General features: G+C 61.0%; 218 protein-coding genes, 1 other RNA gene and 1 riboswitch (2 of these 220 only partly in view). Of the genes, 100 read left to right on the top strand and 119 right to left on the bottom strand.

Annotated elements, in window-relative coordinates:
- On the top strand, positions 1 to 128 hold the 3' portion of the coding sequence (locus tag CWC48_RS12930; RefSeq protein WP_028618238.1) for a hypothetical protein. It extends 136 nt beyond the left edge of the window; the window shows 128 of its 264 coding nt (coding positions 137–264); the start codon falls outside the window, past its left edge; its stop codon occupies positions 126 to 128.
- A gap of 96 nt (positions 129 to 224) precedes the next feature.
- Here CWC48_RS12930 and CWC48_RS12925 read toward each other — a convergent pair whose 3' ends face one another.
- Positions 225 to 1,328, bottom strand: a complete 1,104-nt coding sequence (locus CWC48_RS12925; protein ID WP_005792167.1) for a GlxA family transcriptional regulator — start codon at positions 1,326 to 1,328, stop codon at positions 225 to 227.
- Positions 1,329 to 1,874: 546 nt separating this feature from the next.
- Complete coding sequence (locus CWC48_RS12920; protein ID WP_078050499.1) at positions 1,875 to 3,251, bottom strand: L-serine ammonia-lyase; 1,377 nt, start codon at positions 3,249 to 3,251, stop codon at positions 1,875 to 1,877.
- A 415-nt stretch (positions 3,252 to 3,666) separates the two neighbouring features.
- Between CWC48_RS12920 and CWC48_RS12915 the strand changes: the two genes are divergently transcribed.
- From CWC48_RS12915 to choV, 3 genes are all read left to right on the top strand, one after another.
- Positions 3,667 to 4,614, top strand: a complete 948-nt coding sequence (locus CWC48_RS12915) for a choline ABC transporter substrate-binding protein (RefSeq protein ID WP_078050501.1) — start codon at positions 3,667 to 3,669, stop codon at positions 4,612 to 4,614.
- 69 nt (positions 4,615 to 4,683) lie between these two features.
- Entirely contained in the window at positions 4,684 to 5,529 is an 846-nt protein-coding gene (gene choW, locus CWC48_RS12910; protein WP_016972877.1) for a choline ABC transporter permease subunit, read from the top strand.
- Positions 5,526 to 6,704 (top strand): choline ABC transporter ATP-binding protein, encoded by a 1,179-nt coding sequence (gene choV, locus CWC48_RS12905; RefSeq protein WP_028618241.1) that lies wholly within the window; start codon positions 5,526 to 5,528, stop codon positions 6,702 to 6,704. Before choW ends, choV begins: the two co-directional genes overlap by 4 nt.
- 162 nt (positions 6,705 to 6,866) lie before the next feature.
- Here the strand turns inward: choV and CWC48_RS12900 are convergent, their stop codons facing one another.
- The gene (locus tag CWC48_RS12900; RefSeq protein ID WP_223204552.1) at positions 6,867 to 8,801 is read right to left on the bottom strand and encodes a BCCT family transporter; all 1,935 of its coding nucleotides are present in this window, start codon (positions 8,799 to 8,801) and stop codon (positions 6,867 to 6,869) included.
- Positions 8,802 to 9,180: 379 nt separating this feature from the next.
- Between CWC48_RS12900 and betI the strand changes: the two genes are divergently transcribed.
- The 10 genes from betI (at position 9,181) to yccS (ending at position 23,941) form a co-directional block, all read left to right on the top strand.
- Complete coding sequence (gene betI, locus CWC48_RS12895) at positions 9,181 to 9,774, top strand: transcriptional regulator BetI (protein ID WP_028618243.1); 594 nt, start codon at positions 9,181 to 9,183, stop codon at positions 9,772 to 9,774.
- A 110-nt stretch (positions 9,775 to 9,884) separates the two neighbouring features.
- Positions 9,885 to 11,357 carry a betaine-aldehyde dehydrogenase gene (gene betB, locus CWC48_RS12890; protein WP_078050503.1) on the top strand — a complete coding sequence of 491 codons (1,473 nt, stop codon included), beginning with the start codon at positions 9,885 to 9,887 and terminating at the stop codon, positions 11,355 to 11,357.
- Positions 11,358 to 11,502: 145 nt separating this feature from the next.
- Positions 11,503 to 13,197, top strand: coding sequence for a choline dehydrogenase (gene betA / locus CWC48_RS12885; protein WP_078050504.1), 1,695 nt, complete (start codon positions 11,503 to 11,505; stop codon positions 13,195 to 13,197).
- A gap of 189 nt (positions 13,198 to 13,386) precedes the next feature.
- Positions 13,387 to 14,829 carry a TldD/PmbA family protein gene (locus tag CWC48_RS12880; protein WP_078050505.1) on the top strand — a complete coding sequence of 481 codons (1,443 nt, stop codon included), beginning with the start codon at positions 13,387 to 13,389 and terminating at the stop codon, positions 14,827 to 14,829.
- Positions 14,829 to 16,145, top strand: coding sequence for a TldD/PmbA family protein (locus CWC48_RS12875; RefSeq protein ID WP_078050506.1), 1,317 nt, complete (start codon positions 14,829 to 14,831; stop codon positions 16,143 to 16,145). The genes CWC48_RS12880 and CWC48_RS12875 overlap by 1 nt, the downstream gene beginning before the upstream one ends.
- 286 nt (positions 16,146 to 16,431) lie before the next feature.
- Positions 16,432 to 17,280, top strand: a complete 849-nt coding sequence (locus tag CWC48_RS12870; protein ID WP_078050507.1) for an alpha/beta fold hydrolase — start codon at positions 16,432 to 16,434, stop codon at positions 17,278 to 17,280.
- Between the two features lie 37 nt (positions 17,281 to 17,317).
- Complete coding sequence (gene mdtD / locus CWC48_RS12865) at positions 17,318 to 18,745, top strand: multidrug transporter subunit MdtD (protein ID WP_078050508.1); 1,428 nt, start codon at positions 17,318 to 17,320, stop codon at positions 18,743 to 18,745.
- A 130-nt stretch (positions 18,746 to 18,875) separates the two neighbouring features.
- On the top strand, positions 18,876 to 20,213 hold the full coding sequence (gene dbpA / locus CWC48_RS12860; protein ID WP_231501119.1) for an ATP-dependent RNA helicase DbpA: 1,338 nt from the start codon (positions 18,876 to 18,878) through the stop codon (positions 20,211 to 20,213).
- Positions 20,214 to 20,372: 159 nt separating this feature from the next.
- Complete coding sequence (locus tag CWC48_RS12855) at positions 20,373 to 21,551, top strand: NAD(P)/FAD-dependent oxidoreductase (protein WP_100491975.1); 1,179 nt, start codon at positions 20,373 to 20,375, stop codon at positions 21,549 to 21,551.
- Between the two features lie 206 nt (positions 21,552 to 21,757).
- On the top strand, positions 21,758 to 23,941 hold the full coding sequence (gene yccS / locus CWC48_RS12850) for a YccS family putative transporter (RefSeq protein WP_078050510.1): 2,184 nt from the start codon (positions 21,758 to 21,760) through the stop codon (positions 23,939 to 23,941).
- 22 nt (positions 23,942 to 23,963) lie between these two features.
- Here yccS and CWC48_RS12845 read toward each other — a convergent pair whose 3' ends face one another.
- Positions 23,964 to 24,701 carry an ABC transporter substrate-binding protein gene (locus CWC48_RS12845; protein WP_100491974.1) on the bottom strand — a complete coding sequence of 246 codons (738 nt, stop codon included), beginning with the start codon at positions 24,699 to 24,701 and terminating at the stop codon, positions 23,964 to 23,966.
- Between the two features lie 201 nt (positions 24,702 to 24,902).
- On the opposite strand from CWC48_RS12845, the gene CWC48_RS12840 reads away from it, so the two are divergent.
- Positions 24,903 to 25,355, top strand: coding sequence for a GNAT family N-acetyltransferase (locus CWC48_RS12840; protein WP_078050512.1), 453 nt, complete (start codon positions 24,903 to 24,905; stop codon positions 25,353 to 25,355).
- A gap of 106 nt (positions 25,356 to 25,461) precedes the next feature.
- Here CWC48_RS12840 and CWC48_RS12835 read toward each other — a convergent pair whose 3' ends face one another.
- The 3 genes from CWC48_RS12835 to CWC48_RS12825 are packed head-to-tail and all read right to left on the bottom strand — an operon-like array spanning position 25,462 to position 28,426.
- Entirely contained in the window at positions 25,462 to 25,758 is a 297-nt protein-coding gene (locus CWC48_RS12835) for a helix-turn-helix domain-containing protein (RefSeq protein WP_078050513.1), read from the bottom strand.
- A 19-nt stretch (positions 25,759 to 25,777) separates the two neighbouring features.
- A complete protein-coding gene (locus tag CWC48_RS12830) occupies positions 25,778 to 26,278 on the bottom strand; it encodes a M48 family metallopeptidase (RefSeq protein ID WP_078050514.1) in 501 nt (166 codons plus the stop codon).
- Between the two features lie 42 nt (positions 26,279 to 26,320).
- Positions 26,321 to 28,426: a bifunctional diguanylate cyclase/phosphodiesterase gene (locus CWC48_RS12825; RefSeq protein WP_100491973.1), complete on the bottom strand. Its 2,106-nt coding sequence runs from the start codon at positions 28,424 to 28,426 to the stop codon at positions 26,321 to 26,323.
- 311 nt (positions 28,427 to 28,737) lie between these two features.
- Here CWC48_RS12825 and CWC48_RS12820 point away from each other — a divergent pair, with 311 nt between their 5' ends.
- The 3 genes from CWC48_RS12820 to CWC48_RS30150 all read left to right on the top strand — a co-directional run bounded on the left by CWC48_RS12820 (position 28,738) and on the right by CWC48_RS30150 (position 30,909).
- Positions 28,738 to 29,403, top strand: coding sequence for a polysaccharide lyase family 7 protein (locus CWC48_RS12820; RefSeq protein WP_078050516.1), 666 nt, complete (start codon positions 28,738 to 28,740; stop codon positions 29,401 to 29,403).
- A 462-nt stretch (positions 29,404 to 29,865) separates the two neighbouring features.
- Entirely contained in the window at positions 29,866 to 30,159 is a 294-nt protein-coding gene (locus tag CWC48_RS12815) for a fructose-bisphosphate aldolase (protein WP_100491972.1), read from the top strand.
- Positions 30,160 to 30,603: 444 nt separating this feature from the next.
- On the top strand, positions 30,604 to 30,909 hold the full coding sequence (locus tag CWC48_RS30150; protein ID WP_157806815.1) for a hypothetical protein: 306 nt from the start codon (positions 30,604 to 30,606) through the stop codon (positions 30,907 to 30,909).
- 219 nt (positions 30,910 to 31,128) lie between these two features.
- On the opposite strand, the gene fba is transcribed toward CWC48_RS30150, so the two are convergent.
- From fba to tkt, 6 genes are all read right to left on the bottom strand, one after another.
- Positions 31,129 to 32,193 (bottom strand): class II fructose-bisphosphate aldolase, encoded by a 1,065-nt coding sequence (gene fba / locus CWC48_RS12810; RefSeq protein WP_003177554.1) that lies wholly within the window; start codon positions 32,191 to 32,193, stop codon positions 31,129 to 31,131.
- A gap of 264 nt (positions 32,194 to 32,457) precedes the next feature.
- Entirely contained in the window at positions 32,458 to 32,793 is a 336-nt protein-coding gene (locus CWC48_RS12805; protein ID WP_100491971.1) for an MliC family protein, read from the bottom strand.
- Positions 32,794 to 32,840: 47 nt separating this feature from the next.
- On the bottom strand, positions 32,841 to 33,068 hold the full coding sequence (locus tag CWC48_RS12800) for a hypothetical protein (protein WP_078050519.1): 228 nt from the start codon (positions 33,066 to 33,068) through the stop codon (positions 32,841 to 32,843).
- A gap of 29 nt (positions 33,069 to 33,097) precedes the next feature.
- Positions 33,098 to 34,261 carry a phosphoglycerate kinase gene (locus tag CWC48_RS12795; RefSeq protein WP_025857657.1) on the bottom strand — a complete coding sequence of 388 codons (1,164 nt, stop codon included), beginning with the start codon at positions 34,259 to 34,261 and terminating at the stop codon, positions 33,098 to 33,100.
- 17 nt (positions 34,262 to 34,278) lie between these two features.
- The gene (epd, locus tag CWC48_RS12790; RefSeq protein WP_016977753.1) at positions 34,279 to 35,334 is read right to left on the bottom strand and encodes an erythrose-4-phosphate dehydrogenase; all 1,056 of its coding nucleotides are present in this window, start codon (positions 35,332 to 35,334) and stop codon (positions 34,279 to 34,281) included.
- Positions 35,335 to 35,472: 138 nt separating this feature from the next.
- Positions 35,473 to 37,470: a transketolase gene (tkt, locus tag CWC48_RS12785; protein ID WP_028618256.1), complete on the bottom strand. Its 1,998-nt coding sequence runs from the start codon at positions 37,468 to 37,470 to the stop codon at positions 35,473 to 35,475.
- A gap of 261 nt (positions 37,471 to 37,731) precedes the next feature.
- Here tkt and CWC48_RS12780 point away from each other — a divergent pair, with 261 nt between their 5' ends.
- From CWC48_RS12780 to CWC48_RS12760, 5 genes are all read left to right on the top strand, one after another.
- Positions 37,732 to 38,727, top strand: coding sequence for a metalloregulator ArsR/SmtB family transcription factor (locus tag CWC48_RS12780; protein WP_100491970.1), 996 nt, complete (start codon positions 37,732 to 37,734; stop codon positions 38,725 to 38,727).
- A gap of 19 nt (positions 38,728 to 38,746) precedes the next feature.
- Positions 38,747 to 39,937, top strand: a complete 1,191-nt coding sequence (metK, locus tag CWC48_RS12775) for a methionine adenosyltransferase (protein WP_034109862.1) — start codon at positions 38,747 to 38,749, stop codon at positions 39,935 to 39,937.
- A gap of 222 nt (positions 39,938 to 40,159) precedes the next feature.
- On the top strand, positions 40,160 to 40,510 hold the full coding sequence (locus CWC48_RS12770; RefSeq protein WP_100491969.1) for a hypothetical protein: 351 nt from the start codon (positions 40,160 to 40,162) through the stop codon (positions 40,508 to 40,510).
- A 95-nt stretch (positions 40,511 to 40,605) separates the two neighbouring features.
- Positions 40,606 to 42,270, top strand: a complete 1,665-nt coding sequence (gene ligB, locus CWC48_RS12765) for an NAD-dependent DNA ligase LigB (protein WP_100491968.1) — start codon at positions 40,606 to 40,608, stop codon at positions 42,268 to 42,270.
- A 42-nt stretch (positions 42,271 to 42,312) separates the two neighbouring features.
- A complete protein-coding gene (locus CWC48_RS12760) occupies positions 42,313 to 42,708 on the top strand; it encodes a DUF1090 domain-containing protein (protein WP_078050523.1) in 396 nt (131 codons plus the stop codon).
- A 6-nt stretch (positions 42,709 to 42,714) separates the two neighbouring features.
- On the opposite strand, the gene CWC48_RS12755 is transcribed toward CWC48_RS12760, so the two are convergent.
- On the bottom strand, positions 42,715 to 43,164 hold the full coding sequence (locus CWC48_RS12755; protein ID WP_078050524.1) for a cytochrome c: 450 nt from the start codon (positions 43,162 to 43,164) through the stop codon (positions 42,715 to 42,717).
- Positions 43,165 to 43,292: 128 nt separating this feature from the next.
- On the opposite strand from CWC48_RS12755, the gene CWC48_RS12750 reads away from it, so the two are divergent.
- Positions 43,293 to 44,477, top strand: a complete 1,185-nt coding sequence (locus CWC48_RS12750) for a murein transglycosylase A (protein WP_078050525.1) — start codon at positions 43,293 to 43,295, stop codon at positions 44,475 to 44,477.
- A gap of 128 nt (positions 44,478 to 44,605) precedes the next feature.
- On the opposite strand, the gene CWC48_RS12745 is transcribed toward CWC48_RS12750, so the two are convergent.
- Complete coding sequence (locus CWC48_RS12745; protein WP_010207167.1) at positions 44,606 to 44,992, bottom strand: MAPEG family protein; 387 nt, start codon at positions 44,990 to 44,992, stop codon at positions 44,606 to 44,608.
- Positions 44,993 to 45,197: 205 nt separating this feature from the next.
- On the opposite strand from CWC48_RS12745, the gene CWC48_RS12740 reads away from it, so the two are divergent.
- Positions 45,198 to 46,433 carry a sodium:proton antiporter gene (locus CWC48_RS12740; protein WP_100491967.1) on the top strand — a complete coding sequence of 412 codons (1,236 nt, stop codon included), beginning with the start codon at positions 45,198 to 45,200 and terminating at the stop codon, positions 46,431 to 46,433.
- A 3-nt stretch (positions 46,434 to 46,436) separates the two neighbouring features.
- On the opposite strand, the gene CWC48_RS12735 is transcribed toward CWC48_RS12740, so the two are convergent.
- Positions 46,437 to 47,318: a LysR substrate-binding domain-containing protein gene (locus CWC48_RS12735; protein ID WP_068937835.1), complete on the bottom strand. Its 882-nt coding sequence runs from the start codon at positions 47,316 to 47,318 to the stop codon at positions 46,437 to 46,439.
- Positions 47,319 to 47,409: 91 nt separating this feature from the next.
- Between CWC48_RS12735 and CWC48_RS12730 the strand changes: the two genes are divergently transcribed.
- Together CWC48_RS12730 and CWC48_RS12725 are read left to right on the top strand one after the other, a co-directional pair.
- Positions 47,410 to 47,823, top strand: coding sequence for a VOC family protein (locus CWC48_RS12730; RefSeq protein WP_028618267.1), 414 nt, complete (start codon positions 47,410 to 47,412; stop codon positions 47,821 to 47,823).
- Positions 47,824 to 47,859: 36 nt separating this feature from the next.
- On the top strand, positions 47,860 to 49,149 hold the full coding sequence (locus CWC48_RS12725; RefSeq protein WP_256581643.1) for a cation:dicarboxylate symporter family transporter: 1,290 nt from the start codon (positions 47,860 to 47,862) through the stop codon (positions 49,147 to 49,149).
- Between the two features lie 55 nt (positions 49,150 to 49,204).
- On the opposite strand, the gene CWC48_RS12720 is transcribed toward CWC48_RS12725, so the two are convergent.
- The 3 genes from CWC48_RS12720 to CWC48_RS12710 all read right to left on the bottom strand — a co-directional run bounded on the left by CWC48_RS12720 (position 49,205) and on the right by CWC48_RS12710 (position 52,580).
- Positions 49,205 to 50,089: a formate/nitrite transporter family protein gene (locus CWC48_RS12720; RefSeq protein WP_100491966.1), complete on the bottom strand. Its 885-nt coding sequence runs from the start codon at positions 50,087 to 50,089 to the stop codon at positions 49,205 to 49,207.
- A 71-nt stretch (positions 50,090 to 50,160) separates the two neighbouring features.
- Positions 50,161 to 52,077 carry a patatin-like phospholipase family protein gene (locus CWC48_RS12715; protein ID WP_100491965.1) on the bottom strand — a complete coding sequence of 639 codons (1,917 nt, stop codon included), beginning with the start codon at positions 52,075 to 52,077 and terminating at the stop codon, positions 50,161 to 50,163.
- Between the two features lie 98 nt (positions 52,078 to 52,175).
- Entirely contained in the window at positions 52,176 to 52,580 is a 405-nt protein-coding gene (locus CWC48_RS12710) for an acyl-CoA thioesterase (RefSeq protein ID WP_003194988.1), read from the bottom strand.
- Between the two features lie 198 nt (positions 52,581 to 52,778).
- Positions 52,779 to 52,885: riboswitch (S-adenosyl-L-homocysteine riboswitch) on the top strand.
- Positions 52,886 to 52,906: 21 nt separating this feature from the next.
- Between CWC48_RS12710 and ahcY the strand changes: the two genes are divergently transcribed.
- From ahcY to CWC48_RS12685, 5 genes are all read left to right on the top strand, one after another.
- Entirely contained in the window at positions 52,907 to 54,316 is a 1,410-nt protein-coding gene (gene ahcY, locus CWC48_RS12705; RefSeq protein ID WP_078050529.1) for an adenosylhomocysteinase, read from the top strand.
- Between the two features lie 167 nt (positions 54,317 to 54,483).
- Positions 54,484 to 55,329, top strand: coding sequence for a methylenetetrahydrofolate reductase [NAD(P)H] (gene metF, locus CWC48_RS12700; RefSeq protein ID WP_071494443.1), 846 nt, complete (start codon positions 54,484 to 54,486; stop codon positions 55,327 to 55,329).
- An 83-nt stretch (positions 55,330 to 55,412) separates the two neighbouring features.
- Positions 55,413 to 56,495, top strand: coding sequence for a hypothetical protein (locus tag CWC48_RS12695; RefSeq protein ID WP_078050530.1), 1,083 nt, complete (start codon positions 55,413 to 55,415; stop codon positions 56,493 to 56,495).
- A gap of 63 nt (positions 56,496 to 56,558) precedes the next feature.
- The gene (locus CWC48_RS12690) at positions 56,559 to 57,350 is read left to right on the top strand and encodes an ABC transporter substrate-binding protein (protein WP_078050531.1); all 792 of its coding nucleotides are present in this window, start codon (positions 56,559 to 56,561) and stop codon (positions 57,348 to 57,350) included.
- 221 nt (positions 57,351 to 57,571) lie between these two features.
- Entirely contained in the window at positions 57,572 to 59,455 is a 1,884-nt protein-coding gene (locus CWC48_RS12685) for a DEAD/DEAH box helicase (protein WP_100491964.1), read from the top strand.
- A 224-nt stretch (positions 59,456 to 59,679) separates the two neighbouring features.
- Here the strand turns inward: CWC48_RS12685 and CWC48_RS12680 are convergent, their stop codons facing one another.
- Positions 59,680 to 60,258 (bottom strand): YceI family protein, encoded by a 579-nt coding sequence (locus CWC48_RS12680; protein WP_021492687.1) that lies wholly within the window; start codon positions 60,256 to 60,258, stop codon positions 59,680 to 59,682.
- A gap of 32 nt (positions 60,259 to 60,290) precedes the next feature.
- Positions 60,291 to 60,842 (bottom strand): cytochrome b, encoded by a 552-nt coding sequence (locus tag CWC48_RS12675; RefSeq protein ID WP_100491963.1) that lies wholly within the window; start codon positions 60,840 to 60,842, stop codon positions 60,291 to 60,293.
- A 273-nt stretch (positions 60,843 to 61,115) separates the two neighbouring features.
- Here CWC48_RS12675 and CWC48_RS12670 point away from each other — a divergent pair, with 273 nt between their 5' ends.
- Both CWC48_RS12670 and CWC48_RS12665 read left to right on the top strand, forming a co-directional pair.
- Positions 61,116 to 62,522, top strand: a complete 1,407-nt coding sequence (locus CWC48_RS12670) for an adenosylmethionine--8-amino-7-oxononanoate transaminase (protein WP_100491962.1) — start codon at positions 61,116 to 61,118, stop codon at positions 62,520 to 62,522.
- Between the two features lie 123 nt (positions 62,523 to 62,645).
- Positions 62,646 to 63,365 (top strand): 16S rRNA (uracil(1498)-N(3))-methyltransferase, encoded by a 720-nt coding sequence (locus CWC48_RS12665; protein ID WP_100491961.1) that lies wholly within the window; start codon positions 62,646 to 62,648, stop codon positions 63,363 to 63,365.
- A 3-nt stretch (positions 63,366 to 63,368) separates the two neighbouring features.
- Here the strand turns inward: CWC48_RS12665 and CWC48_RS12660 are convergent, their stop codons facing one another.
- From CWC48_RS12660 to CWC48_RS12650, 3 genes are read right to left on the bottom strand one after another with little or no spacing between them, the layout of a single operon-like run.
- Positions 63,369 to 64,271 (bottom strand): transporter substrate-binding domain-containing protein, encoded by a 903-nt coding sequence (locus tag CWC48_RS12660; RefSeq protein ID WP_078050536.1) that lies wholly within the window; start codon positions 64,269 to 64,271, stop codon positions 63,369 to 63,371.
- 33 nt (positions 64,272 to 64,304) lie between these two features.
- A complete protein-coding gene (locus CWC48_RS12655) occupies positions 64,305 to 64,655 on the bottom strand; it encodes a RidA family protein (RefSeq protein ID WP_099493109.1) in 351 nt (116 codons plus the stop codon).
- 9 nt (positions 64,656 to 64,664) lie between these two features.
- On the bottom strand, positions 64,665 to 65,888 hold the full coding sequence (locus CWC48_RS12650) for a D-amino acid dehydrogenase (RefSeq protein WP_100491960.1): 1,224 nt from the start codon (positions 65,886 to 65,888) through the stop codon (positions 64,665 to 64,667).
- Positions 65,889 to 65,996: 108 nt separating this feature from the next.
- Here CWC48_RS12650 and CWC48_RS12645 point away from each other — a divergent pair, with 108 nt between their 5' ends.
- Positions 65,997 to 66,899: a LysR family transcriptional regulator gene (locus tag CWC48_RS12645; protein WP_100491959.1), complete on the top strand. Its 903-nt coding sequence runs from the start codon at positions 65,997 to 65,999 to the stop codon at positions 66,897 to 66,899.
- A 24-nt stretch (positions 66,900 to 66,923) separates the two neighbouring features.
- On the opposite strand, the gene CWC48_RS12640 is transcribed toward CWC48_RS12645, so the two are convergent.
- Positions 66,924 to 67,541 carry a hemolysin III family protein gene (locus CWC48_RS12640; protein WP_078050540.1) on the bottom strand — a complete coding sequence of 206 codons (618 nt, stop codon included), beginning with the start codon at positions 67,539 to 67,541 and terminating at the stop codon, positions 66,924 to 66,926.
- Between the two features lie 144 nt (positions 67,542 to 67,685).
- Between CWC48_RS12640 and CWC48_RS12635 the strand changes: the two genes are divergently transcribed.
- On the top strand, positions 67,686 to 68,600 hold the full coding sequence (locus tag CWC48_RS12635; protein ID WP_100491958.1) for a LysR substrate-binding domain-containing protein: 915 nt from the start codon (positions 67,686 to 67,688) through the stop codon (positions 68,598 to 68,600).
- Between the two features lie 123 nt (positions 68,601 to 68,723).
- On the opposite strand, the gene madM is transcribed toward CWC48_RS12635, so the two are convergent.
- The 14 genes from madM to CWC48_RS12565 form a co-directional block, all read right to left on the bottom strand.
- Complete coding sequence (gene madM / locus CWC48_RS12630) at positions 68,724 to 69,488, bottom strand: malonate transporter subunit MadM (RefSeq protein ID WP_010207194.1); 765 nt, start codon at positions 69,486 to 69,488, stop codon at positions 68,724 to 68,726.
- Between the two features lies 1 nt (position 69,489).
- A complete protein-coding gene (gene madL, locus CWC48_RS12625; RefSeq protein ID WP_015886323.1) occupies positions 69,490 to 69,894 on the bottom strand; it encodes a malonate transporter subunit MadL in 405 nt (134 codons plus the stop codon).
- A gap of 67 nt (positions 69,895 to 69,961) precedes the next feature.
- On the bottom strand, positions 69,962 to 70,861 hold the full coding sequence (gene mdcH, locus CWC48_RS12620; RefSeq protein ID WP_100491957.1) for a malonate decarboxylase subunit epsilon: 900 nt from the start codon (positions 70,859 to 70,861) through the stop codon (positions 69,962 to 69,964).
- On the bottom strand, positions 70,858 to 71,445 hold the full coding sequence (locus CWC48_RS12615) for a malonate decarboxylase holo-ACP synthase (protein WP_100491956.1): 588 nt from the start codon (positions 71,443 to 71,445) through the stop codon (positions 70,858 to 70,860). Before CWC48_RS12615 ends, mdcH begins: the two co-directional genes overlap by 4 nt.
- Positions 71,439 to 72,209, bottom strand: coding sequence for a biotin-independent malonate decarboxylase subunit gamma (gene mdcE, locus CWC48_RS12610; protein WP_100491955.1), 771 nt, complete (start codon positions 72,207 to 72,209; stop codon positions 71,439 to 71,441). Before mdcE ends, CWC48_RS12615 begins: the two co-directional genes overlap by 7 nt.
- Positions 72,206 to 73,048: a biotin-independent malonate decarboxylase subunit beta gene (locus CWC48_RS12605; protein ID WP_100491954.1), complete on the bottom strand. Its 843-nt coding sequence runs from the start codon at positions 73,046 to 73,048 to the stop codon at positions 72,206 to 72,208. The genes mdcE and CWC48_RS12605 overlap by 4 nt, the downstream gene beginning before the upstream one ends.
- Entirely contained in the window at positions 73,041 to 73,340 is a 300-nt protein-coding gene (locus CWC48_RS12600) for a malonate decarboxylase subunit delta (protein WP_015886328.1), read from the bottom strand. Before CWC48_RS12600 ends, CWC48_RS12605 begins: the two co-directional genes overlap by 8 nt.
- Positions 73,340 to 74,173 (bottom strand): triphosphoribosyl-dephospho-CoA synthase, encoded by an 834-nt coding sequence (locus CWC48_RS12595; protein ID WP_038849449.1) that lies wholly within the window; start codon positions 74,171 to 74,173, stop codon positions 73,340 to 73,342. The genes CWC48_RS12600 and CWC48_RS12595 overlap by 1 nt, the downstream gene beginning before the upstream one ends.
- Positions 74,174 to 75,844 carry a malonate decarboxylase subunit alpha gene (mdcA, locus tag CWC48_RS12590; RefSeq protein ID WP_100491953.1) on the bottom strand — a complete coding sequence of 557 codons (1,671 nt, stop codon included), beginning with the start codon at positions 75,842 to 75,844 and terminating at the stop codon, positions 74,174 to 74,176.
- A 207-nt stretch (positions 75,845 to 76,051) separates the two neighbouring features.
- Complete coding sequence (locus CWC48_RS12585) at positions 76,052 to 76,486, bottom strand: hypothetical protein (RefSeq protein ID WP_028618290.1); 435 nt, start codon at positions 76,484 to 76,486, stop codon at positions 76,052 to 76,054.
- Positions 76,449 to 77,078, bottom strand: a complete 630-nt coding sequence (locus CWC48_RS12580) for a nucleotidyltransferase domain-containing protein (RefSeq protein ID WP_068937827.1) — start codon at positions 77,076 to 77,078, stop codon at positions 76,449 to 76,451. The genes CWC48_RS12585 and CWC48_RS12580 overlap by 38 nt, the downstream gene beginning before the upstream one ends.
- 61 nt (positions 77,079 to 77,139) lie before the next feature.
- Positions 77,140 to 77,379, bottom strand: a complete 240-nt coding sequence (locus tag CWC48_RS12575; RefSeq protein ID WP_100491952.1) for a DUF6124 family protein — start codon at positions 77,377 to 77,379, stop codon at positions 77,140 to 77,142.
- 330 nt (positions 77,380 to 77,709) lie between these two features.
- Entirely contained in the window at positions 77,710 to 78,129 is a 420-nt protein-coding gene (locus CWC48_RS12570) for a hypothetical protein (protein ID WP_078050547.1), read from the bottom strand.
- Between the two features lie 22 nt (positions 78,130 to 78,151).
- Positions 78,152 to 78,490 (bottom strand): polymorphic toxin type 44 domain-containing protein, encoded by a 339-nt coding sequence (locus tag CWC48_RS12565; protein WP_250883527.1) that lies wholly within the window; start codon positions 78,488 to 78,490, stop codon positions 78,152 to 78,154.
- Between the two features lie 252 nt (positions 78,491 to 78,742).
- On the opposite strand from CWC48_RS12565, the gene CWC48_RS12560 reads away from it, so the two are divergent.
- A complete protein-coding gene (locus CWC48_RS12560) occupies positions 78,743 to 79,030 on the top strand; it encodes a HigA family addiction module antitoxin (RefSeq protein WP_100492518.1) in 288 nt (95 codons plus the stop codon).
- Positions 79,031 to 79,177: 147 nt separating this feature from the next.
- Here CWC48_RS12560 and CWC48_RS12555 read toward each other — a convergent pair whose 3' ends face one another.
- From CWC48_RS12555 to pilG, 6 genes are all read right to left on the bottom strand, one after another.
- Positions 79,178 to 79,633 (bottom strand): chemotaxis protein CheW, encoded by a 456-nt coding sequence (locus CWC48_RS12555; protein WP_078050548.1) that lies wholly within the window; start codon positions 79,631 to 79,633, stop codon positions 79,178 to 79,180.
- Entirely contained in the window at positions 79,626 to 85,445 is a 5,820-nt protein-coding gene (locus tag CWC48_RS12550; protein ID WP_100491951.1) for an Hpt domain-containing protein, read from the bottom strand. Before CWC48_RS12550 ends, CWC48_RS12555 begins: the two co-directional genes overlap by 8 nt.
- Positions 85,446 to 85,614: 169 nt before the next feature.
- The gene (locus CWC48_RS12545; RefSeq protein ID WP_078050550.1) at positions 85,615 to 87,666 is read right to left on the bottom strand and encodes a methyl-accepting chemotaxis protein; all 2,052 of its coding nucleotides are present in this window, start codon (positions 87,664 to 87,666) and stop codon (positions 85,615 to 85,617) included.
- Positions 87,663 to 88,187, bottom strand: coding sequence for a chemotaxis protein CheW (locus CWC48_RS12540; RefSeq protein ID WP_100491950.1), 525 nt, complete (start codon positions 88,185 to 88,187; stop codon positions 87,663 to 87,665). The genes CWC48_RS12545 and CWC48_RS12540 overlap by 4 nt, the downstream gene beginning before the upstream one ends.
- Positions 88,188 to 88,199: 12 nt before the next feature.
- Positions 88,200 to 88,565, bottom strand: a complete 366-nt coding sequence (gene pilH / locus CWC48_RS12535; RefSeq protein WP_014720320.1) for a twitching motility response regulator PilH — start codon at positions 88,563 to 88,565, stop codon at positions 88,200 to 88,202.
- Positions 88,566 to 88,611: 46 nt separating this feature from the next.
- Positions 88,612 to 89,019: a twitching motility response regulator PilG gene (pilG, locus tag CWC48_RS12530; protein WP_010564379.1), complete on the bottom strand. Its 408-nt coding sequence runs from the start codon at positions 89,017 to 89,019 to the stop codon at positions 88,612 to 88,614.
- Between the two features lie 239 nt (positions 89,020 to 89,258).
- On the opposite strand from pilG, the gene gshB reads away from it, so the two are divergent.
- The 7 genes from gshB to CWC48_RS12495 all read left to right on the top strand — a co-directional run bounded on the left by gshB (position 89,259) and on the right by CWC48_RS12495 (position 95,180).
- Entirely contained in the window at positions 89,259 to 90,212 is a 954-nt protein-coding gene (gshB, locus tag CWC48_RS12525) for a glutathione synthase (protein WP_100491949.1), read from the top strand.
- A gap of 77 nt (positions 90,213 to 90,289) precedes the next feature.
- The gene (locus CWC48_RS12520) at positions 90,290 to 91,195 is read left to right on the top strand and encodes an energy transducer TonB (RefSeq protein WP_078050553.1); all 906 of its coding nucleotides are present in this window, start codon (positions 90,290 to 90,292) and stop codon (positions 91,193 to 91,195) included.
- A 102-nt stretch (positions 91,196 to 91,297) separates the two neighbouring features.
- Entirely contained in the window at positions 91,298 to 91,867 is a 570-nt protein-coding gene (locus CWC48_RS12515; RefSeq protein ID WP_078050554.1) for a YqgE/AlgH family protein, read from the top strand.
- Positions 91,867 to 92,304, top strand: coding sequence for a Holliday junction resolvase RuvX (gene ruvX, locus CWC48_RS12510; protein WP_005792259.1), 438 nt, complete (start codon positions 91,867 to 91,869; stop codon positions 92,302 to 92,304). The genes CWC48_RS12515 and ruvX overlap by 1 nt, the downstream gene beginning before the upstream one ends.
- 72 nt (positions 92,305 to 92,376) lie before the next feature.
- Positions 92,377 to 92,883 (top strand): bifunctional pyr operon transcriptional regulator/uracil phosphoribosyltransferase PyrR, encoded by a 507-nt coding sequence (gene pyrR, locus CWC48_RS12505; protein ID WP_078050555.1) that lies wholly within the window; start codon positions 92,377 to 92,379, stop codon positions 92,881 to 92,883.
- Positions 92,884 to 92,907: 24 nt separating this feature from the next.
- Positions 92,908 to 93,912: an aspartate carbamoyltransferase catalytic subunit gene (locus tag CWC48_RS12500; protein ID WP_025857712.1), complete on the top strand. Its 1,005-nt coding sequence runs from the start codon at positions 92,908 to 92,910 to the stop codon at positions 93,910 to 93,912.
- Positions 93,909 to 95,180, top strand: a complete 1,272-nt coding sequence (locus CWC48_RS12495) for a dihydroorotase (protein WP_078050557.1) — start codon at positions 93,909 to 93,911, stop codon at positions 95,178 to 95,180. Before CWC48_RS12500 ends, CWC48_RS12495 begins: the two co-directional genes overlap by 4 nt.
- 149 nt (positions 95,181 to 95,329) lie before the next feature.
- On the opposite strand, the gene CWC48_RS12490 is transcribed toward CWC48_RS12495, so the two are convergent.
- Positions 95,330 to 95,740 carry a TM2 domain-containing protein gene (locus tag CWC48_RS12490; RefSeq protein ID WP_177409540.1) on the bottom strand — a complete coding sequence of 137 codons (411 nt, stop codon included), beginning with the start codon at positions 95,738 to 95,740 and terminating at the stop codon, positions 95,330 to 95,332.
- Positions 95,741 to 96,008: 268 nt separating this feature from the next.
- Here CWC48_RS12490 and CWC48_RS12485 point away from each other — a divergent pair, with 268 nt between their 5' ends.
- On the top strand, positions 96,009 to 96,647 hold the full coding sequence (locus tag CWC48_RS12485) for a C40 family peptidase (protein WP_033897060.1): 639 nt from the start codon (positions 96,009 to 96,011) through the stop codon (positions 96,645 to 96,647).
- A 139-nt stretch (positions 96,648 to 96,786) separates the two neighbouring features.
- On the opposite strand, the gene CWC48_RS12480 is transcribed toward CWC48_RS12485, so the two are convergent.
- The gene (locus tag CWC48_RS12480) at positions 96,787 to 97,821 is read right to left on the bottom strand and encodes a type IV pilus twitching motility protein PilT (RefSeq protein ID WP_100491947.1); all 1,035 of its coding nucleotides are present in this window, start codon (positions 97,819 to 97,821) and stop codon (positions 96,787 to 96,789) included.
- Between the two features lie 57 nt (positions 97,822 to 97,878).
- On the opposite strand from CWC48_RS12480, the gene CWC48_RS12475 reads away from it, so the two are divergent.
- From CWC48_RS12475 to CWC48_RS12435, 9 genes are all read left to right on the top strand, one after another.
- Entirely contained in the window at positions 97,879 to 98,565 is a 687-nt protein-coding gene (locus tag CWC48_RS12475; RefSeq protein WP_025859577.1) for a YggS family pyridoxal phosphate-dependent enzyme, read from the top strand.
- Between the two features lie 33 nt (positions 98,566 to 98,598).
- Positions 98,599 to 99,417, top strand: a complete 819-nt coding sequence (gene proC / locus CWC48_RS12470) for a pyrroline-5-carboxylate reductase (RefSeq protein ID WP_078050560.1) — start codon at positions 98,599 to 98,601, stop codon at positions 99,415 to 99,417.
- Between the two features lie 9 nt (positions 99,418 to 99,426).
- Positions 99,427 to 100,017 carry a YggT family protein gene (locus CWC48_RS12465; protein ID WP_058426554.1) on the top strand — a complete coding sequence of 197 codons (591 nt, stop codon included), beginning with the start codon at positions 99,427 to 99,429 and terminating at the stop codon, positions 100,015 to 100,017.
- Positions 100,018 to 100,224: 207 nt separating this feature from the next.
- Entirely contained in the window at positions 100,225 to 101,364 is a 1,140-nt protein-coding gene (locus CWC48_RS12460) for a homoserine O-acetyltransferase (protein WP_078050561.1), read from the top strand.
- Between the two features lie 7 nt (positions 101,365 to 101,371).
- On the top strand, positions 101,372 to 101,992 hold the full coding sequence (gene metW / locus CWC48_RS12455) for a methionine biosynthesis protein MetW (RefSeq protein ID WP_078050562.1): 621 nt from the start codon (positions 101,372 to 101,374) through the stop codon (positions 101,990 to 101,992).
- 21 nt (positions 101,993 to 102,013) lie between these two features.
- Positions 102,014 to 102,448 (top strand): DUF4426 domain-containing protein, encoded by a 435-nt coding sequence (locus CWC48_RS12450; protein WP_078050563.1) that lies wholly within the window; start codon positions 102,014 to 102,016, stop codon positions 102,446 to 102,448.
- Positions 102,445 to 103,041 (top strand): RdgB/HAM1 family non-canonical purine NTP pyrophosphatase, encoded by a 597-nt coding sequence (gene rdgB, locus CWC48_RS12445; protein ID WP_100491946.1) that lies wholly within the window; start codon positions 102,445 to 102,447, stop codon positions 103,039 to 103,041. The genes CWC48_RS12450 and rdgB overlap by 4 nt, the downstream gene beginning before the upstream one ends.
- Positions 103,038 to 104,240, top strand: coding sequence for a radical SAM family heme chaperone HemW (hemW, locus tag CWC48_RS12440; RefSeq protein ID WP_078050565.1), 1,203 nt, complete (start codon positions 103,038 to 103,040; stop codon positions 104,238 to 104,240). The genes rdgB and hemW overlap by 4 nt, the downstream gene beginning before the upstream one ends.
- Before the next feature lie 17 nt (positions 104,241 to 104,257).
- Positions 104,258 to 104,581, top strand: coding sequence for a DUF3392 domain-containing protein (locus tag CWC48_RS12435; RefSeq protein ID WP_058426549.1), 324 nt, complete (start codon positions 104,258 to 104,260; stop codon positions 104,579 to 104,581).
- A gap of 131 nt (positions 104,582 to 104,712) precedes the next feature.
- Here the strand turns inward: CWC48_RS12435 and CWC48_RS12430 are convergent, their stop codons facing one another.
- From CWC48_RS12430 to CWC48_RS12410, 5 genes are all read right to left on the bottom strand, one after another.
- Positions 104,713 to 105,645: a transposase gene (locus CWC48_RS12430; protein WP_100490184.1), complete on the bottom strand. Its 933-nt coding sequence runs from the start codon at positions 105,643 to 105,645 to the stop codon at positions 104,713 to 104,715.
- Positions 105,646 to 105,969: 324 nt separating this feature from the next.
- The gene (gene trmB, locus CWC48_RS12425) at positions 105,970 to 106,695 is read right to left on the bottom strand and encodes a tRNA (guanosine(46)-N7)-methyltransferase TrmB (protein WP_100491945.1); all 726 of its coding nucleotides are present in this window, start codon (positions 106,693 to 106,695) and stop codon (positions 105,970 to 105,972) included.
- A gap of 9 nt (positions 106,696 to 106,704) precedes the next feature.
- On the bottom strand, positions 106,705 to 107,499 hold the full coding sequence (locus tag CWC48_RS12420) for a thiazole synthase (RefSeq protein WP_078050567.1): 795 nt from the start codon (positions 107,497 to 107,499) through the stop codon (positions 106,705 to 106,707).
- A 52-nt stretch (positions 107,500 to 107,551) separates the two neighbouring features.
- Positions 107,552 to 107,752 (bottom strand): sulfur carrier protein ThiS, encoded by a 201-nt coding sequence (gene thiS / locus CWC48_RS12415; RefSeq protein WP_177409485.1) that lies wholly within the window; start codon positions 107,750 to 107,752, stop codon positions 107,552 to 107,554.
- Between the two features lie 71 nt (positions 107,753 to 107,823).
- Positions 107,824 to 108,204: a DUF423 domain-containing protein gene (locus CWC48_RS12410; protein ID WP_100491944.1), complete on the bottom strand. Its 381-nt coding sequence runs from the start codon at positions 108,202 to 108,204 to the stop codon at positions 107,824 to 107,826.
- A gap of 74 nt (positions 108,205 to 108,278) precedes the next feature.
- On the opposite strand from CWC48_RS12410, the gene mtgA reads away from it, so the two are divergent.
- A complete protein-coding gene (gene mtgA / locus CWC48_RS12405) occupies positions 108,279 to 109,001 on the top strand; it encodes a monofunctional biosynthetic peptidoglycan transglycosylase (protein ID WP_016976027.1) in 723 nt (240 codons plus the stop codon).
- Positions 109,002 to 109,194: 193 nt separating this feature from the next.
- Here mtgA and rpoH read toward each other — a convergent pair whose 3' ends face one another.
- The 4 genes from rpoH to ftsY all read right to left on the bottom strand — a co-directional run bounded on the left by rpoH (position 109,195) and on the right by ftsY (position 113,248).
- Positions 109,195 to 110,049, bottom strand: coding sequence for an RNA polymerase sigma factor RpoH (gene rpoH, locus CWC48_RS12400; RefSeq protein WP_003176698.1), 855 nt, complete (start codon positions 110,047 to 110,049; stop codon positions 109,195 to 109,197).
- Positions 110,050 to 110,178: 129 nt separating this feature from the next.
- The gene (gene ftsX / locus CWC48_RS12395) at positions 110,179 to 111,204 is read right to left on the bottom strand and encodes a permease-like cell division protein FtsX (RefSeq protein ID WP_078050570.1); all 1,026 of its coding nucleotides are present in this window, start codon (positions 111,202 to 111,204) and stop codon (positions 110,179 to 110,181) included.
- Positions 111,201 to 111,872 (bottom strand): cell division ATP-binding protein FtsE, encoded by a 672-nt coding sequence (gene ftsE, locus CWC48_RS12390; RefSeq protein ID WP_003234627.1) that lies wholly within the window; start codon positions 111,870 to 111,872, stop codon positions 111,201 to 111,203. The genes ftsX and ftsE overlap by 4 nt, the downstream gene beginning before the upstream one ends.
- Complete coding sequence (ftsY, locus tag CWC48_RS12385) at positions 111,869 to 113,248, bottom strand: signal recognition particle-docking protein FtsY (RefSeq protein WP_078050571.1); 1,380 nt, start codon at positions 113,246 to 113,248, stop codon at positions 111,869 to 111,871. Before ftsY ends, ftsE begins: the two co-directional genes overlap by 4 nt.
- Positions 113,249 to 113,479: 231 nt before the next feature.
- Here ftsY and CWC48_RS12380 point away from each other — a divergent pair, with 231 nt between their 5' ends.
- The 4 genes from CWC48_RS12380 to CWC48_RS12365 all read left to right on the top strand — a co-directional run bounded on the left by CWC48_RS12380 (position 113,480) and on the right by CWC48_RS12365 (position 118,033).
- Entirely contained in the window at positions 113,480 to 114,835 is a 1,356-nt protein-coding gene (locus CWC48_RS12380; protein WP_100491943.1) for a pitrilysin family protein, read from the top strand.
- Positions 114,828 to 116,318 (top strand): pitrilysin family protein, encoded by a 1,491-nt coding sequence (locus tag CWC48_RS12375; protein ID WP_099493128.1) that lies wholly within the window; start codon positions 114,828 to 114,830, stop codon positions 116,316 to 116,318. Before CWC48_RS12380 ends, CWC48_RS12375 begins: the two co-directional genes overlap by 8 nt.
- A complete protein-coding gene (gene rsmD / locus CWC48_RS12370; RefSeq protein WP_100491942.1) occupies positions 116,318 to 116,926 on the top strand; it encodes a 16S rRNA (guanine(966)-N(2))-methyltransferase RsmD in 609 nt (202 codons plus the stop codon). Before CWC48_RS12375 ends, rsmD begins: the two co-directional genes overlap by 1 nt.
- A 102-nt stretch (positions 116,927 to 117,028) precedes the next feature.
- Positions 117,029 to 118,033: a hydrolase gene (locus CWC48_RS12365; protein WP_099493129.1), complete on the top strand. Its 1,005-nt coding sequence runs from the start codon at positions 117,029 to 117,031 to the stop codon at positions 118,031 to 118,033.
- Positions 118,034 to 118,069: 36 nt separating this feature from the next.
- Here the strand turns inward: CWC48_RS12365 and CWC48_RS12360 are convergent, their stop codons facing one another.
- Both CWC48_RS12360 and CWC48_RS12355 read right to left on the bottom strand, forming a co-directional pair.
- On the bottom strand, positions 118,070 to 118,924 hold the full coding sequence (locus CWC48_RS12360; RefSeq protein ID WP_099493130.1) for a sulfurtransferase: 855 nt from the start codon (positions 118,922 to 118,924) through the stop codon (positions 118,070 to 118,072).
- A 32-nt stretch (positions 118,925 to 118,956) separates the two neighbouring features.
- A complete protein-coding gene (locus CWC48_RS12355; RefSeq protein ID WP_016976019.1) occupies positions 118,957 to 119,628 on the bottom strand; it encodes a TetR/AcrR family transcriptional regulator in 672 nt (223 codons plus the stop codon).
- 146 nt (positions 119,629 to 119,774) lie between these two features.
- Here CWC48_RS12355 and CWC48_RS12350 point away from each other — a divergent pair, with 146 nt between their 5' ends.
- The 5 genes from CWC48_RS12350 to CWC48_RS12330 all read left to right on the top strand — a co-directional run bounded on the left by CWC48_RS12350 (position 119,775) and on the right by CWC48_RS12330 (position 124,468).
- On the top strand, positions 119,775 to 121,202 hold the full coding sequence (locus CWC48_RS12350) for a coniferyl aldehyde dehydrogenase (protein WP_100491941.1): 1,428 nt from the start codon (positions 119,775 to 119,777) through the stop codon (positions 121,200 to 121,202).
- A gap of 28 nt (positions 121,203 to 121,230) precedes the next feature.
- Positions 121,231 to 121,776 (top strand): twin-arginine translocation pathway signal protein, encoded by a 546-nt coding sequence (locus CWC48_RS12345; protein ID WP_078050578.1) that lies wholly within the window; start codon positions 121,231 to 121,233, stop codon positions 121,774 to 121,776.
- 148 nt (positions 121,777 to 121,924) lie between these two features.
- Positions 121,925 to 123,520 (top strand): GMC family oxidoreductase, encoded by a 1,596-nt coding sequence (locus CWC48_RS12340; RefSeq protein ID WP_078050579.1) that lies wholly within the window; start codon positions 121,925 to 121,927, stop codon positions 123,518 to 123,520.
- A gap of 114 nt (positions 123,521 to 123,634) precedes the next feature.
- Positions 123,635 to 124,114, top strand: coding sequence for a pantetheine-phosphate adenylyltransferase (coaD, locus tag CWC48_RS12335; RefSeq protein WP_003176711.1), 480 nt, complete (start codon positions 123,635 to 123,637; stop codon positions 124,112 to 124,114).
- 102 nt (positions 124,115 to 124,216) lie between these two features.
- Positions 124,217 to 124,468, top strand: coding sequence for a YfhL family 4Fe-4S dicluster ferredoxin (locus CWC48_RS12330; RefSeq protein WP_003195146.1), 252 nt, complete (start codon positions 124,217 to 124,219; stop codon positions 124,466 to 124,468).
- A gap of 113 nt (positions 124,469 to 124,581) precedes the next feature.
- On the opposite strand, the gene mutM is transcribed toward CWC48_RS12330, so the two are convergent.
- Both mutM and CWC48_RS12320 read right to left on the bottom strand, forming a co-directional pair.
- Positions 124,582 to 125,394 carry a bifunctional DNA-formamidopyrimidine glycosylase/DNA-(apurinic or apyrimidinic site) lyase gene (gene mutM / locus CWC48_RS12325; protein WP_100491940.1) on the bottom strand — a complete coding sequence of 271 codons (813 nt, stop codon included), beginning with the start codon at positions 125,392 to 125,394 and terminating at the stop codon, positions 124,582 to 124,584.
- 21 nt (positions 125,395 to 125,415) lie between these two features.
- Positions 125,416 to 126,228, bottom strand: coding sequence for an HDOD domain-containing protein (locus tag CWC48_RS12320; RefSeq protein ID WP_177409538.1), 813 nt, complete (start codon positions 126,226 to 126,228; stop codon positions 125,416 to 125,418).
- A gap of 278 nt (positions 126,229 to 126,506) precedes the next feature.
- Here CWC48_RS12320 and CWC48_RS12315 point away from each other — a divergent pair, with 278 nt between their 5' ends.
- The 4 genes from CWC48_RS12315 (at position 126,507) to CWC48_RS12300 (ending at position 132,776) form a co-directional block, all read left to right on the top strand.
- Complete coding sequence (locus CWC48_RS12315) at positions 126,507 to 127,703, top strand: class I SAM-dependent rRNA methyltransferase (RefSeq protein ID WP_003195152.1); 1,197 nt, start codon at positions 126,507 to 126,509, stop codon at positions 127,701 to 127,703.
- Between the two features lie 248 nt (positions 127,704 to 127,951).
- Positions 127,952 to 129,112 carry an MFS transporter gene (locus tag CWC48_RS12310; RefSeq protein WP_100491939.1) on the top strand — a complete coding sequence of 387 codons (1,161 nt, stop codon included), beginning with the start codon at positions 127,952 to 127,954 and terminating at the stop codon, positions 129,110 to 129,112.
- Positions 129,113 to 129,402: 290 nt separating this feature from the next.
- Positions 129,403 to 131,244 carry a dihydroxy-acid dehydratase gene (gene ilvD / locus CWC48_RS12305; protein WP_078050582.1) on the top strand — a complete coding sequence of 614 codons (1,842 nt, stop codon included), beginning with the start codon at positions 129,403 to 129,405 and terminating at the stop codon, positions 131,242 to 131,244.
- A gap of 122 nt (positions 131,245 to 131,366) precedes the next feature.
- Positions 131,367 to 132,776 (top strand): surface-adhesin E family protein, encoded by a 1,410-nt coding sequence (locus tag CWC48_RS12300; protein WP_078050583.1) that lies wholly within the window; start codon positions 131,367 to 131,369, stop codon positions 132,774 to 132,776.
- A gap of 74 nt (positions 132,777 to 132,850) precedes the next feature.
- Here the strand turns inward: CWC48_RS12300 and CWC48_RS12295 are convergent, their stop codons facing one another.
- The 4 genes from CWC48_RS12295 to CWC48_RS12280 all read right to left on the bottom strand — a co-directional run bounded on the left by CWC48_RS12295 (position 132,851) and on the right by CWC48_RS12280 (position 138,158).
- Positions 132,851 to 135,298, bottom strand: coding sequence for a TonB-dependent siderophore receptor (locus CWC48_RS12295; protein WP_100491938.1), 2,448 nt, complete (start codon positions 135,296 to 135,298; stop codon positions 132,851 to 132,853).
- A gap of 131 nt (positions 135,299 to 135,429) precedes the next feature.
- A complete protein-coding gene (locus CWC48_RS12290; protein ID WP_099493136.1) occupies positions 135,430 to 136,377 on the bottom strand; it encodes a FecR family protein in 948 nt (315 codons plus the stop codon).
- Positions 136,374 to 136,907, bottom strand: coding sequence for an RNA polymerase sigma factor (locus CWC48_RS12285; RefSeq protein WP_078050586.1), 534 nt, complete (start codon positions 136,905 to 136,907; stop codon positions 136,374 to 136,376). The genes CWC48_RS12290 and CWC48_RS12285 overlap by 4 nt, the downstream gene beginning before the upstream one ends.
- Before the next feature lie 192 nt (positions 136,908 to 137,099).
- Positions 137,100 to 138,158, bottom strand: a complete 1,059-nt coding sequence (locus CWC48_RS12280; RefSeq protein ID WP_099493137.1) for a phosphorylcholine phosphatase — start codon at positions 138,156 to 138,158, stop codon at positions 137,100 to 137,102.
- A 241-nt stretch (positions 138,159 to 138,399) separates the two neighbouring features.
- Between CWC48_RS12280 and CWC48_RS12275 the strand changes: the two genes are divergently transcribed.
- Positions 138,400 to 139,791, top strand: coding sequence for an L-cystine transporter (locus CWC48_RS12275; RefSeq protein WP_078050588.1), 1,392 nt, complete (start codon positions 138,400 to 138,402; stop codon positions 139,789 to 139,791).
- Between the two features lie 76 nt (positions 139,792 to 139,867).
- Here the strand turns inward: CWC48_RS12275 and CWC48_RS12270 are convergent, their stop codons facing one another.
- The gene (locus CWC48_RS12270) at positions 139,868 to 140,380 is read right to left on the bottom strand and encodes a dihydrofolate reductase (RefSeq protein WP_100491937.1); all 513 of its coding nucleotides are present in this window, start codon (positions 140,378 to 140,380) and stop codon (positions 139,868 to 139,870) included.
- Between the two features lie 69 nt (positions 140,381 to 140,449).
- Between CWC48_RS12270 and CWC48_RS12265 the strand changes: the two genes are divergently transcribed.
- Together CWC48_RS12265 and CWC48_RS12260 are read left to right on the top strand one after the other, a co-directional pair.
- The gene (locus CWC48_RS12265; protein WP_100491936.1) at positions 140,450 to 141,829 is read left to right on the top strand and encodes a DUF2868 domain-containing protein; all 1,380 of its coding nucleotides are present in this window, start codon (positions 140,450 to 140,452) and stop codon (positions 141,827 to 141,829) included.
- Positions 141,822 to 143,189 (top strand): DUF3482 domain-containing protein, encoded by a 1,368-nt coding sequence (locus tag CWC48_RS12260; RefSeq protein WP_100491935.1) that lies wholly within the window; start codon positions 141,822 to 141,824, stop codon positions 143,187 to 143,189. The genes CWC48_RS12265 and CWC48_RS12260 overlap by 8 nt, the downstream gene beginning before the upstream one ends.
- A 5-nt stretch (positions 143,190 to 143,194) precedes the next feature.
- Here CWC48_RS12260 and CWC48_RS12255 read toward each other — a convergent pair whose 3' ends face one another.
- From CWC48_RS12255 to CWC48_RS12220, 8 genes are all read right to left on the bottom strand, one after another.
- Entirely contained in the window at positions 143,195 to 143,734 is a 540-nt protein-coding gene (locus CWC48_RS12255; protein WP_100491934.1) for a hypothetical protein, read from the bottom strand.
- Positions 143,735 to 143,825: 91 nt separating this feature from the next.
- A complete protein-coding gene (locus tag CWC48_RS12250; protein WP_100491933.1) occupies positions 143,826 to 144,380 on the bottom strand; it encodes a phosphonate degradation HD-domain oxygenase in 555 nt (184 codons plus the stop codon).
- On the bottom strand, positions 144,380 to 145,513 hold the full coding sequence (locus tag CWC48_RS12245; RefSeq protein ID WP_100491932.1) for a TIGR03364 family FAD-dependent oxidoreductase: 1,134 nt from the start codon (positions 145,511 to 145,513) through the stop codon (positions 144,380 to 144,382). The genes CWC48_RS12250 and CWC48_RS12245 overlap by 1 nt, the downstream gene beginning before the upstream one ends.
- 126 nt (positions 145,514 to 145,639) lie before the next feature.
- The gene (locus CWC48_RS12240; RefSeq protein ID WP_078050595.1) at positions 145,640 to 146,662 is read right to left on the bottom strand and encodes a putative 2-aminoethylphosphonate ABC transporter substrate-binding protein; all 1,023 of its coding nucleotides are present in this window, start codon (positions 146,660 to 146,662) and stop codon (positions 145,640 to 145,642) included.
- An 18-nt stretch (positions 146,663 to 146,680) separates the two neighbouring features.
- On the bottom strand, positions 146,681 to 148,387 hold the full coding sequence (locus CWC48_RS12235) for a putative 2-aminoethylphosphonate ABC transporter permease subunit (protein ID WP_100491931.1): 1,707 nt from the start codon (positions 148,385 to 148,387) through the stop codon (positions 146,681 to 146,683).
- A gap of 1 nt (position 148,388) precedes the next feature.
- Positions 148,389 to 149,453: a putative 2-aminoethylphosphonate ABC transporter ATP-binding protein gene (locus CWC48_RS12230; protein WP_078050597.1), complete on the bottom strand. Its 1,065-nt coding sequence runs from the start codon at positions 149,451 to 149,453 to the stop codon at positions 148,389 to 148,391.
- Positions 149,454 to 149,726: 273 nt separating this feature from the next.
- Positions 149,727 to 150,590: a LysR family transcriptional regulator gene (locus CWC48_RS12225; RefSeq protein ID WP_078050598.1), complete on the bottom strand. Its 864-nt coding sequence runs from the start codon at positions 150,588 to 150,590 to the stop codon at positions 149,727 to 149,729.
- Positions 150,591 to 150,606: 16 nt separating this feature from the next.
- On the bottom strand, positions 150,607 to 152,859 hold the full coding sequence (locus tag CWC48_RS12220) for a heavy metal translocating P-type ATPase (protein WP_100491930.1): 2,253 nt from the start codon (positions 152,857 to 152,859) through the stop codon (positions 150,607 to 150,609).
- Between the two features lie 85 nt (positions 152,860 to 152,944).
- Between CWC48_RS12220 and cadR the strand changes: the two genes are divergently transcribed.
- A complete protein-coding gene (cadR, locus tag CWC48_RS12215) occupies positions 152,945 to 153,385 on the top strand; it encodes a Cd(II)/Pb(II)-responsive transcriptional regulator (RefSeq protein WP_100491929.1) in 441 nt (146 codons plus the stop codon).
- Positions 153,386 to 153,515: 130 nt separating this feature from the next.
- Here the strand turns inward: cadR and CWC48_RS12210 are convergent, their stop codons facing one another.
- The 3 genes from CWC48_RS12210 to CWC48_RS12200 all read right to left on the bottom strand — a co-directional run bounded on the left by CWC48_RS12210 (position 153,516) and on the right by CWC48_RS12200 (position 156,073).
- Positions 153,516 to 154,349 carry a thymidylate synthase gene (locus CWC48_RS12210; RefSeq protein WP_078050601.1) on the bottom strand — a complete coding sequence of 278 codons (834 nt, stop codon included), beginning with the start codon at positions 154,347 to 154,349 and terminating at the stop codon, positions 153,516 to 153,518.
- Positions 154,350 to 154,400: 51 nt separating this feature from the next.
- Positions 154,401 to 155,213, bottom strand: a complete 813-nt coding sequence (gene lgt, locus CWC48_RS12205; protein ID WP_100491928.1) for a prolipoprotein diacylglyceryl transferase — start codon at positions 155,211 to 155,213, stop codon at positions 154,401 to 154,403.
- A 77-nt stretch (positions 155,214 to 155,290) separates the two neighbouring features.
- Entirely contained in the window at positions 155,291 to 156,073 is a 783-nt protein-coding gene (locus CWC48_RS12200) for a sulfite exporter TauE/SafE family protein (RefSeq protein WP_099493148.1), read from the bottom strand.
- A 121-nt stretch (positions 156,074 to 156,194) separates the two neighbouring features.
- On the opposite strand from CWC48_RS12200, the gene CWC48_RS12195 reads away from it, so the two are divergent.
- On the top strand, positions 156,195 to 156,941 hold the full coding sequence (locus CWC48_RS12195; protein WP_100491927.1) for an NRDE family protein: 747 nt from the start codon (positions 156,195 to 156,197) through the stop codon (positions 156,939 to 156,941).
- Between the two features lie 99 nt (positions 156,942 to 157,040).
- Here CWC48_RS12195 and ptsP read toward each other — a convergent pair whose 3' ends face one another.
- A complete protein-coding gene (gene ptsP, locus CWC48_RS12190) occupies positions 157,041 to 159,320 on the bottom strand; it encodes a phosphoenolpyruvate--protein phosphotransferase (RefSeq protein ID WP_025859566.1) in 2,280 nt (759 codons plus the stop codon).
- Between the two features lie 22 nt (positions 159,321 to 159,342).
- Entirely contained in the window at positions 159,343 to 159,822 is a 480-nt protein-coding gene (locus CWC48_RS12185) for an RNA pyrophosphohydrolase (RefSeq protein ID WP_003176750.1), read from the bottom strand.
- A 143-nt stretch (positions 159,823 to 159,965) separates the two neighbouring features.
- Between CWC48_RS12185 and CWC48_RS12180 the strand changes: the two genes are divergently transcribed.
- Entirely contained in the window at positions 159,966 to 160,622 is a 657-nt protein-coding gene (locus CWC48_RS12180; RefSeq protein ID WP_099493149.1) for an HAD family phosphatase, read from the top strand.
- Between the two features lie 112 nt (positions 160,623 to 160,734).
- Here CWC48_RS12180 and CWC48_RS12175 read toward each other — a convergent pair whose 3' ends face one another.
- The 3 genes from CWC48_RS12175 to ilvA are packed head-to-tail and all read right to left on the bottom strand — an operon-like array spanning position 160,735 to position 163,172.
- Positions 160,735 to 161,202 carry a DUF2269 domain-containing protein gene (locus CWC48_RS12175; RefSeq protein WP_100491926.1) on the bottom strand — a complete coding sequence of 156 codons (468 nt, stop codon included), beginning with the start codon at positions 161,200 to 161,202 and terminating at the stop codon, positions 160,735 to 160,737.
- Positions 161,203 to 161,616, bottom strand: a complete 414-nt coding sequence (locus tag CWC48_RS12170; RefSeq protein WP_078050607.1) for a DUF2269 family protein — start codon at positions 161,614 to 161,616, stop codon at positions 161,203 to 161,205.
- A 41-nt stretch (positions 161,617 to 161,657) separates the two neighbouring features.
- Positions 161,658 to 163,172, bottom strand: a complete 1,515-nt coding sequence (ilvA, locus tag CWC48_RS12165) for a threonine ammonia-lyase, biosynthetic (RefSeq protein ID WP_078050608.1) — start codon at positions 163,170 to 163,172, stop codon at positions 161,658 to 161,660.
- Between the two features lie 136 nt (positions 163,173 to 163,308).
- On the opposite strand from ilvA, the gene rpiA reads away from it, so the two are divergent.
- Complete coding sequence (gene rpiA / locus CWC48_RS12160) at positions 163,309 to 163,980, top strand: ribose-5-phosphate isomerase RpiA (RefSeq protein ID WP_068936376.1); 672 nt, start codon at positions 163,309 to 163,311, stop codon at positions 163,978 to 163,980.
- A 117-nt stretch (positions 163,981 to 164,097) separates the two neighbouring features.
- On the opposite strand, the gene CWC48_RS12155 is transcribed toward rpiA, so the two are convergent.
- The 4 genes from CWC48_RS12155 to CWC48_RS12140 form a co-directional block, all read right to left on the bottom strand.
- The gene (locus CWC48_RS12155) at positions 164,098 to 165,012 is read right to left on the bottom strand and encodes an SdiA-regulated domain-containing protein (protein ID WP_078050609.1); all 915 of its coding nucleotides are present in this window, start codon (positions 165,010 to 165,012) and stop codon (positions 164,098 to 164,100) included.
- 120 nt (positions 165,013 to 165,132) lie between these two features.
- The gene (locus CWC48_RS12150; RefSeq protein WP_100491925.1) at positions 165,133 to 166,059 is read right to left on the bottom strand and encodes an SdiA-regulated domain-containing protein; all 927 of its coding nucleotides are present in this window, start codon (positions 166,057 to 166,059) and stop codon (positions 165,133 to 165,135) included.
- A 233-nt stretch (positions 166,060 to 166,292) separates the two neighbouring features.
- Entirely contained in the window at positions 166,293 to 166,958 is a 666-nt protein-coding gene (locus CWC48_RS12145) for a fumarylacetoacetate hydrolase family protein (RefSeq protein WP_025859317.1), read from the bottom strand.
- A 22-nt stretch (positions 166,959 to 166,980) separates the two neighbouring features.
- Positions 166,981 to 168,375: an FAD-binding oxidoreductase gene (locus CWC48_RS12140; RefSeq protein ID WP_099493155.1), complete on the bottom strand. Its 1,395-nt coding sequence runs from the start codon at positions 168,373 to 168,375 to the stop codon at positions 166,981 to 166,983.
- A 205-nt stretch (positions 168,376 to 168,580) separates the two neighbouring features.
- Here CWC48_RS12140 and serA point away from each other — a divergent pair, with 205 nt between their 5' ends.
- Positions 168,581 to 169,810: a phosphoglycerate dehydrogenase gene (gene serA / locus CWC48_RS12130; protein WP_003195214.1), complete on the top strand. Its 1,230-nt coding sequence runs from the start codon at positions 168,581 to 168,583 to the stop codon at positions 169,808 to 169,810.
- A 63-nt stretch (positions 169,811 to 169,873) separates the two neighbouring features.
- On the opposite strand, the gene CWC48_RS12125 is transcribed toward serA, so the two are convergent.
- A complete protein-coding gene (locus CWC48_RS12125) occupies positions 169,874 to 170,314 on the bottom strand; it encodes a DUF4399 domain-containing protein (protein WP_025859315.1) in 441 nt (146 codons plus the stop codon).
- A 134-nt stretch (positions 170,315 to 170,448) separates the two neighbouring features.
- Here CWC48_RS12125 and CWC48_RS12120 point away from each other — a divergent pair, with 134 nt between their 5' ends.
- Positions 170,449 to 170,925: a transporter substrate-binding domain-containing protein gene (locus CWC48_RS12120; protein ID WP_100491924.1), complete on the top strand. Its 477-nt coding sequence runs from the start codon at positions 170,449 to 170,451 to the stop codon at positions 170,923 to 170,925.
- A gap of 79 nt (positions 170,926 to 171,004) precedes the next feature.
- Here CWC48_RS12120 and CWC48_RS12115 read toward each other — a convergent pair whose 3' ends face one another.
- Both CWC48_RS12115 and CWC48_RS12110 read right to left on the bottom strand, forming a co-directional pair.
- Positions 171,005 to 171,487 (bottom strand): DUF523 domain-containing protein, encoded by a 483-nt coding sequence (locus CWC48_RS12115; protein WP_100491923.1) that lies wholly within the window; start codon positions 171,485 to 171,487, stop codon positions 171,005 to 171,007.
- 2 nt (positions 171,488 to 171,489) lie between these two features.
- Positions 171,490 to 172,122, bottom strand: coding sequence for a 2OG-Fe(II) oxygenase (locus CWC48_RS12110; protein WP_078050613.1), 633 nt, complete (start codon positions 172,120 to 172,122; stop codon positions 171,490 to 171,492).
- Positions 172,123 to 172,253: 131 nt separating this feature from the next.
- Here CWC48_RS12110 and CWC48_RS12105 point away from each other — a divergent pair, with 131 nt between their 5' ends.
- The gene (locus tag CWC48_RS12105) at positions 172,254 to 173,006 is read left to right on the top strand and encodes a DUF2059 domain-containing protein (protein WP_078050614.1); all 753 of its coding nucleotides are present in this window, start codon (positions 172,254 to 172,256) and stop codon (positions 173,004 to 173,006) included.
- Between the two features lie 103 nt (positions 173,007 to 173,109).
- Here CWC48_RS12105 and CWC48_RS12100 read toward each other — a convergent pair whose 3' ends face one another.
- Positions 173,110 to 174,033 (bottom strand): alpha/beta hydrolase, encoded by a 924-nt coding sequence (locus CWC48_RS12100; RefSeq protein WP_100491922.1) that lies wholly within the window; start codon positions 174,031 to 174,033, stop codon positions 173,110 to 173,112.
- Between the two features lie 99 nt (positions 174,034 to 174,132).
- Between CWC48_RS12100 and CWC48_RS12095 the strand changes: the two genes are divergently transcribed.
- From CWC48_RS12095 to CWC48_RS12085, 3 genes are all read left to right on the top strand, one after another.
- Entirely contained in the window at positions 174,133 to 174,708 is a 576-nt protein-coding gene (locus tag CWC48_RS12095; RefSeq protein ID WP_099493159.1) for a DUF6436 domain-containing protein, read from the top strand.
- A gap of 31 nt (positions 174,709 to 174,739) precedes the next feature.
- Positions 174,740 to 177,094: a penicillin acylase family protein gene (locus CWC48_RS12090; RefSeq protein WP_100491921.1), complete on the top strand. Its 2,355-nt coding sequence runs from the start codon at positions 174,740 to 174,742 to the stop codon at positions 177,092 to 177,094.
- 312 nt (positions 177,095 to 177,406) lie between these two features.
- The gene (locus CWC48_RS12085; RefSeq protein WP_100490184.1) at positions 177,407 to 178,339 is read left to right on the top strand and encodes a transposase; all 933 of its coding nucleotides are present in this window, start codon (positions 177,407 to 177,409) and stop codon (positions 178,337 to 178,339) included.
- 127 nt (positions 178,340 to 178,466) lie between these two features.
- Here CWC48_RS12085 and CWC48_RS12080 read toward each other — a convergent pair whose 3' ends face one another.
- On the bottom strand, positions 178,467 to 179,369 hold the full coding sequence (locus tag CWC48_RS12080) for an AraC family transcriptional regulator (protein WP_100491920.1): 903 nt from the start codon (positions 179,367 to 179,369) through the stop codon (positions 178,467 to 178,469).
- Between the two features lie 99 nt (positions 179,370 to 179,468).
- Here CWC48_RS12080 and CWC48_RS12075 point away from each other — a divergent pair, with 99 nt between their 5' ends.
- Complete coding sequence (locus tag CWC48_RS12075; protein ID WP_016973032.1) at positions 179,469 to 179,822, top strand: carboxymuconolactone decarboxylase family protein; 354 nt, start codon at positions 179,469 to 179,471, stop codon at positions 179,820 to 179,822.
- Here CWC48_RS12075 and CWC48_RS12070 read toward each other — a convergent pair.
- Positions 179,800 to 180,765: a GlxA family transcriptional regulator gene (locus CWC48_RS12070; RefSeq protein WP_100491919.1), complete on the bottom strand. Its 966-nt coding sequence runs from the start codon at positions 180,763 to 180,765 to the stop codon at positions 179,800 to 179,802. The genes CWC48_RS12075 and CWC48_RS12070 overlap by 23 nt on opposite strands.
- Before the next feature lie 247 nt (positions 180,766 to 181,012).
- On the opposite strand from CWC48_RS12070, the gene CWC48_RS12065 reads away from it, so the two are divergent.
- Positions 181,013 to 181,654 carry an HD domain-containing protein gene (locus tag CWC48_RS12065; RefSeq protein ID WP_099493162.1) on the top strand — a complete coding sequence of 214 codons (642 nt, stop codon included), beginning with the start codon at positions 181,013 to 181,015 and terminating at the stop codon, positions 181,652 to 181,654.
- Positions 181,655 to 181,785: 131 nt separating this feature from the next.
- On the opposite strand, the gene CWC48_RS12060 is transcribed toward CWC48_RS12065, so the two are convergent.
- The 7 genes from CWC48_RS12060 to CWC48_RS12025 all read right to left on the bottom strand — a co-directional run bounded on the left by CWC48_RS12060 (position 181,786) and on the right by CWC48_RS12025 (position 190,187).
- Positions 181,786 to 182,670, bottom strand: a complete 885-nt coding sequence (locus CWC48_RS12060; protein WP_034116303.1) for an ABC transporter permease subunit — start codon at positions 182,668 to 182,670, stop codon at positions 181,786 to 181,788.
- Positions 182,667 to 183,587: an ABC transporter permease subunit gene (locus tag CWC48_RS12055; RefSeq protein ID WP_078050621.1), complete on the bottom strand. Its 921-nt coding sequence runs from the start codon at positions 183,585 to 183,587 to the stop codon at positions 182,667 to 182,669. Before CWC48_RS12055 ends, CWC48_RS12060 begins: the two co-directional genes overlap by 4 nt.
- Entirely contained in the window at positions 183,584 to 184,726 is a 1,143-nt protein-coding gene (locus tag CWC48_RS12050; protein WP_003195240.1) for an ABC transporter ATP-binding protein, read from the bottom strand. Before CWC48_RS12050 ends, CWC48_RS12055 begins: the two co-directional genes overlap by 4 nt.
- A gap of 68 nt (positions 184,727 to 184,794) precedes the next feature.
- Positions 184,795 to 185,889: a polyamine ABC transporter substrate-binding protein gene (locus CWC48_RS12045; protein WP_078050622.1), complete on the bottom strand. Its 1,095-nt coding sequence runs from the start codon at positions 185,887 to 185,889 to the stop codon at positions 184,795 to 184,797.
- A 225-nt stretch (positions 185,890 to 186,114) separates the two neighbouring features.
- On the bottom strand, positions 186,115 to 187,209 hold the full coding sequence (locus CWC48_RS12035; protein ID WP_071490483.1) for a polyamine ABC transporter substrate-binding protein: 1,095 nt from the start codon (positions 187,207 to 187,209) through the stop codon (positions 186,115 to 186,117).
- Between the two features lie 196 nt (positions 187,210 to 187,405).
- Positions 187,406 to 188,770 carry an aspartate aminotransferase family protein gene (locus CWC48_RS12030; protein ID WP_099493165.1) on the bottom strand — a complete coding sequence of 455 codons (1,365 nt, stop codon included), beginning with the start codon at positions 188,768 to 188,770 and terminating at the stop codon, positions 187,406 to 187,408.
- Between the two features lie 58 nt (positions 188,771 to 188,828).
- Positions 188,829 to 190,187, bottom strand: a complete 1,359-nt coding sequence (locus CWC48_RS12025) for a glutamine synthetase family protein (RefSeq protein ID WP_065902296.1) — start codon at positions 190,185 to 190,187, stop codon at positions 188,829 to 188,831.
- 598 nt (positions 190,188 to 190,785) lie between these two features.
- On the opposite strand from CWC48_RS12025, the gene CWC48_RS12015 reads away from it, so the two are divergent.
- Together CWC48_RS12015 and CWC48_RS12005 are read left to right on the top strand one after the other, a co-directional pair.
- Positions 190,786 to 192,162 carry a glutamine synthetase family protein gene (locus CWC48_RS12015; protein ID WP_010207341.1) on the top strand — a complete coding sequence of 459 codons (1,377 nt, stop codon included), beginning with the start codon at positions 190,786 to 190,788 and terminating at the stop codon, positions 192,160 to 192,162.
- Positions 192,163 to 192,421: 259 nt separating this feature from the next.
- Positions 192,422 to 193,051, top strand: coding sequence for a TetR/AcrR family transcriptional regulator (locus tag CWC48_RS12005; RefSeq protein WP_078050625.1), 630 nt, complete (start codon positions 192,422 to 192,424; stop codon positions 193,049 to 193,051).
- A gap of 113 nt (positions 193,052 to 193,164) precedes the next feature.
- Here CWC48_RS12005 and CWC48_RS12000 read toward each other — a convergent pair whose 3' ends face one another.
- The 6 genes from CWC48_RS12000 to ssuE form a co-directional block, all read right to left on the bottom strand.
- On the bottom strand, positions 193,165 to 193,380 hold the full coding sequence (locus CWC48_RS12000) for a molybdopterin-binding protein (protein WP_003213899.1): 216 nt from the start codon (positions 193,378 to 193,380) through the stop codon (positions 193,165 to 193,167).
- A 105-nt stretch (positions 193,381 to 193,485) separates the two neighbouring features.
- A complete protein-coding gene (ssuB, locus tag CWC48_RS11995) occupies positions 193,486 to 194,292 on the bottom strand; it encodes an aliphatic sulfonates ABC transporter ATP-binding protein (protein WP_015886420.1) in 807 nt (268 codons plus the stop codon).
- A complete protein-coding gene (ssuC, locus tag CWC48_RS11990) occupies positions 194,289 to 195,077 on the bottom strand; it encodes an aliphatic sulfonate ABC transporter permease SsuC (RefSeq protein WP_078050626.1) in 789 nt (262 codons plus the stop codon). The genes ssuB and ssuC overlap by 4 nt, the downstream gene beginning before the upstream one ends.
- A gap of 9 nt (positions 195,078 to 195,086) precedes the next feature.
- Positions 195,087 to 196,235 (bottom strand): FMNH2-dependent alkanesulfonate monooxygenase, encoded by a 1,149-nt coding sequence (ssuD, locus tag CWC48_RS11985; protein ID WP_003176786.1) that lies wholly within the window; start codon positions 196,233 to 196,235, stop codon positions 195,087 to 195,089.
- A gap of 25 nt (positions 196,236 to 196,260) precedes the next feature.
- Positions 196,261 to 197,229: a sulfonate ABC transporter substrate-binding protein gene (locus tag CWC48_RS11980; RefSeq protein WP_100491916.1), complete on the bottom strand. Its 969-nt coding sequence runs from the start codon at positions 197,227 to 197,229 to the stop codon at positions 196,261 to 196,263.
- A gap of 95 nt (positions 197,230 to 197,324) precedes the next feature.
- Entirely contained in the window at positions 197,325 to 197,918 is a 594-nt protein-coding gene (gene ssuE / locus CWC48_RS11975; protein ID WP_015886424.1) for an NADPH-dependent FMN reductase, read from the bottom strand.
- Between ssuE and CWC48_RS30145 the strand changes: the two genes are divergently transcribed.
- Positions 197,917 to 198,114 carry a hypothetical protein gene (locus tag CWC48_RS30145; protein ID WP_157806813.1) on the top strand — a complete coding sequence of 66 codons (198 nt, stop codon included), beginning with the start codon at positions 197,917 to 197,919 and terminating at the stop codon, positions 198,112 to 198,114. The genes ssuE and CWC48_RS30145 overlap by 2 nt on opposite strands.
- Positions 198,115 to 198,234: 120 nt before the next feature.
- On the opposite strand, the gene CWC48_RS11970 is transcribed toward CWC48_RS30145, so the two are convergent.
- Positions 198,235 to 198,873, bottom strand: a complete 639-nt coding sequence (locus CWC48_RS11970) for a peroxiredoxin (protein WP_078050628.1) — start codon at positions 198,871 to 198,873, stop codon at positions 198,235 to 198,237.
- Positions 198,874 to 199,164: 291 nt separating this feature from the next.
- Positions 199,165 to 200,571 (bottom strand): OprD family porin, encoded by a 1,407-nt coding sequence (locus CWC48_RS11965; protein WP_100491915.1) that lies wholly within the window; start codon positions 200,569 to 200,571, stop codon positions 199,165 to 199,167.
- Positions 200,572 to 200,941: 370 nt separating this feature from the next.
- On the opposite strand from CWC48_RS11965, the gene tauA reads away from it, so the two are divergent.
- Complete coding sequence (tauA, locus tag CWC48_RS11960; RefSeq protein WP_078050630.1) at positions 200,942 to 201,928, top strand: taurine ABC transporter substrate-binding protein; 987 nt, start codon at positions 200,942 to 200,944, stop codon at positions 201,926 to 201,928.
- A 110-nt stretch (positions 201,929 to 202,038) separates the two neighbouring features.
- Here tauA and argA read toward each other — a convergent pair whose 3' ends face one another.
- On the bottom strand, positions 202,039 to 203,340 hold the full coding sequence (gene argA / locus CWC48_RS11955) for an amino-acid N-acetyltransferase (protein ID WP_078050631.1): 1,302 nt from the start codon (positions 203,338 to 203,340) through the stop codon (positions 202,039 to 202,041).
- 135 nt (positions 203,341 to 203,475) lie between these two features.
- On the bottom strand, positions 203,476 to 204,624 hold the full coding sequence (argE, locus tag CWC48_RS11950; protein ID WP_078050632.1) for an acetylornithine deacetylase: 1,149 nt from the start codon (positions 204,622 to 204,624) through the stop codon (positions 203,476 to 203,478).
- A gap of 157 nt (positions 204,625 to 204,781) precedes the next feature.
- Between argE and CWC48_RS11945 the strand changes: the two genes are divergently transcribed.
- Positions 204,782 to 206,149, top strand: coding sequence for an inorganic triphosphatase (locus tag CWC48_RS11945; protein ID WP_099493171.1), 1,368 nt, complete (start codon positions 204,782 to 204,784; stop codon positions 206,147 to 206,149).
- A 67-nt stretch (positions 206,150 to 206,216) separates the two neighbouring features.
- Here CWC48_RS11945 and CWC48_RS11940 read toward each other — a convergent pair whose 3' ends face one another.
- The gene (locus CWC48_RS11940; protein WP_010207358.1) at positions 206,217 to 206,687 is read right to left on the bottom strand and encodes an Lrp/AsnC family transcriptional regulator; all 471 of its coding nucleotides are present in this window, start codon (positions 206,685 to 206,687) and stop codon (positions 206,217 to 206,219) included.
- A 127-nt stretch (positions 206,688 to 206,814) separates the two neighbouring features.
- Between CWC48_RS11940 and CWC48_RS11935 the strand changes: the two genes are divergently transcribed.
- From CWC48_RS11935 to CWC48_RS11905, 7 genes are all read left to right on the top strand, one after another.
- The gene (locus CWC48_RS11935; protein ID WP_100491914.1) at positions 206,815 to 207,153 is read left to right on the top strand and encodes a hypothetical protein; all 339 of its coding nucleotides are present in this window, start codon (positions 206,815 to 206,817) and stop codon (positions 207,151 to 207,153) included.
- 84 nt (positions 207,154 to 207,237) lie between these two features.
- Positions 207,238 to 208,917, top strand: coding sequence for a GspE/PulE family protein (locus CWC48_RS11930; protein ID WP_100491913.1), 1,680 nt, complete (start codon positions 207,238 to 207,240; stop codon positions 208,915 to 208,917).
- A gap of 77 nt (positions 208,918 to 208,994) precedes the next feature.
- Positions 208,995 to 209,915, top strand: a complete 921-nt coding sequence (locus CWC48_RS11925) for an SPFH domain-containing protein (RefSeq protein WP_078050636.1) — start codon at positions 208,995 to 208,997, stop codon at positions 209,913 to 209,915.
- A 10-nt stretch (positions 209,916 to 209,925) separates the two neighbouring features.
- Positions 209,926 to 210,372: an NfeD family protein gene (locus tag CWC48_RS11920; RefSeq protein WP_034110117.1), complete on the top strand. Its 447-nt coding sequence runs from the start codon at positions 209,926 to 209,928 to the stop codon at positions 210,370 to 210,372.
- Between the two features lie 69 nt (positions 210,373 to 210,441).
- Positions 210,442 to 210,756, top strand: coding sequence for a DUF2388 domain-containing protein (locus CWC48_RS11915; RefSeq protein WP_003176799.1), 315 nt, complete (start codon positions 210,442 to 210,444; stop codon positions 210,754 to 210,756).
- Positions 210,757 to 210,944: 188 nt separating this feature from the next.
- A complete protein-coding gene (locus CWC48_RS11910) occupies positions 210,945 to 211,610 on the top strand; it encodes an outer membrane protein (RefSeq protein WP_100491912.1) in 666 nt (221 codons plus the stop codon).
- A 157-nt stretch (positions 211,611 to 211,767) separates the two neighbouring features.
- A complete protein-coding gene (locus tag CWC48_RS11905; RefSeq protein ID WP_078050638.1) occupies positions 211,768 to 212,910 on the top strand; it encodes a DegT/DnrJ/EryC1/StrS aminotransferase family protein in 1,143 nt (380 codons plus the stop codon).
- Between the two features lie 126 nt (positions 212,911 to 213,036).
- Here the strand turns inward: CWC48_RS11905 and gcvH are convergent, their stop codons facing one another.
- The 9 genes from gcvH to CWC48_RS11860 form a co-directional block, all read right to left on the bottom strand.
- A complete protein-coding gene (gcvH, locus tag CWC48_RS11900) occupies positions 213,037 to 213,420 on the bottom strand; it encodes a glycine cleavage system protein GcvH (protein ID WP_033897550.1) in 384 nt (127 codons plus the stop codon).
- Between the two features lie 53 nt (positions 213,421 to 213,473).
- On the bottom strand, positions 213,474 to 214,556 hold the full coding sequence (gcvT, locus tag CWC48_RS11895) for a glycine cleavage system aminomethyltransferase GcvT (RefSeq protein ID WP_100491911.1): 1,083 nt from the start codon (positions 214,554 to 214,556) through the stop codon (positions 213,474 to 213,476).
- A 156-nt stretch (positions 214,557 to 214,712) separates the two neighbouring features.
- Positions 214,713 to 216,329 carry an iron ABC transporter permease gene (locus CWC48_RS11890; RefSeq protein ID WP_078050640.1) on the bottom strand — a complete coding sequence of 539 codons (1,617 nt, stop codon included), beginning with the start codon at positions 216,327 to 216,329 and terminating at the stop codon, positions 214,713 to 214,715.
- A gap of 164 nt (positions 216,330 to 216,493) precedes the next feature.
- Positions 216,494 to 217,498 carry an extracellular solute-binding protein gene (locus CWC48_RS11885; RefSeq protein WP_078050641.1) on the bottom strand — a complete coding sequence of 335 codons (1,005 nt, stop codon included), beginning with the start codon at positions 217,496 to 217,498 and terminating at the stop codon, positions 216,494 to 216,496.
- A gap of 160 nt (positions 217,499 to 217,658) precedes the next feature.
- On the bottom strand, positions 217,659 to 218,876 hold the full coding sequence (locus CWC48_RS11880; protein WP_177409536.1) for a 2-octaprenyl-3-methyl-6-methoxy-1,4-benzoquinol hydroxylase: 1,218 nt from the start codon (positions 218,874 to 218,876) through the stop codon (positions 217,659 to 217,661).
- 9 nt (positions 218,877 to 218,885) lie between these two features.
- Entirely contained in the window at positions 218,886 to 219,371 is a 486-nt protein-coding gene (locus tag CWC48_RS11875; protein WP_078050643.1) for a DUF4442 domain-containing protein, read from the bottom strand.
- Positions 219,364 to 220,551, bottom strand: a complete 1,188-nt coding sequence (gene ubiH / locus CWC48_RS11870) for a 2-octaprenyl-6-methoxyphenyl hydroxylase (RefSeq protein ID WP_100491910.1) — start codon at positions 220,549 to 220,551, stop codon at positions 219,364 to 219,366. The genes CWC48_RS11875 and ubiH overlap by 8 nt, the downstream gene beginning before the upstream one ends.
- Positions 220,548 to 221,870: a Xaa-Pro aminopeptidase gene (gene pepP / locus CWC48_RS11865; RefSeq protein ID WP_078050645.1), complete on the bottom strand. Its 1,323-nt coding sequence runs from the start codon at positions 221,868 to 221,870 to the stop codon at positions 220,548 to 220,550. Before pepP ends, ubiH begins: the two co-directional genes overlap by 4 nt.
- Positions 221,871 to 221,890: 20 nt before the next feature.
- Positions 221,891 to 222,448: a YecA family protein gene (locus tag CWC48_RS11860; RefSeq protein WP_100491909.1), complete on the bottom strand. Its 558-nt coding sequence runs from the start codon at positions 222,446 to 222,448 to the stop codon at positions 221,891 to 221,893.
- Between the two features lie 138 nt (positions 222,449 to 222,586).
- Between CWC48_RS11860 and CWC48_RS11855 the strand changes: the two genes are divergently transcribed.
- From CWC48_RS11855 to CWC48_RS11840, 4 genes are all read left to right on the top strand, one after another.
- Entirely contained in the window at positions 222,587 to 222,796 is a 210-nt protein-coding gene (locus CWC48_RS11855; protein WP_007982902.1) for a TIGR02449 family protein, read from the top strand.
- Positions 222,793 to 223,110: a cell division protein ZapA gene (locus tag CWC48_RS11850; protein ID WP_003176812.1), complete on the top strand. Its 318-nt coding sequence runs from the start codon at positions 222,793 to 222,795 to the stop codon at positions 223,108 to 223,110. Before CWC48_RS11855 ends, CWC48_RS11850 begins: the two co-directional genes overlap by 4 nt.
- 30 nt (positions 223,111 to 223,140) lie before the next feature.
- A non-coding RNA gene (gene ssrS, locus CWC48_RS11845) (6S RNA) lies at positions 223,141 to 223,319 on the top strand.
- A 57-nt stretch (positions 223,320 to 223,376) separates the two neighbouring features.
- The gene (locus CWC48_RS11840) at positions 223,377 to 224,006 is read left to right on the top strand and encodes a 5-formyltetrahydrofolate cyclo-ligase (RefSeq protein ID WP_099493178.1); all 630 of its coding nucleotides are present in this window, start codon (positions 223,377 to 223,379) and stop codon (positions 224,004 to 224,006) included.
- A 7-nt stretch (positions 224,007 to 224,013) separates the two neighbouring features.
- Here CWC48_RS11840 and CWC48_RS30345 read toward each other — a convergent pair whose 3' ends face one another.
- Positions 224,014 to 224,163 (bottom strand): hypothetical protein, encoded by a 150-nt coding sequence (locus CWC48_RS30345; RefSeq protein ID WP_010207387.1) that lies wholly within the window; start codon positions 224,161 to 224,163, stop codon positions 224,014 to 224,016.
- Positions 224,164 to 224,358: 195 nt separating this feature from the next.
- Here CWC48_RS30345 and CWC48_RS11835 point away from each other — a divergent pair, with 195 nt between their 5' ends.
- Positions 224,359 to 224,744: the 5' portion of an EVE domain-containing protein gene (locus CWC48_RS11835; protein ID WP_100491908.1), read on the top strand. The gene runs 64 nt beyond the window's last position; 386 of the gene's 450 nt are visible here — the first part of the coding sequence; the start codon lies at positions 224,359 to 224,361; its stop codon lies beyond the right edge, outside the window.

Raw genomic sequence — 224,744 nt, 5'->3', positions numbered from 1 at the left:
AGGCCCTCAAGGGCATGGTTGAGCAGATGTATACCGGCAGCGCGACGATTCTGCCGGCCGTGCGGCAGGCAATCGACAAACAGCTGCTGCCGGCGTTGGTGCAGTTCAAACAGAACTCCGGCGCCTGATAAAACGCCATCGCAGGCAAGCCAGCTCCCACATTTTGAATGTATTCACAGATCACAATGTGGGAGCTGGCTTGCCTGCGATGAAGCCCCCTCGGTCTAGAGCCTTACACTGGCAAACGTCGACTCGTTGCGCGCCTGGCTCAACGCCGACATCGGCCCCGACAACGGTGACAACACCAGTGCCTGCGGAATTGGCATCATCGCCACTTGCTGGGTGGTGTTGGAACCCACACGCTCATCCCGTGGCGGAATGCCGAAGTATTCGCGGTAGCACTTGGAGAAGTGCGGCGTCGACACAAACCCGCACACCGAAGCCACTTCGATGATCGACATCGGTGTTTGCTTGAGCAACTGCCGTGCACGAATCAAGCGCAGCTTGAGGTAGTAGCGCGATGGCGAGCAGTGCAGGTATTTCTGGAACAAACGCTCAAGCTGGCGACGCGACACGGCGACATACACCGCCAGCTCATCCAGGTCGATCGGCTCTTCCAGGTTGGCTTCCATCAGCGCGACGATTTCCTGCAGCTTCGGCTGGTTGGTGCCGAGCATGTGCTTGAGCGGCACACGCTGGTGGTCCTGTTCATTGCGGATGCGTTCGTACACGAACATCTCGGAGATCGCCGCCGACAGTTCACGGCCGTGGTCGCGGCTGATCAGGTGCAGCATCATGTCCAACGGCGCGGTGCCGCCGGAGCTGGTGAAGCGGTTGCGGTCGAGGGTGAACAGGCGTGTGCTCATGGCCACGCGGGGGAAGGCCTCCTGCATCGACGCCAGGCATTCCCAGTGCACGCTGCAATCAAAGCCATCGAGCAAACCGGCGCAGGCCAGGGCCCAACTACCGGTGCACACCGCACCCAGGCGACGGGACTGACGCGCCTGGCTTTGCAGCCACGACACATGTTCACGGGTCACGGTGCGTTGGATACCCACGCCGCCGCACACGATTACGGTGTCCAGGGCTGGGGCTTTGTGCATGGACGCATCGGGGGTGATTTGCAGACCGTCGCTGGCCCACACCTGGTTTCCGTCAACGCTCAAGGTCGTCCAGCGATACAACTCGCGACCGGAGAGCTGGTTGGCCATGCGCAGGGGTTCGACTGCGGAGGCCAGGGAAATCAGCGTGAAATTGTCCAGCAGCAAAAAGCCGATGGATTGAGGCGCACGGTTCTGGGGTTGGGCCCCGGAGTTGAACGACGTCATCGCGGTATCTCCTCACACAAAGCGGGTGATGGCCTCAGGCGAGGCTCTTGTTATTGCGCTCTGCACCTTAAGGAAACTCCTATGGCGAGACGCTTTGTGTTGATAGAGCAAATGCCATGCCTAAACTTGAATGGCCGTCCAATAACTCCTAAAAACGACCTGCTGACCCGTCTAAATAAGCCCGCGCGCGAAGTACGGGATATGCCCCGAAAAGGACGTCAGAGCGAGCCTGCTCAAGGTGTGTGAGCAGATCGGTAGCACTTGTGGGAAGGCACTTTGAGGACGTAGGAGAAGTCTGTCACCACACGCACAGGTGACGGGTGGTCGGGCGGGAAATCGTTTGGGAGCTACTTATCTGTTTGCGACGCGCTAAAAGGTGGCGCTTTTGCATCCGGGTGTTCACTTTATGCGCAATGTTGTCTGGACTACCGTATTCGCGAGCAAGCCCGCTCCCACACTTGACCGCGTTCTCATGTTGGAACTCGATCAAATGTGGGAGCGGCGGTGCGACGATTCGACTTGCTCGCGAATACAGGCGACGCGGTCTCAACACTCAACAGCGCTGACCGCCAACCCACCCCGCGATGTCTCTTTGTACTTGTCATGCATATCCGCCCCGGTATCACGCATGGTGCGGATCACCCGATCCAGGGAGATAAAGTGCTGGCCATCGCCACGCAGCGCCATTTGCGCCGCGTTGATCGCCTTCACTGCCGCAATTGCATTGCGCTCGATGCACGGCACTTGGACCAGCCCACCCACCGGGTCGCAGGTCAGGCCGAGGTTGTGTTCCAGGCCGATTTCGGCGGCGTTGCACAGTTGCTCCGGCGTGGCACCAAGAATCTCCGCCAACCCGGCTGCAGCCATGGCGCAAGCCGAGCCCACCTCCCCCTGGCAGCCGACTTCGGCACCGGAGATCGAGGCGTTCTTCTTGCACAGAATGCCCACCGCCGCAGCGCCGAGCAGGTAGTCGACCACATTGGCTTCCGTCACTTCTTCACTGAATTTCATGAAGTAGTGCAGCACCGCCGGAATGATCCCCGCCGCGCCGTTGGTAGGCGCGGTCACCATGCGCCCACCAGCGGCGTTTTCCTCGTTCACCGCCAGGGCGAACAGGTTGACCCACTCCATGGCGCTCAAGGTCGAGCCGATCACGTTCGGCTTGCCCAGCTCCTGCAAACTGCGGTGCAACTTGGCCGCGCGACGGCGCACGTTCAGGCCACCGGGCAAGATGCCTTCGTGCTTGAGGCCTTGCTCCACGCAGTCCTGCATGGCGCGCCAGAGTTTCATCAGGCCGCTGCGGATTTCTTCTTCGGAGCGCCAGACCTTTTCGTTGGCCAGCATCAATTCGGCGACGCGCAGGTTGTGGGTCTTGCACAGCTGCAACAGCTCGACCGCGCTGGAGAAATCATAAGGCAGCTCGGTGCGATCCATGTCCGCCACGCCGCTCTGCGCCTGGGCTTCATCCACTACAAAACCACCGCCCACTGAATAGTAGGTGTCGCGGTGCAGCTCGCCGTCATCACCAGACACCACCAGCGTCATGGCGTTGGGGTGGAACGGCAGGTTCTCGTCGAGCAGGCGCATGTCCCGTGCCCATACAAAAGGCACTGGCAAACGCCCATCCAGCAGCAGTGTGTCGGTCTCGCGCAGGGTGTGGATGCGCAGACCGATTTGCGACGGATCGATCGCATCCGGCCACTCGCCCATCAGGCCCATGATGGTCGCAGTGTCGCTGCCATGGCCGATGCCGGTGGCCGACAATGAGCCGTAGAGCTGAACTTCGACGCGCCTGACTTGTTCCAACAGTTCACGTTCACGCAGTGCCTGGACGAACAACGCCGCGGCGCGCATGGGGCCGACGGTGTGAGAACTAGAAGGCCCGATGCCGATCTTGAACAGGTCGAAAACGCTGATAGCCATTAACGTGGAACTCCGCAGGTGAGCAGGCCGGACACCAAGGAGCTGCTACGCTCAGATCGCCCAGATGGCGGCATCATCAAGCTTTTACTCGCCGTCACGGCGTCTCACACCGACGCACTCATGCTCACCAGCGTCGCGCCCGTGCGATCGCCTGTTTTGGCCGTTTTTAGCGGTGCAGATGGGCAAAACCTACAGTTTTGCCGCTGGAAAAATCTGTAAGCGACGTCACCGACACTGGATACGACCATCCCTGTACTGGATACGACGCCCCCTGTAGGCGTCAGATTTTCACTGGTACATGATCAGTCTCGACTCGTTTGCAAGGCACCGTGCCAGAGCTGTTGTCGCACGCACCAACCGCAACACTTATAAAGCGCGGCGAAGGCCGCCAGAAAAAACACAGGAGTCTACCCAGATGAAAGGTTCACCCTCGTTGTTGTTGGCCGCCATGCTGAGTCTGCCAGTCATGGCGCACGCCGCAGAACCGGCACAATGTCAGACCGTCAATTTCTCCGATGTCGGCTGGACCGACATCACCGTCACCACCGCGACCACCAGCGAGATCCTCAAGGGCCTGGGCTACAAGCCGCGCACCACGATGATTTCGGTACCAGTGACTTACAAGTCCCTGGCCGACGGCAAGAACATGGACATCTTCCTCGGCAACTGGATGCCGACCATGGAAAACGACATCAAGCAGTACCGTGATGCCGGCACCGTGGAAACCGTGCGCGCCAACCTGGAGAACGCCAAGTACACCCTCGCGGTCCCGGAAGCGCTGTACAACAAAGGCCTGAAAGACTTCGCCGATATCGCCAAATTCAAGGATGAGCTGGGCGGCAAGATCTACGGCATCGAGCCGGGTAACGACGGCAATCGCACCATCCAGACGCTGATCGACAAAGACGCCTTCGGCCTGAAAACCGCCGGTTTCAAAGTCGTCGAGTCCAGCGAAGCCGGCATGCTCTCCCAGGTCGAACGCGCCACCAAGCGCGACCAGGCCATCGTGTTCCTTGGCTGGGAACCGCACCCGATGAACACCCGCTTCAAGATGAAGTACCTGACCGGGGGTGACGATTCGTTCGGCCCCAACTACGGCCAGGCCACCATCTACACCAACACCCGCAAGGGCTACACCCAGGAATGCAGCAACGTGGGCCAGTTGCTGAAGAACCTGGTGTTCACCCTGAACATGGAAAGCACCCTGATGGGTAAAGTCCTGGACGAAAAACAAAAACCCGATGCTGCCGCCAAGGCATGGCTCAAAGCCAACCCGCAAGTGCTCGACACCTGGCTCGCCGGCGTGACCACGGTTGATGGCAAACCAGGCTTGGAGGCCGTTAAAGCTTATCTCGCCAAATAACACCCGCTGACCCCAGGCCGGTGCGCTGGCCTGGGATGTTTTCCCCTTCGCATGTGGACATTCACTACCATGCTGACTGAACAGAAAATCCCACTAGGCCAGTACATCGCTGCCTTCGTCGAATGGTTGACCCAACACGGCGCCAACTACTTCGACGCAATCGCATCGACACTGGAAACGATGATCCACGGCGTGACGTTCGCGCTGACCTGGTTCAATCCGCTGGCATTGATCGGTCTGATTGCGCTGCTGGCTCACTTTATCCAACGCAAATGGGGACTGACTGTTTTTGTCATCGCCTCCTTCCTGCTGATCCTCAACCTGGGGTACTGGCAGGAAACCATGGAAACCCTCGCGCAGGTGTTGTTCGCCACCCTGGTCTGCGTGGTCATCGGTGTGCCGCTGGGCATTGTTGCCGCGCACAAACCGTTGTTCTACACCATGATGCGGCCGGTACTCGATCTGATGCAGACCGTACCGACCTTCGTCTACCTCATCCCTACCCTGACCCTATTCGGGCTGGGTGTGGTGCCTGGGCTGATTTCCACGGTGGTGTTCGCGATTGCCGCGCCGATCCGTCTGACCTACCTGGGTATCCGCGATGTACCGCAAGAGTTGATGGACGCCGGCAAGGCCTTTGGCTGCTCGCGCCGTCAGTTGCTCTCGCGCATTGAACTGCCCCACGCCATGCCGAGCATTGCCGCCGGCATTACCCAATGCATCATGCTGTCGTTGTCGATGGTGGTGATCGCGGCCCTGGTGGGCGCCGATGGTCTCGGCAAACCCGTGGTCAACGCGCTGAACACCGCCGACATCGCCCTGGGCTTTGAAGCCGGCCTGGCGATCGTGCTGCTGGCCATCATGCTCGACCGCATCTGCAAACAACCCGACGCTAAAGTAGGGGGTGATGCATGAGCATTATCCGATTCGACAAAGTCGACGTGATCTTCTCCAAAGACCCACGCGAAGCGCTCAAGCTGCTGGACCAGGGCATGAGCCGTAATGAGATCCTGAAAAAGACCGGGCAGATTGTCGGCGTGGAAAAAGCCAGCCTGGATATCGAGAAAGGCGAAATCTGCGTGCTGATGGGCCTGTCGGGCTCCGGCAAATCCAGCTTGCTGCGCTGCATCAATGGCCTCAACACCGTGAGCCGTGGGCAACTGTTCGTGGAGCACGAAGGTCGCCAGATCGACATCGCTTCCTGCACCCCGGCCGAGCTGAAAATGATGCGCACCAAACGCATCGCCATGGTGTTCCAGAAATTCGCCCTGATGCCTTGGCTGACGGTACGCGAGAACATCAGCTTCGGCCTGGAAATGCAGGGCCGTCCGGAGAAAGACCGGCGCAAGCTGGTGGACGAAAAGCTCGAACTCGTGGGCCTGACCCAATGGCGCAACAAGAAGCCGGACGAGCTCTCCGGCGGCATGCAACAGCGCGTCGGCCTGGCCCGCGCGTTGGCAATGGACGCCGATATCCTGCTGATGGACGAACCCTTCTCGGCACTCGACCCGTTGATCCGCCAAGGCCTGCAGGATGAACTGCTGGAGCTGCAACGCAAGCTGAGCAAGACCATCGTGTTCGTGAGCCACGACCTTGATGAGGCCCTCAAACTGGGCAGCCGTATCGCGATCATGAAAGACGGCAAGATCATCCAGTACAGCGTGCCGGAAGAGATCGTGCTGAACCCGGCGGACGACTATGTGCGCACCTTCGTCGCGCATACCAACCCGCTGAACGTACTGTGCGGCCGTAGCCTGATGCGCACCCTGGACAACTGCAAGCGCGTCAACGGTTCAGTGTGCCTGGACCCCGGCGGCGACTCGTGGCTGGACCTGGCCGAAGGCAACACCATCAAGGGCGCCCGCCAGAATGGCGCGGTGATGAATTTGCAGAACTGGGCACCGGGGCAAGCGGTGGAAGGTTTGGGCCGAGTGCCGACGCTGGTGGACTCGAACATCGGCATGCGCGATGCGTTGCAGATTCGCTATCACACCGGGAACAAGCTGGTGTTGCATGACAACAACCAGGTAGTGGGGATCTTGGGCGACAGCGAGCTTTACCATGCCCTGCTGGGCAAGAACCTCGGCTGACAGATACCGCAAAAGCAACTGAAGAAACAATGTGGGAGCTGGCTTGCCTGCGATAGCGGTGGTGAATTCACTACCGCTATCGCAGGCAAGCCAGCTCCCACAGTTGATCCCATTCCAACATTGGAACAGTGGTGTCAGTGAAGACACCACCTAGCTCACGTATCAGCTATAGACACGGCCAAGGAGCTGCCGATGGCTTTCAAACTGATCGAGCACGTCCCGGGTGATCTGTTCCTGGGCGAAGCCCATCAGGTCGTATTCCTGAGGCCCGTTGTGCAGGTAAACCTCGGCACGGTAATAACGGGTGCGCTCTTCCTCGGGCAGGTCACTCGGTGCCGACGAGTAAGCATCCAGGCTCACTTCGTAGACAAACGGGTTGCCCTCTTCCATCTCGATGCGCACACCGATGCAACGCTTGGATTTACCCAGCAGGGTCTGCACTTCCAACCCCTGTTCACGCAACGCAGTCGCCGCTTCTTCCAGCGCTGGCGTCACATGCTTGTCCATAAAGCGCTGCACAGTGCCCTGGCTCGGTTGCAGGTCCAGTGCGGTCAGGCGCTCGCTGAAGCCACGACGACCACGCTCGGCCAATTGCGCCTGCTCCTGTTCGATCGCCACATCCTGGCGCATTGCCTTGTGCAAGCCGAACATGAAGAAGATCAGCACCACCGAGAACGGCAGCCCGGCCAGCACCACCATGGTCTGCATGGCTTCGAAGTTACCGGCGAACAGCAAGCCGATGGTCACCAGGGTGATCACCGCCGACCAGAAGATCCGCAGCCAATGCGGCGCATCTTCGTCCACGTTGCCGCCTTTGCACGACAGGTTGGCCATCATCACCGCGCCGGAATCCGCCGGGGTCAGGAACAGCACGAAGCCCACGAAAATCGACACACCGATGACGATTTTCGACGCTGGGTAATGCTCAAGCAACTGGTAGATCGCCATAGACGGCTGTTCCAGCGCGGTCTTGCCCAACTCCACCGCACCGTGGTTCAGCACCAGGTCCAAGGCCGAGTTACCGAAGATCGACAGCCACGCCAGGGTAAAGCCCAGCGGGATCAGCAGCACGCCGGCCACCAGTTCACGCACCGTGCGACCACGGGAAATACGCGCGATGAACATGCCCACGAATGGCGCCCAGGAAATCCACCACGCCCAGTAGAACAGGGTCCACAGGCCCATCCAGCGCTCGGTCTTGTCGGCGTCGCCTTCGTACACATAGAGGTCGAAGGTTTTCAGGATGATGCCGTTGAGGTAGTCACCGGTGTTCTGCACCAGGCCGTTGAGCAAGTGCAAGGTCGGGCCGAACAGCAGCACGAAGATCAGCAGGCCGCTGAACAACACGATGTTGAGGTTGGACAGGCGGCGGATGCCGTTCTCCACGCCCGACACGGCGGCGATGGTCGCGACGGTGCTCATCACGATGATCACGATCAGCAGGTTGGTGTTGCTGTGCTGCATGCCGAACAGGTTTTCCAGCCCGGACGACACCTGCATCGAACCAATCCCCAGGTTCGTCACCAGGCCCAGCAGGGTCACGAACATGCCGAAACCGTCCACCGCGTGGCCGGCCGCGCCTTTCACCCAGCGCTCGCCCACCAGCGGGTACAACGCCGAACGCAAGGCCAGCGGCTGGTTATGGCGATACGCGAAGTACGCCACGGCCAGGCCGACCAAGGCATAGATCGCCCAGCCGTGCAGGCCCCAGTGCAGGAAGGTCAGTTGCAGCGCCTGGCGTGCGGCGCCATTGCTGGCGGCTGCGCCTTCGGGCGGGTTGAAGTAGTGGTCCAGCGGCTCGGAAGCGCCGAAGTACAGCAGCGAAATGCCGATGCCCGACGAGAACAACATGCCGGCCCAGGCGCCGTAGCTGAAGTCCGGGGTGTCGTCCTTGCTGCCCAGTTTCAATTTGCCGTAGGAGGAAAACGCCAGGCCGACCACAAACACCAGGTAGGCAGCGATGACCACCATGTAGTACCAGCCGAAGCTTTTCGACAGCCACGCCTGGGCGACACCGAGCATGCGCCCGGCCTCCTGCGGGGCGATGATCAGGATGGCGGTCAACAATAGAATCAACGCGGTGGAGGTGTAGAACACCCAACCGTTGACCCGTACCTTTTCCGGCGGGGTCTTTATAAGAGAGGCAGAACTCATGGCGCAGATGCTCCGGGCAGTGCGAGAGAGAAACACAAGGCAACGGTTATCCCGGGACATCGATTTTTCGGCAGTCGACGGACGGGTGTTATAAAGACACCCCTTAAATCCCTGCACCCCATGAGCGCAGTGCCCAGGGACGTTTCAGGGGTTTAACCAGGTGCCAGATGTCGTGCCTACACGTAGGAAATACCTGTAGGACGCGACCATTTGTCGCAGATCTTATTCTTTGTTGATTGAACGTTCAATCAAAACAAAATAGACTGGCCCTCAAGCCGACGGACGTTGATCGCCCATCGGCAGGCCTAAGGAGAGGTGCTACATGCCCAAGGTCGGTATGCAACCCATACGCCGCCAGCAGTTGATCGAAGCCACGCTAACGGCCATCGATCAGGTCGGAATGGGAGATGCCAGCATTGCGCTGATCGCCCGTTTGGCCGGCGTCTCGAACGGCATCATCAGTCACTACTTTCAGGACAAGAACGGCCTGATCGCCGCAACGATGCGGTACCTGATGAACGTGCTGATCGAGAACGTCCACGAACGCAGGCTTGCGCTGAAGGATGACAGCCCACGGGCGCACCTTCAGGTGATCATCGAGGGCAACTTCGATGCCAGCCAGGTCAACGGCCCGGCAATGAAAACCTGGCTGGCCTTCTGGGCCACCAGCATGCACCACCCGTCATTGCACAGGTTGCAGCGGATCAACGATCAACGTCTGTATTCCAACCTGTGCTGCCAGTTCCGCCGAGTGCTGCCGCTGCCGCACGCACGCAAAGCAGCCCGAGGCCTGGCGGCCCTGATCGACGGTTTGTGGTTGCGCGGCGCCCTGTCGGGAGACGCTTTCGACACGGCGCAGGCGCAACGGATCGCTTACGAATACATGGATTTCCAATTGGCCAAGCAGGTGAGTTAGAGCACACATAACCGCTCAACCCCTGAACTGCTGTTGATCAGTGTTGCCAGACCCTTATGGCCCACTTTTCGGCGGTTAACGCCAACCACTTATGCACTTGCGAGGACTTTATGGCCCGTTTCGAACTGCAAAAACTCTACATTGACGGCGGCTACAGCGACGCTGGCAGCGATGCCACCTTCGAAGCCATCAACCCGGCTAACGGTGAAGTTCTCGCCCAAGTGCAACGCGCGACGAAAGAAGACGTTGAACGCGCCGTGGTCAGCGCCGAAAAGGGCCAGAAAATCTGGGCCGCGATGACCGCCATGGAGCGTTCGCGCATCCTGCGTCGTGCCGTCGACATCCTGCGCGAGCGCAACGACGAGCTGGCCGCCCTGGAAACCCTGGACACCGGCAAAGCCTTCTCCGAAACCAAATACGTCGACATCGTCACCGGCGCCGACGTGCTGGAATACTACGCAGGCCTGGTGCCCGCCATCGAAGGCGAGCAGATCCCGCTGCGTGACACCTCGTTCGTCTACACCCGCCGTGAGCCGCTGGGCGTGGTTGCCGGTATCGGCGCGTGGAACTACCCGATCCAGATCGCCCTGTGGAAATCCGCACCGGCCCTGGCTGCCGGTAACGCAATGATCTTCAAGCCAAGCGAAGTCACCTCGCTGACCACCCTGAAACTGGCTGAGATCTACACCGAAGCCGGCGTTCCGGCGGGCGTGTTCAACGTACTGACCGGCAGCGGCCGTGAAGTCGGCACCTGGCTGACCGAGCACCCGCGCATCGAGAAAGTCTCGTTCACCGGCGGCACCGACACCGGCAAGAAAGTCATGGCCAGCGCTTCCAGCTCTTCGCTGAAAGAAGTGACCATGGAACTGGGCGGCAAGTCGCCGCTGATCGTGTTCGAAGACGCCGACCTGGATCGTGCGGCCGACATCGCGATGATGGCCAACTTCTACAGCTCCGGCCAGGTCTGCACCAACGGCACTCGCGTGTTTGTGCCCAAGCACCTGCAAGCGGCGTTCGAAGCCAAGATCGTTGAGCGCGTGGCGCGCATTCGTGTGGGCAGCCCGCAAGACGACAACACCAACTTCGGCCCGCTGGTCAGCTTCGCCCACATGGAAAGCGTGCTGGGCTACATCGCCAAAGGCAAGGAAGAAGGCGCACGCGTACTGTGCGGCGGCGACCGCCTGACCGACGGCGAATTCGCCAAAGGCGCTTTCGTGGCCCCGACCGTGTTCACCGACTGCACCGACGAGATGACCATCGTCCGTGAAGAAATCTTCGGCCCAGTCATGAGCATCCTCACCTACGAAACCGAAGAAGAAGTGATCCGTCGCGCCAACGACACCGACTTCGGCCTGGCCGCTGGCCTGGTGACCAAGGACCTGAACCGCGCCCACCGCGTGATTCATCAGCTGGAAGCGGGTATCTGCTGGATCAACGCCTGGGGCGAATCCGACGCGAAGATGCCGGTCGGTGGCTACAAGCAATCCGGTGTTGGCCGTGAGAACGGCATCAGCTCGCTGAACAACTTCACCCGCATCAAATCGGTACAGGTTGAGCTGGGCGACTACGCCTCGGTGTTCTAAGAACCCGAGCCTTGTAGTGCCTTTGAGGCCGCCATCGGGGGCAAGCCCCCTCCCACCTTTGACTGTGTAAACCCGATCAAATGTGGGAGGGGGGCTTGCCCCCGATGAGGCCCGACCTGACCACACATCAAAGAGGGTGCATCCAATGTCCCAAGAATACGATTACATCATTGTGGGTGCCGGCTCCGCCGGTAACACCCTGGCGACCCGTCTGACCGAAGACGAAGGCGTCACCGTCCTGCTGCTGGAAGCCGGCGGCCCGGACTACCGTCTCGACTTCCGTACCCAGATGCCCGCCGCCCTGGCCTTCCCGCTGCAGGGTCGCCGCTACAACTGGGCCTACGAAACCGATCCAGAGCCCCACATGGACGGCCGCCGGATGGAATGCGGTCGCGGCAAGGGCCTGGGTGGTTCCTCACTGATCAACGGCATGTGCTACATCCGTGGCAACGCCATGGACTACGACAACTGGGCGAAATTGCCAGGCCTGGAAAACTGGACCTACCTCGACTGCCTGCCCTATTTCCGCAAGGCCGAAACCCGCGACATCGGCCCGAACGACTGGCACGGCGGCGATGGCCCGGTCAGCGTGACCACGCCGAAAGCCGGCAATAACCCACTGTTCCACGCCATGGTCGAAGCCGGCGTGCAGGCCGGTTACCCGCGTACCGAAGACTTGAACGGCTACCAGCAAGAAGGCTTCGGCCCGATGGACCGTACCGTCACGCCGAATGGCCGTCGCGCCAGCACCGCGCGCGGTTACCTGGATACCGCCAAGAAGCGCTCCACGCTGACCATCGTCACCCACGCCCTCACCGACAAGGTGTTGTTCGAAGGCAAGCGTGCCGTTGGTGTGCGTTACCTGATCGGCGCCGCTGAAGAGCGCGTTGAAGCCCGCGCGCGCAAGGAAGTGCTGGTGTGCAGCGGCGCAATCGCGTCGCCGCAACTGCTGCAACGCTCCGGTGTCGGCCCGGCCAAGCTGCTGGAAAGCCTCGACATCCCGGTGGTCCACGACCTGCCAGGCGTCGGCGAAAACCTGCAGGACCACCTTGAGCTGTACCTGCAATATGCGTGCACTCAGCCCGTGTCGCTGTACCCGTCGCTGCTCTGGTACAACCAGCCGGCGATCGGCGCTGAGTGGCTGTTCAACGGCACCGGCATCGGCGCCAGCAACCAGTTCGAAGCGGGCGGTTTCATCCGTACCCGTGAAGAATTCGAATGGCCGAACATCCAGTACCACTTCCTGCCGGTCGCGATTAACTACAACGGCAGCAACGGTGTGAAAGAGCACGGCTTCCAGGCGCACATGGGCTCCATGCGTTCGCCAAGCCGTGGCCGTGTGCAATTGAAGTCGAAGAACCCACGGGACTACCCGAGCATCCTCTTCAACTACATGGCCACCGAGCAGGACTGGCAGGAATTCCGCGACGGCATCCGCCTGACCCGTGAAATCATGCAACAGCCGGCACTCGACCAGTACCGTGGCCGCGAGATCAGCCCGGGCATCGACGTGCAAACCGATGAGCAGCTCGACAAGTTCATCCGCGAGCACGCCGAAACCGCGTTCCACCCATCCTGCTCGTGCAAGATGGGCACCGACGAAATGGCTGTCGTCGATGGCGAAGGCCGCGTGCATGGCATGCAGGGTCTGCGTGTGGTCGATGCGTCAATCATGCCGATCATCACCACCGGTAACCTGAACGCGCCGACGATCATGATCGCCGAGAAAATCGCCGACAAGATCCGTGGCCGCCAGCCGCTGCCGCGCAGCACCGCCGACTACTACGTGGCCGGCGATGCGCCGGTGCGTGGCAAGCCGATGCGTGAAATTGCGCAGTAACTGAAATACCGCGTTGCCTGTATCGCAGGCAAGCCAGCTCCCACAGTTGATCGAGTTCGCCTGAACAACGTGATCACCTGTGGGAGCCGGGCTTGCCCGCGATGAGGACCGACCGGCCAATGCAAAACCCCTCCTTGATCAGCTACTCTGTTTGCCTGCCCGCGACGAGCCGCCCACAAGGAAGGCCCCATGTTCGACCACCACGCCACACTCAAAAAACACTTCACAGCCCTGCGCACCCGCGCCGAATTCTTCTCGCTGCGCTACGTACGCGAATCTGGCCACTACCTGGCCGTACGCAAAAACGTCGCTGAACCACCGCACCTGAACCACGACGAAGGCGCCATGCTCACCGTGCGTCTCAACGGTGTGGAAGCCTACGCGGCGACCAACGATATATCCCTGCCTGGCCTGCAAGCCGCCCTTGAGCGTGCCGAACAGCAAGCCCGGTTGATCAAACCCCACGCCCTGCTCGACCTGCGTGATCAGCATGTCTCCAGTGATGTGGCGGACTACCTGTCCCCCGAACTCAATCAGCCTTTCCCGTCCCTGAGCGACTGCTACCAATTGCTGGGCGACGAATCCGCCGCTGTGCCCAAGGACGAGCGCCTGGTGAGCTGGGAAGTCAGCCTCGGCCTGACCCACGTCGAGCAGATCTACCTCAACAACGCCGGCGCCGAGCTGCGCCAGGCCCAGCGCTTTGTGTTCCCAGGCGTCAATGTCACGGCCTACGATGGCAACGACAGCCAGAGCCGCACCCTGGGCGGCAGCAACTTCGGCCAGCAAGGTGGCTTTGATGTGATCAGCCGCTTCGGCCTGGTCGGCGCAGCGCCACGCATTGCCGACGAAGCCCTGCAACTGCTGCTCGCGCCCAACACCCCCAATGGCCCGCGCGACCTGTTGCTGATGCCTGACCAGATGATCCTGCAGATCCACGAATCCATCGGCCACCCGCTGGAGCTGGACCGCATCCTGGGTGACGAGCGCAATTACGCCGGCACCAGTTTTGTGAAGGCCAGCGACTTCGGCCATCTGCACTATGGCTCCAAGTTGCTCAACGTGACGTTCGACCCGGACATCCCAGAGCAACTCGCCAGCTACAGCCATGACGACGACGGCACGCCCGCCAGCAAGCAGTTCCTGATCCGCGAAGGGTTGCTGCTCAAACCGCTGGGCGGTGCGCTGTCGCAATTCCGTTCGGGTATGAGCGGCGTGGCCAATAGCCGGGCCAGCAGTTGGAACCGTGCGCCCATCGACCGCATGGCCAACCTGAACATCGAAGCGGGCGACAAGAGCCTGGCACAACTGATCGGCGGTATTGAAAGCGGCATCCTGATGTCGACCAACCGCTCATGGTCCATCGACGATGCGCGCAACAAATTCCAGTTCGGCTGCGAATGGGGTCAGTTGATCGAGAACGGCGAGCTGAAAGGTGTGGTGAAGAACCCTAACTACCGCGCCATTTCTGCCAATTTCTGGCGCAACCTCAGCGCGGTCGGTGACGCCAGCACCTTCAAGGTCCTGGGCACGCCGAACTGCGGCAAAGGCGAACCCAATCAGGTGATCCGCGTCGGCCATGCGTCACCGGCCTGCGTATTCAGTGATGTCGACGTATTTGGGGGAGACGCCTGATGAACAACTTCAAGGCATTGGTGGAGTGGCTCAAACATGCCATCACCGACAATGAACAATTCCACCTCGGCTATGCGGATGAAGCGTCCGAATTCGTGCGCTTCAATCACGCCAAGGTGCGCCAGGCGGGCCAAGTGCAACAGGCCAGCCTCAACCTGAAACTGATCAACGATGGCCGCCACGCCGACCTCGGCATCACCCTTGCCGGCGAGCCCGAGCTGGACCGCCAGCGTTTGGCCGATGGCCTGCAACAGTTGCGCGAAACCCTGCCGCTGCTGCCACAAGACCCGTACCTGCTGCTGAACCACAACGCCTGGCAAAGCAACAACGAACAAACCCGCCCGCTGCCGGAACTGGCCCAGGTACTGGAAGACATCAGCCGGGCCGCCCAAGGTGTGGACCTGGTCGGCTTTTATGCGGCCGGCCCCATCAGCCGGGGCTTTGCCAGTTCGTCGGGCGCCTTCGGCTGGCACCAGGCCAATAGCTTCAACTTCGACTTCAGTCTGTTCCACGCCAATGGTGAAGCGGTAAAGGCCAGCTACGCCGGGCACACTTGGGACAGCGCCGAGTTTGCCGCGCGCTTCCAGCAGGCCCGCGAGCAGCTTGAGTTCCTCGGCCGTCCACTGCACAAGCTGGCCCCCGGACACTATCGCGCCTACCTCGCCCCGGCGGCGATCGAAGAAATCATCAGCATCATCACCTGGGGCGGGTTTTCCGCCCAAGCCATCGCCAGCAAGGGCAGTTCGCTGCAAAAGCTGTATGCCGGTGAACAGTCCCTGAGCCCGCTGGTGACAGTTGCGGAACAGATCAGCGGCTCCCTGAGCCAGGCGTTTTCCACTGAAGGTTACCCGCGCGGCGACGTCACGCTGATCAAGGCGGGGCAAGCCGATGGCCAATTGATCAACTCGCGCAGCGCTGCTGAATATGGTTTGAGCACTAACGGCGCAAGCAGCGATGAATCGCCCAGCGCCTTGCAAATGGCGGCGGGCAGCCTGGCCCAGGCCGATATCCTCAAGCAGTTGGGCACCGGGTTGTACATCAGCAACCTGTGGTACCTGAACTATTCTGACCTGCCGGCGGCCCGCCTGACCGGCATGACGCGCTTTGCCACCTTCTGGGTGGAAGACGGCGAGATCAAGGCGCCGGTCAGCACCATGCGTTTTGATGACAGCGTCTACAACCTGCTCGGCGCGCAGTTGGAAGCCCTGACCGCTGATCGGGAACTGCTGCTGTCGGCCAGTACCTACAGCCAGCGCAACACCGCCTCAAATCTGCTGCCAGGGGCCTTGGTCAAACGCCTGACCTTAACCTTGTAAATACAAAATCCTTGTGGGAGCGGGCTTGCTCGCGAAGGCGGCGTATCAGTCAACTTATCCGGTGGCTGGCGCTCCGTCTTCGCGAGCAAGCCCGCTCCCACACTGTCTTGCGATTACTTCCGACACCTCGACTCAATCCTTCCTACCGTTAAATCCCATCTCACGCTTGCTCCAGCGTGCTCAGTTGTCGCGCTTAAAAAACCTCGTTATAAGGGTTAGTGGCATCCCGCCACCCCCACCCACGAGAGCACGACCTTGCCCGGGAAGGGCAAGCTGGAGCGTTGACATGAACCATGGAAGTTTTGTCATTGAAAAGCTGTTCAAGCACTACAACGTTCATGTTGAGCAACTGGGAAACGATTCGCAAAAAAAGACCGTCCTGATGGTCAACGGTGCGCTGTCCACCACACGCTCCTTCGCCCGCACCAGCAAATGCCTGGCCGAGCATTTCAATGTGTTGCTGTTCGACCTGCCGTTCTCCGGCTATTCCCGCGAACACAACACTGACCTCGACTTGGTCACCAAGGACGACGAGGTGCAAATGCTGCGCGCCTTGGTCGAGCGCTTCCAGGTCAACCATCTGGTGTCGGCCTCCTGGGGCGGCATCTCCACGTTGCTGACCCTGGCGCACAACCCACCCTCCATCGAAAGCTCAGTGGTGATGGCCCTCGCGCCCAACCTCAACCAAGCCATGCTCGACTATGTGGAACGTGTACGCGTATTGATCGAAGCGGACGACAAGTCCGCCGTCGGCCATTTGCTCAATGAAACCGTGGGCAAGTATTTGTCGCCCCGGCTCAAGCGCAACAACCACCGGCACCTGTCGACCATGGCCACCACCGAATACCGCCAGGCGCGTTTTCATATCCACCAAGTGTTGGCCTTGGGCGATGGCAACTACCTGCCGGCACTGCGGCAGATTGAAACGCCGGTGCACTTCCTCAACGGCGCCCTGGACGAATACACCCCCGCCGCCGAGGCCCAGTTGTTCAAGCAATACGTGGGGCGCAGCAGTTTTGCCGTGGCCGAACATACTGGCCACTTGCTCGACCTCGAATCCAGTGAAGCCGCCGAGGCCGTGCACCGTGAATTGCTGGATTTCCTGGTGGGAAAACGCGCGACGAATGGCGCATAATCGCCAACACATAGCCTGCTAACCAAAAAGGGTTTCCATGCCGAATCGCGTCCCGCTCGATGCCAAGACCGCCCGCTGGCTCCCCTGGGTGGTCGCGATTGCCTTCTTCATGCAGTCGCTGGACGGGACGATCCTCAATACGGCATTACCGGCCATGGCCCGGGACCTCGCGGAAAACCCGCTGCGCATGCAAGGGGTGGTGATCGCCTACATGCTCACCGTCGCCTTGCTGATCCCGGCCTCGGGCTGGATCGCCGACCGCTTCGGTACCAAGAAAATCTTCTTTGGCGCAATCATGCTGTTCAGCATTGGTTCGCTGCTGTGCGCCTTGTCCAGCAGCCTGACCATGCTGGTGGGCGCGCGAGTCATTCAGGGCCTGGGCGGCGCGCTGATGCTGCCGGTGGGACGACTGGTGGTGCTGCGCGCGTATCCGCGTTCCGAGCTGGTGCGCATCATGGGCTTCATCACCATCCCCGGCCTGCTAGGCCCGTTGCTCGGCCCGACCATGGGCGGCTGGATGGTGCAATACCTGACCTGGCACTGGATCTTCCTGATCAACCTGCCGGTGGGCATGGTCGGTTGTTATGCCGTGTGGAAACTGATCCCCGACCTGCGCGGCAGCGAACGCACGCGCTTTGATGGCATCGGCTTCCTGCTGTTTGGCGCCGCGATGGTGTTGATCACCATCGCCATGGAAGGCCTGGGCGAGCTGCACTTGCCGCACCTGCGGGTGATGTTGCTGCTGTTCGGCGGGCTGGCGTGCCTGGCGGCGTACTGGCTGCGCGCCGGGCACATCGACAACCCGCTGTTCTCGCCGGTGCTGTTCAAAACGCGCACCTTTGCCGTGGGCATTCTCGGCAACCTGTTCGCGCGGCTGGGTAGCGGCGCCCTGCCGTTCCTGGTGCCGCTGCTGTTGCAGGTAGCGCTGGGTTACTCGCCGTCCGAAGCGGGCATGAGCATGTTGCCCCTGGCGGCGGCGGCGATGTTTGCCAAATCCATCGCCCGCACGCTGATCGAACGCCTCGGCTACCGCGTCGTGCTCACCGGCAACACCCTGGCGCTGGGCATTATGCTCGCCAGCATGGGCCTGGTCAGCGAGCACACGCCCTACCCGCTGCTGTTGTGCATGCTGGCAGTACTGGGGGCGATCAACTCCCTGCAATTCACGGCAATGAACACCGTCACCCTGATCGACCTCGACGACGCCCAGGCCAGCAGCGGCAACAGTTTGCTGTCGGTGGTGGCGCAGTTGTCCCTCAGCCTGGGCGTGGCCTGTGCCGGTGCATTGCTCGGCGGCTTTACCGCCGAAACCGGCAATGACGGTGTGGAAAGCGTCCTCGGCGCGTTCCAACTGACCTTCCTCACGGTGGGCATCATGGCGATGCTGGCGGCGGCGATCTTCTTGCAATTGTCGCCAACCGACGGCAAACGGGTGGTCAGCCGCGAGCACGACATCGAGCATTAACAGGCTTCTCGTCTAGAACTTGCGGGGAAATTCCCACGAGACTGGTACACTGCGCGACATTTTGTTTTGCAGAGCCAGTCCCGTGACTACCATCGCCACCGCTTTTAATACTTTGCCCCTGTCCGCCGCCATGCTGGCTAACCTCGACTCGCTGGGTTATGTCGAGATGACGCAGATCCAGGCGCAAAGCTTGCCGGTGATCCTCAAAGGGCTGGACCTGATTGCCCAGGCCAAGACCGGCAGCGGCAAGACAGCTGCATTCGGCATCGGCCTGTTGAACCCGATCAACCCGCGCTACTTTGGCTGCCAGGCCCTGGTGATGTGCCCGACCCGTGAGCTGGCCGACCAGGTCGCCAAGGAAATCCGTCGCCTGGCCCGTGCCGAAGACAACATCAAGGTACTGACCCTGTGCGGTGGCGTGTCCCTCGGCCCGCAGATCGCCTCCCTGGAACACGGCGCCCACGTCATCGTCGGCACCCCGGGCCGTATCCAGCAGCACCTGCGCAAAGGTTCGCTGGTGCTGGATGGCCTCAACACGCTGATCCTCGACGAAGCCGACCGCATGCTCGACATGGGCTTCTACGACGCCATCGAAGACATCATCAGCAAGACCCCGCCACGCCGCCAGACCCTGCTGTTCTCGGCCACTTACCCGGTGAGCATCAAGCAGCTTGCTTCCAAATTCATGCGCGCGCCGCAGCAGGTGAAGGCCGAAGCCTTCCACTCCGATGACCAGATCGAGCAGCGTTTCTACGAGATCTCGCCGGAAGAGCGCATGGACGCGGTGACCAAGGTCCTGGCGCATTTCCGCCCGGCCTCCTGCGTGGCCTTCTGCTTTACCAAGCAGCAAGTGCAGGAAACCGTGGATCACCTGACGTCCAAAGGCATCTCCGCCGTCGGCCTGCATGGCGACCTGGAACAGCGCGACCGTGACCAGGTGCTGGCGATGTTCGCCAACCGCAGTACCTCAGTGCTGGTCGCTACCGACGTTGCCGCCCGTGGTTTGGACATTGATTCGCTGGACATGGTGATCAACGTCGAATTGGCCCGCGACTCTGAAATCCACATCCACCGCGTCGGTCGTACCGGTCGTGCCGGTGAGACCGGCATCGCCATCAGCCTGGTCGCCCCGTCCGAAGCGCACCGCGCCCAGGCCATCGAGCAACTGCAGAAGTCGCCGCTGAACTGGGATCAACTGGACAACCTCAAGCCGCAAAGCGGTGGTCCGTTGCTGCCACAGATGAGCACCCTGTGCATTGCGGCCGGGCGTAAAGACAAGGTTCGTCCAGGCGACATCCTTGGCGCACTGACCGGTGAAGCGGGCATCCCGGGTGCCCAGGTCGGCAAAATCGCGATCTTTGATTTCCAGGCCTTCGTGGCCGTGGAGCGCGGGATCGCCAAGCAGGCATTGCAGCGCTTGAACGACGGCAAGATCAAGGGCCGCTCGTTGCGCGTGCGAATCCTGTAAAGCACTCAAGCTCTACAGAGATCAAAATGTGGGAGCGGGCTTGCTCGCGAAGGCGGTGGACCAGTCAAGTTATTCGGTGGCTGACACACCGCATTCGCGAGCAAGCCCGCTCCCACATTTGACTATATTCCAAATCAGATTTTGTATGAGGACACCGTTTTGCGCTCGACCGAAGTTGTGATCATTGGCGCCGGCGCCGCAGGCTTGATGTGTGCACTGACCGCCGCCGGGCGTGGGCGCAAGGTGATGTTGATCGACCATGCCAACAAGGCCGGCAAGAAGATCCTGATGTCCGGCGGTGGCCGCTGCAACTTCACCAATATGTACACCGAGCCGGCCAACTTCCTCTCGCACAACGAACACTTCTGCAAATCCGCCCTGGCGCGCTACACCCAGTGGGATTTCATCGGCCTGGTAGCCAAGCACGGGGTGCCCTACCACGAGAAAAAACTCGGCCAGTTGTTCTGCGATAATAAGTCCAGCGACATCCTCGGCATGCTGCTCGACGATTGCATTCAGGTCGGTGTAAGCCTGCACCTGGATACGTCAGTCCAGGAGATTGCCAAGCTGGAAGCCGGGTATCAGCTGCAAACCACCTTGGGTGAACTGCGCTGCGAATCCCTGGTGATCGCCACGGGCGGCCTGTCGATTCCGACCCTGGGCGCCACCGGTTTTGGTTACCAGGTGGCCAAGCAGTTCGGCCATGAACTGCTGCCGACCCGCGCCGGGCTGGTGCCGTTCACCATCACCGACCAGCTCAAGGACCTGTGTGGCGAGCTGTCCGGTACATCGGTGGATTGCCTGGTCAGCTGCAACGGCCAGAGCTTTCGCGAGAACATCCTGTTTACCCACCGCGGCCTGAGCGGGCCGGCGATTTTGCAGATTTCCTCGTACTGGGAACCGGGCGACACGGTGGAGATCAACCTGCTGCCCGACCACGACGCCCACAGCTGGCTGCAACAGCAACAGGCCGAGCGCCCCAACAGCGAGCTGAAAACCCTGCTGGGCGAGATCTTCACCAAGAAGATGGCCAACCTGCTGGCAGACAGCTGGTTCGTGTCCAAGCCGATGAAGCAGTACACCCACGCTGAAATTGCCGACATCGCGCAGAAACTCGGCAGTTGGCAATGGGTGCCGGCGGGCACCGAGGGCTATCGCACCGCCGAGGTGACCTTGGGTGGGGTGGACACGCGGGAGGTGTCCTCCAAGACCATGGAATCGCTGAAAAGCCCGGGGTTGTATTTTATTGGGGAAGTACTGGATGTGACCGGTCACCTGGGTGGGTTCAACTTCCAGTGGGCGTGGGCGTCCGGCTATGCCGCCGCGCAATACGCCTGACAAAAGGCTGTACTCGGTCAAAATGTGGGAGCTGGCTTGCCTGCGATAGCGGCGGTGAATTCATCGCCGCCATCGCAGGCAAGCCAGCTCCCACTTTCGTTTTGGGGTGGCACTCAAAAATATGCAATGAGATGTGATTGTCACGCTTGCCGTGACGTCACTGATGGCTCAATTTAACGGCATCGTCCCGGAAGACTCCAGACTTCATGTCATCGACCTCGTTCAAGCAGTCCATGCGGCGCCTGTGGGCGCTGGATAAATTCAGCTACAGCATTCGGGTATTCATCGCCCTCACCGGCAGCATGGCGCTGTGCTGGTATCAAGATGAAATGACGCTGCTGATCCCGTTGTTCCTGGGGATTATCGCCAGCGCCCTGGCCGAGACCGATGACAGTTGGCAAGGCCGGCTCAACGCCCTGGCGGTGACGCTGGTGTGTTTCAGCATCGCCGCGCTGTCGGTGGAGCTGCTGTTCCCTTACCCGTGGATCTTCGCGATCTCCCTGGCCCTGGCCACCTTCTGCCTGACCATGCTCGGCGCCTTGGGCGAGCGCTATGGCGCGATCGCATCGGCAACGCTGATCCTGTCGGTGTACACCATGATCGGCGTGGACCAGCGTGGCGGCGCCGTTTCCGACTTCTGGCACGAGCCGCTGCTGCTGGTGGCCGGTGCCGCCTGGTACGGCGCGCTGTCGGTGCTGTGGCAGGCGCTGTTTTCCAACCAGCCGGTGCAGCAAAGCCTGGCGCGGCTGTTTCGCGAGCTGGGGCGGTACCTCAAGCTCAAATCGTCGTTGTTCGAGCCGATTCGCCAGCTGGACGTGGAAGCGCGTCGCCTGGAACTGGCCCAGCAAAATGGGCGGGTTGTGGCCGCGCTGAATGCGGCGAAGGAAATCATCCTGCACCGCGTGGGCAATGGTCGCCCTGGCTCGAAAGTCAGCCGCTACCTGAAGCTGTACTTCCTCGCCCAAGACATCCACGAACGCGCCAGCTCGTCCCACTACCCCTACAATGCCCTGGCCGAGGCCTTCTTCCACAGCGACGTGCTGTTCCGTTGCCAACGACTGCTGCGCCAGCAGGGCAAGGCCTGCCAGACCCTGGCCGAATCGATCCAGATGCGCCAGCCATTCATCTATGACGACAGCTTCGCCGAAGCCCTGGGCGACCTGAACGCGTCCCTGGAACACCTGCGCATCCAGAGCAACCCGGCCTGGCGCGGCCTGCTGCGTTCGTTGCGCGCGCTGGCGGCCAACCTGTCCACGCTGGACCGCCTGCTCGGCGACGCCAGCAACCCCGACAGCCTGGCGGACGCCACTGACAGCAACCTGCTGGACCGCGCTCCGCGCAACCTCAAGGAAATGTGGACGCGCCTGCGCACGCAGATGACGCCGACGTCGCTATTGTTCCGCCATGCGCTGCGCCTGTCCCTGGCGTTGACCGTCGGCTACGGCATGCTGCATGCGATCCACGCGTCCCAGGGCTATTGGATCATCCTCACCACGCTGTTCGTGTGCCAACCGAACTACGGTGCCACCCGACGCAAGCTCGGCCAGCGGATCATCGGCACCGCCATCGGCCTCACCGTGGCCTGGGCGCTGTTCGACCTGTTCCCGAGCCCCTTGGTGCAGTCGATGTTCGCTATCGCCGCCGGCCTGGTGTTCTTTATCAACCGCACCACCCGCTATACCCTGGCCACCGCCGCCATCACCTTGATGGTGCTGTTCTGCTTCAACCAGGTCGGCGATGGCTACGGGCTGTTCCTGCCGCGCTTGTTCGATACCTTGCTCGGCAGCTTGATTGCAGGCCTGGCGGTATTCCTGTTCCTGCCCGACTGGCAAGGCCGTCGCCTGAACAAAGTGCTGGCCAATACCCTGAGCTGCAACAGCATTTACCTGCGTCAGATCATGCAGCAATACGCCGCCGGCAAGAGCGACGATCTGGCCTACCGCCTGGCCCGACGCAACGCACACAACGCCGATGCGGCGCTGTCGACCACCCTGGCGAACATGCTGATGGAGCCGGGGCACTTCCGTAAGGAAGCAGACGTGGGCTTCCGCTTCCTGGTGCTGTCGCACACCTTGCTCAGTTATTTGTCCGGGCTGGGCGCGCACCGCGAGACCCAATTGCCAGCCGAAGTGCGCGAACATCTGATCGACGGCGCTGGCAATACCCTAGCGGCGAGCATCGATGAAATCGCCACGGGGTTGGCCAACAAGCAGCCGGTTGCGATCCAGAGCGATGCCGAGGAAGCGCTGGCGGCGGACCTGGAGCAGATGCCGGACGAGATCGATGAGGGGCAACGGTTGGTGCAGACACAGTTGGCGTTGATTTGTCGGCAGTTGGGGCCGTTGCGTACGCTGGCGGCGCACTTGATCAAGGACACCAGCGCGGCTTAGGCCGTTATCGCCGGTAAGCGCACTACATCCCATGCTGCTTCATCAACCGCGCATAACTGCCATCCGCCTTCATCTTCGCAATCTCCCGGTCAAAGCTGGCAACAATCTGCGCGTGCTCGGGGTTCTTCAGGCTTACCAGGATATGCAGGCTGTTTTCACTCAACGGCGTGGGTAAAAACTCCACCGAGTTGCGCACGCGTGCCGACTCGCGCGACAGGTAATAGCGCGCCACATACTCATCCTCCACCGTCAGCCGCACGCGCTGCGCCGCCAGCATGCGCACGGCCATGGCGAAGTTATGCACCGGCACCTTCTGCAACTGCGTATCCCCATCGAACGCCGCCGAATAGGCATACCCACGCACCACGGCGATGGGGTAGTCGTGCAGTTGCCCGAGGTTCTGGTACTCGATGGGATCGTCGCGACGCTTGAGAAAGCGCACGCGGTTGAGCAGGTATTCGCCAGAGAACTGCCCCAACTGGGTGCGGGCATCGTCGTACCAGGCGTTGACCAGCACGTCATAACGTCCGTCACCCACGCCCATCAGTGCCCGGGCCCAGGGCACCTGTTCGAAATCACTGGCGTAACCGGCGCGGGCCAGGGCTGTACTGACGATGTCGGTGGCCAGCCCGCCGTTGATCAGGGTCGCATCGGTAAAGGGTGGCCAGGCGTCCGCTACCAGGCGCAAACGCTGTGCGAATGCCGGCTGGGCCAGCAGCAACACTCCAATCAAAGCAACGGCACGAGTCAATCGCGGCATGCTCAAAGTCCTTGGCAGGCAGGCGGTAGCCTTGGCTCAGGCGGGGCCCGAGGTCCTAACAGTAGCTCAGATTACACAAAGAAACCGGCGCCGAACGCACTCAATGATGGCAATTTGATTTCACTCACAAAAATAGCTGATTTAGACAGCGCCGCCGGCTGCGCTTACTATCGTGAACAGACATTTATAAGAGAACACGCCATGACAGTTGAATGGGTCTGCAAACATCACAATGACCTCGGCAAGGAACAGCTTTACGCCATCCTGCGCTTGCGCAACGAGGTCTTTGTCGTTGAGCAGAAATGCGTTTACCAGGATCTCGACGGGCAGGACCTGGAAGGCGACACCCATCACCTGATGGCCTGGCAGGACGACCAGTTGGTCGCTTACCTGCGCCTGCTGGACCCAGAGTCCCAGGGCGGTGATGTGGTGATCGGCCGGGTAATTGTAGCGCCGGTCGCGCGCGGCACCGGGCTGGGGCATCGGATGATGGAAGAAACACTCAAGCAGATTGCCGAAATCTGGCCGCAGACGCCGATATTCCTATCAGCCCAGGCGCATTTGCAGGGGTACTACGGGCGGTATGGTTTTGTAGTGGCGGGTGAGGAATACCTTGAGGATGATATTCCGCACATCGGCATGCGCCGCAACTGAGGGTCTCATCGCAGGCAAGCCCGCTCCCCCCATTTGAACGCATTCACAGGTCCAAATGTGGGAGCGGGCTTGCCCGCGATAGCGCCGGGTCATCCACCACTGACCTTCAGGGATACCCCAACACCTGTTTCACCGAAACCAGATTCACCTCGATCCACCGCCGATCTATCGCCCCCCAACTGCGAATCCGATAACACCCGGCATGGTTGCGGGCGCCGTCTTCCTGCTCGAACTCGCAGACGATATCCAAGTCGGCCAAGGCCGCAATCGTATCCTGGGCCGTACGCCGGGGCATGCCCGTCACCTCAGTCAACGCCGGCACACTGCTGGCCTGGCCGCTGTCGATCAGGTAGGCCACATACAGGCGGCGATAAAAGCTGCTCTTGGTCTTGCTCACATCCATGGTCGGTCGCCTTGTGCGGTCAGGGTTTGCCCTGCAGGTCGCGGTACGTGAGGTAGACCCGCAGGTCGAATTCCACCTGATGGTAGCCCGGCATCATGTACTCACAGAGTTTGTAGAACGCCTTGTTGTGGTCCGACTCCTTGAAGTGCGCCAGTTCGTGTACCACGATCATGCGCAGGAACTCCGGCGCCGCCTCTTTGAACAGTGCGGCAATGCGGATCTCTTTCTTGGACTTCAGGTTGCCGCCCTGCACCCGCGAGATCGTGGTGTGCAGGCCGAGGGCGCGATGGGTCAGGTCCAGGCGGTTATCGAACAGCACCTTGTCGATCGCCGGCGCGTTGCGCAGGTGCTCCTGCTTCAAGGCCAGGGCGTAGGCATACAAGGCCTTGTCGCTTTGCACGGCGTGGCGTTCGGGGTATCGCTGTTCCAGGTAGGCACCCAACTGGTCCTTGGCGATCAGCTGGCGCACCTGCTCCTGAAGGGTGGCGGGATAGGCCTGGAGGTATTTCAGCGCGGTCATGGGGTCTGCAACAGGGCTTGGATGGCCGCCAGTGTAGCGAATTCAGCGCGCGCGAGCGCGGAACCAGTGCGCCACTTCCTCGGCCATCAGCGGCTCTGACGCCAGCGGGCCCTGAATGAACGGGCACCCATTGGCCTTGAGCCATTGGGCTTGCTCCTGGGTCTCCACGCCCTCGGCGACGACCACCACATCAAAATGACCGCACAGTTCGATGATGCTGCGCGCCATCACTGCATCCCGCGCGGAGCCCGGCAGGCGTGCGACCAATTGCGGGTCGAGCTTGAGCGTATCGAACGCCAGGTCGCGCAGATGCGCCAGGGAACAATTGCCCAGGCCGAAGTCATCCAGGGCGGTGCGCACGCCAATCTGGCGCAATAACCTGAGCTGCTTGGTCGACTCTTCCAGGTTGTTCATCAGGCTGTCTTCACTGATCTCCACCTCCAGCTGGCGCCCCTGTAGCCCATGTCGCTCAAGCACCTGCTGCAGTTGGGTGGCCAGGTTAGGCATGTTGAACTGGTTGCTGCTCAGGCTCACGCTCAGCACCAGCTCATCATCGAAGGCGGCTTGCCACGCCTGGCGCTGAGCGCCGACTTGTTGATAGATCCACGTGCTCAGTTGGCTGATCAACCGCGCTTCTTCCAGCAACGGTAGGAACAGCCCCGGCGATACATCACCAACACTCGGATGCTGCCAGCGCAATAGCGCTTCGACGCCACGCACGCGCCCGTCCTCCAAGGCCACTTGAGGCTGGTAGACCAGGGTGAAATCCTTGCTTTGAATCGCCGTGCGCACGCTGTCTTCGAGCATCAGTCGCGAACGGGCGCGGCCGTTCATTTCCTGATCGTAATAGCGATATTGCTGACGGCCCGCACGCTTGGCTTCGTACATGGCGATGTCAGCCGCGCGCAGCAGGCCGTTCAGGTCCGAGCCGCAGTCCGGGAAGGTGGCGATGCCGATGCTGACGCCGAGCATCACATCCAGGCCGTCCACCTGTTGGCAGATCGACACGCGTTCGATCAGTTTTTCCGCAATCTTCGCCGCCTGCTCGGGGAACTCCAGCTCCAGCAGCGCGGTGAATTCATCGCCACCCATGCGCCCGAGAATGTCGTAGGACCGCAGGCAACCCTGTAATTGTTCAGAGACCCAACGCAGTACCCGGTCGCCCGCGTCATGGCCGAGGGAATCATTGACCCGCTTGAAACCGTCGAGGTCCAGGTAGAGCAACACCAGTGATTGCTCCAGCCGTTCGCTGCGCAGCAGGGTGTTCTCCACCGCCTGATAAAACCCGCGCCGGTTGAGCAACCCGGTCAATGGGTCGGTGACGGCCTGGAACTCCAGTTGCTGGTGCAGGTGGTGCACCTCGGACATATCCAGCACGGTCACCACCATCGCCTTCTGCTCGGCCGGCAACGGCGCACAGGACAACGCCACCGGCACCTGCTGGCCGCGGCCGGTGCGCAGGATCGCATCGTGCAGGCGCCAGGTCTCGCTCTGGCGGTAAGCGCTGTGCATCTGCGATTCGAGCCACGTGGGCACATGGGGTTTTTGCAGGAAGCTCAAGAACTCTTGGCCTTGCAGCTCATCCATCTTCGCATTCAGCAGGCGTGAGATCGCCGGGTTGGCGTACTCGATCACGCCCTCCTCGCTGACCACCAGAATGCCTTCGGCGGCGTTGTCCAACACCGAGGCATTAAAGGCGCGCGCAGACTCCAGGTCATGGCTCAGGCGCTGCAAGGCCCGGCGATTGCGCTGGTGCTCCAGCAACGCCTGGACCTTGGGCTTGAGGATATGCGGGTCGAAGGGCTTGAACAGGTAATCGATGGCGCCGCTGGCGTAGCCTTCCAGCACGGCGGCGGGTGATTGGGCGTTGGCGCTGAGGAAGATGATTGGCGTCATGCGGGTGCGCAGGCTGCCGCGCATCAGGCGGGCGACTTCAAAGCCGTCCATGCCGGGCATCTTCACATCCAGCAGTACCAGGTCGACTTCGTGCTGCAGCAGCAATTCGAGTGCTTCCAGGCCGGAACCTGCGGTGATCACCTGCCAGTCTTCCCGCTGCAAAAGTGCGCGCATGCTGAGCAGGTTTTCGGGGTAGTCATCGACCACCAAAAGAACCGAATCGCCATCGCCGTGGTGTGGAGCGCAATCCATGCTACGTCTCTTCCTTAAGGAGCTGCTCCGGTCACTTCTGAGATAAACCCGGATAAACGCTGAGGCCTCACTCTATCCCCGGTTCCAAAAAATCAGAAGTAATGGCAGTGCCATCATTGCGCCAATTTTCAGTAAGCCGACTAACGGTAAGTGCCTGAAGCCCACGGATCATGGGAAACATGGCTTTTTGACATTCCCTTGACGCCAATAAGTTGCCAGCAAACATTTAACAAGATGGTTAACACCACCTATAAAGAACCTGTCTGGCCCAAGGGCCATAGCCTACACCCCTCTGTAAAAAGGCCTACGCCATGATCGACCTATCTACCTGGAACCTCAGCATCCCGGTCGGCTCCCCGCCCGCCACCATCGACACCCCGAAGCTGATGAATGGCTTCAAAGACCAATATTTCCAGGCCGAAGGCAGCAACGTGCAATTCTGGACCCCCGTCACCGGCACCCGTACCGAAAATGCCGTGTACCCCCGCAGTGAACTGCGTGAGACCTACGCCGATGGGCGTTTACGCAACTGGACCTATTCGGATGCGGACAACTTTCTACGCGCTACCCTGCAAGTGAATCAGGTGCCGTCCACCGGCAAAATCGTGATTGGGCAGATCCATGCCTATGACAGCCAGAAGCCGCTGATCAAGCTGGAATATCAATTCAAGGAAAAAACCCAGACCGGCAATATTGTCGCCAAGGTACGCATGCGTCCGGATGACGGCGAAGGGCGGGTGATCACCGTAGCCTCGAATGTGCCGCTGGAAAAGAGCTTTACCTACGTGATCAACCTCAATAAAGCCGGGTTGCTGAGCGTGTATGCCGCGGATGGAGAATGGAATGAGCGCATTGGTGCGGCGTGGGGCGCCAAGCCGCTGTACTTCAAGGCAGGGGCGTATGTGCAGGACAACAGCGGGGACAGCAAGGAAGGCGCGCGGGTGACGTTTGCGAAGCTGGATATTGATCACGATTGAGCATCGCTCACTATCGCGTAGGCCTTATCCGAACGAGCCAGAGATCAATCACCTTTTTGAACACGCCAATGACCCCTGTGGGAGCCGGGCTTGCCCGCGATGGCGGTGTATCAGGCAACATTTTCGGTGGCTGGCCCACCGTCATCGCGGGCAAGCCCGGCTCCCACATGGGTTCTGTGTCCTACAGGGCCGTTGCGGTGAATCGGAGCGCCGCTTATAGCTCGCCCCGTCGCCGGCATTGAATGGCGATAGGGTTCCGCAGCCCTACAGAGTTAATACCGTACCCGTCAAAATACGGCATAGGCAGTCCTGCCAATGCTCGGCTTTTCATGGCGGTTGTACGTGGGAGGCCTTCGGGTCTGCCGGGTCTTAACTCCTGGGTCTGCGAACCCGCGCACAGCCGCCATCCTATTTGTTTCGCAGCAAACGGTGGCCAATCTTCTCTTGAGTTAAGGGTTTGCCATGAAGAACCAACTACCACCCCGCCGCTTCTACCCCTGCGCCGAAAACGCTACCGATAACCCCGTCCTTTTGATCGACAGCGCCGCCCCTCTGCTGGACCTCCACGCCTGCCTACGCGAACGCCTGAACGCCGTCCTCGAACACCTCAACCTGATGGCCTGCTCCAGCCTGCCGGACTTCGCCGAGCGCGACCTTAACAGTGTGGCCAATACCGCACGCATTCTGGTGCAGGACGTGAGTGATGTGTTCCGAGTCATTGAGCACCGGGGTTTCGGTACTCCAACCGCACCCTGATCAATAACCACTGTAGGAGCCGGCTTGCCGGGCTCCTACAAGGTTTACGTCAGCCACAAAAAAGCGCCCATCGCTGTAGGTTTTTATAACTCAATTAGATCTGTCCCATTCACCATTGCACATCGACATGGATGACCACCTCGGCTACCAAGCGACTGCATATTTTTAAACAACGCCAAAAAACATCATCATGATTGGCGGCATTCACAGACATATCTTCCAAATTTCCTATCGTTATAATGGCCTCAAAAAAACTTATAAGCACCCACCTCAATCGTAAATAAACAGAAACAATCCACCCATAACGAAACCCAACAAACCCTATAGCAAATAAATATAAATAACTGTGAAATCTAACAGGTTACTCAGGATGAATAAGAAACTAACCTCTATCTCGAAGTATAGAAAATTCCAATGCCTACTTGTTGAATGGAGACCTTTAAAATGTTCGAACTTTCCCCACCCCCAGCACTTACCGAGGTGACTGGTGGAGATAGTAAAATGCTCGTAAGAGGATACGGCGGAATCAGCGGCGCAGGTTGGCGCGTCGATGTCTATAGGCAAAACTCCGGTCCCGAGGGCGCGCTGGGTGCCGGCCCAGTAAATCCTGACGGGAGCTTTTTATTTGAAGCAAATTACCCTTCACTCCGACAATACAAAGGACAATCTTTGACTGTTCAAGCCCAATTTGTGGATGGCGCTGGCAAGACATCTTATTGGAGCAATCCAATGCAGGTATATATTCATTAGCCAACTATCTCACCTAGTAAAAATTCGCATTATTAGTTTAGCCCCTCCACACGCAACCAGAGCAATATCTAACGTAGGAGCCGGCTTTCCGGCGATAACAGTCTAAAGCCGTGCACTGACCTTGCGACCGCCATCGCCGCTAAACCGGGCGCCTACAAGGTTTGCGTCAGCCACAAAAAAACCCGCATCGCTGCGGGCTTTTGTTTAAACGCCTGAGGCTCAGTTCACCTTAGCGTTCAACTCACCTTTCAGGTAACGCTGGTACATCGCTTCCAGAGAGATCGGCTTGATCTTCGAAGCATTACCGGCAGTACCGAAGGCCTCGTAACGCGCGATACACACATCACGCATCGCGGTCACGGTGGCGCCGAAGAACTTACGCGGGTCAAACTCGCTCGGGTTGGTGGCCATCAGGCGACGCATGGCACCGGTGGACGCCAGGCGCAGGTCGGTGTCGATGTTGACCTTGCGCACGCCGTACTTGATGCCTTCGACGATTTCTTCAACCGGCACGCCGTAGGTTTCTTTGATGTCGCCGCCGTACTGGTTGATGATCGCCAGCCACTCTTGCGGGACCGAGGAAGAACCGTGCATCACCAGGTGGGTATTGGGGATGCGCTTGTGGATTTCCTTGATGCGGTCGATGGCCAGCACGTCGCCGGTCGGCGGCTTGGTGAACTTGTACGCACCGTGGCTGGTGCCGATGGCGATGGCCAGGGCGTCGACTTGGGTCTTCTTCACGAAGTCAGCGGCTTCTTCCGGGTCGGTCAGCATCTGGCTGTGATCCAGCACGCCTTCGGCGCCGATGCCGTCTTCTTCGCCGGCCATGCCGGTTTCCAGGGAGCCCAGGCAGCCCAGCTCGCCTTCAACCGAAACGCCGCAGGCATGCGCCATGGCCACGGTTTGTTGGGTAACGCGTACGTTGTACTCGTAGTCGGTCGGGGTCTTGCCGTCTTCGCCGAGGGAGCCGTCCATCATCACCGAGCTGAAGCCCAGTTGGATGGAGCGCTGGCACACGTCAGGGCTGGTGCCGTGGTCCTGGTGCATGCACACCGGAATGTGCGGGAATTCTTCGATTGCGGCGAGGATCAGGTGACGCAGGAACGGGGCGCCAGCGTATTTGCGCGCACCGGCCGAGGCCTGGACGATCACGGGGGAGTCGGTCTTGTCAGCGGCTTCCATGATGGCGCGCATCTGCTCAAGGTTGTTGACGTTAAAGGCTGGGACGCCGTAGCCGAACTCGGCTGCGTGGTCCAGCATTTGACGCATGCTGATAAGTGCCATTGTGTTGTCTCTCCCGGTCGAGGGTCGTTAATCGTGCAAGCCTGCCGTAGCGGCGGCTGCTATTCAAGTTATTGCAGGCCAGGCTTTACACACCTGGCCTGCTGAATCGTTATTGCTGATGTGGCTGACTCAAATTCCAATCTGGGACCGATTCGATGTGGGCGCTGGCTTGCCTGCGATCGCGGTACCAGAGGCCGAATTCGCCAACTGGCCCACCGCTTTCGCGGGCAAGCCCGCTCCCACATTTGATCTTCAGTGATCTGACTATTGGGCCTTGCAGCCGCGGCCGATCAAATCATCAGTGGCTACCCAGTAGACCAGGCCTTCCTCACCTTTTGTGTGAAACGCCAACTGGTCGTTGCTGTACAGCACGCCCGAGGCGGCAACGTCCTGCTTGAGGCGGTAAACCTGATCGGAACCGCCCAAACGGACATCCACCTCGGATTTGGCCTGATTAGCAAAGCGCCAGTTCACCTCGGCTTTGCTGTCGCAGGTCCAAGTAGTCCAATTGTCGGCAGTTTCTGCCTTGTTGCCGAACATGTTCATGCTGCTGCAGCCGGCCAATAGGGCCAGGGCTGCCAGGGCGAAAACGCCTTTCATTGCCAATCCTCGTGAGGCGACCGATGGCCGCCAGTTGATCAGACCCGTCAAGGGCAACCCTGTTCCTGACCGTTGGGCGCGGCGTCGTATTTCTCCAGCCGTTCGTTGCCGATGCGCTTGTTGATCACCGGCATGGTTTCGGCTTGCCAGTCAGCCTGGTAGCAACTTTTTTTCGACGACGGCCCCGATTTATCAGGCTCCGGCGCCGCGTTTGGGGTGCTGCCGCAGCCGGCCAACAGGCCCGCTGCGATCACCAGTGCCAACGACTTGAACATGGGAATACTCCTTTTCCGGATCACGAGCCTTAGCCTTTGGCTCGGGTTTCCAGCACTTCAACGGCCGGCAGTACTTTGCCTTCGACGAATTCAAGGAACGCGCCGCCACCGGTAGAAATGTAGGAGATCTGGTCGGCAACGCCATATTTATCGATGGCGGCGAGGGTGTCGCCGCCGCCGGCGATGGAGAATGCCGAGCTTTCGGCGATGGCCTTGGCCAGTACTTTGGTGCCGTTGCCGAATTGGTCGAATTCAAACACACCCACCGGGCCGTTCCACAGGATGGTCTGGGAGGCTTTCAGCAGTTCTGCAAAGTTGGCGGCGGTTTGCGGGCCGATATCCAGGATCATGTCGTCGGCGGCCACGTCAGCGATCAGCTTGACGGTGGCTTCGGCGCTTTCGGCAAATTCCTTGGCGACGACCACGTCCACCGGCAGCGGCACGCTGACCTTGGCGGCGATGGCGCGGGCGGTGTCGAGCAGGTCCGGCTCGTACAGGGACTTGCCCACCGGGTGACCGGCTGCGGCCAGGAAGGTGTTGGCAATGCCGCCGCCGACGATCAGCTGGTTGCAGATCTGGCTCAGGCTGTTGAGTACGTCCAGCTTGGTGGACACCTTGGAACCGGCGACGATGGCAGCCATCGGTTGCGCCGGCGCGCCCAGGGCCTTGCCCAGCGCGTCCAGCTCAGCGGCCAGCAGCGGGCCAGCAGCGGCAACCTTGGCGAACTTGGCCACGCCATGGGTGGAGCCTTCGGCGCGGTGAGCGGTGCCGAATGCGTCCATCACGAACACATCGCACAGCGCAGCATATTGCTGGGCCAGTTCGTCACTGTTCTTTTTCTCGCCCTTGTTGAAGCGCACGTTTTCGAACAGCACGATGTCGCCGGCCTTCACATCCACACCACCCAGGTAATCAGCCACCAGCGGCACGTCGCGGCCCAGGGCTTTGCTCAGGTAGTCGGCGACAGGCTTGAGGCTGTTTTCGGCGGAGAACTCACCTTCGGTCGGGCGACCCAGGTGGGAGCAGACCATCACGGCCGCACCTTTTTCCAGGGCCAGCTTGATGGTCGGCAGCGAGGCCAGGATTCGCGCATCGCTGGTGACAACACCGTCCTTGACTGGGACGTTGAGGTCTTCGCGGATCAGTACGCGCTTACCTTGCAGATCGAGGTCGGTCATCTTCAACACGGTCATGGGTCGCAGTTCCTGAGTTACTGTTGAGGTTGTTTGGAAGCGATGTGCAGATAATGTTCTGCAACATCCAGCATTCGGTTGGCAAAGCCCCATTCGTTGTCGAACCAGGCCAGGATATTCACCAGCCTCGGGCCGGAAACGCGGGTCTGGCTGGCATCGACAATCGCCGAATGCGGGTCATGGTTGAAATCGCAACTGGCGTGGGGCAACTCGGTGTAGGCCAGCAAACCTTTGAGCGGGCCGCTGGTGGCGGCGTCGCGCAGGATCCGGTTGACCTCCGTCGCATCGGTGTCGCTGACGGTCTGCATGGTGATGTCCAGGCAGGACACGTTCACCGTCGGCACCCGTACGGCTTTGGCCTGGATTCGCCCGGCAAGTTCCGGCAACAGTCGCTCGATACCGCGAGCCAGGCCCGTGGACACCGGAATCACTGACTGGAACGCCGAACGCGTACGGCGCAGGTCTTCGTGGTGATAGGCGTCGATCACCGGCTGGTCGTTCATTGCCGAGTGAATCGTGGTGATCGACACGTAGTCCAGGCCAATCGCCTGGTCCAGCAGGCGCAACAGCGGCACGCTGCAGTTGGTGGTGCAGGACGCGTTGGACACCAGCAGCTCATCGCCAGTCAGGCAATCCTGATTGATGCCATAGACGATGGTGGCGTCGACATCCGCCTCGCTGGCCATCGGCTGGGAAAACAGCACACGCGGCGCGCCGGCGTCGAGGAAACGCTGACCATCGGCACGGGTGTGATAGACACCGGAACACTCCAGTACCAGGTCTACGCCCAGTGCTTTCCAGTCGATGCCTTCGGGGGTGGCACTGCGCAAGACTTGCACGCAGTTGCCATTAATGTGCAGACAATCGCCTTCGACTCGTACTTCGCCAGGGAAGCGACCGTGGGTGGAGTCAAAGCGTGTCAGGTATTCGATGCTGGCCATGTCGGCCAGATCATTGATCGCAACAATTTCAAACCCGGCCGCCGCCCCTCGCTCGAACAGCGCACGCAAGACGCAACGACCAATGCGGCCGTAGCCGTTGAGTGCAACTTTGTAGGGACGGGGTTGGGGCATGGGGTTCTCGATCAAGGTTCGTTCGGTGCTGAATGTTCTGACGCCATCGCGGGCAAGCCCGCTCCCACATCAGACCGCGGTCAAAATGTGGGAGCGGGCTTGCCCGCGATGGCGCCAGTACACACAACGCAGACTGACTTAGTCTTCCAACAGCTCTTCAGCCTGACCCAGGATGTTTTCCAGGGTGAAGCCGAACTCTTCGAACAACGCTGGCGCCGGCGCCGACTCACCGTAGGTGGTCATGCCGATCACGCGGCCTTCCAGGCCCACGTACTTGTACCAGTAGTCGGCATGCGCCGCTTCGATGGCAATGCGCGCGCTGACCTGCAACGGCAGCACCGATTGCTTGTAGCCAGCGTCCTGGGCTTCGAACACGCTGGTGCACGGCATGGACACAACGCGTACGTTGCGGCCTTGGGCAGTCAGCTTGTCATAGGCTTGAACGGTCAGGCCGACTTCGGAACCGGTGGAGATCAGGATCAGCTCCGGCTCGCCAATGCAGTCCTTGAGCACGTAGCCACCACGGCTGATGTCGGCGATCTGTGCGTCGGTACGCACTTGGTGCTGCAGGTTCTGACGCGAGAAGATCAGCGCCGAAGGGCCGTCCTTGCGCTCGATGGCGTGCTTCCAGGCCACGGCGGATTCCACCGCATCGGCAGGGCGCCAGCAATCCAGGTTTGGCGTGGTACGCAGGCTGGTCAGTTGCTCGACCGGCTGGTGCGTCGGGCCGTCTTCGCCCAGGCCGATGGAGTCGTGGGTGTACACGTGGATCACGCGCTTCTTCATCAGCGCAGCCATGCGTACGGCGTTGCGGGCGTATTCCATGAACATCAGGAAGGTCGCGCCGTAAGGCACCAGGCCGCCGTGCAGGGACACGCCGTTCATGATGGCGCTCATGCCGAACTCACGCACGCCGTAGTACATGTAGTTGCCGCTGGCGTCTTCAGCCGAAACACCTTTGCAGCCTTTCCACAGGGTCAGGTTGGAGCCGGCCAGGTCAGCCGAGCCGCCAAGGATCTCAGGCAGCAGCGGGCCGAAGGCGTTCAGGGTGTTCTGGCTGGCTTTACGGCTGGCGATGGTCTCGCCCTTGGCCGCGACTTCGGCGATGTAGGCCGAGGCTTTTTCCGAGAAGTCGGCAGGCAGGTCACCGGCCAGGCGACGCACCAGCTCATTGGCCAGCTCAGGGAATTCGGCGGAGTAGGCCGCGAAACGCTGGTCCCACTCGGCTTCGGTGGCCAGGCCTTTTTCCTTGGCATCCCATTCGGCGTAGATGTCGGCCGGGATTTCGAACGGGCCGTGGTTCCACTTCAGGGCTTCACGGGTCAGGGCGATTTCCGCGTCACCCAGGGGGGCGCCGTGGCAGTCTTCTTTGCCCTGCTTGTTCGGCGAACCGAAACCGATGGTGGTCTTGCAGCAGATCAGGGTTGGCTGCGCGCTCTTGCGGGCGGTGTCGATGGCGGTCTTGATCTCTTCCGGATCGTGACCGTCGACGTTGCGGATCACCTGCCAGTTGTAGGCTTCGAAACGCTTAGGGGTGTCGTCGGTGAACCAGCCTTCGACTTCGCCGTCGATGGAGATGCCGTTGTCGTCGTAGAAGGCAATCAACTTGCCCAGGCCCAAGGTGCCGGCCAGGGAAGCGACTTCATGGGAAATGCCTTCCATCATGCAGCCATCACCCAGGAACACGTAGGTGTGGTGGTCGACGATGTCGTGGCCAGGGCGGTTGAACTGCGCGCCCAGGACTTTTTCAGCCAGCGCGAAGCCTACGGCGTTGGCCAGGCCTTGGCCCAGGGGACCAGTGGTGGTCTCGACGCCTGGGGTGTAGCCGAATTCCGGGTGGCCCGGGGTGCGGCTGTGCAGCTGGCGGAAGCTCTTGAGGTCGTCGATGGTGACGTCGTAGCCGGTCAGGTGCAGCAGCGAGTAGATCAGCATCGAGCCATGGCCGTTGGACAGCACGAAGCGGTCACGGTCGGCGAACGACGGGTTGCTCGGGTTGTGTTTCAGGTAGTCACGCCACAGGACCTCGGCGATATCCGCCATGCCCATGGGGGCACCGGGATGGCCGCTGTTGGCTTTTTGCACGGCATCCATGCTGAGGGCACGAATGGCGTTGGCACGCTCACGACGGCTGGGCATCGCTGATCTCCTGAGGTTTGAATATAAAAGAAACGGAAAAAAGGACCGGCATTTTCCCTCAGCCACCGCCTGCGGGCAATGACAGATAGTCACTTGAAGGTGTTTTTCCTGTGCTTTGGGCGGCAATCGCCTGCAGAAACGGTTAACGGGTTCGTCTAGAGGTTATAGCGGCTGCTTATAACCGCCACTTATCGTTCAATATCAAAACTTTTTGATATTGGCCTTGCGGGTATTTCCACCCATCACTAGACTGCTGGCCTTATGAACCTACCCGTGCCCTCACTGCGCCCCGACGACGGCGATGAACTGGCAGCCTTGTGCAAGGCCGCTGGCGATCCGTTGCGCCTGAACGTATTGCGCGCACTGGCCAACGATTCCTTCGGCGTACTGGAGCTGGCACAGATCTTTGCCATCGGCCAGTCCGGCATGAGCCACCACTTGAAGGTACTGGCACAGGCTGACCTGGTGGCCACCCGCCGCGAAGGCAATGCGATTTTCTACCGCCGCGCCCTGCCCCACACCGAACTGCTCGGCGGCAAGCTGCACGCCGCCCTGCTCGAAGAAGTGGACAACCTGAGCCTGCCGGGCGACGTGCAGTCGCGCATCGGCCTGGTGCATGGGCAACGCGCTGCCGCGAGCCAGGACTTTTTCGCACGGGTTGCAGAGAAGTTTCGTGCGCAGCAGGACCTGATCGCCGGCTTGCCCCAGTACCGCGACAGCGTACTGGCGCTGCTGGACAAGTTGAGCTTCAGAGAGGAAGCCACGGCACTGGAAGTCGGCCCGGGCGATGGCGGTTTCTTGCCCGAGCTGGCGCGGCGCTTCCAGCAGGTCACCGCCCTGGACAACAGCCCGGCGATGCTCGAACTGGCGCGCCAGCTGTGCGAACGCGAAGCGCTGGACAATGTCAGCCTGCAGTTGGCGGACGCACTGAATAGCACGACGATCAAGGCCGACTGCGTGGTGTTGAATATGGTGCTGCACCATTTCGCCGCCCCCGCCGACGCCCTCAAGCAAATGGCCGGGCTGCTGCACCCCGGCGGTAGCCTGCTGGTTACGGATTTATGCAGCCACAACCAGAATTGGGCCAGGGAGGCCTGCGGTGATCTCTGGTTGGGTTTTGAACAGGACGATCTGGCCCGTTGGGCCACCGCTGCGGGACTCGTTCCCGGGGAAAGCCTCTATGTAGGTTTACGTAATGGTTTCCAGATCCAGGTCCGCCATTTTCAGCGGCCGGCTGGCGACACTCACCATCGGTAAATATCAGGAAAACATCGAGATGAGCGAATACTCCCTTTTCACCTCCGAGTCCGTGTCTGAAGGGCATCCGGACAAAATCGCCGACCAGATTTCTGATGCGGTGCTGGACGCCATCATTGCTGAAGACAAGTTCGCCCGTGTGGCGTGCGAGACTCTGGTGAAAACCGGTGTAGCGATCATCGCTGGCGAAGTAACCACCACCGCCTGGGTTGACCTGGAGCAGATCGTTCGTGACGTGATCACCGACATCGGCTACACCAGCTCCGACGTCGGCTTCGACGGCGCGACCTGCGGCGTGATGAACATCATCGGCAAGCAGTCCCCGGACATCAACCAGGGTGTTGACCGCGCCAAGCCAGAAGACCAGGGCGCCGGCGACCAGGGCCTGATGTTCGGCTACGCCAGCAACGAGACCGACGTGCTGATGCCAGCACCGATCACCTTCTCGCACCAACTTGTACAACGCCAGGCCGAAGCCCGTAAAAACGGCCTGCTGCCGTGGCTGCGTCCGGACGCCAAGTCCCAGGTGACCTGCCGTTACGAAGGCGGCAAAGTCGTCGGGATCGACGCTGTCGTGCTGTCGACCCAGCACAACCCGGACGTCTCCTACGCCGACCTGCGCGAAGGCGTGATGGAGCTGATCGTCAAGCATGTGCTGCCGGCTGAACTGCTGAGCAAGGACACCCAGTTCCACATCAACCCGACTGGCCAGTTCATCATCGGTGGCCCGGTGGGTGACTGCGGCCTGACCGGTCGCAAGATTATCGTCGACAGCTACGGCGGCATGGCCCGTCACGGCGGTGGTGCGTTTTCGGGCAAGGACCCATCCAAGGTTGACCGCTCGGCGGCCTACGCGGGTCGTTACGTGGCCAAGAACATCGTCGCCGCCGGCTTGGCCGAGCGCTGCGAGATCCAGGTGTCCTACGCCATCGGTGTGGCCCAGCCTACGTCGATCTCGCTGAATACCTTCGGCACCGGCAAGATCAGCGATGACAAGATTGTGAAGCTGGTGCGTGAGATCTTCGACCTGCGACCTTACGCGATCACCACCATGCTCGACCTGCTGCACCCGATGTACCAGGAAACCGCAGCCTACGGCCACTTTGGTCGTACCCCTGCGCAGAAGACAGTCGGCGACGACACCTTCACCACCTTTACCTGGGAAAAAACCGACCGCGCCAACGACCTGCGCACTGCCGCCGGCCTGTAATCGCATTCGGTCCACAAAAGCCCTGCCGGGCGCATCCGGCGGGGCTTTTTATTGCCACGCAAATGGCGCGACAACCTTCACACTTTTTGGATCCAAAGCTTGCAGGCCCAATGATGGCCCTCTAGAATCCGCGCCCTCTCGGGCCCTTCACCTTATTTGGATATTGCCCTGCGCCAGCCCGGGATTCACACGTGTGCGGGCAATCGAACATTGAGGTTTTTCATGCGCATTTCCACGCTCGCCCCCACTGCCCTGCTGCTTAGCCTGTTCGCCTTGCCGGTAAATGCCGCCGACCTGAGCGCGCTGAGTGGTGCCCTGGGCGCCCAACTGGGTGGCGGCAACTCCGGCGACTGCCAGAAGCAAGCCAACGACCTGCAAGCCAAGATCGATGCGGCCGAGGCCCAGAAGGACACCTTGAAAGTGAAGGCCTTTAAAGCGGCCCAGGACCAGATCAACAAAGGTTGCAACAAACTTTCCGAAGCCCAGGCCAAAGCCGACGCCAAGCAGCAAACGCAGGAAGCCAAGGCCGATAAGCCGGACGCTGTGAAAGCCCTGGGCGGTCTGTTCAAGTAAATAGAAACACCCAGTAAAAAGCCCCGCCTTGTCGGGGCTTTTTTGTGGCCGAGTGGATCATTTAGGCTGGGCGCCCCTTCCGAGCAAGGATGCTCATGATGCATTTACTGGTTGCCCTTTTACTCATCGCATTACCTCTCTGGGTGTGGGCCGAAGAGTGCCCCGATGCAGCCCGTTCACAGGTGGGCGCCCTGGCCGAGCAGATCCGCCAGTGGGATGACAGTTACCACCGGCTTGGCCAGTCCCCCGTCAACGATGAACTCTACGACCAGGCGCGCCAGCGCTTGACCCATTGGCACCAGTGTTTCCCGGAAACGGCTGCGGCGCCTGCCAACCCACTGGCGAGTTCACGCGGAACCCTGTCTCATCCCGTTGCCCACACTGGCCTGGAGAAGCTGCTGGACGAGCAGGCCGTCGACGCCTGGTTAAGTACGCGCCAGGATGTCTGGATTCAACCCAAGGTCGATGGTGTTGCAGTGACCCTGGTGTATCGACAGGGGCGCTTGAAACAGGTCATCAGCCGAGGCGATGGAACAGCAGGCCACGACTGGTCCGCCTCTGCGCGCAAGATTCCCGGCATTGTCCAGCAGTTGCCCAAGCCCATCGACCTGGTGCTGCAAGGCGAGCTCTATTGGCGTCTCGATGACCACGTGCAGTCAGCAAGCGGCGGGCTCAACGCTCGCAGTAAGGTGGCCGGGTTGATGAACCGCAAACATTTGAGCGACACCGACGCCGCTGGCATTGGCTTGTTCGTTTGGGCCTGGCCGGAAGGCCCGGCAGCGTTTACCGAACGCCTGGCCATCCTGGCACGCTGGGGTTTCATCGATAGCCGGCGCTACAGCCAGCCCATCCGCGACATCAGCGAAGCCGCGCACTGGCGCGCCTATTGGTACAACCACCCCCTGCCGTTTGCCAGCGATGGCGTGGTGCTGCACCAGGCACAACACGCACCTGCCAAGCGTTGGCAAGCCAGCGCCCCCTATTGGTCAGCCGCCTGGAAGTACCCGGTGACCAAGGCCTTGGCATGGGTGCGCAACGTGCAGTTCAAGATTGGCCGCACCGGGCGCATCACGCCCATGCTGGAATTGGAGCCGGTACGGTTGGATGACCGGCAGATCAGCCGGGTGAGCGCTGGCTCATTGAAACGCTGGCAGGCACTCGATATCCGCGCGGGCGACCAGGTTTCCATCAGCCTGGCGGGCCAGGTTATTCCTCGGCTGGACGAGGTCGTCCTGCGCAGCCCCACCCGGGCGGACTTGCCAGTGCCCAACCCGGCTAGATTCCACGCCTTGAGCTGCTGGCAACTGGACCCCGGTTGCGAGGAGCAGTTGCTGGCACGCCTGACCTGGCTGAGCGGCAACCAGGGCCTGGCCTTGCCATATATCGGCCGCGAGACCTGGAACGTATTGATCCAGGCCGGTCTAATCGCAGGCTTTCTCGATTGGTTGACCCTGGATGCGGCAGAGCTTGCTAACATTGACGGCTTCGGTGATCGCAGCCGCGCACGAGTGCTCGAAGGCCTCCACAGCGCGCGGCAACGGCCTTTTGCACAATGGCTGAAAGCCTTGGGTGTACCGCCTGCGGCACGTAACAACCTGGAAGGCGACTGGCAGACGCTGGTCGCCAGAGACACCCAGGCCTGGCTGGCCATCGATGGGATCGGCCCGGGCCGCGCGGCGCAATTGAGCGCTTTTTTTCGCGACCCGCATGTACAGGCCATGGCTGAAACATTACGCGTGGCGGGGGTGGACGGCTTTTGAACCTGTTCCCTCCACCATCAGATTGCGACTTTGGAGCACCCTATGAAATTTCTAGCCCCCTTTGCCTTGCTGACCGTCGCAAGCTTCATGGCCACGCCGCTGCTGGCTGCCGAAGAAGCCTCCCAGCTCACTGGCTGCGCGGCCAAGCGCCAAGCCATCAGCACCCAGATCGAACAAGCCAAGGCCCACGGCAACAGTGCCCAACAAGCCGGCCTGGAAAAAGCCCTGAGCGAAGTCACCGCCAATTGCACCGACGCGTCCCTGAAGAAAGAACGGGAAAACAAGGTGCTCGACGCCAAGCATGAGGTCAGCCGCCGCCAGGCCGACCTCGACAAGGCCATGAAAAAAGGTGACGCGGACAAGATCAACAAACGCAAGGACAAGCTCGCCGAGTCCCGCAAGGAACTGCAGGACGCTGTCGACGAACTCGACGAATAAACCCGGTCAGTGGTCCCGGAACTGTTTATGGCAGGCGCTGCAGGCATCTTCGACTTTCTGCACCGCCGGCCCCAGGTTGCTGGCCTTGTAAGGCTGCACCTGGCTGGCGGTCACCAATTCACCGGTGGCCGTTTCAAGGTTGCGGGCCAGTTGCTGGAACTGCGCCTGTTTCTGCCACACGTCATCCTTGGCGCTGGTGTGATCTTCTTCACGCACGCTTGGAAAATGTTTCCACGGTTCATGGGACAACGCATCCAGCTTGACCGCGCCTTCGGCGAATTTCGCGCCGTCGAATGGAATACGCCCGCGCAGCATGCCGCCCAGGTCTTCACCGGTCTTGAGCATCTGTTTGAAGATCGCCTTGCGCTGGCCCAATGGCGAATTTGGATCAACGCCGCCACAGGCGGACAGGGTCAGGCAGGCCAGCAGTACAACGGTCAGTCGTTTAAAAGTCATGGTGGCTTCGAGGTCACGGAAAACGGCGGCCAGTATCCTCGCACCGCCCGCAAAGACCAATAGCCCTATTAATAATAAGGGTTGCCCAAGGCGCTGCGGCGCGGGCAATCGCTTCAGGAATTGTTTGTATGAATGTCACTTTGAAAACCTGGAGCCGCCGCCTGGCGTGGGCTCTACCGATGATCGCGCTGCTGGCCGGCTGCGACGCGGGCAAAGAAACAGCCAAAGATGAAACGTCCAAACCCCACGCCGTTGCCACCTATGTGAATGCACCATGGGAAGCCTTGCCGGCGGTGTCCGACAGCGACTTGCTGGCCGGTTTTGAATCCTGGCGCAGCGCCTGCCAACGCCTCAAGGCGGACCCGATCTGGGGTGCGACGTGCGCAGCCGCTGCGACCGTGCCCGCTAATGCTGCGGCGGTGCGGGGCTTCCTCAAGGAGCGTCTGGATGTGTTCGGCCTGCGCTCTGCCGACAACACGCCCAACGGCTTGATCACCGGCTACTACGAGCCGGTCTACCCCGGCAGCCTGACCAAGACCGCCACCGCCAACGTGCCGGTGTACGGCGTGCCGGACGACCTGATCATCGTCAATCTCGAAAGCATCTACCCCGAGCTCAAGGGCAAGCGCCTGCGCGGTCGCCTTGAAGGTCGCGTGCTCAAGCCCTACGACGATGCCAGCGCCATCAACGGCCAGGGCTCCACGGCCAAACCGATTGCCTGGCTGACGGACCCGATGGACCTGCAATTCCTGCAGATCCAAGGCTCGGGCCGCATCCAACTGGCGGGTGGGCGCCAACTGCGCGTCGGTTATGGTGACCAGAACGGCTACCCTTACCGCCCGATCGGCCGCTGGCTGGTGGAACAAGGCGAGTTGAAGAAAGAAGACGTGACCATGGGCGCCATCAGCGCCTGGGCCAAAGCACACCCGCAGCGCATTCCGGAACTGCTCGCGAGCAACCCCAGCTATGTGTTCTTCAGCGCTCGGCCTGACAGTAACGAAGGCCCGCGCGGCTCGTTAAACGTGCCATTGACCGCCGGCTACAGCGTGGCGGTGGATCGCAAGGTGATTCCGCTGGGCAGCCTGTTGTGGCTGTCGACCACCAAGCCCGACGGTTCTCCAATCGCACGGCCCGTCGCGGCACAGGACACCGGTGGCGCGATCACGGGTGAAGTGCGTGCAGATTTGTTCTGGGGCACCGGCGATGCGGCGGGTGAACTGGCTGGGAATATGAAGCAGCAGGGGCAGATCTGGATGTTGTGGCCAAAGGGTGCAGCGCTGCCCCAGGTGCCGGATGCGCCTGCGGGGAACTAAGGGACGCTGAAAATCCAAAATGTGGGAGCGGGCTTGCTCGCGAATGCGGTGTATCAGCCACCTATGTACTGACTGGCACTACGTATTCGCGAGCAAGCCCGCTCCCACAGGGGATCTTCATCAACCCGTCAGATCGAGACGAAGAAGAAACTCGCAATCAACGCCATCCCCACGAACCACACCAGCGAACGCAGCATCGCCCAGTCCGCCAGGTAGCAGATGATGTACAGCAGGCGGCTGGTTATAAACAGCACGGCCAGCACATTGATGGTCACCAATTCGGCCGTGCCGGCCAAGTGCGCGATAATCACCGCAGCCGCAAAGGCCGGCGTGACTTCAAAACTGTTCAGTTGTGCACTGTGGGCGCGTTTGGCAAACCCTTCGAGGGTATCCAGGAACGCGCGAGGATCGTGGTTCTGCCGAGGGCCGAACTTGCCACCGCTGAACTTGGCCACCCCCGTGCACAGGTAAGGCAGGAAAATTGCGATCAACACACACCAGAAGGCCACCGTCATCACTGATTCCTTATTCAGATTGTTATTTGAGTTCGAGGCAGAAATTAGAGTTTTAGCACTAAATATGCACAGCCGCACCTATCGCTATGAGCCGCCAGCCCCGGAAAGGTTCTATCGGTGATTTGCCCTCAGCCCTGCAACATCGCGGCGCTGCTGCGGTCCATCCCCCATCAACGCTGTCCCACCCAACTTCCAAGGACCCCGGATGCTTGAACTTGTCGCCGCTTTTATTTGCCTCACCACCCTGCTCACCTATGTGAATTTCCGTTTTATCGGCCTGCCGCCCACCATCGGCGTGATGGTCACGGCCCTGGTGTTTTCACTGATCCTGCAAGGCTTGAGCTTTCTCGGCTATCCAGGCTTGGAGGAACGCATCCAGCAACTGATCGGCCAGATCGACTTCGGCGATTTGCTGATGAACTGGATGCTCTCGTTCCTGCTGTTCGCCGGCGCCCTGCACGTGAACCTGAACGACCTGCGCAGCTACCGCTGGCCCATCGGCCTGCTGGCTACCTTCGGCGTATTGATCGCGACCGTGGTGATCGGCAGCCTGGCGTATTACATCTTTGCCCTGTTTGGTTGGCATGTGAGCTTCCTTTACTGCCTGCTGTTCGGTGCGCTGATTTCGCCTACCGACCCGATTGCGGTGCTGGGTGTATTGCGTACGGCCAATGCCTCGAAACCGCTGAAAACCACTATCGTCGGCGAATCGCTGTTCAACGATGGCACCGCCGTGGTGGTCTTCACCGTATTGCTGGGTATCGCTCAATTGGGTGAAACGCCCACCCTCGGCGCCACCGCCATGCTATTCGCCCATGAAGCCATCGGCGGCGTGGTGTTCGGCGGGCTGATTGGCTACCTGGTCTACCTGATGATCAAGAGCATCGAGCAGCACCAGATCGAAGTGATGCTGACCCTCGCCCTGGTGATCGGCGGCTCGGCGATGGCCACCGAACTGCATGTCTCGGCACCGATTGCGATGGTGGTCGCCGGCCTGATCATCGGCAACCTGGGCCGCAAGCTGGCGATGAATGACATGACCCGTCGCTACCTGGATGGCTTCTGGGAATTACTCGACGACATGCTCAACGCCCTGCTGTTCGCCCTGATCGGCATGGAACTGCTGCTGTTGCCGTTCAACTGGCTGCATGTATTCGCCGCCAGCCTGCTGGCCGTGGCAATCCTGTTGTCACGCCTGTTGACGGTGGCCCCGGCGATTCTGTTGCTACGGCGCTGGCGCACCGTGCCGCGCGGCACCATCCGCATCCTCACTTGGGGCGGTTTGCGTGGCGGAGTCTCGGTGGCACTGGCACTGGCTTTGCCGCTGGGTCCGGAACGCGACCTGCTGCTGAGCATCACCTACATTGTGGTGCTGTCGTCGATCCTGTTGCAGGGCTTGACCATTGGTCGAGTCGTAAAACGCGTAGCCGAGCCGCAGTAAGCCTTACACCACACGTTTGTCCATCGACGCTCTGCACAGGTGTTCAAGCAGATGCCGCATCGCCACCGGGCGGCGCGGCGTCGAGCTATGCATGACAACCAAGTCCCGCGCATAGCGAGGCGCGTCGTCGACCGGCAAGACGGATAGGCCACTGCATGACATCCCCGCCCACTGCGGTACCAGTGATACACCCATGCCTTGGGCGACGAGTATGGCAATGGTTTCCAAGGCATCCAACTCGCACAACACCTGTGGATCAAACGACTGGTCCTCCAGGTAACGCTGGGCAATCTGCCCACCCCAGGACCGAGCGTCGTAGCGGATCAGTGACTGTTCACGCAGCAATGCTTCCAACGTCCGCGTTCCCCACTCCGTGGGCGCAATCAGAATCAACGGTTCGACCCGCAACAAAGTCGCCGTCAACGCCTTGGGCGGCTGAAACGGTGGTCTGACAAGAATCACCGCGTCCAATTCTTGGGTCAGCAATCGTTCATAGAGGCTTCTGGAATCTCCTGGTGTGATCTTCAGTCTCAGCCTCGGTGCCGACAGCGCCATTCGCTCGATCGCTTCTGGCAAGACGCCGGTCAATGCCGTTGAAATAGCACCGATCTTGATCTCTCCCGATAAACCATCTTGGCTCAGGTCCTCCTGCAACTCGCGCGCCTGCTCAATGACTGCCTGAATTTTTGGTAACAACAGCAGGCACTGGTCCGAGGCACAGGCACCATGCGCCGAGCGCATAAGCAGCGTGCAACCCAGCGTCCGCTCAAGCGCCTTGATCCGTTGGCTAATCGCCGCCGCCGTACGGTTTTCACGTCGTGCGGCCGCAGCTATGGAGCCGGCTTCAATGACGGCGACCAGGCTTCTCAGGAATCGAACATCCATAAGTTTTCCTTTCGCTCAGACCAAGGCGAATCCGTTTTACCCGGATATACGGTCTGTTTAATTTGAGGGCTCCCCCACCCGGAGATCCCCCATGAACAGACCTTTCCATGCTGCATACCATGTTTATGACCTAAACCAGGCGCGCATTTTTTATCGAGATGTTTTGGGCTGCACGGAAGGCCGTAGCAGCGAGACCTGGATCGACTTCGATTTTTTCGGCAACCAGCTTTCACTGCACCTGGGCACGCCCTTTCCCACCACGCGTACCGGCCTGGTAGGTGAGCATCATGTCTTGATGCCGCATCTTGGCGTCGTGCTGCCGCTTGAGGAGTGGACGGTGCTGGCCGAACGTCTCACCCACCTGGGCACGCCCTTCGAAATCCCGCCCGTGATCCGCTTCGCCGGCGAGCCGGGCGAACAACGCACCCTGTTTTTTCTCGACCCCAGTGGCAACCCCATCGAAGTGAAAGGCTTCAAGGACTACGCAGGACTGTTCGCGCAGTAAATCCCTGACAACGACAACAATAAAGGGCTACCCCCCATGACCATCAGAAAACCAACCAGCCTTGTCACCCGCATCATGATCGGCCTGGCGGCCGGGATAATTGTCGGCATCCTGCTCAACCAGTTTCCTGAACATAAGTCCTGGTTCATTGACAACCTGCTGCAACCGGCAGGCGACTTGTTCATCAAGCTGATGAAAATGATCGTCATACCTTTGGTCTTCGCTTGCATGACGGTCGGCATTGCCGGCATGGGCAATCCTGCCGCCCTGGGGCGCGTCGGTATAAAGACCTTTGTTTATTTCTTCACGATCACCAGTATTGCAATCGTGTTCGGCCTGGTGGTTGCCAATGTCGTCGAGCCAGGCGCAGGTGCCGAGTTCGCCAGCACGCTGCAGACGCCGGTCACAGGGCTGGTCGCCAACGGCACCACGCAGAATCTGGGCCAAACGTTGCTGGCGATCGTGCCGGATAACATCGTCCTGGCCATGTCACAGGGCAAGCTGCTCTCGGTGTTGTTTTTCGCCATTCTGTTCGGCTGTGCGCTGTCCCTGCTGCCGGAGGAGCGCAAAGCGCCGTTGATCAGTGTGATGCAAGGCGTCTCCGACACCATGTTCAAAGTCACCCACCTGGTCATGCATTACTCGCCGATTGGCATTTTCGGACTGATCGCGGTCACTGTCGCCAGCTATGGCCTCAATGCCTTGCTGCCATTGGCCAAGCTGATCGGCACGACATATGTGGCGGTGCTGTTATTTGCATTGTGCGTACTGGGCGCTGTCGCACGGCTGGCGGGCGTGCGCTTTTTCCACTTGGTGCGAGAAATACGCAGTGAGTTGCTACTGGCCTATAGCAGCGCCGCCTCGGCAACGGTAATGCCTCAACTGATCGAGAAGATGGAGCGCTATGGCGCGCCACGCCCTATCACCAGCATGGTTATCCCGCTGGGCTACTCGTTCAACCTGGATGGTGCATCGCTGTTTGCCGCCCTGGGCACATTGTTCATCGCCCAAGCGTATGGCATCGACTTGAGCCTGGCAGATCAGGGCATGCTGATATTGATCATGGTGTTGACTTCGAAGGGTGCAGCGGGCGTACCAGGCTTCATGTTTATCATCCTTACTGCGACCTTGACCACAGCTGGGCTCCCCGTGGAGGGCGTGGCGATCATCGCAGGGGTGTATCGCCTGATGGATATGCCGGTCACAGCTTTGAATGTACTGGGCAACGCGTTGGCCCCCTTGGTGATTGCCCGGTGGGAGGGTCAATTGAAGGCGCCTGACAGTACAACAGCGGTCGAGCCCGCCAGCGCACCGTTCAACGCCTGAAGGCTCTAAACCAGATACCCCGCAGAGAATGTTCTGGATTCTTTGCGGGGCGATATCACCTCTTTTCCCTAGGCTGAAGCCCTTCTTGATTGGAGTGAACAGCAGAAGGTGCCTTGCTTTCGCTGCGAATCTGCGCATGGCTGATCAACGCAAAGATAAAGCTGCCGCCAATGATGTTGCCCGCCAGCGTCGGCCCGGCGAACACCAGCCAGAAATCCTTCCACGGCAATTCGCCGGCGAACACCAGGTACGACACCTCGGCCGAACCGACGACGATATGGGTGAAATCACCCAGGGCCATCAGGTAGGTGATCAGGATGATGATCCACATTTTGGCGCTTTCCATGGAGGGGATCATCCACACCATGGTGGCGATCATCCAGCCGGACACAATGCCCTTGGCGAACATCTGGCCGGCATCGTTCTCCATGATCTTGCGCCCGATTTCGAGGAAGGCCAGGTCAGTCTTGGTGTCGAAGATCGGCAGGTGCAGCATCACATACGCCACCAGCAGGGTGCCGCACAGGTTGCCCACCAGCACCACTGTCCACAGCCGCAGTAGTCTTCCAGCATTGCCCAGTGTGGGTTTACTCATCACCGGCAGCACGGCGGTCAGGGTGTTTTCGGTGAACAATTGCTGGCGCGCGAGGATCACCGCGAGGAAGCCTGCGCAGTAACCAAAGCTGGCGATCACCTTGAAGGCTTCGCCTTCCGGCAGGCGCGAGTTGAGCAATCCCATCGCCATCAGCGACAGCCCCATGGTTAGCCCGGCGGCCAGTGCCGACCACCACAAGGCGGCGACACTGCGCTCCAGTTCCTGATCGCCCTGGGTGCGGATGATTTCATGCAAAACCGCCGCGCGGGGTGGCTGGTTCTTGTCGACATCCTGTTGCTCTTCCTGCGACAGGTTAGGGGTCTTGCCGTCTGCGTTGGTGGCCATGATGTTCCAGAGTCCGAGGGGTGCCTGTAGCTACGACACGCCGCGACGGTGGCTGTTCAGTGACCATGCAACTAAACCGGGATGCGCCAGGCCTTGGCCGCTTCCACCGTGGTAGAGCTGAACGGAGCACTCCAGGGCTTATTGCGCGCCGGGTAGTCTTTGACGATGCCGTCGAGCACGTTGTTGAACGCCTGTGGCGTCTTGGCATCCGCCAAGTCACGTGCCGCACCTCGCAGCAACTCGACGTTGGCTGCCGGCTGGCCCGGACGATAAAGCGACGGGTAAATGACTTCCCGCGTGAAATTTTCGGATTTAACCGCGAGATCGCGCCTTTTCATCTGCACAACCGCGCTCGTCATAACCTTCGACAATGCCTCTGCGTTGCCAGGTGACTGCTTGCTCATCACTTGCAGGAGTTGCTGAAAATTGGGCTTGCCGGCTGCATTGAGACGCCGCTCAAACCATTCGAAATGCTCGGGACGCCGCGCCAGTGCATCGAGGTTACGCAACGCCGCCGCCAATTTGGGGGTCACCGTCAGTTTGTCACTGGCCTGATTAGCTTCGGTAATGGCGACATCCATCGCTTGCATGGCTTGCTGCGCGCTCTGGCGAAACATCAGCACATCCTTGGCGGCAGGATCTTTCTTCAGATCATTCTCGACGCTCGCCAGCATTTCATCGTCCATGGCCAATACAGCGTCGTCCAATGACTGAAATGGATAGCGCTCACGGAGCTCGGCACGCTTTTCCAGGTGCGCGCCTACCGCCGTACACGCCGATGCCTGCAAATGCGTTTTCTGAGCGTCGGTCATGGTGAAATTAACCGTGCCGCCCAGCATGCCGCGAAAATCGCCCTTGTCGGACTTCAGCGGTAACACGACGGTTTGGTCCGCCTGGGCCATGAGCTTGTCTTCCTGATACCCCACCGCGGCCGCATGCGAGACACCAATGAGGGTATCGACCAGGCCACTCACAACGCTGCCTCCCTTTGCAGGCTTTGGGTTATCGGATTCGAACTTGACGACCAGCGACTCGGTCTTGCTCAGGGGGCTTTCTGGAAAAGACGGATCAATCACCGCAGAAGAGGGTGTATTGACCAGCAGCCCACCATCCTGAAATGCCGTTTGCTCAGCATGCTCCTGAAAGGCGTGGCCTTGCTCCTTCGGGCTTTTGAACAGACCAGGCAATGAGCCGGAAATATGAGCCGCCCGGACAATGTCCATCTCCGGGGTGGTGCTGGTGTTGAAGACCACCAACTGCGGCCGGCCATCGAACATGCCGGTACCCGTGATATTGAGCTGCTTGACCGCCGGAATGTGGCGACTCAACACCTCTATGTCGCGAAAAGTCGGCCCCTTCCCCGCACTGAGCCGGTCGGCAATCTTCATGACTTCAGCTGGCCGGCTTTCCCGAGATGTTCCTGCAATCTGTGCCAGCAGCGACTTGCGCGCTTCACTGCCAATCAAGTCTTCAAGAGGTTGCGCTTCGGTTTGCAGACGCGGCAGGAGGGTGAACAGTAATTGCGCAATGTTGCCGGCCGGCCCAGGCAAGCGTCCCGCCCATTTGCCAATTTCAGCACTGGCATTCTGCAGCTTGGCAATCAACGGGGTTTTGCTGTTCAGCAATTCAGGCAGGTTGACGCTGTTCGACAACTTTTCAAAGGCCTTGGCATCCATGCCACTGGCCAGCAACGCAGCAGAGATCGCCCCTGCGGATGAGCCGGAAATTACGTTTACGCCGCCCAATGCTTGGTGGTCTTCAAGCGCCCGGACCATGCCCGGAAATGCAATCCCCTTCGCCCCACCGCCACTCAATACCAAGTGTGCAAGCGGCGGCGGCGACAGGGTCACTTCCACCCGGCCATCGCTGAAGCGAACAAGGCTCACCTTGCGCTCGCCTACGCTGTTGACCAGAGAGGTCTTTACATCTTTATCGACACCTTCAGACTGTTGAGACTGAAAATTGGCATTAGAACTGGACACTTTCATACACGGCTCTCTCTACAGGATGTAGTCCTGAGTGACGCGAGAGCCTGGGATGGGTCCACCCGGAATGGTTTGGTAAAACAAATCAACCCGGGCCAGGGTTACTCGGGAAGACTGTCGTCCTTGAACTGGTCTTTCACGTACTTGATCTCGGTGCGGCCATGAGGTGCTGGCAGGCCATCTTCACCAAGGTTGACGAAGACCATTTTCTCTACCGTCAGGATGCTTTTGCGGGTGATTTTGTTGCGCACTTCACACGTCAGGGTAATGGAGGTGCGGCCGAACTCGGTGGCCGTGATGCCCAGTTCGATGATGTCGCCCTGGCGCGAGGCGCTGACAAAGTTGATTTCGGAGATGTACTTGGTCACGACGCGCTGGTTGCCCAACTGGACGATGGCGTAGATGGCCGCTTCTTCGTCGATCCAGCGCAGCAGGCTGCCGCCGAACAGGGTGCCGTTGGGGTTGAGGTCTTCGGGTTTTACCCATTTGCGGGTGTGGAAGTTCATGGTCACTCCAAAGCATGTTGCGAAATGATGGTCAACATCATGGCAGAGCCCGGCCCCAAGCTCTATGCGCCATTGCCTATCAAGCCCATGCGCGATCTTCATATGGCCGACAGAAAGGCTTGGGATGTGCCGCGTACACGGCTATAATCGCCCCCGCTTCAAAACGGTCATCTTCAATTGATACCGTTCTCCCGCCACCTGTCCGAGGGGCGCTGCAGCAGGTTCAACCTGTCAGGCTCGGATGGGGCGTTGTCCGGCCTGGTTTACCTGGCCTGATACTAAACGCACAACGGCGCCCATTCGCACACTACGAATGGAGGCTCTCTATGAGCGCTGTAATCACGCCTGCAGATTTCAACGACTACAAAGTCGCCGACATGTCCCTCGCTGCCTGGGGCCGTCGCGAAACCTTTATCGCCGAATCCGAAATGCCGGCCCTGATGGGTCTGCGTCGCAAGTACGCCGCTGAGCAACCGCTCAAGGGCGCGAAGATCCTCGGCTGCATCCACATGACCATCCAGACCGCCGTGCTGATCGAAACCCTGGTTGCCCTGGGTGCCGAAGTGCGTTGGTCGTCCTGCAACATCTTCTCGACCCAAGACCAGGCCGCTGCCGCCATCGCTGCTGCCGGTATCGCGGTATTTGCCTGGAAAGGCGAGACCGAAGAAGAGTACGAGTGGTGCCTGGAGCAAACCATCCTGAAAGATGGCGCGCCTTGGGATGCCAACATGATCCTCGACGACGGCGGCGACCTGACCGAGCTGCTGCACAAGAAGTACCCGCAGATCCTGGACCGCGTCCACGGTGTGACCGAAGAAACCACCACCGGCGTACACCGCCTGCTGGACATGCTGGCCAAGGGCGAGCTGAAAATCCCGGCCATCAACGTCAACGACTCGGTGACCAAGAGCAAGAACGACAACAAATACGGCTGCCGTCACAGCCTGAACGATGCCATCAAGCGCGGCACCGACCACCTGCTGTCGGGCAAGCAAGCGCTGGTGATCGGCTACGGTGACGTGGGCAAGGGTTCGTCCCAGTCCCTGCGTCAGGAAGGCATGATCGTGAAAGTTTCCGAAGTCGACCCGATCTGCGCCATGCAAGCCTGCATGGACGGTTTCGAAGTGGTCTCGCCGTTCATCAACGGCCAGAACGACGGCACCGAAGCCAGCATCGACAAGGCCCTGCTGGGCAAGATCGACCTGATCGTCACCACCACCGGTAACGTGAATGTTTGCGACGCGAACATGCTCAAAGCCCTGAAGAAGCGCGCCGTGGTCTGCAACATCGGTCACTTCGACAACGAGATCGACACTGCTTTCATGCGCAAGAACTGGGCATGGGAAGAAGTGAAGCCACAGGTCCACAAGGTTCACCGTACCGGTGCGGGTGATTTCGACCCACAGAACGATGACTACCTGATCCTGCTGGCCGAAGGCCGCCTGGTTAACCTGGGCAACGCTACTGGCCACCCGAGCCGCATCATGGATGGCTCGTTCGCCAACCAGGTACTGGCCCAGATCTTCCTGTTCGGCCAGAAATACGCCGACCTGTCGCCAGCTGAGAAAGCCGAGCGCCTGACTGTGGAAGTTCTGCCGAAGAAACTCGACGAAGAAGTGGCCCTGGAAATGGTCCGCGGCTTCGGCGGCGTCGTGACTCAACTGACCAAGACCCAGGCCGACTACATCGGCGTGACCGTTGAAGGTCCGTTCAAGCCGCACGCTTACCGTTACTAAGTAACCGGCTCTCTCCCTGTCGGAGCGGGCTTGTGTGGGAGCGGGTTTGCTCGCGAATACGGAGTGTCAGTCGAAGCAATCATGACTGACCCACCGCAATCGCGAGCAAGCCCGCTCCCACATTGACGGTGTAAGCCTTCCAGTTTTGAGTTTCCAAGGATACGACCATGTCCCAAGACCGTCGCTACAGCTTCGAGTTCTTCCCGACCAAGACCGATGCTGGGCATGAAAAACTGATGGCGACTGCCACGCAGTTGGCCAGCTACAACCCCGACTTCTTCTCCTGCACCTACGGCGCCGGTGGCTCGACCCGCGATCGCACGATCAACACCGTGTTGCAGCTGGAAAGCCAAGTCAAAGTTCCCGCCGCTCCGCATTTGTCCTGCGTGGGCGACAGCAAGGCCGACCTGCGCGGCCTGCTGACCCAATACAAGGCCGCCGGCATCAAGCGCATCGTCGCCCTGCGTGGCGACCTGCCGTCCGGCATGGGCATGGCCAGCGGTGAGCTGCGCTACGCCAATGACCTGGTGAGCTTCATTCGTGAGGAAACCGGCGATCACTTCCATATCGAAGTGGCGGCTTACCCGGAGATGCACCCCCAGGCCCGCAACTTCGAAGACGATCTGCAGAATTTCGTGCGCAAGGCCAACGCCGGCGCCGACAGCGCGATCACCCAGTACTTTTTCAACGCCGACAGCTACTTCTACTTCGTCGAGCGTGTACGGGCCATGGGTGTGAACATCCCGATCGTGCCGGGCATCATGCCGATCACCAACTACAGCAAGCTGGCACGTTTTTCTGACGCCTGCGGTGCCGAGATCCCACGTTGGGTGCGCAAGCAACTGGAAGCCTATGGCGACGACGTCAAGAGCATCCAGGCGTTTGGCGAACAGGTCATCAGCACAATGTGTGAAGAATTGTTGCAAGGTGGCGCACCAGGGCTGCACTTCTATACCCTTAACCAGGCTGAACCGAGCCTGGCCATCTGGAACAACCTCAAGCTGCCGCGCTGAGGTCTGTTCAAGCAGCCCCCAGGCCCCCGTTTATACGGGGGCTTTTTTTGTTTATCTCTCCCCGGAATGGATGCCTGCAGTAAATGAATACAGCGTCACTGACTCACCGCCCTCAGCTGGTTTACCTGGTATTCGGGGCCGAGACCTATCATCAGGAAGCGGTATTCAGCATCGCCAGCGCCCTGTCACACCTGGGCGGTACCGCGAACATGCCGCTGGACATCCAGGTGTTCAGCGACAACCCGGCACCCTACGCGGGCTTGCCGGTGCAGGTCCACACCCTGGATGACGCCACGCGCAAACGCTGGAGCGAGCCCCACGGCTACCATTTCCGAACCAAACATGTGCTGTTGCGCCAAGTGCTGGAAACCGCGGAACGGGCCTTGTTGATCGATACCGACACGTTCTTCCACGACTCGCCGATGGCGCTGTTCGAACGCGTCGCCCCCGGCACCCTGCTGTGCAATGCTTTCCACGCCAAATACGGTGATAACCGCGAAAGCGTGCTGTACGAAGCCCTGGCCAAGCACCTGGCCGACAAAGGTGTCGCCGACGACGATATGTGGCTGCTCAACTCCGGCGTCATGGGCATGGCCCGGCAGGACGCGCACCTGCTGGATCATTCGATCGAGCTGATGGACGAGCTGTTTCCAATGGCCCAAGGTGCCTACACCCTGGAAGAGTTCTGCCTGTCGGTTGCCGCGTACCGTCACGTCAACGTGCGCCAGTGCCCGGACCTGATCCATCATTACTGGAGCCGCAAACAGCTGTTTCGCGCCAAAGTCAGGGCCTGGATCAACAAGCACGCCACCGCCCCCACCTGCGACCAGGCGCTGGCCGATACCCGCAAGGTCTCCGCCCACCTGCCCCGTCCACCGCGCCTGCAGCGCCTGATGTACAAGCTGATCACCCTGGCGCTGCCCAAGCGCAAGCAGCAATTTATCCGCGAGATTCTCTACGGCTGCTACGAACACGAAAACGAGTTCGATCAGGCGTGTGGCCCGGTTTGGTGGGACAAAGCGCGACAGAATCAGGAAGAGCGCCAGCAATGCCCGGTTGACGCGCACCAACTGGAACACTGGTTCGCCAACCCGCTGGTGCGCCTGATTCTCGGCGAGCGACGCGCAGCCATCTACGAACACCTGATGACCTCAGAGACCAAATAGCATCGCCCGCAGATGCTTGTTGCAGAGCTTCTCTTTAACGGCGGGGCGTCGTAACCTCAGGGCATGCCCGTCATTCTGAAGTTGTTGACTGCTGCCTTATTCACTTGCCTGAGCCTGGCCGCTTATGGCGAGAAACTGCGCATTGTCACCGAGCCCTGGGCGCCCTACGTGTATGAGGACCAGGGCACCATGCACGGGCTGGACTACGAGACCACCGTGATCGTGTTCCAGCGCCTGGGGGTGGACGTGCAATGGCAGTTCCTGCCCTGGAAGCGCTGCCTGGTCATGCTCGACCAGGGCCAGGCCGACGGGGCGCTGGATATATTCCACAGCCATGAGCGCGACGCCTTGCTGCTGTACCCCAGCGAACCGCTGTCGGAAGTCGAGTTCGTGCTCTTCTATGCCAATGAGCGTCCCCACCCAGCCCAAAGCCTCGAAGACCTGCGCGGCCTTACCGTCGGTACCTCGCCGGGCTACCTGTACGGTGCAGAGTTCAGCGACTCCAGCCTGTTCAACCGCGAACCGGCCCCCAGCCATGAGGCCAACTTCGGCAAACTGATGCTGGGACGTATCGACATGGTGATCACCGACCGTCGAGTGGGCCAGCATGTGATCAAGGCGCTGGGCCTGGAGGGCAAGGTCAGCCAGGCGCCGGCGGTGGTCAGCCGCCAGCCGCAGTTCCTCGCAGTACGCCGTGGCGCGGGCATGGACCTGCTGGTACAACGGTTTGCCGCCGAGCTCAAACGCTTCAAACAGGAACCGGCCTATAGTGCCTTGAGCGCCAAATATGGTGGAATCCAGGCGAATACGGGGTCTGGACGCACCGTTGAGCAGCAGGAAAGCAGCGCGCCCTGATTGCTCTGTTATACTCCGGCCTTTCCGCCAGGCTCACGCCCGGCCGCTGAGGTCTTGAAAAAGGCACCCAACCCCGCTACAGCGCAGCTTTCAGCCCGCGCGAGCCGGTGGAGTGCCCGCCAGACGCAGCAGGACCGGACGGGGTTGCGCTCCCCTAAGCGCCATTCACGCCCGGCAAGATTATCCCTTTGGGCCAAGCCCTAACTAAAACAGGATTACTCATGTCCTTTGCTTCCCTCGGTCTCTCCGAGGCTTTAGTCCGCGCCATCGAGGCAGCGGGCTATACCGAGCCTACTCCGGTGCAACAGCGGGCCATTCCCGCCGTGTTGCAAGGTCGCGACCTGATGGTTGCGGCTCAGACAGGTACTGGTAAAACCGGCGGCTTCGCCCTCCCGATTCTGGAGCGGTTGTTCCCCAACGGTCACCCGGACAAATCCCAGCGTCACGGCCCGCGCCAACCACGCGTACTGGTCCTGACCCCAACCCGCGAACTCGCCGCCCAGGTGCACGACAGCTTCAAGCTGTATGCCCGCGACTTGAAGTTCGTCAGCGCCTGCATCTTCGGCGGCGTCGGCATGAACCCACAGGTTCAGGCCATGTCCCGTGGCGTCGACGTACTGGTGGCCTGCCCGGGTCGTTTGCTCGACCTGTGTGGCCAAGGCAGCGTCGACTTGTCCCACGTGGAAATCCTCGTGCTGGACGAAGCCGACCGCATGCTCGACATGGGCTTTGTCCATGACGTGAAAAAGGTCCTCTCCCGCCTGCCGGCCAAACGTCAGAACCTGCTGTTCTCGGCAACGTTCTCCCAGGACATCACTGCCCTGGCCGGCAAGCTGTTGCACAACCCGGAACGCATCGAAGTCACACCGCCGAACACCACGGTCGAGCGGATCGAGCAACGCGTCTTCCGCCTGGCCGCCAGCCACAAGCGTGCGCTGCTGGCCCACCTGATCACCGCCGGCGCGTGGGAACAGGTGCTGGTGTTCACCCGCACCAAGCACGGCGCCAACCGCCTGGCCGAATACCTGGACAAGCACGGCCTCACCGCCGTCGCCATCCACGGCAACAAGAGCCAGAACGCGCGCACCAAGGCCCTGGCCGACTTCAAGGCCGGCTCTGTGCGCATCCTGGTTGCCACCGATATCGCCGCCCGCGGCCTGGATATCGACCAACTGCCGCACGTGGTCAACTTCGAGCTGCCCAACGTCGATGAAGACTACGTGCACCGTATCGGCCGTACTGGCCGTGCCGGTCGCTCGGGTGAAGCCATCTCCCTGGTCGCACCAGACGAAGAAAAACTGCTGAAAAGCATCGAGCGCATGACCAAGCAGAAAATCGCCGACGGCGACCTGATGGGCTTCGATGCCAGCGCCGTGGAGGCCGAGAAGCCAGAAGCGCGCGAGCGTCCGGACGTGCGCAACCCGCGCAACCCACGTGGTCCGAAGGGCGATGGCCCGAACGGCGGCGGTGGTGGCGGCGGTCGTCGCGACAAAGGCAAAGACAAAGGCAAGGAAAAATCCGCCTCCAGTGGCCGTGGCGAACGCCCAGCCCGTGAGCAGAAACCCCGTGAAGGCACCCCGGCCCGCGAACAGCGCCAGCCGAGCCAGCCACCACGCGCTGCTGCCGACCGTGCGCCGGACGAGTTCCTCGACGACGATGTGGATAACTTCGGTAACCGCGTTGACTACGTGCCACAGGCCAAACCGGCCCAAGGCCGTGGCCGTCGTCCAGGTGCCCCGGCACAGGGTGCAGGCGCAGGCGCTCCACGTGGCGGCCAACCACAAGGCGGCCGCCAGAACGGCCCGCGCAACAGCAGCGGCGGCACCACCGGTACGCCGCCTGCCAAGCGCAACGGCCCGCGTAACGGTGCACCCCGTGACGGCCAGGCTCGCCGCGAAGACTCGCGCAGCAACAACCGTCGCCCAGCCCGTGACGACCAGCCTCGCTCCTCCGAACCGGCCGTGCAGAACCCACGCGGTGGCCCGGCGCCAAAGATCATCCACAAGGAGTCGAAGGCTGACCGCTTCCCGACACCCGAGCAGTTGGATCAACTGCCAGGCCGTCCTCGTGGTGAAAAACCAGCGCTGCTGACCCGCAATCGCTGATTTTCAACGCCGATAAAAATGCCCCGCCTCTTTAGAGACGGGGCATTTTTTTTGACTCAACACAAATCAACTGTGGGAGCTGGCTTGCCTGCGATTGCATTGACTCGGTGTGCCTGATGCTCCGAGGTGCCCGCAGCGCAGGTAAGCCAGCTCCCACATTGATTGCATTCCAGGCATAAAAAAACCGGATCTCAGGATCCGGTTTTTTCGTGTAAAAACAGAAATTACTTCTGCTTCACACCTTCCAGCGAGATGTCCAGGTCCACAGTCTGCGAGGACGGACCTGGGCCTTTGATGCCGAAGTCGTTCAGGTTGACAGTGGTCTTGGCGTTGAAGCCGGCACGCTCGCCGCCCCACGGGTCTTTGCCCTCACCGTTGAAGGTGGCCTTGAAGGTCACCGGCTTGGTCACGCCGTGGAAGGTCAGGTCGCCGGTCACGTCAGCGGTTTTGTCGCCGGTGGACTTGACTGCGGTGGAGACGAACTTGGCATCAGCGAACTTGGCAACGTCCAGGAAATCTTTGCTGGCGATGTGCTTGTCACGTTCTGCGTGGTTGGACCACAGGCTGGCGGTTTTCACGTCGACCGCGATTTTGCTGGCCTCTGGCTTGGCGGCATCCCAGCTGAACGTGCCATCCCAATCCTTGAAGGTACCGTGAATGAAGCTGTAGCCCAGGTGGCTGATTTTCCAGTCGATGAAGGCGTGCTGGCCTTCTTTGTCGATCTTGTAGTCAGCTGCCATCACCTGACCTGCGGACAGCAGGGCAGTACCGATTGCCAGAGCGGCGAGGGTCTTTTTCAACATGCTTTCTATTCCTTGTGAGTCGAGGTTGAACATCAGGCTTTGCGCCCCAGCATACGAACCAGGGTCGCATCACGATCAATGAAGTGGTGTTTGAACGCAGCCACGCCATGCAAGCCGGCGAAGACCACCAACACCCAAGCGAGGTACAGGTGTACCAGGCCTGCGTTATCTGCCTGGTCCGGTAGCCCGGAAACCACGGCAGGAATCTCAAACAGGCCAAACACCGGGATACCGACACCGTCTGCGGTGGAAATCAGGTAACCGGCGATCATCACGGCAAACAGCCCGAGATAAAGGAACGCGTGGCCAAATGCAGCACCGACACGGGTCATGCGGCTGTAGCTGGCCAGCGGTGGTGGCGGTGGGCTCACCAGGCGCCAGACAATACGCACCAGCATGATGGCGAACAGCGTGATGCCAATGCTCTTATGCAGGTCCGGCGCGTCTTTGCGCCAGGCGCTGTAGTAGTCGAGACCGACCATCCACAAGCCCAGGGCGAACAGGCCAAACACCACCAGGGCGACGCCCCAGTGCAAAACAATGCTGACCCAACCATAGCGGGCCGATGAATTACGTAGCTGCATGTCCCAAATCCCGTAAGAGCTGTGCCCAAGACTAGCGATTTACCTATCGAATTAAAGCGGAAAATTTCGCTTTGAAATATCGAGAAATACGATCTGGAGCCTAGGCACAATAAGTTAACGACGGATTAAGGACTATTCCTAAGAAACGTGACAGACCGTCCTGTGTTTACCGCGAATTCACTCACAATAGGTTGTGACTCGAGCCACCATTGCATAGGCTTGCGCGATTGATTCACCTGCGCCCGCCGCAGGACCGCTTCGAGGAGATAACCGATGGGCTTGAACAACCAGTGGATGCAACGCGACCTCGCCGTGCTGTGGCATCCCTGCACCCAGATGAAAGACCACCAGCAATTGCCGCTGATCCCGATCAAGCGCGGTGAAGGCGTCTGGCTGGAAGACTTCGAAGGCAAGCGCTACCTCGATGCCGTCAGTTCCTGGTGGGTCAACGTGTTTGGCCACGCCAACCCGCGCATCAACCAACGCATCAAGGACCAGGTCGACCAGCTGGAACATGTGATCCTCGCCGGTTTCAGCCACCAGCCGGTGATCGAGTTGTCCGAGCGCCTGGTGCAGATGACACCCGAGGGCCTGACCCGCTGCTTCTACGCCGACAACGGCTCGTCGTGCATCGAAGTCGCGCTGAAGATGAGCTTCCACTATTGGCTCAACCGTGGCCTGCCGAACAAGAAGCGCTTCGTCACCCTGACCAACAGCTACCACGGCGAAACCATCGCCGCGATGTCGGTGGGCGACGTGCCGCTGTTCACCGAGACCTACAAGGCGCTGCTGCTCGACACGATCAAAGTGCCAAGCCCCGATTGCTACCTGCGCCCCGAAGGCGTGAGCTGGGAAGACCACTCGCGCACGATGGCCCAGGTGATGGAGCAGACCCTCGCCGAGCACCACGATACCGTCGCCGCCGTGATCGTCGAACCGCTGATCCAGGGCGCCGGCGGCATGCGCATGTACCACCCCGTGTACCTCAAACTGCTGCGCGAAGCCTGCGACCGCTACGGCGTGCACCTGATCCACGATGAAATTGCCGTCGGCTTCGGCCGTACCGGGACGATGTTCGCCTGCGAGCAAGCCGGCATCCGTCCGGACTTCCTGTGCCTGTCCAAGGCCCTCACCGGTGGCTACCTGCCGCTGGCGGCCGTGGTTACCACCGAAGATGTGTACAGCGTGTTCTACGACGACTACCCGACGCTGCGCGCCTTCCTGCATTCCCATAGCTACACGGGGAACCCGCTGGCCTGTGCGGCGGCGTTGGCGACGCTGGATATTTTCGAAGAAGACAACGTCATCGAGAACAACAAGGCCCTGGCCCAACGCATGGCCACGGCCACCGCGCACCTGGTGGACCATCCTCACGTCTCGGAAGTGCGCCAGACCGGCATGGTGCTGGCCATCGAGATGGTGCAGGACAAAGCCACCAAGACCGCCTACCCGTGGCAGGAACGCCGTGGCCTGAAGGTGTTCGAACACGCCCTGGAACGCGGCGCACTGTTACGTCCATTGGGCAGCGTGGTGTATTTCCTGCCGCCCTATGTGATCACGCCGGAGCAGATCGACTTCCTCGCCGAAGTCGCCAGCGAAGGCATCGATATCGCCACCAACAGCAAGGTCAGTGTTGCCGTGCCGAAAGACTTTCACCCAGGCTTCCGCGATCCCGGTTGATCACTCACACCCGTGTAGGAGCCGGCTTGCCGGCGATGGGGCCCGTAATTCAGCGCAGCGCCAACGCCCTTGTCGCCGGCAAGCCGGCTCCTACAGGAACACCCTATTTTCCAGAGAACAGAAATGAGACTGTCCCGCTTTTTTACCGACACCCCGCTCAGCCTCGGCGACCATGAGCTACCCGAAGCCCAGGCGCACTACATCAGTCGTGTGCTGCGCATGGGCGAAGGCGATGCCGTGCAATTGTTCGATGGCTCGGGCCAGGAGTTCCTGGGCAGCCTGCTGGAAGTCGGTAAAAAGCGCGTCACCGTGCAACTCACCGAAAGCTTTGCGGGCCAGGCCGAATCGCCGCTGCACATCCACCTCGGCCAGGGCCTGTCCCGTGGCGAACGCATGGATTGGGCGATACAGAAGGCGACCGAACTGGGCGTCAATGCGATCACGCCGATTTTCAGCGAGCGCTGCGAAGTGCGCCTCAAGGATGAACGCGCCGACAAACGCCTGCTGCACTGGCGCCAAGTGGCGATCAGCGCCTGCGAACAATGCGGGCGCTCCACGGTGCCGGTGATTCACCCACCGCTCTTGCTGGCGGACTGGTTGAAGCAGACCGAGGCGGATTTGAAACTGGTGCTGCACCCGGTGGCCGAGCCGATGGTCAGCCATGCCAAGCCGTCGAGCCTGGCGTTTCTGATTGGACCCGAGGGCGGGCTGACCGACAACGAAGTCGACACCGCCCAGGGGGTCGGCTACCACGCCGCCCGCCTCGGCCCGCGCGTGCTGCGTACCGAGACGGCGCCGGTGGTAGCGTTGGCAGTCGCCCAACAATTGTGGGGCGACTTCTAGGGATTACTCCACGGGATCGCTGACCGGCTTGGCAATGATCGCCTTTAGCTCGCTGGTCATCGGAAATTCCAGGTTCAGCCCCTTGGGCGGAATCGGCTGTTCAAACCAGCGCTGGTAAATCCCGTTGATCTCGCCACTGCGGTACAGGTCGGCGAGTGTTTCGTTGACCACCGCCAGAAACTGCGGGTCGTCCTTGCGCACCATGCAACTGTAGATTTCGCGCGATTGCTCCTCGCCCACCACGACCCAGTTGTGTGGGTCCTTGGCCTTGGCGCGCTCGCCGTAGAGCAACGCGTCGTCCATGTAGAACGCCACAGCGCGGCCTGTTTCGAGCATCTTGAACGCTTCACCGTGGTCCTTGGCGCTGATCACGAACATGTTGGTTTTGTGCTCGGCGTTGTAACTCTTGAGAAAGCGCTCGTTGGTGGTGCCCGCGGTGGTCACCACGTTCTTGCCTGCCAGGTCGGGAAAGCCTTTGATACCGCTGTCCTTGGCCGTGAGCAGTTGCCCCTTCACGTAGATAAACCCGTAGGAAAACGCCACCTGCTTCTGCCGCTCGGCGGTCACGCCGGTGGAGCCGCATTCCAGGTCGACGGTGCCATTTTGCACCAAGGGGATACGGGTCTGGGACGTCACCAGGTTGTACTTCACATTGAGCTTCGCCACCCCGGTTTTCTGTTGGATACGTTCGACGATCTTGCTCGCCAGGTCTACCGAGTAGCCCATGGGTTTGCCGCTGTGATCGCCCACATAAGAAAACGGCACCGACGCATCGCGATAGCCCAGGGTGATGGACTTGGCGTTGCCGATCTTTTCCAGCGTGCCGCCCAAGGGCGCTTCATTCGCCTGGACCTGTGCGCCGAATAAAAGCCCCAGGGTGCAGCCGGCCAACAGGATTCTTTTCATTGTTATGCTCCGTTGTTGTTTGAATTGTTTGAGTTATTTACGTACAGCGATCACGCTGATTTCCACCAGCACGCTCGGTCGTGCCAGCTCCGCTTGCAGGGTGGTGCGCGTGGGCGCCATGCCCGGCGACAGCCACGCAGACCACACCGCATTCATCGGTGCGAAACCGGTGCCGATGTCCTTCAGGTAAATGGTGGCGTTGAGCAGGTGGTCCTTGTCACTGCCCGCCTGGGCCAGCAGCGCGTCGATTCGGTCCAGCACCTCCTGGGTCTGGCTCGCCACATCCTGGCCGTCACCGGGCACCTGGCCGGAGAGAAATACCAGGTCCTTGAAGGTCACGGCACCCGAGAGACGTTCGTTGCTGTTGATTCGGTTGATGGTCATGGAACATCCTCAGGCGGCGCGGGGCGATAGGCCCTGCATATCAATGGAAGGAACGTGTTGGCCGATCAGTTCGGCCAGCACTTGGGCGCTGCCACAGGCCAGGGTGAAACCCAGTGCACCATGGCCCAGGTTCAGCCACAGGTTGCGGTAGACGTTCGCGCCAATCAGCGGCACACTGGTCGGGGTGGCCGGGCGCATACCGGCCCATTCCACTGCGTGGGCATAATCGCCGGCCAGCGGAAACGTCTCCAGGGCTTGGCGTTTTATCAGCGCCAGGCGCTTGGGCTCGAGGCTGGCGTCAAAGCCGACGATGTCCACCATGGCCGCGACCCGCAGTTGTTCACCGATACGCGCGTAGACGATCTTGCGGTCATAGTCGGTGATGCTCACGTTCGGCGCCTGGTGTTGCGCGCCAATCGGCACGCTGAGGCTGTAGCCCTTGAGCGGGTACAGCGGCAACGGCACGCCCAACTCGGCGCTGCGATACCCGGCCGCCAGCACCAGGTGTTCGACCGGCATTACTTCATCCCCTATCTCGATAGCCTGTACCGCGCCCTCGGCATGGCGAATCCTGGTGACTTTGCGCCCCAACAAAAAGGTGCAACGCCCCGACGCTTGCAGCCGCGCCGCTAATCGCTGGCAGAAGGCATGACAATCGGCGACCTCTTCATTGGGCGTATAGATCCCGCCGACAAATCCACCGCCCGCCAGCGCAGGCTCCAGACGCGCGCAATCGGCGGCAGACAGCACCTGCTGTTGCAGGATATCAGTGACCTTGCTGCGCGCCTGTTCAAAGGACCTGGGGTTGCGAAAGGTCACCAGCTTGCCGTTGCGTCGCCAGTCGAAGCCGTCCAGGTGGTCGTCGTCGCGCCATTGCTGCAAGGTGTCCTGGCTCAGGGAGGCCAGGCGCAGCAGGTGCGCGGCATTGCGTTTGTTCACCGAGCCACGGCAGGCGCCCAGGAACGCCGCCATCCAGCGCCATTGCTGGGGGTCGAGGCGTGGGCGCAGCTTGAGCGGCGAGTCACCGCGCAGTAACCAGCCAATGGCTTGCAGCGGCACGCCAGCATCGGCCAACGGTGCCACGTAGCGATAGGACAATTGCCCGCCGTTGGCGAAACTGGTTTCGCTGCCCAGGGTCTCGCGCGCCTCGATCACCGTTACCTCGTGACCTGCACGCACCAACGCGTAAGCGCTGGCCAGACCAATCACCCCACCGCCAATGATGCACACCATCTTTGCCGCCCGCCGTTGAATCAAGAGGCCTCAAGCCTAGGGGCAGGTGACAGGCCACCGACAATGAATAAAGATGGGCCACCTATAAACAAAGGTTATGGACTCGCCATGCGCTTGCGTCATATCGAAATCTTCCAGGCTATTCGCCAGACCGGCTCCGTCAGCGCCGCCGCGCAGTTGCTGCACGTATCGCAGCCCGCCGTCACCAAGGTGTTGCAGCACGCCGAATTGCAGCTGGGCTTCCCCCTGTTTCTGCGCGTGCGCGGCAAGTTGCAGCCCACGCCAGAAGCCCTGGCGCTGGAAAGCGAAGTCGAGAAAGTCACCGAAAGCCTGCAAGGCGTGCGCCGCCTGGCCAAGAGCCTGCGCCGTGCACCGGGCCAGAGTGTGCGCATCGGCGCGATCCCGGCGCTGGCCCTATCGCTGCTGCCGCCGGCTATTCTGGAGTGGAAGCACGCCTACCCGGACATGGCTTGCGAACTGTCCAGCGATCATAGCCGCGAGCTGGTGCAGAAGCTGCTGATGCGTGAGATTGACTTGGCGCTGACGCTGAACTTCTCCGGCCATCCGGGGCTGACCAAGCAGGTGCTGGCCAACGGTGTGTTGGTGGCATTGGCGTCCAGCGGCTATTGGTCTGAAGCCGAACTGAGCAGCCCCTTGGCCTTGGCTGACCTGGCGGGAGCGCCGCTGATTGGCCTTTCCAGCGCGGACCCACTGGCAGCGAAACTCGACAGTTACCTGGAAAATGTCGACCCACCGCCGCGCGTAACGATCTCGGTGCAGACCTACTCGCTGGCCCGCGCGATGGTCGAATCCGGTGCCGGCCTGACGGTCATCGACCCCTTCACCGCCCTCGGCGCATCGACCGCGACTACCTGCATTCGCACGCTGACCCCGCCGCTGCCGATCACCCTGTACGCCCTGACCCGCGCCGACGAACCGCCGCCTCACATGTTGGCCAACCTGCTGGAGATCTTCGGCCAGCGCGCCCGTGACCTGCTGCAACGCCTATAAAGCTATGAGCTGGCAAGCCGGCGCCTACAGCACGTAATGCATGATCGCCACAAAGTGCAGCAGGCTGCCGCCGATCACAAACAGGTGCCAGATGCCATGGGAATGGCGCAGGCGGTGTTCCAGGGCAAAGAAGATAATGCCGACGGTGTACAACACCCCGCCTGAAGCCAACCAGATAAACCCTGCCATACCCAGTGCGGCCATCAACGGCTTGACCGCCACCAGCACAATCCAGCCCATCACCGCGTAGATTACGATCGACAGGATGCGCGCCTCGGAGCGCGGCTTGATCTCCTGCAGAATGCCGATCACCGCCAGCCCCCATACAATCCCGAACAGCGTCCAGCCCCATGGCCCGCGCAGCGTCACCAGGCAAAACGGCGTGTAGCTGCCGGCGATCAACAGGTAGATCGAAAAGTGATCGACCTTCTGCATGATCTCTTTTCGGCGCCCCTGCACGCTGTGGTACACGGTGGACGCGCTGTACAGCACCATCAAGGTAAAACCATAGATCGCCACGCTGACGATCTTCCAGGGGCTGCCGTCCAGGCTCGCCACCACCAACATCCACACGGCGCCAATACACGCCGCGATTGCACCGAGCAAATGGCTCCAGGCGTTGAAGCGTTCCCCGTGGTACATCTGTCACTGGCCTCCTGTAATCGTTAAGCACTGACCGGCAAGCGTCCGGCCTTGCGCATAAGAGTGCAAGCGGCTTATGACGTTCCGAGGACGCCGTGCGGTTTTGCGGGCACAATCGACAGCATTCGAACAAGAGCCACGGCCATGCTGATCGACGAAGAATTCACCCTCAAGAAACTGGAAATCTTCCTGGCGTTCATGCGCACCGGCAACCTGGCCCGCGCCGCCGCCGAGCTGCAAACCAGTAACGTCAGCGTGCACCGCGCCATCCACTCGCTGGAAAACGCCCTGCGCTGCCCGCTGTTCAAACACGAAGGGCGCAACCTCACGCCGCTGGAAAGCGCCTACGTATTGGAAGAGCGCGCGCAAAAACTGGTTGCCGATGTGGTCGACAGCGTGCGCCTCACCCGCGAAGCCGCCGGTTTTTCCGCCGAGCGCTTCAAGCTCGGCTCGCTGTATTCGCTGACGGTGAAAACCGTGCCGCAATTGATCATGGGCCTGAAGATCCGCCGCAGCGAACTCAACATCGACCTGATCCTGGGCTCCAACTTCGACCTGCTCTACAAGCTCAAGAACATGGAAGTGGACGCGATCCTCATCTCCCTGGACGAACACGCCAACGACCCCGACTGCGAACAGATTGCGCTGTTTTCCGATGATATTTTCCTCGCCACCCCCGCCGATTCCCCCTTCGACCGCGAGCGCGAGATCGACCTTGCCGACGTGCGCGACGCGACCTTCATCACCCTCACCCAAGGCTTCGCCACGCACCAGGATGGCAATCGCGTATTCAAGCAGGCGGGCTTCGAGCCGAAGGTGGCGATGCAGGTCAATGACATCTTCACGCTGCTGAGCATGGTCAGCTCGGGCGTGGGTTATGCACTGCTGCCAGGTAGGATTGCGGCGGTGTATGAGAACCGCGTGAAGCTGATACCGCTGCAACCCAGGTATCGGTTGCAGCAGCATATTGGTGTGGTGTTCCTGAAGGCCAAGGAGCGCGATCCGAACTTGCTCGCGCTGTTGGCGGAATGCCGTATGTACGCCAACCGCCAAGCCTGAAAAACCGCTTTCGCGAGCAAGCCCGCTCCCACATTTTGACCGCATTCTCATACTGGAACTCGGTCAAGTGTGGGAGCGGGCTTGCTCGCGAAGAGGCCCTAACTAGCAACACAAAGTCCAAACTTACCCAACCAACCCGCGCACGATGAAATAGAGCAGCGAAGGCCCGAGCAGGCAACCCAGCCCGGTGTGGAACGTCGCCGTCAACGCGCCATACGGCACCAGCCGCCGATCCGTCGCCGCCAAGCCCGCCGTCACACCGCTCACCGTGCCGGCCAACCCACCAAACACCATCGCCGAACGCGGGTTATCCAAGCCCATCCAGCGCGCTGCGACCGGCGTGCCAACCATCACCAGAATCGCCTTGATCAACCCGGTGGCAATCGACAGCGCCATCACATCCGAGGTCGCGCCAATCGCCGCACCGGTCACCGGGCCGACGATATAGGTCACGGCACCCGCGCCAATGGTGGTCATGCTGATCGCATCGCGATAACCAAAGGCCCAGGCCATGCTTGCACCGACGATAAACGGCAGGATCGTGCCCAACAGCAGCGCAATCACACCGATCATCCCGGCCTTGCGCGCCTCGGTGGCTTGCACTTCGAACGCGGTGGCGACGATGGCGAAGTCGCGCAGCATCGCGCCGCCCATCAGGCCGATCCCGGAGAACAGCGCCAGGTCCGCCAGGCCTTTCTGGCCGCCGGTGATCGTGCCGCCGACCCAGGCCAATACCAGGCCGATGACAATGGCAATCGCCGAGCCATGAATACGCCCGAAGGTCAGGCGCTTGGACAGCACCACCGAAATCCACATGACCACGCCAACGAAGGCAAACGCGGTAATCAGGCCGTTGTGTTCCAAACCTTTTTCAATGAGATCCCACATATCAGCGACCTCCTACTGGCGCGATCAGCGGCTCTTCATCGGGCAAGGGTTCGCCCTTGTGGGTACGGCTGATCAGCGCGATGGTGCAACCACACACCACCACAGAACCAATCGCCGCGAGTACCGCCACCGGGCCGCCGTGCAGGGCGGTCACGACGTTTTGTTGCGCGGCCATCGCCACTACCACGGGGATGTACATGGCGCCCCAGAAGCCGACGCCCATTTCGCAATCCTTGGTCATGCCGCCGCGCTTTTGCATCCACAGGCGGGCGCAGATCAGCAGGATCATCGCGATGCCCACCCCGCCCACGTTGGATTTGACGCCCAGCAACACGCCGAGCATGTCGCCCATGATCACGCCTGCAAGCGTGCAGATCGCCAGCAATGCCACACCGTAGATAATCATTGTTGTTGTCCTCAAAGTGCTCGATCGAAATTGTTGTTGTTGTGCTTCGAAAGCCTTGGGTGCTGCTTTATCGGTGGCGGCGTTCCTCCTCTTGCAGCAGGGCCTGCAAAGTGTCCAGGCGTGCGCCTTCGCAGGCGATCACCGTGCCCTGTTCAAACACCCGGCGCGACAGGCCGGTGAGCACCGCGCCCGGAGGCAGTTCGATTTGCAGGCGCACGCCGCGCTCGTAGGCGCTTTGCACGGTGCCGCGCCAGTCGACGATGCGACACATGTTGAAGGCCAGGTCGTCGCGCAGTTGCTCCGGGTTGTGGATCGGCCGCGCACGGGTGCTGCTCAGGTAGGTGATGCGCGGCGCCTTGAGCGGCACGAAGGCTTGTGCCAAAGCCTGGGCTGGCTGCTCCAGCAACGCGCAGTGAGACGGCACACTGACGGCCAGGCGCTTGGCGATGCCGTTGCCTTTGATGCGACTGGCGACAAGCTTCATGGCTTTGTCGCTGCCGGCGATCACCGTCTGGTTGTCGGCGTTGATATTGGCCAGGTACACCGGGGTTTCGGGGCTGTGGATTTCGGCCAGCAGGTTTTCGACGGTGGATAACTCCGGGCCGATGATCGCGGTCATGCCGTAGCCCTGTGGATAAGCGTTTTGCATCAGTTCGCCGCGCAGGCTGACCAGTTTGAGGGCGTCGGCGAAATCCAGCGCACCGGCAATCACCGCTGCCGGGTAAGCACCGATGGACAGCCCTGCGACGTAATCCGGCGTGTGCTGCAGCAAGCGAGCGTGGGCCACGCCGGCGATCAGCAGGCAAAGCTGCACGGCGCGGGTACTCGCCAGGGCGTGCGCCGAATCCAATGCACGAACGTCTTCATCCAAGGCTTCGCTGGCGTGTTCCAACACATCGGCCGGCAACGCCTGGAGCATGCCGGGGCGTTGGGCGCCCTGGCCGGGGAAGACAAGAAGGCTGCTCATGCTACGGCCTGCCAAGGGTCGAGGACGAGGTGCGCACCGCTGACCGTTTTCAACAGCACCCGCCGCGATGGACCGGCCCATTCGCGCAGGGCGATAGCGCCGAAAGGTGTTTGCAGTTGCATATCCACAGCGCACGCGGCTTTGTCCAAGGCTGTCAGCAAGTCGCGTGCATCGTTGCGATCCAGCGGCTCGGGCGTGCGCAGAATCAGGTCCAGATCGCTCTGGGCATGCAGCGCTTCAATGCCCGTGGCCAGCTCAAAACCCGCGCTGCCGGTGATGCCCCAATTCAAGGGCGTCAGCACTGGCCGCAACTGTTCGAGCGCCTGCAAGGCCGGTAAGTCCCGTGTCGAGGCAACGTCACGCAGCGCTTCCGGCGTTACTCGCCGCTGCACCGCGGCAATCGGCATTTCGGCGGCAAACCGCTGCTCGCGCAAACGCCCGCGCACGCCTACCGCGACCCAGCCCGGCGTGACGGTGGCGCGACGCACCACCACCGTGCCTACTGCCTCCACCGCCCACGCCGGAGCGCCAGCAGGCAGATGCGCCGGGGTCATGCCCCAGAGCAAGTCGTGGGCGTTCACCATTGTTCCCGCAGCAGTTGGCGTATGTGGCTGGAAGCGGCGCGGTTGGTCGCACCCAGGCGGCCGCTCAAGTCGGTGCTGCCAATATCCTTGGTCGCACTCACCAGGCAATCGCTGACACGCGCCACATCCTCCGGCGTGGGCTGTTCAATCTGGCTGACCGACAAGGTTTCCCACAGCAACCCCAGGCTGGCGTAACTGTCGATGTCGTAGGCCATGGGCGGCACGCTGGCGGCCAGGGCTTCCAACTCTTCAACGCTGCGCAGCGTCACGCGCGCGGCCGAGGCCTTGCCCATGGCGTGCACCATCACACCGGGATCGCGCAGGGCAATCAGGCGATTGGCTTGGTACCCATGAGCGAGAAACGCACCGGACATGGCCTTACCGACCAACAGCGCAATCACCGGGTGCCCCGCCAGACGCGCACGGGCATAGCTGTCGGCGGCGGCGGCCAGGGCTTGGTGAATGCCGAGGGCTTCTTCGCGCCGGCCATAGGCTTGGCTCGGTACATCGACGATGGCGATGATCGGGCGTTTATCGCCTCGGGCGATGGCTTCATCGACGGCCTTCGCCAGACCCCAGCCTTCCAGCAGGCCGACTTCGCCGTTGCGTGCGCGGGGGAAGCGGTTTTGCGCGTCGGTGACCACAGCGATATAGCGCACAGGCTGCTCACCCAGCACACCATCGGCGACTTTCAGCGAGTTGGGTAAACCCTCAACGGCTGTCGCTCCGGCGCTCAATGCGTTGAACCACTGCAAACCTCTCATGAGCGTTCTCCTTGATACAGCTCGCGCACTGTCGCCGGGTCGATCTGCGCCGTGGCGTCCAGTTCGGCCATGCGCGCCAGGTAATAGTCGGCCTGGCGACTGCGTTGTTGGGTGGGCAGGCCTTGTTGTAGTAATGCGCTGACGGTCTGTTGAATCTCGGCCACATCGTCAGCGACATAACGATCGGTCAAGCCGCTGTTGAAGCGTTGCTCACCGCCGGTCAGGCTCCAGATGAAAGGCCGATCGCGGGAGTCGTACTCCTCAAGCCCCGCTTCCTGTTCGATGACTTGCGGGCCATTCAAACCCAGGCGTGCTTCGCGGGTGACAACAAGGTAACTGCACAACCCAGCGGCGATGGACATGCCGCCAAAGCAACCGACACTGCCCGCCACCACGCCGATCACCGGCTGGTACTGGCGCAGGTCGACAATCGCCGCGTGGATATCGGCAATGGCGGCCAGGCCGAGGTTGGCTTCCTGCAGGCGCACACCCCCGGTTTCCAGCAGCAGCACCGCGCGGGTCGGGACGCCCTTACGGTTGTCTTCGGCGGCCAGTTCCAGGGCGCCGGCGATTTTCGCGCCGCCCACTTCGCCGAGACTGCCACCCTGGAAGTTGCCTTCGATGGCGGCAATGACGACAGGTTTGCCGTCGATGCTGCCCTTGGCGATCACCACACCGTCATCGGCCTGTGGCACCACGCCTTGGCGGCTGAGCCACGGCGACATGACGCGCTGGAACGGGTCGATCAATTCGCGGTAGGAGCCGGCGTCCAGCAACGCCTTGGCCCGCTGCCGAGCGCCCAGTTCAACGAAGCTGTGTTTGGCGAGTAAGTCAGTCATGGCCGATCTCCTCGAAACCCTGCTCCAGGCGCAAGCGCACCACGCCGGGGGTGGCACCGAAGTCGTGGATATCAATGTTCAAGGCCGGCGGGGTCTGCTCCTGGAAGATGCGCTCGAACAGATGCTGCCAGCGTTGCTCGGCGCCATTCACCGAGGTTTGCACCTGGATGGTCAGCGTGCCCGGCGTGCCCGGTTCCAGCAGCACCTCCAGATCGCCCGAGCCGACGCAACCCACCAGCGCACGCCCTTTTGGCGGCTGCCCGGCGGGGAATTCAAAGGACAAGGTTTCCATCACAACGCTCCGTCGAGGCGGTCGATAAACAGGCAGGCGGCCAACAGGTCGGCGGCGCCGCCGGGGGAGGCATTCAGGGCCAGCAGTTGAAGGTCCAGCGCGTGCAGCTGGCGACGACCGCCGAGGGTTGCGCTGCCGCCTGCCTCCAGCACGGCCTGGGCGCCGCGTTGCATCGCGTAGAGGCCTTCGGTGCCAGCACGGTAGAGCACGCAGGTGTCGGCCAGGTCCGTCATGATCGCGAGCAAGGCGTCCAGGCGCGCGTTCTGCTCGCCGGCGTTTTGCTGGCGGCTTCGATGCAGCTGCGGCAAGCCGCGTTGCACCACGGACGGGAAGCCCAGCTGCGCTTCTTCACGAGCGCCGCGTGCGCCGTAACGTTGGGCGACTTGAGCACCGTGGCTCACGGGCTGCGGCGCATAGCGGTCGTTGAGCAAGGCCAGTTTGGCTGCCGTCAGCGTGACGGCGCGAGGTTCCAGCGCCGCCGCTGCCGTGAGCAAACCAAGGGCCCAGATCGCACCGCGATGGGTGTTCACGCCGTTGGTGGTGGTCAACATTGCTTGCTCACCTTCACGGCCAATGCGCCCAAGGGCTTCACGCAGGGGCAAGCCGACTTCACCGAATTCAATCGCCGCCTCGGCCATTTCCTTGAACATCGGCCACAGCGACAACGCCGAGGCGTGCATCAGGCCCAGGTGCAAATCACTGTGGGCGCCGTTGCCACGCCGGTCCACCAGCGCGGGTTTGGGCGACAGGTCCGCTTCATCGATCAGCGCATCGACGGCCAGATCGGCCAGGCGATCCGCAAGGCTGAGTTCATGCAATTTAAGGGCGCGCATTTACCAGCTCCTGAATTTGGCGGGCGGGTTGTACAAGCCACCGGACCACTCCACCAGGTCGGCTACGCTCTTGGCGGCCAACAACTCGCGGGTGGCGTCGGTGCGGCGGATGCCCAAGTCTTCGGGCAAGGCGATCAGGCCTTCGCGGCGCATGCGCGCGGTGTCCTTGGGGTTGTGGCGCATGCCAATCGCCGTGACACCTGCGACGGCAGCGATCATCGCCTGGCGCTCTTCGAGTGAACGCGCTTTGTACAGGTAGGCAATGCCCTCTTCGGTGAGCAGGTGAGTGACGTCATCGCCGTAGATCATGATCGGTGCCAGCGGCATGCCGCTTTTGCGCGCGACCTCCACGGCATCGAGGGTGTCGACGAAGGTGGGTTTGCCGCCTTCCTGGAAGGTCTCGACCATTTGCACTACAAGTTTTTTGCCGCGCTCCAACAAGGCTTCGGGCGCATCGTCGTGGCGCATATCCAACCACGCCGGCGTGCCATGGCGGCGACCGCGCGGGTCGTGACCCATGTTCGGTGCGCCACCAAAACCGGCCAGACGGCCACGGGTCACGGTAGAGGAATGGCCGTCACCGTCGACTTGCAGCGTCGCGCCGATAAACAGGTCCACCGCGTATTGGCCGGCGAGTTGGCAAAACATCCGGTTGGAGCGCATCGAGCCGTCGCGGCCGGTGAAGAACACATCCGGCCGTGCGGCGATGTAGTTCTCCATGCCCAGTTCGGTGCCGAAGCAATGCACGCTTTCCACCCAGCCGCTTTCAATCGCAGGGATCAGCGTGGGGTGCGGGTTGAGGGTCCAGTTGCGGCAGATCTTGCCCTTAAGGCCAAGGGATTCACCGTAGGTCGGCAGGATCAACTCGATGGCGGCAGTGTTGAAACCGATGCCGTGGTTGAGCGACTGCACATTGTGTTTTTCGTAGATGCCACGGATTGCCATCATTGCCATCAGCACGTGCACCGGCTTGATGTGGCGCGGGTCGCGAGTGAACAGCGGCTCGATATAGAACGGCTTGTCGGCCACCACCACAAAATCCACCCAGCTCGCCGGGATATCCACACGCGGCAAATCGGTGACGTCATCCACCAACTGGTTGACCTGCACGATCACGATGCCATCGCTGAACGCGGCGGGCTCGATCAGCGCCGGGGTGTCTTCAGTGCTGGCGCCGGTGTAGATATTGCCGGCGCGGTCGGCCATAAATCCGGCGGAAAGCACCACGTTGGGGATCAGGTCCACCACCAGCCGCGCATAGAGTTCGATGTAGGTGTGGATCGCGCCGATTTCCAGCAGGCCGTCTTCGAGCAACTGGCTGATACGCAGGGATTGGGTGCCGGCGAAGGAGAAATCCAGCTTGCGGGCGATGCCTTTTTCAAACAGGTCCAGGTGCTCGGAACGGCCAACACTGGGCATGATCATGTGCAAGTCGTGGAGCTTGGACGGGTCGGCTTTGGCGAGGGAGCGCGAGAGGAAATCCGCCTGCTTCTGGTTATTGCCCTCCAACACCACACGGTCACCGGGCAGGATCAGCGCCTCAAGCGCCTCGACGATCCTGTCACTGGGCAACACCGCCCCGTTTGCGTATTTTTTGACCAGCCCGAGCCGCCGCTGCTTCTCGTCGCGCCGCCGCGTCCAGCGCGAATCGGGGGTGATTGTTGTTGTCATGGTCGCTCCACGGGTTTGCTGTCGTGGGCTGTACCTTAGGAGTGATTCAGAGGGCCATCAATCAAGCTCGGTGGTGAACCGTTACGGCTGGAGTAACAAAGCCTGTGTAGGAGCTGGCTTGCCAGCGATAGCGGTCGCTAATTGAACAATGTGCCAACTGACAGCACGCCATCGCCGGCAAGCCGGCTCCTACAGTTGACCGGTGATTCATTCCCACCTATGACCAGCAAGCAATGCTTGCACATTGCTCATTAATATCTTCGCACCTTCCATTAATTGGCCCAGCAGCGCCTCATCTTCATCCATGTACCCTTCATATTCCGCGAGGTTCCGACGCTCATGACACAACGCCAACAACCTCACCTGCACCTTGCCGGCGTCTGCGGTATGAACCAGGCATTGGAAGACCAGATAGCGTTTATCCGAACGATAACCTTGCAAGCGCAAGGCTGTAAGGGCGATAGCATGAGCGGCGTTGTAAGCCAGGTCGAAACGACTGGCGAATGATAACTGCGGATTACCGGCGTCCCTCAGCCGATCCCTGGCTGAACGCATCAGCCCATCACACTCTTTGCGATCCGGCGGCTCAGCCTTCAAGCCGCCGCTACGTTGCAGATTCTCCAGGTTTACCTTGTTGTCCATCCGTGGATTCCAGGGGGTTGCTCCCCATCAGGTTGATCTTGTCCTGCTGCACGACCCGCTGCACAAAACTGTTCCCGGCATTCCATTTGCCGATCCAGTCTTCAGGGGTGTAAAGCGTCGGGTTGAGGGTGCGGCCCAGTTGCTCTTCCAGCGGCATGAGCTGCTCCATGACTTCACTGTAGTTGAGGCTTTCGCCGATCAACATGAGATCTATGTCACTGGATGAGTGCGCCTCGCCTTTGGCGATGGAGCCGTAGATAAACGCCCAGGTTATCTGCTTGGCGAACGGCGCCAGTGCAGTGCGCAATGGTTCATCCAGGCTCAGGGTCTTGCGCACGATGGCCAACAACTCCGAGTAAATCGGGCATTGGGGGTTGGCTTGGTAATGGGTCTGGTTGCCTTGGCGCGTCATGCTCAAGATGCCCGCCAATTGCAGACGTTCAAGCTCACGAGTGAGGCTGCCCTTGCCCACCTGGGCCCATCGCGCAATCTCATTGGTGAAGAAGCTTTGGTCAGGTTTGCCGAACAGCAGGCCCAGTACTTTTTGTTGGGTGACGGTGAAGAGTGCAGTGCTGATCGGCAAGGTGTGCATGGCAGCGGCCAAAGAGTCCCAAAAAGGGAACGATAGGTCCCTTTTTGGGAACGATCAAGTTTTAAGTCACTAGAGAAGGGGAAATCTGTTCCAGGGCACGGTCCACTAATAGCTGCCCCAGCTCCGCCATTTGCTGGATGCCGAGCATGATCGCGCGCTGGGAGGTGTCCAGGTCGAAGGCGAAATTGCAGGTGAGTGCGTTAAGAGAAGACAGGGTTTCGCTGGCGTTGACCAGCAGGGTTTCGGTGTTTTCGTGCGGGTTTACGGTCAAGAGCGGCGGGTTGGGGGTAGGTTTGACCATGATTTACAGCTCCGATATGTGATGGAGACTGCCCTCTTCCGCTTGCACGCGAATAAAGGTGGCAGCTGTGCGCAGGTGTGCAAGACCGGGCATATCGGACCCCGGCAGACCCCGAAGGGTCTCCCACGCACAGCCGCCATAACAAATACAGCAGGCATAAAAAACGCCCGTTGGATGGCTATGGGCGTTGGTGCGCCGATATGTAACCGGACTTGCACGTCCGTGTCACCGTTTTTTGCGATGACAGGACGAAGACTAGGCGCGCTGACGGCACGCGACAAGTTCATGCATGGCCCAACATCTTGCAGGAAAAATCCGAAGCCAGCCGGTCTACAACTTCATGTCTATGCTCACAGCGCCCAAACCTTCAAGCGGATAGCTGCGGTACTCATAAACCTCACCACGAACAGTGAGGTGGATGACGCCATCCTGCCGGGTCACTTGAACATCCGGCGCTTTGGTTTTCAAAAAGGGGTGTGCCGAAACCAGCGCTGTCAGTATCTCCCGATCACTACCTAAGTCCTTATGAACGTAGTACCTGTAGGAAAATCCCACTGTCGCGCCGCCCTGACCGTCACGTGCTCCATAAATTGAGCTGCCGTTGCCCAAGGAGTGTTTCAAAACCACTTCGTCCAAATCCGGTGTACCGGATGACATGATCCAATTGCCCCCGATATAAATCAGGCAGGCTACCAGCAGGCAGTTGCGCAGAACCGGCAAGAGGCCCTTAGTAGCCCTGAGAAATTGCATACTCAATACCCCTCCTTATCCACTATTGATCTCGAGGATCATCGCCAAAAGGGTCTGCGCCCCACCATGACCCAAATTCCGGCTTGGTGGTTTTTGCGAATGTTTGAGCGACACCTGCTGCCCGTAACAGAACATGCTCGGGAATACCCAGCACCGTACCTGTAGCACCATAATTGAAGTTACCAAAAGCTTCGTACTGACGCCCTCGCTTCTTGTAGTTCCATGGGCCGGCAGCCCTGACCTGTGAGTAAAACCAGGAATAAGCGAATGCCGAGCCTGGCTGGAGATGAGTGCCTTTACACTTGGCGGTCGCCATATTTTCGAGAAGTGAAACACCCGGCGGCATTAACGGTACGGCCATTTGCGAATCCTTGCTGGCTGTGAGGAGCGCTGAACCTAGCACCCCACCTGGCACTGAACATCCCGCGCAATCCAGATACAGAACTTGCCTACAACAACTCCATCCTATTCCGACATTTGTAGGGTCAAACTGCACCAGAGTGAGCAAACTCGGAAGGCCGATAGGAAGATTCATACAATGGTTTAGGGTTGCTGCTCGGAAATGACCGGCCTAGCCTCGCGACTGATACTCATCGCCGTCGGACAGACCAACATGCCCATGCACAACCCACCTCACCCAGGTGAAATCCTGCTTGAAGATGTAATCCCTGCCCTGGACATCACCATCACCGAAATGGCCCGGCGCCTGGGATTCGCCCGTGAGACGTTTTCGAGGATTTTGCATGGGCGTGCGCCTGTTAGTCCTGACTTGGCGGTGCGGCTTGAGCGGGCAGGTGTGAGCACTGGGCAGTTATGGCTGTCGATGCAAAGCGCCTATGACTTGTGGCAGGCCGAGCATCGGGAGCAGCCGGTGATTGAGCGGTTTGCGCGGATTGATTGAGGTTTGGAGGCGAGCACAATTCAGTGTGGGAGCGGGCTTGCTCGCGAAAGCGGTGGGTCAGCCAGCTATCAGTGACTGACCCACCGCTTTCGCGCGCAAGCCCGCTCCCATATTTGGAACTTCATAGGGATTTGAATAGGTGGGCAATCAAGCCAAGCCGGATTCAACCAAGAGCGCTTCGATGCCCATAAGGTCCGGCACCTTCGCCACATGCTCGCCCACCTGCACCGCCGCCAGCTCCAGCGGGCACAGCGGCACGTCCACGTAGCTCAATTCACTATCAAGCTTGTACGACCGTGGAATGCCCTGGATCACCAGCGCAATAAACTTCAGCGTCGGCCGCCCGCCCAACGCGTTCAACACCACTATCCGCGAGCGTTCACCGGTCACGCTGGCTTCACCGCACACCGCTTCAAAGCTGATCAGCGGGATTTGCCTGTCGCGCCAGGTCACTTGCCGCAAATACCACGGCGGTGCATCGCTGGCCGGTTCGCCGCGCTGGAAGTCGATCAGTTCGGCGATGGCGACATTGGGCAGCACCAGGTGGCGGTCGGCCAGGGGCAGCAGCAGGCCGGTGAGTTGGCTGGTGCGGTGGTCAAGCATGGGACTTGCTCCAGTAGGCGATGCTTTCGAGCAGCACCGATTCCTGGTACGGCTTGCCGAGGTAGTCATTCACGCCGATGGCCATGGCGCGGTCGCGGTGTTTCTGGCCGGTGCGCGAGGTGATCATGATGATCGGCAGGCGCATCAGCCGGGGGTCGTTGCGCACTTGGGTGGCGACTTCGAAGCCGTCCATGCGCGGCATTTCGATGTCGAGCAACATCAGGTCCGGGCTGTGCTCCTCCAGCACGGCGAGGGCGTCGATGCCGTCTTTGGCGGTGAGCACGTTCATGCCATTGCGCTCCAACAGGCGGCTGGTGACTTTGCGCACCGTGACGGAGTCGTCCACCACCAGCACCAGCAACGGGCGCTTTTTCAACGGGTCGTTGAGGATCAGCGGCGCGTCGACCGACTGGGCCGGCAAGGCCGGCTGGCGTGCGCGAATATGCGCGAGCAAATCGATGATCAGCACCACGCGACCGTCGCCCAGGATCGTCGCGCCCGACAGGCCCTGCACGCCGGCAAACTGCGGCCCCAGGCCCTTGACCACGATTTCCCGCGTGCCGGCCATGGCGTCCACATGGATCGCCACGCGCCGCTCGTTGCACTGCACCAAGAGCACCGGCACCGGTTGGTACTGGCCCAGCAGTTTCGGGCGGCTGACGGTGTGCAGCAGGTCGCCCAGGTAGAACAGCTCGTAACGCTGGCCGGCGTATTCATAACTCGGCGGATCCTGCTGATAGTGCCCCGCCAGCTCATGGGGCAGCACCCGCACCAGGCCTTCGATGGTGTTGAGCGGAATCGCGTACTGGTCATCCGCACATTGCACCATCAGCGCGCGGTTGACCGACACGGTGAACGGCAAGCGAATACGGAAATGCACACCCTCGCCCGGCGTCGAGTCAATGACCATCGAGCCGCCAAGCTGACGCACTTCCTCATGCACCACGTCCATGCCCACGCCGCGCCCGGAAATCTGCGTGATCTTTTCCGCCGTGGAGAAGCCCGGCTGTAGGATGAACTGCAACACGTCGCGGTCGCTGATCTCTTGATGCGGGGCGAGCAAGCCACGCTTGATCGCCTTGCGCCGTACGGCCTCCAGCGGCACACCGGCACCGTCGTCGCGCATGTCGAAAACGATGTCGCCGCCTTCGTGGGTCAAGTCGAGGGTGATGCGGCCTTTCTCGGGCTTGCCGGCCAGCAGCCGTGCATCGCGGGACTCCAGGCCGTGGTCGACGGCGTTGCGCAGCATGTGCTCCAGCGGCGCGGCCATGCGCTCCAGCACGTTGCGGTCCATCTCGCCCTCGGCGTTGCCGACGATGAATTCCACGTCCTTGCCCAGCTCACCCGCCACCTGGCGCACGATGCGCTTGAGGCGCGGCAGCATGCGCTCGAACGGCACCATGCGCGTGCGCATCAGGCCTTCCTGCAACTCGGTGTTGATGCGTGCCTGCTGCTGCAACAGGTCGTGGGCGTCTTCGTTGCGGCGCTCAAGGGTGTCCTTGAGGTCGAGCAGGTCGGAAGCGGATTCGGACAATGCGCGGGACAATTGCTGCAATTGCGAGTGGCGGTCCATTTCCAGCGGGTCGAAGTCCTCATAGCCCAGGCGCTCGGCCTCGGCTTGCTGGCGGCTGAGGATGCGGCCCTGGGTTTCAGTGTCGAGACGCCGCAGTTGGTCTCGCATGCGTTCGATAGTGGTTTCCACTTCCGTGAGGGCGATGCGGGCGTCGTTGACTTGCTGCTCGATACGGCCACGAAAGATGGACGTCTCACCGGCCAGGTTGACCAGATCGTCGAGCAACTCGGCGGAGATCTTCACCATGTCGGCAGCCGGGTCTACCACGGCCTCCACCTTGCCCGCTGGCAACGCCACCGGCGTCACCGGTTCATCGCTGGGGTGCACCAGGCTCTTGATGCGCTCGATGAGTTTGTCCACCGAGCCGACCGGCAAGCCATCCGCCACCGCGTCGATCATCTGCGCCAGGCGGTCGTGGCAGCCCTGCAGCAAGGCGAACAGCTCCGGCGACGGCGCGAGCAAGCCGGCAGACAGGCCTTCGTAGAGAAATTCCAGTTCGTGGGCCAGGTCGCCAATGGGCGCGATCTCAACCATGCGCGCGCCGCCCTTGAGGGTGTGCAAGTCGCGCAGCAGGGTTTCCACCTCCTGGCGATTGCCGGGCTCGGCCTGCCAACGTGACAGCGCCGCACTGGAACTGTCGAGAATGTCGGCAGCCTCTTCCAGGAAGATATCCAGCAACTCGGGGTCGGCGCCGGACGTTGGCGGCGCAGTAGCCGGTGCAGCAGGCGCAGTGGCTTGACGCAACACCCGGACCTTGGCGATCAGCTCGGCGCTGTCACTCAGGGGCTGGTGCTGCTGCAGTTCTTCCAGCTGCAACGCGAGCAGCTCATGGCAGGCCATCAGTACCAGGGACAGTTCGGCGGAGTAACTGTAGCGGCGGTCCACCAACCCTTCGTACAGGCATTCCAACTCATGGGCCAAGTCGCCAATCGGGCCGATTTCGGCCATGCGCGCACCGCCCTTGAGGGTGTGCAGATCGCGCTGCAATGATGACAACGGCGCGGCGTTGTCGGGCTCCAGCAACCAGCGCTTGAGCGATTGCCCGGCGCTGTCGAGGATGTCCACGGCCTCTTCGAGGAAGATCTCGACGATCTCGTCGTCCATCGCGGTGGCCTGATCCAACTGCTGTGTGGCGGCGCCCAGCTCGGAAATGCTCAGCACCCGGCTGCCGTCGCTTTTGATCAAGCCGGTGGCGGACGGGTCGAGGGCTTCATCCAGCAGTTCGCGCAGGGCGTCGACCCGTGCCGGCGCGGGGCTGACTTCCTGGCCAGCGGCCAGTTGGTCGAGCATGCTGATCAGTGCTTCATGGGCGTGTTCGGCCTCATGGAAAAACCGCTCGCTCACCGCCAGGCTGCTCTCCTCCACCGCGCCATAGAGGTCGAGCAGGGCTTCGCAGAGTTCGTCGATGGCGTGCAGGTCGGCGACGTGCGCGCCTTCCCCCAGGGTGGTCAGTTCGTCGAGCAGCGCGGTGAGTTCCTGGCGTTCGCCGGGATGCTGTTGCCAGCGGCGCAACAGGCTTTCGGCGTCGAGCAGAATGTCCATGCCCTGGGCCAGGAAGTTGGCGATCAGTTGCGGGTCGCGCTTGATGCGCAGGCCGGTGTTCGGGGCGTCGAGCAAGGCTTCAAGCTGGTGGTCCAGCAGGCTTTGGGTACGGTTGATCAGGTCCTGTGCGCCCCTGATGGGCGCCAGGGGGTCGCCGTCCAGGTCACGCAGCCCGCGCTGGAACAGGCCCTCGGCTTCGAGCAGCAACTCCACTTCGTCCAGGTCGAGCGGCAGGCGGTGGGCCTTGTACTCGCGGGTCAGGTGGTCCAGCGGGCGCGCCAGCTCGGCGATGGGCAACACGCCGGCCATGTAGGCGCTGCCCTTGAGGGTGTGCAGGGCGCGTTGCAGTTCATCGCTGACTTGCAGCGGCACATGCTCGGCGGCCTGTTGCAGGAAGTGATTGAGGCTGTCCAGATGGCTTTGGGCTTCGTTGCGGAAGATCTCCAGGAGCATCGGGTCATGAGGCTCAGCGGCCGCTACCTGTGTACCGCTGGCCAAAGCGTGGGCACGGGCCGCCAGGGCATCGACCTCATCGCGCTGGCGCTGGTCGTCGGTGGCGAAGTCGGCGATCAGCTCCGGCAGCAGGGCCACCGCTTCATCCAGCACCTGTTGCACCTCGGGGCCCAGGGCCACGCTGCGTTCCAGTACGCGGTTGAGCAGGTTTTCCACCGCCCAGGCCAGCTCGGCCAGGACCAGGGCGCGGACCATGCGGCCGCTACCCTTGAGGGTGTGGAAGGCACGGCGCATTTCGCCCTGAGCCGTTTTGTCCGCGCTGTTGGGCAGGTGCCGGTGCAGCACCTCTAGGACCTCGTCGGTCTCTTCGAGGAAGACCTCGCGCAGTTCATCGTCGATGGGCTCTTCGTTGGCCGGTGGCGGCAGCAGGCTGCCAGGGCGCTGCAAGGCCGGCGGGTTTAGCCGCGACGTGGGGCTGGCCAGCGCATCGAACTGCGACTGGCTCGGCGCGACCTCCACCGCCAATGCTCCATCCGGTGCAACCAGGGCTTGGCGCCAAGGTTTCTCGGCAGGCAGGTAACCCAGCGCCGCCAGGCCTTGGGTGGCCAGTTCCAGCACCCGTTCACCTGCGGCATCGGGGTCTTGGAGCATGCGTTCGAGGTAGTACTCCAGGCTGCTGATCACGTCGGCGAAATGCGCCAACTGCATCTCGGATGGCGGCGCGTCGCTGCCCATCAACTGTTCGTCGACGTAGTCCGTACAACCACGCATCAGGCTTGCCGCGCGGGGCAAAGGGATCATCGCCAGGGCGCCACGTACTTGGCTCAGCAGCTCCGGCAGGGACTCGAGCCGCTGGCGGTCCCAGTCGGCTTCAATACAGTCGATCACCAGTTCTTTGGCTTGCTTGAGGCACTGGCAGGATTCGCGGATCACCAGTTGGTGGATCTGGGTCAGGTCGGTGGTGGGCAGACGGCTGTCTTCGCGGCTTTCCGGCTCGACGGTGCCGACCATGCCCGCCAGTGTGGCCTCGACGTAGAGCAACGCGCCGGCGACGTCCATCAGCACCGCATCGTTCGGCTCGCGTTGGCCCTGGGCCAGGCTCAGCACCACGGCAAGCTGGTCGATGATGACTTTACGCGGCTGGCCGAAGCCAAGTACCGCCAGGGTGTCGGCGATCTGCCGCAGCGGTGCCAGCAGTGCATCAAGGTCGCGGGTGTGCTGACGGTCGCTGCGTACGAACAAGTCGAGACGCTCCTTGACCCGCACCAGTTCTTCACACAATGCCCCCAGCACCGAGCCCATGGCGTTGCGGTCCGGTCCGGCCAGGCGTGCGCGTTCGGCATCGACCACCGCGCTGTCGGGCAAGGCTTCATCAAGGCCGTAGCGTTCCTTGAGGCTTTGCATGCGCGGCGTCGGACGGGTGACCTTGGCCACATAGAACAGCAGGCTCTTAAGCAATTCATCCGGCGCCGGCTGGTTGATCCCGCCGATGCCCTGGGCCAGCAGGCGTTTGAGTTGCTTGTCACTGGCCTTGAGCAGACTGCGCAACGCCGGGCTGTTGGCGATCACGCCAGTCAGCATGCCTTCGACCAGCGCCGAGGTGACCTGCCACAACGGCAACAACGGTGCGCCCTGGCACAAGGCTTCGAGGCGCGCGAACACCCGCGCCATGTCTTCCAGGTTGCTGGGGCCATGGTCTTCACGCAGCAGCCCGGCCAGCGCCTGCTGCAAAAGCTGGTGCCACTGGCGCAATTGCTCTTTCAGGTCGGGCGCTGCGCGTTGGGCCAGGACTTCATCGGGCAGCGGCGCAATCGCCAGCAGTTGGGGACTGAACAGGCTGGTCTCCGACAGCAGGCTTTCACCACGGGCACTGCGCAGGTCGTTGAGCAGCGGCAACACCACCAGCGGCAGGTCACGGCGGGCGCTGTGCACACGGTCCAGGTAGAGCGGCAATTGGTTGAGGGCCTGTTGCAGCAGACGGATGCCTTCGTCGCGCTGGCTCACATGACCGGCTTGCAGGGCCAGGGCCAGTTCTTCGACTTCCTCGGCGAGCAGGGCCGCGCCGTAGAACTCGACCATTTGCAACGCGCCATGCACTTGGTGAATAGCGCCCAGGCACTCGCTGATGGCATCGCTGTCGCCGGTTTCGACGTAGGCGTCCAGCGCCGAACGGGCCTGTTTCAGGGTGTCGGCAATGTCGCCCTTGACCCATTCGAGGGCCACGTAGTCGTGCCGATCAACCATAACTGCTCCGCTTAGAATTCATGGGTTGCTGATGTTGCAGATATACCAAAACCAATGGATATCTAATGTTGGAGCGGGCTTGCTCGCGAATGCGGTGGGTCAGTTAATAGAGTAGGTGACTGATACACCGCATTCGCGAGCAAGCCCGCTCCCACATTTGGATAGCATTTCAATCTTCCGGCTGCTTGGCAGGTGGAAGTGTAAAACCCGACACCGACCGGCGCAGTTGGCTGGCCATTTTTGCCAGGTTGCCGATGCTTTCGGCGGTGGCCGTGGAGCCCGACGAGGTCTGGGTGGTGATCTGTTGGATCACGTTCATGGTCAGCGATATCTGCCCGGCCGATGAGGTCTGTTGCTGCGCTGCGTTGGAGATGCTCTGGATCAGCGCCGCCAGGGTTTTCGACACGCCTTCGATCTCTTCCAGCGCCACCCCGGCGTCCTGGGCCAGCCGCGCGCCGCGCACCACTTCGGTGGTGGTCTGCTCCATGGAGATGACCGCTTCGTTGGTGTCGGCCTGGATCGCCCGCACCAGCGTTTCGATCTGCCGGGTGGCCGCAGACGAACGTTCGGCCAGACGCTGCACTTCATCGGCCACCACCGCAAAGCCGCGTCCGGCGTCACCGGCCATGCTCGCCTGGATCGCGGCGTTGAGGGCGAGGATGTTGGTCTGGTCGGCAATGTCGTCGATCAGGCTGACGATATCGCCGATCTCCTGGGACGACTCACCCAGGCGCTTGATGCGCTTGGCAGTGTCCTGGATCTGCTCGCGAATGTTGTCCATGCCGTGGATGGTGTTATGCACCACCTCGTTGCCCTTGTTGGCGATTTCCACCGAGCGCTCTGCCACCGCCGAGGACTCGGCGGCGTTGGCCGAAACCTGGTCGATGGACTGGGCCATCTGGTTGATCGCCGTGGAGGCTTCGGCAATCTGCTGGGCCTGGTGCTCCGACGCTTGGGCCAGGTGCATGGCGGTGGCCTGGGTGTCCTGCACGGCGCCAGCGACTTGCCCGGCGGTGAGGTTGATGGTGGCGACCAGGTCGCGCAACTGGTCGACGGAATAGTTGATGGAGTCGGCGATGGTGCCGGTGAAGTCTTCGGTCACCGAGGCCGTCACGGTGAGGTCGCCGTCGGCCAGGTCTTCGATTTCATCCAGCAGGCGCATGATCGCGTTCTGGTTGCGTTCGTTCTTCTCGGCGGTCTCGTGCAGTTGGCGGTTGGTCTCGCGCACCATCACCAGGCCGATCAGGATGATCGAGGTCAGCGCCAGCAAGCCCAGCACATAGCCGCCGATGGTGTCGAAACTGCGCCCGCTGGCCAGGTTTTCGAACCCGGTGGCCAGGTGCGAGGCTTCATCGAGCAGGGTTTGCGACAGGTTGAAGATATTGCTCGCCGAGGCGCGCACCTGGAACAACTGTGGCGAGGTCTCGAGGATCTCATCCACGGAGCCGGAAACGAATTCGAACAGTTCGGCGATTTCCGCCAGCCGCGCACGGGCGTCGCGGTCTTCGACCTGGGTGATGCGCAGGCCGGGGTTGCCCTGGAGCATGCCGTTGAGCACCTGGCCGAAGCGGTTGGCGTCACGGCCAAAGGCATCGGCGGCCTGCACGGCGGTTTCGTCGCCGGCGAGTACGGTGTTCACCGCGCCAAGGATACGTTCGGCCAACAGTGACTGACGCTGGGCCAGCGCCACCTGGCTGGCCGGAGCGCCGCGCTGCAGGAGGATGTCGACGACCTTTTCCGATTCCATCTGCAACTGCGGCACGGTTTCGGCCAACGTCGCGGCGACCTGATGCAAGGACAGCACGGTCTGTTCGCTGGCGAGGATCGCGTCGGTATTTTTCAGCAGCGCTTCCCAGTCGGTCTGCACCGCGCGCATTTCGGCGCGCACCGCGTTGGGTGCGGCAGGCAGGCCGGTTTCCGGGTCACCTTTTTTCAGGTAGCCCCAACGCTGGGCGAAATCGTTGCGCGCATCGCCCAGCAGCTTGAACGCCGCAGCCTTGCCGGCGGCGGCTTCGGTGGCGTTCTTGGCGATACGCTGGGACAGCACGCGCAGCTCACCGGCGTGACCGATGTACTGTTTGTCATAGGTGGACTGGGTGTTGAGGTACGCAAAGTTGGCGAACAGCAACATGATGAACACGATGAGTGCGATGAACAGCACGATGATCTGCGAGCGGCTGCGTGAGCCGGCCTGGGGTTTTGGCGGGGTAACGGTGGTCATGCGGCAACATCCATGAAGCCTGGGGCCTGGGCCAGGGCGAAGGGGCTGAAGACCTGCCATTGCTGGTCGCTGTCGAACTGGCCCTGGATAAACGGCGCACCGGGCGCGGCGCTCGCCTGCAGTGCGTCTTGTGCGAAATGCTGCATTCCCACCACCTCATCGACCAGCAGCCCGACAAACAAGTCGTTGAATTCCACCACCAATACACGCCGCTGCTTACGCGCCTTGGACAGTTCCAGGCCGAGAAACCCGCCGAGGTCCATCACCGGCAGCAAACGCCCACGCAGGTTGGCCACGCCCTTGACCCACGGTTTGACCCCGGGCATCAAGGTGCAGCGCGGTTCATGCAGGACTTCGGCGACTTCGCCCATGGGGGCCACATACCAGTGCTGGCCCAGGCGAAAGCCGATCCCGCTCCAGCGTTGCAGTCGGGTCTCTTGGGACGGCAGGTCAGCAGCCAGCAGGCGGCAGCGCCGATCGATGTCCAGCAGCAACTCGAAGGCGGTTTGCGACTCGGTCATGATGGCGAACCGTCAGCCGGCCAGCACCTTGTTCAGGGTGGCGATCAGCGTTTCTTCGTCCACCGGCTTGGTCAGGTAATCCTTGGCGCCCTGGCGCGCGCCCCAGATCTTGTCGGTTTCCTGGTCTTTGGTGGTGATGATGATGATCGGGATGCCGTTGGTTTCGGGCTCTTTGGACAGCTGGCGCGTGGCCTGGAAGCCATTGAGGCCCGGCATCACGATGTCCATCAACACGGCATCGGGTTTTTCCTGGCGGGCCAGGGCCACGCCGTCCGCGCCGTTTTCGGCCTTGAGGACCTGGTGGCCATGCTTTTCCAGCATGCCGGTCAGTTTGTACATTTCGGTCGGCGAATCGTCGACGATCAGAACACGTGCCATGGTTTTCCCCACTACATAGGTGGACGCCAGCCCTTGTGAGGCGGTGTCAGTGTGCTTGTTCTACTGCGGCGAACCCCGGCACGTAGGCCTTGATCGCGCCCAGCAGTTCTTCCTTGCTGAAAGGCTTGGTCAAAAACTGATCGACACCGACGATGCGCCCCTTGGCCTTGTCGAACAGGCCATCCTTTGACGACAGCATGATCACCGGGATCGACTTGAACGCCGGGTTGTTCTTCACCAGCGCGCAGGTCTGATAGCCATCCAGGCGCGGCATCATGATGTCGACAAAAATAATGTGCGGGTGATGATCAACAATCCGGGCCAGCGCATCGAAACCGTCGATGGCCGTGATGACATCGCACCCCACATTCTTCAACAAGGTTTCAGCGGTGCGGCGGATCGTCTTCGAATCGTCGATCACCATCACTCTCAAGGCGTTGGAATGCTGTTCCATATCTGCTCTGCCATCGCCACAGCGAATCGGTTTTCGGTGTGTACTGCCTGATGTTGCACAGGATGAGCGCCGCAAGCCTTGGAATTCAAGGGCTGCTACGCCGTGGCAGTCTTTTTAGCACAGTCTCCGGACGCAATCTATCGAGCAACCGGCCAGGTGGTTTTTCCTTGACCCACAACAGCCACAGCGCCACTCTGACGCCACTTTTATGCGCCCTAATTTGCTAGAGGAAATCCCCCATGAGCGTTCGCGTCGGCATTGTCATGGACCCTATCGCCAGCATCTCCTATAAAAAGGACAGCTCGCTGGCCATGCTCCTGGCCGCCCAGGCCCGCGGCTGGACGCTGTTCTATATGGAGCAGCGCGACCTTTACCAGGGTGACGGCGAGGCCCGCGCACGCATGCGTCCGCTGCAGGTGTTTGCCAACCCGCAGAAGTGGTTCGAGCTGTCGGACGAAATCGACAGCCCGCTGAGCGATCTGGACGTGATCCTGATGCGCAAGGACCCGCCGTTCGACATGGAGTTCGTCTACTCCACCTACCTGCTGGAACAGGCCGAACGCGCCGGCGTGTTGATCGTCAACAAGCCGCAGAGCCTGCGCGACTGCAATGAAAAGCTGTTCGCCACCCTCTTCCCGCAGTGCACCCCGCCCACCGTGGTCAGCCGCCGCGCCGATGTGCTGCGTGAATTCGCTGCCAAGCACGGCGATGTGATCCTCAAGCCGCTGGACGGCATGGGCGGTACCTCGATCTTCCGCCACCGCGCCGGCGACCCGAACCTGTCGGTGATCCTGGAGACCCTGACGGCCCTGGGCACCCAGCAGATCATGGGCCAGGCCTACCTGCCGGCGATCAAGGACGGCGACAAGCGCATCCTGATGATCGACGGCGAGCCGGTGGATTACTGCCTGGCGCGCATCCCGGCAGCCGGCGAGACCCGCGGCAACCTGGCGGCCGGTGGTCGTGGTGAAGCCCGCCCTCTGTCGGACAAGGACCGTTGGATTGCCGCCCAGGTTGGCCCGACCCTGCGCGAAAAAGGCCTGCTGTTCGTGGGGTTGGATGTGATTGGCGAGAATCTCACCGAAATCAACGTCACCAGCCCTACCTGCATCCGCGAGATCGACAACGCATTTGGCACGAACATCGGCGAAATGTTGATGGCTGCCATTGAGCGCAAGCTACAAGCCAAGTGACATAGAACAGCCGGACACACACCAACATTGCGTTATCATGCGCCACCTGTGAAACGCGCGATGTTGGTTTTTTTGTCATGACACTCCCGTCCGAACTGCCCCCCGAACTCTCCCACAGCGGCGTGCGCCCGGCTGATCGGCTCGGATTTACCCTTTTCCTCGCTGCACTGATTCACCTGGCCGTGATCCTCGGCGTTGGGTTCACAATGGTTGAACCCAAGCAGATCAGCAAAACCCTGGAAATCACCCTCGCCACGTTCAAGAGCGAAAAGAAGCCCGAGAAGGCTGACTTTCTCGCCCAGGACAACCAGCAAGGCAGCGGCACCCTCGACAAGAAAGCCGTGCCCAAGACCACCGAGGTGGCGCCGTTCCAGGACAACAAGGTCAACAAAGTCACGCCGCCACCGGCCCCCAAGCCCGAGGTCAAGCAGGCAGCGCCCAAGGCCGCCGTGACCACCGTCGCGCCCAAACCGCAAAAAGCTCCGACCCAGCGTGAAAAAACCAAGACCGAGCCCGTGCCCGAGCCCGTGAAGCCGGCGCCGACCTTCGACAGCTCGACGCTGACCGATGAAATCTCCAGCCTGGAAGCCGAACTGGCCAACGAACAGCAGCTGTACGCCAAGCGCCCGCGCATCTATCGGCTGAACGCCGCCTCAACCATGCGCGACAAAGGTGCCTGGTATAAGGACGAGTGGCGCAAGAAGGTCGAACGTATCGGTAACCTCAACTACCCGGATGAGGCACGCCGCCAGCAGATTTATGGCAATTTGCGCTTACTGGTGTCGATCAACCGCGACGGCACGTTATATGAGGTGCAGGTGCTGGAGTCGTCCGGCCAGCCGTTGCTGGACCAGGCCGCCCAGCGCATCGTGCGCCTGGCCGCCCCCTTTGCACCGTTCAGCGGCGACTTGAATGACGTCGATCGCCTGGAAATCATCCGCACCTGGAAGTTCGCCAGGGGCGACCGGCTGTCCAGCAACTGATACACCTGCCGGCTCCTACAGGCAGGGTGTTCGACATGAAAGGTAGGCTTGTCGTGCATCACCAGCTTGTCAGTTCGCCCCTCCGCCGCCACACTAGCGGACATGAAAAATGTCAGCCCGACCTACCTCAAGCACCAATTCCTGATCGCCATGCCCCATATGGCCGACCCGAACTTTGCGCAGACCTTGACCTACATCGTCGAGCACACCGCCAAGGGTGCCATGGGGTTGGTCATCAACCGCCCGCAAGAGCTGAACCTGGCGGACATCCTTGAGCAACTGCGCCCCGAGATCGACCCGCCCGCCCGTTGCCAGGGCGTGCCGATCTACATCGGCGGCCCGGTGCAGACTGATCGCGGCTTTGTGCTGCACCCCACCGGGCCGAAGTTCCAGGCCACGGTCGACTTGGAAGGCGTGTCGCTGTCCACGTCCCAGGACGTGCTGTTCGCCATCGCGGACGGCGTGGGCCCTGAGCAAAGCGTGATCACACTCGGCTATGCGGGCTGGGAAGCCGGGCAGTTGGAAGCCGAACTGGCCAGCAATGCCTGGCTGACCTGCCCCTTCGACGCCGAAATCCTGTTCAACACCCCCAGCGAACTGCGCCTGGAAGCCGCTGCAGCCAAGCTGCGGGTGAACCTCAGCCTGCTGACCAGCCAGGCGGGGCACGCCTGATGGCTTTGCGTCTGATCCTTGGTTTTGATTACGGCACCAAACAGATCGGCGTAGCCGTCGGCCAGGTGATTACCGGCCAGGCCCGCGAGCTGTGCACCCTGAAGGCCCAGAACGGCATACCGGACTGGAACCAGGTCGAAGCCCTTATCAAGGAATGGAAGCCCGATGCCGTGGTGGTCGGCCTGCCCCTGAACATGGACGGTACCCCCAGCGACATGTGCCTGCGCGCCGAAAAGTTCGCCCGCCGCCTCAATGGCCGCTACAACCTGCCCTTCTATACCCACGATGAACGCCTGACCACGTTTGAAGCCAAGGGTGAGCGTCGCGACCGTGGAGGCCAGAAAGGCAGCTACCGCGACAACCCCGTGGACGCCATCGCCGCCGCGCTGCTGTTGCAGGGTTGGCTGGATGAAAACACTGCTTTATTTGAATCCTGACTGACGCGGCTTGCCGCGTCTTTTTACGTTTGAGCCCGGACCTTGCCTGCGCGAGGCCTAGAAGGAGCACCCATGAGCCTGCCCAATCCCGCCGAACTGATCAGCCAGATGGCGACAAGCCTCACGGCGCATCTGCACCACCGTGCCATTAGCGAGCCACGTTTCATCGGTATTCGCACCGGCGGTGTGTGGGTGGCCCAGGCGCTGCTGGAAGCACTGGGCAGCGACTCACCCCTTGGCACCCTGGATGTGTCCTTCTACCGCGATGACTTCAGCCAGAACGGCCTGCACCCGCAAGTGCGCCCGTCGGCCCTGCCGTTCGAGATCGAAGGCCAGCACCTGGTGCTGATCGACGACGTGCTGATGAGCGGCCGCACCATCCGCGCCGCCATGAACGAACTGTTCGACTACGGCCGCCCGGCCAGCGTGACCCTGGTGTGCCTGCTTGACCTGGACGCCGGCGAATTGCCGATCAGCCCGGATGTGGTCGGCGCCACACTGTCGCTGCAAGCCCACCAACGGGTAAAATTGTCCGGTCCCACGCCGCTCGAACTCGAACTGCAAGACCTCGCCCTTTAAACCGCCTTGTAAAGAGTCCCCGCGATGACGCCTCTAGATGCCAAGCGCCCGCTGCAGCTCAATGCTCAGGGTCAGTTGCAACACTTCTTGTCCCTCGACGGTTTGCCCCGCGAACTGCTCACCGAAATCCTCGACACCGCCGACTCGTTCCTCGAAGTCGGAGGCCGCGCGGTGAAGAAGGTCCCGCTGCTGCGCGGCAAGACCATCTGCAATGTGTTCTTCGAGAACTCCACCCGCACCCGCACCACCTTTGAACTGGCGGCCCAGCGGCTGTCGGCCGATGTGATCACGCTGAACGTGTCCACCTCGTCGGCAAGCAAGGGCGAAACCTTACTCGACACCCTGCGCAATCTCGAAGCCATGGCCGCCGACATGTTCGTGGTACGCCACGGCGACTCCGGCGCCGCGCACTTCATCGCCGAACACGTGTGCCCGCAGGTGGCGATCATCAACGGCGGCGATGGCCGTCACGCTCACCCGACCCAGGGCATGCTCGACATGCTCACCATTCGTCGGCACAAGGGCAGCTTTGAAAACCTCTCGGTGGCCATCGTCGGCGACATCCTGCACTCGCGGGTCGCGCGCTCGAACATGCTGGCCCTGAAAACCCTGGGTTGCCCGGACATCCGCGTGATTGCACCAAAAACCCTGCTGCCAATCGGCATCGAGCAGTACGGCGTGAAGGTCTACACCGACATGACCGAAGGCCTCAAGGACGTGGACGTGGTGATCATGCTGCGCCTGCAGCGTGAACGCATGGCCGGCGGCCTGCTGCCAAGCGAAGGTGAGTTCTACCGCCTGTTCGGCCTCACCACCGCGCGCCTGGCCGGTGCCAAGCCGGATGCCATCGTGATGCACCCCGGCCCGATCAACCGTGGCGTGGAGATTGAATCGGCGGTGGCCGACGGCAACCAGTCGGTGATCCTCAACCAGGTGACCTACGGCATCGCCGTGCGCATGGCGGTGTTGTCCATGGCCATGAGCGGGCAAACCGCACAACGTCAATTCGAGCAGGAGAACGCCCAGTGAAGCTCAGCATTCTCGGCGCCCGAGTCATCGATCCGGCCAGTGGCCTGGATCACGTCACCGACCTTCATCTGGAGGCCGGCAAGATCATCGCCATCGGTGCCGCGCCCGCAGGCTTCAGCGCCAGCGAGACGATTGATGCCAAAGGCCTGGTGGCCGCGCCTGGCCTGGTCGACCTGAACGTCGCCCTGCGCGAGCCGGGTTACAGCCGCAAGGGCAACATCATCAGCGAAACCCGCGCCGCCGCAGCCGGTGGCGTGACCAGCCTGTGCTGCCCGCCGCACACCAAGCCGGTGCTGGACACCTCGGCCGTGACCGAGTTGATCCTCGACCGCGCCCGTGAGGCCGGCAACTGCAAGGTGTTCCCTATCGGCGCTTTGAGCAAAGGTTTGGAAGGCGAACAACTCGCCGAACTGATCGCCCTGCGTGACGCCGGTTGCGTGGCCTTCGGCAATGGCCTGGACAGCTTCCGCAGCAGCCGCACGCTGTGCCGCGCCCTGGAATACGCGGCCACCTTCGATTTGACGGTGATCTTCCACTCCCAGGACCGCGACCTGGCCGAAGGCGGCCTGGCCCATGAAGGCGCCGTGGCCAGCTTCCTTGGCCTGCCGGGCATTCCGGAAACCGCCGAGACCGTGGCCCTGGCCCGTGACCTGCTGCTGGTGGAACAAAGCGGTGTGCGTGCGCACTTCAGCCAACTGACCAGTGCACGAGGTGTCGCCTTGATCGCCCAGGCCCAGGCCCGTGGCTTGCCGGTCACCGCGGATGTGGCCTTGTATCAGCTGATCCTGACGGACGAGGCGCTGATCGACTTCTCCAGCCTGTACCACGTGCAACCGCCACTGCGCACCCTGGCCGACCGCGAAGGTTTGCGTGCGGCGGTCAAGTCCGGGGTGGTCTCGGCGATTTCCAGCCACCACCAGCCCCACGAGCGCGATGCCAAGCTGGCACCGTTCGGCGCGACTGAGCCGGGCATCAGCAGTGTCGAACTGTTGCTGCCGCTGGCAATGACGTTGGTAGAGGATGGGTTGCTGGACTTGCCGACGCTGCTGGCACGCCTGAGCAGCGGCCCGGCCGAGGCCTTGCGCCTGCCGGCGGGCAAGTTGGCGGTGGGTTCGGCGGCGGACCTGGTGCTGTTCGACCCGGCCAGCTCCACGGTCGCCGGCGAGCAGTGGCTGTCCAAGGGTGAAAACTGCCCGTTCATCGGCCATAGCCTGCCGGCGACGGTGCGTTACACCTTGGTAGACGGCCGCATCAGCTACCAGGCCTGATAAAACACGCCTGATGTGGACAAGGCTCATGTGGGAGCTGGCTTGCCTGCGATAGCATCACCTCGGTTTAGCTGAAAGACCGAGGTGTCTGCATCGCAGGCAAGCCAGCTCCCACACAAGCCAGCATCCATATTGGATTGTGTGCAGGCTTACCGTCCGGCGTTGCGTTCGGCATTGCGGATCGAAATCTGCGTATTCAATGTCCAGAAGTCATACAGCACCCCCACCAGGAACAAGCCGCCGGTCAGCAGGTAGATCAGGCCGGTGATCCATTTGCCCTGATACATGCGGTGCACGCCAAATACCCCCAGAAACGCCAACAGTATCCAGGCCACGTTGTATTCGATGGGGCCGGCGGTAAAACGCAGGTCCGCTTCACGGTCCATGGCCGGGATCAAGAACAGGTCGATCAACCAGCCGATTCCTAGCAAGCCGAGGGTGAAAAACCAGATCGTGCCGGTGACGGGTTTGCCGTAATAGAAGCGATGCGCCCCGGTAAAACCGAAAATCCACAGCAGGTAACCGATCACCTTGCTGTGGGTGTCTTGCTGCGAACCAATCTGTTGATAGGTGTTCATCGCGTACCTCTTTTGCCTCGATAGATAAATTTTTTCACTTTCTTTGTGACTTTTTTACAGGCGCCCGACGTACGGCAAATGGTATCTTCCCTGCCCTGAAAGCCTTATGCCACCTGACTTGTGTAGGACAATTGCGGCGAATCGTCGCGTTTTTCCTGATTTTGACGTCAAGGTTCAGTCGACAAACGGCCTGAGAACGACACAAAAAGCTGTTATAAAGTTGCGCGCAAACCCATAAGAGCCACGCCTAATGCGACCATTTTTCAAGACATGGCTAACCATTTGCCTATTAATGCCACTGGCCGCCCACGCCACCAATCGTGAGCAACGACTTCCTAACGTTAACGGTTTCACCCCTAAAGTCCACAGCACGCCAAGCACCGCCAAGTCGGTCAAGCTGACCGTCAACCGCCCGACTCAACTGAGCAAGGCCCATAACGGTAAAGCAGTTCCGGGCCTGGTTGGCGTCAACACCAAGCAGAGCAGCACCGTCCTCAGCCGCGCCGTCAACGTGCTCGGTACTCCTTATCGTTGGGGCGGCAGCAGCCCAAGTAAAGGGTTCGACTGCAGTGGCTTGGTGAAATATGCGTTTAACGACGTAGCAGCCGTGGATTTGCCGCGCACCTCCAACGCCATGGCCGCCGGCCACGGGCAGAAGGTTGATCGCAAGGACCTGAAACCCGGCGACCTGCTGTTCTTCAAACTGAAGAGCCGCCAGGTGAACCACGTTGCCATCTACCTGGGTAACGACCGTTTCATCCACGCGCCGCGTCGTGGCAAGTCGGTGAGCATCGACACCCTGAAGAAACCGTTCTGGGACAAGAACTACGTGATTGCCAAGCGGGTGCTCCCAAAAGAGCAGAATAACTTGCGGGTCGTTCAGCGCTGATTTCAGACTGAAATGCAGTACCCAATGTGGGAGCGGGCTTGCTCGCGAAAGCGGTGGATCAGTCGATTATTTGTTGACTGACACTCCGCATTCGCGAGCAAGCCCGCTCCCACATTTGATTTACATCGTTCTTAATGCCTCATAGGTCTGCTGGCACCCTCGCTTTCTCCCGCGCCTCTTCCCGGCTGATCACCCCGCCCACAACCAGCGCCTTCAAGCTCATATCCAGTGTCTTCATCCCCAACGCCCCACCCGTCTGTATCGCTGAAACCATCTGCGCCACCTTGTCCTCCCGGATCAAGTTCCGAATGGCCGGCGTGCCCAGCATGATTTCATGGGCCGCCACGCGTCCGCCGCCAATCATCTTTACCAGCACTTGGGACACCACCGCCTGCAACGACTCCGACAACATCGAGCGGACCATGGCCTTTTCCCCAGCCGGAAACACGTCCACCAGCCGGTCTACGGTCTTTGCCGCTGAACTGGTGTGCAGCGTGCCAAACACCAGGTGCCCGGTTTCAGCCGCCGTCAGCGCGAGGCGGATGGTATCCAGGTCGCGCAGTTCGCCCACCAGGATCACATCAGGGTCTTCCCGAAGGGCGGAGCGCAGGGCGGTGGAAAAGTCATGGGTATCCCGGTGCACCTGGCGCTGGTTGATCAGGGCGGTCTTGGGGGTGTGGATAAATTCGATGGGGTCTTCGAGGGTGAGGATGTGCTGGCGCCGATGCTGATTGAGATAATCGATCATCGCCGCCAGGGTGGTGGACTTGCCCGAGCCGGTCGGGCCGGTAACCAGTACCAAGCCCCGTGGCAATTGGGCGATACGCCGGAACACCTCGCCAAGGCCAAGGCTCTCCAGGCTCCGGACCTCGGACGGGATGGTGCGAAATACCGCGCCCATGCCGCGATTCTGTTGGAACACGTTGGCCCGGAATCGCGCTACGCCGGGCAGTTCGAAGGCGAAATCTGTTTCTAGAGATGTTTCGAAATCTTTTTGTTGGTACTGATTGAGCAACGGGCTCAATAAGTCCGCCACTTGCGACGATGAAAGCACCGGCCAATCCAGCGGCCAGACCTCGCCATCCACGCGCAGCATCGGCGCCAGGCCGGCCGACAAGTGCAGGTCGGAAGCGCCACGGCGCACACTGGCCGTGAGTAATTCAGTGATATCCATAGGGCTTTCCATTTCCAGTAGAATGCCGCGGACTCCATATCCACGGGCGCATCTTGAATGTCGACGATAGCAGACAACATCGGCCAGGTTAGCCAGCGCATCCGCGCCGCTGCCGACGCCGTGCAACGTGACGCAAGCAGCATCCACCTGCTGGCCGTGAGCAAGACCAAACCCGCGCAGGCGGTGCGCGAAGCCTATGCCGCCGGCATGCGCGACTTTGGCGAGAACTATCTGCAGGAAGCCCTGGGCAAACAGGCCGAATTAACCGACCTGCCCTTGAGTTGGCACTTCATCGGCCCCATTCAATCGAACAAGACGCGCGCTATCGCCGAGAACTTCGCTTGGGTGCATTCCGTGGACCGCCTCAAAATTGCACAACGCCTGTCCGAACAACGCCCGGCCGACCTGCCACCGCTGAACATCTGCATTCAGGTCAATGTCAGTGGCGAAGCCAGCAAGTCCGGCTGTACGCCCGCCGACCTGCCGGCATTGGCAAACGCCATCAGCGCCCTGCCGCGCCTGAAGCTGCGTGGCCTGATGGCCATTCCCGAGCCGACCGAAGATCGTGCCGCGCAAGACGCAGCGTTCGCCGCTGTTCGCGACCTGCAAAACAGCCTGAACCTGCCGTTGGACACACTTTCCATGGGCATGAGCCATGACCTTGAGTCGGCCATCGCCCAAGGCGCCACCTGGGTGCGGATCGGTACCGCCCTGTTTGGCGCCCGCGACTACGGCCAGCCATGAAATGGCTGACTTCCCTCTGAGTAAGGACCTGTCATGAGCAACACGCGTATTGCCTTTATCGGCGCCGGTAACATGGCGGCCAGCCTGATCGGTGGCCTGCGGGCCAAGGGCCTGGACGCCGCGCAGATTCGCGCCAGCGACCCGGGCGCCGACACCCGTGCCCGCGTCAGCGCCGAGCACGGCATTGAAACCTTTGCCGACAACGCCGAGGCCATCCGTGGCGTCGATGTGATCGTGCTGGCAGTGAAGCCGCAGGCCATGAAGGCCGTGTGCGAAAGCCTGCGCCCGAGCCTGCAGCCGCAGCAGTTGGTGGTGTCCATCGCCGCCGGCATTACCTGCGCCAGCATGAAAAACTGGCTGGGCGCCCAGCCGATCGTGCGTTGCATGCCCAACACCCCCGCCCTGGTCAGCCAAGGCGTGAGTGGCCTGTATGCCACCAACGAAGTGAGCGCCGAACAACGCGACCAGGCGCAAGAGCTGCTGTCCGCCGTGGGCATCGCCCTGTGGCTGGAGCAGGAGCAGCAACTGGACGCGGTCACCGCCGTCTCCGGCAGCGGCCCGGCGTATTTCTTCCTGCTGATCGAAGCCATGACCGCCGCCGGCGTGAAACTGGGCCTGCCCAAGGACGTGGCCGAGCAACTGGCCGAGCAGACCGCCCTGGGCGCCGCACATATGGCGGTTGCCAGCGACGTGGACGCGGCCGAGTTGCGCCGTCGCGTGACCTCCCCCGGCGGCACCACGCAGGCGGCCATCGAGTCGTTCCAGGCCGGGGGCTTTGAAGCCCTGGTGGAAAAAGCATTGGGTGCCGCTGCGCACCGCTCGGCGGAACTCGCCGAACAACTGGGCAAATAAGGAGCCAACATGATTGGTTTGAATACCGCAGCCGTCTACGTGCTGCAAACCCTCGGCAGCCTGTACCTGCTGATCGTACTGATGCGTTTCGTGCTGCAACTGGTGCGCGCGAACTTCTACAACCCGCTGTGCCAGTTCATCGTCAAGGCTACCCAGCCGCTGCTCAAGCCGTTGCGCCGGATCATCCCGAGCCTGTTCGGCCTGGACATGTCATCGCTGGTGCTGGCGATCCTGGTGCAGTTGGCCTTGATGGCGCTGACCCTGCTGCTGACCTACGGCACCACCGGCAACTTCGTACAACTGCTGATCTGGGCCATCATCGGCGTGACCGCGCTGTTCCTGAAGATCTTCTTCTTCGCCTTGATCATCAGCGTAATCCTGTCCTGGGTCGCCCCGGGTAGCCACAACCCTGGCGCCGAGCTGGTGAACCAGATCTGCGAACCGGCCCTGGCGCCGTTCCGCCGCCTGCTGCCGAACCTGGGAGGCCTGGATATCTCGCCGATCCTGGCGTTCATGGTGCTCAAGTTGCTGGACATGCTGGTGATCAACAACCTGGCGGCAATGACCATGATGCCGGACATTCTGCGCCTGCTGATCTAACGTTTGGCGCAGTATCGTGTGGGAGCTGGCTTGCCTGCGATAGCGGTGTATTAGTCGACGAACGGGTCGATTGGCACACCGCCATCGCAGGCAAGCCAGCTCCCACATTTTGTATCTGTGTGTTGAATTCAATCCGCGCAGGCCTTTGCTTGCCGCTGGGGTTCCCGCTCTTTAGACTTACGCCTCATTTAAACGAGAGCAGGGTCGATGCCAGCTGCCTTTCCCCCCGATTCTGTTGGACTGGTCGTGCCCCAAGTGGCGCACTTCAGCGAACCGCTGGCCCTGGCCTGCGGCCGTTCGCTGCCTGCCTACGACCTGATCTATGAAACCTACGGCCAACTGAACGCCACGGCGAGCAACGCCGTGCTGATCTGCCACGCTTTGTCCGGCCATCATCATGCCGCCGGTTTTCACTCGGTCGACGACCGCAAGCCCGGCTGGTGGGACAGTTGCATCGGCCCCGGCAAGCCCATCGACACCAACAAGTTCTTCGTGGTCAGCCTGAACAACCTCGGCGGCTGCAACGGTTCCACCGGCCCGAGCAGTATCAACCCGGAAACCGGCAAGCCGTTCGGCGCAGATTTCCCGGTACTGACCGTGGAAGACTGGGTGCACAGCCAGGCCCGCCTCGCCGACTTGCTCGGCATCCAGCAGTGGGCCGCCGTGATCGGCGGCAGCCTGGGCGGGATGCAAGCCCTGCAATGGACCATCACTTACCCGGACCGTGTGCGCCATTGCCTGGCCATCGCCTCGGCCCCCAAGCTGTCGGCGCAGAACATCGCCTTCAACGAAGTGGCGCGCCAGGCAATCCTGACCGACCCGGAGTTCCACGGTGGTTCGTTCCAGGAAGCCGGTGTGATCCCCAAGCGCGGCCTGATGCTGGCGCGGATGGTCGGGCACATCACCTACCTGTCCGATGACTCCATGGGCGAGAAATTCGGCCGTGGCCTCAAGAGTGAAAAGCTCAACTACGACTTCCACAGCGTCGAGTTCCAGGTGGAAAGCTACCTGCGTTATCAGGGCGAGGAGTTCTCCGGGCGTTTTGACGCCAACACCTATTTGCTGATGACCAAGGCCCTGGATTATTTCGACCCGGCCGCCAACCACGACGATGACCTGGCAAAAACCTTCGAAGGCGCCACGGCCAAGTTCTGCGTGATGTCATTCACCACCGACTGGCGTTTCTCGCCGGCGCGTTCGCGCGAGCTGGTGGATGCGCTGATGGCCGCGCGCAAAGATGTCTGCTACCTGGAGATCGATGCTCCGCAAGGCCACGATGCCTTCCTGATTCCGATCCCGCGTTACTTGCAGGCGTTCGGCAATTACATGAACCGGATTACTGTGTGAGAACGCCATGAGAGCCGACCTGGAAATCATCCAAGAATGGATCCCCGCCGGCAGCCGCGTGCTCGACCTGGGCTGCGGTGATGGCGAACTGCTGAGCTGGCTGCGCGACAACAAGCAAGTCACCGGCTATGGCCTGGAAAACGACCCGGACAACATCGCCCAGTGCGTGGCCAAGGGCATCAACGTGATCGAGCAGGACCTGGACAAGGGCCTGGGCAACTTTGCCAGCAACAGCTTCGACATCGTGGTGATGACCCAGGCCCTGCAGGCGGTGCACTACCCGGACCGCATCCTCGACGAGATGCTGCGCGTCGGCCGCCAGTGCATCATCACCTTCCCCAACTTCGGCCACTGGCGCTGCCGCTGGTACCTGGCCACCAAGGGTCGCATGCCGGTGTCGGACTTCCTGCCGTACACGTGGTACAACACGCCGAACATCCACTTCTGCACCTTCGAAGACTTCGAAGCCCTGTGCAGTGAGCGTGAAGCCAAGGTGATCAACCGCCTTGCCGTCGATCAACAGCACCGCCACGGCTGGGCGAGTAAACTATGGCCCAACCTGTTGGGCGAAATTGGTATTTACCGGGTCAGCAGTCCTGGCCTGACCGACCACAAGATTGCCGTCTAATCATCTTCAAGAGGGACGCTCATGAGTCGTTTGGCTATTTTTCTATTGACCGCCTGCCTGGGCGCCAGCGCCGTGGCCGCAGACGCAATAGACGCTAACCGCAAGAAAGACTTCGGTGACATCACCGTGCACTACAACACGTTCACCTCCAGCTTCCTGCAACCGGAAACTGCCCAGGCAGTCGGCGTGGTACGCAGCAAGGAGAAGGGCCTGATCAACGTGACCGTGATCAAGGGCGTAACCCCGGTGGCCGCGCAAGTGACGGGCACCATCAAGGATCTGGGCGGCAAGAGCGAGATCCTCACCTTCAAGCAAATCAACGAAAAAGGTGGCATCAATTATCTCGCGCCCTACGCCGTGACCCAGCGGGAATACAAGACATTTACCATCAACGTTGAAACCGGCGGCAAAGCCCATAGCTTCCAATTCAACCAGGAACTGTTTCCGGCGGAATGATGAACCTTACCCAACTCGTACTCGCCAGCCATAACGCCGGCAAACTCAAAGAACTGCAAGCCATGCTCGGCGACGCCGTGCAGTTGCGCTCGATTGGCGAGTTCAGCCAGGTGGAGCCGGAAGAGACCGGCCTGTCGTTCGTCGAGAACGCCATCCTCAAGGCGCGTAATGCTGCACGCCTCTCCGGCCTGCCGGCGCTGGCGGATGACTCGGGCCTGGCGGTCGACTATCTCGGTGGTGCGCCGGGTATCTACTCGGCGCGCTACGCCAATGGCCAGGGCGACGCCGCCAACAACGCCAAGCTGCTGGATGCGCTCAAGGACGTGCCCGACGCCGAGCGCGGCGCGCAGTTCGTCTGCGTGCTGGCCCTGGTTCGGCATGCCGATGACCCGCTGCCGATCCTCTGCGAAGGCGTGTGGCACGGGCGCATCCTGCATGCGGCCAGCGGTGAGCATGGGTTTGGCTATGACCCGCTGTTTTGGGTGCCTGAGCGTAACGTTTCCAGCGCCGAACTGAACCCCGCCGACAAGAACCAGATCAGTCACCGCGCCCGCGCAATGGATTTGCTGCGCCAACGCCTGAGCCTGAAATGACCCAGAACACCTCTGCGCAGCCGCTGATCCACGGTGGCGCGCAAACACCTCGGGCGGCCTTGCCTGTGCTGCCGCCCCTGGCGCTGTATATCCACATCCCGTGGTGCGTGCGCAAATGCCCCTATTGCGACTTCAACTCCCACACCGCCAGTAAAGTACTGCCGGAAGAAGAGTATGTGGACGCCCTGTTGGCCGACCTCGATCAGGACCTGCATGCGGTTTACGGCCGCGAGCTGAGCTCGATCTTCTTTGGTGGCGGTACGCCAAGCCTGTTCAGCGCCGCTGCGCTGGGCCGCCTGCTCCAGGGCGTGGAAGCGCGTATCCCGTTTGCCAGCGATATCGAGATCACCCTGGAAGCCAACCCCGGGACGTTCGAGCAAGAAAAATTCGTCGCGTACCGCAAGCTGGGCATCAACCGCCTGTCCATTGGCATCCAGAGTTTCCAGCAGGAAAAGCTCCAGGCCCTGGGGCGCATCCATAATGGCGATGAGGCCGTGCGCGCTGCCGGCATGGCACGCCAGGCCGGCTTTGATAACTTCAACCTGGACCTGATGCACGGTTTGCCCGATCAGTCCCTGGACGACGCCCTCGGCGACTTGCGCCAAGCCATCGCGCTGAAGCCGACGCACTTGTCCTGGTACCAGCTGACCCTGGAACCCAACACCGTGTTCTGGAACCAGCCGCCTGCGCTGCCGGAAGACGATACGTTATGGGACATTCAGGAAGCCGGCCAGGCGCTGCTCGCTGAACACGGTTATGCGCAATATGAAGTGTCGGCCTATGCCCAAGCGGGTCGACCGGCGCGGCATAACCTCAATTACTGGAGCTTCGGTGACTTCATTGGCATCGGCGCCGGCGCCCATGGCAAGCTCAGCCACCCGGACGGACGCATCGTGCGCACCTGGAAGACCCGGGCGCCGAAGGACTACCTCAACCCGGCCAAAAGCTTCCAGGCCGGCGCGAAAGAACTGACCAACGAAGAACTGCCATTCGAGTTCCTGATGAACGCCCTGCGCCTCACCGAAGGTGTCGACGCCAGGCTCTACGCCGAGCGTACCGGCCTCGACCTGGCGAGCCTCGATGAAGGCCGCCGCGAGGCAGAACAAAGTGGCTTAATGCAGGTCGAACCGTCACGCCTGGCGGCGACCGACCGCGGGCAACTCTTTCTCAATGACCTGTTGCAGAAGTTTTTGAGCTGACGCTCTAAGGAAATCGAATGGATTTGGTACTCGACCTGCTCGCCACCGTATCCCGCTGGAGCCGCAGCAACCTGTCGGAAATCTCCCTTGCCCTTGTGGGCTGCCTGCTGGTGCTGTTCGGCGCCGATATCAAGGGGTGGATCGAAGCACGCCTGGGCAGCATCGCAGGCGCGTTGCGCGTCCCGCTGATGGCGTTGGTGTGCATGATCGGCAGCGGCGCGGCGTTGATCTATGCCACGCCGTGGATTGTGCGGGGGTTGAGCCAGTTCAATAACTACAGCCTGGCACCGGTGTTGATCGTGGTGCTTGTATTGATTGGCGTCGTCGCAGACCGCCGCTGACTCCCACGCCAACGCAGATACACATGTGGGAGCAACTGTCTTGATGACCATATCTTGGCCATCGCTTTCAAAGACAGCCAAACTCCCACAGCTTCAAGCCGTGTGACCTTCAACGACACATCGCTGCCGATTTAGGCAGCGTGTTCTTTCCATTCAGTCCTATCACGCAGCATTGCGTTCAGCCGGATTAACAAAACACGCATGCATGCGATTAGCGCAACTTTTGCGCATTTTCCTTTGCCACGCAGTGCTTTATAGCGTGCCTGGAATTCAGGCTGGTCCCGAATGACGACCCAGCAGGCCATGTATAGCGAGCGACGTGCGGAAAACCTTCCGCCACGAATGTGACGCGCGCCTATGTGCTTCCCACTGTCGTTGTTATACGGCGCGAGGCCCGCTAGGGCAGCGATCGGACGCTTGCCAACCTCACCCAACTCCGGCAGGTATGCCATAAGGCTAGCCGCCGTAACGAGCCCGATCCCCTTAACTGAACACAGGCGTTCGACTTTTTCGCGATCTAACACGTTGGCGCTTTGACGAATCAACTGATCTATCGCGTTCACAGCCTTGATCAGGTAGTCGATATGACTCTGCAACGCTGGTTTTACTACGTCGCATGAGGCCGTTTTCAGGCGCCTTTTGTCATCGTCTCTCTGCTGAATAAAGTTTTCTCGCTGTTGGACTAACGCGCGCAACTCGTCATGTTTCGGGCTGGTGATTCGGCTGTTTGGCGAGTCGAGTACCGCTGCGAACTGTGCAAGGGACTTTGCATCTATCGGGTCGGTTTTGGCTTGTTGGCCCATCGCCGTGGAAAAACTCTTGGCTCGACGGGGATTGATGCAGATGACGTTGAGGCCCGCAGCCTGGAGCGCCTTCATGACTTTGCGCTCGTAACCGCCAGTGGCCTCCAACAGCACGCGACCGACCTGGTGAAGCAATAGCCACCCAATCAACCCAGGGAAATCATCTTCGGCGTTAGCGCAACTTACCCCAACGTCAATCAGATTAACTCGAGCCTCAAGGCTGTCCTTGGAAACATCAATGCCTGCTGGATAGGAAAACATAGCCAAACCCTCTTACACTCAAAGTGAGAGCGCTCTGGCTTGGCCCACGCTTGTAACTGTTCGAGGTGGGCTCGTTCAACTGTTCGGGCTCATGTCCAGAGCGGAGAAGTGAGTGGCAGCATGGGCTCCCACACGTGCTTTAAGCACTTCGGGCATTCAGCTTGCCACTCACCCTCTCACCTTCAGCTTAATCCTGTCTCAAGACACAAGCGGGCTTGCTCGCGAATGGGGTCGATCAGTCAATATCTCCAGTGACTGACACTCCGCATTCGCGAGCAAGCCCGCTCCCACATTTTTTTGACCGCATTCCAAACCAACGGTTTGTCAGTCAACCTTCTCAAACTTCAGATCCCACACCCCATGCCCCAACCGCTCGCCGCGGCGTTCGAACTTGGTAATCGGGCGCTCAGCCGGGCGTGGTACGCATTTGCCGTCTTCGGCGAGGTTGCGGTAGCCGGGGGCGACGTTCATCACTTCCAGCATGTATTCCGCGTAGGGTTCCCAGTCGGTAGCCATGTGCAGGATGCCGCCCACCTTGAGCTTGCTGCGCACCAGCTCCGCGAAGGAGGCCCGGACGATGCGGCGCTTGTGGTGACGGGCTTTATGCCATGGGTCGGGGAAGAACAGCATCAGGCGGTCAAGGCTGTTGTCGGCGATGCAGCGGTTGAGCACTTCGATCGCGTCGCAGTCATACACACGCAGGTTGGTCAGCCCTTGGGTCAACACACCGTTGAGCAGCGCGCCGACACCGGGGCGGTGGACTTCCACGCCGATGAAATCCTGGTCCGGCGCGGCGGCGGCCATTTCCAGCAAGGAGTTGCCCATGCCAAAGCCGATTTCCAGGGAGCGCGGGGCCGAACGGCCGAACACCTGGTCGTAATCCACCGGCGCATCGGCCAATGGCAGCACGAACAGCGGCGTACCTTGCTCCAGGCCCTTTTGCTGGCCTTCGGTCATGCGACCGGCGCGCATCACAAAACTCTTGATGCGGCGGTGCTTGGACTCGTCGCCTGCTTCCAGGGTGTTCGGCGTTTCGTTTGATTCAGTCATCAATGGCTCTTACTTGATCAGACCATCCAGCGGCGAGGAGGCGCTGGCGTAGAGTTTTTTCGGCATGCGACCGGCGAGGTAGGCCAGGCGGCCCGCGACGATGGCGTGGTTCATGGCTTCGGCCATCATGATCGGTTGCTGGGCATGGGCGATGGCCGAGTTCATCAGCACTGCGTCGCAGCCCAGCTCCATGGCGATGGTTGCGTCGGAGGCCGTGCCCACGCCCGCATCCACCAGCACCGGGATCTTGGCTTCTTCGAGGATGATCTGCAGGTTGTACGGGTTGCAGATACCCAGGCCGGAACCGATCAGGCCGGCCAGCGGCATCACGGCGATGCAGCCGATTTCCGCCAATTGGCGCGCAATGATTGGGTCATCGCTGGTGTAGACCATCACGTCGAAGCCTTCCTTGACCAGGGTTTCGGCGGCCTTGAGAGTTTCGATCACGTTGGGGAACAGGGTTTTCTGGTCGGCGAGCACTTCCAGCTTCACCAAGTTGTGGCCGTCGAGCAGCTCACGGGCCAGGCGGCAGGTGCGCACGGCTTCGATGGCGTCGTAGCAACCCGCAGTGTTCGGCAGGAAGGTGTAGCGATCCGGCGACAGCACTTCGAGCAGGTTCGGCTCGCCTTCGATCTGGCCAAGGTTGGTGCGGCGCACGGCGAAGGTGACGATCTCAGCGCCCGAGGCTTCGATAGCCAGGCGGGTTTCTTCCATGTCGCGGTACTTGCCGGTGCCGACCAGCAGACGGGACTGGTAGGTACGACCGGCCAGGACGAAGGGCTTGTCGTTACGAACGATGCTCATGGGAAATCCTCGAAATGGGGTGAGGTTCTGCAGAATTCAGGAAGCTGCGCGATCAGCCGCCGCCAATGGCGTGGACCACTTCGACCTGATCACCTTCGGTGAGCGCGGTCTCGGCGTGCTGGCTACGCGGGACGATATCCAGGTTGAGCTCCACTGCAACGCGACGCTCGGTCAAGTCCAGGCGGGTCAGCAGGGCCGCAACGGTTTCACCGTCGGGCAGTTCAAAGGATTCGCCGTTCAACTGAATGCGCATGCCACGGGCCGCCATCGTTTTAAGGGGCCAGCATTCTAGCTCGATTGGGACCTAAAGGTCAGCTCCAAGCGTCAAGCGGTCAGCTGCAAGCGCCAGGCAGCAAGGCCGAGGAAAAACCAACCAAGCAGGAACGCCAGGCCGCCAAATGGCGTGATGATCCCGAGTTTGCTGATGCCGGTCATGGTCAGCACGTACAGGCTACCGGAGAACAGCAGAATGCCGACGGTAAACGAAATACCCGCCCAGCTGACCAACCGGCCAGGAATATGCGCCGCCAGCAGCGCCACGCCAAACAGCGCCAGGGCGTGCACCAGTTGGTAGGTCACGCCGGTGTGGAAGATCGCCAGGTAGTCGGCGCTCAGGCGGTTTTTCAGGCCGTGGGCGGCAAAAGCGCCGAGGGCAACACCGGTAAAGCCGAAAAACGCGGCCAGCATCAGAAAGCTTCGCAGCATGAGGAACTCCAGTCAGACTCAAAGGGCCGGGTCTGTATAATGGCCCGCTCAACGGGTTCGGCCAAGCCATCTCTATGCTGCGTCTCCTCTTCAAACGCTTTCTCAACGTCGTGAAATGGTTTGCCATCGGCAGTGTGCTGCTGGTGCTGCTGTTTCGTGTCGTCCCGCCGCCCTTCACCGCGCTGATGGTGGAGCGCAAGGTCGAATCCTGGTTCGACGGCGAACCCATTGACCTGCAGCGCAGCTGGGTGCCGTGGGACGAGATCTCCGATGACCTCAAAGTGGCGGTGATGGCCGGTGAAGACCAGCGTTTCCCGCAGCATTGGGGTTTTGACTTCGGCGCAATCCAGGCCGCCATCCTGCACAACGAGCGCGGCGGCTCGATTCGCGGCGCCAGTACATTGAGCCAGCAGGTGTCGAAAAACCTGTTCCTGTGGGCCGGCCGCAGTTATTTGCGCAAAGGCCTGGAGGCGTGGTTCACCGGGTTGATCGAGGTGCTGTGGCCCAAGCAACGGATCCTTGAGGTGTACCTCAACAGCGTGGAGTGGGATGAAGGTGTGTTCGGCGCGGAAGCGGCGGCGCGGCATCACTTTGGGGTGAGTGCCAAGGGATTATCGCGACAGCAGGCCAGCTATTTGGCTGCTGTACTGCCTAACCCGAGGGTGTGGAGCGCCAGTCACCCGACGGCGTATGTGGCGAGGCGAGCGGCTTGGATTCGCCAGCAGATGAGCCAGTTGGGTGGGGATGGGTATCTGGTTGAGCTGAACAACTCACGCAAAGCACCCTGGTCCGACTGACACCCCGCGGTTCCTGTGGGAGCTGGCTTGCCTGCGATATCGGTGGGTCAGTCAACAGTTGTCTTGGCTGACACGGCCTCATCGCAGGCAAGCCAGCTCCCACCTTAAATCGAGTTGACCTGAGACTCTTTGAGCACAAACAAAAATGCCCCGATCTTCCGATCGGGGCATTTTTTTATCTTTTCGCAGCGTTTTAGGCGGCGATCGACAATTTCAGCTTGTTCATCGCGCTTTTCTCGAGCTGACGAATCCGCTCGGCCGACACGTTGTACTTCTGCGCCAGGTCGTGCAGCGTGGCTTTTTCTTCTGCCAGCCAGCGCTGGTAGAGGATGTCACGGCTGCGGTCGTCCAGCACTTCCAGCGCTTCATGCAGGTTGTGGTTGGAGTTGTCGCTCCAGTCGGCGTCTTCCAGTTGACGCGCCGGGTCGTACCGGTGGTCTTCCAGGTAGTTGGCCGGCGATTGGAAGGCGCTGTCGTCGTCCGCTTCGGCGGCCGGGTCGAAGGCCATGTCATGGCCGGTCAGGCGGCTTTCCATCTCGCGCACTTCACGAGGTTCCACGCCCAGGCTTTCGGCCACACGGTGAACTTCCTCGTTATTCAGCCACGCCAGGCGTTTTTTCTGGCTGCGCAGGTTGAAGAACAGCTTGCGCTGGGCCTTGGTGGTCGCGACTTTCACAATGCGCCAGTTGCGCAGGATGAACTCGTGGATTTCCGCCTTGATCCAGTGCACGGCAAACGACACCAAGCGCACACCCATTTCAGGGTTGAAGCGCTTTACCGCCTTCATCAGGCCGACGTTGCCTTCCTGGATCAGGTCAGCCTGGGCCAGGCCGTAGCCGCTGTAGCTACGGGCAATATGTACAACAAAACGCAGGTGGGCGAGCACCATCTGCCGAGCCGCCCCCAAATCCTGCTCATAGTAGAGACTCTCGGCCAGTTCACGCTCCTGCTCGGGCGTCAGCAATGGAATGCTGTTTACCGTATGCACATAGGCTTCCAGGTTCGCACCCGGGACCAAGGCATAAGCAGGTTGCAAAGAAGTGGTCATACGAAAAAACCTCCGACTCACATAACTCGTGCAGTGAAGCACTGCGAAAATTGACCGGGAACCGTAGGACAAGTTCCCTAAACCACCGATACGGTCAATACAAACGAAACCACATTAATCTGACATTAACTACTTCGGTGCCAGCTCACGTAAATGCCGTGCGACCGCAATCCAAGCACCGATATACCCCAACAACACCGCGCCAAGCAAGAGACTCAGACCATCGGCTACCGGCACACCGGCCAGCGCGAAATCACTGCCGTAGAGTCCGGCCAGCCCGACAACCGCGTCGTTCAGCCAGTCCAGGCCAAATGCCAGCACGCCCCAGGACAAAACCCCGGCACCGAAGCCATAAAGCGCGCCCATGTACAGAAAAGGACGACGCACATAGCTGTCCGTGCCGCCGACCAGTTTAATCACTTCTATCTCGGTGCGACGGTTTTCAATATGAAGACGAATGGTATTACCTATCACCAAAAGTAATGCAGACACCAACAGCACCGTCAAACCGAACACAAACCGGTCGCCCAGCTTGAGGATCGCCGCCAGGCGCTCTACCCAGACTAGATCAAGTTGCGCCTGCTGCACCTTGGGCATCTCTGCGAGTTTTTGTCGCAGGGCTTCCAGCGCCGGCTTGTCGACTTCATTCGGCGTCACCAGTACCACGCCCGGCAGCGGGTTCTGCGGCAGCTCTTTAAGCGCCTCGCCCAGGCCGGATTGTTGCTGGAACTCTTCAAGGGCCTGGTCGCGGCTGATGTACTCGGCATCCGCCACACCTGGGATGTTCTTGATGTCGTCGCGCAACGCTTCGCCGTCTTTGGCGCTGGCGTCGATGTTCAGGTACAGCGAGATCTGCGCCGCGCGCTGCCAGGAACCGCCCAGGCGCTCCACATTATTAAGCAGCAGCGACAGGCCCATCGGCAGGCTCAAGGCCACTGCCATCACCAGGCAGGTGAAAAAGCTGCCGATCGGTTGCTTGCCCAGGCGGCGCAGGCTGTCGAGCAGGCTGGCGCGATGGCTTTCGATCCAGGCGCGCAGCAAGGTGCTGAAGTCCGGGCCGTCGTCATCATGATCGTGTTTTTTCTTCTGCGGTTGCGGGTCGGCCGGTTTCGGCGCCACGCGCTCGGAGACTTTAGGGCTGCGTGTAGCACTCATACGCCGGCCTCCCCGTCACCGATCAGGCGGCCGCGCTGCAGGGTCAGCATGCGATGGCGCATGCGGGCGATCAGCGCCAGGTCGTGACTGGCGATCAGCACGCTGGTGCCCAGGCGGTTGATGTCTTCGAACACGCCCATGATCTCGGCCGCCAGGCGCGGGTCGAGGTTACCGGTAGGTTCGTCCGCCAGCAGCAAGGCCGGGCGGTGGACGATGGCGCGGGCGATGCCAACGCGCTGTTGCTGGCCGGTGGAGAGGTCGCCGGGGTACAGGTCGGTCTTGTCCGACAGCGCCACGCGCTCCAAGGCCGAATCCACGCGCTTGACGATCTCGGCCTTGGACAGCCCGAGGATCTGCAACGGCAGCGCCACGTTGTTGAACACGGTGCGATCAAACAGCAGTTGGTGATTCTGGAACACCACGCCGATCTGCCGGCGCAGAAACGGGATCTGCGCATTGCTGATGGTTGCCAGGTCCTGCCCGGCCAGCAGCAGTTTGCCGGTGGTCGGGCGTTCCATGGCCAGCAGCAGGCGCAGCAACGTACTTTTACCGGCACCCGAATGGCCGGTGACAAACAAGAACTCGCCCCGCCGCACTCGAAAGCTCAGCTCATGCAAGCCGACATGCCCGTTGGCATAGCGTTTACCGACCTGTTCGAATCGAATCATGAACGCTCCCGCTCGGCAAACAGTGCCTGTACAAAGGGTTCCGCTTCAAAGGTGCGCAGGTCGTCGATGCCTTCACCGACGCCGATATAACGAATCGGCAACCCGAACTGTTTGGCCAGGGCGAAAATCACACCGCCCTTGGCCGTGCCGTCGAGCTTAGTCAATGCCAGGCCGGTCAGTTGCACCGTCTGGTTGAATTGTTTGGCCTGGCTGATAGCGTTCTGGCCCGTACCGGCGTCCAGCACCAACAGAACCTCGTGCGGAGCGTCTGCGTCGAGCTTGCCGATCACGCGACGGACTTTCTTCAGCTCTTCCATCAGGTTGTCTTTGGTGTGCAGGCGACCGGCGGTATCGGCGATCAGCACATCAATGTTGCGGGCCTTGGCGGCTTGCACGGCATCGAAGATCACCGAGGCGGAATCGGCGCCGGTGTGCTGGGCGATGACCGGGATCTTGTTGCGCTCGCCCCAGACCTGCAGTTGTTCAACTGCGGCGGCACGGAAGGTGTCACCCGCCGCCAGCATGACCTTCTTGCCTTCGGACTGCAGCTTTTTGGCCAGCTTGCCGATGGTGGTGGTCTTGCCGGCGCCGTTGACGCCCACCACCAGGATCACGAATGGCTTCTTCGGCGTGATCACCAGGGGTGCTTCCACCGGCTTGAGCATGGCGGCCAACTCGGCCTGCAGGGATTTGTACAACGCGTCAGCGTCGGTCAACTGCTTGCGCGCGACCTTCTGGGTGAGGCTCTGGATGATCACGGCGGTGGCTTCAACGCCCACGTCGGCGGTAAGCAGGCGGGTTTCGATGTCTTCCAGCAGTTCGTCGTCGATGACCTTTTTGCCCAGGAACAGGCTCGCCATGCCTTCGCCGATACTGGCGCTGGTCTTGCTCAGGCCTTGCTTGAGGCGGGCGAAGAAGCCGGTCTTGCTGGTCTCGGCAGGCGCGACAGGTTCTTCGATAACGGCGGGAGCGGCTATTACTGGCTCGATAGCCACCGGTGCGGGAGCTGGCGCTTCAACGACCACCGGCTGCGGCTCAATGACCACCGGAATCGGCGGCACCACGTGCTCGGCCTGCACATCTTCAACCAGTGCCACGGGCTCTTCGGCCACCGGCAGTTCCGGCCACGGCTTGTGCTCGGGCTGCGGCTCGGGTTCAGGCTCAACCTCGGCGACCGGCTGCAAAACCGGTTCGGCCATCGGCAACACCACGGGTGCCGGGGTTTCGGCTTCTACTATAGGCTCGGGGATCGGTTCGGCTTGAACCTGTGGCTGTTCGTCGACGGTTTCCTGCGGCTTTTTGCGCAGCCATCCGAACAGGCCTTTTTTCTCGCCAGCCGCAGCTGGGGTCTTCTTGTCGTCGTTGGAACCAAACATGGAGACGGCTATCTCAAGGTAGCGACGCACCAAGGGGCGCGCCGGTAAATAAAATTCGATGCGTAACAGACTGTTTTTTAGCCAGCTCGTTCATGCGCAACATTTCGTAAGGCCTAAAACGGCCTCAACACGACTGCCGCAGTGGCCGTCCTTAAATCCGATCAGTATCCTAGCACCTCCTCGCCCGCCGACGCTAAGACCAAGCGGGCAGCCCAACAGGTTTAAAAACGAATGAATGCTCTAGCCCGCCGCGCCGCAGGCCTGCTGTTCAGCACAGTTTGTCTGCCTCTTTCAGCTCTGGCTGCCGACCCACAACCCACCCACGAATTCACCCTGGACAACGGCCTCAAGGTCGTCGTGCGCGAAGACCATCGCGCGCCGGTGGTGGTTTCCCAGGTCTGGTACAAGGTCGGTTCGAGCTACGAAACCCCGGGCCAGACCGGTTTGTCCCACGCCCTGGAGCACATGATGTTCAAGGGCAGCGCCAAGGTCGGCCCCGGCGAAGCCTCGCTGATCCTGCGCGACCTGGGCGCGGAAGAGAACGCCTTCACCAGCGATGACTACACCGCTTACTACCAAGTGCTGGCCCGCGACCGCCTGGGCGTTGCCTTCGAGCTGGAAGCCGACCGCATGGCCAGCCTGCGCCTGCCCGCCGATGAATTCAGCCGCGAGATCGAGGTAATCAAGGAAGAGCGCCGCCTGCGCACCGACGACAATCCGATGTCCAAGGCCTACGAGCGCTTCAAGGCCATGGCATTCCCGGCCAGTGGCTACCACACGCCGACCATCGGCTGGATGGCCGACCTGGACCGCATGAAAGTCGAAGAGCTGCGCCACTGGTACCAATCCTGGTACGTCCCGAACAACGCCACCCTGGTGGTGGTCGGCGATGTCACCCCGGACGAGGTGAAGAACCTGGCCAATCGCTACTTCGGCCCTATCCCCAAGCGCGACGTGCCACCGGCGAAGATCCCAATGGAATTGGCCGAGCCCGGCGAGCGCCTGCTGACCCTGCATGTGCAAACCCAACTGCCGAGCGTAATGCTGGGCTTCAACGTCCCTGGCCTGGCCACCGCCGAAGACAAGCGTTCGGTGCAGGCCCTGCGCCTGATCTCGGCCCTGCTGGACGGCGGCTACAGCGCTCGTATCTCCGAGCAGCTGGAGCGCGGTGAAGAGCTGGTCTCTGCTGCGTCGACCAACTACGACGCCTATACCCGCGGTGACACCCTGTTCATGCTGTCCGCCACGCCGAACCAGCAGAAGAAAAAGACCGTCGCCCAAGCCGAAGCCGGCCTGTGGCGCCTGCTGGAAGAGCTGAAGGCCAAGCCACCGACCGCCGAAGAGCTGGAACGCATCCGCGCCCAGGTCATTGCCGGCCTGGTCTACCAGCGTGACTCCATCACCAGCCAGGCCACGGCCATTGGCTCCCTGGAGACCGTTGGCCTGTCCTGGAAGTTGATGGACACCGAACTGGCCGACCTGCAAAGCGTGACCCCGGAAGATATCCAGAACGCCGCGCGCACCTATTTCACCCGCGAACGTCTCAGCGTCGCCCATGTTCTGCCTCAGGAGACCGCTCATGAGTGATCGCAAAAGCAGCCGCCTGTTCTTCCCCGGCCTGGTCGTCGTCACCCTGATCGCCGCCAGCGCCGTGTACTTCCTGCGCCCGAGCGACTCCGTGGCCAGCCCGGCATTGGAAAAAGCCCAATCGAGCAACACACTGCAATCCCTGGCGGAACTGGACGGCAAGGCGCCGACCAACCGCAAGCTCGACGTGCAAACCTGGACCACCGCCGAAGGCGCCAAGGTGCTGTTCGTCGAAGCCCATGAACTGCCGATGTTCGACGTGCGCATCCTGTTCGCCGCCGGCAGCAGCCAGGACGGCAACGTACCGGGCCTGGCGCTGATGACCAACGCCATGCTCAACGAAGGCGTGCCGGGCAAGGATGTGAGCCAGATCGCCCGCGACTTCGAAGGCCTGGGTGCGGACTTTGGCAATGGCGCGTACCGCGACATGGCGCTGGTGTCCCTGCGCAGCCTCAGCGACAGCGATAAACGCGACGCCGCCCTGAGCCTGTTTGACCAGGTGATCGGCAAGCCGACCTTCCCGGCCGACTCCCTGGCGCGGATCAAGAACCAGATCCTGGCCGGCTTCGAATACCAGAAGCAGAACCCCGGCAAGCTGGCGAGCCTTGAGCTGTTCAAGCGCCTGTACGGCGACCATCCTTACGCGCACCCAAGCGAAGGCACACCGGAGAGCGTCCCGAAGATTACCGTCGCGCAGTTGCAGGCGTTCCACGCCAAGGCTTACGCAGCGGGCAACGCGGTGATTGCAGTGGTCGGCGACCTCACCCGCGCCGAAGCCGAAGCCATGACCGCCAAGGTTTCCGCGTCGCTGCCCAAGGGCCCCGCCCTGCCAAAAATCGCCCAGCCGACCGAACCCAAACCGGGTTTGAGCCGTATCGAGTTCCCGTCCAAGCAGACGCACCTGCTGTTCGCACAACTGGGCATCGACCGTGCCGACCCGGACTACGCTGCCTTGTCACTGGGTAACCAGATCCTCGGCGGCGGTGGTTTCGGCACCCGCTTGATGAGCGAAGTGCGCGAAAAACGCGGCCTGACCTATGGCGTTTACTCCGGCTTCTCGCCGATGCAGGTGCGTGGCCCGTTCATGATCAACCTGCAGACCCGCGCGGAAATGAGCGGCGGCACCCTGCGCCTGGTCGAGGATGTGGTAGCCGACTACCTCAAGACCGGCCCAACGCAAAAAGAACTCGATGACGCCAAGCGCGAGCTGGCCGGCAGCTTCCCGCTGTCGACCGCGAGCAACGCCGACATCGTCGGGCAGCTGGGCGCCATGGGTTTCTACAACCTGCCGCTGAGCTATCTGGAAGATTTCATGAAACAATCCCAGGCCCTGACCGTAGAGCAGGTCAAGGCTGCAATGAACAAACACTTGAGCGCCGACAAGATGGTCATCGTGACCGCCGGCCCGACGATTGCGCAAAAGCCACTACCGCCCCCCACTGATAAACCCGCCGAGCAGCCGCTCGGGGTTCCGGAGCATTAATGGCCAGTTCATCTCGCCCGAAAAAACCTGTCCACAACGTCCATAACGGTGTGGGCCAACTGCGCATCATTGGCGGCGAATGGCGCAGCCGCAAGCTGAGCTTCCCCGACGTCGTGGGCCTGCGCCCGACGCCGGACCGCGTGCGTGAAACCCTGTTCAACTGGCTTGCACCGTACATCGCGGGCGCCAAGGTGCTGGATCCGTTTGCCGGCAGTGGCGCGTTGTTCCTGGAGGCGTTGTCCCGTGGCGCCGCCCTGGGCCAGGCGCTGGACGCCAGCAATGTGGCGGTGTCCAGCCTCAAGGAACACCTGGGCACCCTGCGCTGCACCACCGGCCAAGTGCAAACCGCCGACGCGCTGCGCTACCTCGAGACACAGCCAGCCAGTGAATACGACGTGGTGTTCCTCGACCCGCCGTTCAACCAAAACCTGCTGCCAACCGTGTGCGCACTGCTGGAAGAACGCCAATGGCTGGCACCGGATGCGTGGATCTACACTGAAAGCGAGTCAGCGCCCTCTACCCTCGGCTTGCCAGCAGCGTGGCGCCTGCACCGGGAACAGAAGTCCGGACGGGTGTATTACGCGTTGTGGCACCGTAGCGTCGCCTGACCTCCGGACGTGGCAGCAGGGCTTGTGTTGTAGTGAGCGGGCTTGTCGAATCGTCGCACTGCCCGCTCACCACAATTAAGTGCGCTCGCCACAGAGAGTTTCATGAAGCCTTCTACCCACCTGTTCACTCCCGCCTTCGGTCTCGGCAACCCTCACCTGCAAACGCTGTGGGGGCCGCTGTGGCGCCCAACTACCCATATCGAACGCCAACGCGAACGCCTGTGGCTGGAAGATGGCGACTTCCTCGATCTCGACTGGCACGGCCCACATGACGCGCAAGCACCCTTGGTGCTGGTGCTGCATGGGCTGACCGGTTCCTCCAACTCGCCCTATGTGGCCGGCCTGCAAAAAGCCCTTGCCGCGCAAGGCTGGGCCAGCGCCGCGTTGAACTGGCGTGGATGCTCGGGCGAACCGAACCTGTTAGCGCGCAGCTATCACTCCGGCGCGAGCGAAGACCTGGCAGCGGCCATTGCCCACCTGCGGGCCAAGCGACCGTTGGCGCCGTTGTATGCCGTGGGTTACTCACTGGGCGGCAATGTGCTGCTCAAGCATTTGGGGGAAACCGGCGCGGCATCGGGGCTGCAAGGCGCCGCGGCGGTGTCGGTGCCGTTTCGTTTAGACCAATGCGCGGACCGTATCGGCCTGGGCTTTTCGCGGGTTTACCAGAAGCATTTCATGCGCGAAATGGTGGCGTATATCCGCGTCAAGCAAAGCCGCTTTCTGCAGGATGGTCGGGCGGACGGGCTGAAAACCCTGGAGGCCCTGGGCTCATTGGAGAAAATGCGCACGTTCTGGGACTTCGATGGCCGGGTGACTGCGCCGTTGCATGGTTTCTTGAGTGCCGAGGACTATTACCGCCGCGCGTCGAGCCGCTATTACCTGGGCGGCATCCAAACGCCCACCTTGATCATCCAGGCGGCTGATGACCCGTTTGTGTTTGCCCATAGCCTGCCTGAGGCGAGTGAACTGTCGGCGTGCACTGAGTTTGAGCTGACAGCCAAAGGTGGGCATGTAGGTTTTGTCGACGGTTCTCTCAAACAGCCAAGCTATTACCTGGAACGCCGGATTCCCGCCTGGCTGCTGACGCAAACCACACCGCACCTGTAGGAGCACGGCTTGCCGGCGCCTACAGGGGTTGTGTGTTCAGTCGCCAGTGGCGATTTCACGCTGTGGATCGGTAATCCACTCACTCCACGACCCTGCATACAATTTACCCAATGGGTAACCCGCCAGGCTCAGGGCAAACAGGTTGTGGCACGCCGTCACGCCCGAACCGCAATACGCCACCAGATCTTCCGGCGAGCGCCCCTGCAATTGGGCGGCGAAACGTTGCTTGAGCTGCTCAGCCGGCAGGAAGCGGCCGTCAGTGCCGAGGTTTTCATTGAACGCCGCGCACTGCGCACCCGGGATGTGCCCGGCAATCGGGTCGATGGGCTCCACGTCACCGCGAAAGCGCGGCTGGGCGCGGGCATCAATGAGGGTCAGGCCGGGTTGGCCCAGGCGTTTTTGCAGGTGTTCAGCGTCCAGCACCAGGCGATTGTCCGGCGTGCCGATAAATGTACCCGGCTCAACCACCGGCGCGTCCAGGCTCAACGGAAACCCCGCCGCATGCCAGGCCTTGAGGCCGCCATCCAGGATAAACACGCCGTCACGCTTGCCCAGCCAGGCCAGCAACCACCAGGCACGCGCGGCATAAGCTCCGGGGCCGTCGTCGTAGAGCACCACGTCGGTGTCGGCATTGACGCCCCAGGCCCGTAATTGCTCGGCGAAGGTGTTGGCGTCCGGCAACGGGTGACGGCCAGTCACGCCCTTGGTCACCGGCCCGCTGAGGTGGCGTTCCAGGTCGGCATACTGCGCGCCCTCGATATGCCCTTCGGCATAGCTGCAGAGTCCGTAATCCGGGTCTTCCAAGGCAAAACGGCAATCCAGGACCACCACCCCATCGGCCTTCTGGCGCTCGGCCAGTTGCTGGGGGCTGATCAATTGGGCAAGCGGCATGACGGACTCCTATGAACGATTCGGGAAAGGTCCTACTTCACTTCTTCCAATGCCTGATTTAACGGCACGTAAAATTCCTTGAACAAAGCATCCACTGCTTCTTTTGCCTGGGGCGTGACAAAACCCGCCTCCAGCACCAGCACCTGATACACACCGCGCTTGATCGCCTCGGCGCTCAGGTGGGCCGAGTTCTCATTGGTGGTGCACAAAAACCGCACCCAAGAGGTGAGGATGATCCAGGCATTGAGGGTCAGGGCTTCGGTTTGCACCGGGTCCATATTGAGGATGCCGGCGTCAACAAACCCTTGGTAGATAGCCCCACCCTGGGTCAGGCAGCGCTGGGAAAAACGCCGGTAGCCGGTGGCCAGTTCCGGGTCGCTTTCCAGCAGGTGTTCGAGGTCGCGGTGCAGGAAACGGTAGCGCCACATGCCAGCCAACACGGCCTGCAGGTAGAAGCGTTTGTCTTCGACCGTAACAGCGCGACCTTGGGGTGGGCGCAGGAAACTGTCCACCAGGGCTTCGTATTCACGAAACAGTACGGCGATGATCGCCTGCTTATTGGGGAAGTGGTAGTACAGGTTGCCCGGCGAAATTTCCATATGGGCGGCAATGTGGTTGGTGCTCACACTGCGCTCGCCCTGCTGGTTAAAAAGCTCCAGGCTGGTTTGCACAATGCGCTCGCTGGTCTTTACTCGTGGTGCCATAGGGAATCAGCTTCTGTACACGTGATGGGGCATCTTACGGACTATTCTTGCAGGGATAAATCCGCACGTAGGCGTAATGACATTTGACAATTTAGAGTAATGACTCTAAAAATCCAGGCAGACCAATAACAATCGGGAACGCCGCCATGTCTGCCAACGTTGCCTACCTGCAAGATTCCCAGGCGCTGGATCAACTCCAAGACCTGTTCGACACCCAGCGCCGTGCCTACGCGGCCAACCCGATGCCGCCAGCGGCCCAGCGCCAGCAATGGCTCAAGGCCCTGCGCGACCTGCTCAGCGACGAGCGCCAGGCGCTGATCAACGCGATCAGCCAAGACTTCAGCCACCGTAGCGCTGACGAAACCCTGTTCGCCGAACTGATGCCCAGCCTGCATGGCATTCACTATGCCAGCAAACACCTCAAGGGCTGGATGAAACCTTCACGACGCGCTGTCGGCATTGCCTTCCAACCCGCCTCGGCCAAAGTCATCTACCAACCCTTGGGCGTGGTCGGGGTGATCGTGCCCTGGAACTACCCACTGTACCTGGCCATCGGCCCACTGGTCGGCGCACTCGCCGCCGGTAACCGGGTGATGCTCAAGCTCAGCGAATCCACCCCCGCCACGGGCGAGTTACTCAAAGCGTTGCTGGCAAAGATCTTCCCCGAGGACCTGGTGTGCGTGGTGCTGGGTGAAGCCGAAGTCGGCATGGCCTTCTCCAAGCTGCCCTTCGATCACCTGTTGTTTACCGGCGCCACCAGCGTCGGCAAGCACGTGATGCGTGCGGCGGCCGAACACCTCACCCCGGTCACCCTGGAGTTGGGCGGCAAGTCGCCCGCCATCGTGTCTGCCGACGTGCCGCTCAAGGACGCCGCCGAACGTATCGCCTTCGGAAAAGCGCTGAACGCTGGGCAAACCTGCGTAGCACCCGACTACGTGCTGGTGCCGGAGGATCGCGTCGAAGGTTTTGTCGAAGCCTACACCCAGGCCGTTCGCGGTTTTTATCCAAGCCTGGTCGACAACCCGGACTACACGGCGATCATCAACGAACGACAACTGGCCCGGCTCAACGCCTACGTCAAGGACGCTACCGACAAAGGCGCCACCCTGATTCCGCTGTACGACCAAGGCCAGGCGCGGCGCATGGCCCATAGCCTGTTGTTGAATGTCAGCGATGACATGACCGTGATGCAGGACGAAATCTTCGGCCCGGTGCTGCCGATCGTGCCCTATCGCGGCATCGACCAAGCCTTTGCCTACATCAACCAACGCCCTCGCCCACTGGCCCTGTATTACTTCGGCTACAACAAGGGCGAGCAGGATCGTGTGCTCCACGAAACCCATTCCGGCGGTGTGTGCCTGAACGACACGCTGCTGCATGTGGCCCAGGACGACATGCCATTTGGCGGCATCGGCCCGTCGGGCATGGGTCACTACCACGGCCACGAAGGCTTCCTCACCTTCAGCAAAGCCAAGGGCGTACTGGTGAAACAGCGCCTGAACGCTGCGAAGCTGATCTATCCGCCCTACGGCAAAGCCATCCAGAAGTTGATCCAGAAGCTGTTTGTCCGCTGACACCGCCACCCACGGGATAACAATAACAATGAACCCTAGCCTGACTGAAACACCTGCGCTGTCGCGGCGCGGCGTCTTGAAAATCGGCCTGTGCGCCAGCGCCTTCCTGGCCACCGCCGGGTTGGGCGCCAGCCTGAGCGGTTGCTCCAGCAGCACCCCGGCCAGCGGTTTTGCCATGTTGCGCAGCAGTGACCTGCCGTTCTTGCGCGCTGTGATCCCGGTGTTGCTCGAAGGCGTGGCCAGCGCCCAGGAAGTCGCCAGTGGGATTGAAGGCACCCTTAAAAAGCTCGACTTCAGCCTGCAGCGCCTGTCGCCGGAGATGTTCAAGCTCACCCAGCAGTTGTTCGACGTACTCGGCATGGGCATCACCCGAGGCCCGCTGACCGGTATCTGGGGCAGTTGGGAAAACGCCAGCAGCGAACAGATCGGTAACTTCCTGCACCGCTGGGAAAACAGCTACCTGAACCTGCTGCGCATGGGCCAGGGCTCGCTGCTCAAGCTGGTGATCATGGCCTGGTACTTCCAGCCCGCGTCCTGGGCCCATTGCGGCTACCCCGGGCCACCGAAGATCTAGCCTTGATAACCCGATCAAAAATGTGGGAGCGGACTTGCTCGCGAAAGCGGTGGATCAGCCACACCTTTATCGACTGACACGTTGCATTCGCGAGCAAGCCCGCTCCCACATCGACCACAACTTCATACAAAAATAAGAGTGCACTCCTATGCCCGTACCTGACCTGTTCCGCGACGGCATGGCCCGTGGCTGGAAAACCCACAATGGCGCCGCCCTCGACAACGACCTGACCCTGGAAGCCGACGTCGTGATCATCGGCAGCGGCGCCGGAGGCGGTACCACTGCTGAAATCCTCAGTGCAGCGGGCTACAAAGTGCTGCTGATCGAAGAAGGCCCGCTCAAGACCAGCAGCGATTTCAAGTTGCTCGAAGACGAGGCCTACACCAGCTTGTACCAGGAGGGCATCGGCCGTATGAGCAAGGATGGCGCGATCACCATCCTGCAGGGCCGGGCCGTGGGTGGCACCACGCTGATCAACTGGACATCGAGCTTTCGTACCCCGGACGCCACCCTCGCCCATTGGGCCAGCGAATACGCCGTGAAGGGCCACAGCAGCGCGGAGATGGCGCCCTGGTTCGAAAAAATGGAGCAACGCCTGGGCATCGCGCCCTGGGCCCTGCCGCCCAACCCCAATAACGATGTGATCCGCAAAGGCTGCGAGAAGCTCGGTTACAGTTGGCACGTGATCCCACGGAACGTGCGCGGCTGTTTCAACCTGGGTTACTGCGGCATGGGCTGCCCGGTCAACGCCAAGCAGTCGATGCTGGTGACCACCATTCCCTCCACCCTGGAAAAGGGTGGCGAACTGCTCTACCTGGCCCGCGCCGAACGCCTCAACTACAGCGGCGACACCATCAACAGCCTGGAATGCGTGGCCATGGACACCCTGTGCGTGGCGCCGACCGGACGCAAGATCACGGTGAAGGCCAAGCATTACGTGCTCTCGGGCGGCGGCATCAATAGCCCGGCGCTGCTGATGCGCTCAGACGCACCCGACCCGCATTCGCGACTGGGCAAACGCACCTTCCTGCACCTGGTGAATTTCTCCGCCGGGTTGTTCGACGAGGTGATCAACCCGTTCTACGGCGCGCCGCAGTCGATCTATTCCGACCATTTCCAGTGGCAGGACGGCACCACGGGCAAAATGTCGTACAAGCTGGAGGCCCCGCCGCTGCACCCGGCGTTGGCCAGCACCCTGCTCGGCGGCTACGGCACCCAGAACGCCCTGGACATGAGCCAGTTGCCCAACACCCACGCGATGCTGGCGCTGCTGCGCGACGGCTTCCACCCCGACAGCCCGGGCGGCAGTGTGGAGTTGCGCGGCGATGGCACGCCGGTGCTCGACTACCAGGTGTCGGACTACGCCTGGGATGGCTTGCGCCGTGCGTTCCACAGCATGGCCGAGATCCAGTTCGCGGCGGGCGCCAAGTCGGTCAAGCCGCTGCATCACGATGCGCGCTACGTCAAAACCCTGGGCGAAGCCCGCACGATGATTGACGACCTGAACCTGGAACTGCATCGCACGTGCCTGGGCAGTGCCCATGTGATGGGCGGTTGTGCCATGGGTGACGACCCGAAAAACGCAGTGGCCGACAGCCTCGGTCGGCACCACCAACTGCGCAACCTGTCGATCCACGATGGCTCTTTATTCCCCACCAGCATTGGGGCCAACCCACAATTATCGGTGTACGGTTTGACTGCCCAACTGGCGACAGCATTGGCCGAACGTCTGAAAACAGCATGAAAAAACACGGTATTCGCCATGTCTATACTGCTTTCTTCTGCATAAGTTGACTTTCCCGACCGGGATGGCTGCGATACCATCCGGTTCCCCAACGGACTCCGCCAGGACGACGCGATGAACCGAGTGTTGTACCCAGGTACCTTCGACCCGATTACCAAAGGCCATGGCGATCTGGTCGAACGTGCCTCACGCTTGTTCGACCATGTGATCATCGCGGTCGCAGCCAGCCCCAAGAAAAACCCGCTGTTTCCCCTGGAACAGCGTGTGGAGCTGGCGCGTGAGGTCACCAAACACCTGCCCAACGTGGAAGTGGTCGGTTTTTCCACGCTGCTGGCGCATTTCGCCAAAGAGCAGAACGCCAACGTATTCCTGCGCGGCCTGCGCGCGGTGTCGGACTTCGAATACGAATTCCAGCTGGCCAACATGAACCGCCAACTGGCGCCGGACGTGGAGAGCCTGTTCCTCACCCCGTCGGAACGTTATTCGTTCATTTCCTCGACGTTGGTCCGTGAAATCGCTGCTTTGGGCGGAGATATCACCAAGTTCGTGCATCCGGCCGTAGCAGATGCACTGACGCTGCGCTTCAAGAAGTAACACCGTTCAATCGGCGCCTGCTCGCACTGCGGGCGCCAATACGGCACAATTGCGCGCATTAGTTTTCAGATGCCTTGGCTGACAGCCCTGGCAGGAGTTTCCATGTCCCTGATCATCACCGACGATTGCATCAACTGCGACGTCTGCGAACCCGAGTGCCCGAACGCCGCGATTTCCCAAGGCGAAGAGATCTACGTGATCGACCCCAACCTGTGCACCCAATGTGTCGGCCACTATGACGAGCCGCAGTGCCAGCAGGTTTGTCCGGTGGATTGCATTCCGCTGGATGAGGCCCATCCGGAGACGGAAGAGCAGTTGATGGAGAAGTACCGCAAGATTACCGGTAAGGCTTAAGGGCCTCTTCGCGAGCAAGCCCGCTCCCACAGTTGACCGAGTTCCAATATGAGAATGCGGTCGAATGTGGGAGCGGGCTTGCTCGTGAAGGCGGCATCAGCCATCACACAAGATCAGCTCTGGCACTTGGGGCAAAACACACTCGCGCGCTGCCCCAGCACCACATTGCGCAACTCGCTCCCGCAAACCTTGCACGCCTCGCCACCACGGCCATAGACGAACAATTCCTGCTGGAAATACCCCGGTTGCCCGTCGCCACCGATAAAGTCCCGCAACGTAGTACCGCCGCGCTCGATGGCAGCGGCCAGCACGCGTTTGATCTCAATCGCCAGCTTCAAGTAACGCCCGCGCGAAATGCCGCGCGCAGCCCGACGCGGATCAATCCCCGCCGCAAACAGCGCTTCCGTCGCATAGATATTGCCCACGCCCACCACCACCGCGTTGTCCATGATGAACGGCTTCACCGCCATCGACTTGCCACGGGACAGTTGGAACAGGCGCTCGCCATCAAACAGGTCGGTCAACGGCTCCGGCCCCAGGCGTAGCAACAGCTCGTGGTTGTGCGGGTCCTGGCTCCAGAGCATGGCGCCGAAACGCCGCGGGTCGGTGTAGCGCAGGGCCATGCCCGATTCCAGCTCGATATCCACATGCTCGTGTTTGGCCGCCGGCATGCCGACCTCCACCAGTCGCAAGTTGCCCGACATGCCTAAATGGCTGATCAAGGTGCCTACTTCGGCATTGATCAACAGGTACTTGGCCCGCCGCTCCACCAGCACGATGCGCTGGCCGGACAGGCGCACATCGAGGTCTTCCGGAATCGGCCAGCGCAGGCGCCGTTCACGCACTACCACACGGCTGACCCGCTGGCCTTCCAGGTGCGGCGCGATTCCGCGCCGGGTGGTTTCGACTTCTGGCAACTCGGGCATGTGTACCTCTTGAAGAAAGGGTCAGTGGGCGCCCAGCTCGCGGATCGACAACTTCATGCTTTCGAAGTCGTAGTCCGACAGGCCCACGTAGTCCAGCACCAGATGGCCGATGGCATTCCACTCATGGTCCACCGCCTGGTTGCCCAGCACGCGATAGGACGAGCAGATGTGCTCGGCCATTTTCAGGATCGCCAGCAGGTTCTTGAGCTGCGAATTGCGCGACGACTCATCGCTGAACACCGCCAGGGCGTTGTGGTGGTTGGCGATGGCGTCGGTCACATGCTCCGGTAGGCGCCAGGACTTGGCGGTGTAGTAACCCACCACGGCATGGTTGGTGTTGAACGCGTTGTTCTCGGTGTCGACCACGCGGCAGTCGGGGCCGGCGTTGGCGTAGGCCTGCTCCAGTACCGACATGTAATTGGGGAAACGCTTGAGCATCAGCGGCACGCCGCAATCGTGGAACAGGCCCAGGGCATAGGCTTCGTCCACCGCCTGGGCGCCGGTGCGCTTGGCCAGGGTGAGGCAGGTCATCGCCACATCCTGGGCGGTGTCCCAGAAGCGGTTGAGGGTGACGATGGTGTCGTCGCTCATCTCGCCCTTGATCGACAGGGCGTTGATTAGATTGATGATCGAGCGGCTGCCCAACAGGTTCACGGCACGCTGGATCGAGGCAATCTTGTTGCTCAGCCCGTAATACGACGAGTTGACGATCTTCAGCAGCGCACCGGAGAGGCCCGGATCCTGGGAGATCAACCGGGCGATCACTTCCAGGTCCGGGTCGGGCATGTATTGCTCCATCTGCAAATCCACCATGATTTGCGGCTGGGGCGGCACGCTGATGCCTTGCAGGGCCTGTTGGATCTGTTCGGAAGAAAGCTCTTGGGACATAAGTACATACTCTGGGCTAGGCGGGGATTCTAACCCCTAAGCAAACCTGACCGACACCCAAATGCCCGATTGAAATCGGACTAAATGTGGGAGGGGGCTTGCCCCCCGATTGCATCACCGCCGTACGTCAGATACACCACGCCGCCTGCATCGCGGGCAAGCCCACTCCCACATGAACCGCGCCGCAACAGGTATACTCCCGCTCTTTTTTCCGGAGCGACGTCATGTCCCTGCCAAGCCTGCGTCTCAAAGCCAACGCCGATCGTCGTTTGCGCAACGGCCACCTGTGGGTCTATAGCAACGAAATCGACGTGGCCGCCACCCCACTTCACGGCTTCCAGGCGGGCGACCAGGCCATCCTCGAAGCGGCCGGCGGCAAGACCCTGGGCATCGTGGCCATGAGCCCGAACAACCTGATCTGCGCGCGCCTGCTGTCGCGCGACATCAAGTTGCCGTTGGACAAGTCGCTGCTGGTGCACCGCCTGAACGTCGCCCTGTCCCTGCGCGACCGCCTGTTCGACAAGCCGTTCTACCGCCTGGTCTACGGCGATTCCGACCTGCTGCCAGGCCTGGTGGTCGACCGTTTCGGCGACATCCTGGTGGTGCAGATCGCCTCGGCGACCATGGAGGCGCATAAAGAAGACGTGATCGCCGCCCTGACCCAAGTGCTCAAACCGAGCGGCATCCTGTTCAAGAACGACTCCGCCGCGCGCGACGCCGAAGGCCTCAACCGCTACGTCGAAACCGTGTTCGGCCTGGTGCCGGAGTGGGTTGCGCTGGAAGAAAACGGCGTGAAATTCGAAGCCCCGGTGATCCAGGGCCAGAAAACCGGCTGGTTCTACGACCACCGCATGAACCGCGCACGCCTGGCCCCGTATGCCAAAGGCAAACGCGTGCTGGACCTCTACAGCTACATCGGCGGCTGGGGCGTGCAAGCCGCGGCCTTCGGCGCCAGTGAAGTGTTCTGCGTCGACGCCTCCGCCTTCGCCCTCGACGGCGTGGAGCGCAATGCCGCGCTGAACGGCTTTGCCGAGAAGATGACCTGCATCGAAGGCGACGTGTTCGAAGCGCTTAAAGAATTGAAAGCCAGCGAAGAACGCTTCGACGTGATCGTCGCCGACCCACCGGCCTTCATCAAACGCAAGAAAGACATGAAGAACGGCGAAGGCGCCTACCGCCGCCTCAACGAGCAAGCCATGCGCCTGCTCAGCAAGGACGGCATCCTGGTCAGCGCGTCGTGCTCCATGCACCTGCCGGAAGACGACCTGCAAAACATCCTGCTGACCAGCGCCCGTCATTTGGATCGCAATATCCAGATGCTGGAGCGTGGCGGCCAGGGTCCGGATCATCCGGTGCACCCGGCGATTGCAGAGACGCGTTACATCAAGAGCATTACGTGCCGGTTGTTGCCAAACAGCTAAAGCCAAGCACAGATAAAAATGTGGGAGGGGGCTTGCCCCCGATAGCCGTGTGTCAGCCAGCTAATATGGGGCTGACACTACGCAATCGGGGGCAAGCCCCCTCCCACATTTGTTTGGTGGTTGCCGTAAAGGCTTTCCTACCCAAGCAAGCCACGTCAATTCAGGAAGTTTCTCTCAACGCTTTTGATTGAATTCCACTTTTCGCAGACTAGTATCCGTTTCTGGTTTTACTCCGGAAAACAAAAACAATGTCTCGGCCCTACCTCTCCCGCTTCATCCTCATCACCTGCATTTCATTGATCAGTTTCTTTCCGATCAATATTCTCCTGCCCTCATTCCCTGCCCTGGCGGCCCGATTCGACACGCCAAGCGCAGACGTCGCGCTGTCCATCAGCCTGTTCACCCTGGTCTTTTCCATTTCTCAACTGATCACCGGCCCGCTGTCGGACAAATGGGGGCGCAAGGAAGTCCTGCTCGGGTGCATCACGCTGTCGATCCTGGGTGCCCTCGGTTGCGCACTGGCGACGGACTACCTGGCCTTCCTGCTGTTTCGCAGTGTCCAGGCCATGGGTTGCGGGTTCTTCGTACTGGGCCACGCACTGGTGGAAGACCTGTTCGAGGAGCAAGACCGCGCTCGCGTGCGCCTTTACTACATGACCCTGAGCGGTTCATTCGTTGCGCTGTCGCCGTTGATCGGCTCCTGGCTGCAAACCACCTTCGACTGGCAAGGCAGCTTTTATGGGTTCGCCGTAATGGCACTGGGCATGTTGATCCACGCCCTCTGCATCCTGCCGTCCAAGTCCGCCAGCCCACACCGCACGCCGGTGTCGATCATCGGCACGCTGAAAGCCGTCGCCCGTAATCGCGACTTCCTGCGCTACTGGTGGATCGCCGCACTGGTATTCGCCTGCTACTTCGCCTTGATCAGCGTGACACCGCTGATTTTCATGGACGCGCTGAAGCTCTCCGAATACCAGTACGCGTTGGTGTTGATGGTCTATGGCGTGGCCTACTTGCTTGGCGGCGTTGCGGCCTCGTACCTGCAAAAGCGGATTTCGCTGTCCCGGCAAATCAGTATCGGCCTGGGGCTGCTGCTCGTCGCGGGCGTGCTGTTAACACTGATCGTCAGCCTGGATGCCATCACCCCTGTGACGTTGCTCATCCCGATGCTAATCAGCGCCCTGGCCGTGACCCTGGTTCGTCCGGCGGCGATTTCTGCGGCAATGTTGCTGTTCTCAAGCAGTGCAGGTACTGCTGCCTCGGCGGGCAACAGCATCATGTTCCTGACCGCCGCCGTCAGCAGTGCCGTCCTGGCGCAAACCGGGTCCAACCTATTGATCACCATCGCCATGAGCTTCATCGTCTTTAGCCTGTGGGGTTGGCTGACCAATGCCCGAACTGGACGCTAAGCGACTGTAGGAGCCCGCTTGCAGGTTCCTACCGTGGGTCGTGCGCCTCCCGCACGTCCCGTAAGCGCTATCTTCACGGTTGCGGCCATTCCCTCTCGCCGCCAGCGGTGTAGAATCGACGCTATTCATCGCCAGTCATCCCCCGGCGGGTTTATGAGCTCGAGGCCCAAGCAAGCGGCGATCCCGCGACGCGAGTGGCAACTTCCGGACACACGGCCATTTCTGAGTGTTCCAGACGTCAATAGAAGCTCACTCCCCATTGATACCGATTAGCCGCCCGGAGTGCTCCAATGCCTGATTACCGCTCGAAAACATCCACCCACGGCCGCAACATGGCCGGCGCGCGCGCACTGTGGCGTGCCACGGGGATGAAAGATGACGACTTCAAGAAGCCGATCATCGCGATTGCCAACTCATTCACCCAGTTCGTACCGGGCCACGTCCACCTCAAGGACCTGGGCCAACTGGTCGCCCGCGAGATCGAACGCGCCGGCGGTGTCGCCAAGGAATTCAACACCATCGCCGTGGATGATGGCATCGCCATGGGCCATGACGGCATGCTGTATTCCCTGCCGAGCCGCGAGATCATCGCCGACTCCGTGGAGTACATGGTCAACGCCCACTGCGCCGACGCCATCGTCTGCATCTCCAACTGCGACAAGATCACCCCCGGCATGCTGATGGCCTCCCTGCGCCTGAACATCCCGGTGATCTTCGTGTCCGGCGGCCCGATGGAAGCCGGCAAGACCAAGCTCGCCTCCCACGGCCTCGACCTGGTCGACGCCATGGTCATCGCCGCCGATTCCAGCGCTTCTGACGAGAAGGTCGCGGAATACGAGCGCAGCGCTTGCCCAACGTGCGGTTCGTGCTCCGGCATGTTCACCGCCAACTCGATGAACTGCCTGGTGGAAGCCCTGGGCCTGGCCTTGCCGGGCAACGGTTCCACCCTGGCCACCCACAGCGACCGCGAGCAGCTGTTCCTGCAGGCCGGCCGCACCATCGTCGAGCTGTGCAAGCGCTACTACGGCGAGAACGATGAGTCGGTGTTGCCGCGCAATATCGCCAACTTCAAGGCGTTCGAGAACGCCATGACCCTGGACATCGCCATGGGCGGTTCCACCAACACCATCCTGCACTTGCTGGCCGCGGCCCAGGAAGCCGAGATCGATTTCGACCTGCGCGACATCGACCGCCTGTCCCGTCATGTGCCGCAACTGTGCAAAGTCGCGCCGAATATTCAGAAGTACCACATGGAAGATGTGCACCGCGCCGGCGGGATCTTCTCGATCCTCGGTTCGCTGGCCCGTGGCGGCCTGCTGCACACCGATCTGCCGACCGTGCACAGCAAGTCCATCGCCGAAGGCATCGCCAAGTGGGACATCACCCAGACTGACGACGAAGCCGTGCACACCTTCTTCAAGGCAGGCCCAGCGGGTATCCCTACGCAAACTGCGTTCAGCCAGTCGACCCGTTGGGACACCCTGGACGACGACCGTGAAAACGGCTGCATCCGCAGTGTCGAGCACGCCTACTCCCAAGAAGGCGGCCTGGCCGTGCTGTACGGCAACATCGCCCTGGATGGCTGCGTGGTGAAAACCGCCGGTGTGGATGAGTCCATCCACGTCTTTGAAGGCCGCGCCAAGATCTACGAAAGCCAGGACAGCTCGGTTCGCGGCATCCTCGCTGATGAAGTGAAGGAAGGCGACATCGTGATCATCCGCTACGAAGGCCCGAAAGGCGGCCCGGGTATGCAGGAGATGCTGTACCCGACGTCCTACCTGAAATCCAAGGGGCTGGGCAAAGCTTGCGCCTTGCTGACCGACGGCCGCTTCTCCGGCGGCACCTCGGGCCTGTCCATCGGCCACGCTTCGCCAGAAGCCGCTGCCGGCGGCGCGATTGGCCTGGTGCAGGATGGTGACAAGGTGCTGATCGACATTCCGAACCGTTCGATCAACCTGTTGATCAGCGATGAAGAACTGGCCGCGCGCCGGGTTGAGCAGGACAAGAAGGGGTGGAAGCCAGTGGAGAAGCGTCCACGCAAAGTGACTACCGCATTGAAGGCTTACGCCCTGCTGGCCACCAGTGCCGACAAGGGTGCTGTGCGTAACAAGGCGATGCTTGACGGTCTGTAAGCTGCGCCCATAAAAATGCCCCGCCACGTGCGGGGCATTTTTTTGCCTGGCGTTCTGACGCTGTAGTTTTTCATACGCCGGCCGATAACAGGCGCAACTGTATTCTCAAGGAACTTACCCGCATGGATGCCCGCTCTACCGCTCTACACCCGGCTGCATGGGCGCTTTCCCTATTGGCGTTGGCCGGTTGCAGCTCGCTGCAAAAGCCTCAGGTGGACCCAGGCCTGGCACTCTTCAACGAAGCCATGACACTGCCGGCGCTCGACCACACCATCCTGCGCAACGGCGACAGGGTCGCGTACTCCGTCGATTTGCAGCAAAACCCGATCTCTGTGCAGTTCGACGCCTATTGCACACAAGGCCCTGGAAGGATGTTCTACCCCACGCGCTCGGGCCTGCGGGCATTTACTCCCTCACCGGCAACAGGCGTCGACCTGCCGACGGTACAGGCCCAACAACTGCAGCAAAGCGCTCAATTGCAGAGCGTATGCAAGGCACGCCCCGTCCCCGACTGGCGGATGCTGCAAACCTCTGCCGATCAGGGCTGGCTGCTGATCGACCGTAACAGCGTGCAGCAGCAAAGCAGTCAGATATCCGCCTGGGTCGCACAGGATTACCTGCACTATCAGGTCGCCAAGAACGCATCGTTGTTTACTCAACGGCAGGAGCGGCTGACGCTGGATTGCACACGACGCACCATCACGTTGATGAGCCAGTTCAACCTTGATGAAACGCGCCAGATGATCAACGGCGAAATCCGTCGACAATTCAAGCCGCAAGCCTTGGATCAAGCTTCCGTCGAACATGCCCAGCTCTTCAAGGCTCTGTGCCAGGCGCCGGTGGAGCTGACCCATTTACCCGCTTTCAAGGCGCGCCAGCCATTGCCACCCGTTGCCAGCGCAACCAATGCCAACCCGGCCGTGCTGGCGGCCATCCGAGCGCTCGGCCTGCCTGCGCCAACCCGCACCCTGAGCGAGCTGACGTATGACTATGACGCCGTGCTCTTCAACAACACCCGAGTGGGCGACCAGACCAAACAGGCATTTATCAGTGTCGACAACGCATCCGGCCAGACACTGGTACAAACGCGCGACTCGGCACTCGGCTTTAACCAGGAGCTGACCTTCCAAGGCCTGTTTGATCTGGACAGCCAAGGTCTCGACCGCAAAACCGGCAGTGACAAGGTGAAGACCCGTCTCTTGGTTGGCCTGAGCTTTCAAGGCGATTGGCGTAACTTGCCCCTCGCCAGTGAGTTGAGCTACACCCAGACATGGTCAAAATCCATCAACCCCGATGGCAGTCCTTCGTCAGAGACCAGTGAACCAAGAACCGTGACCTGCAAGGTCGCTCGGGAAATCCCGGCTGCCACCCTGACCCCGGACCTGAAGGGGCAAGCTCAGGTACTCGACTGCGTTCAGATGAAAGGTTGGACTTATCAGGCAGCCTATCTGAGCGACTATGGGCTGTTCATCAAATTGCGTGAGAACGCGTTGGTTGCGCAATGGAACTGGCATCTGAAATCGGTGAAGTGACGCGCGATAGCGTGGCTTGTTTGAGCCTATGAAAATGCCCCGCCACGTGCGGGGCATTTTTATTCCGGTTGCACTCAGAACTGCGGCGTGTAGGTCATGGTGAACATCACATTGCGCGGGTCGCCATAGTAGTTGCTGCCCCAGTTCGCGTTGTAAGCCGGGATGTAGTACTTCTTGTCGAACATATTGTTCAGGTTCGCCGCGACGGTGAATTCCTGGTTGATCTTGTAGGCCACCCGCGAATCCCAGAGGGCATTGCCGGGCACGCTGAATGTGCGGTCATAGGCGACGGTGCTGCTTTGCGCGGTCACGCCGGCGCCGACACTGACGTTGCTCCAGTCCCCCGGCAACTGGTAGTCACCCCAGACCTTGAGCAGGTGCTTGGGCGTCCAGGTGCTGAAGATCTTGCCTTCGTAGGTGTCGTCCTTGATGAATTTGGTGGTGTTGTAGGTGTAGCTGGAAACCAGTTGCAGGCCCGGCAGCACCTCACCGCTCAAGGTGGCCTCGAAGCCCTGGCTGCGAACCTTGCCGGACGCGAGCGAGCAGTACCAGCCGCCACAAACCTTGCCGCCTTGCAGATCTTGAGCCGCACGGTTTTCCTGGTCATAGCGGAAGACCGCGAACGACGTATTGAGGCGGCCATCCGCCAGTTCGCCTTTCAGGCCCAGCTCGTAGTTCTGGCCCTCAATGGGCTTGAGCACGGTCAATGAGGTGGTCAGGTTGGTTTGGGGCTCAAAGGCGTCGGTATAGCTGGCATAGGCCGACCATTGCTCGTTGAGCGCATAAACCAGGCCAGCGTAGGGCGTGACGTGACCATTGCTTTGCGTGGTGCTGCTGGTCGGCTCGCCGTACATCCCCCTGGCACCGCTCTCGTCCTGATAGGAATAGTCATACCAACTGGTGCGCGCACCGAGGATCAACGTCAGCGGGTCCAGTACTTGGACGCGCCAGGTGCCATAAATCCCCTTCTGGCGAATGTCATACCAGCTCTTCGTCGCATTCCCTGCCTGGAACAACTGGTTCCTGTCGCGCTGCGGACGGTTGTGGTCGATGTTGAAGATATCCGCCCCCGGCGTCGCCGCGCGCGCCCAGAAATCATCCGTGGTGAGTTTGGAATAGTTGGCGCCCAGCACCATCTCCTGCCGCAACCCCAGGCCTTCGAACTTGCCGTCGACATACACGTCCACACCGCGACTCTTGGTATTGAAGTCAGTGACCCAGTCCACGTAGCGCACGGTGCCGGTGTCACCGGGATTGGGGATGGTGTCCCACGTGGCCTGGTAGGTCGCGTCGTTGTGTTCATCCATGGCCACCAGAGCGGCCTTCACTTTCCAGTCATCGTTGAAGCGATGCTCGATATCGGCAAACACCTGGGTCTGGTTATTGACGTTGCGGTTCCAACTGGCGCCGACAAAGGTCGAGCGCGACAGGCCGATATCGCTGCCGTTGGCGTACCGGGGCAGCGACATGAAGTTGGGCCGCGAGTGCCCCTTCTGGTTGCTGATGCCCACGCCGACGGTGGTGTCTGGTGTGAAGTCGTAGTCCACCGCGGCATAGACCGTCTGGTTCCAGCCGCCGGCGTAATCGACAAAAGAATCGGTCGTGTCGTAGTCCGCCACAAAACGGCCGCGCAAGGTGCCTTCGGTATTGAGCGGGCCACCCGCGTCCACTTGCGTGCCGTAGTGGTCCCAGGAACCGGCCTTGGCCGTGACGGTGACGGTCGGCGCCTGTTGCCCGCGCTTGCGCACCAGGTTCATCGTGCCGCCGGGGCTGTTCGCGCCCTGCAGCAAGGCGGCCGGCCCACGCAGGGTTTCCACGCGATCATAGATCGCCATGTTTTCGGTGAGGTAGCTGCCCAGCGCGTAGGTGTTGCGCGGGATGCCGACGCCGTCGTATTGCAGGGTGCCGACCTCAAAACCACGGGAGAAGATAAACATGCCAGGGCCAGGGGACTTGGTCGCCGTCAGGCCGGGGGTGCGCTTGACCACTTCGGACAACTTGGTGGTGTTCTGGTCGTCCATCTGCTTGCGGGTCATGACGCTGACCGATTGCGGGATGTCCTTGAGCTTTTGCTCGCCTTTGCCGAGGGTCACGGCACCGGTGGTGTAGGAGCCAGTGCCTTCGGTGGTCGCCCCCAAGCGTTCAGCGCTGATGGTGGTGGCACCGACTTCGAGAGCGCCACCGGTGTCCACGCGTTTTTCCAGGGTGACGGTATCGGCGTTGATAAACGCCGCGCTCAGCCCAGTGCCGCCGAGCAGTTGCCCCAAGGCTTCACGTTGGCCCAGATTGCCACTCACCCCCGGCGACACCACCCCTTGGGTCAATTCACCACTCACCAACACCTGCACCCGCGTCACCGCCGAAAACGCCGCCAGCGCACCGTCCAGGCTCTGCCCTGGAATATCAAAACGGTAGGTCTGTGCCTGAGTGGTCTCGGCGGCCTGCAAGTACAGCGGTGCGGTGCCGCAGGCCATGGAAATGGCCAGTGCCAGCAAGGGCCGTGCGGCGAATCGGTGTGCCATGGATGGTGCTCCCCGGTGCAAAAAGTCTGTGATCGGCGCCGCACTACTTGAGAGTGCTTACTATTTACGCCTCAGTGATCAAGGACGATGGCTTGCGGAGAAACCCTGAAACTATTTTGAGAAAGTTGCAGTCAGGACGCTTTGCCTTCGCGCAGCACCAGTAAATACGGGGTGTAATGCTCGGCGTGCAGGTTGAGGGTGTATTCCAACGCCTTGATCACGGCGTCGGGTTTGTCGATCTCGAACACGCCGGACACCACGCGATTGCGCAACGCCTCGCCCAGCACCAGGGTCTTGCCAGGCCAGTAGCGGTTCAACTCGCTGACCACTTCCGACAGCGGTTGCTGGCGAAACACCAGTTGCCGTTGGCGCCAGGCAAAGCCGCTGGCCGGATCAAAACCGTGGACATCGGCCAGCCTCTGCGCCTGATACTCCACCGCCCGCCCCGGCTCCAGGTACACCGGCTCACCACTGCCCGCACTGACCTGTACCTTGCCCTGCGCCACCTGCACCCGTGTCTGCGCATCACGCCGCGCGACGCTGAATTGGGTGCCGACTACCTTGACCCAGCCATCCCCGGACTGCACCACGAAGGGTCGCGCCGGATCTTTGGTCACGTTGAAAAAACCTTCACCGCGCAATAGACGAATCTGACGCTCACCGCCGCTTATGCGCACTTGCACGGCGCTGTCAGTATTGAGTTGCAACTGTGAGCCGTCGGCCAATTCGACGGTGCGCGATTCGCCGGTGCCCGTGGCGTAGTCCGCGCGCAGGCGGTCGAGCCAAGGCGTGTTCTGCACGGTCAACCCCACCGCCAGCAGCACCGCGGCGGCGCAGGCCCAACGTCGCGCGGGCTTGCGCCAGGCGGCCTGCTCGGCGCGGCGGATGACCCGGGCCGGTTCTCGCAAACCACCCAGCATCGCCTGCACTTCCTGCCAGGCATCGTCCTGGGCCTGGCCCTGCCCCAGCCAGGCGGCGAAAGCGTCCAATTCGGCAGGTGTCACGTCCTCGGCCTGCAGGCGGAAGTACCAGGCGGACGCTTCTTCGAACAACGCGTCGCCAGTGGGTAAAGCAGTCATGACCGACGTCCTTGAGTGTCGCAGGCGAGCCGCGTCTTGATGTAGGCGCGGCATTCAATCAAGGCGCGACGCAGTTGGTATTCCACGCTGCGCGGGCTGATCGACAGGCGATCGCCAATCTCGCGGTAGGAAAGTTCGTCGACATGATAAAGCAGGAAGATCTGCCGAGTCGCTTCGGGCAGCGACAGGATAGCGTCCTGCATGAGTTGCTCCTGCTGGTAGGCGGCCAGTTGCTCGTCAGCACCTGGGTTGCCACACGGCAGCTCTTCGCTGGGCTCGCCGGCATCCAGACGCTCGCGGCGGATGGCCTGGCGCTGGTGATCGCGCACCAGGTTGCTGGCGATGGTAAAGAGGAAGGCCGGGAGGTTGTCGATCTTCTCGCCGGAGTCCAGCCGCGCCAGGCGCAGGAACGACTCCTGGGTCAGGTCGGCGGCCACCTGGGCGCTGCCGGTGCGGCGGGTGACGAAGGCTTCGAGGGCTTTCTTCTGCTCCGCGAACAGGCGCGCGATCTGCGAATTCCAGGAGGGCACAGCACTACCTTGAGAAGAACGGAGGGTTCAGGAAGTGCGCACGCTAGCAGACGATGAGATTGGTTCGCAATTGATATCTATTTTTGCCGACCTCTGTAGGAGCCGGCTCGCCGGCGATGACGGCCTTGAGTCTTGCATTGATCTCACTGACGCCATCGCCGGCAAGCCGGGCTCCTACACAGTTGCGTCGGGTTACTGGATTTCGTCAGGCTTGACGATCACCCAGTTCTTGTCCGCCGTCACTGGCAACCCTTCCTTGGCCTGCGCCGCCGCATGCTTGGCGATCATGCCGTTCAGTTGGGTCATGTATTTATCTTTGCGGTTGATCCACAGGTGGATGCCGCCCTTGGCCACGTCCACATCGTGGAACAGCATGTAGCCATCGCTAGTCGGTGTGTCGCCGCCGACGATCACCGGTTTTTTCCATTCGTCGATGTAAGTGAGGATGGCTGCGTGCTTGCCCGCCATCCAGGTGGCCGGGGTCCACAGGTACGGGGTCAGCTCCAGGCCGAGGTTGGCCTTCTCGTCATATTTGCCGGCGCTGATCTGCTTGCGCGCGGTGGTCAGCTCGCCGGTCTTGCGGTCCTTGAGCAAGGTGCTTACGCCGATGACGTTCTCGGGTTTGACGTTGTAGCCGTACTTCGGATCGGCGGCGACCATGCGCACCAGCTCTTCCGAAGCGGCGGTCATCACATACACCTCGATGCCGTTTTCCATCAGCTTGTTGTACAGCTCGGCCTGTCCGGTGAAGACTTTCGGCGGCTGCACCTCAGACTGCTTCACCACGTCGCCTTCAAAATAGCTGACCGGCACGGGCTTGCCGGAGGCCATCAGCTCATCGACCTGCACTTTGAGTTCCTTGAGGGTGAAACCGGAGAACACCTGGGCAACCCACGGGTAGCAGACCATGTCGTCCACTTCGCAGAGGCGATAGTAGTAACTGAACAGACTTTCCTTATGGTCAGCGGTGTCTTTGAACGGCATAAGCTTGAGCGACGGATCAAGGCTGTCGCGGGTGATCAGGCCCTTGTTTTCCATGTAGGGCAGCAGGGATTCTTCGAGGTCGTAGCGGTAGCTGGTGTTGTCCATGTCGAACACCGCGTAATTACCCTTGTTGGCGTTGGCGGCGATCATTTTGTTCAGTTGCTCGGCGGCCGGTGCCGGCCAGTGTTTCAACTCGGTGGCGGCCATGGTTTGTCCGGCAAGGCCCAGACACAGCGCGGCGGCAAACAATCTAGAAGCGAGCTTCATATGCGTTTTCTCCCTGAGTTAAAAACATCGACGCTAACAAATCCCTGTGACAGTTACCGCCCGGGCGCGACCGCTTGCGTCGTGATCGCGCCAAAGGCATGTGCATACGCGCCAGATGCTTATTCCAAAAACGACAGTCACCATTCCATATCGGTATTAAATCAATATATTTCAAGCTGTTAGGCTTTCCGGTTCGCAATCGCAGGCTCTCGCGATTGGCTGCCTTCTCAACGGAGCTTCAATGAATCTGCCCCTGATTCTCAACCTACTGGTGTTCGTGGCCCTGCTGCTGGGCCTGGCACAAACTCGTCGCACACATTGGAGCCTCGCCAAGAAGGTGCTGGTTGCCCTCGTACTCGGCGTGGTGTTTGGCACTGTCTTGCACACGATCTACGGCGACGGCAACCCAGTGCTCAAAGCCTCCATCGGCTGGTTCGACCTGGTCGGCAACGGCTACGTGCAACTGCTGCAAATGATCGTGATCCCGTTGGTGTTCGCCTCGATCCTCAGCGCCGTGGCGCGCCTGCACAATGCCTCGTCCCTGGGCAAGATCAGCTTCCTGACCATCGGCACGCTGCTGTTCACCACCGCAATTGCGGCGTTGATCGGTATCGGCCTGACCAACCTGTTCGGCCTCACCGCCGAAGGCCTGGTGGCCGGCACCCAGGAAATGGCGCGCCTGCAGGTGATCCAGAGTGATTACGCCGGCAAGGTCGCCGACCTGAATATCCCGCAACTGCTGCTGTCGTTCGTGCCGGCCAACCCGTTTGCCGACCTGGCCCGGGCCAAGCCGACCTCGATCATCAGCGTGGTGATTTTCGCCGCCTTCCTGGGGGTTGCCGCGCTGCAACTGCTCAAGGATGACGTGGAAAAAGGCCAGAAAGTCCTCAACGCCATCGACACCCTGCAAGCCTGGGTGATGCGCCTGGTGCGCCTAGTGATGAAGCTGACCCCGTACGGCGTATTGGCGCTGATGACCAAAGTGGTCGCCGGTTCCAACCTGCAAGACATCATCAAGCTCGGCAGTTTTGTCGTGGTCTCGTACCTGGCCCTGGGCCTGATGTTTGTGGTGCACGGCCTGCTGCTGTCCCTGGCCGGGATCAACCCGCTGCGTTTCTTCCGCAAGGTGTGGCCGGTGCTGACCTTTGCCTTCACCAGCCGCTCCAGTGCGGCGGCGATCCCGCTGAGCATTGAGGCGCAGACCCGTCGCCTGGGCATTCCGCAATCCATCGCCGGGTTCGCCGCGTCGTTTGGCGCGACCATCGGCCAGAACGGCTGCGCCGGTCTCTACCCTGCAATGTTGGCGGTGATGGTCGCGCCGACCGTGGGCATCAACCCACTGGACCCGCTGTGGATCGCGACCTTGGTGGCGATTGTGACCTTGAGTTCGGCAGGTGTTGCCGGCGTGGGTGGCGGTGCGACCTTCGCCGCGCTGATCGTGCTGCCGGCCATGGGCTTGCCGGTGTCACTGGTGGCGCTGCTGATTTCCGTGGAGCCACTGATCGACATGGGCCGCACGGCGCTGAACGTAAATGGCTCGATGACGGCCGGCGCGATCACCAGCCAGGTCATGGGGCAGACGGATAAGGCGTTGTTGAATGCGGATGAGCATGCGGAGTTAGCGCAGGCTTGATAGACCGCTATCGCCGGCAAGCCGGCTCCTACAGGGTAAGCAATCAACTGTAGGAGCCGGCTTGCCGGCGATGCTCCTAGGCCTTTTTCCAAACCTCGAAGTTATACGCCGGCTTATCTCCCTCAGCCGCATTCTCGACATTCGACACCAGCTTCCACTGCTTCGTATCAAACTCCGGAAACCAAGCATCCCCTTCCGGACTCAACGCCACCCGCGTCAAATACAGGCGATCCGCCTGCTCCAGCCCCTGCGCATACAGTTGCGCACCGCCGATCAGCATCAGCTCGTCCACGCCTTGCGCCTTGGCCCATGCTTCAGCGCGCTCTACCGCCGCCTCCAGTGACGGAAAAACTTCCGCACCTTCAAGCGCCAGATCGGTCTGACGGCTAACCACGATGTTCAAGCGCCCCGGCAACGGTCGGCCCAGGGAATCCCAGGTCTTGCGCCCCATGATGATCGGCTTGCCAAGCGTGGTGGCCTTGAAATATTTGAAATCCCCCGGCAAATGCCAGGGCATGCTGTTGTCGACGCCGATCACGCGGTTTTCACCGAGGGCTGCGATCAGGCTTAAAGGGAGAGTTTTTTTCATGGCGACGAGAATACCAGAGGTGCGAGCCAGCGGTTATGCTCCAACCTCACTTGCTCAACAGGACGGCGCGTGACTGCACTGAACCCCCTGCAAAAACTCTGGCTGACCGAAACCGTGCGCCTGCGCGAAGAACATGCAGGCCCCCTGGAAGACCTCGAAGCCAATCGTCTGGCCCGCACCGCCGGTGGCGACCTGCCGACGCGCATCCAGCAGCGCGCCTTGCACTTGGCCGAGCGCGATGGGCTCACGGCCGCACTCACCCGCTGGCTGCAAGGCGCGCGCCTGGCGCTGGTGCTGCTGGCAATCGTCGCGGTCATCAGCGGCGCAGGCCTAGCGTTTGCTGCACTGGGCAACGGCTTGACCCCGGTGAATGTGTTCTGGGCCCTGGGCAGCCTGCTCGGCTTGAACCTGATCCTGCTGATCAGTTGGGCGCTGGGCCTGCTGTTTGCCGGCGAACACAGCGCCAGCCTCGGCCGACTGTGGTTGTGGCTCAGCGAAAAGCTCGCCCGCGACGCCAAGGCCGCCCAACTGGCCCCCGCACTGTTACTGCTGCTGCAACGGCAAAAACTCAATCGCTGGGCCGTGGGTGTGCTGGTCAACGGCCTGTGGCTGCTGGCGTTGCTCAGTGCCCTGGTGATTCTTCTTACGCTACTTGCCACCCGCCGCTACGGTTTTGTGTGGGAAACCACCATCCTCGGTGCCGATACCTTTGTCGCCGTCACCCAGGCCCTCGGCGCCCTGCCTGCGCTGCTCGGCTTCAATGTGCCGACCGTCGAGATGGTCCGCGCCAGCGGCGACGCCGCCCTGAATATCGAAAGTGCCCGCCAAGCCTGGGCCGCCTGGCTGGTCGGCGTGCTGCTGGTCTATGGCCTGCTGCCCCGCCTGATCCTCGCGTTGCTGTGCCTATGGCGCTGGAAGCGTGGGCGCGCCGCGCTGCGCCTGGACCTCAACCTGCCCGGCTACAGCCAACTGCGCGAGCGTCTGATGCCGAGCAGTGAGCGCCTTGGGGTCAACGACGCTGCGCCCGAACAATTGCATCACGTCAGCGGCGGCGTCAGTGAACTGGAAAGCGATGGCGCGCTGCTGGTCGCCATCGAACTGGACGACCAGCACGCTTGGCCGCCCAAATTGCCGGCCAGCGTGAAGAACGCCGGCATCCTCGACAGCCGCGAATCACGCCACAAACTGCTGGAGCAACTCTCGCGCTTCCCACCCGCACGCCTGGCCATCGCCTGCGACCCACGACGCTCGCCGGATCGCGGCAGCCTGGCGCTGATCGCCGAACTGGCGCGCAGCGCCACTGCCACCCGCGTGTGGCTGCTGCAAGCGCCGCCCGGCCAAGCCCTGGACGCCGAGCGCCTGGGCGACTGGCACGCCGCGCTGCAACAGCTTGAGCTGCCGTTCGCCGACTGCGCGCCGTTGAACTGGCTGGAGACCGGTCATGACTAAGCCACTGAAACTCGCCGTGGTTGGCCACACCAACGTCGGCAAGACCTCGCTGCTGCGCACCCTCACCCGTGACGTGGGTTTCGGCGAAGTCTCCCATCGCCCCAGCACCACGCGGCATGTCGAAGGTGCGCGGCTATCGGTGGATGGCGAAGCCTTGCTGGAGCTGTACGACACGCCCGGCCTTGAAGACGCCATCGCCCTGCTCGATTACCTGGAGCGCCTGGATCGCCCCGGCGAACGCCTCGACGGCCCGGCACGCCTGGCGCGCTTCCTGGAAGGCAGCGAAGCCCGCCAGCGTTTCGAACAGGAAGCCAAGGTGCTGCGCCAACTGCTGGCCTCAGACGCCGGCCTGTATGTGATCGATGCCCGCGAGCCGGTGCTGGCCAAGTATCGCGATGAGCTGCAAGTACTGGCCAGCTGCGGCAAGCCGTTGCTGCCGGTGCTCAACTTTGTCAGCAGCAGCGACCACCGCGAGCCGGACTGGCGCGAAGCCCTGGCCCGTCTTGGCCTGCATGCGCTGGTGCGGTTCGACAGCGTGGCGCCGCCGGAAGACGGCGAGCGGCGCCTGTATGAAAGTCTCGCCCTGCTATTGGAAAACGCCCGTCCGCAGCTGGAGCGGTTGATTCTTGACCAGGAAGCCCAACGCCAGGCCCGCCAGCAAAGCGCTGCGCGCCTGATCGCCGAGCTGCTGATCGACTGCGCCGCCTGCCGTCGCAGTGTGGTTACCGAGGATGAACAGCAAGCCATCGCTGACCTGCGCAAAGCCGTGCGCCAACGCGAACAAAAATGCGTGGAAGCGCTGCTCAAACTGTTCGGCTTCCGCCCGCAGGATGCCGCTGCCAGTGACTTGCCCTTGCTCGACGGACGTTGGGGTGATGACTTGTTCAACCCCGAAACCCTCAAGCAACTCGGCGTGCGCGTTGGCGGGGGCATTGCCGCCGGCGCGGCGGCGGGGGCCGGCGTGGATCTGCTGGTCGGTGGGCTGACCCTCGGCGCCGCCGCCATTGCCGGTGCGATTGCCGGTGGTGCCCTGCAGACCGCCCGCAGCTATGGCAGCCGGCTGCTGGGCAAGATCAAAGGCCAGCGCGAGCTGACCGTGGACGACAGCGTCTTGCGCCTGCTCGCCCTGCGTCAGCGCCAGCTGCTCAAGGCCCTGAACCTGCGCGGCCATGCGGCGATGCACAGCATCAAGGTCGATACGCCTCAGGACAAGACCTGGCGCGAAGGCAAGTTGCCGGACGCGCTGCACAAAGCCCGCGCCCACCCGCAATGGTCGTCCCTCAACCCTCACGCCAAGTTGAGCCAGACTGAGCGCCAGGAGCAGGTCGAAGTCCTGGCCGCTCGGCTTGATGAGACCTGACCGAGTTATTGCACAAACCACCCAAACGCCAGGAAAGTCGTACATAGCGAGCGAATCAGTTCTTTATCGGCTTTATCGGCTACCCCATTGCGGTCGATGTCGCTATTGGTGAACGACTCCAACACGCCGTCACTGTTGCCGTCATAAGCAACCGCTTGGTAAACCAGCGACGACTTGCACCCAGACGTCGTGCGCTCATGGAAGTCGAGCTTGATCGCGTTGGGCGTTCCGGTTTTACCGAAGTGATCGACGTACATTGTCAACGTACGCTGCCAATGGCTGCGCTGATTGAACCAGCCCAGTTTCAAGAAACTGTCGGCAAAACTATCAACCTGCTCTGTATTCAGCACACATGGCCGGCTGACAGGGTTCAGATCCTCCGCCCACTGTAGATCGACACGGCCATCGGCACTCATGTCCACCGCGAAGATCTCGTGAACCAGTTCATCCGGGCAACCTGCCTGATGCTCATAAAAATGCAGGATGACCGTATCGGCGCGGCCATTACCACTCATGTCTTGCGCAGTGGCTTTCAAGTAACGCATCCGTGTTGCTCCTTAAGGTAAGAAGCAAACACCTTAATGACGCGATGCCCCCGCCTCCAGACGGCGAGTCTGCGTTCGGTGTAAGGCCTGTCTACGCAACCAGTAGCCGCGCAGCCTTCGCCTTGAGCACCTGCAGGTCAAGTACCGGCACGTGCATCTCCTTGGCCTGTTCATCCCAATGACGCATGCGCAAACTCACGGCGCACAGCGGGTCCTGTTCGAACGCCTGGGCTTCTTCGGGGCTCATCACGCCGCCCTGAAAGGCCAGGGTACGGCGGCTGGCCTCACTGAGGCGGGCGTAGTAGTCCGGCTGGCTGAAGGTCAGGTAGCGCTTGGCCTGCACGTGGTATTCCACCAACCGGGCCATGCGTTCGCTGAACCCCGCGCGGCGCAGGTAATCCGCCCCCAGCCGCTCATGACTGACCACGCCGTACCCGCCCATGTTCTCGCCGCCCTGGCCGCAGAGGTGGCCGATATCGTGGAAAAACGCCGCCAACACCACTTCATCGTCAAAGCCTTCGGCCATGGCCAATTGCGCCGCCTGGGACATGTGCTCGATCTGCGACACCTGCTCGCCGATGTAGTCCGCCGTGCCGTGTTTTTCGTATAAGCCGAAGACCTCGGCAATCGCCTGTTCCGGGTTCATCACGCCGCTCCCCACAAGGTGGTGATATTTCGCTCAGCCATCGCCGGCCCCACGCTCATGCCCACGCCGGTGTGCATCAACGCCGCACTCACGCCTGGAGCAGCCCTCAGGAAGGAGAACGGTCCCGGTCCGCGCGAGCCGTATACGCCCTGCCAGCGCTCCACCACTTGGATCTTGCAGCCCAGAGTTTGCTCGGCCAGTGCGATCATCCAGTCGTCGATCTGCTCGGCATTGAAGGGCGACGCGTCGCTGCCGTAGTCATGGGAGTCGCCGATGATCAGTTCGCCATGGGGGGTCGGGCTGATCAGCAGATGGATGCCGTGCTCGTGCAGGTGTGGCGTTTCACGCAGGATCTGCGCCTGCACCGGCGCGGCTTCCGGCAGATCGGCGAAGGCACCGTAGTGCACGCAACTCAAGCCGGTGAGCAATGCGTGTTGCAGGTTCAGGTTCACCACCGGGCGGGCGCGCAACATTTGCAGGCGGCAGATGCTCGGGTTGAGTTCGGCGATCGATTCGGCCAGCAGGGTCTGGTAGTCGTGGCCGGAGCACACGATGATCTGCTCGCCGCGAAAACTGCCCGCCGTGCTGTGCAATTGGCCCGGCTCCACGTCGCGCACCAGCGTGGAGAAATAGAACTCCACGTTCAGCTCTTGCGCCAGGTAGCTGATCAGCGCCGGGATCGCTTCACGCGAATACAGCTGCTGATCGTCCTTGCCATGCAACGCGGCGCGGTGATGACGGAACTGGCCGCCGTACAGATCCTTCATGGCGGCGCCTTGCAGCAGTTCGACGTTGTAGCCGTGCTCTTGTGCACGTCCCTCACAGAAGGCTTCCAGCAAGTGTTCTTCCGCTTCGGTGCGGGCAAACAGGTAAGAGCCGTTACGCTTGAGCTGCAGACCCGCCCGCTCAGCCCATTGCCCCCAGATAACACGGCTTTCCCGGGCCAGGTCGAGCATTGGCCCCGGCGGTTGGCCGGTGACCAGCGCCTGGCCAAAGTTGCGCACCGAGGCGCCCAGTGGCGTGGCGCTGCGTTCGAACACCTTGACCTTGAGGCCGCGCTTGGCGGCGGCAAAGGCGTGGGACAGGCCGAGGATGCCGGCGCCGATGATCAGTAGGTCGCTGTGGTGTGTCATGTCGTGATTTCCTGTATTCGAGGCCGCCATCGCGGGCAAGCCCGCTCCCACTTGTTGATGTGTGAATACCTTCAAATGTGGGAGCTGGCTTGCCTGCGATGAGGCCATCAGCCCTGACGAAAACCCTTACTGGCCCGCCACCTTCTCCGACTTCCCGTCATAGCGCTTGCGCCACTCGGCCAGGATGCTATCGCGGTTCTTCGACGCCCAGGCAAAGTCATTCTTGATCAGGCGTTGTTCATAGTCGGCCGGCAATTCGGTCTGCGGCTTGGCAATGCCGGGTTGGGCGAGGACGGCAAAGTTGTCCTTGTACAGGTCCATGGCTGCTGTGCTGGCAGAGAAGTCAGCCAGTTTTCTGGCCGCATCGGCGTGGGCTGTGCCCTTGATCACCGCCGTGGCTTCGATGTCCCAGCCCAGGCCTTCTTTCGGCAGGATGATGTCCAGCGGCGCGCCCTGGCGTTTCAACTGCACGGCCGGGTATTCGAAGCTGATCCCGATCGGGAATTCACCCGACGCCGCCAGCTTGCACGGCTTGGAGCCGGAGTGAACGTACTGGCCGATGTTCTGGTGCAGGTCGTCCATGTATTGCCAGCCTTGCTTCTCGCCAAAGGTCTGCAACCAGGCGCTGACGTCCAGGAAACCGGTGCCGGACGAGGCCGGGTTGGGCATGACGATCTTGCCCTTGTACTCAGGCTTGGTCAGGTCCTGCCAGCTCACCGGCTTGGTCAGGCCCTGCTTTTCGGCTTCGACGGTGTTGAAGCAAATGGTTGCCGCCCACACGTCCATGCCGACCCAGGCCGGAGGGTTGGCGGCGTCACGGTAGTTTTTGCCGATCTTGTCCAGGTCCTTCGGTGCGTAGTTGTCCAGCATGCCTTGCTGGTCGAGGATCGCCAGGCTGGAGGCGGCCAGGCCCCACACCACATCAGCCTGCGGGCGGGCTTTCTCGGCCAGCAGCTTGGCGGTGATGATGCCCGTGGAGTCGCGCACCCACTTGATCTCGATGTCGGGGTTGGCCTTTTCAAAGGCCTGCTTATAGGTCTTCAACTGCTCGGCTTCGAGGGCCGTGTACACGGTCAGCTCGGTCTTGGCGAAGGCATTCAGGCTGAATGCAGTGAGTACGGCAGCGACCAGCGCCAGGGGCTTGAACATGGAACACCTCCTTCAGGATTATTGGCCTGGCGCGGTCTGGCGCCAGGCTTGGGAGCGGCGCAGTGCGCCACGTGAAGCCCACGCCAGCAGCAGCGAGACGCTGCCTGAGGTGAACAGGATCAGGGTCGACATGGCCGCCGCACCGCCCACGTTGCCAGCGTCGTCCATGTTCAACACGGCGACGGCGGCGAGGATGGTGTCGGGGCTGTAGAGGAAAATCGCGGCTGACACGGTGGTCATCGCCGACACAAACAGGTAGCGCACGATGTCCAGCAGCGCCGGCAGGCAGATCGGCACCGTCACTTTCAGGTAATGCCGGTACAGCGGCGCCTTGAGCGACAACGCGGCGGCTTCGAACTCGGCGTCGAGCTGGCGCAGTGCGGTGGTGGCGGTCATCTGTGCGGTGGTCAGGTAGTGCGCAATGGTGCACACCACCAGCAGGGTCATGGTCCCGTAGAACACATGCAGCGGGTTGCCGTTGAGGTTGAAAAAGAACACGTAGCCCAGGCCCAGCACCAACCCAGGCACCGCCATCGGCACGAAAGTGAGCATGCGCAGGGCGAGGTTGAGGCCTTTCTGACCCTTGGTTTTTTCCATCAGATAGGCCCCGGTGAAGATCAGCACGCTGCCGATCAACGCCGTGCACAACGCCATGGTCAGGCTGTTGCGATAGGCCAGCCAACCGCCGCCCGCCGTGTCTTCGAACTGATAGTGGTTAAGCGACAGCGACAGGTTGTACGGCCAGAACTTCACCAGCGACGAATACACCGCCATGCCGAACACCAGCAGCAACACGGCACAGATCAGCAGCACGATGGCCAGGTAGCAGGCGTCCCTCAGGCGCGATGGCGCCGGCTGGAACACTTGGGCACGCCCGCTCATCGAATCGCCGTGGCGGCGGCGCAGCCAGGCATCCACACCAAAGCTGAACAGCGCCGGCAGCAGCAACACCATGCCGATCAATGCGCCACGCCCGAACTGCTGCTGGCCAACCACGGCTTTGTAGGCCTCCAGCGCCAGCACCTGGTAATCGCCGCCCACTACCACAGGCACGCCGAAGTCGGTGATGGTGAGGGTGAACACCAGGCAGAACGCGGCGAACACCGCCTGGCGCGTGGCCGGCCAGGTGATGCTGCGAAACGCCCGGGCCGGGCTGGCGCCCATGCTGGAAGCGGCGTCGAACAGTCGCGCATCCGCCAAGGACAGCGCCGACAGCAGAATCATCAGGGCGTGTGGGAAGGTGTAGATCACCTCACCCAGCACAATGCCCCAGAAGCCGTAGATATTGTCCGAGAGCAGCCCGCGCAGCATGCCCTGGTTGCCGAACAGGTACACCAGCGCGATGCCCGGCAGCATCGACGGAGCCATCAGCGGCAGCAGCGACAGGCCACGCCAGATCGACTTACCGGGAATCAACGTGCGTTGCAGCGCGTAGGCAAACAGGTAGGCAAGCGGTACGACGATGGCAGCAACGCTGAGGGAAACCTTGAGGCTATTGCCCAGCAGCCAGTGGAAGTTGTCACTCGTGACCAATTCCCGCGCGGCCACCAGGCCACCGCCCTGCCCGGCTTCGCTGCTGAAACCGCGCCAGAAGATCGCCAGCAGTGGCAGCAGCACGGCGACGCTCAGCAGCAAAAGCCACAGCCACTTGCCGCCAATCACGAAAAGACGGTCACCCCTTTCGGCGCGGGTAGCCTGGCGCGGCAGCGTCATCACCCTAGCCATCTCAGGCAAACACCTGCAGGCTGCGCGGCGGCAAGGCCACCCAAATATCCTGTGCGCCCAGGCGCGGCATGGCCTCGGGGGCCAGTTCAGCCAGCAACGGGTGCCCGGGTAACTGCTCCAGCTCAAAGCTCATGCGGCAGCGGTTGCCAAGAAAGGTGATCTCACGAACCTTGGCCGGGAACAGGTTCTCTTCATGCACCGGCGGGTTGACGCTGATCGCCTCCGGGCGGCAGAACAGGCGCCCAGACCTGGCGACGCCGGCGTCGTCGGCCAGGCGCATGTTCATCCCACCCACTTGGGCGTGGCTGGCACTGTTACGGCTGAACGGCAGCCAATTGCCCTGGCCGACAAACTCCGCCACGAACGGCGTGGCCGGGCGGTCGTAGATCTCCTGGGGCGTGGCGTATTGCTCGACCTTGCCGTTGTTCATCACGGCGATGCGGTCGGCCATCAGCATGGCTTCGTCCTGGTTGTGGGTGACCATCAGCGTGGTGATGCCCAGGCGACGTTGCAGTTGGCGCAACTCGGTGCACAGATGCTCGCGCACCCGGGCGTCGAGGGCCGACATCGGCTCATCCAGCAGCAATAACGACGGCGCCGGGGCCAGCGCACGGGCCAGCGCTACCCGTTGCTGTTGACCACCCGAGAGCTGGCCGGGGAATTTCTTTTCGCTGCCCAGCAGGCCAACCAGTTCCAGCATCTGGCCGACGCGCTTGCGCACTTCGTCACGACCGCCGCCGGTGAGGCCGTAGCCGATATTCGCTTCAACGGTAAGGTTGGGAAACAGTGCGTAGGACTGGAACAGGATGCCGTAGTCCCGCGCCTGGGGCGGCAGCAGGGAAACATCCCGGTTGCCCAGGTAAAGCTCGCCGCTGTCCTGGCGTTCCAGGCCAGCGATGCAGCGCAGCAGGGTGGTCTTGCCGCAGCCGGACGGGCCCAGCAGGCACACCAGCTCGCCGGCGGCGACGTCCAGGGAGACGTCATCCAGCGCAGTAAAGGCGCCAAAGCGTTTCTGGATACCGCGCACCTTCATGGGCGCGCCGGGTTGGGTCAGGGCTGTGTTCATGCTAGGCACCTCATCGAACGGATGAAGGCCATGCTAGGCAGGCAATGCGTCCCTGATGTGGCAGAAAGGCAAAACCCGGCGATAGTGGTATTGGTGAATTTGGGTAGGACGCGAACACCATTGTGGTGAGCAGGCTTGCCCCGCGCTGGGGCGCGCAGCGGCCCTAAAATCAGGCTCCCGGTTTTTCCTGCAAAAAATGCGGTGGCATTATTGGGGCTGCTGCGCAGTCCAGCGCGGGGCAAGCCCGCTCACCACAGAGATCTTACTCGACCGTTAGAGTGGAGACATTTCCTGCGCCAACCCCAGGAACGCCGCCGGTAACCGCGCGCTTTTGCGCTCCTTGAGGCAGTACAGGTACTCGGGAATCTGCGGTGCATTTTCGATGGTCAGCACACGCAGTTGCGGGTCGTGGGGCACTTCCTGACGCGCAATGATGCTGATGCCGATATTGCGCAGCACCGCCTCACGGATCGACTCGCGGCTGCCGATTTCCAGCAACGGGCCGAAGCTCACGTTGGCGCTTTGCAAGAGCTCTTCGGTCAGGCGTCGCGTGGTCGAGCCCGCTTCACGCATCAGCAAAGTGTGCCCGGCCAACGCTGAGAGCGGCACATGATCGAGCTTGGCCAGCGGATGGTTGCGGTGTACCGCCAGCACTAGCGGGTCGGTGCCCAGCACCCGGCGGATCAGCCGCGGGTCTTCCAGCAGTTGCGAGGAGGCAGCGACGTCGACGCGGTAATCGTCCAACGCTTCCAGCACCTGCTGGGAGTTGCCGATCTCCACCGACACATCCACTTGCGGCAGGCGCTCGCGAAAGGCTTTGACCAGGTCGAGGATGTAATACGGCGCTGTCGCGGCGATTCTCAATGCCCCCTGGACCTGGCCGTTGTTGCGCAGGAAAAACTCGATGTCCGCTTCCTGCTGCAACAGCGCCTTGACCATCGGCAGCAGGCGCGCGCCGTCGTCGCTGACGGTGAGGCGGCGGCCGCCGCGGTAGAACAGTTCGACACCGTACTGGCTTTCCAGGTTACGGATCTGGGTGGTGACCGTGGGTTGGCTCAGGCCGAGTTTTTTCGCCGCCTGGGTAATGCTGCCCAGGCGGGCGACCATAAAAAACGCCTTTAACTCCGCACTCAGCACACCGCCCTCTCATCGTTTATTTGCGCAACAGGCGCAGACCATTGAACACCACCAGCAGGGCCACGCCCATGTCGGCGAACACCGCCATCCACATGGTGGCCAGGCCCAGGAAGGTGACCACCAGGAAGATCGCCTTGATCACCAGCGCCAGGGTGATGTTCTGCTTGAGGATACTCGACGTTTGCCGCGACAGACGAATGAATGCCGGAATCTTGCGCAAGTCATCATCCATCAGCGCCACGTCAGCCGTTTCGATGGCCGTGTCGGTGCCGGCGGCAGCCATGGCAAAACCGATCTCGGCACGGGCCAGGGCCGGGGCGTCATTGATGCCGTCGCCGACCATGCCCACACGGTGGCCTTGGCCGTAAAGGGTTTCGATGGCTTGCAGCTTGTCGGTAGGCAGCAGGTCGCCCTGAGCCTGGTCGATGCCGACCTGGGCGGCGATTGCCTGGGCGGTGTGGGTGTTGTCGCCGGTGAGCATCAGGGTCTTGATGCCCAGTTCATGCAGTTGCTGGATGGCTTCGCGGCTGCTGTCCTTGACGGTGTCTGCCACGGCGAACAGTGCCAGCGGGCCGGATTTGTCGAGCAGCAGCACCACGGATTTGCCCTGCTTTTCCAGGGCGAAGAGTTTTTCTTCCAACTCCGGCGAGCACAGGCCCAGGTCTTCCACCAGGCGATGGTTGCCAAGGTGGTAGGTTGCACCGTTGATATCGCCGCGCACGCCGCGACCGGCCAGGGCCTCGAAGTTATCCACAGCGTGAACCGGCAGGTTTTTATCCACAGCCGCATTGGCAATCGCCAGTGACACTGGGTGATCGGAACGCCCTGCCAGGCTGGCGGCCAGGGCCGGCGCGCTGTCTTCAAGGTTCGGGAACAGCGCCAGGTAATCGGTTTGCACCGGCTTGCCGTGGGTGATGGTGCCGGTCTTGTCGAGCGCCAGGTAGTCGAGCTTGTAACCGCCCTCCAGGTACACGCCGCCCTTGATCAGGATGCCTTTGCGCGCGGCGGCGGCGAGGCCGCTGACGATGGTCACCGGGGTGGAAATCACCAATGCACAGGGGCAGGCAACCACCAACAGCACCAGGGCGCGGTAGATCCAATCGAACCAGGCGCCGGCCATGAACAGCGGTGGAATAATGGCCACGCCCAAGGCGAACAGGAATACCGCCGGGGTGTAGACCTTCGAGAAGCTGTCGACAAACCGTTGGGTCGGTGCCCGTGCGCCCTGGGCTTGTTCCACCGCGTGAATGATGCGCGCCAGGGTTGAGTTGTTGGCCGCGGCAGTGACTTTATATTCCAGGGAGCCGGCCTGGTTGATGGTGCCGGCGAAGACCTTATCGCCCACGGTCTTTTCGATCGGCAGGCTTTCACCGGTGATCGGCGCCTGGTCGATGGTGGATTGGCCCGCAGTGACTTCACCGTCCAGGCCGATGCGCTCGCCGGGCTTGACCCGCACGATGGCACCCAACTCAATGCTTTTGACCTCTTTTTCGACCCATGTCCCATCCGCCTGCTGCACTGTGGCCTGCTCAGGCGTCATTTGCATCAAGCCGCTGATGGCATTGCGCGCACGGTCCAGGGACTTGGCTTCGATCAACTCGGCCACGGTGAACAGGAACATCACCATGGCGGCTTCCGGCCATTGGCCGATCAGGATCGCACCGGTGACGGCGATGCTCATCAGGGCATTGATGTTCAGGTTGAGGTTTTTCAGGGCAATCCAGCCCTTTTTGTAGGTGGTGAGGCCGCCGCTGAGGATCGACACCAGCGCGACCACCGCGATAACCCAGGTGGGCGCGGCATTGGTGAAGTGCAGCACCTCGGCAGCCAGCGCGCCAACGCCGGACAGCGCCAGCGGCCACCAGTGCTTCTTGGGCGGTGGCTCGGCGGCAGGCTTGCCTTCTTCAATGGGGTCGGCCTGCATGCCCAGGGATTTGATCGCATCGACGATGGGCGCAGTGTTCGGCAGGTCGTGAGTAACGCCGAGGATGCGGTTGATCAGGTTGAACTCCAACTGCTGCACGCCCGCGAGCTTGCCCAATTTGTTCTGGATCAGCGTCTGCTCGGTAGGGCAGTCCATGGCTTCGATACGGAAGGTGCTCAGCCGCGAGCCGGCGGTGGGCGCTTCGCTCAGTTGCACCCGCGCAGGGGCGGGCGTGCCGGAACAGCACGAACCACCGTGGCCGTGGTCATGCACGGGCGTGAGTTTCTTCGGGCCATGATCATGGTCGTGGTCGTGCTTATGCGGGGTGTGGAGGGAATCGCTCATTCTGTCGCGTCCGTAAAGGTGCCTGTTGCCAAGTAAAGACCCTGTAGCCACTATAGGGTCAAGCACCCATTTGGAGATTGCTGCGATGAAGATCGGCGAATTGGCCAAACTGACCGACTGCCCGGTAGAAACCATCCGTTACTACGAGAAGGAAAGCCTGCTGCCGCCCCCGGCGCGCACCGATGCCAACTACCGCGTGTACACCCAGGCACACACCGAGCGGCTGATCTTTATCCGCAACTGCCGCAGCCTCGACATGACCCTGGAAGAAATTCGCAGCCTGCTGGGCCTGCGGGACAGCCCCCAGGACCAGTGTGAAAACGTGAATGCGTTGATCGACGAGCATATCCACCATGTGAAAGCGCGGATCGATGGGCTGTTGGCGTTGCAAGAGCAATTGCTGGACTTGCGCCAACGCTGTGGCGGCGGGCCCGAGTGCGGGATTCTGCAGCGGCTGGAAGTCAGCGGGAGTGTGGCAGCCAGCGAGGCTGAGCCCTCGCATGTAGGCAGAAGCCACGCCCACTAAATCAAGTGAACACCGCCTAAATGTGGGAGCGGGCTTGCTCGCGAATGCGGTGTGTCAGCCACTGCATGTGCAAGCTGATACTCCGCATTCGCGAGCAAGTCGAATCGTCGCACCGCCGCTCCCACATTGGTCAGATGGCCACGTCGGCCTTGATGCTTGGGTCTGCGTCGTAACCAACGATTTCGAAGTCCTCAAACGTGTAGTCGTAGATCGACGCAGGTTTGCGCTTGATCACCAGTTCCGGCAGTTTCTTCGGCGTGCGCGCCAGTTGGGTGCGGATCTGCTCCATGTGGTTGCTGTAGGCGTGGGTGTCGCCCGTGGTGACGATGATCTCGTGAGGGATCAGGTCGCACTGCTGGGCAAGCATATGGGTCAGCAATGCCAGCGCGGCGGTGTTGTACGGCAGGCCGAGGAACACGTCGGAACTGCGGATGTACAACTGCATCGACAGGTGACCGTCGTGCACGAACGCCTGGTACAGCAGGTGGCACGGTGGCAGGGCTTGCTTGCCGTTGCGCGCGTTTTCCTGCGGGCTTTTGGTTTCGTCGGGCAGGTACTCGACGTTCCAGCCGTGGAACAGGATGCGGCGGCTGTTCGGGTTGGTCTTGAGCGTGTGGACCATGTAGTCGATCTGGTTGATCGTACCGCCATCCTTGGTTGGCCAGGCGGTCCACTGCTCGCCATACACCGGGCCCAGGTCGCCCTCTTCGGTGGCCCATTCGTCCCAGATGCGCACGCCGTTTTCGTTCAGCCACTTGATGTTGGTGTTGCCACTCAACATCCAGATCAGCTCATTGGCGATGCTTTTGAAGTGAAGCTTCTTGGTGGTCAGCAGCGGGAAGCCGTCGGCCAAGTTATGCCGATACTGACGGGCGAACACGGCCTTGGTGCCGGTGCCGGTGCGATCGCCCTTGGTCAATCCATTGGTCACGACGTCGTTCAGTAGTTCGAGATATTGCTTCATGTTGGTACCTGTATCGGTGAAGCCGAGGCTGGCGAGCCTCGGCATTCGAATTTAAAGCGCAGCGTTCTTCAGCGGTTGCGGGCGGTTATAGGCCCACCACAGCAGGCCCAGGCCCACGAGGATCATCGGCAGGCTGAGGATCTGACCCATGGTCAGCCAACCCCACGCCAGGTAGCCCAATTGTGCATCCGGCACGCGCACGAACTCGACGATGAAGCGGAAGATCCCGTAGAACAACGCGAACATGCCCGATACCGCCATGGTGGGGCGTGGCTTGCGCGAGAAGATGTACAGGATAAGGAACAGCGCCACGCCTTCCAACGCGAACTGGTAAAGCTGCGACGGGTGGCGCGGCAGTTGCGCCGGGTCGCTGAACGGCGGGAACACCATGGCCCACGGCACGTCAGTCGGCTTGCCCCACAGCTCGGCGTTGATGAAGTTACCGATACGCCCGGCACCCAGGCCGATCGGCACCATCGGCGCAACGAAGTCCATCAGTTGGAAGAACGACTTGCCATTACGACGGCTGAACCACCAGGCGGCGATCATCACGCCGATAAAACCGCCGTGGAACGCCATGCCGCCCTTCCACACTTCGAAGATCAGCGTCGGGTTGGCGATGTACGCCGAAAGGTCGTAGAACAGCACATACCCCAGGCGCCCGCCGACGATCACCCCCATCGACAACCAGAAGACCATGTCGGAGAGCTTCTCCTTGGTCCAGGTCGGGTCGAAACGGTTCAGGCGCCGGGAGGCCAGCAACCAGGCACCGCCGATGCCGATCAGGTACATCAACCCGTACCAGTGGATTTTCAGCGGACCGATGGCCAGGGCCACCGGGTCGATCTGCGGGTAAGGCAGCATTGCGACTCCTCGTTAATCATTCGTTGTTGCGACCGGACCATGCCCGGGCGCGATTAAGACTGCATTACTCACGTTTTTCAAAGCAAAAAGTTTATGCCGACACAGAACAGCAACCCGGCAAACAACCGCTTGAGCAAACGCGGCGACAACCGGTGCGCCAGGCGCGCGCCGAAGCGGGCGAACACCATGCTGGTCAGGGCAATGCCCAGCAGTGCCGGCAAATACACGAACCCTAGACTATGAGCGGGCAACAGCGGGTCATGCCAGCCCAGAATCATGAAACTTAATGCACTTGCCAGCGCGATCGGCAGGCCGCAGGCCGATGAGGTGGCGACCGCCTGTTGCATCGGCACGCTGCGCCAGGTCAAGAACGGCACGGTCAGCGAGCCACCGCCAATCCCGAAAATCGCCGAAGCCCAGCCAATCACGGTGCCCGCCAGGGTCAGGCCGACCTTGCCCGGCACCGTTCGGCTGGCCTTGGGCTTGACGTCCAGGGCCAGCTGCACGGCCACCAGCAGGGCAAACACACCAATGATTTTCTGCAGGTGCGGGCCGGAAATCGCCTCGGCGGTCAACGCGCCAAAACCCGCACCGATCAGGATGCCCACGGTCATCCACACAAAGATCGGCCAACGCACCGCGCCACGTCGGTGGTGCTCACGCACGGCATTCACCGAGGTAAAGATGATCGTTGCCAGGGAGGTGCCCACGGCCAGGTGGGTCAGCACCTGCGGGTCGAAGCCCTGCAAGGTGAAGCTGAACACCAGCACCGGCACGATGATGATCCCGCCGCCCACGCCAAACAGCCCGGCGAGCACGCCCGCACAGGCGCCGAGCAGCAAATACAGCAGAAATTCCATGGGAGCCCCCGAACCAAGTCCGGCATGTTAACGGATGGAAGGCATGCGACCCAACTGGATACGATGGAACGGCGCTGCCGGTGTGGGTAGAGTGGGAAAAAACACAAAAGGGAATCGCCTGATGTGCCTGATTGTTTTCGCCTGGCGGCCGGGCCACGCCCAGCCGTTGATCGTCGCGGCCAACCGCGATGAATTCTACGCCCGCCCCAGCCTGCCGCTGGCCCAATGGCCGGATGCGCCCGACGTCTACGCCGGTCGCGATCAGGAAGCAGGCGGCACGTGGCTGGGGGTGAATGCCGATGGGCGTTTTGCTGCCCTCACCAATATCCGTGACCCGCACCAGCCACCGGCCCGCAAGTCCCGTGGCGAGCTGGTGGCGCGTTTTCTCAACGGTTCTCTGCCGATTGAGGACTATTTAGCCGACGTTAACGGCCGTTCGATTGAATATGCCGGGTTTAACCTGCTGCTGGGCACACGGGATGAGTTGTGGCATTACAACGCCAATCATACGGAGCCGACGCGATTGGAGCCTGGGGTGTATGGATTGTCCAACGCCGGACTGGATACGCCGTGGCCCAAACTGCTCAAGGCCAAGGCGGCATTGAGCGCGCTGCTAGAGGATCCGCAGCCGGAAGCCTTGTTGGGGATTTTGAGTGATCCGCAGACGGCGCCGTTTGCGGACCTGCCGGACACCGGCGTGGGGTTGGCGACCGAGAGTTTGCTATCGAGCGTGTTTATTGCCAGCCCAAGCTATGGGACGCGGGCGAGTACGGCGCTGATTGTAAATGCCGACGGGACGCGGCGGATGGTGGAACGTAGTTTTGGGCCGAATGGTGGCCGACTTGGCGAGATAGAACTGAGGATTTAGCGGTGCTTGAGCGAGCGCTATCGCGGGCAAGCCCGGCTCCCACAGTTGAAATGCTTTCCAATGTGGGAGCTGGCTTGCCTGCGAAAAAGGCGACTCGGTCTAGAGGGTTTTTGCGGAGGCCGGGTTGATCATCCGCGTCAGCCCCAGGTTTTTCAGGGCCAATTGCAACGAGCTGTGGATAACTTGCGGGTTGTCGATGGTCATCAACTCCGCCAGCAGGTCCTTGGCCATGCTCAGTTCAACCTGGCGCAGCATCCACTTCACCTTCGGCAAGTTGGTGGCGTTCATCGACAGGCTGTCAAAGCCCATCGCCATCAACAGCACCGCCGCCGCGGGGTCGCCGGCCATTTCACCGCAGATGCTCACCGGCTTGCCTTCGGCGTGGGCGTCGCGCACCACATGCTGCAGCGCTTGCAGCACGGCCGGGTGCAGGTAGTCGTAGAGGTCGGCCACCCGTGGGTTGTTACGGTCCACGGCCAGCAGGTATTGGGTCAGGTCGTTGGAGCCCACCGACAGGAAGTCCACCTGCCGCGCCAGCTCCTTGGCCTGATACACCGCTGCCGGGATTTCGATCATCACGCCAATCGGCGGCATCGGTACGTCGGCGCCTTCGTCGCGCACTTCACCCCAGGCGCGGTGGATAAGATGCAACGCCTCTTCCAGCTCATGGGTACCGGAGATCATCGGCAGCAGGATGCGCAGGTTGTTCAGGCCCTCACTGGCCTTGAGCATGGCGCGGGTTTGTACGAGGAAGATTTCTGGGTGGTCGAGGGTGACGCGGATACCACGCCAGCCGAGGAACGGGTTGTCCTCTTTAATCGGGAAATACGACAGTGACTTGTCGCCGCCAATATCAAGGCTGCGCATGGTCACCGGCAACGGGTGGAAGGCTTGCAGTTGCTCGCGATAAATCGCCAGCTGCTCCTTCTCACTCGGGAAACGCTGGTTGATCATGAACGGCACTTCGGTGCGGTACAGCCCCACCCCTTCGGCGCCGCGCTGTTGCGCGCGGGCCACATCGGCGAGCAGGCCGGTATTCACCAGCAGCGGCACACGGTGGCCATCGGTGGTCACGCACGGCAGCTCGCGCAATGAATCCAGGCCCAGCGCCAGTTGCTTCTCTTCCTCGACCACTTCGGCGTATTGCTTGCGCAGTACTTCGCTGGGGTTGGTGAACACTTCACCACGATGGCCATCGACGATCATGTCGATGCCATCCACTTTGGAATACGGCAGGTCCACCAGGCCCATCACCGTCGGGATGCCCATGGCCCGGGCCAGGATCGCGACGTGGGAGTTGCCCGAACCCAGTACCGACACCAGGCCGACCAGCTTGCCTTCCGGCACTTCGCCGAGCATGGTGGCGGTCAGTTCTTCACTGATCAGGATGGTGTTGTCGGGGTAGACCAGGTTGGTGGTGCGGTCTTCCTGCAGGTAGGCCAGCAGACGGCGACCGAGGTCACGCACGTCCGAGGCGCGCTCGCGCAGGTAGGCGTCATCCATCAATTCGAAACGGTTGACGTGATCGGTGACCACTTGGCGCAGCGCACCCTGGGCCCACTGGCCAGTCTTGATTACGGTCTTGACTTCATTACCCAGCGACGCATCGTCGAGCATCATCTGGTACACGTCGAACAGCGCACGCTCTTCGGGGCGCAGTTGTGTGGCCAGCTTGGTCGACAGGTTGCGCATGTCCGCGCGCACGCCTTCAAGGGCGGTCTTGAACAATTTGATTTCAGCGTCGATGTCATCGACGGTCTTGTCCGGCACTACGTCGAGGTCAGCCGGCGGCAGCATGACCACGGCGGTACCGACCGCCGCACCCGGCGAACCCGGTACGCCGACGAACTTGGCTTCCTGAATGCCCTTGCCCTGGCGCCCAAGGCCACGAATCGAGCCGGTGGCTTCGGCGTGGGCGATAACCCCGGCGAGCTGCGCGCTCATGGTCACGAGGAAGGCTTCTTCACCTTCGTCGAACTGGCGGCGCTCTTTTTGCTGGATGACCAACACGCCGACAACGCGGCGGTGGTGAATGATCGGTGCGCCGAGGAACGAGGCGTAACGCTCTTCACCGGTTTCGGCAAAGTAGCGATAACGCGGGTGATCGGCCGCGTTTTCAAGGTTCAGGGGTTCTTCACGCGTCCCCACCAGGCCCACCAGACCTTCATTGGGCGCCATGCTGACCTTGCCGATGGAGCGCTTGTTCAAGCCCTCCGTGGCCATCAGCACAAAACGGTTGGTCTCGGGGTCCAGCAGGTAAACCGAGCAGACCTGGCTGCCCATGGCTTCCTTGACGCGCAACACAATAATCCCCAACGCCGCCTTGAGATCCTTGGCGGAGTTAACTTCCTGGACGATCTTGCGCAGCGTATTGAGCATGGCTCGGGGTCGAACTCCGTCGTCAGTCGCGCGCTAAAAGGCGCGGGGCAAGCTCTTTGAGAGCGCGACGATAAACCTCGCGCTTGAATGTCACCACCTGGCCCAACGGGTACCAATAGCTGACCCAGCGCCAGCCATCGAACTCCGGTTTACCGGTCAAATCCATCCGCACCCGCTGCTCATTGGAGATCAGGCGCAGGAGAAACCATTTCTGCTTCTGGCCGATGCACAGCGGTTGGCTGTGGGTACGCACCAGGCGTTGCGGCAAACGATAGCGCAACCAGCCTCGGGTACAGGCCAGAATTTGTACATCTTCGCGCTCAAGGCCGACTTCTTCGTTCAACTCACGGTACAAGGCGTCTTCAGGGGTTTCGTCGGGGTTGATTCCACCTTGAGGAAACTGCCAGGCATCTTGGTTGATTCGGCGAGCCCATAGCACCTGTCCGGCATCATTCGTAAGAATAATCCCGACATTAGGACGGAAACCATCGGGGTCGATCACGGCAACAACCTCGCAAACGCATGTCGCCGCATTGTTCCACAAAGGTTGATGAAGCGGCAACGAGGCTTCTTACCTTATGTGCACTCTTGTGAAAAGACCGTATTCTGGACGCCTTTTTACAGACTTTTCAGCGAGTAACTGCAATGCGCCTGGCTTTATTCGACTTGGACAACACCCTCCTCGGCGGTGACAGCGACCACGCCTGGGGCGATTACCTGTGCGAGCGCGGGATTCTCGACCCGGTGGCCTACAAGGCCCGCAACGACGAGTTCTACCAGGATTACCTGGCCGGCAAGCTGGACAACGCCGCCTACCTGAACTTTTGCCTGGAAATCCTTGGCCGCACCGAGATGGCCCAATTGGATGAGTGGCACAACGACTACATGCGCGACTGCATCGAGCCGATCATGCTGCCGCTGGCGATTGAGCTGCTGGCCAAGCACCGCGCTGCCGGTGACAAGCTGGTGATCATCACCGCCACCAACCGCTTTGTCACCGCACCGATTGCCGCACGCCTGGGCGTGGAAACCCTGATCGCCACCGAGTGCGAGATGGAAAACGGCCGCTACACCGGGCGCAGCACCGATGTGCCGTGCTTTCGCGAGGGCAAGGTAACGCGCTTGAATCGTTGGCTGGAAGAGACCGGGTATAGCCTGGAGGACAGCTACTTCTACAGCGACTCGATGAATGATTTGCCGCTGCTGGAGCAAGTGACGCATGCGGTGGCGGTGGATCCGGATCCGAATCTGCGGGCTGAGGCCGAGAGGCGCGGCTGGCCGGTCATCACGCTGCGCAGCTGATGGCCCCATCGCAGGCAAGCCAGCTCCCACATTTTGACCGCATTCTCATGTTGGAACTCGGTCAAGTGCGGGAGCTGGCTTGCCTGCGATGAAGTCGACACGGTCCCAAGCCCTACATAGGCTTTGCGACCATCAAGTAGAAAATCACCACAAACGCCAGGAACGCCGGCCACCCCAGGCCAAACCACCAGCGCATATAGGTCGCGGCCTTGATCGGCATCGCCGTACCCTCGCGCAACGCCTGCTCCGCCATCTTGTGTACACGAATCTGCAACCACACCACCGGCAACCAGCAGATACCCGCCAGCACATACAGACCGAACGTCCACTGCAACCAACTCTGCTGCAACGACCACCCCGCCAAGTGCATCAAGCCGATCCCGCTCAGCGGCTGGAATACCGCCGTGGTCGCGGTAAACGCCCAGTCGGCGAACACCAGGTGCTTGAAGGTCACCGCGATCACTTCCACCTTGCCGGTGCGCCAGGCGCGCAACGCGTAGTATGCCGAGCCTGCGCCCAGCCCGAACAGGAGGGTCGACGAGAGGATATGCAGGGTTTTCAGCAGCAGGTAAGCGCTCATCTAGACGGGCTTGGCACCCATCAGCCCGGCGATCGCCACAAACCCCACCAGACTGACCACCGCCAGCACCAACGTGAAGTTCAAGCTACCGCCCTCGCCTTTGCGCAGGCGATTAAGCCGCGCCACCAGCCAGAACCACGCCAGCGCCGCCACGGTATAGAGGATGCTGGACCCCAGGATCCAGGTCTGCCCCAGCGGCCAGCCGATCAGATGGACCAGCCACCAGCCGGTAAAAGGCATGCTCACCACGCAAATACCCATCAACAACCAGACGAATGCCCACGGGCGCTGCACGGTCGCCGCCGGGCCGGCGCTGCGTTTGCGCCAGGCCAGCAACGCCAGCCCCAGGCCGCTGAGCAGCAGCAACACGGTGGCTGCTATGTGGATAACTTTCAGGGTTGTCAGGGTTTCCATGTGTCGTCTTCCTTAAAGGCCGCCTCCATCAGCGTAGTCGCTCAACCGAGGAACAGTTTGTAGGCCGGGTTATCGCTTTCATCCCAGTACGGGTAGCCAATGGCTTCCAGGGCTGCCGGCACCAGGTGGCGCTCATCCGCCGGCACTTGCAGGCCGGCGACCACACGGCCGTCTGCTGCGCCGTGGTTGCGATAGTGGAACATCGAGATATTCCAGCGCCCGCCCAATTTGTTAAGAAAGTTGAACAAGGCGCCCGGGCGCTCCGGGAATTCGAAACGTAACACCACTTCATCGCTGACCTTGGCCGCATGCCCGCCGACCATATGACGGATGTGCAATTTGGCTAGTTCGTTCTCGGTCAGGTCCAGCACCGGGAAACCCTGGCCTGTCAGGCTGGCGATCAGTGCACTGCGCGGATCGTTTTCCGGGTGGGTCTGCACGCCCACAAAGATGTGCGCCTCGCTGCCGGAGTGGTAGCGGTAGTTGAATTCGGTGATCTGGCGCTTGCCCACGGCCTCGCAAAACGCCTTGAAGCTGCCGGGCTTTTCGGGAATGGTCACGGCGATGATGGCTTCGCGACCTTCACCCAGTTCGGCGCGCTCGGCCACATGGCGCAAGCGATCAAAGTTGACGTTGGCACCGGAGTCGATGGCCACCAGGGTCTGCCCAGTCACGCCACGGGTCTCCACGTATTTCTTGATGCCCGCCACACCCAGGGCTCCCGCCGGCTCGGTGATGGAACGGGTGTCGTCGTAGATATCCTTGATCGCCGCACAGATTTCATCGGTGCTCACGGTGATCACTTCATCCACATAGTCCTTGCAGATGTCGAAGGTGTGCTGGCCGATCTGCGCCACCGCCACGCCATCGGCAAAGATGCCCACGGCCGGCAGTACCACGCGCTCGCCCGCCGCCATGGCGGCTTGCAGGCAGTTGGAGTCGTCCGGCTCGACACCGATGACCTTGATCTCCGGGCGCAGGTATTTTACGTACGCCGCGATACCGGCGATCAGCCCGCCGCCGCCCACCGGTACGAAGATCGCGTCCAGCGGCCCTGGATGCTGGCGCAGGATTTCCATCGCCACGGTGCCCTGCCCGGCAATAGTGTGCGGATCGTCGTAGGGGTGAATGTAGACGTAGCCTTTTTCGTCGACGAGTTTCAGCGAATAGGCCAGGGCTTCGGGGAAGGAATCGCCATGCAGCACCACCTTGCCGCCACGGGAGCGCACGCCTTCGACCTTGATCTCGGGGGTGGTCTTGGGCATCACGATAGTGGCCTTGACCCCCAGCACCTTGGCCGCCAGGGCCAGGCCTTGGGCATGGTTGCCGGCCGACGCCGTGACCACGCCGCGCGCACGCTCTTCGGCAGTCAGTTGGGTCAGCTTGTTATAGGCGCCGCGAATCTTGAACGAGAACACCGGCTGCAAGTCTTCACGCTTGAGCCAGACCTTGTTGCCGAGCCGCTCGGAGAGCTGGCGGGCGGTCTGCAACGGGGTTTCTACGGCAACGTCGTAAACGCGCGAGGTGAGGATCTTTTTGACGTACTGTTCAAGCATCGGCGGATATCACTGGGCGGGTTGGGCAGGGCCAAGGAGTCTAACCCAGCGTTTGGGCGGGCGACCACACGAATCCAGAGGTTTTGTTGGGTTATACTCGCGCCCCTCTTTACTCCCCGCCCGTTCCGGAGCCCGCATGACCCAGGATCAACTCAAACAGGCAGTGGCCCAGGCCGCCGTCGATTTAATCCTTCCTAAACTCGACGACAAGAGCATCGTCGGTGTCGGCACCGGCTCCACCGCCAACTGCTTTATCGATGCGCTGGCCCAGCACAAGGGCGCGTTCGATGGCGCCGTGGCCAGCTCCGAAGCCACCGCTGCGCGCCTCAAGGGCCACGGCATTCCGGTGTATGAGCTCAACACCGTGAGCGACCTGGAGTTCTACGTCGACGGCGCCGATGAGAGCGACGAGCACCTGAACCTGATCAAGGGCGGCGGCGCAGCCCTGACCCGCGAGAAGATCGTCGCCGCCGTGGCCAAGACCTTTATCTGCATCGCTGATGCCAGCAAGCTGGTGCCGGTACTCGGCGCATTCCCGCTGCCCGTGGAAGTGATCCCGATGGCCCGCAGCCACGTGGCCCGCGAGCTGGTGAAACTGGGCGGTGACCCGGTGTACCGCGAAGGCGTGTTGACTGACAACGGCAACATCATCCTCGACGTATTCAACATGCAGATCACCAACCCGGTGGAGCTGGAGACGCAGATCAACGCGATCGTCGGCGTGGTCACCAACGGCCTGTTCGCCGCGCGCCCCGCCGATGTACTGCTGCTGGGTACTTCGGAAGGAGTGAAAACCCTCAAGGTTTAACGCGTGACTAAACGTGGGAGCGGGCTTGCTCGCGAAAGCGGTGTGTCAGTGAAAGATTCTTCAACTGAACCACCGCTTTCGCGAGCAAGCCCGCTCCCACATTGGTCCTGCGGTACTTCAGGGATTGGTTTTCTTAAAGACGTAGAACAGGTTCGGCTCGCTGACGAGGTACAACGTGCCCTCGTCATCCATGGCGATCCCCTCGGCCTGCGGCACCCGCTTCGTCAGGCCATGGCGCCCGTTGAGCAGTGACAGACTGCTCAACGGGCGACCGTCGATATCCAGTTCCAGCACCAGGAACGACTCGTCCGACAGCGCCAGCAAATGGCCGCTGCGCTCATCGTATTGCAGGCTCGACAGGTCACGCACGAACAATCCGGCATCACGCTTGGGGTTGTTGATCACGTGGACCGAGTAGGTTTTTTCCGGTTTGAAATGCGGGAAGCCGTGCACCTCGTAGATGAGCATCGGATCGCGCTCCTTGGCCACGAACAAGCGCTTGCCCACCGAGTCATAGGCCAGCCCTTCAAACCCCTTGTTGCCACCAACGTGCAGGCCCAGGGTCATCTGCTCCGCATCGGCGGCGTCGAGGAATTGGGTGTCGTCGTCCACATGCACCTTGATCAGCCGCTGCTGGCGCTCATCGCTGATGACATAAATGTTGTCACTGATGAACTCCACGGCTTCGGCATCACCAAACCCCACCAACGGAATACGCCGTAGGATCTTGCCCTCCAGGGACAGCTCGATCAATTCGGCGTTTTTGTTGGTGACGGTAAACAGGCTTTTGCGCACCGGGTCATAGGTCAGGGCCGAGACATCGTCATCAAGCCCCTCGATGACCTGGGCTTCCAGCGTCACCCGGTAATCCGCAAGGCCAATGGAGCGCTCGTCCGCCGGCTGGCGCCACGCCTGCCAGTTGAACCAGGCGCGCTCGAAGAGGCGGAAGTGCTGCGCAACGGCCCCGGCGCCGACCAGGGCGATCAGCACCAGCATAAAGAAGAGGGGTTTGGGGCGGGCTAGTCGTCGCATCGGGCGGGCTCAAAGTCAAAAGTGGCGAATGAATATCACGCCTGTCTGAATTTAAACTTAAACGCGCCCGGATGTCTGGCGAATGCCGCACATAGAGACATATCCGACGTAATCGGTGTGCTATTTCTGCTTTTCGAAACGATAGAACAGGTTGGGCTCACTGACGATGTACAAGGTGCCAGCCTCGTCCATGGTCACCCCTTCGGCTCGCGGAATGGTATTTTTGAGGCCGTTGAATCCGCCGAGCAGGGTCATGAAGCTGACTTGCTCGCCCTTCTCGTCCAGCTCCAGCAGCAAATGGGAGTCGGCCGAGAGCACCAGCAAGTGCCCGGTGCGCGGGTCTACCGCCAGCGCGGAGAGATTGCGCATGTCCAACTCTTTGCTGGCCAGCTTCTGTTTATCGCCCGCCAGGGTCTGGCCACCGTCGCTTTTCCAAGTAAACAGCGCGGGCGGGCGCTCTTCGCCGAGTACCAGCTGCTGGTTGCGTTTGTCCCAGGTGATGGCTTCGAAGGCCTTGTTCTGGTCCTTTGAAGGGCCCAGGTCATAGCTGGTGAAATCCGCCTTGTTCAGCTGGGTGGTACTGGCGTCGACCTTGACGATGGTCAACGTGTGCTGGCGTTCGTCGACCACTGCCAGCAGGCCGCTTTCCATCACGGATACGCCTTCCGGGTTGTCCCAGCCGTTGAGCGGCATCTTGCGCAGCACATCGCCCTGCAGGCTCAGCTCGACAAGAAACGGGTTTTTGCCCATCACCGAAAACAGGGTCTTGGTCTGCGGGTTGTAGGAAACGTCGGAAGCTTCGTCCTTTTCCATTCCCGGCAAAAGCTTGCCATCAATGACGGCACGGTAGTCCGGCAGCCACACGCTCTCCTGGCGTTCGGCGGGCGTCTCAAAGCGTTCCAGCACCCACAACGCGCCGCGATCATCCCAGTGCATGGCCCAGGCAATGCCATACACAATGGCCCCGACCAGAAACAGCCAGGAGTACCAGCGCAGGGCAAAACGGGAACGCGGCTTGGGTGTAGCGGAGGGCAGAGGCACGGCCATTGGGCGCTTTTCCGGAAAGTCAGCGTTAGGTGATAGCACAGGAACACAGGGGCCCGCGCGCTGGAGGCTGAGGATTATCCGGATGGCGTGTGAAAAAAATGCAAAAAATTGGAAACTTCAGGCGCACACAAGACCCTGTGGGAGCCGGGCTTGCCCGCGATGGCATCAACGCGGTATGTCAGTCACACCGAGTCGATGCCATCGCCGGCAAGCCGGCTCCTACCAGCGCAGGTTCAGCGCACGCTGCTGTCGAAACGGCTCACGTTCGACAGTTCCAGCACCAGCTCATCACCGACATTCAATGGGCCTACACCCGCCGGGGTACCGGTGAGGATCACGTCGCCGGCTTGCAGCGAGAAGCAGCCGGCCATGTGCTGGATCATCGGGATGATCGGGTTGAGCATCTGCGCGCTGTTGCCGTCCTGGCGCACTTCGCCATTGATGGTCAGGCGAATGCCGATGTCGGTGACGTCGGCAAAGGTGCTGCCCACGACGAATGGTGCAATCACCGCCGCACCGTCAAAGGACTTGGCGATTTCCCACGGCAGGCCCTTGGCTTTCAGCTCGGCCTGTTTGTCGCGCAGCGTCAGGTCCAGGGCTGGGGCGAAGCCGGAGATGGCGTCGAGCACTTCTTCGCGGCTGGGCTTGGTCGACAGCGGCTTGCCGATCAATACCGCGATTTCCGCCTCGTAATGCACCGAACCGCGCTCGGTCGGAATGCTGAAACCGCCTTCGAGCGGGACAACGCAACTGCCCGGTTTGATGAACAGCAGCGGCTCGGTGGGCACCGGGTTGTCCAGTTCCTTGGCATGTTCGGCGTAATTACGCCCGATACACACCACTTTACCGACCGGGAAGTGGATGTTGGTGCCGTCGACATACTTGTGCTGGTAGCTCATGGAACGACTCCTCAAGGGGCGATTAAACAGCGAAGATCTTGCCCGGGTTCATGATCCCGTTCGGGTCGAACACCGCTTTCACAGCCTTCATGTATTCGATTTCAACCGGCGAGCGGCTGTAGGTCAGGTAATCACGCTTGGTCATGCCCACGCCGTGTTCGGCGGAGATCGAACCGTTGTACTTCTCGACGGTTTCAAACACCCACTTGTTCACGGTGGCGCACTTGGCGAAGAACTCGTCCTTGCTCAAGTTTTCCGGCTTGAGGATGTTCAAGTGCAGGTTGCCGTCGCCGATGTGGCCGAACCAGACAATTTCGAAGTCCGGGTAATGTTCGCCGACGATCGCGTCGATTTCCTTCAAGAACGCCGGCACTTTGGAGACAGTCACGGAGATGTCGTTCTTGTACGGGGTCCAGTGGGAAATAGTCTCGGAGATGTACTCGCGCAGTTTCCACAGGTTGTGCAGTTGGGTTTCGCTCTGGCTCATCACGCCGTCCAGCACCCAACCTTGCTCCACGCAGTGTTCGAAGGTTTCCAGCGCGTGGTTGGCGACTTCTTCAGTGGTGGCTTCGAATTCCAGCAGCGCGTAGAACGGGCACTCGGTGTCGAACGGCGCCGGCACGTCGCCGCGGCCCATGACCTTGGCCAGTGCCTTGTCGGAGAAGAATTCGAAGGCGGTCAGGTCCAGTTTGCTCTGGAACGCGTGCAATACCGGCATGATCGAATCAAAGTCGGTGGTGCCCAGCACCATCGCGGTGAGGTTTTTCGGCGCACGGTCCAGGCGCATGGTGGCTTCGACCACAAAACCCAAGGTGCCCTCGGCGCCGATGAACAGCTGGCGCATGTCGTAGCCGGTGGCGTTCTTGATCAGGTCGCGGTTCAGCTCCAGTACGTCGCCCTTGCCGGTGACAACCTTCATGCCGGCCACCCAGTTACGGGTCATGCCGTAGCGAATCACCTTGATCCCGCCGGCATTGGTGCCGATATTGCCGCCAATCTGGCTGGAGCCCGACGACGCGAAGTCCACCGGGTAGTACAGGCCTTTTTCTTCAGCGACGTTTTGCAATTGCTTGGTGACCACGCCCGGCTGGCACACGGCGGTGCGGTCGGTGAGGTTCACGTCGAGGATCTGGTTCATATAGTCGAACGACACCACCACTTCGCCATTCGCCGCCACGGCAGCAGCCGACAAGCCGGTACGCCCGCCCGATGGCACCAGCGCCACCTTGTGGGTATTGGCCCAGCGCACAATGGCCTGGACCTGCTCAGTGGTCTTGGGGAAGACGATGGCGGTCGGCGCGGGTGCGAAGTGCTTGGTCCAATCCTTGCCGTAAGCCTCCAGGGAGTCTGCATCGGTCAGCACTTTGCCGGGCTCAACCAGGGTCTTTAGCTCATCAATCAGGGCAGGATGGGTCATCGACAGAACTCTCGAACAATTCATGGTCATCCTGAGAACGCTTCACGTCGCAGGAATAGGTGTTTAGCGGGGCGCGTATGCTAGCATACCGCCCCCGCAGGACAGAGCCCAAGGGCGTTTCTGCGGTGACGGCTTTCCTGCCGTCCGGGTCAGCTTAAGCGATCCGATTCCCTGCCATTTTTCTCCGGGATACAGGTTTACGCAGATGAGCAAGACTTCTCTCGATAAGAGCAAGATCAAGTTCCTTCTTCTGGAAGGCGTCCACCCATCGGCTGTCGACGTTCTGAAAGCCGCCGGGTACACCAGCATTGAGTACATCACCAGTTCTCTGCCGGAAGCCCAGCTCAAGGAAAAGATCGCCGACGCGCACTTTATCGGCATTCGCTCCCGCACTCAGCTGACCGAAGAGATCTTCGATCACGCCAAGAAACTCGTGGCGGTCGGCTGTTTCTGCATCGGCACCAACCAGGTCGATCTCAACGCAGCGCGTGAGCGCGGCATCGCGGTGTTCAACGCACCGTACTCCAACACCCGTTCCGTTGCGGAGCTGGTGCTGGCTGAGGCGATCCTGTTGCTGCGCGGCATTCCAGAGAAGAACGCTTCCTGCCACCGTGGCGGCTGGATCAAAAGCGCGGCCAACTCCTTCGAAATTCGCGGCAAGAAGCTGGGCATCGTCGGTTACGGCTCGATCGGTACCCAGCTGTCGGTCCTGGCTGAAGGCCTGGGCATGCAGGTGTTCTTCTATGACACCCTGACCAAGCTGCCATTGGGCAACGCCACGCAAGTGGCCAGCCTGACCGAGCTGTTGGGCATGTCCGACATCGTGACCCTGCACGTTCCGGAAACCGCTGAGACCCAGTGGATGATCGGCGAGAAGGAAATCCGCGCCATCAAGAAAGGCGGCATCCTGATCAACGCAGCGCGCGGCACCGTGGTCGAGTTGGACGCCCTGGCCGACGCGATCAAGGACAAGCACCTGATCGGCGCCGCCATCGACGTGTTCCCGGTGGAGCCACGCTCCAATGACGACATCTTCGAAAGCCCGCTGCGTGGCCTGGACAACGTGATCCTGACCCCGCACATCGGCGGCTCCACCGCTGAAGCGCAGGCCAACATTGGCCTGGAAGTGTCGGAGAAGCTGGTCAAGTACAGCGACAACGGTACGTCGGTGTCGTCCGTAAACTTCCCGGAAGTGGCCCTGCCGGCTCACCCAGGCAAGCACCGTCTGCTGCACATCCACCAGAACATCCCTGGCGTGATGATGGAGATCAACAAGGTCTTCGCGGAAAACGGCATCAACATCTCCGGCCAGTTCCTGCAGACCAACGAGAAGGTCGGCTACGTGGTGATCGACGTCGACGCCGAGTACTCGGACCTGGCGCAAGAGAAGCTGCAGCACATCAACGGTACGATTCGTAGCCGCGTGTTGTTCTAAGGTTTCGCCGCAACATGAAAAAGGGAGCCCCTTGGGGCTCCCTTTTTTGCATCTGAACAAATCTTATTTGACGTTAACCGTGATCACTTTAGAGGCTACAGTCGGGTTGAACTGCATGTGCAGTTTGTCGCCGGCCACCAGTTGCAGGGTGTGCTTGCCTGGGGTGAGGGTCAGTTCGGTTTCGGTCTGGGCCTTGCCGTAGTGGATCACGGTGTCGGTGGCCGGGATCGGCACGCTGGCGTCAGGCAGTTCTTTCTGGTCGATCAGCAGGTGGTGGTGACCGGTGCCTGGATCCTGGCTGGTGGCCGGGGCCAGTTTCAGGCCTTCCATGCCGAACTTCACGGTGAAGGTTTTATCGACCGTCGCGCCGTCTTTAGGCGAGACGATGAATACTTTGGCATCTGCAGGTGGAGCGCTGCGCGGGATACCGTCCGCAGCAGTGGCCAACATCGAAGCACCCAGCATCAGGGAGGCCAGGGTGGCACGGGACAAAAAGGCGTTCATTCGCTTCTCCAGTTTTTCTATGAAATCTGTAGGGTTATGACAACTTCGCGACAAATTGCTGTCCAAGGCACTCAACACCATAGCAAAGCGATGCTGAACGGCGCCTCGCACATTAAAAATCTCTAGGAGTGACCATGCGCTTTTCGCCTGGCCTGTTACTTTTGCTTCCCCTTATGAGCCCCTTGGCTCACGCCGAACTGATCGATGACGTCTTCGACCGTGGCGAACTGCGCATCGCTCTCGAAGCCAACACTCCGCCGTTCAACTTCAAGGAAGGCGACAAGGTCACCGGCTTCGAAGTGGAACTGGGCGAGCAACTGGCCAAGGAGATGGACGTGCGACCTTCGTTCATCACCACCGATGACACCGACCTGCTACCAGGCGTGGAAACCGGCAAGTACGACGTGGCCATCAACCATATCGCTATGACTGCCGAGCTGCAGGATCGGTTCGATCTCAGTGAGGCGTATAACGAGAAGCCGGCGTTGGTGATCCCGTTCCAGAAGGGTAATCCGGCGTTCAAGGCGAGTTTGGACAAGGCGTTGCAGCGCGTGAAGGCGGATGGGCGCTTGAAGGCACTGACCAATAAATGGCTGGAACCCGAAGGGTAGGCGCCGGCTTGCCAGCGATAGCGGTGAATCAGCGACAAATCAGATGGCAGGAGGATTGCGATCGCCGGCAAGCGCGCCTCTACAGGTTTTTTAGCGCCTGGGCGGCTTCGGGCAATTCCAGCTCACTGAACACCAACACGCCATGCTGCCTCAGCAACGCCGTCGTGACGCCCTCGCCCGTTACCTTGGTGCCGCTGAACGTGCCGTCGTAGGTCTGCAGGCTTCCGCAGGACGGGCTATTGGCCTTGAGCACGGCGATGCGGATGTTGTGGCGCTGCACCAGCGCCAAAGCCTGACGAGCGCCGTCGAGGAAAGCCTCGCTGAAATCTTCGCCTTCGGCGGTCAGCACTTGGGCACGGCCCTCCCACACATCCACGCCTTGCCCGCCTGGGATCTCGGCGGCAGGTCGTGGGGTTGGCAAACCACCCGACACTTCCGGGCAGATCGCAACCACACGCCCCTCGGCCTGCCATACGGCCAACTGGTCGAACGGCCCACTGGCCCCGCCGTCGTAACGCACCTTGTGCCCGAGCAGGCAGCGGCTGATCAGAATCTTTTGCATACTTAAAACGGCTCGTTACCCCGCCGGCGAAACCAACCGGTGAGGGACAGGCGTTCGCGCGTGGCGGGCAGGACTTCGTGGGGCACTTCGCCCGACAGGAACACCACCAGGCAACCACCGGTGGGCACCACATCGTATTCGACGCCGTCCTTGAGGTACATGCGCAACTGGCCGCCATGCTCGGGGAGCCAGGCGTCATTCAAGTAGATCACCGCCGAGACCATGCGGCGGTCGTCGTCGCGAAAACGGTCCAGGTGCTTGAGGTAGAACGCCCCCGGCGGGTACATCGCAAAGTGGCTTTCGAAGTCTTCCAGGCCCAGGAACAGGCTGCGGTTCATCGCCAGGCGCAGGCTGTCCATCAACGCCATATAGGTGTCGCAGACCGCCGCATCGCCCTCTTCCAGCCACTGGATATGGTCACCGCGAATGCCTTCACGGATCTCCTGGGTCGGGCCACGCCCCACCGCCGCCGGAGCCAATTCACCCTCGGCTGCACGTTTACGGCACTCAGCCGCCAGTTCCAGGGTCAGAGCCTGGGGCAGGAAGCCGTCTTGCCGGGACCAGCCCTTTTCGGCCAGGTCGTCGACAATACGTTGCAGCAAGGGGTGATCGAGGGGTATTTGCATGGCGCGCATAGTATCCATACGCCTGTGAATCCGACAGAGCCGCCGAGCGTCTGAATACACTTTAGTCAGGTGACCGATAGGACTTCTCGACAAATCCTACGCCCGACACGGACAATAGTGGCCGACTGACAGGAGTCCATATGCGTCGTTTGTTTTTTTCCTTGCTGATGTTCTGCGTTTTGCCCGCCTGGGCAGACGGCCATGACCAGTTGTACAAGGTCGCCGGCTGGGCCGAACAACGTGCGCATTTCAATGACGCCCTCAGTGCCGCCCAGCAACGCTACCGCAACAGCCTGCCGCCAGCGGTGTACCAGGCGCTGGTGGACAACAGCAATAAACGTTTCGCTGCCCAGGCCATGGACCAGCGCGCCGAAGCGCAATTGCGCAAGAACCTCGCAGATCCCAAGCCTGCCCTGGCGTTTTTCCAATCCCCCCTGGGCCGCAAGATTGTCGCCGCCGAGCTGCTCGCCACGCGCCGCGACCAACTGGCGAAGAACGCCCAGGGCCTGCCGAAGATCGAAGCCGACGCCACCCGCAGCCTGATCATCGGCCACCTGGCCCAAGCGCTGCCTGCGCGTGAGGCCGGCGCAGAAGTCAGCCTGGCGATTGCTGGCGTGGCGGCAGACAGCTTGAGCCAGATGATCCCCGGCCTGTTGGGCGGCGGTCAGGCCCAGGGCATGTTGAATGGCCAGCGCGAGCGGTTGATGCAACAGATCGATAAGGACCTGAACAACACGCTGCTGTACGTCTATCGGGATTTGTCCGACCCGGAACTGGAAGAGTTCGCTACGTTTGCTGAGTCGCCAGAGGGTAAGGCGTATTACCAGGCGGCGCTTGCAGCCATCCGCGCCGGCCTGGCAGTCGGCCAAAGCACCTCAAGCCTTACGCAGTAAAAAATGTGGGAGGGGGCTTGCCCCCGATGGCGATTTGTCAGACATCTATTGTTTGCTGAACCACCGCTGTCGGGGGCAAGCCCCCTCCCACATTTGGATTGTGTTACCGCAGGTGGTCAGTGAGATACCGGAAGTACTGCTCACGAATCTCCGGAATCTCATTGGCCAGGTGATGCCTGCCACGCGGCAACATCAACACCTCGGGCTGGTCGAACTTGCCGCGCAACACCTGCAGGTTGTGCTGCCAGTCCACCGTCATGTCTTCCTCACCTTGAACGATCAGCGGCCGCCGGGCACTGCGCGGTGCAGCTTCGATGCGTTTGATCCAGCGCGCCAAGGCACCGACCCAGGCGGTCGGCAGTTGGCGCGGCTGCAGCGGGTCGGCTTCCAGGAACGGCTTGAACGCCGGATCGTGGGTGTTCTCGCTGAATCGCCGCGCAATGCCTTTGACGAACGGGCGCAACAGGTAATAGCTGACTTGCGACCAGCCCCAGGCCCGTGGCCGCACCAGGGGTGACAACAGGAAAGTCTTGCCTTGGGCCGGGCTGTCGGCGCCATGGTTGAGCAGGTGATCCACCACCACCGCGCCGCCGGTGCTTTGCCCGAACAGGTGCCAGGGTTGCGGCAGTTGCAGCGCTTGCGCCTGGGTGAACAGCGCATTCACCACCTGTTGATACACCGCAAAATCATCGATGCTGGCACGTACGCCACTGGACAGGCCGTGCCCCGGTAAATCGCAGGCTATCACCACGAAGCCCTGCTCCAGCGCCCACTTCACCACATGGCGGTACAGCCCCATGTGGTCGTAGAAGCCGTGGAACATGAACATCGTCGCCACCGGCGTGGTCGGCCACCACACCTGCGCCACCACCTCAAAACCTTCCACCTCGAAACGCCCCAGACGGCTTACGGCCTGGTCCAGACCGTAAAAACGCTGGTAGACCCGAGCCTCGGCGCTGAGCGGTTGCGCATCCACCAGGGGCCGCAGGCCTTCGCGCAGATGATCGGGGTCAAAGGTGACAGGCATAAAGGGTTCCAGACTGACGGCAAAGATGAATATCGAGCTGCGATATTCATCTGTCAGGACAAGCATGGCAAGCTACGCGACCTTCGAGGATACATCTGAATGCGACAGCCCTACCGCACCGCCCTGTTCGCCAGCCTGATCCTGGTTATCTGCGCCGGCGTGCTGTGGGCGGCGTATGACTGGTTCCAGGGCCGCTACCTGCGCGCCTTCAGCGAACACACGGCGGTGTTTTCCGGTGACCCACTCACACTGCCTGCCGACCTCGCCGGCCCCGGCCCGATCCGCCTGGTGCACTTCTGGGACCCGGCCTGCCCCTGCAACGTCGGCAACCAGCAGCACCTGGGTGAATTGATCGCGCAATATGCCCCCCAGGGCGTCGAGTTCTATGCCCTGCAAAAGCCCGGAAGCCACGGCCAACTGCCCGACAACCTGCGCACGATGAAAACACTCACCGCCCTGCCCGGCGCCGACCAAGTGCCGGCCAGCCCGGCCGTGGGTATCTGGGATCGCAGCGGCAAGCTTGCGTATTTCGGGCCCTACAGCGAGGGCCTCACGTGCAACTCCAGTAACAGTTTTATCGAGCCGATCTTGAAAGCCCTTGAAGCAGGACGCGAGGTGAATGCCACGCACACCCTTGCGGTGGGCTGCTATTGTTCGTGGCCAAAAGGCTCGTAACTCGCCGCCCCACTCTTGGTAAGGAATGTTCATGAAGCGCGTCTTGCAGGTTCTCGCGGTTCTGGTGGTACTGGTCGCCCTTGGCGCCGGCGCGTACGTCTACAGCAAGCAACCCACCCGCCAGGGCACGGTGACCCTGGCCAACCTGCAAGGCTCGGTCACGGTGCGCTACGACGACCGGGGCGTGCCGCACATTCGTGCCGAGAACGAAACCGACCTGTACCGCGCCCTGGGCTATGTGCACGCCCAGGACCGCTTGTTCCAGATGGAGATCATGCGGCGCCTGGCCCGTGGCGAGCTGGCCGAGGTGCTCGGCCCCAAGGTGCTGGAGACCGACAAGCTGTTCCGCAGCCTGCGCATTCGCGACCGCGCGGCCACCTATGTGGCGCAGCTGGACCCTGAGTCGGCGCACTGGAAGGCCCTGCAGGCCTATCTGGACGGGATCAACCAGTATCAGGACAGCCACGCCCGCCCGATGGAGTTCGACGTGCTGGGCATCCCCAAGCGACCGTTCACCGCCGAAGACACCATCAGTGTCGCCGGGTACATGGCCTACAGCTTTGCCGCCGCGTTTCGTACCGAGCCTTTGCTGACCTACGTACGCGACCAGTTGGGCAGCGACTACCTGAAAGTCTTCGACCTCGACTGGCAACCCAAGGGCGCCCTCAACCTGGCTGCCAGCGATTGGCAGACCCTCGGCGCCATTGCCTCGCTGAGCGAGCAGGCCCTGGCCGACAACGGCCTGCCACAGTTCGAAGGCAGCAACGCCTGGGCCATCAGCGGCAACCGCACCAAGAGCGGAAAACCGTTGCTGGCCGGTGACCCGCATATCCGTTTCTCGGTGCCGTCGGTATGGTACGAGGCGCAGCTGTCGGCGCCGGGGTTTGAGCTGTACGGCTACCACAATGCGCTGGTGCCGGTGGCGTTCCTGGGGCACAACCTGGACTTCGGCTGGAGCCTGACCATGTTCCAGAACGATGACCTCGACCTCATCGCCGAGAAGGTCAACCCGGACAACCCCAACCAGGTCTGGTACCACGACCAGTGGGTCGACATGACCAGCACCGAGCAACAGATTGCGGTGAAGGGCCAGGCACCGGTGACATTGACCCTGCGCCAATCCCCCCACGGCCCGATCATCAATGACGTGCTGGGCGAAAACGCCGGCAAGACGCCGATTGCCATGTGGTGGGCGTTCCTCGACACCCAGAACCCGATCCTCGAAGGCTTCTACCAGCTCAACCGCGCCGACACCCTGGTCAAGGCACGCGCAGCGGCAGCCAAAGTGGCTGCGCCTGGGTTGAACATCGTGTGGGCGAATGCCAAGGGTGATATCGGCTGGTGGGCGGCGGCGCAGTTACCGATCCGTCCGGCTGGGGTCAACGCCGGGTTTATCCTCGACGGCAGCAGCGCCCAGGCCGACAAGCTGGGCTTCTACCCCTTCAGCGCCAACCCGCAGGAAGAGAACCCGGCGCGCGGTTACGTGGTGTCGGCCAATGCCCAACCGGCCTCGCCTACCGGCATGGAGATCCCCGGTTATTACAACCTGGCCGACCGTGGCCAGCAGCTCAACGCGCAACTGAGCGAAAAGAGCGTGAAGTGGGACGTGAACAACAGCCAGGCCTTGCAGCTGGGCACCACCACCGCTTTCGGCCCGCGCCTGCTGGCGCCGCTGTTGCCGGTGCTGCGTGAGGGGGTCAAGGACCCGGCCCAATTGAAACTGGTGGAGCAGCTTGCAAGCTGGAAGGGTGACTACCCGCTGGACTCCACCAGCGCCACGCTGTTCAACCAATTCCTGTTCAACCTGGCCGATGCCGCCTTCCATCCGAAGCTGGGCGACGCCATGTTCAAGACCCTGCTCAGCACCCGGGTGATCGACGCCGCGCTGCCACGCCTGGCCGCCGCGCCGGATTCGCCGTGGTGGGACGGCAAGCGTTCGCAAACCGTCAAGCTTGCCTGGGACAACAGCCTCGCGCACCTCAAGGCCACCTTCGGTGATGACCCGAGCCAATGGCAGTGGGGCAAGGCCCACACCTTGACCCACGGCCACCCCCTAGGCTCGCAGAAGCCGTTGGACCTGATCGTCAACGTCGGCCCGTTCCCGGCACCCGGCACCCATGAAGTGCCGAACAACCAGTCCGCCAACATCGGCCCGGCGCCGTGGCCCGTCACCTACGGGCCTTCTACCCGCCGCCTGATCGACTTCGCCGACGTGGCCCACGCCTTGACCATCAACCCGGTCGGGCAAAGTGGCGTGCCGTTCGACAAGCACTATGGCGACCAGGCAGAGACCTACATCGAAGGCGGCTATGAGCAGGCGCATTTCAGCGATGAGGAAGTGACGGCGAATACGCGCGGCACCCTGAAACTGCTACCCGCCAGATGAGCGCCTGGAACTCGGTCAAACTGCGGGAGCGGGCTTGCTCGCGAATGCGGAGTGTCAGTCAATATACCCGCCACTGAACCACCACATTCGCGAGCAAGCCCGCTTGTGTCTTGAGACAGGATTAAGCTGAAGGTGAGAGGGTGAGTGGCAAGCTGAATGCCCGAAGTGCTTAAAGCACGTGTGGGAGCCCATGCTGCCACTCACTTCTCCGCTCTGGACATGAGCCCGAACAGTTGAACGAGCCCACCTCGAACAGTTACAAGCGTGGGCCAAGCCAGAGCGCTCTCACTTTGAGTGTAAGAGGGTTTGGCTATGTTTTCCTATCCAGCAGGCATTGATGTTTCCAAGGACAGCCTTGAGGCTCGAGTTAATCTGATTGACGTTGGGGTAAGTTGCGCTAACGCCGAAGATGATTTCCCTGGGTTGATTGGGTGGCTATTGCTTCACCAGGTCGGTCGCGTGCTGTTGGAGGCCACTGGCGGTTACGAGCGCAAAGTCATGAAGGCGCTCCAGGCTGCGGGCCTCAACGTCATCTGCATCAATCCCCGTCGAGCCAAGAGTTTTTCCACGGCGATGGGCCAACAAGCCAAAACCGACCCGATAGATGCAAAGTCCCTTGCACAGTTCGCAGCGGTACTCGACTCGCCAAACAGCCGAATCACCAGCCCGAAACATGACGAGTTGCGCGCGTTAGTCCAACAGCGAGAAAACTTTATTCAGCAGAGAGACGATGACAAAAGGCGCCTGAAAACGGCCTCATGCGACGTAGTAAAACCAGCGTTGCAGAGTCATATCGACTACCTGATCAAGGCTGTGAACGCGATAGATCAGTTGATTCGTCAAAGCGCCAACGTGTTAGATCGCGAAAAAGTCGAACGCCTGTGTTCAGTTAAGGGGATCGGGCTCGTTACGGCGGCTAGCCTTATGGCATACCTGCCGGAGTTGGGTGAGGTTGGCAAGCGTCCGATCGCTGCCCTAGCGGGCCTCGCGCCGTATAACAACGACAGTGGGAAGCACATAGGCGCGCGTCACATTCGTGGCGGAAGGTTTTCCGCACGTCGCTCGCTATACATGGCCTGCTGGGTCGTCATTCGGGACCAGCCTGAATTCCAGGCACGCTATAAAGCACTGCGTGGCAAAGGAAAATGCGCAAAAGTTGCGCTAATCGCATGCATGCGTGTTTTGTTAATCCGGCTGAACGCAATGCTGCGTGATAGGACTGAATGGAAAGAACACGCTGCCTAAATCGGCAGCGATGTGTCGTTGAAGGTCACACGGCTTGAAGCTGTGGGAGTTTGGCTGTCTTTGAAAGCGATGGCCAAGATATGGTCATCAAGACAGTTGCTCCCACATTGGATATACGCTACAGCGGCTACCCTGCCCGCACCCGGCCCGGCGCCTCCCCATAGGTTTCCTTGAATTTCTTGCTGAACGCCGCCTGGGACTGGTAACCCACCTGGGCGGCGATATCCAACAGGCTCAGGCGTGACTGGCGCAGCAGGTTGAATGCCAACTCCATGCGCAACTGGGTCAGTAACACCCAGGGCGATACGCCCGCCACTTTTACAAACGCGCGCATGAACGTAGCGCGCGACATCGTCGCGGCGGTGGCCAGGCTGTCGATGGTCCAGTCGTGCCCGGGATCGGCCAGCATCGCCTGCCAGGCCTGGCTCAGGCGCTTGTCGGCGAGCAGCGCGAAGGTGCCGGCAACTGGCGCCTGGCGGTTCAGCCAGGCACGCAGGATCAGGGTGAACAGCGCTGAAGAGAGTGCATCGATAAACGAACGTGCGCCGATTTGTTCGCCGTCCGCTTCGCTGCGCAGCAACGCAATCAACGCAGCCAATTGACCATCGGCCTGCCATTCGCGGCTGGATACCACCAGGTACTCCGGCAACGCACCGAACAACAGCGATTGGCGGTTGTAGTGAAAGCTGCCGCAGAGCATGTCCACATCCGGCTGGTCACCGCCCAGGCGGTGCACCTTGAGTACGCCGCCTTCGATCACCCGAGGCTGCATCGGCCTGATCCTCGCGCCCTGGCTACGCAGCAAGTGCGTGGCGCCACCAGGCATCAGCAGGATGTCACCCTCCTCCAGCGTCACCTGTTGCCCGCCCGACAATTGCGCGCGGCAGATACCACTGAGCACGATGTGATACGGCGCCACACCGAGATTCTCGGGCGCATGCTCCAGCGCCCAGTCGCCCTGGAACTGGCAACGCAAATCCAGGCTGCCGCGCAGGTTGGCCAGCGCGATAAGGGTGTCGATCGAATTCATTTGCGAGCATCGGTCAAAAAGATGAGCGGATTGAACAATAACGCCAACTTCAAACAGAACAGACTGGCTTCACACCCAACCTGTTGAGGAGTAACCGCAATGTTCAATAACTGGTCCGACTTGCTGCCTACCGTGAAGAAAGCTTTTGGCGCGCTGGGCAAGAGCAACCCGAAGATGGTCAAAGCCTACATGGCGCTGGGCGAGGCTGCCGAGGAAAACAACGTACTCGACGCCAAGACCCGTGAGCTGATTTCCATCGCCGTGGCCATCACCACCCGCTGCGACGGTTGCATCGGCGTGCATGCCGACGCCGCAATCAAGGCCGGCGCGACCCGCGAAGAGGTTGCCGCCACATTGGCCACCGCGATTTCGCTGAATGCCGGCGCGGCATACATCTACTCGCTGCGTGCGCTGGAAGCCTACGACACGCTCAAACCGGCGCCGCAAAGTTAAGCCGGAACTGTTGCGGCGTCACACCCAGCCGGCGGTTGAACACACTGCGCATGTGCTGGGCGTCGCGAAACCCGCATTGATAGGCCACGGTCTTGAGCGGTGCAGGGCTGCTTTCGAGCATCACCCGCGCCGCGTCCACCCGCGCCCGCTCGACAAACTCCGCCGGCGTGATCCGCGCCTCACGGGCAAACACCCGGGAGAAATTGCGTGCGCTCATGTTGGCCGCCTTGGCCAGGTCGGCAATGGTCAGGTCCCCGGTCAGGTTCGCCAACACGTACAACTGCACCAGCGCCACCGCCGATGTGGGTTCGGCGTGGGGCGTCAGAAACGGGCTGAACTGCGACTGCCCGCCCGAACGCTGGGTGAACACCACCAAGCGCTTGGCCACGCTCAACGCGACTTCCGGGCCGTGGTCCTGGGCCAGCAGGTACAACGACAGGTCGATACCCGCCGTGACCCCCGCCGAGGTGTAGAGGTTGCCGTCCTGCACGTAGAGGCGGTCGGCCTCGACCTGGGCGGTGGGGCACAGGCGGGCCAGGTCGGCGGCATCGCTCCAGTGGGTGGTCACGGTTTTCCCATCCAGCAGCCCGGCGCGGGCCAGCATGAAGGCGCCGTTGCAGATCGAGCCGAAGCGCTGCGCACGGGCACTGGCGCCACGCAGCCAGTCATCGAACTCGGCGCCGAAGTCTTCGAAGGGCAACTGCGGGCCGCCGGCGACCAGCAGCAAGTCGTAGGCCTGAAGCGCTTCGCTGTAGTGCCGGTGGGCCTGCAATGACAGGCCGTTGGAAGCCGCCATGTTGCCGTGGCTGAAGCCGATAACTTCCAATTGGTAATGGTCTTGCGGCGGCAGAAAGCGGTTGGCTTCGCAGAAAACATCCAAGGGGCCGGTCACATCCAGTGACTGGACGCCGGGGAAGATCAGGATGGCGACGGTTTTGCTCATGAGCAGGCACACCTTCTCTAACTGGATAAACACAGAACCGCTGTGGGAGCTGGCTTGCCTGCGATGCAGACGCCTCGATCATTCAGGTATACCGAGTCGATGCTATCGCAGACAAGCCAGCTCCCACATTTGACCGAGTACACCTTTGGCACAATGTACAACCACATTGGCCGGGATTGCTCCCTCGCCGCAATGGCCCCTTCGCTGGCACAAGACCAGACTGGAATCTTTCCAGAGGAGAACGACCATGAGCACCACCATCGCCGGCATCCAGATCCCGGACAGCGCACTGGCCAAGGCCACCACCGAATATATCCGCGACGTCGAATCCGACCTGCTCTACCACCATTCCCGCCGGGTGTTCCTGTTCGGTGCGTTGAGCGGTGAACGCAAGCAACTCGCCTATAACCCGGAACTGCTCTACGTCGGCGCGATGTTCCACGACCTGGGCCTGGTGGAAGGTCATCGCAGTGACAACGAACGCTTTGAAGTCGACGGCGCCAACGCGGCAGCCGCGTTCCTCAAGCCCTATGGGCTGACCGATGACGATATCGAACAGGTGTGGCTGTCCATCGCCTTGCACACCACGCCGGGTGTACCGCAGCATTTGCGCCCGACCGTGGCACTGGTAACCGCCGGTGTAGAGATGGACGTGCTGGGCATCGACTACGCCGCGTTCAGCACCGTGCAGCGCGAAGCCGTGGTGCATGCGCATCCACGCGGTGAAGGGTTCAAGGAGTGCATCATCTGCGCGTTTGCCGACGGCTTGCGCCATCGTCCGCAGACCACGTTTGGCAACGTGAAGACGGATGTGCTGGTGGATCAGGAGCCGGGGTTCAAGCCGATGAATTTTGTAGAGGTGATCCGCAAGTCTCCCTGGACTGCATAGTTGACCTGAAATGCAATCAACTGTGGGAGCTGGCTTGCCTGCGATGGGGCCCTGCCAGTCGACTCATCTGTCGACTGATAGACCGCTATCGCAGGCAAGCCAGCTCCCACTTCTTTACCGCATTCCGTCAGTTAGACCGGTGCAGGTGCCCGACGCTTGTCCGGCTGCTGCCAGCCATCGGCGGCGGCTTCTTCAATGGCTTGCTGGATGGCTTTCTTGCGGTGCTCTTCGGCACGGCGGCTGAAGAACCACACCAGGAACGTCACCAGCGACACCGCCAGCAGGATCAGGCTGGCCACGGCGTTGATCTCGGGTTTAACCCCAAGGCGCACCGCCGAGAACACTTCCATCGGCAAGGTGGTCGAGCCAGGGCCCGACACGAAACTTGCCAGTACCAAATCATCCAGCGACAGTGCGAACGACATCATGCCGCCCGCCGCCAGCGACGGCGCGATCATCGGGATGGTGATCAGGAAGAACACCTTCCACGGCCGCGCCCCCAGGTCCATCGCCGCCTCTTCGATCGACAGGTCCAGCTCACGCAGACGCGCCGACACCACCACCGCCACATACGCCGCACAGAAGGTGGTATGGGCGATCCAGATGGTGACGATGCCACGCTCCTGGGGCCAACCGATCATCTGCGCCATGGCCACGAACAGCAGCAACAGCGACAGCCCCGTGATCACTTCCGGCATGACCAGCGGCGCAGTCACCAGACCGCCAAACAGCGTGCGGCCCTTGAACTGGCTGATGCGCGTCAGCACGAACGCCGCCAACGTACCCAGGGCCACTGCGGCCACCGCCGTGTAGCAGGCGATTTCCAGGGAGCGCGCCACCGAGCCCATCAACTGGGTGTTGTCCAGCAGGCCCACGTACCACTTGATCGACCAACCGCCCCACACCGTCACCAGTTTGGATTCGTTGAACGAGTAGATCACCAGGATCAGCATCGGCAGGTAGATGAACAACAACCCCGCCACCAGCATGAAACTCGAGAAACTGAAGCGCTTCATATCTTGCCCTCCATCTCTTTGGCTTGGCTGCGGTTGAACAGGATGATCGGCACGATCAGGATCGCCAGCATCACCACCGCCAAGGCAGAGGCCACCGGCCAGTCACGGTTGTTGAAGAATTCTTGCCACAACACTTTACCGATCATCAGGGTTTCCGGGCCGCCCAGCAGTTCCGGGATCACAAACTCACCCACCACCGGGATGAACACCAGCATGCAGCCGGCGATGATGCCGTTCTTGGACAGCGGCACGGTGATCTTCCAGAAACTGTTGAAGGTGCTCGAACCCAGGTCCGATGCAGCTTCCAGCAGGCTCTGGTCGTGCTTAACAAGGTTGGCGTACAGCGGCAGGATCATGAACGGCAGGTACGAATAGACCACGCCGATATACACCGCGATGTTGGTGTTGAGGATCTGCAGCGGCTCGTTGATCAACCCGATGGACATCAGGAAGCCATTGAGCAAACCGTTGTTGCTGAGAATGCCCATCCACGCATACACGCGGATCAAGATCGCGGTCCAGGTCGGCATCATGATCAGCAGCACCAGCACGGTCTGCATCTCTTTGCGCGCACTGGCGATGGCGTAGGCCATCGGGTAGCCGATCAACAGGCACAACACTGTGCTGAAGAACGCCATTTTCAGCGAGCCCAGGTACGCGGCGATGTACAACTCGTCGTCGCCGAGCATCGCGTAGTTGGCCAGGTTGAGCACCAACTGCAGTTTCTGCTCAACGAAGGTGTAGATCTCGGTGTAGGGCGGGATCGCTACGTCGGCTTCGGCAAAGCTGATCTTCAGGACGATGAAGAACGGCAGCATGAAGAACAGGAACAGCCACAGGAAGGGAATGCCAATGACCGCATGACGGCCACTGGGCGTTATTCGTTGCAGGCGGCGCTTGAGCTTCTTCATGTTCATGAGCGAAGTACCACGCCGCTGTCGTCTTCCCACCATACGTACACCTGGTCACCCCAGGTCGGCCGCTGGCCACGGCGTTCGGCGTTGGCCACGAAGGACTGCACCAGCTTGCCGCTCGGCAGCTCCACGTAGAACACCGAGTGGCCGCCCAGGTAGGCGATGTCGTGCACCTTGCCGCTGGACCAGTTGTGCTCGCAGGTCGGCATTTCGGTGGTGACCAGCAGTTTTTCCGGGCGAATCGCGTAGGTCACCGACTTGTCTTCCACCGACGTGGCGATGCCGTAGCCCACGTAGATGTCGCGGTCCAGGTCCGGGCACTTGAGCACCGCATGGCCTTCGGCGTCATCGACCACTTGGGTGTCGAAGATGTTGACGTTGCCGATGAACTCGCACACCAGACGGCTGGTAGGCGTTTCGTAGATGTCGATCGGGCTGCCGATCTGGGCAATCCAGCCCAGGTGCATGATTGCGATGCGCTCGGCCATGGTCATGGCCTCTTCCTGGTCGTGGGTCACCATCACGCAGGTCACGCCGACGCGCTCGATGATTTCCACCAGTTCCAGCTGCATCTGCGAACGCAGTTTCTTGTCGAGGGCGCCCATGGGCTCATCGAGCAGCAGCAGTTTCGGGCGCTTGGCCAGGGAACGGGCCAGGGCCACACGCTGGCGCTGGCCACCGGACAATTGGTGCGGCTTGCGCTTGGCGTACTGGCTCATCTGCACCAGCTTGAGCATCTCGGCCACGCGGGCGTCGACCTCGGCCTTGGGGATCTTGTCCTGTTGCAGGCCGAACGCGATGTTCTGCGCCACGGTCATGTGTGGGAACAAAGCGTAGGACTGGAACATCATGTTGATCGGCCGCTCATAGGGCGGCATGTCAGTGATGTCCACACCGTCGAGGTAGATGCGGCCCTCAGTCGGGCGCTCGAAACCTGCGAGCATGCGCAGCAAGGTGGACTTGCCCGAACCCGAACCGCCGAGCAAGGCGAAGATCTCGCCTTTCTTGATTTCCAGGGACACATCGTCCACGGCAATCGTCTCGTCGAACTTCTTCGTGACCCGGTCGATTTTGACCAGCACCTTTTTCGGTGTCTGGTCGCCCTCGAGGGCTTTCTTATAGGCGCCGGAGGCAACTGCCATTTACGAAACTCCCAGAAAAAAAAGAGTGCAGCGGACCCAATGCGGGCCTGCCTTGGATAGTTTGAGCCTTACTTGCCCGTCTTGACCTTGGTCCAGCTACGGGTCATCAAACGTTGCACTTTCGGGGGTAGCTCGAAGTTGACGAATGTCCTGTCGAGTACCGCCTGCGGTGGGTAAACCGCTTCGTCCGTGCGTATCGATTGCTTCATCAGTTTGTCCGCCCCTGGGTTAGGGTTGGCGTAACCGACGTAATCACTGACCTGAGCGATCACCTCAGGTTGCAGCAAATAGTTGATGAAGGCGTGGGCCTCTTTGACGTTGGTCGCATCCTTGGGGATAGCCAGCACGTCGAACCACAGGTTGCCGCCTTCTTTCGGGATCGCGTAGGCGATGTTCACGCCTTTGCCCGCTTCAGCCGCACGGGCCTTGGCCTGGAACACATCGCCAGAGAAGCCTGCCGCCACGCAGATGTTGCCGTTGGCCAGGTCCGAGATGTATTTGGATGAATGGAAGTAGGTCACGTAGGGCCGCACTTTGAGCAGCTTCTCTTCGGCCTTCTTGTAGTCTTCGGGGTTGGTGCTGTTGGGGTTCAGGCCCATGTAGTTGAGCACCGCCGGCAGCATTTCATCCGCCGAGTCCATGAATGACACGCCGCACGTCGCCAGCTTCTTCATGTTCTCAGGCTCGAACAGCACCGCCCAGGAGTCGATATGGTCGACGCCCAGCACTTCTTTCACTTTATCGACGTTGTAACCAATGCCATTGGTGCCCCACAGGTACGGCACGGCGTACTGGTTGCCCGGGTCATTCTTTTCCAGGCGCTTGAGCAGCACCGGGTCGAGGTTGGCGTAGTGGGTCAGCAACGACTTGTCGAGCTTCTGGAACGCCCCGGCCTTGATCTGCTTGCCGAGGAAGTGGTTGGACGGCACCACCACGTCGTAACCGGTACGCCCGGCCAGCAGCTTGCCTTCCAGGGTTTCGTTGGAGTCAAACACGTCATACACGGGCTTGATGCCGCTGGCCTTTTCGAAGTTGGCCAGGGTGTCGTCGCCGATGTAATCCGACCAGTTATAAATATGCACGGTCGGTGCGGCCTGTACGCTCAACGTGAGCGTGATACCTGCACCCACCAGCATGGCTTTGCGAAATAAAGAAATTGGCAAGTGGAGGTCCTCTTAAATAGTTGGGCCCAAAGTTGTTGCCCGGCAACAAAACCGGCGCGCAACTTACCCTCGATAAACCGATCCGGCAAAACTTTCTGTCATTTAATGTGTTGGCGCTGGTGTATGTGGGAGCGGGCTTGCTCGCGAAGGCGGTGTGTCAGCCAGCATCTGTATCAACTGATACACCGCTTTCGCGAGCAAGCCCGCTCCCACAGGTATTACGGTTTACTTACCCGATTTGATCTTGGTCCAGCTGCGTGTCATTTCACGCTGGGTTGCAGCCGGCAAGTCGGCAATGGCGTAGAGCTTGGCCTGCACGTCCGCTGGCGGGTAGATGCCCGGGTCGCTGGTGATGTCTTTGTCGACCAGTGCAGTGGCTTTCTCGTTACCGTTCGGGAACCGTACGCTGTTGGTGATCGACGCCATGACTTCCGGCTTCAACAGGTAGTTCATGAACTTGTAGGCTGCGTCGACGTTTTCGGCATCTTTAGGGATGGCGACCATGTCGAAGAAGCTACCAGCACCTTCTTTCGGAATGTCGTAGGCAACCTTGACCTTGCCACCCGCTTCAGCCGCGCGAGACTTGGCTTGCTGGATGTCACCCGAGTAACCCACGGCTACGCAGATGTTGCCGTTGGCCAGGTCGGAGATGTACTTGGACGAGTGGAAGTAGCCGATCGAAGGACGAATCTTGAGGAACAGCGCTTCGGCCTGCTTGAGGTCGTCTTTCTTCTGGCTGTCGGTCGGCAGGCCCAGGTAGTGCAGCGCGATCGGCAGCATCTCGGTTGGCGAATCGAGGAAGCTCACGCCGCAGCTTTTCAGCTTGGCGATGTTCTCGGGCTTGAGCAGCACGTCCCAGGAATCGATCTTGTCCACGCCAAGCGCGGCCTTGACCTTCTCCGGGTTGTAGCCGATGCCGATCGAGCCCCACATGTACGGGAAGGCGTGCTTGTTGTCCGGGTCGCTGACCGACACGGCTTTAAGCAGGGATTTGTTCAGGTTGTCGTAGTTGGACAGCTTGGACTTGTCCAGCTCCTGGTAGACACCGGCCTTGATCTGCTTGGCGAGGAAGTTGTTCGACGGTACGACGATGTCGTAGCCGGACTTGCCTGCCAGCAACTTGGCTTCCAGGGTTTCGTTGCTGTCGAAAACGTCGTACACCACTTTGATGCCCGACTCTTTTTCAAAGTTGGCGATGGTGTCCGGTGCAATGTAGTCGGACCAGTTGTAGACGTGCAGCACTTTATCGTCGGCCTGGGCCGCGCCCGCCATTGCGCCCATCAGGGACAAGGCGAGGAGGGTCTTGCCAGCGTTCTTCAAACCTAATGCCTTCATTTGGTGATGCTCCAATTTTTTCTTTTTTGGGCCACAAGCTTTATATGTTTCGAGGCCCAGCCAAAGGGCAACAAAACAGGGCGACAGTCTGGCAAGTTCCGAGGCCGGCTTTCAACCAATGCCTCATTTATAACTGCTCAGGACGCGGCGCCCGAAAGCCGCTGCGTCCTGAGCCTAGCACTTAGCCCTGCAATGCCGCCAAAGTCAGGTCCAGGCATTGCCGAGCCTTGGTGACCAGCTCGTCGATTTCAGCCTTGCTGATCACCAGTGGCGGCGAAATGATCATGGTGTCGCCCACGGCGCGCATGATCAGGCCATTCTCGAAGCAAAAGGTGCGGCAGATCATGCCAACGCCCTTGCCTTCGTAACGCTTGCGCGTTGCCTTGTCCTGGACCAATTCGATCGCACCGAGCATGCCGACACCACGCACTTCACCCACCAGAGGGTGATCAGCCAGCTCCCTCAGACGTTTCTGCAAATAGGGTGCCGTTTCGTCGTGCACACGCTTAACAATTTGCTCGTCGCGCATGATGCGGATGTTTTCCAGCGCCACTGCAGCGGCCACCGGGTGACCGGAGTAGGTGAAGCCGTGGTTGAAATCACCCCCTTCATTGAGGACGTCCACCACTTCATCGCGCACGATCAGGCCGCCCATGGGGATGTAACCCGAGGTCAGGCCCTTGGCAATGGTCATCATGTGCGGCTTGAGGTCGTAGAAATCGCTGCCGAACCACTCGCCGGTACGGCCGAAACCGCAGATCACTTCGTCGGCGATAAACAGGATGTCGTACTTGGCGAGGATTTCCTTGATGCGCGGCCAGTAGGTGGCGGGTGGCACGATCACGCCACCGGCACCCTGGATCGGCTCGGCAATAAAGGCACCGACGTTGTCCACGCCCAGTTCCAGGATCTTCTCTTCCAACTGGTTGGCCGCCCACACGCCGAATTCTTCCGGGCTCATGTCGCCGCCTTCGCCAAACCAGTATGGCTGGGCGATGTGGGTGATGCCCGGGATCGGCAGGTCGCCCTGCTCGTGCATATACGTCATGCCGCCCAGGCTGGCGCCGGCCACGGTGGAACCGTGGTAGCCATTCTTGCGGCTGATGATGGTTTTTTTGTTCGGCTGGCCCTTGATCGCCCAGTAGTGGCGGACCATGCGCAACATGGTGTCGTTGCCTTCGGAACCCGAACCGGTGAAGAACACGTGGTTCATGCCGGCAGGCGCGATGTCGGAAATGGCCTTGGCCAGCTCCAGCACCGGCGGGTGAGCGGTCTGGAAGAACAGGTTGTAGTACGGCAGTTCTTTCATCTGCTTGGCGGCGGCGTCAGCCAGTTCATCGCGACCGTAACCGATCGCCACGCACCACAGGCCGGCCATGCCGTCGAGGATCTTGTTGCCTTCGCTGTCCCACAGGTAAACGCCGTGGGCTTTGGTGATGATCCGTGGGCCTTTCTCTTTCAATTGCTTGAAGTCGCTGAACGGCGCCAGGTGGTGATCACTGCTCAAGGCTTGCCATTCACGGGTTTGCGGGTTGTTGCTGGACATACCAATCTCCTAGACTTTTCAGGTGAGGGCGCGCCTTTCCTACGACGCGCCCGGCGCATCAGACGGCGAAGAGCAGGAATTCCCGCTCCCACGAACTGATCACGCGCTTGAAGTTTTCATGCTCGGCCCGCTTGACCGCGACGTAACCTGTGATGAATTTCTGACCCAGGTATTTCTCGATGGTCTTGCTGTTTTCCATGCGTTCCAGGGCGTCTTCGATGGTCAACGGCAGGCGCAGGTTGCGTCGCTCGTAACCACGGCCCACCACCGGCGCGCTCGGGTTGTGGCCTTCGACCATGCCGATGTAGCCACACAGCAGGCTGGCGGCAATCGCCAGGTACGGGTTGGCATCGGCACCCGGCAGGCGGTTTTCCACACGACGGTTCTGCGGGCCGGCGTCCGGTACGCGCAGGCCGACAGTGCGGTTTTCCTCGCCCCATTCCACGTTGACCGGCGCCGAAGTGTCGGGCAGGAAGCGGCGGAACGAGTTCACGTTGGGGGCAAACAATGGCAGCAATTCAGGGATGAATTTCTGCAGGCCGCCAATGTGGTTGAGAAACAGCTGGCTCATGGTCCCGTCTTCATTGGAGAAGACGTTCTTGCCGGTGGCGATGTCGATGATGCTCTGGTGCAGGTGCATCGCACTGCCAGGCTCACCGGTCATGGGCTTGGCCATGAACGTTGCGGCCACATCGTGCTTGAGCGCGGCTTCACGCATGGTGCGCTTGAACACCAGGATCTGGTCGGCCAGGGACAGTGCATCGCCGTGACGGAAGTTGATTTCCATCTGCGCCGTGCCGTCTTCGTGGATGAGGGTATCGAGGTCCAGCTCCTGCAGTTCGCACCAGTCGTAGACGTCTTCGAACAGCGGGTCGAATTCGTTGGCCGCTTCTATAGAGAAGGACTGGCGACCGGTTTCCGGGCGGCCAGAACGGCCAATCGGCGGTTGCAGCGGGAAGTCCGGGTCTTCGCAGCGCTTGGTCAGGTAGAACTCCATCTCCGGCGCCACGATGGGCTGCCAGCCTCTGTCGGCGTAGAGCTTGAGGACTTTCTTGAGCACGTTGCGCGGCGACAGCTCGATCGGGTTGCCTTGCTTGTCGTAGGTGTCGTGGATCACCTGGGCGGTCGGCTCAATGGCCCAGGGCACCAGGAATACCGCGTTCTGGTCGGGACGGCAGATCATGTCGATGTCGGCCGGGTCGAGCAATTCGTAATAAATGTCGTCTTCGACATAGTCGCCGGTCACGGTCTGCAACAGAACGCTCTCGGGAAGGCGCATGCCTTTTTCAGCGATGAACTTGTTGGTCGGCGAGATCTTGCCCCGGGTGATGCCGGTGAGGTCGCCAATCATGCATTCGACTTCTGTGATCTTGTGGTCTTTCAACCAATCGGTGAGCTGGTCGAGGTTGTTACTCATAAATGCCTCTGGGCTGGGTTTCCTGGCATCCATTAAAGGCCAGGCGTTGGTTGACGCAGCATCCGCGTCGTTTTTTTCATTCAGGGTAGGAGCTTACCTGCCATTTGCTGCAGCGTTGCATTCCTCACGCCAAAGTTGTGTGCAATCTTGAGCAGCACACGGGTCGGGCATATTTCAAAGGCATGCGAGGAGGCAAACAAGAGGTTGGACCGGGCGTCAAGAATATTGGCCGGGCCACGCGCTATCACGCGGGAGGAATATATGGGTGACACAGCCTGACTGAAGCAGGCCAAGACGCCGTTGGGCGGCAGGAGACACATGAAGCACCCCGGTATTATTGCTGTTATGGGTTTGAATCGAGCTTAGCCTTGTTCATTTTTTTACACAACACCCCCGTAAAAAATACAACACGGCCCGCTCAAGCCTGCTAGTCCCAAGCCCTCCAAACCCAAAAAACCGCCCCAAAAAGCCCCAAAAAAGCCCTCGTGGCGCTTTTTTAGGGCAAAAAAGGCCTCGCTTGACTTCGGCATGCCGTTCGGGTTGACTGAAACCAGAAAAGATCAATGATTGATATTTTTAACAACAAAGGTGTTGCATCATGTCGGTACCCCCGCGTGCCGTTCAGCTTAACGAAGCGAACGCGTTCCTTAAGGATCATCCTGAGGTTCTGTACGTAGACCTTCTAATTGCGGATATGAATGGTGTGGTGCGCGGCAAGCGCATCGAACGCACCAGCCTCCACAAGGTTTACGAGAAGGGCATTAACCTGCCTGCCTCTTTATTTGCCCTGGATATCAACGGCTCTACGGTGGAAAGCACCGGCCTGGGCCTGGACATCGGTGATGCTGACCGAATCTGTTATCCAATCCCCGACACCCTGTGCAATGAACCTTGGCAAAAGCGCCCTACCGCGCAATTGCTGATGACCATGCACGAACTTGAAGGTGAACCTTTCTTCGCCGATCCGCGCGAAGTGCTCCGCCAAGTTGTAAGCAAATTTGACGACCTCGGTCTGACCATCTGCGCCGCCTTCGAGCTTGAGTTCTACCTGATCGACCAGGAGAACGTGAACGGCCGCCCACAACCGCCCCGCTCGCCGATCTCCGGCAAACGCCCGCACTCGACACAGGTCTACCTGATCGACGACCTCGACGAATATGTCGACTGCCTCCAGGACATTCTGGAAGGGGCAAAAGAGCAAGGCATCCCGGCCGACGCCATCGTCAAGGAAAGTGCCCCGGCGCAGTTCGAAGTGAACCTGCACCACGTGGCCGACCCGATCAAGGCTTGCGACTACGCAGTACTGCTCAAGCGCCTGATCAAGAACATCGCCTACGACCATGAGATGGACACCACCTTCATGGCCAAGCCTTACCCAGGCCAGGCAGGCAACGGTTTGCACGTGCACATCTCGATCCTGGACAAAGACGGCAAGAACATCTTTGCCAGCGAGGATCCCGAGCAGAACGCCGCATTGCGTCACGCGATCGGCGGTGTGCTCGAGACCCTACCCGCTCAAATGGCGTTCCTGTGCCCCAACGTCAACTCTTACCGCCGTTTCGGCGCACAGTTCTACGTGCCGAACTCGCCGTGCTGGGGCCTGGACAACCGCACCGTGGCGATTCGCGTACCGACCGGCTCGTCCGATGCGGTCCGTATCGAACACCGTGTTGCCGGTGCCGACGCCAACCCTTACCTGCTGATGGCTTCGGTCCTGGCAGGCGTGCACCACGGCCTGACCAATAAGATCGAGCCGAATGCACCGGTGGAAGGCAACAGCTACGAGCAAAACGAGCAAAGCCTGCCGAACAACCTGCGCGATGCGTTGCGCGAGTTGGACGACAGCGAGGTGATGGCCAAGTACATCGATCCTAAATACATCGATATCTTCGTCGCCTGTAAGGAAAGTGAGCTGGAAGAGTTTGAACACTCCATCTCCGACCTTGAGTACAACTGGTACTTGCATACCGTGTAAGCGGTTGCTGCCGTAACTGCGGTGAGCGGGCTTGCTGTGGTGAGCGGGCTTGCCCCGCGCTGGGCTGCGCAGCAGCCCTACATCCGGACGCCGGGTTCTTTCTGAAAGAACTCGGCGTTTTTATTGGGGCCGCTTCGCAGCCCAGCGCGGGGCAAGCCCGCTCACCACAGCAAGCCCGCTCACCACAAAAGCCCCCGCCCTAGGTATGGATCCTCCCCAGGCTCTGCGTACAATGCTCCCTGCCTTGTAGGAGACTTCCATGACCACCCGCCCCGCCGCCCCTCGCAAACCCCGCGCCCGCAGCCAGGCCCGGATCGACGCGATCCTCGACGCCGCCCGCACCTTGCTGGCCGCCGAAGGCGTGGCAGGTTTGTCGATCTACAGCGTGGCCGAGCGTGCGCAAATTCCACCGTCATCGGTGTATCACTTCTTCGCCAGCGTACCGGCCTTGCTGGAGGCACTCACGGCAGACGTCCACGCGGCCTTCCGGGCAGCGATCCAGGCACCCATCGAGCACGAGTCACTCAAGCACTGGCGCGACCTGTCCTGCATCGTCGAGCAACGCATGCTCGCCATCTACGACCAGGATGCCGCCGCACGCCAGTTGATCCTGGCCCAGCACGGGCTCACTGAAGTGACTCAGGCGGATCGCCAGCATGATCTGGAGTTGGGGAACTTGATGCTGGAGGTGTTCAATCGCCACTTTGAAGTGCCGACACTGCCCAGCGATGTAGACGTGTTTGCCCTGGCGTTGGAACTGAGCGACCGCGTGTATGCGCGCTCGGTGCATCAGCATGGGCTGATCACACCGCGCATGGCGGATGAAGGGATGCGGGTGTTTGACGCGTATGTGGGGCTTTATTTGCCGCCCTATCTGCCCAAGCGCTGATTTCTTGAGAGACAGGGATGACCTCATCGGGGGCAAGCCCCCTCCCACATGTTGACCGCGCCACCTATCAAATGTGGGAGGGGGCTTGCCCCCGATGGCGACCTCAAGAACGATCACAACTTGGCAATCGATACCTCGGTGGATTTAACGAAGGCAATCACTTCGCTGCCAATCACCAGCTCCAGCTCTTTGACCGAACGGGTGGTGATCACGGACGTCACGATGCCGGACGCCGTCTGCACGTCGATTTCCGACAGCACGTCGCCTTCGACGATTTCCTTGATGGTGCCTTTGAACTGGTTACGCACGTTGATGGCTTTAATAGTCATACGATTTCTCCTCGGGTCGAAATAGCTGCAAGTTGTTAGCTATAAGCTGCAAGTAAAAGCGCATTGCTTTCCCTTACAGCTTGAGGCTGGAAGCTTGCCGCTGCTTTATTGCGCCCAACGCAATTGCGTAGGCAGCGGTGAAACAGGTTCGGGTTCCGGCGGTGTGCCGGGCAACGACAGCACACGGTTGAGCACTTCGGCTTCCAGCGCGGCCAAGCGATGCGAGCCCCGGGCACGCGGGCGCGGTAGGTCGACGATGAGGTCCAGGCCGATTTCGCCGTCTTCAATCAGGATGACGCGGTCGGCAATCGCCACGGCTTCGCTGACGTCGTGGGTCACTAGCAACACGGTGAAACCGTGCTTCTGCCACAGGTTTTCGATCAGTTGCTGCATCTCGATGCGGGTCAGGGCATCCAGTGCGCCCAGCGGCTCATCCAGCAGCAGCAAACGCGGTTGGTGGATCAGCGCACGGGCCAGGGCCACGCGTTGCTTCTGCCCGCCGGACAGCGCCGCTGGCCATTCATTGGCGCGTTCGGCCAAGCCGACCGCTTCCAGGGCTTCCAGCGCCTTGGGGCGCCAGTTGCCTTTAAGGCCCAGCCCAACGTTGTCGATGATCTTTTTCCACGGCAGCAAGCGCGCTTCCTGGAACATCAACCGCGTGTCTTCAATGGCTTCGCTCAGCGGTGCGGAACCGGCCAACAGCTCGCCGCCGCTGGCCTTGTCCAGGCCGGCCAACAGGCGCAGCAAGGTGCTTTTACCGCAACCACTGCGACCGACCACCGCGACAAATTGGCCGGCCGGAATGTGCAGGTCGATGTCCTTGAGCACTTCGCGCGCACCAAAGGCCTTGCGCAACTTGCGCACCGCCAGGGGAATGCCCTTGAGCAGGCGCGGGGGTTGTTGAGCTGTCATGCCGCACCTCCTTTGTTCACTTGATACGCCGGGTGCCAGCGCAGCCACACACGCTCCAGACCGCGAGCGGCCAGGTCGGCGAGTTTGCCGAGGATGGCGTACATGACGATGGCCAACACCACCACATCGGTTTGCAGGAATTCACGGGCGTTCATCGCCAGGTAGCCGATACCCGAACTGGCGGAGATGGTTTCCGCCACGATCAGCGTCAGCCACATGAAGCCCAGGGCAAAGCGCACGCCCACCAGGATCGACGGCAGCGCGCCCGGCAGGATCACCTGGCGGAACAGGCTGAACCCGGACAAGCCATAACTGCGCGACATTTCCACCAGTGCCGGATCAACATTGCGGATGCCGTGATAGGTGTTGAGGTAGATCGGGAACAGCGTGCCGAGGGCAACCAGGAAAATCTTCGCCGTCTCGTCAATGCCGAACCACAGGATCACCAGGGGAATCAGCGCCAAGTGCGGCACGTTACGGATCATCTGCACCGAGCTGTCCAGCAGGCGTTCGCCCCACTTCGACAGGCCGGTGATAAAGCCCAGTGCCAGGCCGATGCTGCCACCGATCAGGAAACCCAGGCCGGCACGCCAGCCGCTGATGGCCAGGTGGGTCCAGATTTCGCCGCTGGCGACCAGGTTGATGCCGGCTTCAATCACTGCGCTGGGGGCCGGCAGGATCCGAGTGGACAACCAGCCCGCCGACACCGACAACTGCCACACCGCCAGCAATAGAACCGGCAGTACCCAGGGCGCCACACGGTGGCTTAGTTTTTCATAGTTCATGGCGCTGCCTCAGCTCTGTGACGCAGCTTTGGGAAGGATGTCGTTGGCGACCATCTCGCCGAACGGGCTCACGTAGCCGGCGCTTTTCGGCAGCTCGGGACGTTCGATATCCAAGTGGGGGAACAGCAGCTCTGCGACGCGATACGACTCTTCCAAGTGTGGATAACCGGAGAAGATAAAGGTGTCGATGCCCAGCGCTGCGTACTCCTTCACGCGTGCTGCTACGGTTGGGCCATCGCCCACCAGCGCGGTACCCGCACCGCCGCGGACCAGGCCGACGCCGGCCCACAGGTTGGGGCTGACTTCGAGGTTGTCGCGGTTGCCACCATGCAAGGCAGCCATGCGTTGCTGGCCGACGGAATCGAAACGCGCCAGGGAGGCCTGGGCACGGGCGATGGTGTCGTCGTCCAGATGGGAGATCAGTTTGTCGGCGGCTTTCCACGCTTCATCGTTGGTTTCACGCACGATGACATGCAGGCGAATACCGAAGCGCACGGTGCGCCCGAGTTTCGCGGCCTTGGCGCGCACCTGTTCGATTTTTTCCGCGACGGCCGCCGGCGGCTCGCCCCAGGTCAGCACCATTTCCACCTGCTCGGCTGCCAGGTCCTGGGCCGCTTCGGAAGAACCGCCGAAGTACAGCGGTGGACGCGGCTGCTGGATCGGCGGGTAAAGCAGCTTGGCGCCTTTGACGCTGATGTGTTCGCCGTCGTAATCCACGGTTTCGCCTTCCAGCACACGGCGCCAGATACGGGTGAATTCCACCGAGGCCTGGTAGCGCTCTTCATGGCTGAGGAACAAGCCATCGCCGGCCAATTCCTCCGGATCACCCCCGGTGACCAGGTTGAACAGCGCACGGCCACCGGACAAGCGGTCAAGGGTCGCAGCCTGTCGCGCCGCTACCGTCGGGGAAATGATCCCGGGGCGCAGCGCGACTAGGAATTTCAGACGCTGGGTCACGGGGATCAGCGAGGCGGCCACCAGCCACGAATCTTCGCAAGAGCGCCCGGTGGGAATCAGCACCCCGCCGAAACCCAGGCGGTCAGCGGCTTGGGCCACTTGCTGCAGGTAACCGTGGTCAACGGCGCGAGCGCCTTCGGCGGTGCCAAGGTAATGGCCGTCGCCGTGGGTAGGCAGGAACCAGAAAATATTGAGGCTCATGGAGTTGTCTCCTGAAGAAGTCGGATTACGGCGCTTTGGCCACGGCGGCGGGTGGCGTCCAGATCACGTCCTTGATGTTCAAGGGCTTGGGGATCAATTTGAGTTGGTAGAAGCTGTCGGCGATTTTCTGCTGGGCCGCCACCACTTCCGGGGTTAGGAACAGTGCGCCGTAGCCTTGGCGTTTCACCGAGGTCAGGGTGATGTCAGCCGGCAGGCCGAGCAGCGGCGCTACTTGTTCAGTCACTTCCTGTGGGTTGGCCTTGGACCATTCGCCCACGGCGCGCACTTCTTCGATCAGGGCCTTGACCACTTCCGGATGCTTTTCAGCGTACGGCTTGGTTGCCAAGTAGAACTGATGGTTATCGGCAATGCCGGTGCCGTCACGCAGGGTGCGGGCTTGCAGTTGTTTCTCGGCGGCGGCCTGATACGGATCCCAGATCACCCAGGCATCCACGCTGCCACGTTCGAAGGCGGCGCGGGCATCGGCGGGCGGCAGGAACACGGTCTGCACGTCGGTGTATTTCAGGCCGGCATCTTCCAGGGCACGTACCAACAGGTAGTGCACGTTGGAGCCTTTGTTGAGCACGACTTTCTTGCCTTTGAGCTCGGCCACGGATTTGATCGGCGAATCTTTCGGCACCAGGATCGCTTCGCTGGTCGGTGCTGGCGGCTCGTAGGCCACGTAGACCAGGTCGGCGCCGGCTGCCTGGGCGAAGACCGGCGGGGTTTCGCCTGTGACGCCGAAGTCGATCGAGCCGACGTTGAGGCCTTCAAGCAATTGCGGGCCGCCAGGAAACTCGGTCCACTGCACGTTCACGCCCTGGGCCGCCAGGCGTTTTTCCAGGGTGCCCTTGGCTTTGAGCAGCACCAGCGTGCCGTACTTCTGATACCCGATCCGCAGGGTCTCGGCCGCTTGAGCTTGAACAATGGCGCCGAAGGACACAGCCGCAGCAAACAGTGCGACCAGACCACGACGCAAGATGACAGTGCGCATGGCGCTCTCTCCAAATAATGCGATGAGGGGGTTGGCTGCACCTGCTTGGCCGTTGGCGGCTGAGTAAGGTGAGTTTTTTTACATTTCGGTGTGGCTTAAATGCTCCAGCGAGCACTCAACAAACGTTCATTCAACACATGGGGGTCCAGCGGTTTCGGGCGACGGGCCATGGCGCCGTAAAGCGTTTCCAGGGCCTCGTGCAAACGGTGTTCGAGCACCGGCACCAGTTGCGCTTGGGCGCTGCCCTCGCCATAAGCAATCTGGCTGTCTTCGGCAAAGATGCCGTGCAGCAATTCCTGGGCTTTCAGCGCCGACAGCACCGGCTTCAACGCGTAGTCCACCGCCAGCATGTGGGCGATGCTGCCGCCGGTGGCCATTGGTAATACGATCTTGTGGGCCAGGGCGCGCTCGGGCAGCAGGTCCAGCACGGTTTTCAGCGCGCCGGAGAACGACGCCTTGTACACCGGCGTAGCGATCACCAGGCCGTCCGCGTTAGCCACTTGTTGCAGCAGGTCGATGACCTTGGGGCTGTCGAAGCGCGCGTGCAGCAAGTCCTCCGCCGGGAAGTCCCGTATCTGGTAACTCACCACTTCTACGCCTTTGTCTTGCAACCACTGACGGGTTTTATCCAGCAACACCCCGGAGCGGGAACGCTGGCTGGGACTGCCTCCAAGTGTTACGACCAACATGCAGGAATTCCTTGAGCAGGTGTCGGCGGTTCGCTGTGTGGCGATGGCGCCAAGATGGAACAGACCTTATCAGCAGATTTATATATCTTTAAATCTTATTTTTTCATGTGTTTATTCTTTAAATGCATATGGGATCAATCAAATCCCAGGCGAAAAAAAAGGCCGTGAAAACGGCCTGAAAACCCCTGCTATGTGATTCGGTTTACGTCTCAATCCTGTGGTACATGCACCGCCGCCATTGCGGGCAAGCCCGGCCCCCACAGTTGACCGTATTCCCCTGGGGGAGCCGGGCTTGCCCGCGATGGCGATTTCAGCATCAACGATTGGGCTGAGGGGTGAGCCGCAGGTACGGCTTCACCGCCCGGTAACCCTTCGGAAAGCGTTTCTTGATCTCGTCCTCATCCTTGAGCGACGGCACGATCACCACCTCGTCACCGTCCTGCCAGTTGGCGGGCGTGGCAACCTTGTGGTTGTCGGTCAGTTGCAGCGAGTCGATGACCCGCAGGATTTCGTGGAAGTTGCGCCCGGTGCTGGCCGGGTAGGTGATGGTCAGGCGGATCTTCTTGTTCGGATCGATGACGAACAAGGAACGCACGGTGAGGGTGTCACTGGCGTTGGGGTGGATCAGGTCATACAGGTCAGACACCTTGCGATCGGCGTCAGCCAGGATCGGGAAATTGACGACGGTGTTCTGAGTTTCGTTGATGTCTTCGATCCACTTGTGGTGCGAGTCCACAGGGTCCACCGACAGGGCGATGGCCTTGACGCCACGCTGGGCGAATTCGTCCTTGAGCTTGGCGGTGAAGCCCAACTCGGTGGTGCACACCGGGGTGAAGTCCGCCGGGTGGGAAAACAACACACCCCAGCTATCGCCCAGCCATTCGTGGAAACGAATCTTGCCGGCGCTGGAATCCTGTTCGAAGTCGGGGGCGATATCGCCCAGTCTTAGGCTCATGGTGTGGCTCCTGGTGAGTGCTTATGGAGCCCACTGTGCATGCATTGCGGATTATTTAAAAAGAATAAATATTGATTTATCTAGACGATAAAAGAATATTAAAAATCTGTTCATTGGACGTATTCGAAGGCGAGGAGCACCATCGCTTCCAAGGTTCGAGAAGGCCTTGAGACGCTGTACACAGAGGGGTTCAGGAAGGGCCTGCGGGGGTTTGGCCCGACTTGAAAGCAAGACACCTTGCCCGGTGTTGCACCGGGCAAGGTTTTGCACACTTACAACAGCTTCACGCTACTAGAACAGTGGCAGCGAGTAGCTGACGATCAGACGGTTTTCGTCTTGGTTACGCTGGCCAGGAATGTCGTTGCGCCACATTGCGTTTTTCCATGCCACACCGACGTTCTTCAACGGACCTTCTGGTACGACGTAGGCAACAGTGATGTCACGTTCCCACTCGTTCCCGCCGTCGCCATTGACAGCACGTTGCGGCCGGGTCGAACCGACGTTACCGCGGGTGTCGATATTGTCACCACGCAGGTAGACCACACCGGCGGTCAAACCTGGTACGCCAACCTTGGCAAAGTCGTAGGCGTAGCGAGCTTGCCAGGTACGTTCACCGGCACGGGCGAACTTGGCAATCTGCATGTCGGTGGTCAGGTAAGCCGACGAACCGTCGCCTTGGTTCAACCAAGGGAAGTCACTGTTACCGTTACTGACCTGGTAACCACCACCGAAGGTGTGACCACCCAGGGTGTACAGGAACAAGCCGCTGTACAGGTTGTTGTCGACCTTACCTTTGGTGACGGTCGCACCGGCGGCGTTGGTGCCGTAGTCACCTGTGGTGTAGTAATTCGCGTCGTGGCCGTTGGCGCCATCGTCGCGGCTATTGAAATAGCGCAGGTCGGTTTTCAGCACACCAGGACCGATTGCCCAGTTGTGCAGCAAGCCCAGGAAGTGCTGTTTGTAGAACTGATCCAGATTGCCGTAGTAGTACTGGGCAGTCAGGTCTTTGGTGATTTTGTAGTCGCCACCAGCGTAGTAGAACTTGTTGCTGTCACGGCCAGCGGCTGTACGACCGTTGGCGCCTGCGATAGACAGGTTCTCGACGTTGCTGGAGTTACGACCCTTGACCTTCTCGATCTGACCGGCAACCAGCGTCAGGTCTTTGATGTCGTTCGTGGTGATCTGGCCGCCCTGGAAGGTTTGCGGCAGCAGACGACCATCGTTGGTCACGATAACCGGCAGCTTGGGTTGCAGAGTACCCAGCTTCAGTTCGGTTTGAGAGATCTTCGCCTTGGCGGTCAGGCCCAGGCTGGAGTAGTTGTCAACAGCTTCGCCGTTGGACTTGCTCGGGAAAACCGTGCCGCCGTAAGAACCGGCGTTGCCAGTCGAACGAGCAGTGGCGCCGTTGGTGCCGCCACCCGAGTCCAGGCGCACGCCCAGCAGGCCGATAGCATCAAGACCGAAGCCTACGGTGCCTTGGGTATAACCGGAGATGAAACGCAGGTCGAAGGCTTGACCCCATTCTTCTTGCTTGTTCTGCGCGCCGGCCGCTTTGGTAGCGTCGTCACGGTTGTCAGTGTTGATGTAAAAGTTACGCAGCCCCAGTGTTGCCTTGCTGTCTTCAATGAAACCGGCAGCGCCTGCTTGCTGGGCGATTGCGCCCAAAGCTACAGCCAAAGCCAAGGTGGACTTCTTCATGTACCGCTCCTCTCATTTCTAATTTTTGTATTTCTTTGGTCTCGGGTCTGACGCCCTCGATCCACAGATGCGCGATTAGCGCCAGATAGTGACTACCAAGTCAATCGTAACCTTGTGTGTCTACTACCTTCGTCTAATCGCAGTTGATTTGGTCCCTGCAGGGTAATGAGTTTTTCATACACCCAAAAAGAATTGTTTCATTCTTTTTCATACGATTCGGGAATAAGCCTTTGCATGACGCGGACAAGTCAGGGTAGACGAACCGCTCCATAAGCTAATTCCTAAAGGGTATTTGTTAGCGCTTTTTTAGATCGTTTAGTGTGGTCGTACTGTTGCATACGTCACCCACGATCAAAAAGGCGACGCCATCATGGCCAAACGCACATCCTCCCGTCAATTTGTTACAGTTTTTGTGTCACTAATACTTTCTTTTGGTGTCAAAGCCGCCGATTTAACCATCGGCTACCAAACCGGTATTGATCCCAGCAAAGTCCCACAGGCCGACGGCCTGTATGAAAAGGCCATTGGCGAGAAGATCGCCTGGCGCCGGTTTAACAGTGGGCCGGAAGTCGTAACGGCTATCGCCTCTGGCGATGTGCAAATCGGCAACCTCGGTTCCAGCCCCCTCGCTGCGGCAGCTTCGCGCAATCTACCCATCGTCGCGTTTATCGTATCGGCCCAGATCAATACTTCTGAAGCATTGGTGGTGCGTAACGGCAGCGGCATCGAAAAACCCGAAGACCTGGTCGGCAAGACCATCGCCACGCCTTTTGTCTCCACCTCTCATTACAGCCTGCTCGGCGCACTGAAGCACTGGGGCCTGGATACCAAGCAAGTCAAAGTGGTGAACCTGCAACCCGCCGAAATTGCCGCCGCGTGGAAACGTGGCGACATCGACGGCGCTTTTGTCTGGTCACCCGCGCTCGGAGAGATCCGCAAGACCGGCAAGACCCTGACAGACGCGGCCCAGGTGGGTCAGTGGGGCGCACCAACGTTTGAGGTGTGGGTGGCACGCAAGGATTTTGCGCAAAAACATCCTGACGTAGTGGCCAAGTTTGCCAAGGTCACGCTGGACTCCTTCGCCGACTACGCCGCCCATAAAGATGCCTGGACGGTGGACTCCGAGCCGGTGCAGAAAATCGCCAAACTGACAGGTTCAAACGCCGCCGATATCCCAGAGCTGTTGGCCGGTACCACGTTCCCGGATGCGCAGGCACAACAAACTGACGCGCTGCTAAAGGGCGGCACGGCGAAGGCGATTGGGGAGACGGCGAAGTTCTTGAAGGAACAAGGAAAGGTTGAGGCAGTGTTGCCAGACTATTCAGCGTACGTAACCGATAAATTCGTCAAGCCCTGAACCCTGTAGGAGCCGGCTTGCCGGCGATGCCAGCGACTCGGTCTTGCACATAACCGAGGTGATGCAATCGCAGGCAAGCCAGCTCCCACGAGAGCCAGCCTTGCATTAAGTCAGAGAGCCTTCTCGAAAATCTTCGAATTACGCTGATAGTTGTACAGCGACGCCCGCGCCGACGGCAGGCGATCCACGCTGCTCGGCACAAAACCCCGCTCACGGAACCAGTGGGCGGTGCGGGTAGTGAGGACAAACAAGGTCTTCAAGCCCTGGGCACGGGCACGGGTCTGGATTCGCTCCAGCAACACATCACCCCGCGCGCCGTGACGGTACTCCGGGTTCACCGCCAGGCACGCCAGCTCACCCGCATCCGAATCTGCGATCTGATACAGCGCCGCACACGCGATGATCATGCCTTCGCGCTCCACCACGCTGAATTGCTCGATCTCACGCTCCAGCACCTCCCGCGAACGACGCACCAGGATGCCCTGCTCTTCCAACGGGCTGATCAAGTCGAGCAAGCCACCGACGTCTTCAATCGCCGCTTCGCGCACCAGTTCGAATTGTTCCTGGGCCACCAGCGTACCGCCGCCGTCCCGGGTGAACAGCTCAGTGAGCAAGGCGCCGTCTTCGGCGTAGCTGACAATATGGCTGCGCCCGACTCCACCCCGGCAGGCCTCGGCGGCCGCATCCAGCAATTCAGCCTGATAGTTACTGCTGCCCAGGCGCTGCAAATGAGCCGGCACTTGTTGCGGGCGCAGTTCGCGCACCAGGCGACCGTTTTCATCGATCAGGCCCATGTCTGCGCCGAACAGCAGCAGCTTGTCGGCGCCCAAGTCAATGGCGGCGCGGGTGGCGACGTCTTCGCAGGCCAGGTTGAAAATCTCACCGGTAGGCGAATACCCCAGCGGCGACAGCAGCACAATCGAGCGCTCATCCAGCAGGCGGTTGATACCCTTGCGGTCGACGCGGCGCACTTCGCCGGTGTGGTGGTAGTCCACGCCGTCCAATACACCGATGGGGCGTGCTGTCACGAAATTGCCGCTGGTTACACGCAAGCGCGAGCCCTGCATCGGCGACGAGGCCATGTCCATCGACAGGCGCGCTTCAATGGCGATGCGCAGGTGGCCGACCGCGTCGATCACGCACTCCAGCGTCGCCGCGTCAGTGATGCGCATGCCTTCGTGATAAGTCGGGATCAGGCCACGCGCTTCAAGGCGCACTTCGATCTGTGGCCGCGAACCGTGTACCAACACCAAGCGCACGCCCAGGCTGTGCAGCAGCACCAGGTCGTGGACGATATTGCCGAAGTTGGGGTGTTCCACACCGTCGCCGGGCAACATGACCACAAAGGTGCAGTCGCGATGGGCGTTGATGTAAGGGGAAGCGTGACGAAGCCAATTAACGTAGTCGGGCATGGAACCTGGGCCTGTAATAAAAAGCAGCCGAAAAAGGATGGATCGTGAAAGCGCACAGCGGGCTGATGGTTATCGTCGGAACAGGCTTGGCGACACGCTCACTCTCCTTCTATGTACGAACAGGCAGGGGTTAATTTATGCAGGTTTCAGGCAGTAATGTTCGATCAGTTCCCGCAATAGACGCACTGTAGGCGTCAAGCGTGACATTTCGAGGTACTCGCCCGGCTGGTGGGCGCAGGCGATATCGCCAGGGCCAAGCACCAGGGTTTCACAACCCAGGCGCTGAAGATAAGGCGCTTCGGTGCCGAACGCTACTGCTTCGGCACGGTGGCCGGTCAATCGTTCCGCAACCCGCACCAGTTCGGCATCTTCCGGCTGTTCGAAGGGTGGTACTTCGGGGAACAGTGGCGCGTAATCAATCTTGACCTGATGACGCTCGGCCAACGGCTGGAGCTTCTGCCGGATGGCATCGCGCAGCACTTGAGGGTCCATGCCGGGCAGAGGGCGCAGGTCGAATTCCAGGGAACACTGGCCGCAGATGCGGTTGGGGTTATCGCCGCCGTGGATGCAGCCGAAGTTCATGGTCGGTTGCGGCACGCTGAATTGCGGGTTGCGATACTCGCGCTGCCAGGCCAGGCGCAAACCACGCAGTTCGCCGATGGCGTCGTGCATGGCTTCGAGGGCGCTGTGGCCCAGCCGGGGGTCCGACGAATGGCCGCTTTGGCCAAGGATGTCGATGCGTTCCATCATCACGCCTTTGTGCAGGCGGATGGGCTTGAGCCCGGTCGGCTCGCCGATCACCGCGGCGCGACCCAGCGGGCGCCCCGCTTCGGCCAGTGCGCGGGCGCCGGACATGGAGCTTTCTTCATCGCAGGTCGCAAGGATCAGCAGTGGCTGCTTGAACGGCTGATCCAGCAGCGGCAACACCGCCTCGATGGCCAAGGCAAAAAAACCCTTCATGTCGCAACTGCCCAATCCTACCCAACGGCCGTCTACTTCCGTCAGCTTGAGCGGATCGGTCTTCCACAGCGCCGCGTCATAGGGGACGGTGTCGCTATGCCCCGACAGCACCAGGCCACCAGGGCCACTGCCGAAGCTGGCCAGCAGGTTGAATTTGCCAGGGCTGACTTGCTGGATGTCGATGGCAAAACCCAGGTCACCCAGCCAACTGGCGAGCAAATCGATCACCGGGCGGTTGGTCTGGTCGAGAGACGCCTGGGTGCAACTGACCGAAGGTGCGGCAATCAGCGCGGCAAACTGCTCTTTCATGGACGGTAACGGCATGCGCGGTCTCTCTACTTCCCGGATGAGCCTCACTATAGAACCATCTGCACGACACAATAAACCGTTGCGGCACGTTGCCGGCTCAGTCCTGTACACTGCACGACCTTGGCAGCCACTCTTTTCCCCGGCTGCGCTCCCGATCCTGGATTTTCCGGCCATGCAGAAAGAAACTGAAATCAAGCTCCGCGTCAGCCGCGAGACCCTCGCCGCGCTGCGTGAGCACCCGCTCCTGAAAAAACGCAACAAAAGTGGCTGGGAACGCCGTGAGTTGATGAACCAGTACTTCGACACCCCCGAACGCGACCTGGCCCAGGCCAAAGTCGCCCTGCGCTTGCGCAAGGACGGTGACGACATCATCCAGACCCTCAAGACCCGTGGCCAAAGCGTCGCCGGCTTGTCGGAACGTAACGAGTACAACTGGGAATTGCCCAAAGCCAAGCTCGATGTGAAGAAGCTCGACGGCGAATGCTGGCCCGAGCAACTGGCCGAGCTGGACAAGAAAACCCTCAAGCCGATCTTCACCACCGACTTCGTGCGTGAACGCGCCGAAATCGCCTGGGGCCGTGGCAAGGCCAAGGTGGTGATCGAAGCCGCCCTGGACCTCGGCCATGTGGTGGTCGGCAAGCAGAAAGAAGAAATCTGCGAGCTGGAACTGGAACTGCGTGAAGGTGAGCCGGCAGCGCTGCTGGAACTGGCCGCCGAACTGGCCGCCACCCTCGCGCTGATGCCCTGTGACATCAGCAAGGCCGAACGCGGCTACCGCCTGTACGACGCCAGCAGCTACTCCCTGAGCCTGCCCGCGCCACAACTGCACGCCGAAATGCCACTGGACGACGCCTTCGCCGCGATCATGTGGCACCTGCTCGGCAGCAGCCAGCGCCTGGCCGAGCAATACCGGTTCAATGGCCACTGGCGTCTGCTGCAGGACTGGGTCGACAACCTTGGCGAACTGCGCGCCCTGATCGGTAGCCTCGGCCAGGCCGCACCGCGCCAATCCACCAGCGAACTGCGCAGCGCACTGGATGCATTGCTGGAAGACTGGCGCCCGCTGGTTCAGGCCGGTGATGACGATGAAGACATTCGCAAAGCCGCGCCGGAACAATTCGTCGAAGAATTGGACGACGTGCGCTGGGGCCTGTTCTCACTGAACGCTTCGCGCTGGCTGCTGGCCCGCACCTGGACCGCAGACCGCAACGTACGAGGCAACCGCCAAGGCGCTGCGCAGATCACCAACTGGCTGCCGCGCCTGTTGGCCGACGATGCCGTCGCCTTGCAACTGCCGCGCTATCAGCAACAGCCGGAAGACCTGGCTGAGCAACTGCCGCGTATCGAACGTATCCAGGCCTGGCTGCACCACGCGCGTCAGGTGGTGGACATCCCGGAACTCGACCGCCTGTATGGCGAGCTGAACAAGTTGGTGCAACTGGCCAACCAGCCGATCACCGACGAGTCGCTGGATGCGCGGATGCATCAGGCGATTGCGGTGTATCAGAACCGTGCCTGGAAGACCTTGTTGCGTCTGTAAGTTCGCGATCGCCGGCTCCTGCACTGTCCCTGCAGGAGCCGGCTTGCCGGCGATAAGGCCATCCCTGTCAGCGCAATACTGGCAGGCTGGTGGTGGACTTGATCTCGGACAACGCCACGATCGAGTTGACCTCCTGAATCCCCGGCACCATCGACAGTTTTTCAAAGAAAAACCGCTCATACGCCTCAATGTCCGAGGTGACGATGCGCAGCAGAAAATCCACCGCCCCCATCAGCACATAACACTCCAATACTTCCGGAAACCCACGAATCGCGTCGGTGAACTCGGTGAAGTTGGAACGGCCGTGGGCGTTGAGTTTTACCTCGGCGAAAATCTGCGTATTGAGGCCGATCTTCTTGCGATCCAGCAGGGTCACCTGACCACGAATCACGCCCTCTTCCTTCAGCCGCTGGATCCGCCGCCAGCACGGGGATTGAGACAGCCCCACCTGTTCAGCGATCTGCGCGCTGGAAAGCGAGGCGTCCTCTTGCAACAGAGCCAGGATACGGCGGTCGTAGGCGTCCAGCTCGCTGTGCATATAAATACCTGTTATGGCGCTTATCTTGAATTGAATGAGTCGATTAATCGAATAACAGGCTCATCTTAGATAAGAAATCTCCCGAGGCGAATGTAAAAATTTCTCCAGCCGATTTTGGAGAGCTCGCATGCACGCCGTCGAAACCACCCACCCTGTTACCCGCGTTGATGCGTGGGCCGTGGATAGCGCCCATTGCCAGGCGCACTACCGGATCATCGCGGAGGCGGAGCCGGACGTGTTGTGCCGGGTACTCAACTTTTTCGCCCTGCAGTTCCTCACGCCTCAGCAAGTCACAGCGAGCCGGGAAGACGACCTGCTGCACCTCGACATCGTGATGGATGGCTTGAGCTGGCACCGCGCCCAGGTGATCGGTGAAAAGATTCGAAACCTGATCAGCGTTTGCACGCTGGACCTGTGGTCCGCCGATTCCGTGGGGCCTGCGGCGGTGGTGGCCGTCGCCCAGTAAAAGCCTGCAATACACGCAGGGAGGTGGATAGCCAGAGCCTGGCTAGCCTGGGATTTATGCCCACTGCCTCCCAGGAAATCCACCATGCCTGTCGATCAACGATTGGAACTGCATCAGCTGTTGCCGGCTTTGGTCGAAGGGCGGCTGATCACTCCCGAAGTCGCGCAGCACTTGTCGGCATTGCCGGCCAGCAACACCGAGCATCCCTTGGAGCGCATCGCAGCCCTGGGTCCTAACCTGGAAGCCCTGACCGAATGGCTTGCCCAGCAGGCCGGGCAACCTTATCTGCGCATTGATCCCTTGAAGATCGACGCGGCAGCGGTAGTGCCGCTGATGTCCCAGGCGTTTGCCCAACGCCACGCCATCCTTGCTGTGGCGGTGGACGCGCAGACCGTTACTGTCGCCAGCGCCCAGCCCTACATCAGCAGTTGGGAAGCCGGGCTGGCCCAGGTGCTCAAGCGTTCGATCAAGCGCGTGGTCGCCAACCCCCAAGATATTGCGCGTTGCATCGGTGAGTTCTACCGGTTGGCCAAGTCCGTCAGCGGTGCCGACCAAAAGGTCGCGGCGCCCGGCCATGTCGACCTGCTCAACCTCGGCGTCAGTGACCAGGAACCAGATGCCAATGACGCGCATATCGTCAATATCGTCGACTGGTTGTTGCAGTACGCTTTCGGCCAGCGCGCCAGTGATATCCACATTGAGCCGTGCCGCGAACAGGGCCGCGTGCGCTTTCGCATCGACGGTTTGCTGCATGACGTCTATCAGTTTCCACCCCAGGTCACGATGGCGGTGGTCAGCCGCCTGAAAAGCCTGGGGCGTATGAACGTGGCGGAAAAACGCAGGCCCCAGGACGGTCGGGTCAAGACCAAAAGTCCCACGGGGGCGGAAGTGGAGTTGCGCCTTTCCACCTTGCCCACAGCGTTTGGCGAGAAACTGGTGATGCGGATTTTCGACCCGCAGGTGCTGCTCAAGGGCTTTGACCAGCTGGGTTTGTCCGTGGATGACCAACAGCGCTGGCACACCATGACCCAGCAAACCAACGGCATCATCCTGGTCACCGGCCCGACCGGTTCCGGCAAGACCAGCACGCTCTACACCACGCTCCGACAACTGGCGACCCGCGAGATCAACCTGTGCACGGTGGAAGACCCTGTCGAGATGGTCGAGCCGGCGTTCAACCAGATGCAGGTGCAGCACAACATCGACCTGACCTTTGCCAGCGGCGTCCGCGCCCTGCTGCGCCAGGACCCGGACATCATCATGATCGGCGAGATCCGCGACCAGGAAACCGCTGAAATGGCGATCCAGGCTGCGTTGACCGGGCACCTGGTGCTGTCGACCCTGCATACCAACGATGCTCCCAGCGCGATCAGCCGCTTGCAGGAGCTGGGCATTGCGCATTATTTGATCAAAGCCACGTTGCTGGGCGTGATGGCGCAACGGTTGGTGCGGGTTTTGTGCCCCCACTGCAAACGGGCGCAGGGGGAGGTCCATGAAGCGGTGGGGTGCGTTGAATGTCGCAACAGCGGGTATCGGGGGCGGGCCGGCGTGTACGAAATCATGGTGTTGAACGAGGAACTCAAAACCCTGATCACGCCCGGCGCCGATGTGCAGGTGCTGCGCCAGGCCGCGGTGGCCCAAGGCATGTGCAGCCTGCGCAGGGCCGGCCTGCAAAAAGTCGAAGCGGGGCTGACCACGATGGCGGAAGTATTACGGGTGACCCCTGGGGATTCGGTAACAAATCCTTTGTTTGTTACGCGGTGAAACCGTTCTTATCGGTGACAACACCGTTACAATCGGCCGAACGTCGTTTCACTGACACCATCAGATAGGGAATCGCTATGCAGATCGGAACCGTACTGCTTCTTTTCGTGGGTTTGGCCATCGCCATCCTGTTCATGGGCTTCAAGGTCGTCCCCCAGGGTTACCAGTGGACGGTCGAGCGTTTCGGCCGCTACACCAACACCCTCAAGCCAGGCCTGAACATCATCATCCCGATCATGGATCGCATCGGCCGCAAGATCAACGTGATGGAAAGCGTGCTGGATATCCCGCCCCAGGAAGTCATCACCGCCGACAACGCCACCGTACAGATCGACGCCGTGTGCTTCTTCCAGGTGGTCAACACTGCCCAGGCCGCCTACGAGGTCAACAACCTCGAACACGCTATCCGCAACCTGCTGCAAACCAACATCCGTACCGTGCTCGGCTCCATGGAGCTGGATGCGATGCTCAGCCAGCGTGACGGCATCAACGAAAAACTGCTTAAAACCGTGGACGAAGCCACCGCGCCATGGGGTATCAAGATCACCCGTATCGAGATCAAGGACATCAGCCCGCCCGCCGACCTGATGGCCGCCATGTCCGGCCAGATGAAAGCCGAACGGATCAAGCGTGCACAAATCCTCGAAGCCGAAGGCCTGCGCGCCTCGGCGATCCTGACCGCGGAAGGCAAGAAGCAGGCGCAGATCCTGGAGGCCGAAGGTAGCCGGCAGGCGGCGTTCCTTGAGTCCGAGGCACGCGAGCGTCAGGCCGAAGCAGAGGCCCGTGCGACACAGGTGGTGTCGGAGGCGATTGCGTCGGGCAACGTGCAAGCGGTCAACTACTTTGTTGCGCAAAAATACATCGATGCCCTGGGCAAGCTGGCGTCAGCCAACAACAGCAAGGTCATCCTGATGCCGCTGGAGGCCAGCCAGGTGATCGGCGCGGTCGGCGGCATCGGCGAGATCGTCAAGGCAACGTTCGACAACAAGAAAGGCTGAGGCCGGCGCCATGTGGGATTTCCTGCAGCATCTCTCGTTCTGGGATTGGCTGGCACTGGGCACGGTGCTGTTGATTCTTGAAGTATTCGGCGCCGGCGGCTACCTGTTGTGGATGGGTATCGCGGCGGCCGCCGTGGGTGTCATCAAGTTCCTGGTGCCACCCCTTGGGCTGGAATGGCAGCTCCTACTGTTTGCCGTGTTGTCGATCTTGACGGCGGTGTACTGGTGGAAGCGCCAGCGCAGCAGCGCCAAGGCCAGTGATCAGCCGGGTCTCAATGAGCGCGGCTCGGAGCTGATCGGGCGCACCTTCATGGTGCACCAGGCGATTGTGGATGGCCGGGGCAAGGTAAAAGTCGGCGATGGCGTATGGATGGTGACCGGGCCTGACAGCCCCGTAGGCGCTCAAGTACGGGTGGTGGGCCAGGAAGGCGTGGTTTTAAAGGTTGAAACTGTTTAGTCAGTGATGGAACTCGGTTGGGTTAACTACAATCATAAAGTACAGATAACCCACCCGGAGTCACCCATCATGCGTCTCAAATATGCTGTCGCAACCCTTGCTGTGCTTTCCCTCCCTGTCGGTTCAGCCATGGCCGACAGTTTCTGGCGCAACGTCATCTCGTCGGGCGCTACCACCGGCTCGACGTACTTGACCTTCAAAGACCACAAGCTGGTAGTTGCCGCGCAAGACGACGCAGGCAGCTTCGTTGCCAGCGACGGCGGGATCCGTGGCCCGTACCTGGAAGCCGCGATGCAGAAAGTCCGCGCCGATAACCCTGGCCTGCAGGCCACGGACATGGAGCTGGCCAACGCCATCCTCGCGAAAAACGCAGTGACCGAATAACTCGGGCTGTATAAAAAATGCCGCTGTTAACAGCGGCATTTTTTTGTCCTCAATTCCTACGGTCATCGTCGCTGGGCACTACGCAAACATTGCTGCTTTCCCAACTGAATACAGAGAAGTCCTGTCGAGCCTCAGTCTGCGGGGCAACAAGCTAAGGGTTCCTTTTTAAATAAAGCGAATCACTGCCCATGCACAAGATTGTCTACGCACTGCTGCTCTCTGCGTTTTCCACCGCCTACGCCCAGGCAGAAAGCTGGTACGGATCAGCCAAAATCAACAGCGCTCGCCAGAACCTCTCCAGTTCACTGCTCACCAGCCCTCGCGTGACGGACAGGGTGGACGCCCCGGATAGCAGCAAAGCATTCGTCGCCTCTTTTGCCGCAGGCTACGCCTTCGACAATGGTTGGCGTCTGGAAGGGGAATACACGATGCCGAATGACTCGACATTCAAGTCCTACTGGGCCCCCTTCAATGCCAACGTCAACAGCCTGCAGGTCCAGAGCCAACGCTTGATGCTCAATGGCTATAAAGATATCCCGATCAACTCATGGTTATCGTTTTACGGTATGGCCGGGGTAGGTGTCGCTCGCATTGAAGCCGAGGGCTATCAAACCAATGAGACCCGTCGTTTCGCCAATCACCGTCAGCATAACTTCGCCTACAGCGTAGGCTTGGGGCTGGAAGCCAAGGTCAGTGAGCAAATCACGCTGGGTACTGGTTACCGTTACATCGCAATGGGCGATGTTGAAACCGGCTACAACACCTTCGCGAACCGCGTGAACGCCCGGGATGAACAACTCAAAGGCAAGCTCAAGGAGCAGAACCTGTTTCTGGAAGCGCGTTACTCCTTCTGAACCCGCAGAAAATGCCGCTGTAGAAGCGGCATTTTTTTGCCCGGACGGTGACGTTTCATTCACAGGCGACAGGCTATATTCAGTCAAGCCGTGCAACCATGCCGGTACTGATACCTCGCTTACTCATCGCCAACCTGAAACGGATGCCTTCGTCGTCATGAGCCAACAGCCCTTCCTGCCGTTTTCCAAACCCACCATTGATGAAGCCACCATCTCGGCGGTCGGTGATGTATTGCGCTCGGGCTGGATCACCAGCGGGCCGAAAGTGCAGGCCTTCGAGGCGCAGTTGTCGGAATACTTTGGTGGCCGGCCAGTGCGCACCTTCAACTCGGGCACCTGCACCATGGAGATTGCCTTGCGCATTGCCGGTATCGGGCCGGGTGATGAGGTCATCACCACACCAATCTCCTGGGTTGCCACGGCCAACGTTATCCTGGAAGTGGGCGCCACGCCGGTGTTCGCCGACATCGACCCGGTGACCCGCAATATCGACCTGGCCCAGGTAGAAGCGGCCATTACCCCGCGCACCAAGGCGATCATCCCGGTGTACCTGGCCGGCCTGCCGCTGGACATGCCAATGCTGTATGCACTGGCGAACAAGTACAACCTGCGCATCGTCGAAGACGCGGCCCAGGCACTGGGTTCGAGCTGGGATGGCGAACGCATTGGCGCTACCGGTGATTTCGTGTCGTTCAGCTTTCAGGCCAACAAGAACATCACCTCTTCCGAGGGCGGTTGCCTGGTCTTGAACAACGCAGAGGAAGCGCGGCTGGCGGAGAAGTATCGCCTGCAAGGCGTGACCCGCACCGGCTTCGATGGCTTGGATGTGGACGTGCTGGGCGGCAAATTCAACATGACCGACATCGCCGCCGCCATTGGCCTGGGGCAGTTTGCGCATATCGAGCAGATCACCGCGCATCGCCAGCACCTGGCGCGGCACTATTTCAAATGCTTTGGCAGTGATTTTGAAGAGCAGTACGGCGCACAACTGCCACCAGCCGACTTCGAAAACAGCAACTGGCACCTGTTCCAACTGGTGCTACCGGAACGCCAGGACGGCCTGCCGGCCCGCGCCACCTTCATGGAGCAGATGCAGGCCCAGGGAGTCGGCATTGGCTATCACTACCCGCCGATCCACCTGCTGAGTCTTTATCGGGCACAGGGGTTCAAGGAAGGCATGTTCCCGGTCGCAGAAAAGGTGGGGCGTTTGATCGTGTCGTTGCCGATGTTCACGGCGATGACAGAGGCGGATGTGGAGCGATCGGTGGCAGCAGTGAAAGCGGTGCTGAAAGCGAACTAAGCACTCACAGCTGACACAATCCAATGTGGGCGCGGGCTTGCTCGCAAAAGCGGTGTATCAGAAACACATTCAGTGACTGACATTCCGCTTTCGCGAGCAAGCCCGCTCCCACAGTGGGTGTTGCGTTTACTCGCCGATGGCGGCTTTGTAGCCAGCAGCATCCAGCAGTTTTTCCAGATCAGCCGGGTTGCTCGGCTTGAGTTTGAAGATCCACGCGCCGTACGGGTCGGAGTTCAGCAGCTCAGGACTACCGCTCAGCTCTTCATTGACGGCAATCACTTCGCCTGCAACCGGAGCGTAGATATCCGAGGCGGCCTTCACCGACTCAACCACACCCGCTTGGCCAGCAGCGTCGAACTGCGCGCCCACTTCGGCCAACTCAACAAACACCACATCACCCAACGCTTCCTGAGCATGGTCGGAAATACCGACGGTCACGGTGCCGTCAGCTTCCAGGCGTGCCCATTCGTGGCTTTCGGCAAAACGCAGGTCGGCAGGGATATCGCTCATAGTCTGTGTCCTCAAGAAGTAATGTCAGCGGCCTTCGGCCTGCCAAAAATAGGTTAGATCAAGGTTTTGCCATGGCGCACGAAGGTCGGTTTGACCACTCGAACCGGGTACCACTTACCGCGGATTTCCACTTCGGCCCGATCGGCAGTTGCCGTCGGTACGCGCGCCAGGGCAATGGATTTGCTCAGCGTAGGAGAGAAACTACCACTGGTGATCTCTCCTTCGCCAATATTGGCGATACGAACCACCTGGTGAGCGCGTAGAACCCCGCGTTCTTCCAGCACCAGCCCGACCAGTTTCCACTGCACACCGGCGGCTTTTTCCGCCTCCAGCGCGGCGCGGCCGATGAAATTACGCTGCGCGGGCTCCCAGGCGATGCTCCAGGCCATGTTCGACGCCAGGGGCGAAACCTCCTGGTGGATGTCCTGGCCGTACAGGTTCATCCCAGCTTCCAGGCGCAGGGTATCGCGGGCGCCAAGGCCGATGGGTGAAATGCCCGCGCCCACCAAGTCGTTGAAAAAGCCCGGTGCCTGGTCGGCAGGCAGGACAATCTCCAGGCCGTCTTCGCCGGTGTAACCCGTGCGCGCGATGAACCAATCGCCATCGGCCTGGCCCTCAAAGGGATTGAGCTGGTGGATCAGGGTGCCGCGAGACTGGGTGACCAGCTCGGCAATCTTTTGCCGGGCGTGGGGGCCCTGAATGGCGAGCATGGCCAATTCAGGCCGTTCATGCAGTTGCACCTGATAGTTACCCAGCTGCGCGTGCATCCAGGCCATGTCCTGGTCACGGGTGGCGGCATTGACCACCAGCCGATAGGCGGACTCGGTTCGGTAGACAATCATGTCGTCCACCACACCGCCCTTTTCATTGAGCATGGCGCTGTACAACGCACGGCCGCAGCCATGCAGACGTTCGACATCATTGGCCAGCAGGTGCTGGAGCCATTCCTTGGCCTGGGGGCCGGTGACATCGATCACGGTCATATGAGATACATCGAACACCCCGCAGTCGCGTCGCACCTGATGGTGTTCTTCAACTTGCGAGCCATAGTGCAGAGGCATATCCCAACCGCCAAAATCGACCATTTTCGCGCCGAGGGCGAGATGCAGGTCATACAGAGGCGTACGCTGTCCCATGGGTTTCTCCTTCCGGGCGTGGCGAAGGTGCGCAGCGTTGCCGTTCGTGCCGGACACCTTGAATTACAAGGCCTGCAGCCACGCCCAGCGACTCGATCCGAAAGACGGACCGCACCGAATGCCGCGCATTGTAGCCGCAAGCCGTAGGACTGGCACCTAACCGATTTGCCGAGCCGAGCGTCGGATCAGCCCGATCACCGGCAAGAGCCCCACCAGAACCAGGCTCAACGCGGGCAAAGAAGCCCGCGCCCACTCGCCTTCGCTAGTCATTTCAAAGATCCGCACTGCCAGCGTGTCCCAGCCGAATGGGCGCATCAGTAAGGTAGCGGGCATTTCCTTGAGTACGTCGACGAACACCAGCAGCGCTGCGCTCAAGGTCCCCGGCAGCAGCAACGGCAGATACACTTTGCAAAACAGTCGTGGGCCACTCACACCCAGACTGCGTGCAGCCTCTGGCAAGGACGGTCGGATGCGCGCCAGGCTGTTTTCCAACGGCCCGTAGGCCACCGCCAGGAATCGCACCAGATACGCCAGCACCAACGCCGACAGGCTGCCCAACAACAACGGTTTGCCCGCCCCGCCGAGCCAGCCGGACAGCGGCACCACCAGTTCACGGTCCAGGTAGCTGAACGCCAACATGATCGACACCGCCAGCACCGACCCCGGCAAGGCATAGCCGACATTGGCCAGGCTGATGCCGGAGCGGATTGCCCGCGTTGGCGCCAGGCGGTTGGCAAAGGCCAGCACCAGCGCCACGCTCACGGTGATCAAGGCGGCGATGCCACCCAGGTACAGAGTGTGGATGATCAGGCCGGAGTAACGCTCATCCAGATCGAAGCGGCCGCGCTGCCAGAACCAGGCGACCAGTTGCAGCATCGGAATGACAAAGGCACAGGCGAATACCAGCCCGCACCAGCCACTGGCGGCGGCCGCCTTGAACCCGCGCAACTGATACAGCGCCTTGCCCCGTGGTCGTTCGTTACTTGGTCGGCTCGCACCACGGGCGCGGCGCTCACCGTACAGCACCAGCATCACCACCAGCAGCAAGAGGCTGGCTAATTGGGCGGCGCTGGACAGGCTAAAAAAGCCGTACCAGGTCTTGTAGATGGCGGTGGTGAACGTGTCGAAGTTGAACACCGAGACCGCGCCGAAATCCGCCAGGGTTTCCATCAATGCCAAGGCCACCCCGGCGCCAATCGCTGGCCGCGCCATGGGCAGGGCCACGTGCCAGAACGCTCGCCATGGCGATTGCCCCAGCACCCGCGCCGCTTCCATCAGGCCTTTGCCCTGGGCAAGGAATGCAGTGCGCGCCAGCAAGTAGACGTAGGGGTAAAACACCAGCACCAGCACGATAATCACGCCACTGGTAGAGCGCACCCGTGGCAGCCTCAAGCCGGTGCCGAACCATTCACGCAGCAGGGTTTGCACGGGGCCAGAGAAGTCCAGCAGGCCCACAAACACAAATGCCAGCACATACGCAGGAATGGCAAAGGGCAGCATCAGCGCCCAGTCGAGCCAACGTCGGCCGGGGAATTCGCAGAGGCTGGTCAGCCAGGCCAGGCTGACCCCCAACACCGTCACGCCCACGCCGACACCCAGCACCAGGGTCAGGGTGTTGGCCAGCAGGCGCGGCATCTGGGTTTCCCAGAGGTGAGACCAGATCTGGTTGTCGATGCTTTGCCAGGACAGCAACAGCACGCTCAACGGCAGCAGCACCAGGGCGGCGACGGTGAAGACCGGCAGGTACCAGCGGCGTTGAGCGGGGTGGGCCAAGGAAAAGCTCTCTGGAAATGATGATTTTGAATTCACCACGAACAATGTGGGAGCGGGCTTGCTCGCGAAAGCGGTGTATCAGTCACAGATGTATCGACTGACACGGCGCTTTCGCGAGCAAGCCCGCTCCCACATTTAGATCTGCGGTGTCCTGCAGATTGTACTTAGTTCCAGCCAGCCCGATCCATCAACCGAATCGCCTCGGCCTGGCGCTTGCCCGCCACTTCCACCGGCAAGGTGTCCGCCACGAACTTGCCCCAGGTCGCCACTTCGGCCGACGGCGGTACCGCCGGGTTGGCCGGGAATTCCTGGTTCACGTCGGCAAAGATCTTCTGCGCCTCAGGCGTGGTCATCCACTCCACCAGCGCCTTGGCCGCTTCCGGGTGCGGCGCGTGCTGGGTCAGGCCGATGCCCGACAGGTTCACATGCACGCCACGGTCACCCTGGTTCGGCCAGAACAGTTTCACGGCCAGGTCCGGTTTCTGCTTGTGCAGGCGACCGTAGTAGTAGGTGTTGACGATCCCCACGTCGCACTGCCCAGCGTTGATGGCTTCGAGCACGGCGATGTCATCCGAGAACACGTCGGTGGAGAGGTTGTTGACCCAACCTTTGACGATCTCTTCGGTTTTAGCCGCACCGTGGGTCTCGATCAAGGTGGCGGTCAGCGACTGGTTATAGACTTTTTTCGCCGTGCGCAGGCACAAGCGGCCTTCCCACTGTTTGTCAGCCAGGGCTTCGTAAGTGGTGAGGTCACCCGGTTTTACCCGGTCGGTGGAATAGGCGATGGTTCGCGCGCGAAGGCTCAGGCCGGTCCAGGTGTGTTTGGAAGAACGGTATTGCAGGGGGATGTTCTTGTCGATCACCGGGGAGGTGAACGGTTGCAGGATGCCCATTTGCTCAGCCTGCCAGAGGTTGCCGGCATCGACGGTGAGCAGCAGGTCGGCGGTGGCGTTTTCGCCCTCGGCCTTGATGCGCTGCATCAGCGGGGCTTCCTTATCGGTGATGAACTTCACCTGCACGCCGGTTTTTTTGGTGTAGGCATCGAACACCGGCTTGATCAGTTCGTCGATGCGCGAGGAGTAGACCACCACTTCGTCGGCGGCCTGCACGGTGGTGCTGCCGATCAGGGTAAGTGCCAGAGCAGTCAGGAGGCGCTTGGGTGCCAACATGGGGCCAGTCTCTCATTTGCAAAAAGAGGGCAAATGATAAGGACTGGCATTTAGTGGCGCTTGGTGGAGGCGTTACCAGATGTTGCATGGCCGGGATTTGCAGTGCGGCTTATGGCCTCATCGCGGGCAAGCCCGGCTCCCACAGGGATCGTATTCAATGTCAGGGCTTGGCCAGCTCCGGCAGATCCCCGCTCAGCCCGAGCGCCTGGCGCACAAACACTGCCTTGGCTTCGGGCATTTGGTCGACCATCTTCAATCCGGCATTACGCAACCAGCGCAGCGGCAGTTGATCGGCCTGGAACAGTCGCTCAAACCCTTCCATTGCCGCCATCAATGCCAGGTTGTGCGGCATGCGTCGACGCTCGTAGCGGCTCAACACCTTCACATCGGCCAGGCGCTCGCCGCGCTCGGTTGCCGACAACAAGACCTCAGCCAATGTCGCCGCATCCAGAAAACCCAGGTTCACACCCTGCCCCGCCAAGGGATGGATGACGTGAGCCGCGTCGCCAATCAACGCCAGGCCTTCGGCCACATAGCGCTTGGCATGGCGCTGGCGCAGTGGCACGCAGACGCGCGGGTCGGCGCTCAGCACCGTACCGAGCCGCCCTTCAAAGGCGCGCTCCAGTTCACGGCGAAAGCTTTCATCATCCAATGCCATCAAGCGTTCAGACTCGGCCGGCGTGGTCGACCAGACGATCGAACACCAATCCTCCTGCCCATCCCGCACCAGCGGCAAAAACGCCAGCGGGCCGGTGTCGGTAAACCGTTGCCATGCCGTGCGCTGGTGCGGCTGGCTGCTGCGCACGCTGGTGACGATGGCGTTATGCAGGTAATCCCATTCGCGGGTCGCGGTGCCGGTCAGGCGGCGCACGGCGGAGTTGGCGCCATCGGCGGCCACCACCAGCGGCGCGCGCAGCTTGCGGCCATCGGCCAAGGTCAGCAGCCACTCATCGCCAGAGCGGCGCATCTGTTCCAGGCGTGCACTGGCCAGCAGGCCCAGGTCGCAGTCGTGCAAGCGGTCGAGCAAGGCATCCTGAACCACGCGGTTCTCGACGATGTGCCCGAGCACGTCGGCATGCACACTGGCCGCCGAGAAATGGACCTGCCCGGTGCCGCTGCCGTCCCACACCTGCATCTCGCCGTAGGGGCTGGCGCGCCGCGACACGATGCCGTCCCACACGCCCAGGCGTTCGAGGATGCGCTGGCTGGCAGCCGACAAGGCGCTCACCCGGGGCTCGAAGGCCGCGTCACGGTCAAACGGCTTGACACTCAACGGGCTGCCATCAAGCAGCAGCACCTGCAGGCCACTGCCTTGCAACGCCAGCGCCAGGGCGCTTCCGACCATTCCGGCCCCGACAATCAGCACATCTGCGCGCATGTCCATGCTTTAAGCCTGTCTCACTGGCGGCTTGCGCCGCACGTAAAGGGTTTTGTCGACCCGCGCCACCAGGGTGCCGGAGCCGTCATGAATCTGCACCTTGAGGTGGGGCAGGTACTTCTCGCCACCTTCGGTGTGTCGACGGATCTCGTCCAGCAAGGCCTCGTCGATGGAAAATTCGGCATATACCGGGCCTTTGCCGGGCGAAACGAAGTCGATACTCGCGGCCTTGTCCCACACGATGTAGTCGCGGCCCAGGTTCTCCATCAGCATCAGCATGTAGAACGGGTCAACCATCGAATACAAGCTGCCGCCGAATTGCGTGCCGACATAGTTACGGTTGTACCAGCCCAGGCCCATGCGCACTTTGACGTGACGAAAATCGGCGCTCATGTGCCGTACGCTGACCCCCGCGCCCAGATACGGTGGGTACAGGGTCATGATCCAACGCAACAACCGTGCCTTGCCCAGGCGCTCGATCAACCACTTACGCATCGGGACGCGTGCCCAGGCCCATGGCCTGACGGGCGAACCAGCGCTTGGCCGGCGGCAGCAGGTCCAGGCCCAGCAGGCCCATGTTGCGGCCCAGGGCGACCAGCGGTTGGGCGCTGCCGAACAGGCGCGTGACCTGGTCGGAAAAGCCCACGGTGAGTTTCTGGTCCAGGCGCTGGCGCTCGCGATAGCCTTGCAAGGTTGCCAAGTCTCCCGGCACTTGCGGCCCGGCCAGCAAGGCCTCGGCCAAGGCGTTCGCATCACGCAGGGACAGGTTGAAGCCCTGCCCGGCAATCGGATGCAGGCTGTGGGCGGCGTTGCCGAGGATCGCCAGGTGGGAACGCACTTGTTCCTCGGCTTCCACCAGTGTCAGCGGATACAGGTGACGCGCCCCAACCTGCTTGAGGGTGCCCAGGCGATAGCCGAACACGCCCTGCAATTCACTCAAGAAGCTGCGTTCGTCGAGACTGGCCAGGCGCTGCGCGTCCATGCCGAGGCGAGTCCAGACCAGCGCGCAGCGGTTGTCCGGCAATGGCAGCAGGGCCATCGGGCCTTCATCGGTGAAGCGTTCAAAGGCTTCGCCGTTATGGGATTCACTCGGGGTGATGTTGGCGATCAGCGCGCTCTGGTTGTACGGGCGGGTTTTCACACCGATGCCTAACTGTTCGCGCAACCCGGAGCGGCCACCATCGGCCAATACGGCGAGGTCGCACTCCAGCACGGTTTCATCGTTGAGGGTCAGGCGGTACCCATCGGGCAGCGGCTCCATGCGCGTGACTTCGGCCGGGCAACGCCAGCTGACCACGTCTTTGTCCAGGCCTTGCCACAGGCATTGGCCCAGCCAGGCGTTTTCCACCACGTAACCGAGGGCCGGCACGCCCTCCTCCATGGCAGACAAACGTGCGGTGGAGAACCTTCCACGGTCCGACACGTGGATCTGCTTGATCGGCTCGGCACGCCGGGAAATGTCCTGCCACAGGCCCAGGCGCTGATAGATCTGCCGAGCGCCGAAGGACAGCGCCGAAGAGCGCGCATCGTAACTCGGTTGGTAGCTGTCGCCCGGCGCGAAAGGTTCGATCAGCACGATCTTCCAGCCACGCGCCTTGGCCCCGGCCTGCAACGCCAGCGCCAGGCTGGCGCCCACCAGGCCGCCGCCGATAATCGCCAGATTGACCCGGCTCATCGGGCAGCCGCCATCAGCGCTTCGATGTCGGCGACGGTCTTGGGCACGCCGCCGGTCAGGATTTCACAGCCTTGCTTGGTCACTACCACGTCGTCCTCGATGCGCACGCCAATGCCACGCCATTTCTTTGCCACAGTCTGGTTGTCCGGCGAAATGTAGATCCCCGGCTCCACGGTCAATGCCATGCCGACCTCCAGCACACGCCATTCGCCGCCCACTTTGTACTCACCCACGTCATGCACATCCATGCCCAACCAGTGCCCGGCGCGGTGCATGTAGAAGGCACGGTAGGCTTCGCTGGCGATCAGTTCGTCGACTTCACCCTGGAGCAGCCCTAGCTCGACCAGCCCGGAGGTAATCACACGCACCGTCGCTTCATGCGCCTGGTTCCAATGTTTGTTCGGCGCGATCTCGGCAAAGGCGGCTTCCTGGGAGGCCAGCACTATCTCGTAGATCGCCTTTTGTTCCGGCGAAAACTTGCCATTCACAGGCCAGGTACGGGTGATGTCGCTGGCATAGCAGTCGATTTCGCAACCGGCGTCGATCAGCACCAGGTCGCCGTCCTTGAGCACCGCGTCATTCTGCTGGTAATGCAGGATGCAGCTGTTGCGCCCGGCAGCGACGATGGAGCCATAGGCCGGCATCTTCGCGCCGCCCTTGCGAAACTCGTAATCCAGCTCGGCTTCCAGGCTGAATTCGTGCAAACCGGCCCGGCTGGCCTGCATCGCCTTCACGTGGGCGGCGCAGGAGATTCGCGCAGCCTCGCGCATCACCTTCACTTCTGCCGCCGATTTATACAGGCGCATGTCATGGAGCAGATGATCCAGGGCAACAAATTCGTTCGGCGGCTGGGCGCCCAGGTGCGCTTTAGAGCGGATCACGTTGATCCACTCCATCAGGTGCCGGTCGAATTCAGCATTGCTGCCCATCGCCGAATACACCCGGTCGCGGCCTTCAATGAGGCCGGGCAGGATGTCGTCGATATCGGTGATGGGGAAGGCATCGTCGGCGCCAAAGTCACGGATCGCGCCTTCGGTACCGGCGCGCAGGCCATCCCACAGTTCGCGTTCGGCATTGCGCTCGCGGCAAAACAGCACGTACTCGCCGTGCTGGCGACCGGGCATCAGCACGATCACCGCTTCCGGCTCGGGGAAGCCGCTCAGGTACTGGAAGTCACTGTCCTGGCGGTACACATGCTCGACATCGCGGTTGCGGATCGCCACGGCGGCGGCCGGCAGGATCGCGATGCTATTGGGTTCCATCTGCGCCATGAGCGCCTTGCGGCGTCGGGTGTATTCCGCTCGGGGGATATGGATCATGGGCAGATGGGCTTCCTTTCTTAGTGCAGCGACGGCTTGGGCGCAGCAGGCTCAGCGGACTTCTTGGTCTCGGTGAACAGCAGCAGCGGCGCGACGCGCAGGTATTCCATCACTTCCATGTAGTCGCTTTCGCCGTCCTCGGACTCTTCCAGGGCATCTTGCACCTGGGAGATAGCGGCCAGATCCTGCAGCACTTCCTGGGCATCGGTGCTCAGGTCCAGGCCGCCGGCGTTGACGCCGAAACCGTGGAGGAAACCCTGGCACCATTGGCCCAGGGCGGCAGCGCGCTCGGTGAGCGGCGCGTCGTCGGTCGGCAGCAGCAGGACCACGGTGACGTCATCACCGGTCAACTCGCCCTTGACCATCTCTTGCAGGCCGATCAGTGCGTTACGCACGTTCTCGGTCGGTTCGGTTTCCAGCAGCTCGGCCACGTCGGCCAGCCAGTTGTCGGCATCAAAGCCAACGCCAGTGCAGCTGCGACCCAACAGCACGCCGTGCAGTTCGGCAGGCGAGCAAGGGTGGCCGCTGGTGCTCAGCAGTTTGGAAAAAGCATCGTACGGGGAGTTCTGAATGGGCATGGTGAGCTAGGCGCCAGACGGCGCAATGTCTAGAATGGAGCGCTGTATCCTAGCACCGGCAGACGTACCAAGACTATCAAGGGCGTCAGATCGTTTATCCTGCAGTTGCCATTCATCAGACAAATCCAGTGGAACCCAATGGAAGACACCGACCTGCAAGCGCTGATGGCCAGACTCGAACTGCTAATTACTCGGGTCGAGCAACTTAAGAGTCAAAACGGACTCCTATTAGCTCAGGAAAAGACCTGGCGCGAGGAACGCGCTCACCTCATTGAAAAAAACGAAATCGCCCGGCGTAAGGTCGAATCGATGATTTCGCGCCTGAAGGCCCTGGAGCAAGACTCATGAGTTCAAGCAATAGCGTCACCGTGCAGATCCTCGATAAAGAGTATTCGATCATCTGCCCCCAGGAAGAGCGCAACAACCTGGTGAGCGCCGCCCGCTACCTGGATGGCAAGATGCGTGAGATCCGCAGCAGCGGCAAAGTGATTGGCGCCGATCGCATCGCCGTGATGGCCGCCCTGAACATTACCCACGATTTACTGCATAAGCAGGAACGCCCCGACGTGCAGGCCAGCGGCTCGACGCGTGAGCAGGTGCGTGACCTGCTGGAACGAGTCGATCTGGTGCTTTCCAGCGATTCAGACGCACCCAAGGGCTGATTGCCGCGACTGTTTAAGGTATACTCGCCCCACTCCCTGGCGTGTTTGCCAGTCGGCGATGTCCCTGAGCCGATTCGCACTACCCTGGAAGTTGCACGTTGGGCTGGTGTGCATGTCCGCTAGACGGAAAGCCTTAAAGCCTACTGCATCTTCCACCTTGAACTTTCGGGTTCAAGGGCTAAGTCGACAGCGGCTCTGTCGGGGAGCCTGAATTCCCAAACTCAATGCCAGTCCTCGGACTGGCATTGTTTTATGAGCCGAAAACCATGACCGAACCTGCGCCGCTTTCCCGTCCGCAACTTCGACGCATGTTGCGCAAAGCCCGCCGCGCCCTCACGCCGAGCGAGCAACGCCAGGCCGCCCACGGCCTGTATCGGCAACTGGCACAGCATCCGCTGTTTCGCCGGGCCAAACATATCTCTTTGTATCTACCGACGGACGGTGAAATCGATCCGCGCCTGCTGCTGCGCGCCGCCCAGCGCCGGGGCAAGGCCACCTACCTGCCGGTGCTCAGCGCGTGGCCGCGGACCAAGATGGTGTTCCAGCGCGTAAGGCCTGGGGAAAAGCTGCTGCCCAATCGCTTTCGCATCCTGGAGCCACGGGTGAATATCAGCCGCCAACGCAAAGTCTGGGCGCTGGACCTGGTGTTGCTGCCGCTGGTGGGGTTCGATGATGCGGGAGGGCGCTTGGGCATGGGCGGCGGGTTCTACGACCGCAGCCTGGCATACCTCGCGCGGCGACAGAGCTGGCGCAAGCCGACGCTGCTGGGCCTGGCCCATGAATGTCAGAAGGTCGAACGGTTGGCACAGGCAAGCTGGGATGTGCCGCTGGCGGGCACCGTCACCGATAAGCATTGGTATATTGCAAAGACGCCACTGGAGTCAGCGGCGCCTTGAAGAAGGGTCAGCGCTTGAACGGTTGTGGCTGCTGCTGAGCCAGTTCAACGGGAGCATCGGTCTTGTTCGACCACAAGCTTTGGGCATACCCGGTGGTCACGACGCCCAGACCAAACAAAATCACCAAAATCCATAGTAAATCCGGTTTACGTTGCATCGATTGCCCCCCTTCAGGCACCTCGTACACGATGACAACAACGTTCCAAAGTAGTCCGTTGCAGCTGCGCCAAGCTTTAAAAGCCGGCATTCTGCGGTAACGTGAACCAACACGCAAACCTTGGCGCCAACCGACTGTCGGTTTGTCATCAAATTGCCTGACAACTTGCCCACGCCCTTTTTCAGGAGCCCAAAAATGGCCTATTGGCTGATGAAATCCGAGCCCGACGAACTCTCTATCAAAGGCCTGGAAAAGCTCGGCGAAGCCCGTTGGGACGGGGTGCGCAACTACCAGGCACGCAATTTCCTGCGTGCGATGGCGGTGGGTGACACGTTTTTCTTCTATCACTCCAGTTGCCCGGAGCCGGGTATTGCCGGCATCGGCAAAATCGTCGAGGCGGCCTACCCGGACCCTACCGCGCTCGAACCAGAAAGCCATTACTTCGACGCCAAGGCCACCCAGGAGAAAAACCCGTGGAGTGCGATCAATGTGGCGCACGTGCAGACCTTCTCCAAGGTGCTCAGCCTTGGCTACCTGAAGCAGCAGACTGCCCTTGCCGAGCTGCCCCTGGTGCAAAAAGG

The sequence above is a fragment of the Pseudomonas sp. S10E 269 genome (assembly GCF_002798465.1).
In the GTDB taxonomy this organism is placed as follows: domain Bacteria; phylum Pseudomonadota; class Gammaproteobacteria; order Pseudomonadales; family Pseudomonadaceae; genus Aquipseudomonas; species Aquipseudomonas pergaminensis.
This window is presented reverse-complemented; position numbering and strand designations above follow the sequence as displayed.

Bases quoted from the DNA above. Each gene is read 5' to 3' on its own strand.
- serA (WP_003195214.1), top strand. From the start codon at position 168,581: ATGAGCAAGACTTCTCTCGATAAGAGCAAGATCAAGTTCCTTCTTCTG.
- ftsX (WP_078050570.1), bottom strand. From the start codon at position 111,204: ATGAGTGCTACACGCAGCCCTAAAGTCTCCGAGCGCGTGGCGCCGAAA.
- CWC48_RS12450 (WP_078050563.1), top strand. From the start codon at position 102,014: ATGAGTCGTTTGGCTATTTTTCTATTGACCGCCTGCCTGGGCGCCAGC.
- mtgA (WP_016976027.1), top strand. From the start codon at position 108,279: ATGCTGCGTCTCCTCTTCAAACGCTTTCTCAACGTCGTGAAATGGTTT.
- CWC48_RS12760 (WP_078050523.1), top strand. From the start codon at position 42,313: ATGAAATTTCTAGCCCCCTTTGCCTTGCTGACCGTCGCAAGCTTCATG.
- CWC48_RS12315 (WP_003195152.1), top strand. From the start codon at position 126,507: ATGTCCCTGCCAAGCCTGCGTCTCAAAGCCAACGCCGATCGTCGTTTG.
- CWC48_RS12170 (WP_078050607.1), bottom strand. From the start codon at position 161,616: ATGGAAACCCTGACAACCCTGAAAGTTATCCACATAGCAGCCACCGTG.
- metF (WP_071494443.1), top strand. From the start codon at position 54,484: ATGTCCCAAGACCGTCGCTACAGCTTCGAGTTCTTCCCGACCAAGACC.
- CWC48_RS12585 (WP_028618290.1), bottom strand. From the start codon at position 76,486: ATGGACAACAAGGTAAACCTGGAGAATCTGCAACGTAGCGGCGGCTTG.
- CWC48_RS12815 (WP_100491972.1), top strand. From the start codon at position 29,866: ATGAAGAACCAACTACCACCCCGCCGCTTCTACCCCTGCGCCGAAAAC.
- CWC48_RS12635 (WP_100491958.1), top strand. From the start codon at position 67,686: ATGCTGATCGACGAAGAATTCACCCTCAAGAAACTGGAAATCTTCCTG.
- CWC48_RS12250 (WP_100491933.1), bottom strand. From the start codon at position 144,380: ATGAACCCGGAACAGGCGATTGCCGAGGTCTTCGGCTTATACGAAAAA.
- CWC48_RS12540 (WP_100491950.1), bottom strand. From the start codon at position 88,187: ATGACCGAGTCGCAAACCGCCTTCGAGTTGCTGCTGGACATCGATCGG.
- CWC48_RS12005 (WP_078050625.1), top strand. From the start codon at position 192,422: ATGACCACCCGCCCCGCCGCCCCTCGCAAACCCCGCGCCCGCAGCCAG.
- gcvH (WP_033897550.1), bottom strand. From the start codon at position 213,420: ATGAGCGATATCCCTGCCGACCTGCGTTTTGCCGAAAGCCACGAATGG.
- CWC48_RS12340 (WP_078050579.1), top strand. From the start codon at position 121,925: ATGCCCGTACCTGACCTGTTCCGCGACGGCATGGCCCGTGGCTGGAAA.
- metK (WP_034109862.1), top strand. From the start codon at position 38,747: ATGAGCGAATACTCCCTTTTCACCTCCGAGTCCGTGTCTGAAGGGCAT.
- CWC48_RS11930 (WP_100491913.1), top strand. From the start codon at position 207,238: ATGCCTGTCGATCAACGATTGGAACTGCATCAGCTGTTGCCGGCTTTG.
- CWC48_RS11970 (WP_078050628.1), bottom strand. From the start codon at position 198,873: ATGAGCCTAAGACTGGGCGATATCGCCCCCGACTTCGAACAGGATTCC.
- CWC48_RS11840 (WP_099493178.1), top strand. From the start codon at position 223,377: ATGACCGAACCTGCGCCGCTTTCCCGTCCGCAACTTCGACGCATGTTG.
- CWC48_RS12835 (WP_078050513.1), bottom strand. From the start codon at position 25,758: ATGGATGTGAGCAAGACCAAGAGCAGCTTTTATCGCCGCCTGTATGTG.
- CWC48_RS12735 (WP_068937835.1), bottom strand. From the start codon at position 47,318: ATGGATGTTCGATTCCTGAGAAGCCTGGTCGCCGTCATTGAAGCCGGC.
- ahcY (WP_078050529.1), top strand. From the start codon at position 52,907: ATGAGCGCTGTAATCACGCCTGCAGATTTCAACGACTACAAAGTCGCC.
- CWC48_RS12550 (WP_100491951.1), bottom strand. From the start codon at position 85,445: ATGGTTGATCGGCACGACTACGTGGCCCTCGAATGGGTCAAGGGCGAC.
- ssuB (WP_015886420.1), bottom strand. From the start codon at position 194,292: ATGACAGCTCAACAACCCCCGCGCCTGCTCAAGGGCATTCCCCTGGCG.
- pilH (WP_014720320.1), bottom strand. From the start codon at position 88,565: ATGGCACGTGTTCTGATCGTCGACGATTCGCCGACCGAAATGTACAAA.
- CWC48_RS12675 (WP_100491963.1), bottom strand. From the start codon at position 60,842: ATGCAGCTACGTAATTCATCGGCCCGCTATGGTTGGGTCAGCATTGTT.
- ligB (WP_100491968.1), top strand. From the start codon at position 40,606: ATGATGCATTTACTGGTTGCCCTTTTACTCATCGCATTACCTCTCTGG.
- CWC48_RS12260 (WP_100491935.1), top strand. From the start codon at position 141,822: ATGACTAAGCCACTGAAACTCGCCGTGGTTGGCCACACCAACGTCGGC.
- CWC48_RS12670 (WP_100491962.1), top strand. From the start codon at position 61,116: ATGGGCTTGAACAACCAGTGGATGCAACGCGACCTCGCCGTGCTGTGG.
- cadR (WP_100491929.1), top strand. From the start codon at position 152,945: ATGAAGATCGGCGAATTGGCCAAACTGACCGACTGCCCGGTAGAAACC.
- CWC48_RS12070 (WP_100491919.1), bottom strand. From the start codon at position 180,765: ATGAGCAAAACCGTCGCCATCCTGATCTTCCCCGGCGTCCAGTCACTG.
- rpoH (WP_003176698.1), bottom strand. From the start codon at position 110,049: ATGACCACTTCTTTGCAACCTGCTTATGCCTTGGTCCCGGGTGCGAAC.
- CWC48_RS12755 (WP_078050524.1), bottom strand. From the start codon at position 43,164: ATGACTTTTAAACGACTGACCGTTGTACTGCTGGCCTGCCTGACCCTG.
- pyrR (WP_078050555.1), top strand. From the start codon at position 92,377: ATGAGCCTGCCCAATCCCGCCGAACTGATCAGCCAGATGGCGACAAGC.
- gcvT (WP_100491911.1), bottom strand. From the start codon at position 214,556: ATGGGACAGCGTACGCCTCTGTATGACCTGCATCTCGCCCTCGGCGCG.
- CWC48_RS12060 (WP_034116303.1), bottom strand. From the start codon at position 182,670: ATGAAGCGCTTCAGTTTCTCGAGTTTCATGCTGGTGGCGGGGTTGTTG.
- CWC48_RS30150 (WP_157806815.1), top strand. From the start codon at position 30,604: ATGTTCGAACTTTCCCCACCCCCAGCACTTACCGAGGTGACTGGTGGA.
- CWC48_RS12565 (WP_250883527.1), bottom strand. From the start codon at position 78,490: ATGGCCGTACCGTTAATGCCGCCGGGTGTTTCACTTCTCGAAAATATG.
- CWC48_RS11910 (WP_100491912.1), top strand. From the start codon at position 210,945: ATGCACAAGATTGTCTACGCACTGCTGCTCTCTGCGTTTTCCACCGCC.
- CWC48_RS12290 (WP_099493136.1), bottom strand. From the start codon at position 136,377: ATGACTGCTTTACCCACTGGCGACGCGTTGTTCGAAGAAGCGTCCGCC.
- CWC48_RS12660 (WP_078050536.1), bottom strand. From the start codon at position 64,271: ATGAAAAGAATCCTGTTGGCCGGCTGCACCCTGGGGCTTTTATTCGGC.
- coaD (WP_003176711.1), top strand. From the start codon at position 123,635: ATGAACCGAGTGTTGTACCCAGGTACCTTCGACCCGATTACCAAAGGC.
- CWC48_RS12420 (WP_078050567.1), bottom strand. From the start codon at position 107,499: ATGAGCATCGTTCGTAACGACAAGCCCTTCGTCCTGGCCGGTCGTACC.
- epd (WP_016977753.1), bottom strand. From the start codon at position 35,334: ATGCCCCAACCCCGTCCCTACAAAGTTGCACTCAACGGCTACGGCCGC.
- CWC48_RS12410 (WP_100491944.1), bottom strand. From the start codon at position 108,204: ATGCTGCGAAGCTTTCTGATGCTGGCCGCGTTTTTCGGCTTTACCGGT.
- rpiA (WP_068936376.1), top strand. From the start codon at position 163,309: ATGACCCAGGATCAACTCAAACAGGCAGTGGCCCAGGCCGCCGTCGAT.
- CWC48_RS12435 (WP_058426549.1), top strand. From the start codon at position 104,258: ATGGATTTGGTACTCGACCTGCTCGCCACCGTATCCCGCTGGAGCCGC.
- CWC48_RS12740 (WP_100491967.1), top strand. From the start codon at position 45,198: ATGCTTGAACTTGTCGCCGCTTTTATTTGCCTCACCACCCTGCTCACC.
- CWC48_RS12255 (WP_100491934.1), bottom strand. From the start codon at position 143,734: ATGCGTTACTTGAAAGCCACTGCGCAAGACATGAGTGGTAATGGCCGC.
- CWC48_RS12195 (WP_100491927.1), top strand. From the start codon at position 156,195: ATGTGCCTGATTGTTTTCGCCTGGCGGCCGGGCCACGCCCAGCCGTTG.
- CWC48_RS12140 (WP_099493155.1), bottom strand. From the start codon at position 168,375: ATGACCCATCCTGCCCTGATTGATGAGCTAAAGACCCTGGTTGAGCCC.
- CWC48_RS12720 (WP_100491966.1), bottom strand. From the start codon at position 50,089: ATGGCCACCAACGCAGACGGCAAGACCCCTAACCTGTCGCAGGAAGAG.
- CWC48_RS12145 (WP_025859317.1), bottom strand. From the start codon at position 166,958: ATGAGCTACCAGCACAAGTATGTCGACGGCACCAACATCCACTTCCCG.
- CWC48_RS12605 (WP_100491954.1), bottom strand. From the start codon at position 73,048: ATGACTGACTTACTCGCCAAACACAGCTTCGTTGAACTGGGCGCTCGG.
- lgt (WP_100491928.1), bottom strand. From the start codon at position 155,213: ATGCTGCCTTACCCGCAGATCGACCCGGTGGCCCTGGCCATCGGTCCG.
- pepP (WP_078050645.1), bottom strand. From the start codon at position 221,870: ATGATCCATATCCCCCGAGCGGAATACACCCGACGCCGCAAGGCGCTC.
- mdcH (WP_100491957.1), bottom strand. From the start codon at position 70,861: ATGAGCAGCCTTCTTGTCTTCCCCGGCCAGGGCGCCCAACGCCCCGGC.
- CWC48_RS12800 (WP_078050519.1), bottom strand. From the start codon at position 33,068: ATGTTCAAGTCGTTGGCACTGGTGATCGCAGCGGGCCTGTTGGCCGGC.
- proC (WP_078050560.1), top strand. From the start codon at position 98,599: ATGAGCAACACGCGTATTGCCTTTATCGGCGCCGGTAACATGGCGGCC.
- CWC48_RS12665 (WP_100491961.1), top strand. From the start codon at position 62,646: ATGAGACTGTCCCGCTTTTTTACCGACACCCCGCTCAGCCTCGGCGAC.
- CWC48_RS12915 (WP_078050501.1), top strand. From the start codon at position 3,667: ATGAAAGGTTCACCCTCGTTGTTGTTGGCCGCCATGCTGAGTCTGCCA.
- CWC48_RS12355 (WP_016976019.1), bottom strand. From the start codon at position 119,628: ATGGCACCACGAGTAAAGACCAGCGAGCGCATTGTGCAAACCAGCCTG.
- ilvD (WP_078050582.1), top strand. From the start codon at position 129,403: ATGCCTGATTACCGCTCGAAAACATCCACCCACGGCCGCAACATGGCC.
- CWC48_RS12680 (WP_021492687.1), bottom strand. From the start codon at position 60,258: ATGTTGAAAAAGACCCTCGCCGCTCTGGCAATCGGTACTGCCCTGCTG.
- CWC48_RS12875 (WP_078050506.1), top strand. From the start codon at position 14,829: ATGAACAACTTCAAGGCATTGGTGGAGTGGCTCAAACATGCCATCACC.
- CWC48_RS12795 (WP_025857657.1), bottom strand. From the start codon at position 34,261: ATGACCGTGTTGAAGATGACCGACCTCGATCTGCAAGGTAAGCGCGTA.
- betI (WP_028618243.1), top strand. From the start codon at position 9,181: ATGCCCAAGGTCGGTATGCAACCCATACGCCGCCAGCAGTTGATCGAA.
- CWC48_RS12725 (WP_256581643.1), top strand. From the start codon at position 47,860: ATGACCATCAGAAAACCAACCAGCCTTGTCACCCGCATCATGATCGGC.
- CWC48_RS12845 (WP_100491974.1), bottom strand. From the start codon at position 24,701: ATGCCGCGATTGACTCGTGCCGTTGCTTTGATTGGAGTGTTGCTGCTG.
- mdtD (WP_078050508.1), top strand. From the start codon at position 17,318: ATGCCGAATCGCGTCCCGCTCGATGCCAAGACCGCCCGCTGGCTCCCC.
- CWC48_RS12820 (WP_078050516.1), top strand. From the start codon at position 28,738: ATGATCGACCTATCTACCTGGAACCTCAGCATCCCGGTCGGCTCCCCG.
- CWC48_RS11880 (WP_177409536.1), bottom strand. From the start codon at position 218,876: ATGCGCGCAGATGTGCTGATTGTCGGGGCCGGAATGGTCGGAAGCGCC.
- CWC48_RS12645 (WP_100491959.1), top strand. From the start codon at position 65,997: ATGCGCTTGCGTCATATCGAAATCTTCCAGGCTATTCGCCAGACCGGC.
- dbpA (WP_231501119.1), top strand. From the start codon at position 18,876: ATGCTGGCTAACCTCGACTCGCTGGGTTATGTCGAGATGACGCAGATC.
- CWC48_RS11935 (WP_100491914.1), top strand. From the start codon at position 206,815: ATGCACGCCGTCGAAACCACCCACCCTGTTACCCGCGTTGATGCGTGG.
- madM (WP_010207194.1), bottom strand. From the start codon at position 69,488: ATGTGGGATCTCATTGAAAAAGGTTTGGAACACAACGGCCTGATTACC.
- betB (WP_078050503.1), top strand. From the start codon at position 9,885: ATGGCCCGTTTCGAACTGCAAAAACTCTACATTGACGGCGGCTACAGC.
- CWC48_RS12235 (WP_100491931.1), bottom strand. From the start codon at position 148,387: ATGGCTAGGGTGATGACGCTGCCGCGCCAGGCTACCCGCGCCGAAAGG.
- ptsP (WP_025859566.1), bottom strand. From the start codon at position 159,320: ATGCTCAATACGCTGCGCAAGATCGTCCAGGAAGTTAACTCCGCCAAG.
- mdcA (WP_100491953.1), bottom strand. From the start codon at position 75,844: ATGACAACAACAATCACCCCCGATTCGCGCTGGACGCGGCGGCGCGAC.
- CWC48_RS12920 (WP_078050499.1), bottom strand. From the start codon at position 3,251: ATGGCTATCAGCGTTTTCGACCTGTTCAAGATCGGCATCGGGCCTTCT.
- CWC48_RS11945 (WP_099493171.1), top strand. From the start codon at position 204,782: ATGCAGAAAGAAACTGAAATCAAGCTCCGCGTCAGCCGCGAGACCCTC.
- ruvX (WP_005792259.1), top strand. From the start codon at position 91,867: ATGGCTTTGCGTCTGATCCTTGGTTTTGATTACGGCACCAAACAGATC.
- CWC48_RS12640 (WP_078050540.1), bottom strand. From the start codon at position 67,541: ATGTACCACGGGGAACGCTTCAACGCCTGGAGCCATTTGCTCGGTGCA.
- CWC48_RS12750 (WP_078050525.1), top strand. From the start codon at position 43,293: ATGAATGTCACTTTGAAAACCTGGAGCCGCCGCCTGGCGTGGGCTCTA.
- CWC48_RS12555 (WP_078050548.1), bottom strand. From the start codon at position 79,633: ATGCTTGACCACCGCACCAGCCAACTCACCGGCCTGCTGCTGCCCCTG.
- CWC48_RS12295 (WP_100491938.1), bottom strand. From the start codon at position 135,298: ATGGCACACCGATTCGCCGCACGGCCCTTGCTGGCACTGGCCATTTCC.
- choW (WP_016972877.1), top strand. From the start codon at position 4,684: ATGCTGACTGAACAGAAAATCCCACTAGGCCAGTACATCGCTGCCTTC.
- CWC48_RS12825 (WP_100491973.1), bottom strand. From the start codon at position 28,426: ATGGATTGCGCTCCACACCACGGCGATGGCGATTCGGTTCTTTTGGTG.
- CWC48_RS11920 (WP_034110117.1), top strand. From the start codon at position 209,926: ATGTGGGATTTCCTGCAGCATCTCTCGTTCTGGGATTGGCTGGCACTG.
- ftsY (WP_078050571.1), bottom strand. From the start codon at position 113,248: ATGTTTGGTTCCAACGACGACAAGAAGACCCCAGCTGCGGCTGGCGAG.
- yccS (WP_078050510.1), top strand. From the start codon at position 21,758: ATGTCATCGACCTCGTTCAAGCAGTCCATGCGGCGCCTGTGGGCGCTG.
- CWC48_RS12695 (WP_078050530.1), top strand. From the start codon at position 55,413: ATGAATACAGCGTCACTGACTCACCGCCCTCAGCTGGTTTACCTGGTA.
- CWC48_RS12345 (WP_078050578.1), top strand. From the start codon at position 121,231: ATGAACCCTAGCCTGACTGAAACACCTGCGCTGTCGCGGCGCGGCGTC.
- ubiH (WP_100491910.1), bottom strand. From the start codon at position 220,551: ATGAGCCGGGTCAATCTGGCGATTATCGGCGGCGGCCTGGTGGGCGCC.
- CWC48_RS11875 (WP_078050643.1), bottom strand. From the start codon at position 219,371: ATGCGTAAGTGGTTGATCGAGCGCCTGGGCAAGGCACGGTTGTTGCGT.
- CWC48_RS30345 (WP_010207387.1), bottom strand. From the start codon at position 224,163: ATGCAACGTAAACCGGATTTACTATGGATTTTGGTGATTTTGTTTGGT.
- CWC48_RS12025 (WP_065902296.1), bottom strand. From the start codon at position 190,187: ATGAGTAACAACCTCGACCAGCTCACCGATTGGTTGAAAGACCACAAG.
- CWC48_RS12330 (WP_003195146.1), top strand. From the start codon at position 124,217: ATGTCCCTGATCATCACCGACGATTGCATCAACTGCGACGTCTGCGAA.
- ssuC (WP_078050626.1), bottom strand. From the start codon at position 195,077: ATGAACTATGAAAAACTAAGCCACCGTGTGGCGCCCTGGGTACTGCCG.
- CWC48_RS11940 (WP_010207358.1), bottom strand. From the start codon at position 206,687: ATGCACAGCGAGCTGGACGCCTACGACCGCCGTATCCTGGCTCTGTTG.
- rsmD (WP_100491942.1), top strand. From the start codon at position 116,318: ATGGCCAGTTCATCTCGCCCGAAAAAACCTGTCCACAACGTCCATAAC.
- tkt (WP_028618256.1), bottom strand. From the start codon at position 37,470: ATGCCCAGCCGTCGTGAGCGTGCCAACGCCATTCGTGCCCTCAGCATG.
- CWC48_RS12055 (WP_078050621.1), bottom strand. From the start codon at position 183,587: ATGAACATGAAGAAGCTCAAGCGCCGCCTGCAACGAATAACGCCCAGT.
- choV (WP_028618241.1), top strand. From the start codon at position 5,526: ATGAGCATTATCCGATTCGACAAAGTCGACGTGATCTTCTCCAAAGAC.
- CWC48_RS12880 (WP_078050505.1), top strand. From the start codon at position 13,387: ATGTTCGACCACCACGCCACACTCAAAAAACACTTCACAGCCCTGCGC.
- CWC48_RS12275 (WP_078050588.1), top strand. From the start codon at position 138,400: ATGAATCTGCCCCTGATTCTCAACCTACTGGTGTTCGTGGCCCTGCTG.
- CWC48_RS12240 (WP_078050595.1), bottom strand. From the start codon at position 146,662: ATGTTCAAGCCCCTGGCGCTGGTCGCTGCCGTACTCACTGCATTCAGC.
- CWC48_RS12715 (WP_100491965.1), bottom strand. From the start codon at position 52,077: ATGAAAGTGTCCAGTTCTAATGCCAATTTTCAGTCTCAACAGTCTGAA.
- ssuD (WP_003176786.1), bottom strand. From the start codon at position 196,235: ATGAGCCTCAATATTTTCTGGTTCCTGCCTACCCACGGCGACGGCCAT.
- CWC48_RS12000 (WP_003213899.1), bottom strand. From the start codon at position 193,380: ATGACTATTAAAGCCATCAACGTGCGTAACCAGTTCAAAGGCACCATC.
- CWC48_RS12375 (WP_099493128.1), top strand. From the start codon at position 114,828: ATGAGTGATCGCAAAAGCAGCCGCCTGTTCTTCCCCGGCCTGGTCGTC.
- CWC48_RS12350 (WP_100491941.1), top strand. From the start codon at position 119,775: ATGTCTGCCAACGTTGCCTACCTGCAAGATTCCCAGGCGCTGGATCAA.
- CWC48_RS12840 (WP_078050512.1), top strand. From the start codon at position 24,903: ATGACAGTTGAATGGGTCTGCAAACATCACAATGACCTCGGCAAGGAA.
- CWC48_RS12175 (WP_100491926.1), bottom strand. From the start codon at position 161,202: ATGAGCGCTTACCTGCTGCTGAAAACCCTGCATATCCTCTCGTCGACC.
- CWC48_RS12270 (WP_100491937.1), bottom strand. From the start codon at position 140,380: ATGAAAAAAACTCTCCCTTTAAGCCTGATCGCAGCCCTCGGTGAAAAC.
- CWC48_RS12030 (WP_099493165.1), bottom strand. From the start codon at position 188,770: ATGTCCAGCAACAACCCGCAAACCCGTGAATGGCAAGCCTTGAGCAGT.
- tauA (WP_078050630.1), top strand. From the start codon at position 200,942: ATGGCCAAACGCACATCCTCCCGTCAATTTGTTACAGTTTTTGTGTCA.
- CWC48_RS12770 (WP_100491969.1), top strand. From the start codon at position 40,160: ATGCGCATTTCCACGCTCGCCCCCACTGCCCTGCTGCTTAGCCTGTTC.
- CWC48_RS12050 (WP_003195240.1), bottom strand. From the start codon at position 184,726: ATGGCAGTTGCCTCCGGCGCCTATAAGAAAGCCCTCGAGGGCGACCAG.
- CWC48_RS12575 (WP_100491952.1), bottom strand. From the start codon at position 77,379: ATGGTCAAACCTACCCCCAACCCGCCGCTCTTGACCGTAAACCCGCAC.
- argA (WP_078050631.1), bottom strand. From the start codon at position 203,340: ATGCCCGACTACGTTAATTGGCTTCGTCACGCTTCCCCTTACATCAAC.
- CWC48_RS12015 (WP_010207341.1), top strand. From the start codon at position 190,786: ATGTCGGTACCCCCGCGTGCCGTTCAGCTTAACGAAGCGAACGCGTTC.
- CWC48_RS11905 (WP_078050638.1), top strand. From the start codon at position 211,768: ATGAGCCAACAGCCCTTCCTGCCGTTTTCCAAACCCACCATTGATGAA.
- CWC48_RS12095 (WP_099493159.1), top strand. From the start codon at position 174,133: ATGCGACAGCCCTACCGCACCGCCCTGTTCGCCAGCCTGATCCTGGTT.
- CWC48_RS12220 (WP_100491930.1), bottom strand. From the start codon at position 152,859: ATGAGCGATTCCCTCCACACCCCGCATAAGCACGACCACGACCATGAT.
- CWC48_RS12685 (WP_100491964.1), top strand. From the start codon at position 57,572: ATGTCCTTTGCTTCCCTCGGTCTCTCCGAGGCTTTAGTCCGCGCCATC.
- CWC48_RS12075 (WP_016973032.1), top strand. From the start codon at position 179,469: ATGTTCAATAACTGGTCCGACTTGCTGCCTACCGTGAAGAAAGCTTTT.
- CWC48_RS12580 (WP_068937827.1), bottom strand. From the start codon at position 77,078: ATGCACACCTTGCCGATCAGCACTGCACTCTTCACCGTCACCCAACAA.
- fba (WP_003177554.1), bottom strand. From the start codon at position 32,193: ATGGCACTTATCAGCATGCGTCAAATGCTGGACCACGCAGCCGAGTTC.
- CWC48_RS12155 (WP_078050609.1), bottom strand. From the start codon at position 165,012: ATGCGACGACTAGCCCGCCCCAAACCCCTCTTCTTTATGCTGGTGCTG.
- CWC48_RS12210 (WP_078050601.1), bottom strand. From the start codon at position 154,349: ATGAAGCAATATCTCGAACTACTGAACGACGTCGTGACCAATGGATTG.
- CWC48_RS12615 (WP_100491956.1), bottom strand. From the start codon at position 71,445: ATGGTGAACGCCCACGACTTGCTCTGGGGCATGACCCCGGCGCATCTG.
- CWC48_RS12280 (WP_099493137.1), bottom strand. From the start codon at position 138,158: ATGAAGCTCGCTTCTAGATTGTTTGCCGCCGCGCTGTGTCTGGGCCTT.
- CWC48_RS12805 (WP_100491971.1), bottom strand. From the start codon at position 32,793: ATGAAAGGCGTTTTCGCCCTGGCAGCCCTGGCCCTATTGGCCGGCTGC.
- CWC48_RS12430 (WP_100490184.1), bottom strand. From the start codon at position 105,645: ATGTTTTCCTATCCAGCAGGCATTGATGTTTCCAAGGACAGCCTTGAG.
- trmB (WP_100491945.1), bottom strand. From the start codon at position 106,695: ATGACTGAATCAAACGAAACGCCGAACACCCTGGAAGCAGGCGACGAG.
- CWC48_RS12080 (WP_100491920.1), bottom strand. From the start codon at position 179,369: ATGAATTCGATCGACACCCTTATCGCGCTGGCCAACCTGCGCGGCAGC.
- mutM (WP_100491940.1), bottom strand. From the start codon at position 125,394: ATGCCCGAGTTGCCAGAAGTCGAAACCACCCGGCGCGGAATCGCGCCG.
- CWC48_RS11925 (WP_078050636.1), top strand. From the start codon at position 208,995: ATGCAGATCGGAACCGTACTGCTTCTTTTCGTGGGTTTGGCCATCGCC.
- CWC48_RS12570 (WP_078050547.1), bottom strand. From the start codon at position 78,129: ATGCAATTTCTCAGGGCTACTAAGGGCCTCTTGCCGGTTCTGCGCAAC.
- CWC48_RS12200 (WP_099493148.1), bottom strand. From the start codon at position 156,073: ATGGAATTTCTGCTGTATTTGCTGCTCGGCGCCTGTGCGGGCGTGCTC.
- CWC48_RS12730 (WP_028618267.1), top strand. From the start codon at position 47,410: ATGAACAGACCTTTCCATGCTGCATACCATGTTTATGACCTAAACCAG.
- metW (WP_078050562.1), top strand. From the start codon at position 101,372: ATGAGAGCCGACCTGGAAATCATCCAAGAATGGATCCCCGCCGGCAGC.
- ftsE (WP_003234627.1), bottom strand. From the start codon at position 111,872: ATGATTCGATTCGAACAGGTCGGTAAACGCTATGCCAACGGGCATGTC.
- CWC48_RS12230 (WP_078050597.1), bottom strand. From the start codon at position 149,453: ATGAACACAGCCCTGACCCAACCCGGCGCGCCCATGAAGGTGCGCGGT.
- CWC48_RS12065 (WP_099493162.1), top strand. From the start codon at position 181,013: ATGAGCACCACCATCGCCGGCATCCAGATCCCGGACAGCGCACTGGCC.
- CWC48_RS12745 (WP_010207167.1), bottom strand. From the start codon at position 44,992: ATGACGGTGGCCTTCTGGTGTGTGTTGATCGCAATTTTCCTGCCTTAC.
- CWC48_RS11860 (WP_100491909.1), bottom strand. From the start codon at position 222,448: ATGCCCATTCAGAACTCCCCGTACGATGCTTTTTCCAAACTGCTGAGC.
- CWC48_RS12710 (WP_003194988.1), bottom strand. From the start codon at position 52,580: ATGAACTTCCACACCCGCAAATGGGTAAAACCCGAAGACCTCAACCCC.
- CWC48_RS12520 (WP_078050553.1), top strand. From the start codon at position 90,290: ATGACACTCCCGTCCGAACTGCCCCCCGAACTCTCCCACAGCGGCGTG.
- CWC48_RS12115 (WP_100491923.1), bottom strand. From the start codon at position 171,487: ATGCAAAAGATTCTGATCAGCCGCTGCCTGCTCGGGCACAAGGTGCGT.
- CWC48_RS12085 (WP_100490184.1), top strand. From the start codon at position 177,407: ATGTTTTCCTATCCAGCAGGCATTGATGTTTCCAAGGACAGCCTTGAG.
- CWC48_RS12600 (WP_015886328.1), bottom strand. From the start codon at position 73,340: ATGGAAACCTTGTCCTTTGAATTCCCCGCCGGGCAGCCGCCAAAAGGG.
- CWC48_RS11885 (WP_078050641.1), bottom strand. From the start codon at position 217,498: ATGTTGGCACCCAAGCGCCTCCTGACTGCTCTGGCACTTACCCTGATC.
- CWC48_RS12650 (WP_100491960.1), bottom strand. From the start codon at position 65,888: ATGGTGTGCATCATTGGCGGTGGGGTGATTGGTCTGGCCAGCGCTTAC.
- CWC48_RS12120 (WP_100491924.1), top strand. From the start codon at position 170,449: ATGCGCTTTTCGCCTGGCCTGTTACTTTTGCTTCCCCTTATGAGCCCC.
- CWC48_RS12125 (WP_025859315.1), bottom strand. From the start codon at position 170,314: ATGAACGCCTTTTTGTCCCGTGCCACCCTGGCCTCCCTGATGCTGGGT.
- CWC48_RS12150 (WP_100491925.1), bottom strand. From the start codon at position 166,059: ATGGCCGTGCCTCTGCCCTCCGCTACACCCAAGCCGCGTTCCCGTTTT.
- CWC48_RS12365 (WP_099493129.1), top strand. From the start codon at position 117,029: ATGAAGCCTTCTACCCACCTGTTCACTCCCGCCTTCGGTCTCGGCAAC.
- ilvA (WP_078050608.1), bottom strand. From the start codon at position 163,172: ATGCTTGAACAGTACGTCAAAAAGATCCTCACCTCGCGCGTTTACGAC.
- thiS (WP_177409485.1), bottom strand. From the start codon at position 107,752: ATGCGCATTCAGTTGAACGGCGAATCCTTTGAACTGCCCGACGGTGAA.
- CWC48_RS12460 (WP_078050561.1), top strand. From the start codon at position 100,225: ATGCCAGCTGCCTTTCCCCCCGATTCTGTTGGACTGGTCGTGCCCCAA.
- CWC48_RS11855 (WP_007982902.1), top strand. From the start codon at position 222,587: ATGGAAGACACCGACCTGCAAGCGCTGATGGCCAGACTCGAACTGCTA.
- CWC48_RS12870 (WP_078050507.1), top strand. From the start codon at position 16,432: ATGAACCATGGAAGTTTTGTCATTGAAAAGCTGTTCAAGCACTACAAC.
- madL (WP_015886323.1), bottom strand. From the start codon at position 69,894: ATGATTATCTACGGTGTGGCATTGCTGGCGATCTGCACGCTTGCAGGC.
- ssuE (WP_015886424.1), bottom strand. From the start codon at position 197,918: ATGTTGGTCGTAACACTTGGAGGCAGTCCCAGCCAGCGTTCCCGCTCC.
- gshB (WP_100491949.1), top strand. From the start codon at position 89,259: ATGAGCGTTCGCGTCGGCATTGTCATGGACCCTATCGCCAGCATCTCC.
- CWC48_RS12480 (WP_100491947.1), bottom strand. From the start codon at position 97,821: ATGGATATCACTGAATTACTCACGGCCAGTGTGCGCCGTGGCGCTTCC.
- CWC48_RS12925 (WP_005792167.1), bottom strand. From the start codon at position 1,328: ATGACGTCGTTCAACTCCGGGGCCCAACCCCAGAACCGTGCGCCTCAA.
- CWC48_RS12780 (WP_100491970.1), top strand. From the start codon at position 37,732: ATGAACCTACCCGTGCCCTCACTGCGCCCCGACGACGGCGATGAACTG.
- CWC48_RS12560 (WP_100492518.1), top strand. From the start codon at position 78,743: ATGCCCATGCACAACCCACCTCACCCAGGTGAAATCCTGCTTGAAGAT.
- CWC48_RS30145 (WP_157806813.1), top strand. From the start codon at position 197,917: ATGCAGGAATTCCTTGAGCAGGTGTCGGCGGTTCGCTGTGTGGCGATG.
- CWC48_RS12310 (WP_100491939.1), top strand. From the start codon at position 127,952: ATGTCTCGGCCCTACCTCTCCCGCTTCATCCTCATCACCTGCATTTCA.
- CWC48_RS12690 (WP_078050531.1), top strand. From the start codon at position 56,559: ATGCCCGTCATTCTGAAGTTGTTGACTGCTGCCTTATTCACTTGCCTG.
- CWC48_RS12180 (WP_099493149.1), top strand. From the start codon at position 159,966: ATGCGCCTGGCTTTATTCGACTTGGACAACACCCTCCTCGGCGGTGAC.
- hemW (WP_078050565.1), top strand. From the start codon at position 103,038: ATGACCCAGAACACCTCTGCGCAGCCGCTGATCCACGGTGGCGCGCAA.
- CWC48_RS12595 (WP_038849449.1), bottom strand. From the start codon at position 74,173: ATGCGCGCCCTTAAATTGCATGAACTCAGCCTTGCGGATCGCCTGGCC.
- CWC48_RS12485 (WP_033897060.1), top strand. From the start codon at position 96,009: ATGCGACCATTTTTCAAGACATGGCTAACCATTTGCCTATTAATGCCA.
- CWC48_RS12110 (WP_078050613.1), bottom strand. From the start codon at position 172,122: ATGCGCGCCATGCAAATACCCCTCGATCACCCCTTGCTGCAACGTATT.
- argE (WP_078050632.1), bottom strand. From the start codon at position 204,624: ATGCCGTTACCGTCCATGAAAGAGCAGTTTGCCGCGCTGATTGCCGCA.
- mdcE (WP_100491955.1), bottom strand. From the start codon at position 72,209: ATGAGAGGTTTGCAGTGGTTCAACGCATTGAGCGCCGGAGCGACAGCC.
- CWC48_RS12100 (WP_100491922.1), bottom strand. From the start codon at position 174,033: ATGCCTGTCACCTTTGACCCCGATCATCTGCGCGAAGGCCTGCGGCCC.
- CWC48_RS12475 (WP_025859577.1), top strand. From the start codon at position 97,879: ATGTCGACGATAGCAGACAACATCGGCCAGGTTAGCCAGCGCATCCGC.
- CWC48_RS12655 (WP_099493109.1), bottom strand. From the start codon at position 64,655: ATGACCATCAACCGAATCAACAGCAACGAACGTCTCTCGGGTGCCGTG.
- CWC48_RS12245 (WP_100491932.1), bottom strand. From the start codon at position 145,513: ATGACACACCACAGCGACCTACTGATCATCGGCGCCGGCATCCTCGGC.
- CWC48_RS12830 (WP_078050514.1), bottom strand. From the start codon at position 26,278: ATGACCGCGCTGAAATACCTCCAGGCCTATCCCGCCACCCTTCAGGAG.
- CWC48_RS11965 (WP_100491915.1), bottom strand. From the start codon at position 200,571: ATGAAGAAGTCCACCTTGGCTTTGGCTGTAGCTTTGGGCGCAATCGCC.
- CWC48_RS12545 (WP_078050550.1), bottom strand. From the start codon at position 87,666: ATGACCACCGTTACCCCGCCAAAACCCCAGGCCGGCTCACGCAGCCGC.
- rdgB (WP_100491946.1), top strand. From the start codon at position 102,445: ATGATGAACCTTACCCAACTCGTACTCGCCAGCCATAACGCCGGCAAA.
- CWC48_RS12300 (WP_078050583.1), top strand. From the start codon at position 131,367: ATGGATGCCCGCTCTACCGCTCTACACCCGGCTGCATGGGCGCTTTCC.
- CWC48_RS12380 (WP_100491943.1), top strand. From the start codon at position 113,480: ATGAATGCTCTAGCCCGCCGCGCCGCAGGCCTGCTGTTCAGCACAGTT.
- CWC48_RS11980 (WP_100491916.1), bottom strand. From the start codon at position 197,229: ATGCGCACTGTCATCTTGCGTCGTGGTCTGGTCGCACTGTTTGCTGCG.
- CWC48_RS11915 (WP_003176799.1), top strand. From the start codon at position 210,442: ATGCGTCTCAAATATGCTGTCGCAACCCTTGCTGTGCTTTCCCTCCCT.
- CWC48_RS12360 (WP_099493130.1), bottom strand. From the start codon at position 118,924: ATGCCGCTTGCCCAATTGATCAGCCCCCAGCAACTGGCCGAGCGCCAG.
- CWC48_RS12465 (WP_058426554.1), top strand. From the start codon at position 99,427: ATGATTGGTTTGAATACCGCAGCCGTCTACGTGCTGCAAACCCTCGGC.
- CWC48_RS12515 (WP_078050554.1), top strand. From the start codon at position 91,298: ATGAAAAATGTCAGCCCGACCTACCTCAAGCACCAATTCCTGATCGCC.
- CWC48_RS12090 (WP_100491921.1), top strand. From the start codon at position 174,740: ATGAAGCGCGTCTTGCAGGTTCTCGCGGTTCTGGTGGTACTGGTCGCC.
- CWC48_RS12500 (WP_025857712.1), top strand. From the start codon at position 92,908: ATGACGCCTCTAGATGCCAAGCGCCCGCTGCAGCTCAATGCTCAGGGT.
- CWC48_RS12105 (WP_078050614.1), top strand. From the start codon at position 172,254: ATGCGTCGTTTGTTTTTTTCCTTGCTGATGTTCTGCGTTTTGCCCGCC.
- pilG (WP_010564379.1), bottom strand. From the start codon at position 89,019: ATGGAACAGCATTCCAACGCCTTGAGAGTGATGGTGATCGACGATTCG.
- CWC48_RS11850 (WP_003176812.1), top strand. From the start codon at position 222,793: ATGAGTTCAAGCAATAGCGTCACCGTGCAGATCCTCGATAAAGAGTAT.
- betA (WP_078050504.1), top strand. From the start codon at position 11,503: ATGTCCCAAGAATACGATTACATCATTGTGGGTGCCGGCTCCGCCGGT.